Origin of the sequence: Peribacillus sp. TH14 (assembly GCF_016651145.1) — a bacterium.
Lineage (GTDB): Bacteria > Bacillota > Bacilli > Bacillales > DSM-1321 > Peribacillus > Peribacillus butanolivorans.
Genome location: NZ_JAEKEK010000001.1, coordinates 633988 through 864673, shown reverse-complemented (window position 1 = coordinate 864673; position 230686 = coordinate 633988). Strand labels below are relative to the sequence as shown.

Genomic DNA, 230686 nt, shown 5'->3' with positions numbered 1-230686 from the left:
ATTCGGTGTTTATTGCAAAATGGAGCGTAGCAAAGGTACTGCGGTTAATGGGACAAGTTGACGAGTCTTTTGCAATACAGATGGAATTACTTGCTGAAACCGAACAAAACAGCGAACCCGATGGATATGTTTATGAGGAGGTCGCGGAGTGTCTTCTTTTGCTTAAAAGAAGCGAGGAAGCACGACAATACTTTTCTTTTTGCTATGACCGCTTAATACTCGATAACTTTCTTGCAACAAAGGATCCGGAGCGCATCGAACGCATTAAGGAATTAGCAGGACGATCAGTCTAGAGGAGAAATGTTAAATACGTTAAAACTACTACACAATTTGGAACGATATTTATATAGGGATTTATATTTTTCTTGAAAATTAATAGAGAAGTATATCCTAGTTTGTTAATCCAATAACCGTACCAGACGATTTGAAATTGTGTAGATAAAGCAATTATATCTTTTATAGAGATTGGCAATAATATTCTGATTGAATAAAGAAAAGCACTGGATTCTTCAAAAATCCAGTGCTTTTTTCTATGAACGTATCAAATATTTGATGCAGTTATAACCGAATTGCAAATGATGAATTCGGTTTACTTTTAGGTATTGAGGAGACCAATCGGTTAAAGCTTTGCTCATTTTCAATACTTCTTATAGAACTAACATACTACCCATAAGTTAAGTAAGAAAGGAGTTAATTAACTCCATTTTTAGAATCCCATACCCCTTGTGCTTTTCTTATTTCCACGATTTGTCCGATATGATATGCATTATGAATATTTATATTAGCAATAACTGACGACCAAGGTGCATCAGATTCCTTATATGCAGCACTATGAAATTTTTCTTCATCGCAGTCTTTAATAGCATCAGCCCAATCAGACATTACTCTAAGTAACTGCAATACTACGGATTGCCATTCTTCATTTGTTTCATTCGGATTCGTATTATCAAACGTAGCGTTATTGTTGACTTCTTCTTGGGAAAGTGGAAGACCTTTGAATCGGTTCAGATACCGTTCATTCCAAAAAATTAAATGGTTAACTATCTGCCAGATGGAATTGCTGTCCCCTGATTTCCAAGAAGCTTGTTCTGCTGAGAGTCCATCTATTGCGATGTTAAGAGGTACAAACCAGTTCTTTTGTTCATAACAAGCACCCATTTGTTCTAATAATACAGCTTTTAGATTCATTCTAAAGCCCCCTTGAAGTAAATGGTTATTATTAATTATTTTAATAAATAGCCCTAAAATTCCTTAATTTCGTTATACTGGTCCGTTACTTCAACAAGCTTACCTGGATAGTTCCATAAGAAAAACAGTCGCCGAAGCAACCTCCATTATTGAGGTAAAGCACCCGTTAGCTAAATTTCTCAGAAATTCAATATTTTCTAAGAATAAATAATATTATAAGTTGGTTTTACTACTCCGTTCGTATATTGTTTCATATCAACTAATTCCAAGGTCAAACGAGGTTTAACACTGCCGAATAGAGGAATACCTTCACCAATCATTACTGGATTGACCTTTAACACTAATTGATCAATGAGTTTATGCTTGATTAACGTACCACCTAGTTGGCCACCCCCGCATAGCCACAACTTACCGGATTCAGTAATTTTGAGATTATGTATATAATCTACTGCGTTGCTTTTTATTAGTTCCACTTCATTGTTGGATTCAAACTGTATGGTGTTTGAGAAAATATAATGCTTCAATCCCTTATAAGCACTAGGTTCGCCTGGCTTAAGACCAAATTGAAAGCCGTATTCGTACGTTTTTCCGCCCATTAAGACCGCATCATATTGCTGTATATCGGATATGAAATCTGTAACGTGCTCTCCTTCGGATAAAAAGATTGAATCGTCAGCTACCCCATTTAAATCTGCAATAAAGTTGTCAAGTGTAGTTGCAACATGATAAATCAATTTTGCCATTGAGACATCCCTCCATGAAAACAAACTTCCTTATTAATTCTATAAAATAGTTTAATTTCCTTTAATTGTTATTATGCTAATCTGGTACGGTTAGTTTAATAAGAAAAAATCCTTCATTATCAAAACATGCTCTAAAAATATTCAATTGAATTATTCATATTATATGAAGACACGTTTTAATCATTTATCTATCATTTAAAAGGTGTTTTCTGCTAGTAGAATAAAACAGCCTGCTCCAAATTGGAAGCAGGCTGTTTTGCGGAAATGTGATTAATGTGATCTGGCTAACTCTGGATTGCGGTGCATCGCGGCATAAAGGACAAGTCCGGCGATGAGAAGCAAGGTGCTGGTCGTGATGAAAACAGCTGAGAATCCATAGAAGCCAGCGACCATTCCGCCCATAGCAGGTCCGATGATATTGCCTAAAAAGCGTAGACTCGTATTGTAACCAAGTACTTCCCCCTGCATTGAAACGGGCGCTTCTTGGCGAATGTAGGCAATTCTTACAGGGATGATGCCACCTATGGCCATGCCTAGTATGAAACGTACAAAAACAAGCTGCCAAAAATGATTAATAAAGGCACCAGGCAAGTAGACAAGTGCAGTCAGAAAAAGGAGCAGCACAAGAATCTTCACATGTCCATGCCGATCACCTATCTTGCCCCAGTGCCGTGCCATCAATAAATTCCCAAGGCCTGCTGCAGAAAAGGCGATACCTGAATAAAATCCAAGATTGGAAGTTCCATGCAATTCGCCAACGTATAAAGAAAGAATAGGCTGGATGCTAAAGTGGGCAACTTGAACAAGTGTCGAAATGAGCATGACATTCACTAGGATGGGATTCCGTAAGATATGCGAGAGAACCTCCCTGCTTGTATAGCTCGTCTTTGTTCCTTTTTGTCGTTCCACTTGGTATTCTCTGGTCGCAAAAACGAGAAGTCCAGATATGAAAATCGTAATAGAGGTGAATTTAAAGGCTGTTGAATAGCCGAGAGTGTCAGCAAGTATGCCGCCAATCAATGGCCCGAAGAGTGAGCCAGTTATATTCCCTGTTTGCAATGTTCCTAAAACGCGTCCGGCTATTTCCTTCGGTGTCTGGGTAGAAATGAAGGCCTGCGACATAGAAATGAAGCCAGTGAATATTCCCATGAACATTCTTAAGAGGAATAACTGCCATACATTTTGAACAAAGCCCATTAAGAAAATAGACAACCCCATTCCAAAAGCACAGGCAATCAAGATTTTCTTTCTCCCGTACCTGTCTCCAATCCGCCCCCAAATAGGTGAAAATAAAAAGGCAGTCACAAAAGTAATTCCAAATGTCCATCCGGACCAATGCTGGATATATTGAGTAGAATAATTGCCGAATGTACCAATGTATAAAGATATGAATGGAAGAACCATTGTCATGCTTCCACCAATGAAGAAGTTGGCGAACCACATAATGAATAAATTCCGTTTAGCTAATTTATGATCATTCATTTACAAGCAACACTTCTTTCCTCCGAAATAAACTTCGGGTTCCTAAATAATAGTATACAGAATTATACTAATTTATTAAACGAATTTGATTTTGAATGAGTTTTTGGGATACATGGTTGTACGAGTTTGAAAAACTTGTTTTTTAATGAATGCACCAATGATATAATGAGAAAATATTGATTTTTCAGAAAAATAAGAAAAATGAAAGGAGTCTGTAGATTGCATTAAAAAGAAGTACGTTTACTTTTCAAATTAAAGGAGATTTTCACATGTTATCAATTCTAGGGTTTTGCATGATTTTAACGTTTCTTGTCTTAGTCATCACAAAGCGTCTATCCGTAGTTGTCGCTTTCATCTTCACTGCTATAGCTTTTGGCTTGATTGGTGGGTTTGCTTCCGAAATGGGAGAAATGATGGTGGCAGGTATTTTAAAGGTAACACCAACAGCAGTCATGATTGTTTTTGCTATTTTATATTTTGGTTTGATGATTGACGTTGGTTTATTTGAACCTATGATCGCAAAAATACTGAGTTTTGTAAAAGGCGACCCGCTAAAAATTGTCATGGCTACTGCCATTATAACGATGTTAGTAGGTTTAGATGGAGACGGTTCTTCCACATTTATGATCACCGTTTCAGCAATGCTACCGCTTTATATGAAGTTAGGGATGAACAGGCTTGTATTGGCCAGTGTCGTTGGTTTAGCTGCAGGTGTCATGAATATTATTCCTTGGGGAGGTCCGTTAGTAAGAGCGGCCGCCAGTCTTCAAGTGGAAGTATCAGATTTATTCATCCCACTTATACCTGTTATGATTTGCGGTCTGTTATGGACACTGTTTGCGGCTTATATACTTGGCAAAAGGGAGAGAGAGAGATTAGGTGTTAGTCCGATGGAGACTGCTATGCCTCCTGGAATGAGCGAGCAAGCTGCGGCTGTTGAAGCTTCTTATGGAACATCCAAGTTATTTTGGTTTAATTGGTTCTTAACAATTTTACTTATGGTGTTGTTGGTGATGGAAGTGCTGCCAATCCAAATCTTATTTGCTGCTGCTTTTGCGATAGCTTTATTTGTTAACTTTCCAAATCCACAAGAACAGCAGGAAAGAATTCTAAGTCATGCCAATAGTTTTGTCATGATTTGTACATTAATTTTCGCGGCCGGAATTTTTACGGGTGTATTCACGGAAACAAAAATGATGGATTCGATGGCAGCTTCTATCGTAACGGTTATTCCAGATTGGCTTGGTGCACATTTACCTTTAGTGGTAGCACTTACGAGCATTCCGATGGGCTTCATTTTTTCACCTGATGCCTACTACTTTGGAATTCTTCCTATTATAAGTGAAACAGCATCGAACTTTGGAATTACTCCTGTAGAAATAGGCAGGGCAGCTTTGTTAGGTCATTCAACAATAGGATTTCCCTTATCCCCATTGGTACCTGCGACATTCATTTTGATTGGCCTTGTCGGTGTGGATTTTGGAGACCATCAAAAATTTCTTTTTAAATGGGCGTTTGGGACAACAATCGTCATGACGATAGCAGCCATTACTTTCGGCGTTATCTCATTGTAAAATGTGAGTCTATTAAGCTACAATAAAAAATCTTTGACTGTGAAATTAGTAAGGTGTTTCCTCTCACTAGTGTAATCTATTTACCTATTTATCCTAATCTCTGTTTATTCTTCCATAATAGTGGAAAGTATGTAAGAAGAATATACATAAAAGAGAGAGGGAATGTAGGATGAATTATAAACAAAAACTGATGCTGCCTATGTGTGCTGCCCTTTTACTGTATGGATGTAATTCAGAGGATAATTCAAATGGTGCCGACAAAAATGCTGAAGATGCAAAAACAGTGAGTCAAGATTCGCCAACGGAGGTAGATCCGCAGGTAAAGGCAGAAGTCAAAGATGTAGAGGGGAAAACATTAGGTACTGTCAACTTTTCCGCTGATGAGAATTCTGTAGTGATTGAGACTGCTTTGGAAGGCTTAGAGCCAGGCTATCATGGGTTCCATGTTCACGAAAACGCAGCATGTGACGCGGATGCAAAGGAAGGCCCTTTTACTACAGCAGGAGGCCACTTCAATCCAACTGAAGAAACACACTCCAGTCATGCAGGGGATATGCCCCCTCTTTATGTAAAAGCAGATGGGACTGCAAAATATACGGCAACATTAGATAGCATAACGGTAGACCAACTCAAGAAAGAAGAGTTGGCTGTCATCGTTCATGCAAACCCGGACAATTTTGCTAATATCCCTGACCGATATGGAGCTAATGGAGAAAAGGGACCAGATGAAGATACCTTGAAAACAGGTGATGCAGGTGACAGACAAGCTTGTGGAATTGTTGTAAGTGAAGAGGGGAAATAAGTAATTAGTATGAGCGATTCTTCTAAGGAGGAATCGCTTTTTACATGAAGATAAAACTAAGAGAGATGATAATTAGTAAGAATAGATGCACCCAGACAAAAGATTTAATGATAAGCACAGCCCAAAGGTTCCTTCGCAAGCCAAAGTATAGAGTGGTACAGAAAAGTAATAGACTGATACTTCCACGAAGAATCGGGTAACTTGAATTATTATCCACCAAAAATAGAAAGACATTGACTAACGCTGTTATGATAAATAAAAAGATGTAGGCCTTAAATATCCTTTCTTTTCGTTGAAATTCATGTTGAAATTGGTACATTGGGTTATCCTCCATTTTAATCCTTTTGTTAAAATATAACATACACGTAGTTTACGTTTCCCACTGGATTCTACAAGTCTTCCTGAAACAAGAATCATCCATTAAATCCAAATATGAGTCATCAAGGGAATGAATTCTATCAAATTCTATTGCAAGGTGATTCAATATGAAGTAAATTTTAAGAATATTCAAAATGTAAAATAGCTCGAAAAGATATATTATCTAGCTTTTCTCTATAAAACTCATTATTTTGAGAAACAAATACGAGCATTTGGTTGAATTTTTGAAGTTGAGTATCAGACAAGTTAGTATGTAATCCGGGTTGCTGTTGACTTGCTACCATGAAAAATTCCTCCTTTTTGGTTTTCACTATATTTACAGGGTTAACATTAATTGGTTATAAAATTATGATAATTCTTTCTATAGTTCTAGGATAGTCCTTGATTCCTCTAGATTGAAAAGTCCTAAACAATATTAAAAGTTTATGAAAAGAAGAAAATTGTACTATAACAAAAAAGTCTTTTTTGCTCTTCTTGATTTAAATTATTATTTTTGATTTTTAAAAAGGTTTTTTCTATTTAGATATAGAAGTAAGATTAGATATAGAAGTACAAGAAGTGATTGCATTTTCGGATAGTTAGTTTAGAAGTTTATTGAATGCCAAAGCAGTAGGGGGAATTTCAAGATGTAGATTTACATCTTGAAAAAAATTTCTGAAGATTAAATAGGAGGATAAAAAAACCCGAATAGGGACAATCATCCACTGATTCGGGTCTGCTTGATTATTCAGCCGTAACGGCTTCTTCAATTTGCTGTAGTCTTTCTGCTACTTCTTCTTTAGATAAGTTATGCTCAACTATATAGCGGTTACGCGGATGCACCCGGCATTCGTGAGTACAGCTGCGCATATGTTTGTGTTCGTTTTCTTCACTGCAAAGGATTTTTTTGTTGCACTCAGGGTTAGCGCAATTGACATAGCGTTCACATGGTTCGCCAGAGAAAATATCGCGACCGACAATGACATGTTCTTTTTGATTGATCGGAACAGCAATTCTTTCATCGAATACATACATTTGACCATCCCAAAGGTCGCCTTGAACTTCCGGGTCTTTCCCGTAGGTTGCGATGCCGCCGTGAAGCTGACTAACATCCTCAAAGCCTTCTTTGACAAGCCAGCCGGAGAATTTCTCGCAGCGGATTCCACCTGTGCAATACGTAAGGATTTTTTTACCTTCAAACATCTGCTTGTTTTCTCGCACCCAATCCGGAAGGTCACGGAAATTTGTGATATCTGGCTTGACTGCGCCTCTGAAATGACCTATTTCATATTCGTAGTCATTTCTGGCATCAAGGACGACTGTATTTTCATCTTGCATTTGCTCGAAAAATTCCTTCGGGCTCAAGTAGTTGCCTGTTGTCTGATTAGGATTGATGTCATCTTCCAATCGAAGCGTGACAAGTTCGTTTTTAGGACGAACATGCATTTTTTTGAAGGCATGGCCATCTGCTTCATCTATTTTAAACACGATATCAGCAAAGCGGGAATCGCTTCTCATCATGTCCATATATTGGTTTGTTTGTTCAATCGTACCTGAAACAGTTCCGTTGATTCCTTCTGATGCCACTAGGATTCGGCCTTTTAATTCAAGCTCTTTACAGGCCGCAAGATGCTCGGCTGCGAATTCCTCGTGGTTCTCGATTGGTACATATAAATAGTATAGTAAAACTCTATAGGGCTTTGTTTCCATTTTTGATTTACCACCTATGTTTTATATTTGCAAGATATAAAGGGTGATCATTAAGACACTTTTCTCTTACAGACAATCATTATACCAAGAAAACGTAAAAATGATAAGAGCATGAAGAAAAATGAAAAGGAGTTGTATCGAATGTTCAAAGATTTAGTGGGATATCCTATCATTCAAGCACCGATGGCAGGAGGCGCTTCCACTCCAAAGCTTGCGGCTGCGGTATCTAATGCAGGGGGATTAGGCTTTCTCGCGGCTGGCTATAAGACGGCGGAAGCCATGAAAAAAGAAATAGAGGAGACCCGCCAATTGACGGATCACCCATTTGGGGTGAATGTCTTTGTGCCAAATCAAGAGGTTGTTGACGAAGAGATACTATCTGCCTATCGTGAAAAAATAGAAAAAGAGGCGGAGAGTGTAGGGGTTTTGATTGGGGAAGGAATCAGCGATGATGATGATTGGGTAAATAAATTAGCCGTATTAAAAGAGTTGCGTGCTGCTGTTGTTAGTTTTACGTTTGGATGCCCTAAGACAGATGTAATTAGGGAGCTCCAAAGCGTAGGCTCCATTATTGTCGTAACAGTAACCAACCTTCATGAAGCAAAAACGGCTGCTGGGGCAGGTGCCGATGTTCTATGTGTACAAGGTATTGAAGCAGGGGGGCATCGAGCTAGTTTTGAAAACCGGATAGAAGAAGATTATGGTCTTTTAGTGTTAATACGAATGATTAAAAATGAACTGGAATTACCGATTATTGCGGCAGGCGGGCTGATGCACGGAATGGATATCGCTGCCGTCCTTGCAGCAGGGGCAACATCGGCACAGTTGGGTACTGCTTTTCTTCGCTGTCCCGAGAGTGGTGCAAGTCCCGTTCATAAGGCAGCTCTTAATGATGCGCGTTTTACTCAAACGGCGGTTACTCGAGCCTTCAGCGGACGCCGGGCACGCGGTTTGGTGAATCATTTTTTAACTGAGTATGATAATGATGCACCGGCGGCCTATCCTTATGTTCATCATATGACCAAGCAAATGCGAAAAGCAGCAGGACAAAAAAACAATCCTGAATTGATGGCTTTATGGGCAGGACAGGGATATAAACTGAGTAGGGAACTTCCAGCATCTGAATTGGTATCACTGCTTGTTGAGGAACTAAAAGGAGAGCACTAATGGAGATAAGAAAATTATATCCAGATGAGTTACCTCCCATGCACTTGTTGCTATTAGCCGACCCTTCAAGGGATTTGGTCGATGCATACTTGGAAAAAGGGATGTGCTTTGTAGCTGAAATAGATGAGCAGATAATCGGAGTGTATGTTTTGTTAGAAATAAGACCTGAACTAATAGAGATAGTCAACATCGCAGTGGTAGAACAACTTCACGGAAGAGGGATTGGAAAACAATTAGTCATGCATGCTGTTCACTATGCTAAGTCACAAGGTTACAAAACTATTGAGATTGGTACTGGGAATTCAGGGATAGGGCAGCTTGCCCTTTATCAAAAATGTGGTTTTAGAATCACTGGGGTCGATCGTGATTTTTTTATTATGAACTATCCAGAGGCTATTTATGAAAATGGAATTCAATGCCTGGATATGATTCGTTTATCACAAAGTATTTGAAGGAACCCGGAGACTTTCTAACGATCATCAAATTGGACTGAAAAACTTTACAGACAACAGTGCGGGTTGACGCAGGGATTCAGATGGTTGGAAAACTAGTCGGAATGATTGGCTGGCCTCCATTTCATCGGGTGAAAGACTGCACTTGCTTAGGGGGAAGGAACGTGTTCTTTGGAGATATGATTTATCTTCTTTTTGCTTTACTAATGCCGCTTTTATTTGCGATTGTCGTGTTCATATTCATTCGATCAACTAAAAAGCAAAAGGATTCGTTAACGAAAATCGAGGGAAATCATAAAGAGTCATCTGAAAAATAGTAGCAGGATAAAAAGAGTGTCCATAACAAAAGGCACTCTTTTTATCTATTCTCATCTTTCCAAAAATGCTTCCAACTTTTGCTTCACAATAGGCCATTCGTGCTTGAGAATGCTGTAAATCATGGTATTTCTCACCCGTCCATCTTTCAGTTTTTTCTCCATACGTAATAAGCCTTCTTCAACTGCGCCAAGCCTAATTATGGCCGCTCGTGAATTTATGTTCAATTCGTCAGTCCTAAATTCAACTCGATTCATTCGCAACTTTTCAAAGGCATGCTGTAAAAGGAGGTACTTACATTCTGTGTTAACGGCTGTCCGCCATTTGGTGGGGTGATACCAAGTTGAACCGATTTCTAGCGTCTGATTGTCAAATTGAATATTTCTTAGGCTAGTGCTGCCGATAATCGAATCATTAGCGTGATCGATAACAACAAATGGATAATGCAGTCCTTTTTCCCTTGTTCGAATCCCTTCCTTTACATAGGACACAGCCTCTTCATATGACAAAATCTTTGTGGCGCTCCATTCCCAAATTTCAGATGGCAGGGAAGCAGCATAAAGCGGTTCGATATGATTTTCCATCATTGGGGTGAGGGTCACATGTTTCCCGATTAGCTCAATGTAATCCATATTTTTCCTCCTATTGGTTGATATCTCAATTATAAAAATATTCTGGTCCTGTAATAAGAACCAAAACTGATATAATTTATAGAACCAGTTTTAAGGGAGGTCCAGATGTTTGAAATCACTCTAACTCTAGAAAAAACAAAAAAAGAGCCGTTATATCTTCAGTTGTATGAATATATTAAAGTGGAAATTCAGAATGGACAAATAAATGCTGGAATTAAATTACCTTCTAAACGAAAGCTTGCCGTTCATTTAGGAATAGGCTTGAATACAGTGGATGCAGCTTATCAGCAGTTAATAGCAGAAGGATATGTGGAAAGTCGTTTAAGGAAAGGTTATTACGTAGCTGATTTAGAACGGATACTACCTATAATGGAACAGTTGCCTGTTTCACAGGGAATGATATACCCTCAACGTGAAACGAGCAAGATAGATTTTAACCATGGACGGGTGGACATAGACTCTTTCCCGCATTCCGTGTGGAAAAAATGTTTAAATAATACGTTGTATCATCAGGAAAGAGAATTGTTTATAAGTGGTGATTCTCAAGGGGAAGTTGGTCTCCGAACTGAGATTGCTGCCTATCTTTTTCAATCAAGAGGAGTTCGCTGTGTTCCTGATCAAATCATAATCGGTGCAGGTACACAGTATTTAATCCATCTACTACGGTTACTTCTTGGAAATGAGCGGATCTTTGGGGTGGAAGACCCTTGCTTTCATCGGGTTAGGGAGGTATTGAGGTTGGAGGGAGCCCATATGACATTCATTCCGTTAGATGAAAGTGGAATGAGTGTTGACACTTTGAAAGAGAGTGCTGCGAATGTTGCCTATGTCACACCTTCCCATCAATTTCCTTTCGGCATGATCATGCCGATAACTAGAAGGGTGGAATTATTGAATTGGGCGGAGAAAAACAACGGCTATATTATTGAAGATGATTATGACGGGGAATTCCGTCATGCAGGCAAACCAATTCCTTCCTTACAAGGATTGGACATAAATGGAAGGGTTATCTACTTAGGTACGTTTTCAAAATCGTTGATTCCAACGATTAGAGTGGGCTATATGGTGTTACCAAAGGAGTTAGCTATTATTTATCATGAAAAGTTAAAAGGTTACAAACAGAGCGTTTCTAGAATGATTCAAGAAACGCTCTGTCTTTTTATGAAAAATGGACATTGGGAACGCCATCTGAATAAAATGCGTACGATTTATCGTAAAAAAAATAAGGTGTTACTGAATGCAATTGAAGAGAATTTTAATGATCGTGTAACTGTAATTGGTGAAAAGTCAGGGTTACACGTTCTGTTAAAAGTGAAAAACAGCAGCACTGAGTCAGAGCTCATTCAAACGGCTGCTAGTGTCGGGGTGAAAGTCCATCCAACTTCGGTTTATCATTCAAAGAAGGTAAAAGAGCCGACTATTTTAATTGGGTATGGTGGTTTAACCGAAAGGGAAATCGAAGAAGGAATCCGACTTTTAAAAAAGGCATGGCTTTAGCTCGTTGCTTACTCAAAAGAGGTCAATGGAAAAGGCCATGACTATCACTTCTTTCACAATAATATAAGGCACCAATTCAGTTCCTTATATTATTGAGGATTTTAAGGACCGTCTGGAAAAATAAGTCCTGCTCTTCTTCAGTAATGCCATCCAGGGCTTTTCCTTCAATCTTTTCTGCAATCTTAAGGCATTTTGTATGTACTTCTTTGCCCTTGGGAGTCAGTTCGATTCGCTTTTCCTGTTCATCTTTTCCAGGGACCTGCTTAATCATATTATTCTGTTCCATGCTGTTGACCGAACGTGTGATGATAACACTATCTACATCCAAGTAATTGCAAATATCGGGGATGGTGGAATATCCACAGTTCTTTAAATAATTCAAGATTGTCCACTGATTATGATAAATTTCAAGGGTTGTAATTTGTTCATTCATTTTACTAACTAATGATCTGGATACTTGTAAATATTGATGAAATAATTGAGTAGGGTTCGTCATATGATTCTCCTTTATAATGGTTGACCAATCCATTATATTCTTTAATTCTTAAAAGTCTATTGTAAAGAATCATTCATTTCAGTCAATGTTTTTTTTTGGAAGCGAGGGGAGGGAAGAGAAGTATAATAGTAAAGCCTCCCTAAATCATTTTAAATCAATCAAGAAGCAAATAAAAACTGACAGACGAATCCTTATAAAGAATGGCTTTTTTTATTTTTCCATGTAAATGTATACCGTTATTTTTAGATTGAATTTAGATGGACAATATACTTATTATCAAGACAAAAATAAAATTCGGGTAATAAAAAATGAGAATTGTGAAATGAAATGAAAAAACATGATATCTACATCTTGCCGCCAGAAAAGATAGCTGCCAATTGGGGTGACTTACAACATGATTTCTTAAAGAAAAAACCAGCCTTAGATTGGCTGGTTTTTTCTTTAAAATCTTTCGCTGGTGGAACGTTGTTTAGTTTCCTTTTTATTTCGTTCTTCTTCTCGTTCATATTTAATTTCATCAATTGGTAAATCTTCAATGGGCATGACAACTTGGTCACGCTCTAGCTGCTTTTCTTGATTCTCTTTGAATGCCTTAGATTTATTGTTACGCTCTTCAAGAAACTTTTCTTTATCTTTGTTATCCAATGTCAATCCCTCCTTTTCTTTGTTTCTCTTTTTCCCCTTATTGAGAAAATAAAACGTATAAGCGAAATATATGGGATATTGTCTCATAAATATAAGGAGAAACAAGAAAGTGCTAGGAGGGTTTATTTAGTGAATGTTGCTTTGTTTTTTCGCTGGTTTTGGAGGGGTGTTCTCTTATTAGTTATACTATTTTTAATTCCCTACTCATGGGCATTAATTTTGGCGTTACTAACAGCTATTCTTTTGGATGGATTAGTTCGCCTAATTAGTAAAACATTAAAACTACATCGCCTTTGGGCCGTTTTAATTTCTTTTATTTTGTATGTAGGCGGGCTCATGAGCATCACATATTTTTTGCTTTCAGTTTTAATCAAGAGAGTCATTGTCTATTCGGAGAAATTTCCTGGTTTTATTCGTGAGATGTATCTGACGGCTATTCTGCCGGTTATTAGGCAATGGGAGCAATATTCTCAAACATTGCCGCCAAACCTCATTCAGTCGATTGAAAATACGATGGAAAAAGGGGTCAAAGCGCTTGAAGGGTTTACAAAGGATTTTGTTCAGGATATGGTCCAATTTGTTACACTTGTTCCTGGATTTTTCATTGATTTTTTGATTTATTTAATCGCTTTGTTTTTGATCAGCCTAGAATTACCAAAGCTAAGAAAAAAGGCTTTCCTTTATTTAAAGACGTCCACATATCAAAAAATATCACTAGTTTATCAAGATTTAAGTATGGCAGCAATAGGCTTCATTAAGGCTCAAATCTTGTTAAGTTTATTCACGTTTATCATGGCTTATACGGGACTATGGTTGTTAAATGTGAAATATACGATGTTATTGGCACTACTAATAGTTGTAGTGGACATTCTTCCTATACTGGGGACAGGATCTGTACTTGTTCCTTGGGCCATTATTGTATGGGCACAAGGAAACCATCATCTTGGAATCGGCCTAATTATCTTATTCTTGGTCATAACTATCATAAGAAGAACGATTGAACCTAAGGTCTATTCAGCGAATATGGGATTAACTCCATTGGCCTCGTTAATCAGTCTTTATTTAGGGTTTAAGATGCTTGGTTTTATTGGGCTTTTCCTAGGGCCGGCAGTCCTTATCGTTTATAACACCTTAAAAAAATCAGGTGTTATCAAGCCTAACTTTAAAATTTGAAAGATTGTTAGAGGTTTTTTGCATGATTTCTTAAATTAGACATATCTTTTACCGCTTTTCCTTGTCCGTTACATTGATTGCAGTTCCGTGAAAAAAATTGTAGATAGCGGGTTTTCCCTTTCCCTTTGCAGTGCTGGCAAATGGTTATGAGTTTCATAAGTCCTCACTCCTTCATAAAATATAGCTTCTCTAACAGTATGAAACAATAAAGGTTGAACTATACTTAATGTTGTCAATCAAAATAATAAGCTGGGTTTTCTTATATAATATGTGAGATATTTGTTTGATGTACCTAAATCTAGAGGATAAAGTGTTGAGGGATTAAAATACCCCCCGCTCATTTAGAGCGGGGGGGGCATTTTATCATGAAACAATTTCAGTTTGCGATATTATCGGAAATTCTTTTACTTCGCCCACGACTTTTGCTGGTTTATATATTTCAATATAGCAGATATGGTGGTCTTCCATTTCTTTTATTTTAAAGTGATAGGGACCATAAGTCAGGATATCACCTTGTTTGGCTTCGTAATTCTCAGTAAGAATCCATCCGCCCATGGTATCAATATCTTCATCGTTGATATCCAGTCCCAGTAAATCATTCACTTCACTTACTAATACCTTTGCATCGATAATATAATGATCTTCTTTTAATTTGCGAACATCCGGTACTTCATCCAAATCGAATTCATCTCGAATATCACCAACAATTTCCTCAAGAATATCTTCAACGGTTACCAAACCTGATGTGCCGCCGTATTCATCCATGAGGATAGCCATGTGAATACGTTCTTTTTGCATCTTTAAAAGTAAATCATGAATCGGAATACTGTCAATGACACGGATAATAGGGCGAACATATCTATTTATCGTTGTCGATGCCTGATTACTTTTATCTATCATTTCAGTGAATAGTTCTTTGATATTCACCATTCCAATAACATGATCTTTATCTCCGTCGATGACAGGATAGCGAGTAAAGTTCTCTTCAGTCATTATGGTGAAAAATTGTTGAATCGTATCATCTTTAGATATCGTAGCGATTTCTGTACGTGGAACCATGATTTCTTTTGCAATTCGATCATCGAATTCAAAAATTTTATTCACATATTTAAACTCTGATTGGTTAATTTCGCCACTTTTGTAGCTTTCGGAAACAATGATACGAAGCTCTTCCTCTGTATGAGCCAAATCATGTTCAGAAACTGCTTTTAATCCGAGCATTTTTGTTAGCGTCCTTGCAGAGCCATTTAGTACCCAGATGAAAGGATACATGACTTTATTGAATGCAATTAAAGGTTTAGCAACAAATAAAGTTACCTGCTCTGCTTTTTGAATCGCCAATGTTTTCGGTGCCAGTTCTCCAATAACTACATGTATGAAGGTAATAAAAGAAAAGGCAATCGCAACTGAGAGTGCATGTGAAGCTGATTCAGGAAGGTTTAATTGATTTAAAAGTGGCCGCAAAATGTGTTCAACTGTCGGTTCTCCAAGTACCCCAAGCCCTAAAGCAGTTATAGTAATTCCGAGCTGGCATGTTGATAAATATTCATCGAGGTTGGATGTGACCTGCCTTGCAGAAACAGCATTTGGCTTGCCTTCTTCAATTAGTTGATCGATCCTCGTGCTTCTCACTTTAACAATTGCAAACTCCGTAGCTACAAAAAATGCTGTTAAAGCAATTAAAATGGCAATAAGAACCAAGTTTATTATGTCCAAATAGTCTCCCTTAACTCGCCTCTGAGACGAATAAGGAGTCCACCTCCTACATTTTTAAAATATACAAGTATATTTTTTTTGCTTGCTAAATACTGTCGGGAGTCACTTAACGAGTCGCAAGTTTTAAGAAAAGCTATATGTGTATCAGCTCGAATTCCCGTTTTTAAATGATGAAGAGAATACTAGTGTATGTGATTAGCGATGCGCAGACGGGAAAAAGAAGAATTTCTGCTTGAAGAAGTGCACAAGCTTTTCAAAAGTATGCCCTTGTTCGTCAGGCAAAGCGACGTCCGTCCGTCAAAACGAACATTCTTTAATATCCCATCCAATCACCTCAGTTTAATAAATTTAAATACTTTCATTATAGAAAGAGTTAGTCATTCAGTCAAACAGCTTACGACTCCTTAAATCCGGTATATTCCTTGTAAAGGATCACTTTGATCTACTAATTAGCGATTTTTGACTATTTCCTCTGCTTTATCGCATTTATGATAGAATATTCAGAAAACAAAAGGGCTGTTCTCACAAAAATTGGTTAGTTTCATTATTTTTTAGATTGTATAAACATATTCTATAGAAACTGGACAGGTTTATGCATTTTAAAAGGAGGTGGGGGTCATGAAGATCATAGAAAAAATGACAGCGATTATTGCTGGAAGCATGCTAGTAGGGGTGGGAATCAATTTTTTTCTGATACCTTATCATTTATTAGATGGTGGCATGATAGGAATTGGGCTGATTTTTCATTATTATATAGGGCTTCCAACAGGGCTGGGTGTGATTTTGAGTAGTATTCCATTATATATATATGCATGGTATTTTGAAAAAAAACTATTTGTTAACAGCTTGCATGGCTTACTTTTTTCCTCCTTATGTATCGATATTTTTTCCGAGGCAGTCATTGAATGGAATCTTCCTGTTTATGTTAGTGCAATAATTGGAGGAGGATTGATTGGGCTTGGGATTGGACTCATGCTTCGGTATGGAACATCAACAGGTGGAACGGATATGTTGGCTCAAATCCTTTCAAGAAAGAGCGGGCTAAATGTTGGATTGTTAATTTTCTTTATTGATGGATGTGTTCTTCTTTTCGGACTAAGTGTGGTCGACATTTCTATCTTTATTTATTCATTTTTAACGATTATTGCTGTAGCTCTGCTGACTTCAGTGACCGTAATGCGGACTGCATGATGAAAAATTGTATAAAAATCTGAAATTAGGGAAGGATGGGCAATATGAAAAGGACAGATTTTGGGTCTAATAAATAGTAAAGGAACGTTATAATGAAAAAACTCTATGTGTGTACTGCGTTGTTATTTATGTTAGCCGGCTGTCAAGAGTCTGAAATGCCCGAGGATAAAGAAGTGAATACTGTTATTCCAGAATCAATGGAAGCATCAATCGTCATTAAAGGGAAATTGGTTCCTGGCAAAGAAGTAATCCTTGAAACAACAGTAAAACAAGGAAGTAATTTGGTAAATGAAGCTGGTGAGGTTCTGTTTGAAGTAAGAAAGTCGGGACAGGACAAACGGGAAATGCTGGAGGCGAAGAATACAGGAAGTGGTACATATCAAGTGATGCATACGTTTAATGAACAAGGGAAATTTTATGTGGTTGCCCATGTAACAGCCAAAGGGCTGCATGTGATGCCGGAAAAAGAAGTTGTCGTTACGGATCATGAAAGTGAAGGCGCATCTGCTCATCCAAGTACGGATGTTTCAATTGATTTTCAAAGTAACCCTGTGAAGGCAGGAAGCAGTTCGAACTTTGAAACAACTGTAGAATTGAATGGAAAGCCTTTGACAAATGCAGATGTGAATTTTGAGGTGTGGAAAGAAGGTAGCGAAGAAAGCCATTTCACCAAAGCTAAAGAAGAGGAAAAAGGGAATTACCAAAATAAAGTATCTTTTGTTGAACCCGGCACCTATAAAGTTCAGGTTCATGTTGAAAAAGACGAAGTACACGAACATCGATTGCAAACAATTCAAGTTAATTGACAAGTGTTAACATGACACTGTATGGTTTTTCAATTCAATTCTTTAAATAGGTTTTATATATTCGTTATTTGGGAAGTTAAAGGATAAAGATACAGCAGAAAGGGAGAGTAAGTATGACTAACGAAATAATCAAGAAGTATAAAAATCTCGGGATTCATATTGAAAAAACGAAATCTCGTCAGGAGATTTTCACTAATGTTTATCAAAATGACTCATCCTTACTCACCACAGCTGTTTTTTCTCAATTTCAACAAAAACGGGATCTAAAAGAATATTAATGCAATGAGACCGGAGATAATTCCAACTGGTCTTTTTTTTGTGCTTTCGGGAATGAATTCCTTAATGAAGAAGAGAATACTCCATGCAAAAAATCGAATAGAACGTTATGTGCTGCAATAGGATAGAAGGACAAACATTTTGAAATTAGCCTTAAGGGGAGTCCGATTGCATGATGTCACAGCTTATTATGACGATATTAAATTGGTTTGCAGGAATGGGGTATATAGGTGTTTTATTAGGTTTGATGGTCGAAATCATCCCGAGTGAGCTCGTTCTCGGATACGGAGGCTATTTAGTTGGTCAGGGTAAAATGAACTTTTGGGGGGCTGTCCTTGCAGGTGTAGTAGGAGGGACGATAGCGCAATTATTTCTCTATTGGGCGGGTTATTTCGGAGGACGGCCATTTCTTTTAAAGTATGGGAAATATATTTTAATAAAAGAAAAACATATTGTAATGGCTGAAGAGTGGTTCCATCGTTATGGGGTTGGAGTGGTTTTTACGGCTCGTTTCATCCCGGTCGTCCGCCATGCTATTTCTATCCCTGCAGGAATTGCGAGAATGTCTGTTTGGAAGTTCATCTTTTATACGGTTGCTGCTGTAATACCTTGGACCATTTTATTTCTAACCTTAGGAAGGATTCTCGGGGAGAATTGGCAGCAGATTAGTGAGATTACTTCTCCCTATTTAATTCCTGTAGCTGGTTTTTCCTTTGTTCTTATCATTCTTTATATTATTTGGAAAAAAAAGAGTACACCTCCAATCGTAACGGTCAAGAAAATGGGCCGGTTTTCTGAAAAGTGATCACTATAAAAAACAGCCTCGTAAAATTTACTTTTACGAGGCTGTTTTTTATTCGTTATCCTTGAGGAAGGTCTTCTTCAAGAGGTAGCTGTTCGACCTTTTTTGTCACTTCAATATAACGAATGGCGTGATCTTCCATTTCAATCACCTTAAAGCAAAATCCGTCTTTTTCCATGATGTCGCCAACATTTACATCATAATTCTCCGTTAAAACCCATCCACCGATTGTATCAACATCATCTTCCTCTAAGTGAATGCCGAGTAAATCGTTCACTTCCTTTACAAGAAGTTTAGAGTCTAAAATATAGTGCCCATCCTTAATTTTTCGGATGGATGCGACTTCATCAATGTCGAATTCATCGCGAATTTCACCAACGATTTCCTCAAGGATATCTTCAACCGTGACAAGACCGGAAGTACCGCCGTATTCATCCATCAAGATAGCCATATGAATGCGTTCTTTTTGCATTTTCAGCAGTAAATCATGAATCGGAATATTTTCCATGACCCGAATAATTGGGCGAGTATAATTTTCAATTGCTTTTGAATGGATTTCTCGATTCTTAATAAGATCTGAAAAAACTTCCTTTAAGTTGACTAAGCCGATAACATGGTCTTTATCACCTTCGACAACAGGGTACCTGGTGTATTTTTCTAGTTTAGCCACATCGACGAATTCTTGTACCGTTTCATCTTTTGAGATGGTAAGAATCTCCGTCCTTGGGACCATGATTTCTTTGGCAACACGGTCATCGAAATCAAAAATGTTACTTACATATTTAAATTCTGATTGGTTAATCTCTCCACTTTTATAGCTATCAGAGAGGATGAAACGCAATTCTTCCTCTGTATGGGCAATTTCACTTTCAGAAGCAGGCTTGAAGCCAAGCAATCCGACAACAAAACGAGAAGAATGATTTAATACCCAGATGAAAGGAAAGGCAATCTTATGGAAAAGAATCAATGGTTTGGCGATAGCCAAAGTCACTTGCTCAGCCTTTTGGATGGCAACGGTCTTTGGAGCCAATTCACCCACAACGACATTCAAAAATGTTATCAGTGAAAAGGAAATGACAAAAGCTAGAATGCTTGTGACTTCGCCTGGGAAATTCAAGGCCCCGAATAAAGGTCCTATCAATTTAAGGATGGTGTCCTGTCCAAGCCACCCTAACCCTAGAGCAGTCACGGTAATTCCAAGCTGTGTGGCTGATAGGTATTCATCAAGATCAGATGTAACCTTTTTGGCCGCAATGGCTTTTCTGTTGCCTTCTTCTATCAATTGATCAATTCTTGAGCTTCGCACCCTGATAATTGAAAATTCTGAAGCCACAAAAAAAGCAGTTACAGCGATTAAGATAATTACTATTATAAAACCTAAAATGTCCAAATAGTGTGGGACTTAATTGAATCGTTTGTTATGTCGAACGATTTAATTTTCCCAGTCACCTCCCAAAACCAATAATGAATGAAATGTTGTTATCTTATCAAATGTTAGATGAAAAATAAATATCGTTTTGTCTAGTATGAAAATTTATGATGTTTTTTATTTTCAATCTATAGGGTCATTCACCTCGATTAGTAGTGGAACCTAACTATTAGTATAAGTAACTATACTCGAATCAGTCAAAATTTTTACACTAATGGATCCATGGATATAACGGATATTATACTTTATTTTGTTTTTATTTGTATTGAGAAAGTCGTTAAGAAATCTGTTGAATGGCATGTTAAGGTTCCTTGATGTTTTAAAACAATCTCTTTACAAACGAATAGTCCTAATCCTGTACCCCTTTTTTTAGTTGTAATAAACGGTTCGAAAATATTTGGTTGAACCTCTTCAGGTATCTTAGGGCCATTGTTTGAAATATTTAAGGATAAAATACCGGATGGTGATTCTGAACCGGAAATGTATATGGATGGTGAAGGCATTCCCGCAACCACATCAAGAGCATTTAAAATGATATTTAGTAAAACCTGACGAAATTCCTCTTTAGAACCAGAAATCACGGCATCATCAGCGATATTACAAGTTATGGAAGCATTTACTTCCAAAATGCTAGGATATAAAAATTCAATCACTTCATTTACTAGCTGGGCAATAGAAAATAGATCCGGTTGTGATTCAAAAGTTTCTTTCTTAGAGATATTAAGAAACTGAGTAATCCGATAATTGAGCTGATCTAATTCTTTTGAAATAATATCTAGGTATTTTATCTCAGGCTGTTCTGCTTGTAATAATTGAATAAATCCCATGATGGAAGTAAGTGGATTTCTGAATTCGTGAACAAAGCTTGAGGTCATTTGGCCTAGGAGTGTTAAACGGTCCTTATGGTTAGGGCTTATAAACTGATAACGTGCTTCAAGCTCCTTCGTTTTCAATTCGGTAAAATAGGATAATGCATATTGAATGAGTTTATCGAAGTAAGCGTTAATTTGATGAATTAGATCGGATACTTCTTCTTTAGTTGCCTCAGAATTTAGAACGTGATCAATGATGATGGATCTACCGATAGCCGCAGTGGCACAGAAAATTTCCATATTTAGCTGCTTCTTAACTCGATCAGATGCAATTTTTTCTCCTACGACCTTCAGTACATCTCCTATGTCAGTATCTGATTTTCCAATCTGATCAATTAGCAGGTTAAAAATATTTTCTACTTCTCCTTTAAAATACCCTATATATCCATCCGGTAAATGCAACAGCTCATCATTCCATTTGGAAATGATACTGCCTTTTTGAGAAGATAAAAAGTGAATGGTCATTTCTCGATTAGATACCATTTTGCCCTCCATACTGTAGGAAAATGAATTTTCTTTGAGCTTAAGATTTATGGTTTAGAATAAAATTACAAAATATCAAAATAATTACATTGTGCTTTTATGATAACAGATTACCGTTCTTTAAACATGCATCAATTGGATAAATATTCGGCAATTAAGTAGGAAATCCCTTTTTTTGACACAGTTTTATTACTGTGAGTAGTGGATTATAAAGATAAAAAAGGCATCCGTAAAATTAATGACGGTTACCTTTTTTTGGGGAATGTATATGGTTCGATATGAACAATCACATGTTGAATATTATATTCTTTTAAAAGGTTTTCCTCGATTTTCACCGTAATATCGTGGCTTTGGATGACGGTCAAAAGTGGGTTTACATGAACGGTAGCTTCGAGTAGAATTTCACTACCATGCATACGAGCTTTAATTTCACTCATGTTTTTAACACCTTCTGTTAATAAAATGGTTTGTCCGATTTGTTGTAGTAGCTGCTCGTCAAAACCATCGGTTAAAGAGATAGAAGCATCACGGAAAATATCCCAAGCTGTTTTACAGATGATGATTCCAACTACTAATGCAGCTATTGCATCTAGCCAGAAAATCCCTATCTTAGTACCTAAAATTCCTATAGAAGCACCAATACTGACCAGAGCATCAGACCGATTATCCTGTGCAACTGCATAAATGGAGGCGCTGTTAATTTTTTTGCTTAATGCTAAGTTGTAACGATAAATCCCGTACATAAAAATTGCGGAGAATATAGCAACATAAGCAGTCAGCATATTGGGAACCGTCGTTGAATCTTGATAGAAGAAAGATTTTACAGCACTAAAAATAACCTGCAGGCCAACTGTAATCATAATGAAGGCAGCTACTAACGAGGCTACAGTTTCCGCTCGCAAATGACCATATGAATGATTATCATCAGGTGGTCGCTTAGATATTTTTAATCCAATCAATACGGCTATGGAAGCGATGATGTCGGTTGTGTTATTTAAACCATCTGCCCATAGTCCCTTAGAGTCTCCAAAATAACCAAATGACAATTTAAGAGCAGACAAGAATATGTAAGCGGCAATACTGATATAGGCGCCTTTTTCAGCTGAAATTGAATGTTTATCCATGTCTATTCTCTCCCCAGTGTAAATTAGCCTTAATAAAGATATCAAAACAAACCTTAGTGAGTCTATAGAAAAATTGTCGTATTAATCCATCTAACTTGGTTAATAGCAGATGTATTGAACAAATGTAAAGAAGTTGGTTTAAAGAAAGAATATAGCCATTGTTAGGGATGGAAAGTTATAATAGTATTTGCATTTTCTTGTCTGCTCATTAGATAGAAACTAGTAGTATATTTTAACCGAGGATTAAAAATTAAATACTTCCAGAAGGGGAGCCAAAAAGGCTGAGAGTGAACCTGTAGAGTTCGGACGTTTTTCGGTTCCACTGCGACAAACAGCCAGTGCCATTTATACTGGGACTTATATGCAATTAGTTTTATTTTATCGGTAGTTGTCGCGCTGATGCTTTATTCGGCAGCTTCGAAGGTATTATTGAAAAAAAGCCGGATTCTATATCGAATCCGGCTTTTTTTGACGAATATCCAAACAAAGCCGGCACAAGAATGAGCCGGCTCCTTTTTACTTTGCAATAAATACCGAACAGGGGGCGTTTTTGGCGATGGAACTACTTGTACTGCCAAGAAAGAATTTTTCCAGCCCGCTTTTTGCGCTATTACCGACAACGATGAGGTCAGCCGCAGTTCTTGCTGCATAGTCACATACGCTATCAGGCGCATGTCCTTCCAATATTTCGAATTTTCCCTCAACTCGACATTCACTTAGCAATCTAAGTGTATTACTTTCTGCGTTTTGAACACTATTTTGGACAACAGAATGGGTATCATTTGTCTCTTGATGATCCGTTTGTTCAACCTCCACAACGGGATGTGTTTGGACAGGGTCTACATAAAATCCTGCAGCTGGCACAAATCCCGGGGCGGATGCGTTTCCTATGATACGCTGTTCAACTTTTTCATTTAGGACATGAACAACGGTCAGCTTAGCTTCAGGAAAGGCCTTTTTCAATGTTGCACCATATTCTACTGCCCGTTTACTGTCTTCATTTCCATTAAAAGCGACGACAATATGTTTCAAATCTTTCATTAATATCATCTCTCCCCATTTTTAATGTATTTAAAAGTGTTATACCCACTTTTAAATGGCTTCACGCCTATTGATTGTGTATATTGATCACAAACACATGTAAAGAAGAGTTAGTAAGCATACGCGTACAGGCTAGGGTGAATCTCCAGGCCCTTTCAGTTGAGTAGTCTGTTTTTTATCACTTTATAAATAAAAGGAGTAAGGAAGTGAATTTCAGGAGTAACCCGTTATAAGAAAAAAGAGAAGAGACCATTATGTCTCTGCCTTTTAGTCAAACGACGAGTTTTCTTTTATAAAAAGGGTAAAATATTTTTAATGAAGCATGTCTTAGATGGGAAAATGGGGGTTCAAATGAGAGGGTTAGTGAAAATAGGTCTGATTATTATATTGGCAATGGTAGTTTTTGGTGCCGGTTTACTATTTTATTTCAAGCAAGGTGCAGATATAAGTCTTCTACAAAATCATCTTCAGCAACCGACAGAGATCTATGATCTCGACGGAAATCTTGCCAGTACTATTACGGGCAATAAATCTGAAGGTGTTGCAATAGAGGAAATACCAGATCATATGAAACAAGCGGTTGTATCCATTGAGGATCATCGTTTTTATGAACATCATGGCATTGATTATCAAGGAATTTTGCGTGCCTTAGTTAAAAATGCGAAGGCAGGAAGTATTGTCGAAGGAGGGAGTACGCTTACCCAGCAGCTTGTGAAGATTACGATGCTGGAATCGGAACGAACTCTGAAACGGAAGGTAGAAGAGTTTTTTCTTGCTCAGGAAGTCGAAGATAAGTATACAAAAGATGAAATTCTAGAAATGTATTTGAATCAAGTCTATTTCGGGCATGGGGCATGGGGAATCAAAAAGGCCGCGAATATTTACTTTTCCAAGGAGGTCTCTGAATTGACCGTTGCCGAGGGGGCATTGCTTGCGGGTGTCATTAACCTTCCATCCAAACTTGATCCATACAAAAATTTAGACGGTGCAATGAAACGACGTGATTTAGTTCTTTCAAGAATGGCCGAACATGGGTATTTGACGGATGATGAAGAGGCTGCGGCGAAAAAAGATGAAGTGACTCTTCTTCAGGGTGAGCAAATGACTGATCCATTAAAAGGAAAGTATCCTTATTTTGTCGACCATGTTCTGTCGGAGGCATCCAGTAGGTATGGAATAGAGCTCGAGGAGTTGCTTACAAAGGGCTACAAAATATACACAACACTAGATCAATCCATGCAGCAGGCCACAGAAACCGTTTATGCCAACGATGCCAATTTTCCAGTTGGGACTAGTACAGATGAATTGGTTCAAAGCGGGGCAATCCTCCTTGATCCGAAAACAGGAGGGATCAAGGCTTTAGTCGGCGGCAGAGGTAAACATCAATTCATGGGATATAACCGGGCAACCCAATTGACGAGATCTCCTGGCTCGGCCATTAAACCGCTTGTTGTTTACACGCCAGCAGTTGAGGAGGGTTATGATATCACCACTCCTTTAAAGGATGAAAAAATGAGTTTTGGGGAATATGAGCCAACAAATCTAAGTGGCATTTATAAAGGAGAAGTACCGATGTACGAAGCGATGATGAATTCATTAAACGTACCTACTGTATGGCTATTAAATGAGATTGGTATCGATAAGGGATTGGATTCACTTAAGCGGTTTGGGATTCCATATAAAAAAGGTGACCGAAATCTAACAATTGCTTTAGGGGGCATGGACAAAGGGGTCTCCCCGCTGCAAATGGCAGGAGCCTTTTCCACTTTCGCCAACGATGGAAAACGATTGGAGTCGCATGCCATTATAAAAATAGAAAATATCGAGGGAAAAGAGGTAGGGGCTTGGGAAGAAAAAGCCATCAATGTAACCTCTAAGGGCGTCGTCGACAAAATGAATACAATGCTGCTTGGTACAGTAGAATATGGCACAGCAAAAAATGCAGCTGTTTCCGGTTATGAAGTTGCAGGTAAAACAGGATCCACACAAGTTCCAATCGAAGGAATATCAGGGGTTAAAGATCAATGGTTTATCGGTTATACACCTTCGTTAGTAGGTGCTGTCTGGGCCGGGTATGATAAGACTGATGAAAAACATTATCTGACGACACATAGTAGTGAGGGGAGTGCGATTATTTTTCAAAAAATAATGTCGCAGGCTTTACGAAATCAGGCGTCACAATCTTTTAATACACAAGACATCGGGCCGCTTATAGCGGAACAACAGGCACTTATAGCGGAACAACAAGCAAAAAAAGAAGAGGTGCAAAGAAAGCAATATTGGATTGACAAAGGTAATCAGATTCGGGAAGGATTGAATAAATGGAAAGACTGGAAGGTCCCATGGTGAAAGTCCAAAGGGAGCATGGATTACATGCTCTTTTCTCGTTCATTCAGTCACAATAAAAGACTGTCAGATGTTTGACAGCCTTTCATCATTCTTTAAAAAATAAGATTAGCTATAAAGCCTATAACGACAATTGCGCCGATTACCATTAAAATGGTTCTCATTATATACACCCTCTTCTATACGTAGTTAGAATTTATTAAATGTTAACTGTTTGGTTCGATTGAAAACCGAGTTTATTTGAATCATTCTTTTTGCATATAGTCTGTACTTTTTCGAGCATAGCTTGTACATTCTCGCCTTCAAGTATGACTTTCATAGTTGCACACTCCTGAAGAATGAGTACAAAAGAGACAAATGTAGAGAGTTTCTTGGCTTCGACTAATTTATGGTTGCAGATAAAATAGATATTACCTTTAAATTCTTTTGTAACTTGATATAAGTTCATAATTTGACGCATGGATAATCGTTTATTTGTTTTAATGTCCGAGGAAATTACTTTATTCATGTTGTCTACTCCTTTTGTGTTTTTATACTTTTAGCAAGCATAATCAAAATGTCAGTTTAGCTACAATTTTTTTAAAAAAGAACAACTATCTTTGTCCTTTTATGTAATTGTTAGCGGGTTATGCTGTATATTTACCCGTGTCAATGAATTTAAAACCTATTAGAAAATTTCAACTTATGAAAGGGAGAAGGAACAATGCTTAAACTTATCAAAAATGGAGAGATTTATGGACCGGATTTTATGGGTCAAAAAGATATCCTATTGGTTGGAAAGCAAATTGGTTACATGGAGGATCAGATTGATGTACCTGTTGATTTTGTTGAAATGGAAGTGATTGATGCGGCTGGTAAAATTATTGTTCCAGGTTTTATTGATGCACATGTCCATATCATCGGTGGAGGAGGAGAAGGTGGCTTTAAAACAAGGACTCCTGAAATTCAGTTAACCGATGCAACATTAGCTGGTATAACGACATTAATTGGAGTCATCGGAACTGATGGAACGACAAGAACGATGCCAGGGTTGCTTGCTAAAGCGAGAGCTCTTGAAGAAGAAGGAATTAGCTGTTATGTTCAGACTGGTTCGTATCAAGTACCAGTCAAGACTCTTACAGGGAAAATTGAAGATGATTTAATTTTAGTGGATAAAATTATCGGGGTAGGCGAAATCGCTATTGCCGATCATCGTTCCTCGCAGCCGACTGCAGCGGAATTGGCGAAACTAGCATCACAGGCCCGTAATGGAGGACTTTTGTCCGGGAAAAGCGGTATCGTCAACATTCATGTAGGTGACAGCAAGAATCATGTACGGGTAATCGAAGAAGTCGTGGAGACAACTGAAATACCGATCACACAGTTTTACCCGACGCATATTAACCGCAATCAGCATTTATTCAATGCGGGGATAGAATTTGCAAAAAAAGGCGGCTATATTGATTTTACGACAAGTACCATCAAGAAGTTCCTAGAAGAAGGAGAAGTAAAGGCAAGTACAGCAATAAAACGAGCACTCGATGAAGGCGTTGATATTCGGCAGATCACCCTCACTTCAGATGGACAAGCGAGCCTGCCTGACTTTGATAGCAGCGGAAATCTGCGCGGTTTGAACATTGGTACGTGTATGTCCTTATATGATGCAGTAGTCGATGCGATTCTCGAGGACGGAGTCACAATAGCCGATGCAATCCGTGTTGTGACTGAAAATCCGGCAAATATTTTAAAGCTCGGTAATAAAGGGCGGATCGAGGTAGCTAGAGACGCCGACTTAGTTATAGTTAAAAAAGAAACATTTGAAATTGATACAGTAATCGCAAGGGGACAAATTATGGTAAAAGAGGGAATAGCGGTCGTGAAAGGTACATTTGAAAAATAGGGATCACTCCCGTATCCTCGAAGCGGAAAAGGAAATAAAACTTTCTTTCTGTTCTGTTAGAAATGTTAAGGTAGGGCTCCTTAACATAATGAACTTTGATTTACGGTTGATATGTTCATCCACGGTCTTTAGCAAACTGGGCCACTCGATACTTCACTAAATGATGTTAATTCTTACTTTGTTATCCCTCCTTATCTTAAAGTTGCCTTTGGCGGTGTGGCTGAACTGATTTATCAATCTCTTCGATCAATCAAGTTGAAAATAGTTTTATACAACTAAAGATATAAAAAATACCTCCAAAGTCCCGCAATTCTAACACGGTAAATTTCTTCATTATTGAAATCATTTGTTGCTTCGAGTTCAGATTCTCCTTCCCTAAAACTTACAGTATTGATTGGCCGGATTCTCAAATTAGATGCTCGCAAAAGGTAGGAAAGCGGTTAAGTAAAGAATGGAACAAGTTGTACTTGTTCCATTCTTTCAGTTTGTAGACAAAAGGGGTTCGGAATGTTTTAATTCCGGACCCCTTTTGAAATTCCCTTTGAATTTTGCTCAAGAATAAGAGATTGGGCCTCTACGAGCCCACTTTATTAAGCCATTCTTGGACCTTGCCATGTCCAATTGGCTATCTTCTTTAAATTCATGGCAGCGAAAGTAAGCATCGCCTGCATCGACAATTTTTTAAGTCCCCTTAAAGTAGTCCAACGCATACCATGCTTTTCTTTTGCATCTGCGAATACACGCTCTATTGTTTCTTTACGTTTCGCATATATAGGTTTTACATCCTTGTGATGACGCAGATGATCTGCTTCTTCCATATAATTTTGCCAGATATGGCGTGTCACCACTTTTTGATGGTCTTTGCTTACTGTACACTGTGATAAAAATGAGCATGTCGCACAAGTGTGTTTGGGTGATTTGTACTCGCGATAGCCCTCTTTATTTGTTGTTGAGTACTTTAAAATCTCGCCCGATGGGCAGAGATAACAATCAAAATGTTCATCGTAAACATAGTCATGCTTGCGAAAGAACCCTTCTTTTGTTCGTGGACGTGTATAGGGTAGAGCTGGTGTGATTTCTTTCCCAAAAAGGTAGCTTGTAATGGCTGGTGTTTTGTAAGCTGCATCTGCGGCAACAGCTTCAGGTTTTCCAACTTTCTCAATCACTTGTTCAACAAGAGGCTCTAAGATATGACTATCATGCGTATTTCCCGGTGTTACAATCGTCCCCAGCACAAAACCGTTGCGGTCCGCAGCCGCATGAAATGAATAGGCAAACTGTTTGTTCGTTCATCTTTTACATAGTAGCCACTCTCAGGGTCAGTTGTACTTTCTTTAATTTCTTTGGTTTCTTCTTTATCAAATTTATCCGGTGGAAAAGGCTTCTTTCCATTGTTTTCACGATCTTGATTTATTTCTTCTTGAAGGCGTCCTTGATATGCTCGTGTTTCCTTACGAACGATTTTCTTTTCGAATTTTCGCTTATTCGCACTGGCTTTCACATGTGTTGAATCAACGAATACGTGCTCTGCACTTATTAACTTTCTTTCTGAAGCTGTCATTAAGATACGATAAAAAATCCGTTCAAACAGGTCTGTATCTTTAAAGCGACGCTCATAATTTTTCCCGAACGTTGAGAAGTGAGGTACTTTATCATGGAAACCGTAACCTAAAAACCAACGGTAAGCCATATTCGTTTCAACTTCTTCAATCGTTTTACGCATCGAACGAATACCGAAGGTATATTGAATGAATGTCAATTTAACTAAAATAACTGGATCAATACTTGGGCGCCCTATCTCTGAATACATATCTTTCACCAAGTCATAAATGAAAGTGAAGTCAATGGCCCCCTCAATTTTACGAACCAAATGGTTCGCTGGCACCAGTTGATCCAAAGTAATCATTTCAAGTTGATCTCGCTGAATAGAATTATGTTTCGAAAGCATCGTCATCACCTCAAGTTTTAATACTTCTATATTAAAACAAAAAGGACTGTAGGCAAAAGTGGTTATATCTAATTGTTAAAACAAAGTTGATTGGAACGGAAGGTGCGAGACTCCTGCGGGAAATGCGTGTCCAAGGGAGACCCCACAGGCGCAAAGGCGCCGAGGAGGCTCCCTGACCGCCCGCGGAAAGCGAGTGCCTGGAGTGGAAATCAACGTCGAATTTTTACAACCCCTCAAAAAAACTGTAGACAAACTCGATTTTCATCGAGTTTGTCTACAGTCTGAAAGAATGGAACAAGTTGTACTTGTTCCATTCTTTTTTTTTGTGCACCCGGTATGGATACAATTTATAGGGTACGCGCCCCCGAAACAATCGAAATTAATTTCATCAAGTTGAAGAAATTATAGTAGTTTGATTTGGATTTTTCCATTAATGTTACGAATTTTCAAAATGAAGGTGAAGTATACGATAACACATTCTAAATAAAGGTAATATACAAAAAATTCATTCTATTTAACATATTATTAAAACCCTTGATGTATTATCCTTTTATATAAGCAAATATAGTTTATGAAGAAGCATTTATTTAAAAACATAAAAGACCAAAGAAAATTTTTGGGCTGTTATTTCATGACTGTTCAAATCCTTGGTAAGTTTGCTAATCAAATCTATCTTAAGGGGAGAAATGAAATGGAAAAGACGGAAAACCCAATTTTGAAAGCGTATTCAAAAGAGAATTTACCGGAAATGTATCAGGTATTAGCTCCAAATGGAGAGATAATTGAATCAATTGATGGAAAAATTGATAAATCACTCATGCTTAAGATGTATGAAAGTATGCTATTGCTTAGGATGTTTGACCGTAAATCAGTTAATCTTCAGCGCCAAGGAAGAATGGGGACTTATGCACCCTTCGAGGGGCAGGAGGCATCCCAAATTGGCAGCGCTTTAGCATTATCGGCAGGGGATTGGATGTTTCCCACTTACCGTGATCATGCAGCGGCAATTATTCATGGACAGGAGATGTATCGTGTTTTTCTATACTGGATGGGGCACGTAGAGGGTTCAATCTGTCCGGAAGGAAAACGAACTATGCCTCCTTGTGTTCCTATTGCGACTCAAATGGTTCACGCGGTAGGTACGGCTTGGGCAAGTAAGCTTAAAGGAGAAGAGAATGTAAGCATTGCTTATTTTGGTGATGGTGCTACTTCTGAAGGGGATTTTCATGAGGCACTGAATTTTGCCGGTGTATATAAAACCCCAACAATCTTTTTCTGCCAAAATAATGGCTACGCTATCAGTGTGCCTTTTGAAAAGCAATCTGCTTCTAAGACTATATCTCAGCGTGCTGATGCGTATGATATCCATGGTGTTCGTGTAGATGGAAATGATATCTTTGCAGTTTGGCTGACTGTAAAGGAAGCAGTCGAAAGAGCGCTTAAAGGTGAAGGTCCTACTTTGATTGAAGCTATTACCTTTCGATATGGTGCCCATACTACTGCAGACAATCCAAACATATATCGTAATCAGGAGGATATTTCAACATTCTGGAGGGAAAATCGCGATCCGATTACACGTCTTAAAAAGTTGTTGATAAAAAAGGGATTCTGGAATGAGGAGCAGGAGGAAATGGTGTTAAAACAAATTAGCGAACAGATTGACACTCACCTCCAAAAAGCAGAAGAGTACCCTAAAGCCGATCCGCTCGATATGTTTAACCATGTTTATGCTGAAGAGTCATGGCACATAAATGAACAGCAGCAAGAATTGAAACAAGTCTTAAAGAGGGATGTGAAGAAGTAATGAGCCAACATTTAACTATGATTCAGGCTATTACAGAAGCAATGGACCAAAAGCTTGGTCAGGATGATCGCGTGATGATCTTAGGTCAGGATATTGGAGTAAACGGTGGAGTTTTCCGTTCAACGGAAGGCCTATTTGAGAAGTACGGAAAGGATCGAGTTGTAGATACACCATTAGCTGAGGCTGGAATCATTGGCTCTGCAATTGGTTTAGCTCTTAATGGAATGGTTCCCGTGGTAGAAATTCAATTTCTTGCATTTATTTATCCAGGATTCGAGCAGATTGTTTCCCATGCTGCCCGTATGAGATACCGTACTCGGGGACAATTTGGGGTGCCCCTTGTTATCCGTACACCATATGGTGCTGGAATCAGAGGTCCTGAGCTTCACTCCGAAAGTGTCGAAACCTTCTTTGCCCACACTCCGGGTTTAAAGGTGGTTGCACCTAGTAATCCTTATGACGCAAAAGGACTACTCATTTCTGCCATCGAAGATCCTGATCCGGTAATCTTTTTGGAGCCGACTAAATTGTATCGAGCTTTTAAGGAAGAAGTTCCTAAAGAGATGTATCGAATACCAATTGGTCAAGCAAAAGTGGTTCAGGAGGGAAGCGACTTAACCATTTTTGCATGGGGAGCTATGTTAAGAGAAGCATTGAATGCCGCTAAAAAGATTGAAAATGAAAAAGGTTGGAAGTGTGAAGTAGTCGATCTTCGAACACTATACCCGTTAGATCGGGATACGATCGTAAAATCCATAAAAAAAACAGGTCGCGGATTAGTCGTTCATGAAGCTCATAAGTCATCCGGATTAGGTGCGGAGATTATCTCTATTATTAATGATGAAGCCCTTATTTACCTTAAAGCCCCTATTAAGCGTGTGACAGGATTTGATGTTCCAGTTCCGCAGTTTTCAGTAGAAGATCATTATCTACCTACTGTTGAACGTGTAAAACAAGGAATAATGGAAACGATTTCATTTTAATTAATGAATAAGGGAGAAGGAGGAACAAGCATGGTAGAATTTAAACTTCCTGATGTAGGTGAAGGGATGCATGAAGGAGAAATTATCAAGTGGCTCATTAAAGAAGGAGAATCAGTAACGCAGGACCAACCGATAGTAGAAGTACAAACGGATAAGGTCAATGCGGAATTGACTGCCCCAGCAACGGGCGTGGTCAAGAAAATACTCTTTACTGAAGGGGATATTGTAGAAGTAGGAACCACTATATTTACTATTCAAGAAGAGAACGATATTTCTGTTCCGGAAACATTTGTTATTGAAAAAGAGCCCCCGGTTATGCAACCTGCTGATGTAAAAGTAAATTCAGAGGATATAACAAGTAAACCACATCTTGAGGCAGCTCGTGTGTTGGCTACTCCATATGTACGTCAAATGGCTAGGGAAATGAAGGTTGATATCCAGCAGGTTAAAGGTTCTGGGCCTGCTGGACGAATAATAGAAAGTGATTTGCAACAGTTTATAGAAAATAATCAATTTAAACAGGCCAATGACAATAATAACAACGATAATAATATACTTCAAGATGCAGCTCCTATTGAAACTGTTCAGGAAAAAGTAATGGAAAAAGGGTTAGAAGAGCGGATTCTGCTTAAGGGTATTCGAAAAAAAATCGCTGAACATATGGTAAAGTCAGTTTCGACTATTCCACATGTAACCCATGTAGATGAATTAGAAATGGATAGAATAAAGGAATTAAAAGATCAATTAAAGACGTATTCAGACAACAAGGATATTAAATTGACTTTTTTACCATTCTTCGTTAAGGCTATTGTTATCGCACTAAAGGAGTTTAAAACATTAAATGCTTCAATTGATGAAAAGACAAATGAAATGGTATTGAAAAATTATTATCATATTGGGATTGCCACGAATACGAACGATGGTCTCATTGTTCCTGTTATTAAAAATGCAGATCAGAAAACAATTTTCCAGCTAGCTGATGAAATTAGACAAATGGCAATCCAAGCTCGAGAAGGGAAGTTGAGCTTAGAGCAGATTACTGGTAGTACATTTACCATTAGCAATGTTGGACCAATCGGTGGGTTGCATGCGACTCCAATCATTAACTATCCCGAAGCGGCAATTTTAGCGTTGCATAAAATGGAACCTCGCATGGTTGTTCGCGATTTGGAAGGTGTTATCCGCTTGATGATGAATATGTCGTTATCTTTCGATCATCGTTTAATTGATGGCGTAACAGCGGTACGTTTTACAAATCGGATTAAGGAACTACTGGAAAACCCAATTCTTTTAGTTGTGGAGATGAGATAAATGGTAGTAGGGGAAGTTGCTATAGAAACAGATGTTATCATTATAGGAGGAGGTCCGGGAGGATATGCTGCAGCTATTCGTCTCGGACAGTTAGGGAAATCAGTTGTTCTAATTGAAAAGGATAAGCTGGGTGGTGTTTGCCTCAATCGGGGATGCATACCTTCGAAGGCTCTAATACATACAGCTGATCAATTTCATAGGCTTAACGATTATGAAAAAATGGGAATTCAACTACCTCAAGAGAAAACAGCAGTTGACTTAAATGTATGGCAGGATTGGAAAAAGGGCATCATTTCTCAGTTGAACCAAGGTATATCCCATTTATGTAAAGAAAATGGAGTAACGATGGTGAAAGGTCGAGCAACCTTTTTATCTGATGACCGCATCGGAGTAGAAACCGATGGTGATTTTGAAACCTATAAGTTTGAACATGCAATTATTGCGACAGGGTCTAGACCGTTTATTCCTTCGTTCCTTAATGTAGATGGAAGATATATTTTGGATTCGACAGCATCGTTACAGCTAAAAGAAGTTCCACCTAGCTTGTCGATTATCGGCGGAGGCTATATCGGTATCGAAATGGGTATGGCTTTTGCAAAGTTAGGTACTCAAGTAACAATTATTGAGATGGCTAATCGTATTCTCCCTCAGGTTGCTGACAACTTGGTCAAGGAAGTAATCCGTAATGCTAAGAAGCTTGGGATAAATCTTAAAACATCTACAAGGGTAGAAAAAGCCATTGTGGAAGATGGACAAGTTCACCTTCATGTTTTTTCGGCAAAGCATGGGACAAAAGTGATTGTGAGCGAGAAGACCCTAGTAACAATTGGCAGGATTCCTAACACTCAAGAGATTGGCCTAAATCAGGCTGGCATTGCAGTAGACGAAAAAGACTATATAGCAGTAGACACGGAATGTCGTACTAATGTTCCACATATCTTTGCTATTGGTGACATCACACCTGGTCCAGCTCTTGCTCACCGAGCGTCTAAACAGGGAATAGTGGCAGCAGAAGTAATAGGAGGTTTGCCAAGTGCCATTGATTCCACTTTTGTTCCCTATGTAATCTTCTCAGATCCACAAATTGCAGGGGTGGGCTTCAGCCGTGAAGAAGCGGAACAACAGGGATATAGCGTTAAAACTGGAAAATTCCCATTCAGTGCCAACGGACGGGCGCTTGCAACGAATGAAACAGAGGGATTTGCAGAAGTGATCGTGGATGCTAAAAGCCACATTTTACTTGGAATGCATATGGTTGGCGCTGATGCATCTAACCTTATAGGTGAAGGAGTACTGGCCCTTGAATTGTCAGCTCGTGTAGAAGATATAGCTCTGAGCATGCATCCACATCCAACTTTGACTGAAGGTTGGATGGAAGCGGCGGAAGCAGTTTTGGGGCATGCAATCCACATTGTAAATAAGTAAGATAAATGGAGGAAATTAATTAATTAGGGGTTACTTATAACAATGTAATCCCTAATTAATAGTGTTCTAGTTAATAGATAAAAGATAGAGATAGAGATAGAGATAGAGATAGAGTGAGTTTAATGAGCCCATCTTAACGTTAAAAGTAAATCTAGATCCGTATTAAGTTATTAGTTCAATGACCCTATTTCCATAATCAAACTGAAATACAGCATTTATCCAAGTGAAAATTATCAGCCTGAAGCTATCCTTCTTGTAATATTTACGGTAAACTTTAGCTTGCCGTCTTTTCATGTTTCCACTCCTTTGTCATAACGGTTGATAAGTATTAAACTTATCAAGTCGCCATTCAATAGATGAAACAGAGTGATTAATTTTTTATTCAGAAAATTAACAGAATAAAGGAGGAATAAGTAATGGAATCAAATAATGGGTCTCTACAAAAGAAGTTGTTGCCGCGACATATTAGCATGATGGCAATGGGAGGAGCAATAGGTACTGGGATTTTTAAAGGAAGTTCTGAAACCATATCGTTAGCAGGACCAGGAGTTATCCTTACTTATATTTTTGCAGGATTATTACTTCTTGTGGTCATGGGAGCTATAGCAGAAATGGCAATCGTCTATCCAAATACAAATATGAAGGGTTTTGTTCAGAAAGCGTTTGGTAAACGTAGTTCCTTCATTATAGGCTGGATGTATTGTTTCATGTGGCTGTCCGTATGTGTTATTGAGGTAGTAGTGGCAGGAAGTTTCTTGCAATACTGGCTTCCATCTATTCCACTTTGGATATTAAGTTTAGGCTGTCTCTGCCCTAATCATTGGAATTAACATGATGAATGTTAAAAATTATGGAGAATTTGAATTTTGGTTTGCTGGAATTAAAATTACAATGATTATAGTATTTATTCTCTTAGGAGCTAGTATTTTATTTGGAATTATCCCAAGCGGCGGAACTAATTATCTACAAAACTTTACAGAGCACGGTGGTTTTTTTCCTAATGGCTGGATGTCAATATTTTCAGCTTTGCTAATTGTTATGTTTTCTTACGGCGGTTCAGAATTAATAGGAGTAACAGTAACAGAAGCAAAGGATGCAGAACGTATTTTACCTAAGGTTATAAAAAGCTATATTTGGAGAGTTATATTATTTTTCACCTTACCGATACTTGTAATATGCGGTTTAATTCCTTGGAACGAAATTAGCGACCAGTCAAGTCCGTTTGTACAGGTATTGTCAATGTCAGGCTTTCAGGGATCTGCCCACATAATGAACTTTATTTTAATTACAGCTGTCTTATCTGCAGCTAACTCTGGAATATATGGTTGTACACGGATGTTGCATTCTTTAGCTGCAGAGGGGGAAGCTCCAAAGTCTTTCTCTTATGTATCGAAAAATGGTGTTCCATTATATAGTTTACTACTAAGTGCCGTTGTTTTAATCGCGGGCTCCATGATTACCTACGTTGCACAGGACAAAGCATTTACCTTATTAATGGCGTTTCCGGGTTTTGTGGTATCACTTGTATGGATCAGTATTTGTTTAGCGCAGCTAAAACTTCGCAATTCATATCCTAAAGCTCCGAGCTTTAAATTGTGGGGCTTCCCGTACGTAACATTGTTTACAGTAATTACATTAAGCATCATTTGTGTCATGTTTGTGTTTAGTGAACAGAATCGGGTCAGTATCATTGCTTGTCTTATTGTATTAGTAGGATTAATCGCGATTTCAATCGTTAAATTTAAAAGTGTGGATGAACAGGAAACAATTATAAAAGAAAAGAGAATGGTTAAATAAATCCACGTAAAAGATACGACATGGGCAAAGGGCGTCTATGTCGTATCTTTTATGCTTTATCAATCCTTGATTATTTTGCAACTATATTTCGATCTGTCATGTACTAAGCGTTTTATTGATTACATTTTGTAAGGATTTTATGAACCTCTCATTTTCAAGTGGAGTACCGATGGTCACGCGGATAGTATTTTCATAGCCAAGTAAATGACCAGATCGGATGATGACCCCTTGTTTTAATAGCTCCTCAAAGACGTACCTGCCAGGATGATTTAGTTTGACCATTATAAAGTTGGCATGAGAAGGAAAGAATGTTAATCCCATCTCGCTTAGTTCGTTTTCTAAATATCTTCTTCCTTCCTCATTCTTACGAATACATTGTGCTACAAATGTAGGGTCGTCCAGAGAAGCGAAGGCTGCTGCCTGTGCTAAGCGATTGGTATTAAATGGTTCTTTCACTTTAATTAGCTCTTGTACGATGGAAACGTCCATTAAACCGTATCCGATCCTTAATGCAGCCAATCCATATATCTTTGAAAAAGTACGTAAAATGACTAGATTTGAATGGGTATTTAGAAGTGGCAAGGTTTCTAAAAAGTCTTCATCCTCAACATATTCATAGTATGCTTCATCAACGATTAGTATAATATGTTTCGGCACCTTCTCGATAAAAGATCTTAACTTTTCTTTTTGAACGATCGTTCCTGTTGGATTATTGGGATTACAAACAAAAATCATTCTTGTTTTTTCAGTAATGGCCTCATACATACCCTGTAGGTCATGTACGCCATTAATAAGAGGTATCTTTACAGGTGTGCCACCGTCAATCAATACATTCGTTTCATATCGTGGAAATGTAACGTCAGCCATAATGACTTCATCATTATGTTGAATGTAGGTTCGTGTTAACAAACGTATAACTTCATCAGATCCATTACCTAAGATAATATTATCTTGTTTGATATTTAATTTCCTTGCTAACTTTTCAGCTAATGACGGTGCCATTCCTTCAGGATAAAATGAGGTTTGCTCCATTTCGATAAGCATGGACTCTTTTGCTAGAGGTGAGCAACCATATGGATTCTCATTGGATGCCAATTTAACGATACTTTCAAGTCCTAGTTCGCGTTGTACTTCTTCAATTGGTTTACCGGAAACATATGCGCTTAGGTTTTCAATGTTTTTTCGAACAAGAATTTTTGTGAAAGTCAATGCAAGTTCCTCCCTTTGATAAATTCTGAATTTTCTTTTTCTATTAATGATTTTAATGATAGAATAATAACTGTTAAATTTACATACAAAAAAGAATGTATTTTCTGCTTTCCATACACCATTTTAAAGAAATATAAGCTTATATTCCTTCATTATGAAAGGCGGTTGCTTCATGGATGAAATAGATGTCAGTTTACTAGAACTTTTACAATTAAATGGACGTATCACGATTAGTGAATTATCAAAGAAATTGGCTCTTAGTCGACCTAGTATTTCTGAACGTATGTATCGCTTACAAGAAAAGGGGATTATAGAAGGGTTTAGTGCCAGAGTTTCACCACCGGCAATAGGAAGAGGAGTACTTGTGTTTATTCAAGTAAGTGAACTTAAAGTTTCTGTTCCTGATTTTGAGCAATTAGTCAAAGATGATTTAGACATTATTGAGTGTCATCGCGTAACAGGAACAGTAGGATATTTTTTAAAAGCCGCTTTAGCTGATATGGACAGCATGAGAATTCTTATAGATCGATTAATACCCTATGGACATTTAAATACTTCTATAGTTTTAACATCCCCAGTACCTTCTCGCTCCATTCTTCCAAAGATTAATCAGTTAGAAGATCAAGGTGCAAAATTCTAGATTGAATTTAATCTTCAAAGCTATTAGATACTAAAACTATTTCAGGTCAAACAGTACTTATATTAAATGGTCAGTTGAACAGTTGAAAATACTGATGGTTTAGAACAAAAACGTTTTGGAATTCAACTGCTTAGTATGAATCTTTTACAGAAAGGAACAAGGCAAATGCCTGTTCCTTTTTAACATTATTTTAAATCCATCAAAGCCCCGAAATATTGCTGTGCAGTTGTAAAACAAATGAAGGCTAATAGTTCCGATATCTCTTCATCGCTAAATGTTTCCTTTAACACATCAATGAATGTTTGCTCCGTATTTTCGCGTTTTAGGAGAAATACCTCTGCAAAAGCTACTGCATAGCTTTCTTTAATATCGTCTGGTTTCAATGGACGACCTTTTGCTTGACAGTATGCACATCCGTTACCATATGCAAGAACCCTTCTGACATTTTCCTTTAATTCCTTTGAAAGTTTCCCGTCTGTAGATATACACTCTGAAAGGTCCGACCATTTAAGTAAAATATCCTCCGAATGAAATAGTCGTTGAAACGGACTGGACCCAATAGCTGAATGTTTAATTCTTGTCATGAGCATCTCCCCTTTGAGATAATCATATAATAAACATCTAGGTAAATTAATTGCATTTGTAAAGTATTTAAGAGTAATAATATATAGATGAAAGAAAAAGAAAGGGAATACTAATTATATGAAAATTGATAAAAAAGACCGTAGCATTCTTGATGAATTAACGATAAATAGTCGGGTTTCTATGAGGGAACTGGCAAAGAAAGTGAATTTATCTGCCCCCACTGTTACAGAACGGGTTCGGCAGATGGAGTCTTACGGAATAATAAAAGGGTATGTTGCCGAGATTGATCATAAAAAGATTGGTTTTCCGATTGAATGTATCGTAGAAGCAACAGTGAAAAATGGGGAGTATGACCGATTCAAGAGCTATATTGCCAAGCTTCCGAATGTTGATTTTTGTTTTCGAATTGCCGGACAGGCTTGTTATATGTTGAAAATACATAGTGAAAGTCTCCCAAAAGTGGAAGAGTTCATCAATCAGATAATCCCTTATGCTACAACAGTGACACATGTGATTCTTTCCGAGGTAGAGCGGACTCAGTAATAAGAATATTTTTATCGTTAACGAATTCATTCACTTAAACGACATATAAGTATAAATGTTATGGCTAAGAGAGTGGAGTGAGTCCGTACCACAGTTTAAGTGAGAGACACATAACAATAATCAAGCCAATTAATTTGAAGCATTATACGGTTTTTCTTATGCAACTATCGGGGCAGGATAGTTCAAGAGTACATAAGGAGTTGTTCAACAATTGGGCCAGATTGCGAAGGAAGAATTGCTGACTTTACAAAAGGTAAATTAGTTAAGGATAAATAGTGGTGAACCGAAAAGAAGGCGCTTTTGAGTGGAGCTATTATTTGGAATTTAATGCATAAGATTGGAACCAATGCCCATTTCAAACGTAAGTAATGTAAAAGACTTAAGGTTGGGAGGCATAAGTATGAGGCAGCTTTATATAAAGCAGAAGGTATTCAGTCTTAGTGGGAAATTTACAGTAAAGGATCAGCAGGAGAAGGATATATATTACGTGGAGGGAAGTTTTATGCAAGTTCCAAAGACTTTCTCCATTATGAACAAAGCAAGAGATGAAGTAGCACTCATTACGAAAAAGGTGTTCAGCTTTTTACCAAAGTTTTTGGTTGAGGTGAATGGTCGAGAGGTATTAACAATAAAGAAGGAATTTTCCTTCTTAAAAGCACGATATACAATTGATGCGGCAGGCATTGAAGTACATGGTAATTGGTGGGATATGGATTTTCAAGTTTTACAGCATGGTAAAATCGTAGGTAAAGTGGGCAAGGAGTGGTTCACTTGGGGCGATAGCTACAAGGTTCAAATAATAGATGAAGAGATGGAAACCATTATTATTGCACTCGTTGTTGCAATTGATTGTGTGAAGGCTGATCAAGCAGCTGCATCCTCAGCAGCGTCGATTTAAAGTAGAAATGTAAAATTAAAAGGCTGACAGTTTTTAAAAAATCACTGCTTGAATAGGTGCGATGAACCGTATCATAATAAATGACAAGGCCATTTGGTACCAAGGTTTTATATTCGTTCTTCAGTAATCGGACGCGATTCTTGAATAAGGTTTGCTTTTCTTATAGAACTAACAGGCTGAAGATCGGAGCTGTCTTTAAGGCAGCTTTTTCTTTATGCAACTATAGGGGCAGAATAGCTCTATAAAAATATTGATTATACTTAGATTAAATAAAAAAGTCCGACCAATTAAGGTCGGATTTTCTTATACTATTTTTTTACAAGCTAAGACCTAAAATTACGTGTATCTCGGTTGAACCCGACAAAGGTCTTATTTGTCCTCTGTTTATTGAGATGTAAAAGTGTTCCTGCTTTTTGGACCCCAATTTTCTCCCCCAAAACCTGTTTTACCTTGTAAATTAACAAAGCAAGGCAACACAGTGTATTGAACTCCAGTTGTAGCATTTATGTTAAAAGTAATGATGAACCTTTTTCTTGAATTATCAACAGGCGTAATCTTTGCCATATTTGATGTAAGGCTATTCGTTGGAAGGAGCATCATGTCATCTCTTGCAACAGTAGCAATGTCTGAGGGTCTATCTAAATTATTTCTAATCCAGTAATTCTTAACATTTGTAGCAGATTCCAAATCAGTGGGCTGGTCATAAACTATTTCAATTTGATTAGGAGCGATTTGTCGTGCAACAAGAAGAATAGGATGAGGTACCATTTGAGGGTCACCCATCATTTGCATGTCTCTAGGCATCATTTGCATGTCTCTAGGCATCATTTGCTGTTCCGAATACATTGGAGAAGGCATGCTAGTATATGGCATCATTTGCTGTTCCGAATACATTGGAGAAGGCATGCTAGTATATGGCATCATTTGCTGTTCCGAATACATTGGAGAAGGCATGCTAGTATATGGCATCATCTGCTGTCCCGAATACATTGGAGAAGGCATGCCAGAATAAGGCATCATCTGCTGTCCCGAATACATTGGAGAAGGCATGCCAGAGTAAGACATCATCTGCTGTCCCGAATACATTGGATAAGCCATGTTAGAATATGGCATCATTTATTGTTTGTCTCCTTTATAAAGTAGTCATTTAACCATAGTCATTTTATGAAAGTAAAAATTTATTGTGAAATTTAATGTAAACATTCCCTCTTAAAGAATTTGAACGTATGATAATTTACATTATCATACGTTCAAATTCAAGCGAAAAAGTACCCTTAATTAACTAAACCAGCTAATAGTTTGTCAACATTTATCAATAAAAACTAAAAATATTTCATGCTATACTAAAAATATACATACCAAATAGCCCCCCTACGAACAGCGTTTGGAAAGTTTTGTGATATTTAGTTGCACTTTCAAACTAGTCTAGATCTTGGAAAGTCGAGTTGTTTTGTAATAGTGCATAAATCCATTGTAGAAGCTTATTAGCACATGCTATAACAGCTACTTTATAGGGCTTTCCTTCTTTCCGTTTCTTATCATAGAACTCACGTAATCTCTTATTACGAGGGATGACTTCATCAGTCGTTTTCTTTTTGCGACAATCACGAATGGCACATCGAACAGCCATATATAGGGCATGCCGTAATCTACTCGAACCTCTTTTGGTTATTTTGTTTACGGATCCCTTGAATCTACCAGATTCAAAGATACTAGGATCAATTCCTGCAAATGCTACGAGTTTTTTAGGGTGATTAAACCGATCAATCTCACCAATTTCAGAAATAATCGTTGCCGCGATTTTTTCACCGATACCAGGGATTGATTGGATTATCTTATATTCTTCAATTTCTTTAGCCAAAGCACCTATCTCTTCATCCAACTTTGATAGGTGCTTTTGGTATTCCATAAGCATTTTGATATACATTTCTAAGCTCATTATGTGACTTTGATACAGTGTTGTCTGAAAGGGATTTTTAGCTGCTGCAGCTATAAGTTTCTTTGCCTTTGTATTTGCCCACTTTCTTGAACGACTTGTACATAATTCATCGATTTTATTACCTAATGCTTCTTCATCGACTACCAAAACATCTTTAGATGTAGGAAATTCTAATAAGGTTAGTAAAGTGACAACTGAATATAAGTCCCCAAAAACCCCATGATACTCAGGGAAAACCTGATCAAGAACTGCTTGAAATTGAAGTTTCGTTTGTACATATATACCCGTTACATTTTCGTGTTGTCTTGTAAGATTACGAAGGTTTAAGAGTTGAATTCCTCGTTTTTTATTTGGTTCCAAATCTTCTTTATAATACAGCTCGCAGAGATGGTAAGCATCAATCACATCTGTCTTTACTTTTCGTAGAGATGAGCTCTTTGCTCGATAGGAGACAAGTGGGTTAATGATAATTAGTAAATAACCTCTTTCCTCGAAATACTGAACAACTGGAGTATGATAATGCCCAGTAGACTCTAAAACGACCGGAGGTCGAATTCCTGCTAAGTTTTCTATCTCTCTAAGATATTGGTGTAAGCTCTCTAGCCCTTCAATGGTATGTGCTACTTTAAAACTTCTTTTATAAGGCTTCTTCTTATCCAAGAATGCTTGAACCTGACTTTCACCTTTAGCTACATCCAGACCAACTACTGGATTCATTTTTTATCTCCTCCAAAAACATAATATTTGCCGGTAACCCCTAATCCTTCTTGCAGTATCATAGCTTCGCTTGTTATACGAGATCTTGGTCCCAACCAGCCAAATCATGTTTAAGCAAGTAGGGGGCGAACTGTTTAGTTGACGGGATCTTAAGCCCCACGGGCAGGTACGTTCTACCTCGGCTACCGTTATCATATATCGATATAAAAAATGGTCAACCAGAAATATTTTCTGGCTGACCTTATAATACGAAGGGGCAGGATAGTTGAAGAAGCTTTCTCAATATTTACTGTTTCCCAAAGTTGTTTCTTACAGCTACAATAGTGGTGAAACACACTGAGAAACTGAGAAGGAGCTTATGCTATTTGAATCTTATTAAATATTTTGGAATCCAGTTTATTTTATTTACTGGAATAATCCTAACAGGGTCTTACTCAGATAGTTACATAAGCGATCCATATTTTTACACTGATTTAATAACAATCTTTAACTTAAAAATGGATGGTCTAGAGCATCTTAAAAAGTTTCTGGTCAATACAAAGGTCAATCCAGAGCAGTATATAGTAAATGGATGGAAAATGGAAAATGGAAAGTCCAAGCGTATGTATAAGGACAGTTATAATTCAGATGGTTCTTTTAAACATAGAAAACATAAACCGGTGGGTAGATAATGAATAAAAAATTGATATCAGCATTATTTGAGTATGTAAAAGGAAATATAACTAGTGATAAATTGATGGGAATAGCAAGCGAAACATTAGATATTTATAAAGTGGATAAGGACGGACAATTTTATTATATACTATCAAAATTATTCGATGACCCAGATGATAATATCATTCAAGTTAAGAAAGAGTATGTAATAAATATTCTAAGCAAATATTTAAAACAACAAATAAGCTTAGAAGAATTTCAGTTATGGTTTTGGGATATAGTTGGCCTAAATGTAGATACAGAAGATCCCGATGAAGAGGAGTTGATAGTCTATTTAGTACACACTTTCGACAATCAAGAAATATTTGAAATTGACAATGATATGATTAAAAAGACATTAGAGGTGTTAAACGCTAATTGGGATTCGGTAAAAACCATTAAGGTAGTTAAGGAAATAATATCAAATTAACATGATAAGACTAATGAAAATTATAATTGGGTAAATAAATCCCCTATCCTTTTGAACTGTACCCCAAATGTTAGACACAGTCTAACTTTTGGAGGTGCTTTTTTAATGGTGAAATTATTTAATAAAGAAAAATTACAAGCTGTACAACGAGTTCTTAAGCGACAGGAATCGCTTTCATCCATTGCCTATGATTTGAAAAAAGACGATGGCGATTTGAGGTTGTGGGTAAAACGATAAGAGAGTATTTTTCTGTAGGAGTAATAGTTGAAATGAAAGATCGGAGCTGTCTTTAAGGCAGCTTTTTATTATGGAACTATAGGGGCAGGATAGTTTAAGAAGGAATCCAATTAAGTTTCGTTGAATTAAATACCAATCATATTAACATACCGAGGTGTAACTGGTGGGCAGGAACAAATATGAAGGCAGTTGGATAGAATCAAATTTTATTGAAATTGATTGGATGTTAAGTAAGGAAAACTTAGTTAAACTGTTAAAGAGTGTCGTAAATCGAACAGGTCAATTTACTCATCAACAAATTTGTAATTGGTGTGATAAACATTATACAGATGAGACTGAACTAGATGACGAAAAGTTATACGACGTATTAGAGGATATTTCTGCACAGTGGGATTTATATTTAACAAACACTTACTCACTAAAAGAACTACAACATATGGATTTTTCTAAAGTAAAACTTCCCATCGAATGGTTTGAGAGGTGGTTAGGGGAATTATCTTAATAGATTTTTAATTGGAAGTTTGTGAAGAGTTGTACTTAAAGTAACGGGTGCTTTACTTCAATAAGGAAGGTTGCTTCGGCAGCCTTTTTCTTATTGAACTAAAGGGGCTGAATAGTTGAACAATAATTAATATAAAAGAAATTCTGTCTAGAGGAATACTCTTTAACTGATGCGAATCTATTGTAAGGTAAGCAATAATAAATTCAATCTAGGTTAAATTGGAGGGAATAGAAAATGGATGTAAAGACACTTTTGTTACAACAATGGGCAAGCTGCTTAGATGAAGAAGACTGGTTTCCACCACTTGAAAAAGTGCTAGAGGACATCACTTTTGAACAGGCAATTTGGAAACCAGCTGATGGGGCAATGAATTCCATTTGGGAATTAGTTTGTCATTTACTTTTCTTTGAAAAGAGATATCTGATGCGATTTCTTGGTGAAACAGCGAATGAACCACAGGCAGAAAATAATGACTCTACATTTCGATTACCAACTGAGACGTTAGAAAATTGGAAGGAAACAAAACAAGAATACTTTTATGTTCATCGTGAACTTGGAAAAATACTAGCAAAATCAGAACATGAAGATTTGTATAGACAGATTCCAGGAGATAATTCATTAGTGCTTGAACTGAAGAGTTTAGCAATGCACGACGCATATCATATTGGGCAAATTGTATTCCTTAGTAAAATGCAAGGTGCTTGGGCAGCGAAACGCAGCTTTTAAAAAAGCCTCATTAGCTTTACAGTTATTCCATTATGGGGGCTTTAATGGAATAAGAACGGGAACGTCCAAATCGGACGTTCCCATATTTTATACCTGAAAAACAACAATACTATTTAACAAAGCCTAAGATAAAAAAAAGTTTGTGAAGATTTTCACTTAAACTAACAGGTGCGTTAGTTCTATAAGGGGTCCCGCCAACATTTTAACGAAAATATACGCTAAGCCTCCAACGATTACCGGCTTGGCGTTTTTTATTACTCTAAGGGGTCTGCCACATGCCCATCAAGCTAAGGGCAAATCATTACCCCAAAAGAGAAAAAAACGCTATCCTTTCTGTAATATCATCTTACATATGAATTATTTTTAATTAAATTTAAGAAACTTTCATTTTATTTATAAATGGTTTAATCCTATAATTAGGAATAAGAATATAAGTTTATTTTCAAAAATTACAGTCGTAAGTTGGAGGAGATTTCATGACGGATTTCGCTATACGCCTTGCCACCCCCGAGAACCGCAAAGAGATTTTCAATGTTCACCGTCATTCAGTCCGCAACCTCTGCTCAGAGCAATACACGGAAGAGCAGATCAACATGTGGCTGGATGGGAGGGACCCGGACATGTACCTCCCTGCGATAGAACGCGGGGAGCTTTGGGTCGCAGTGTCGGACAGGACAATCCTTGGTTTCGTCGAAGTGGAGGGTAACGAGGTAACCAAACTCTTTGTCTCCGGAGCGGCAGCGGGTTCAGGAGTCGGTAAAGCCTTGATGGTGAAGGTCATCGGGCACATTCGAAAGAATGGGAAGACACGGATCTACTTAGAAGCCACAACCACGGCACGGGATTTCTATCGCAAATTGGGCTTTGTTGAGACGGGAACAGGCACTTTCTCGCAAGGCGGAGCGGCGGTTTCGTTGGAAATCGTCAAGATGGAACTGGTCTGAATCCGGTGCCGGGCCGACGGTGCAACGAGAATTGCACTCACCAATGACAGTATAAGTAGAAAACCACCAATAGGGTCGCTCTTTAGTAGAATAGCCTCTCGGCATTCGCCGAGGCAGGTGGGGCAAGGATTTCCCTGCACCACCAAATTTGTAATCCTCCCACTTTCGTAGGGGGATTTTTTATTCTACCGCCACCCGAACTGGAAAAAGATTGACTTAGGGCTAGTGATAGCAATAATAGGGGTCCAGACAGCATTTTGGCAAAATTGTACTTTAAGGATATAAATGTTGATATAAAAGGGGTGTTCCATTAACGTTCGTTTATGGTACTGATGCATTTAAACTCAATCCAGGCTAAATATTAGTACCAAAAGGTGTTCCAAAATCAAAGTATCAGTTACACCCTTTATGAAACTATCTTAACGTACGTAAATCACCTATTTTCCACTTTGAAAATTTCTTAGCGTACAAAATTTCCGAAATGTTGGCGGTACCCCTAATAGGGGGTAGCATCAGGAAAATGCGTATTTACAACGATAAGCATTCTGATACAAGTCATATGGACATTATGAACTCTATTTTGTAGGTTTAAGGCAACTTTTTCTTATTGAACTATCGGGGCAGGTTAGCTCAAGAAGGACAAGATAAAGAAGAATAACTTTTGCTATACAGAAAATGAAAAATAGAATACATTTATTCGTATGGTAAATTTCTTGATGAATAATTAATAGGAGGAGATTAATTGGAAATTAGCTTTCCCCATGCTAAATTAAATTCTTTGCCGAATATAAACTTATCTCTGAATGAAATTACGGAAATCAACCTTTTCGATAATAATTTTAGAGGGATTCCAGAAGAAATATATATAATGAACAATTTAAAAGTGTTAAATATCTCTGCTAATGAGCTTGAAAAAATCTCTGCTAATATAAAAAATTTGAAAGAACTTAGAATGATGGACTTAGGACATAATCAGATTGAAATAATTCCATCAGATATAGAATACCTTGTGAATTTGGAGGATTATTTATATCTTCACAATAATAAACTCCAAACAGTCCCCCCGAAATTAAAAGCCTTAAAAAATTAAAATATTTAAATCTAAGCGATAATAAATTGAGTGAATTACCAAGAGAAATTGGTGAATTAACCAACCTGATAGAGTTACGCTTAATGAATAACAAACTTAATAAGATACCTAAGAGCTTTAGCATGTTAAACAATATTAGAGAGCTGCATTTTAAAAATAATCAACTCACTACTCTCCCAGAAATATTTGAAAATTTGACGTTATTACGGGTTTTGGATTTGGAAGAAAATCAATTAAAACAAGTCCCGAATTCACTCAATCAATGTGAAAAGTTAAGACGATTGAATTTGAGAAATAATCAATTGACAACGTTACCCTATGGAATCGGAAAGCTAGTAAATTTATTAGAATTAGATTTAAGGGGTAATCAATTGATTGAATTGCCGGATTCTTTAATGGAAATTGAGGGATTAGAACGTTTAGATTTAAGATGGAATCCTAACTTGAAAATACCGAAATGGTTAGAAAAAGTAGAAGAAAAAGGTTGTATAGTTTATTTATAAGCTAGCTTTCAATAACATATTCAACTCATTGATAATAAATTATGAGGAGTCGGATTGTGGTTGTTACTAACGGGTGCTTTACTTCAATAAGGGAGTTGCTTTGGCAGCTCTTTTTCTTATGGGGCTAAAAGGGCAGGTTAGCTGAAGAAGGTATTAACTGTTTCGATATATAATAATGTATTTAAGTATCTAAATGATAAGGAGAGTTTTACATGGAATTTTTACCGATTGAAGTAGAAAAGCATCGTAAATATGTCATTCCTTTTCGCAGAGATTCCTTTATTGTTAGTTTTGGAACAGATAAAGACTTCGGAACCGAGGAGGATTACCTTACCTGGCTCGAAAATCAAATTGCAAAATATTCAGAAGGTTTTGTAATAGTAGTAGAAAACGGCATACCAATTGGTCAACTGGAGCTTACAATACGGCAGTACGAAGGGAAGGAGATTGGTTATGTAAATCTATATTACCTAATTCCTGAAAAACGTGGGGCTAGTTTAGGTAGGAATTTACATGAGTATGCTTTAAAGTTTTTTCAAAACAAGGGAGTAACTGAGTATCATCTTCGTGTTTCACCAAATAATCTTCAAGCAGTATCGTTTTATCATAAAAATGGATTAAATGTGCTGAAATCCGAATTAGATGGAAAAGTAGTTAGAATGAAAGGGATAGTAGCATTATTAAGTTAACGTGTTTTTACTTAACCCAAGAGCTGATGAACAGCTCCTTTTCTTATTATTGAACTATCGGGGCAGGTTAGTTGAATAAGATATTTATGGACTTAAAACAAATTGAAATAACTGTATTAAGTTTAAAGAAAGTATATAATGTAACAATATTGTATAGAAAGTGAGTGATTTAATATGATAGTCAGCTCTTTACCTACATCTAATAAACTTGAGGTGCGGAAGTTTTAATACTTCAATTAAAATTCTTCCGCATATAATATCGGAGGAAATGAAATGTTTAGTTATTATGGTGCATTAAGTACGGAAGTGTATGATTTTACCAAACCAGTGGGGTATTCAATCGACGGTGATATTGAATATTATCTTGAAAGATTAAAAGGGACTAAAGGGAAGATACTTGAAGCTGCTGTCGGATCAGGCCGATTCTTAATTCCCTTACTTGAAAATGGATTTATTGTTGATGGCATTGACTATTCAACTGAAATGTTAGATTCTTGTCGAAAACGATGCAGAGAAAGAGACTTAAATCCGAAGCTATATGAAGGTAACTTATGTAGTTTTTCTTTGGAATCAAAATATGAAGCTGTCGTTATACCTACAGGCTCCTTTTGCTTGATTGAAAATTTAATGGATGCAAAAGATGCTCTGAAATGCTTTTATAATCATCTAATGCCAGGAGGACGTGTAATAGTTGATTTGGAATTACCAAGCAATTGGCGTACAGGAGAAATTACTACTGCAACCTTTCCTCTTTCTAACGAAGAAGGCATTTCATTAGAAAGCAAGTCAATTGAAATCAACTGGGTTGACCAATATACTTTATCTTATTTAAAATACGAGAAATGGAGAAAAGGTAAGCTGGTAGACACAGAATTACAGAAGTTTGCAATGAGATGGTACGGAATCGAAGAATTCAAACTTATATTAGAAAGCGTTGGTTTTTCTGATATTACTTGTTCTGCTGATTATACTTACAAAAAGCAACCATCAAAAGATAGCCAACTCATTACATTTGAAGCTGTACGAAAATAATATAATCGCACATTTATGAAACTGGATGTTTGCAAAAGAACTGAGCGTTATTTTTCGCTCAGTTCTTTAATTTTATATAAAAAACATTTTTAACTAAACCTGCTAATAGTTTGTGAATAATTACACTTAAACTAACGGGTGCGTTAGCTGAAGATCGGAGCTGTCTTTAAGGCGACTTTTTCTTTATTCGAAGAAGGATTTCCACTTGCTCACGAACAAATATTAGAAAAAGCATTTAAAGGTGATACTGAAGAATTAATATAAGGATCTTACATATAGTAAAATGTGGCATTGCATAAAGTGCAACGTTTATAAGATATCCCTAAGAAAATATTTATGATGTTGAATTGAACCATCAGGTGATACTGGAATTTTAGAGGACATTAAAAGTTAACATCAAATTCCTAGAGAAAACAAATTAATGCTATTGTATATCTCCTAAAGGGCGTGATGACCATATCGAGCATACCACTCGGTTACCTTATTTCTGTGCTTTTTGTCGCTTGGTGCACGTATTTCGTAGTGGCACCGCCCAACTTTTCTCGAATTTTTAATTCTTTAGGTTCTTACTGTGGCGTAATAAATGAGCTACCATTCTTTGCACTTTTCTGGTTGACTGGTTCAACTTCGTTAGCCTTTATTGAAGGCGACGTTCATTCTCCGGTTGGGTGGATGGCTTTTGGAATAACAATTTTGGCAGTGGGAGCACTCTTAGTGATTATCCATCGGGGATTACAAACTTCTCCTGTAGTCAGTCAAGCCATGGATGATAGTCTGGAGAAAAAGTGGCGTACTACTATTAATCCTAAGATTGAGCGCCGATTACACAAGAAATTTAGTTCCACAGCTTTACTCGGTCCATTCTTTAAAAGACGATACGATATAGAGAGGATTGCAAACATCAACTACGGTAATGCAGGTATGAGAAATAAACTAGATGTTTATCGCCATCGTTCTCATCCGACGGACTGCCCCACGTTGGTGCATTTGCACGGTGGAGGATTTGTAGGCGGTAAAAAGAACAGCCAATCTCTCCCTCTTATTTACCAGCTCGCGAGCAAGGGGTGGGTGTGCATCAGTGCGAACTACCGCTTAAGTCCTGACGTAAAATTTCCCGACCACTTGATTGACATTAAGAAAGTGATTGCTTGGGTACGCGAGCACGGGTCCGAGTACGGAGCTGACCCTACGACGATATTTTTAGCTGGCAATTCGGCTGGGGCTCATTTGACTGCTATGGCTGCACTAACTCCAAATTCCCCTACATTCCAGCCGGGTTTTGAGTGTGTGGACACGTCGGTAATTGCCGCCATTTGTCTATACGGCTATTACGGTTATATCGATACAAAACCTGGATTATTCTCATCTCCTATGGCTTACAGTGGAAAAGAAGCACCGCCATTCTTCGTGGCGCATGGTGATCAGGACAGGTTAGTGCCCGTGGAAAATGCCCGACGCTTCGCGGAGCACCTGCGTGATTCCTCATCTAATCCGGTTGTTTATGTCGAACTTCCTGGTGCTGAGCACAATTTTGATTTGTATCACTCCATACGTACCGAAGCAGTCGTGCATGGCATTGAAGCCTTTACCGCTTGGGTTCGGGCCGATAACAAACATAATTCAAATAAAATCTTTTAGGAGTCTGATCACCTATTAGAGACAAGACCAGACTAATAGTGGTTGTTGCAGGGAACGCCTAAGTGTTTTGTTTTCACAACTTAGGAGAATTGTAAAATTAGAGCTGAATACTAATCTTCAGAGGCCATGAATTATCTGTTATTATCAGACAGTTTTTTGATATTTTCCCTTTTATGTCGTAGTTTGGTCAACTCTATAAGAAAGCCACTAATTTGGTGGCTTTTTGTTGCAAAAAAACAGGATGGTAAAGTTAAAAATTACAAAAAAAGTATGATGATGTAAGAATAAAAGGGGGAATTATTTTGTTGGGGAATAAAGTTAAAAAATCAAATGAGAATTTAATCATTGAATGTGGTGTGAGGTTGGAGGTGATTACTTGAGGAAATGGTTTCTTTTTATTAGCCTATTTTTTGTTTTATTCTTTTTATCAGCTTGTTCATCAAATCCTTCTCTGGAACTAGTAGATGCGAATGTTGATATTGTTAAAGATAAAAGTTTAGTTGGTTCAATTGGGATAACTGAAGGAGAAAGAAAGGGGGATGAGCTGATACCGACAGCTTTATTTTATGAATTTACCATTAAAAATACAGGTAATAAAACAGTAGGTAGTATTGGAGAAGCTGATAAAGGAATTGAACTTAAGATTGAGCCCAAAGACAAATTAAAATCGGTGTCAGAAGATGTAATAGGCTTCAATATTTATAATCCTGAAGATTATAACGAGAGTGGTGTAGGGTTCGGTCAATCTTTTCTATCAGTTCTTAAGTCTGACGAAAAGGGTAAGTATACTTTTAACTACGATTTAGGTGTAAGCGAAGAAAATTCCCAGGTTCCACTACTTGTACCTTCAAAAGAAAAATTAGATGAACTTAAAGAGTGTGCATTTAATGCTTTTTTAGTTGTAACAATAGGAAATCAAGAAATAGCAAGATTTGACTTGAATAAACTTAAAAACTAACTTTCATTTTAAATTTATTTGTTGAACTAACAGGTGCGTTAGCTGAAGATCGGGAGCTGTCTTTAAGGCAGCTTTTTCTTTATGCAACTAAAGGGGCAGGTTAATTGAATAAACAGGAATTGTTTTACGGGTTATAGAAAGTCATATCAGGGAGGAATATATAGATGTCAAACCATGAAAACGAAGAAATGCTAACAGGAGGGAATGTTTCTAATGTTTATCGTTCGGGAAATACTGTGCGACGAGAATTAAAGACAGATAGTCCCAAAATTCATAAGCTATTAAAGCATTTGGAGAACAAAGGTTTCAGTTATGCACCAAAGTTGTTAGGTATTGATGAAAAAGGAAGAGAGATATTATCATATATTGAAGGAGAAGCTGGTAATTATCCTTTAAAAGAATACATGTGGTCTGAGGATGTATTAATAGAAATAGCGAAAATGCTCCGTCTTTATCATGATTCTGTCAGTGATTTTTCATTTGATGATAGCTGGCAATCGATAGATAACACCCCCAACAATTTGAGGTACTATGCCATAATGATTTTGCAATATACAACATTATTTTTAATCATAAAAGACCAATAGGTATTATTGATTTTGATGTTGCTGGACCTGGTCCAAGACTTTGGGACATAGCTTATACTCTTTATAATTGCGTCCCCTTAAGTAGATTTTATCTTTCTGAAACAGGTGAGAAAGTTTATTATAATTTATTACAGCATGCTAACCGTATAAAACAAAGAGTTAGAATGTTTTTTGAATCTTACGGTGAGGGAATAGAAGAAGATTATTTGGAAATGGTATTGCTACGATTAGAAGGGTTATGTAAAACAATTACAAGAAAAGCCAGTGAAGGTGACATTGCTTTTCAAAAGATGATAGATGAAGGGCATCTTGAACATTATCAAAACGATATTAAATTCATTCGAGAGCATGGAAAAGAGTGGATTTAAGGGCAGGCTTTTGTTGAACTAACGGGTGCGTTAGCTGAAGATCGGAGCTGTCTTAAGGCAGCTTTTTCTTTATGCAACTAACAGGGCAGGATAGTTCAAGAAGGTATTAGTAAATCTTTTGACGAAAATATAAAGAGCTTAGTAAGAAGTGCTTAAATACTATCTGATATTTAATAAAAAACAGGAAAAAACTAACTGCTAATAACTTTAGGGGGAAAAATATTGAAACAAACATTACTGATAATCGATGCTCAACAGGAATTAATAGAAGGTAATAAAGAAGAACAAGGAGTCTTTGAGAAAGAAAAAATCGTTAATAACATTAATACTGTAATTGAAAAAGCGATAAATGAAAGTATCTCCGTTGTTTTTATAAGAGATTTAGATGTTTCAAATGGAGAAGGACCTGGATTCCAGATACACAGGGATATTAGAGTACCATCAACTGCTATTATATTTGATAAAGCTGCCACAAATTCGTTTTATGGCACTCCATTACACGAACATTTAAGTAAAAACAATGTAGACCATATTGTAATAATGGGATGTAAGACGGAACATTGTATTGATACAGCTGTCAGAACAGCAACAATCAATCATTTTGATGTAACATTAGTTGGTGATGGACATTCTACTTCTGATTCCAAAAACTTATCTGCAAAACAAATAATCCTTCATCATAATGAAACCCTTCACGGTCACTATAATGTAGACAATTTTTCACTTGTTAGAAATACTAATGAAGAATTGTTTAAACCTGTTCACAATAATTACCGATAATAATCATCTTCAACTAAAGGGTGCTTTACTTCATTATCAGGAGCTGATCAGCAGCTCCTTTTCTTATGCAACTATAGGGGCAGGTTAGTCGAATTATATGTTATGATGGAAAAAATGGCTTTTTTTAGGGGGGTTAAAATGGTTACATGCTATTTGAAATATGTTATTGACCCATATAAATTAAATGAGTTCGAGGAATACGGTAAGATGTGGATTCGATTAGTTAATAAATTTGGCGGTACACATCAGGGTTATTTTCTTCCACATGAGGGTGCTAATAATATTGCTTATGCATTATTCACTTTCCCAAGTTTAGCAGCATATGAAGAGTACCGAGTAAAAATGGCATTGGATGCAGAATGTCAAGAAGCATATAATTTTGCAGAAGAGACTAAATGTATTTTAAGTTATGAGAGAAGCTTTATGCGTCCTATATTCGAATGAACATACATTAAAGTTGAAAAATAATCTATACATACCTTGTTAAGCTAACAGGTGCTTTACTTCAATAAGGGAGGTTGCTGCGGCAACCTTTTTCTTACGGAACTAACGGGGCAGGTTTAATTAATAAGAAAGATATTTTACTATGTCTATTAAATTTATATAAAATTTTTAGTATATTTCAAATGGAAGGGGAATATTTATGAAAACTATTGGTCTTATTGGTGGAATGAGTTGGGAGTCATCGTTAGAATATTATCGTATTATTAACGAAGAAGTGAAAACCAAATTGGGAGGATTGCATTCAGCCAAGTGCATTTTATATAGCGTAGATTTTGAAGAGATCGAACGCTATCAAGCTGAAGGCGATTGGGAAAATTCTGGTAAACTATTAGGGGATGTTGCTCAGTCTTTGGAAAAGGCTGGTGCAGAAATTATTGTAATTTGTACAAATACGATGCATAAAGTGATTAGATATATTGAAGAAAAAGTTAGCATACCTATTTTACACATTGCTGATTCAACAGCAAATCAAATTCAAAAGTCCGAAATAAGTACGGTTGGTTTACTTGGTACTAAATATACGATGGAGCAAGACTTTTATAAAACACGAATAGAGTTTAATGGTATTAAGGTTTTGATACCAAATGATGAGGATAGAAAAGTTATAAATAAAGTAATTTATGAAGAGTTATGTTTAGGGAAAATTCAACAATCATCAAGGGATTATTACAAAAAGGTTATCAAGAGTTTAGTTGATGATGGAGCTGAAGGAATAATATTAGGTTGCACAGAAATTGGATTATTAGTAAAACCTGAGGATTCAGAAGTGCCATTATTTGATACAACAGAAATACATGCTATTGAATCTGTTAATATGGCATTAGAAAAATAATTTGATTAGACACTGTACTTCAATTCTAGGTAAATCTCTTTTTCCTTATTCATCTAACAGGTGCTTTACTTCAATACCAGGAGCTGAAAAGCGACTCCTTTTCTTATGGAACAAACGGGTCAGGTTAGTTGAAGAAGAAAAGTGTTAATAATTTATTTTTCTATAATGGTTCAAACTACTATCATGCAACCATACAGTTGCTTATACTCGATATATGAATTGGGACAAAGACTCTATATTCAAAGCACTTGGAGACTCGACTCGACGGCTAATATTAGACGAACTTTCTGAACGTAACGAGCAGACGTTGTATGAACTTACGGTACGTCTTATTACGAAGCACGACCTTTCCATTACGCGACAGGCGATAGCTAAACATCTTTCTGTACTGGAAGATGCAGGGCTCGTAAAATCAAAAAGAGAGGGAAAATATCGAGTAGTTATATTTAACAACGAACCACTTAAAAATTTGCTAAAAGGATGGATAGAGTAAGTTATTTTAAAAACTTCTGACGAATGTAGGGGTTTTTCTGCTTGGAGCCATTGTTTGCAGAGCACTAACGTGGTAAATATCAAAGGAGGCAAAACATTATGAAAATCATTGTTACCAGTATATTCGTACAAGACCAAGACAGGGCACTGGAATTTTATTCAGAAAAGCTGGGATTTGTAAAAAAGCATGACGTTCCCATGGGGAAATTCAGGTGGATTACGCTTGTTTCTCCCGATGATCATGACGGTACCGAGCTTTTACTCGAACCGGATGAGCATCCTGCCGCAAAGGAGTATCAAAAGAAGATATTTGCCGAAGGCATCCCAGCAACAATGTTTGGCGTTGCAGATATTCATAAAGAGTACAAACGATTATTGGAAAACGGCGTGAAGTTTACTATGGAGCCGACAAAAATGGGCGAAGTCACAATAGCTGTCTTCGACGATACATGCGGCAACCTTATTCAGATATTACAGAAGTAACTTTATGTAGAAATAGATGTAACCTAGTTCTAAACGGCTTTATTGTTATGTTTTAAGTTGGGTGAAGTGTTTTTATCAATAATTAAACAACTTTATGTTAACCCTGTCCTAATTTTAGGACGGGGTTATACATGTTTAAGGTTTAATGATAAATGACATTGTTGTAATTCTCCAATAGATATGTAATATTGTGAATAAGTTCAATTAAACTAACGAAGAGCGATTCTTTAATAAGGATCGCTTTTCTTATTGAACAAACGGGGCAGGATAGTTCAAGAGTGCATATTGATTTGTTCAACAATTGGTCCATATTCTTGAATAACTAATTGTGGAAATAATGGCAATTTGAGATGATTGTTATTAAGTTAAGGCAGTTTAATAACATCAGTAACTTTATTCAGAAATAAATGCTGTAAATAATGAAAATATAAAAAAACTTGGCGGGAGAAACAATATCTAAATGATTAAAGGGAGGAAGAAACTATGTCCAATAACGTAAGACCAAGAAGAATAATTTTAGATTTAGCAATTACTTTAGATGGTTTTATTGAAGGGGAAAATGGGGAAGTTGATTGGTGCATCATGGACTCTGAGATGGGGTTTATTAATTTCTTAAATCAAATTGATACTATTTTATATGGAAGAAAAAGCTACGATTTATGGGGACAATTTACTCCAGAAATTGAAGATATTGATACTGAAAAAGAAATTTGGGAATTAGTTCATAGTAAGGAAAAATATGTGTTTTCCAGAACGCAAAAAGGGACTGATAATAAAGCAATATTCATAAATGATAATATTCTTAAAGAAGTAAATAAATTAAAGAATAAGCCTGGTAAAGACATCTGGTTATATGGTGGAGCAAGTCTTATTACAACTTTTATCAATTTAGGGCTTGTTGATGAATTTAGATTATCTGTTCACCCTGTTATTTTGGGAGAAGGAAAACCGTTGTTTATTGATATAAAACAGAGGTTGAATTTAAAAATGGTTAATACAAGAACGTTCTCCTCTGGCGTTGTGCAACTAATCTATCATTTGAATGGGAATTAATAATATTGCACATTCCAAAGATAAAATACAATATAGGTAATACTCGATAGTAATTGTCACTACTTCAACAATCGGGCGCGATTCTTGAATAAGGTTCGCTTTTCTTATAGAACTAACAGGTGCTTTATTTCAATAAGGAAGGTTGCTGAGGCAGCCTTTTTCTTATGGCACTAACGGGGCAGGATAATTCATTAAGGAATGGTATAATGAAGGAAATTAACGAGGTGCAAAAATGCTTTTAAACGACTTTGTGAATGAGAATTTCCCAAACTTAGAACTTAGACCACCCTTGTTTTATAGTTGGAAAATCGGTATCCGTTTTGAGTTAGGTGTGGACTATGATAGTGAATATGCTTATGAAAATAGCCCATATCTACATCGAGTATATAAAAGGGCTATCACTTTATTTAAGTTCTTGCATTCTCATAACGATGATATTTATATCGTAGTTGACGTAAACGATTATGCAGATGGTTTTAAACATAAATCAAAAACTTTTTCGCGTTATATTAAAGAGAAATCGGTCCTATATGGGTTAAACCAAAAAACAATTCCTTATATTTTTCCTGACGATGATGAAGAAGGAAAATATAAAACTCATAGATTTACTTTAAAATGTAAAACTTCTGACTTCAAATACATTCCAATGTTAAAAGCAATCTGCAATCAGGATATGGGTATAAGACCAAGTATTTATAATAGCGTCTATTTTATAAACATCAACAGGAAAACTATATTTCACGTTTATGATGACAGGGGTTGTGATTTATTGGCAACCACGTCTGAAACAATAAGAGAGGTTTATGACAAATACAACGATTGGATATTAGATTACGACAGAAATGAAATAGACGAGATATTCAAATAAAGGATGTCTTCTTGTTGAACTTACGGGTGCTTTAGCTGAAAATCGGTGCTATTGGTAATTATATATGCTTACGATGCTGTTTAAGGAGTGAGATAAAATATTAAATTTACCAAACTTTTCAGAAGTGAAGATATTAAAACTATCTGTTCATGCATTGTTACTAGGTGTTTTATTAACTTTAGTTAGTTTAATTGTTAATGATGTTATTTCAATTGTTTTTCATGAAAGAATTACATTGAATTTATTTTTTATTAATTTAATTATGTTTTTTTGGGTTTTGTGGGCAATGCAAAATACAAAATATCAAAAATAATGAACTTGAGTTTAGTTAAATAAAGTATTTTTTATTCAGCTAACGGGTGCTTTAGCTTAGGATCGGAGCTGTCTTTAAAAGGCAGCTTTTTCTTTATGCAACTATCGGGGCAGGTTTGTTCAATAAAGCAGTGTATTGAAGCAAAGTGTTAAAATATATATTAGAAAATTAAGAGGTGGTATGGTGTGAAGAGAGTAGATGTTGTATATGCGTTAATTTATGACGAAATAACATAAAAAGTATTAATGGTTAATAATCAGCATTCAACTTGGTCACTACCGGGTGGGGCAGTTGAAATAGGAGAAACCTTAGAACAAGCTGTTATTCGGGAAACAAGAGAAGAAACAGGTTTAGTAATTGAAGTAGGAAGTATTATTGCGGTTAATGAGGTATTTTTTTCAAAACAGGGACATCACGGTTTAATGATTACATTTGGAACAAAAGTTATTGACGGAGAAATTACAATTGAAGACAAGAATGAAATTGCTGAGATTAAATGGGTGGACATAAATACTGCTAATAACTTAATGCCATACCATAGAGAAGGAGTAGAAAGATTACTAAAATCCTCGTCACCTTACACTTTTCAGGGTGAATGTTAATAAACAAATTTATAACATAGAATCTTAATCAACTAACAGTTGCGTTAGCTGAAGATCAGAGCTGTCTTTAAGGCAGCTTTTCTTTATGCAACTATCAGGGCAGATTAATTGAAGAAACCGACCAATAAAGGTCGGCTTTTTTCATACTATTTTAGCAGCAACCTCCGTAACCGCCCCCGTAACCATAGCCACCGCCGCCGTATCCACCAACAAAGCTAGCTCCAACAATGATTAAAAGTATAAACAAAACGACTATAAAGGCGAAACCTCCACCAAATCCAAAACCGTCGTCACATCTTGATTCACAACCTGACATACAGACATCTCCTTATTTGTTTTTAAGGAGGAAATTAATTAAATGGGTTATATCACCTTATGCTCTAATCAGGAAAATGACACAAGTTTATTGGATAAAATGTTGGGGGTACCTCTTATTGAATGTAAGCCGCACGGCATATAAACTGTGAGTCACTTTTTCTTGAAAGACAAAACTTAGGTTTTTTTTATCGAAGTGGTTTTATTGCAAATGTGCTTAGCTATTGCTTGTGCTATGGTGGTAACGTCAATAAAGGTAATTGGTATCCTAACTTTTTACGGAGTAATGATATACCTATTTAATTAGACGGGAAAACAAGAAGAATACCCTTTTATAGGGTCTTTTTTAGTTCTTTTCTTTATGGGCTATAGGGCAAGATAGAAGGACCATATATAGGACGTAAATAAAATACCCTTTTTCCGTACCTCCTAATACTCGCACCTTCATATGACCCACCCTAGGGCCTGCACAACTGCACTACGCGTAACGGCATACGGCATACAGCAAGACTACTTATCATAGGAGGTATGGACAAGGGTTAAGATATGATATGGTCACATACTCCAATCAGTGCACCTATCTCCACAAAGATATTGACCATCACATACCATCGCACTCAATCCACGTACAATGTAGGAGACGACTTTACGTATAATGAGAAAAAATGAAAAAATTCAATGAAATCAAGGGTTTAAATGTACGATAATATCTAAAATCATACTTTCAATAATATCCTCAAAAACGCCCTTGTTCCACTAACATGGCAGGAGAGAAGTTGATCCGGCATTATCAAAGCTGTTTCAGCGTGGTTTTATTGCCGTTGCGGAGTTTATTTCTGGATCTAGTTAAATACCCAAGAATTCACACGAAGCCTAACATATTATTTATTATTGTGTTTATAAAATAGAGGAGGAATTATGTTGTACACTGAATTACAATACCAATGGAATCAACCTCAACAAATAGAAAATGATGAAAGAATTATATTTGGAGGATTTGGCCCCGGAATGGGAATGGGAATGGGAATGGGATTTGGCCCCGGCATGGGAATGGGCCCTGGAATGGGAATGGGCCCTGGAATGGGAATCGGCCCTGGAATGGGATTTGGCCCTGGGATGGGATTTGGCCCTGGAATGGGAATGGGCCCCGGCATGGGATTCGGCCCTGGAATGGGATTCGGCCCTGGAACGGGATTTGGCCCTGGAACGGGAATGGGCCCCGGCATGGGATTCGGCCCTGGAATGGGATTCGGCCCTGGAACGGGATTTGGCCCCGGCATGGGATTTGGTCCTGGAATGGGATTTTGAGGATTTGGTTTCCCGGCATGGGTATGGGTAATTGAGAAAGTCAGTTAACATTAAATTAACGAATTATATCTAGATGATGTTGTCCAAAAGAAAACTTTTGGGTAGCGTTTATGCTTTAATTTTTTTATCTAGCTTATTAAGCTAACGAGTGGCGTTGGTTCAAGAAGAAGACCAACTCAAAGAGAAATATGTTTTAGCGTTTATTTTTATGATTGTAATTCGAGTGGAAAATAACGAAAAACCCGCAATGTATTTACAGAAAAACATTATAGATTTTGCTAGTTTAATTCAAGCAGAAATCCATTTTGATTTATATATATTTAGTTAAAAGTGAGCATTTATGATTTTTCAGCAAGAGCGTATTAATGGTTAGGAAGTTTCTTTAGGGCAATTTAAAGGTGAGGGACCTTATTATCAATGATATTGAGAAACTTCTATAACTGTAAATTGAATATAATATTTTACGCTTGGATTTTATTCCAGGCGTTTTATTGTTCATTAAATAGCTGTGTAGTGAAAGAATGATTTAAGCGGAATGTGCTATAGCCAGTTTAAATAGTATAAGCAAATAGAATAATGGGTAGAGGTAATACAAATGAACAATTATTTGTATTACAAAAGATGGGGTGTCGTTATGGAGGAAAATAAAAAACTGAAATCCGAGCTAGGCAGTAGGGCAGTAGATGTTATTGAAAATGTAGCAGGAACATTTCCTGGGTATCGGCGCGCGCATGCAAAGGGGAATGGCTATGAGGGGGTTTTTACCCCTAACGGAAAAGCGGCTCCAATAACGGTGGCAGCGCACCTTCAGAATGAAGCAGTGCCGGTAACTATTCGTTTTTCAAACAGCTCCCCAATCCCCAGTCATCCTGATGCACTTTCACCTGTAAAGGGAATGGCTGTCAAGTTTCAATTGCCGGACGGAGAGGTGACAGATCTTATCACTGTGACCATTCCGCTATTTTTTGCAAAAACACCGGAAGCGTTTGTTGATATTGTCGACTTTTTCAAATCTGCAAAAGATGGTTTTCCAAACCTAAAAGAGCTTGCAACAATATTTATAAAATACCCAGAATGCAAAGCGAGTCTTCAAATGCTAAAAGAAATGCGGTCACCTGCCAGTTTTTCAACGTGTCAGTACTATTCTATTCATGCATTCTATTTCATTAACGCGGATGGAAGACGTCAGGCCATCAAGTATCAGTGGGAACCAGATGCCGGTCTGAGTATGCTGGCAAAAGAGGAAGTAGCCATGCTTTCGTCAGATTATTTGAATGAAGATATGAAAGAGAGGCTCCAACAAGGTCCAATAGGCTTTAAATTGAACATCCAATTAGGAGGAGAAAATGATCCAACTGATGATCCAACCGTGGTTTGGTCGGAAGATAAACAGGTAATCACGGTCGGGCATTTATCCATTACAAAAAAATTGGATTCTTTTGCAGATAATTTACTGTTTGATCCAACTAATATCACCGCTGGAATTGAGTGCTCGGAAGATCCGATCTTACATTTTCGCCATAGAGTATATGCCGTTTCATATGATCGTCGCACACATAACCAATGAATGAATTCATGAAAAAGAGAAAATCCTTACTAATGGGATTTTCTCTTTTTTTCGTGAGTCTACATTTTCCCTGATCTAAAAATAGTATAAAGCATTAGTAAGAACATCAGGGTTGCAACGACAAATCCGATTTCAATAACTGGTATTTTCCAAAGAAGAAGAGTTTCCCCTCCTATTGCTGAGCCGATAATGAGGCCGACCATGATTATGCTAAAGGCAAGCAAGATAATACTGAAAGACAACCGGTTCGAGATTTGATCAAGTTTATGTAAAAATACCTGAAGCTCGGGGATATTGATATCTAATCGCAATTTTCCTTTTTTAATAATACCGGTTACTTCTCTAATATCCTTCGGAAGTTCGGCCATGGCTTCTGCAGTCTCGACAAATTGATTCCAAGTGTTCTTAGCGATGTTCTTTGGATTATAGCGTTCTTTTAACAACCTTTCTCCAAAAGGTTCAGCAGCCTTCATAATACTGAAATGAGGATCTAATTCCTCGATAATGGCTTCCATAGTAAGCAGAGCCTTACCTAGCATCGTAAATTCGGGAGGGATTTGGACATGGTGCTGATTAGCAACTGTAAAAAGGTCATTGACCGCTCCGCCTAAGCTAATCTGACTCAATGGGATGTCATAATATTTAATTCGCAATTCATCAATATCATATCTTAACGCAATCATATCGGTTTCGTCTGTAAGAAGGCCCATATCGGAGAGTGTCTTAATCAGTCCATTGGTACTTCCCCGTTTTAGATTGATGACAAGTGATGCGAACTGAAATTTCATCTCATCCTCCAAACGCCCTACCATACCGAAATCCATGAGTGCGACGATATTCCCCGGCAATATGACGATATTGCCAGGATGAGGATCGCCGTGATAAAAACCATCAATTAAAATTTGTTGAAGCATGGAATTCGCTAATCTTTCCGCTATTTTTCGACGATCATAGCCTTCATCATCAAGCTGCTTATAATGATTGATCTTAATGCCTTGAATAAAGTCCATGGTTAAGACTCTTTTTGTTGAAAATTCCCAATGAATCCTTGGTATCTTAATCCCTTGATTATTCATGAATTGTTTGGCTATTTTTTCCCCGTTTCGCCCCTCGGAGTTATAATCGAGTTCTGCCCGCAGTGATTTAGCGAATTCATCAATCATTTTTCTGATTTGGTATCGTCTCCCCCAAGAAATGCGTGCTTCCATCAGTCTTGCTAAATCATCGAGAATTTCCAAATCCGTTTCCACTGTCGGCAGAATATCAGGCCGCTGAACTTTGATTGCTACCACTTCCTGTGATGGCAGCCGTGCAACATGAACCTGCCCAATCGAAGCAGTTGCAAGAGGGAGTTCATGAAATTCGAGAAAAAGGTTCTCTAAAGAATCACCCAATTCATCTTCAACAATCTTTCTTACCTTATCAAATGGAAAAGGTGTGACTTGGTCCTGCAATTTTTCAAGTTCACGGACAATTTCTTCCGGAACGAAATCACGCCTTGTACTTGCAATCTGACCAAGCTTTATGAATGTAGGACCCAAGCTTTGTAAAATCGTATGCAACCGCTCCCCGATTGAACGAAGGTTCAGGTTTTCATCGGGTTGTAGTTTCGAAGCGGATTTGCTTTCAGATAATCCCAAACGGTATATGAAATAACCAAAGCCATTTTTCAAAAAGGCATTAATGATCTCCTGGTAACGTTGTGCGTGTTTCAGTCGCTTGCCAAACATTCAAGTTCCTCCAGATCACGGTTGTATGTTTTGGTTTTTTTGCTCTAAAATTACTATCCGACGTTCTAATTCCCGAACTTCTTCTTTGGTTGCCAGATTCAAACCATTAAGTGCTTGATTGACCTTAGCTTTGACGGACTCATCCAGTTGTTTTTGGGCTAGTTCACCTTTTTCAACCCATTGTTTAATAAGAACTTTAGAGTCTTCTTTACTGATATCCCCTTTTTTCACAAGAGAGTCAACTGCTTTTTCAATTTGTTCTTTTGTAGCAGCGGCAGCACCTAAGCCTAAGGAAAACACATTTTTTAATAAGTCCATTTTTACATTCCTCCAATATAAGATTTTTTACACTGTAAGAAAGATAATAGTGGGTGCTCTTCACCCTAGTTAAACCATGATGTTTCTATTATCATACATCATTAAGGACTACTACTAAAATATAATGGGTCTTATTGATTGTTGATTGTTGATAATAAAGTAAAAAATATGACAAATATTTTAGCGATGTGTTTGAAGAGAAGCTGTTTGGATATTATGATAGGAAAAAAGTTTGTAGCGAAAGAGAGGGAAATATAATGAGTTTTACCAAAAAAACAGTGATTATAACAGGTGCTTCTAATGGAATAGGGAAAGGCGTCGCAAAAGAATACGCAGAAAATGGTGCTTCGGTCGTTCTGGCAGATTTGGACGAGCAGGAGGGTGTACGGTTTGTAGAGGAACTCAAAAAGAAAGGGCATGAAGCGTTATTCGTAAAAACGGATGTTCGGAAGGAGGCTGACATCCTTCATTTGATGGACGTTACTCGAAAAACATACGAGACAGTTGATATATTAATTAATAATGCAGGGAAAGTTTTATTCAAATCTCTATATGATCTGACGATTGAGGAATGGGACGATATGATGAATACGAATTTGCGAAGCGCTTTTCTTTGTTCCCGGGCGGCAGCAACATATATGCGAGATAATGAAATGGGAGGGGCAATCATCAATTTGGCATCAACAAGAGCAATTATGTCAGAGCCGGATTCGGAATCCTATGCCGCAACAAAAGGTGGAATCGTTGCTCTGACTCATGCACTCGCCGCTTCGTTCAGCAAAGAGAATATTACGGTTAATTCGATTTCACCGGGGTGGATTGAAACGGGGGATTATGAAGCGCTAAGTGATAAGGATCATAAACAGCATTTTTCCAATCGTGTTGGCAAACCAGAAGATATTGGAAGGGCCTGTCTCTATTTGACAGCATCAGAAAATGATTTCGTTACCGGTGTTAACCTTATTGTCGATGGCGGGATGACAAGAAAAATGATATACGAGGAATAACCCTATTTTCTTCTATAGAGATATTGCAGTTCAGTTCCGAGCTCCCGGTTGAGAAGCTGTTTCATTTCTTCAAGCTCTTTAGTGCCAATAAGGTAATCTGCAGCTGTCCATTGAATGGTATAAAGAAAATAGTAATCTCTTATTTTTCGGAAAATAACAGGAGAGTTCGGAAATTAATCGAAAATCGCTTTGATATTATAGCGTCTCATGTAGACCCACTTAACAAGTTACATCTAGCTATCCATCCTTTTCAAAGACCGACCTATGACTGTCAAAGTGGCAGCCATAGGTCCAGTTCTTATTTATCGTTGAATAAATTGAATAAACCTTTCGCTATACTGCCTTCGTCAGAAGATCCGCCATTTTGCGGCATAGCAGCAAATACACGGCTGGCAAGACGGCTGAACGGCAATGATTGTACCCAGACGGTCCCTGGTCCTTTTAGAGTTGCGAAAAATAAACCTTCGCCTCCAAATAAAGCCGTTTTTACTCCTTTTACGAACTCGATATTATAATCCACGCCGCTAGTCATAGCCACTAAACAGCCTGTATCAACACGTAAAACCTCACCTGCAGCCAATTCCTTTTTATGGATCGTGCCACCAGCATGAACGAAGGTCATTCCGTCGCCTTCAAGTTTTTGCATGATGAAGCCTTCACCGCCAAAAAAGCCTGTTCCTATTTTTCTTTGAAACTCAATTCCGACAGATACACCTTTGGCTGCTGCTAAGAAAGCATCCTTTTGACAAATGATTTTTCCGCCGAGCTCACTCAAATCCATGGGAATGATTTTACCTGGATACGGTGAAGCAAAGGAAACGCGTTTTTTATCATACCCTTCGTTTGTAAAAGCGGTCATGAAAAGACTTTCTCCGGTAAGAAGTCTTTTACCAGCACCAAAAAGCTTCCCCATCATTCCGCTATCACTACTTGATGACCCATCACCAAAGATAGTTTCCATCTTGATTTGATCTTCCATCATCATCAAACTTCCTGCTTCGGCGATTACTGTTTCTTGAGGATCTAATTCCACTTCTACAAACTGCATATCATCACCATGTAATTTGAAGTCTATTTCATGATTGTTCATTTACTATTCCTCCAATCTTAACTATTTTTATTGTAAAAGATATTCTATAAATCTGCCAATATTTTTCAATCTATAGCTGGGACTTTTCTATATCTTTTATTTTCAGGGATATATCGAGTAAAATGAAAATATTAAAACAGCATGACACTGAAGATGAAATAGATCTTTTTGTGTAGGAGGAGACAACGATGGAGACGTATATATTATCATTGGACCAAGGAACAACAAGCTCTCGGGCCATTTTATTTAATAAAAAAGGTGAAGTTTTGCATATTGCCCAAAAGGAATTCACCCAATATTTCCCGAATCCTGGATGGGTAGAGCATAATGCCAATGAAATTTGGGGTTCTATTTTATCAGTCATCGCTTCCTGTCTATCGGAAATGAATGTAAAGCCGGAACAGATTGCGGGAATCGGTATAACGAATCAACGGGAAACGACGGTGGTTTGGGATAAGGAAACAGGACAGCCTGTTTATCATGCAATCGTTTGGCAATCCCGACAGACCAACGAAATCTGCGAGCAATTGAAGAAGGATGGTCACAGTGATTTATTTTTACAGAAAACGGGTTTGTTGATTGATGCTTATTTTTCCGGGACAAAGGTGAAATGGATTCTCGATCATGTAGACGGTGCTCGGGAAAAGGCAGAAGCCGGGGACTTATTGTTTGGCACGATTGATACGTGGCTGATATGGAAGCTTTCAGGTGGCAAAGCCCATGTAACCGATTATTCGAATGCTTCGAGAACGCTGATGTATAACATTCATGATTTGAAGTGGGACGAAGAGATTCTCGAAATTTTACAGGTGCCTCATTCAATGCTGCCGGAAGTTCGGCCTTCTTCAGAGGTCTATGCGAAAACTGTCACACATCATTTCTTTGGACATGAAATTCCGATTGCTGGAGCAGCAGGAGATCAGCAGGCCGCATTGTTCGGCCAAGAATGCTTTGAAAAAGGAATGGCTAAGAATACATACGGCACCGGGTGCTTTATGCTGATGAATACAGGAGAACAGGCAGTGAAATCTGAACATGGTCTGTTGACTACGATTGCATGGGGCCTTAACGGGAAAGTCGAGTATGCATTAGAAGGCAGTATTTTTGTCGCAGGTTCAGCAATACAGTGGCTTAGGGACGGATTGGAGATCTTGCAAGAATCGAAAGATAGTGAAATGTATGCAAAGCGGGTTACCTCAGCGGATGGGGTCTATGTAGTCCCTGCGTTTGTTGGACTTGGTACTCCTTATTGGGATAGTGATGTCCGAGGAGCGGTTTTCGGGTTAACAAGGGGGACTTCGAAGGAGCATTTCGTCCGGGCAACATTGGAAGCATTAGCCTACCAGACAAAAGATGTCCTTAGCGCCATGGAGGTCGATTCAGGGATTAACTTAAAGGCATTGAGGGTTGATGGCGGTGTTGTCAAAAACGACTTCTTGATGGGATTTCAAAGCGGACTCTTAAATGTACCTGTCGAAAGACCGGTCATTAGTGAGACAACAGCGTTAGGGGCAGCGTACTTAGCTGGACTCGCGGTCGGTTATTGGGGCAGTCAAGAGGAGATTTCTAAGCAATGGGCCGTCGATAAAACATTTGAGCCTGACATGGAAGAAGCGGTACGAAAGGATTTATATAATGGCTGGAAAAAGGCAGTTCAGGCCGCAAGGGTTTTTAAATAGAATAAATAAGGGTATTAATAGATAGAGATAAGATATAGAAAGTCAAACCTATAAAAAGGGGTGGTTTTGTGATAGTTCAAGATTTCATGATCAGAGAAGTATATGTGGCCCGTCCGGATTTTACATTAAAGGAAATTTTGCGAATTTTAATAGAAAATAAAGTTGGCGGGGTCCCGGTTGTTGATGAACAGGATAAGCTTTTAGGGATGGTAACAGATGGGGATATCTTACGTTATTTGGCACCTGCAGAAGATGCGATAATGGGATATTTTACGTACATTACGATTCTTCCAGGTGAAAAACTGGATGAAAAGGTCACATCTAAGATGAATGACAAAGTATCGCAGATCATTAAAAATAAGAAAATCACAAAGCTATCCCCAAAAGATCCGTTGGATGAATTAATAAAGGTCCTTTCTAAGCATCATTTCAAGAAAATACCCGTTGTAGACGAAAATAATAAGGTTATCGGCATTATCAGTAGAGGAGATGCACTGCGGGCTCTTTATAAGGAATTCGTTCAAAATTTAGAGTAATAGATTGATGCATATAGTAGAGGCCTGCTCTAAATGGAGCAGGCCTCTTTGTGTACTGTATCTCTAATTAATAAATAAGGAAAATATCACGGAGTATTCTCAATTTCCTTGTCTTTATCAGATTCACCTTTTAATCTTTTTTCCTTTAACTTAAAATAGGCGTCCATTACGTCTCGGCCGATTCGTTTGTTAATATCGTCAGAAGGTTTGCCTTGATATACCCATGGCACGACGACAGAGAATGCCACTTCTGGATTATTGTGAGGTGCATACCCTGCAAGTGTTAGATTGATAGTATCGACTGGTTTACTATATTGATTTCTTCGCGGTCCATCATAAAAGGCTTGAGCAGTACCCGTTTTGGCAGCCGCACGGTAGGATTTACCGCCGAAATATTTATATGCCGTCCCGCCTGGCTCCTGGGCAACCTGCCTGAAACCTTCCTGGACACGCTGAATCCAAACATCCTTACCGCCTAATTCGTTCAGCACTTTGGGGCTCATCGATTTAAAGACGCTGCCCAACTGATTGTGTTCTTCGGAAGGGTTCCGGATTTCCTTGACCATCCGCGGCTCCAGCCTTTTTCCGCCATTTGCAATCGTTGATGCGTATTGTGCCAACTGCATCGGTGTATATGTATCATACTGCCCGATCGATAAATCCAGGAGCAACCCATCTTTTGACATGTCAACGCCTTTAAACCCGACCGATTCATTCGGCAGATCGATGCCGGTACGGACACCCAATCCAAATTGGGCATAATGGTTGCGCATGATCGCATAAGCTTCCCGGTTGATTCCGAGCGGTCGATTGGGAATATAATGCCCGCCGGCAATTTTGATTGCTGTCATGAACATAAATACATTCGACGATTTTTTTAACGCGGTGACATCCGTTACATAACCCAAATCGCTATAAGACCCTTTTGGTTTAGCCCTTGCTAACTGTAGTTTTCGGTCAAAAAAAGCTGACCCCGGTGAAATGGCTCCCGTTTGAAAACCTGTGTAGACCGTAGCCCCTTTAACAGATGATCCCATCGTATAGGAGGTCGTAATGTTTCCAAGGGCAAAATCGTTCATTTCAATTAAACCGGTTTTACTATTACGTCCGTATTGTTTACCGGCCATCGTAAGTACTTCGCCTGTGTTCGGGTCCATTAAAACAACGAAGGCACGGTCTAATAGGTAGGTATTTCCTCTAGCTTTCGTTCGGCGTAATTCTCTTTCAATGATATCTTCAACCGTTTGCTGCAGCTCCATATCAATTGACAGTACTAAGTCTTTTCCACTTTGACCTTCCGTGAGAGTTTCCGTTTTGATGACTTCCCCTTTACTCAGGACATTTTCAACCCGAGTTTTTTGACCGCGCAGGACATCTTCATATTGTTTTTCGATATAACTTTTTCCAACACGGTCATTCCTGGTATAGTCACGGGCTAGATAATAATCAATATTTTCACTTGGAAGACCTTCTTCAGAAGAAGAAACTTTGCCTAGTACCGAACGTAAAGTTTCGTCATACTTGTAGGTTCTTTCCCAATCGGTTGTCACATCCACGCCGGGCAATTCATCCAAATGTTCACTTACCTGGGCAAATTCATTTGTGGAGACATCTTTATTTTTAACAATGGACGGTGTAAGGGCATAACCGCTATTGAATTCACGGAAGATGGCTATAACTTCCAATTCATCCTTGGTAAATTCCTTGAGATTATCTTCAGTGACTCGCTCTAATTGAAGTTTGTATAGATCTTTTTGTTCTAATTTCTTTTCGACTACTTTCTGCCTTTCGGCCTTGGTAATCAATGCTTCCGCTTTTTCTGGATTTTTTAAAATCCAAAAATCTTTTATATCTGGGTCTCTAACTTTTTTCGTATCCATTTTTATCAATGTAGCAAGAATCTCAGCTGTCTTCACCATATCAGCTGTTTTTGTATTCGGGTATTTCGTGTAAGTAATAGCATTGAGAGGATCATTATCAACAACTGGATTCAAGTTGCGGTCATACATCTTGCCACGGGGAACGGGGGTATTAGCCACATCATTTTCCGTTCGATCAACTTCACGGAGATAATCATCTCCATACACAATTTGGACGATCCCAAGTCTTATTATTAAGCTTGAAAATAAAATGAATATTAAAAAGAACATAAAGTTCAGGCGGAAAGGAATTGGGGTTTTTTTCTTTTTTTCTTTAGCCATTTTAATCATTCCTTTCTAGTAAAAGTAAAATAAAAGAAAATTCCTATCTCTAATGATATATAAAATTAACTATTTTTTCTATGCTTTATCCGTAAAATTATCTATATTACCAAAATATTGTTAAAGATATTAAAAATTCCTTGTATTCTAACAATTAGAAACGTTTAAATATATTAAATGATCTATTAATAATAGGTATAAAGGGTAGTAGAAAGGCTGTCGGGCGAACAGCCTAAAAAATCTGCAGGATGCAGATTTAAACCATTTATGCGGTGAAGAGAAAGATTGGAAAAAGACGTATGCTCTATAGAAAAAGTATGGTTTTTCATGTAATACGGAAGTTCAAATGGGAGGCGGAGAAAAAAAGATAAAGAAGAGGAGAAAATATATACTGTCTCTGGAACCGGTTTGTTCATCAGGGTATTTAAACCTGGTAGATTGCTGCTGTAAATAGACTATGAACAACCAGGATGTTGACTGCGCTTTCAGCGCTTACCACCATCGTGATGTTCGTTCTTTGGAATCAAGCGCATTCATAGAATATGGAACTCGTGATAGAGAATCATTTTATTTGTTGCTGATTCACACCGCCTTAAGTATGTTGATTTTTGTGACTTATAAATATGCCTATACCTAATTTACTTCATTTTTCCTTACAGGAGTTTGGTCTACTACACAGATTATCTCTTTGAAATATCCGCAAAGATCGAGCCACTTTTCAGGGTAGATATAGATAAACCGTTCTATCGTTTCAATAGAATGTAGCACAAGGCAATCAATCGTATCTGCCTTTTTATTTTGTAAATTAGAGAGAAGTACATGTGGGATGGTGTAATAAGGATAGAGCTGATAAGGATTTAGTATGACCGGGGAAATATTTTTTTCTTCTATATATTTGTCAGTCACAATCTTTTGGATTGCAAAGCTTTCATTCGTATGTAAATCACCGATCATGTAGTTTGGATTCATTAGTACAATGCCTCTCATTTCGCTTCACCCATTCTTTTTGCTAACCATTCTTGCCAAATGGAGGATGGGGTATTCAAAGTAAGAGGCGTGAAACTAGATAATTGACTTCAATTTATTGATGTTTTTGAGTTGCTGGATATTTTCGAGCACCTTGTTGGTCAAGTCCACCTTTTTTATAATTGGGAAGGTTTGTAAATCTTCGATGAAGCTTTCCATTGTAAACCAATCGATTGAAGGTAAAGGAAAGAAGGTGTGGTCGTCCCAGGCATCAAGTAGAGTGGGACTGTAAACTTTACATTCTATTGCAGAAGGTGTTTCAGAGGTGAAAATGGACTTCCAATAATCCTCCCGAGAACCGGTATGGTGAACTGCTTTTGCAAATTGCCCCACACCTTGAAAAACAGTTGGATTCTGAAAGAGAAGTTGATATAAGATTTTTCCAGTTTCAATACGCTGCTTCGGATCAGTAAAGCGCTCAACGGTTAGTCCAGTTAAGGAATAGAGTCTGTCTTGCTTTTTTGCATAAGGAAAGATAACCGTCGTAAACCCTAAAAGTTCCTGCAGCTGAAAATCGAGCCTTCTTAGGATTTCACCATGTCGGGTACGGTTAATTACCCTTTCCTGAAGCATTCTTTGTTCATTGATGATAAGAGCGGATGTTAATAGAGGTGAATGAGGTTCAGTTAAAAACGATTCCCATATCGGTGCCATGAATCTTGAAATATGAAAGATTTGTAGAAACTTTCTTAAAGAAAACTTTCTTCGTTTGGAATGTTCATATAAAAGGAGCTGTGGAAAGGAATCTGCAAAGACTGCTGAATTTGCGCGTTCGAGGAAAAGGAAAAATTTTTGCCGATCCTCTTTGCTGAAGAGATGGGTCATGGATGAACTCTTTAAATCAGTCATATGGTATCCACCGTTTCTGGAAACCATATGAGCTAAAAAAGACCAATGAACCTCGGGATTCCGCCTGTAATAGGAAAGATAGGCTTGAGTCCTTGTTACATTATTCCGGTTCATGGCAGCTGTCTCTGTACGTACGCTCTTTACTAGAGCCGTTTCCTCAGGCAAAAATGCTTTGGATTCATCTAAAGGGTGAAAAAGCTCTTTTTGTAATTGGGATTTTAGAGTGCCAAACCTTTCTGCATCAATAATCGGATTAGTTTTGACAGGTGGTTTGCCTAACAACTTCTGCACATATTGCGAGAACATACAATCACCACGAATGTTTTTTAATTATTATATGCAGCGCACCAAGAAAGGGCTTTGCCTTTGCATCGCCCTCAAATTGTTGACTGATGAAGAAATTTTATCGTCATCGATTACTTTTCTTCTTCTTTTCCCGGTTCAATAAAATATAATAAACTATCCAGAAAAGTAACACGGGAATGAATGATAGCGGTCTATACTGGACCGGAACGGCAAATAAGATGAATATGGATGAAAATAAAAAGGGTACCGCTAGGAGTATATATTTTCTCCAATGCATATGCTGAACCTCCTTAAGGTTGAGTCGTTCTTATAAGAATAAAGGATTATTCATTAATAATCTAGAAAAGTCACAATTGACAAAAATATACACCCATAGTAATCTTTAATCACAAGGTAAAAATATCCAATAATTTATAATAAATGGAGGCGAACGTCATGACTAAATTAGATAAGCACATTGATGTGATAATCGTATATTTTCATACATCCGCCTGCCTTGAAACTTTGTCTTTATAGACAAAGGGTCGAACGTGCTCATTAATCATTTTTAAGCGCAGGTTGTGGAAGTTTCGCGGCCTGCGCCTTTTATATGTGTTTCTTACGCATCTAAAAAAGCTTCCGCTTAATTAACGGGGGCTTTTTGTTATTTAGGGAATCCGATGCAATAGCATCCTTTCAATATAAAAGATAGGAGGAATTATTAATGAGACAAATAACAATGGTGGTTCTACTCCAACCAGGAGATCCAGAAAGCGGCTAGTAAATTAATGGTGAGAACATAAGGGAGGGGAATTCATGTTTGCGATATTTAAAAAGCTGTCCTGGTACTTTAAAGAGCAATGGCAGCGTTATACCTGGGCCATTTTATTTTTATGCCTAGTGAATATTATGGAGGTTATTCCACCAAAGCTTGTCGGGAATGCCATTGATGACATGAACAACGGCAACATGACGCAAGAAGGAATCATGAAATACGTTATCTATTTGCTCATTGTCCTGTGTGTCAGCTATCTATTTGGGTACTTATGGAGTTATCTTTTATTCGGCGGCGGAAACTTGGTCGAACGAAAACTTAGATCCGGGTTTATGGGGCACTTGTTGAAAATGACGCCGGCTTTTTATGAAAAAAACCGGACAGGAGATTTAATGGCAAGGGCCACCAATGATTTAAAGGCAATCTCGCTCACTGCTGGGTTTGGGATATTAACGCTCGTTGACTCAGTTCTATTTACTATCACGGTTGTGATTATGATGGGTGCAACTATCAGCTGGCAATTGACGATTGCGGCGGTGTTGCCACTTCCAATCATGGCCCTAATGATGCAAATTTACGTGAAAAAAATTTATAAACGTTTTACGGATGCACAGGCAGCCTTTGGTAACTTAAATGACAAAGTGCTGGAATCCATTTCTGGTGTACGGGTCATCCGGGCCTATGTTCAGGAACGGGAGGATGAAAAGCGATTTGATGAAATGACTGAGGATGTATATCGTAAAAACCTCGAGGTAGCGAAAATTGATGCACTCTTTGACCCGACGATTAGCATTATCATCGGTATCAGTTATTTAATCAGTTTGGGTTACGGTGCCTATCTTGTTTTTCAACAAACCATTACACTTGGAGGTCTTGTTTCATTCAATGTGTATCTTGGAATGTTAATCTGGCCGATGATTGCGGTTGGTGAACTAATTAACGTCATGCAAAGGGGAAATGCTTCGCTTGACCGTATTCAAGATACTCTTTCTTATGAAGCGGATGTGAAAAATTCATTGAAGCCGGAGAGGATTTCTAATCCGGAAGATATTAAGTTTGATCAAGTTTCTTTTACGTATCCATCTTCAACAGTTGTTAATCTCTCCAATATTTCCGTTCAACTTGAGCGTGGGCAGACCCTGGGAATCGTAGGAAAAACTGGAAGTGGAAAAACGACATTCGTGAAGCAGTTACTACGGGAATATCCATTAGGAAACGGGGAGATTGCTTTTTCAGGTATGCCGTTAGAGAAACTGGAGCTTGAAGATATTCGTAAATGGATCGGGTACGTTCCGCAGGATCATTTTTTATTCTCAAAGTCTGTGAGAGACAATATCTTATTCGGTAAATTGGATGCAACGGAAGATGAACTGGCTGAAGCTATCCGGCTTGCGGATTTTGAGAAGGATTTAACGATGCTGCCTAAGCGTCTTGAGACACTTGTCGGTGAAAAGGGGGTCGCTCTTTCAGGTGGGCAGAAGCAACGGATTTCGATTGCAAGGGCCCTGATTAAAAATCCGGAAATCCTTATATTGGATGATTCCTTATCAGCCGTCGATGCAAAGACAGAAACGACAATCATTGAAAATATCCAAAATGAACGGTCGGGGAAAACGACCATCATCACAACACATCGCTTATCAGCCGTTCAGCATGCCGATCGAATTATCGTGTTGGACAGCGGAGAGATTATCCAAGAAGGAACTCACGAAGATTTACTGAAGCAAAATGGCTGGTATAGGGAGCAATATGAGCGACAACAAATTGACGCAGAAACGGAGGTGAGAGCATGAAGGTGGTAAAGAAACTCTATCAATACGCTGCTCTTTATAAAAAATTGATTATTGGTGCCCTAATCATGCTAGCGCTTTCCGTTGCCGCTGACTTAACGGGTCCATTCATCGCTAAAAAAATCATTGATTCTCACATACTTGGTATCGAATCTTCTTGGTATGAAACGGAAAAAGGGAAAGATACTGTCGAGTACGGTGATAATTGGTATAAACGGGCAGATTATTTTACTGAAGATGAGAAGAAAGGAAAAGAAGTCCATGTATTGCAGGTTAGCAATCAATTCGTCTTCGTCAATGAAGCTGTTGCCATCGATGGCGATAGAACCTTAGAAAACCAAACATTAATAATTGAGAAAAACGGAAAAGAGCAAATGGTATCAGTAGAGAAATTAACAAGTCAGGAATTAATGGAGTTTTACCAACCAGAAATTCCGCGAATTATAAAGCTTGTAGCTTTTTACTTTGGTCTTGTTATCATTTCTTCTGTTTTTCAATATGGGCAGAGTTTTTATTTACAGAAAGCTGCGAATCGAATTATTCAGAAGATGCGAAATGATATTTTTACTCATATTTCCCGATTGCCCATTCGTTATTTCGATAATATGCCCGCTGGGAAAGTTGTTGCTAGGGTTACTAATGACACTGAGGCGATTCGAGAGTTATATGTGACGGTGCTCGCCAACTTCTTTTCAAGCACGATTAATATTATCGGCGTTCTCATTGCTTTGTATATTTTGGATGCGCGTGCAGGGCTCATGGGCCTTTTACTTATTCCCATTATCGTTATCTGGACGAAGGTATATCGCAAATTCGCCTCGAAATATAATCACATCATTCGGGAACGAGTCAGTGATATTAACGGGATGATCAATGAATCCATTCAAGGAATGAACATCATTCAGGCATTCGGACGTGAAAAGGAGACAAAACATTCTTTCGAAAAATTGAACCGGGAGCATTACTCGTATCAAAATAAAATGCTCAATTTAAATTCATTAACGGGAGGAAACTTGATTGGTGTCATTAAGGTCATGGCGCTAATAGCATTTGTCTGGTATTTCGGCGGGATGTCGCTTACAGCAAGTTCAGCTATTTCTTTAGGGTTAATGTATGCAATTGTTGATTTGATCAGTCGTCTGCTTCATCCGCTTCACGGGATTGTCAATCAGTTTGCTAACCTAGAACAAGCGCTTGTTGCAGGGGAGAGGGCATTCAGTTTATTGGATGAGCAGGGATTAGAAGTCAGTGATGAAAACATTTCCCGATATAAAGGAAACGTGCAATTCGAAAATGTCTCATTCGGCTATAAAGAAAATGAATATGTGTTAAAAAACATTTCATTTTCTGCGCAACAAGGTGAGACAGTAGCTTTAGTTGGTCATACTGGTTCGGGAAAGAGTTCAATAATGAATTTGTTGTTCCGTTTCTATGATAGTAGTGAAGGACAAATCAAGATTGATGGAAGGGATATTTTAGATATTCCTCACCAAACACTTAGAGAGCATATGGGAATTGTCCTTCAGGATCCATATTTATTTACTGGAACCATAGCTTCCAATATCAGCCTTAATAATAAAGATATCACAAGGGAAATGGTTGAAAAGTCATTAAAAGATGTAGGCGGGGACAAAGTGCTGAAGCATCTGCCTCTAGGGCTAGATGAGCCGGTTATTGAAAAAGGCGGGACATTGTCTTCAGGACAGCGGCAGCTAATCTCTTTTGCACGCGCGCTCGCATTTAATCCGGCGATTTTGATTTTGGATGAAGCCACTGCAAGCATCGATACAGAAACAGAGGCCATTATCCAGGAAGGAATGGAAGTACTAAAGAAAGGAAGAACGACCTTTATCATTGCACATAGGCTTTCCACGATTAAAAATGCCGATCAAATTCTTGTACTGGATAAAGGACAGATTTCTGAGCAGGGGACACATGAAGAATTAATGGAGTTGAAAGGAAAGTACTATCAAATGTATGAACTGCAGGCTGGGTCGCATAAGGGAATGGCTGGATAAAAACCTAGTGGAATAATGAAGGGAGAAATTAAGAATAATTTTTCAGAAAATGAGGGATACTTACGAAGAGGTGATAATAATGAAACAAGGAATTCATCCTGATTATCAGCAAGTAGTATTTATGGATACTAACAGTGGTTATAAATTTATTACAGGCTCTACGAAAAAATCTAACGAAACAATTAAGTGGGAAGACGGTCAAACTTATCCTTTATTAAAAGTAGAGATTAGTTCAGATACGCATCCTTTTTATACCGGCAAGCAGAAATTTGCTGAAAAAGGCGGACGTGTGGATCGCTTCTTAGAAAAATATAATATGAAGAAATGATGTTAAGGCTATCGAGAAATCGATGGCCTTTATTTTTATTTTGGGAGATGGAAGAACTCGTGGGTAAATTAAGGTTTATAATTTTTTTAGTAATAACGTAGTGAATGCCTCATTTAAAATCCTAATAATAGAAAAAAGGGTTGCTCTAGGCACCCTTTTTTTCTATATATTTTATTTAACTGGAATAGCATGCGCTTTTGCACTTTTTACAAGAGCAGCGTCAAAGTCTTTAATTAAATCATCTGGATTCTCAAGGCCGACAGAGAGGCGAAGCAGGCTGTTGGTGATGCCTCGTTTTTCCCTTTCATCAGCAGGCATGGCAGCATGGGACATTTTTGCCGGGTAGGATAATATCGATTCCACTGCTCCAAGACTAACCGCAAAAACAGGAAGTTCGACAGTATTCACAAATGAGCGGAAAATTTCCTCGCTTTCTAGTTCAAATGATAAAACTGCACCTGCACCAAGGGCCTGTCCTTCCTGGATTGCATGCTGTGGATGATCAGTAAGCCCAGGGTAATACACCTTTTTCACTAATGGCTGCTGTTTTAAGTAGTCTGCAATTTTTTCTGCTCCTTTTTGAGAGTGTTCCATTCGTACAGACAAGGTTTTCAGACCTCTCATAACAAGCCAGGCATCCTGGACACCAAGTACCGCACCAAAGGAGTTTTGAAGGGAACCGAGTCTTTCAGCCAATTCAGGATCTTTTACGACAGCAAGCCCAGCTACGACATCACTGTGTCCGGATAAAAACTTCGTCGCACTATGAAGGACAACATCCGCCCCTAAGTTCAGCGGTTTTTGCAGAGCTGGTGTCAAGAATGTATTGTCGACAAAACTCAATGCGCCGACTTTTTTTGCGATATCACAAACGGCTTTAATATCAGTCACCTTAAGCAATGGATTTGAAGGTGTTTCAATGTATATCGCTCTCGTATTAGGTTGAACGGCCGCTTTAACGCTTTCGAGGTCCGTCATATCAACGAAAGTATGCTCGATGTTGAAGCGGGTCAACACGCTTGTAACCATCCGGAACGTACCGCCATACACATCTTCTGAGATGACGATATGGTCGCCAGCAGAAAGCAGAAGGAATGCTGTTGAAATGGCTGCCATACCTGAAGAAAAGGCAAAGCCGCGAGTACCATCTTCAAGCTCGGCAATGATATCTTCAAGTGCTTCCCGTGTTGGATTTCCGCTCCTGCTGTAATCGTACTTGCCGAATGTATCGATATCAGTTTGATGGAAAGTGGAAGCGTGCTGAATAGGGACGCTCACACCGCCTGTTGTCGGATCGAATTTATGCTGGTTATGAAGTAATTTGGTTTCAAAACTGAAATCATGATTTGTCATCGTAGTGCCTCCCTTTTTACATGTGCAAATGCTTGCTGGAGGTCTTGAATTAAATCGTCGCTGTCTTCGATGCCAACCGAGAAGCGTAGAAGTCGATTACAAACCCCATTAGCAGTTCTAACTTCAAGAGGGATATCGGCATGTGTTTGTGTAGCAGGATAGGTGATGAAGCTTTCAACGCCTCCAAGACTTTCTGCAAATGAAATTAATGAAAGTGATTGTAAAAATGGATTGACCGCTGCTTCGTCAATTATCCGGAAAGAAATCATACCACCTCTGCCGGGATACAGGACGTCCGTTACACATTCATGTTCTGATAAATAATCTACAAGGATTTTGGCGTTCTTTTCATGACGTTCCATCCGCAGTGCCAGGGTTTTCATTCCGCGCATTAACAGCCATGAATCAAATGGACTCAACACCGCTCCTGTTCCATTATGATGGAAGGCAATCGAATCACATAATTCTGCACCTTTAGCCACGATTAGTCCAGCAAGAACATCATTATGACCACCGAGATACTTCGTTGCGCTATGGATTACAATATCGGCTCCAAGCAGGATAGGCTGCTGCAGAAGCGGCGTATAAAAAGTGTTGTCAACAATCAACAGTAAATTAAATTGTTTGGCAAGTGCGGCAACAGCGCTAATATCTGTTTGCTGCATAAGAGGGTTAGTGGGAGTTTCGATAAAGATGGCTTTTGTTTGAGGAGTAATAGCTTTTTCGATATCCTCTAAACAACAAGTGTTTACATAGTCACACTGTAAGCCCCATTTTTTAAAACCTTGTTCTAGCAAACGATATGTACCACCATATAGATCTTCGCTGACTATCCATGCATCACCTGATTTAAATAAGGCTAGTATGGTAGAAATGGCCGCCATTCCTGAACTGCAAGCATATCCTTGGTCACCTCTTTCAAGGTTGGCGATGGATTGTTCCAAAAGTTGACGTGTTGGATTACCTGTCCTTGTGTAATCGAATCCAGTTGATTGGCCAATTCCTTCGTGGCGGAAAGCTGTCGAAAAGTAAACCGGCGGATTGACTGTTCCTGTCGCCGTTTCACTGCGATTACCTAGTTGAGCAAGATATGTTTCTGTTTTATACATAGTTTTCACTGCTCCTTTGTGTTTTATAAAATAAAAAAAAGTCTTCTTTAAGAAGAAGACTTGGTTAAGTATGGACGAGTCATTCTTCTTATCTTCCAAGTTCACAAACTTGTGGAATTAGCACCTTTTCATTGGTTTGAAACAAATGAAGGTTGCTGAGGTGTCATCGGGCCATTCCCTATACCTCTCTCGATAAGAGTTTAGATTATTCAATTTCTTTTGAATTTACTATATATATAAAGTGCTGTCAAGAACATTCTGGGAAAATATTGCTCGATAATTCTTTATTGGTTAATTAGGACTAGCGTTGTCAAAACATGATTGGTCCAATGAAAAACCCCTAAATATTGTGGAAAACGCGATGGTATAAGGTGTTGAGATACTTTAAAAGACTTTGTTTAATTAAATGGATTTTCTGAAATATAGGGAAGGTTTTGTTCTGTTTCTTTGCTTTAAAATAATAAAGTTTGTACAATGTATAGAGAGAAGAATTAATAATATGTCATTATTCATTTCATATACATAAGGTTTTCGGTGGATAGTGCAAACATAGGAGGAGAACACATGGAATACAGAATCGAACGAGATACGATGGGTGAAGTGAAAGTTCCTGCTGATAAGTATTGGGGAGCACAAACCGAGAGAAGCCGTAACAACTTCAAAATTGGTAATGAAAAAATGCCGATTGAATTAGTCCGTGCTTTTGCATATGTAAAGCAAGCGGCAGCTAAAGTGAACTATGACCTTGGTGATCTTTCTGAAGTGAAAAAGAATGCCATCGTTAAAATTTGTGGCGAAATTCTAGAAGGTACACTTGATGAACATTTCCCCCTTGTGGTCTGGCAAACAGGCAGTGGCACTCAAAGTAATATGAATGTGAATGAAGTGGTCGCTAACAAAGGGAATGAATGGTTAAAAGAAAACGGTGAGTCCGAAACCCTTCACCCAAATGATGATGTCAACAAGGCGCAAAGCTCTAATGACACATTCCCAACGGCTATGCATATTGCAGCCTATATGGAAGTTGCTGAAAAATTAGTACCGGCAATTAAAGTACTTCGTGATACTTTTGCAGCAAAAGAAAAAGAATTCTGGGATCTTGTGAAAATTGGACGTACACATCTTCAAGATGCAACACCACTAACTTTAGGCCAAGAAATCTCTGGTTGGAAAGCGATGCTTGATAAAGACTTAGTGATGATTGAAGAAAGCAGTCAAAAACTATTGAATCTAGCACTAGGCGGTACAGCTGTAGGTACTGGGATCAATACGAAAAAAGAATTTCCAGGACTTTCTGCAAAACAAATAGCGGCGGATACAGGACATTCTTTCGTAACATCGGATAATAAGTTCCATGCATTAACAAGTCATAACGAAATTGTTTACGCTCATGGCGCATTAAAAGCATTAGCAGCGGACTTAATGAAAATTGCGAACGATGTTAGATGGCTGGCAAGCGGCCCAAGAAGCGGAATCGGTGAAATCGCTATTCCTGAAAACGAGCCAGGCAGCTCTATCATGCCAGGTAAAGTAAATCCTACACAAAGTGAAGCGTTGACAATGATTGCGACACAAATTGTTGGTAACGATGCAACAATCGGCTTTGCAGCAAGCCAAGGTAACTTCGAATTGAACGTATTCAAACCAGTTATCATTTATAACTTCCTACAAACTGTTAAATTATTGACAGAAGGCATTCACTCTTTCAACAATAATTGTGCAGTAGGCATCACAGCGAATGAAGATAAAATCAAAGAAAATGTTGACCGTTCTCTTATGCTAGTAACAGCATTGAACCCACATATCGGTTATGAAAAAGCAGCTAAAATTGCCAAAACTGCATTCAAAGACAACTCTACATTAAAAGAAGCAGCGTTGAAATTGGAATTCTTGACTGATGATGAATTTAAAGCATGGGTAGATCCTGCTAACATGGTTAATAAATAATTGCCTATGATCACCCTCCCGCTGTTTTTAGGGAGGGTGTTTTAAGGTGTTAAAATAATAGAATAAACAAATACTGAGTATATAAGTTTCTAGAACAGGAGGGAATACAATGGCTTTATGCCCGCTTTGCAACGGCCTCAGAAAAATTCATGTGAATTGCCCGGAATGTGGCAGTGATCTTGATGATAAAGGGAAATTCATGGATTATGCTGATTCATACAGTGCATACATGGATATAGATACGCTTAAGCAAAACGATGGATACCCGCAATCGCTCCAAAAAGGTCAATGTCCACACATCATGAACTGCTCTAAATGTGGACATGATGAAGTGGTACTTGTGCAGGAATAGATTTTATAGATATAGTAGAGTTCAAGACCTTAGCTGAAATATACGCACAAAGACCCATTCATATGAACGGGTCTTTGTTTTGATATGAAATTTAATTAGAAAGTAACTTCAAGCCATACTCCATTTGTGATTCTCCTTCAGCAAAAATGCGCTGCTCGGACCCTTTATCAAAAAAGTGGGCTTTATTCATGTCGAGAGCAAGTTCAATATTATCGCCTGCTTGGATGATGTTTTTTGCATCGATGCGCGCGACGAAGTCCTGGCCAGCGAATGTCGAGTAGAGCATAATTTCGGCACCCATGAGTTCAGCTACATCGACTTGAGCCGTGAATGTAGTGTTTGGAGACTCCTTGATGTAAGCCCCTTCATTATGGAAATCCTCTGGACGGATGCCAAGGATAATTTCTTTTCCGATATAGCCTTGATCACGCAGCGTATTCATTTTCAATTCGGGTACTTCAAGCGTTTGCTCCCCAATTTTAATGATGCCTTCTTTTAATGTTCCGGTAAAGAAGTTCATAGCTGGTGATCCGATAAAGCCACCCACGAAGACATTCACTGGTTTCTCGTACACGTCTTTTGGTGCGCCGACCTGCTGGATGATACCGTCCTTCATAACAACAAGTCGTGTGGCCATGGTCATTGCTTCTGTTTGATCATGAGTGACATAAATTGTTGTAGTGTCCAGTCGTTTATGTAGTTTTGCGATTTCAGCACGCATTTGAACCCTGAGTTTGGCGTCAAGATTTGATAATGGCTCATCCATTAAAAAAACTTTTGCGTCTCGTACAATTGCACGACCGAGTGCCACACGCTGGCGTTGTCCACCTGAAAGTGCTTTCGGTTTCCTATTTAAAAGGTCTTCGAGACCGAGGATTTTTGCTGCGTCATTGACCCGCTGCTTGATTTCCATTTTTGGCGTTTTACGGAGTTTTAATCCAAATGCCATATTGTCATAGACGGACATATGAGGATATAAGGCGTAGTTCTGGAAAACCATCGCAATATCACGATCTTTCGGTGGGACATCATTGACCCGCTTGCCGTCTATATATAAATCTCCTTGGGAAATGTCTTCAAGTCCGGCAATCATCCGTAAAGTCGTCGATTTTCCGCAACCGGACGGTCCCACGAAAACAATGAATTCTTTATCGGCCACACGAAGGTTAAAATCTTTAACAGCTGTTTCTTTTTTATCATAAACCTTAAATATATGATCTAATACTAACTCTGCCATGAAAATTCCTCCTTTTAAACTCCTAATTACTTGTACCAATAACTATAGTCTAATCTATCAAATTGGAAAAAAGTATAGGCACACTGCACAAAAAAGGATAATAATTCCTTTGTTAACTTTGCAAATAGTAGTTAATCATTCAGCAAAAGAATTAAGTAAGCAGCCAAGGCATGCGGAAAGTTTCTAATATCGAGTCCAGTTTTTTCAGTAAATTTATCTATTCGGTATTGTAGGCTGTTTCGATGTATATAAAGTTGCTTTGCGGCATAGGTTGCATTGGAATTGCACTCAATATACGTTTTAATCGTCTTCATTAGTTCAGTATCATTCATGGTTTTACCGAGTATTTCATTGATATACCAAGTTTTACTCGTTGCAGATTGGTCACTTATCAGTGAGTGAGGAATGATGTCGGCCAAATCAGTCACTTTTAAATCTGGCAAATGCAATTGTGCCAGGTCAAAACACTTATTCTCCTGATTTCTGTGATAAGGGAGTTCTTGGTTTACAGAGTGAAAGCGACCGGTAAACATTCGAGTCTTAACATAAAAATCACTCTCAAGCGTGGTTGAAATAGCAAGCAGTTCATTTTTTGATAACGACTCATCTGTGTCTGTTTCAATTAAAATACCCGCCTTTTCATTTTCCCAGATCAAGACTGAATCAGATGGGACAAATGCGAGGAAGGCATCCTCGAAATGGGAGTGCGAAAAATCAGCATGAGTCAGATTAAAGTGGATAAACCGGACATTCTCCCAGCTTGTTAAAGGCAAGGATGCATTCGGTTCGAATAAAAAAGTATTCCATGGTGTGTGAGGAAACGTGTTAATTTTATTTTGGTAAAATAAAGGAGTAAAGAGCAGTTCCAACAAACGGATTTCCTCGGCCGAAATTTCTGAACGGGGAATACCGATTGTGCTCCCAATAGAGTCTTCAAACCAAATATAAGAAGTAATGTTCTTCGTATCTTGTATATTGGAAAGAGCGTTTGGGAATTTTTGTTTAAGCTTTTCAAGCATCGTGTTCACCTTCTTTCTCACTATCTATCTCATTATAGCGAAAAAGAATAAAGTGGAAAAGAAACAATGGTATTACAAGTTATTAGAAAAACAATAGGACAAGGACATTGATTTTCAAGCTATTTTAATAGTTTTTTTCGAAGTAATGATTCTATACCTTAAATTACACCAATAAACCCAAATGGATGGAGGAAATGGTCGTATTGCTTTTATTATGTAATTTGTGAAACACACTGTTTTTCAACGTATGATTTTCTTGCAATCTTGCAAACATGATTCCTTATAAATGTCATATTCAAATCAGAAGCGATCAAGTTACCGGCAAAATTACTTTGACCTATGCAGTCAAAGACGAAGGAATAAGTCGTTCCTTCTTTAATATTATGAGCTATTTTCTCATACCTCTCTGATTTCATAATAAGGATAATTTGATATTTTAATATAATAAATGATTTGCTGGAATTAATGGAATACTCACATGACTAAGGGATTTAGAACAAAAGTTGGATAGTGTAAGATAAAAACTAATAATATATTACTGAAAGTTCTAAATATTTAAATATTATCTTGAATTAGTATAACAGCAAGGTTATGATTCGTGATATAAGTGTTATAAAAAAGTGGAGGTGGAAATGTAATTATGAAGACGAAGTGGCTAATATCAGTCATAATCCTATTTGTTTTCTTTTTTCCTCAAAATCTAGTTTTTGCTGGGAAGGATAAGAATGAAGGGATCAAAGTAGTACGTGATAATTTTGGAGTACCCCATTTATACGCTAAAAATTAAAAAGATTTATATGAAGCGTATGGATATGTTATGGCAAAGGATCGACTATTTCAGTTGGAAATGTTCCGTCGCGGAAATGAGGGGACCGTTTCAGAAATTTTTGGAGAGGATTATCTTTCAAAAGATGAGCAATCCAGAAGAGATGGATATAGTGATAAAGAAATTAAAAAAATGATTGACGGTCTGGATCGTCAGCCAAAAGAATTAATAGCAAAATTTGCTGAAGGTATTTCACGTTATGTAAATGAAGCTTTAAAAGATCCAGATGATAAACTTTCGAAGGAGTTTCATGAATATCAGTTTTTACCGCAAAAATGGACTTCAACAGATGTTGTCCGTGTTTATATGGTATCCATGACCTATTTTATGGATAATCACCAGGAGTTAAAAAACGCAGAGATACTTGCAAAGCTAGAACATGAATATGGGACAGAAGTTTCCCGGAAAATGTTTGATGATTTAGTGTGGAAAAATGATCCTAGCGCTCCTACAAGCATTGTAAGCGAGGGGAAACCAAAAAGGGACTCGTCTTCTCAATCCCTTCAAATACTGTCTTCAGCTGTAATCAAAGCTTCTGAAAAAGTCGGAAAGGAAAGGGAGAATTTTGTCCAATCATCTGAAGAACTTGGATTACCGTTAAAGATAGGCAGTAATGCCGCCATAGTCGGTTCCGAGAAATCTGCAACAGGAAATGCTTTATTATTCAGTGGACCACAAGTAGGTTTTGTTGCTCCTGGATTTTTGTACGAGGTAGGTTTGCATGCGCCAGGTTTTGATATGGAAGGTTCAGGATTCATAGGCTATCCTTTCATCATGTTCGGAGCCAACAATCACTTTACTCTAAGTGCTACAGCTGGGTACGGAAATGTAACCGATATCTTTGAGGAAAAATTGAATGCGAACAACGCTTCCCAGTATTTATACAAAGGGAAGTGGAGAGACATGGAAAAGAGGAAGGAATCTTTCACAGTCAAAGGAGACAATCGAGAAAAGAAAACAGTAGAAAAGATTTATTATCGGACAGTACATGGTCCTGTAATTAGTAGAGATGAAACAAATAACGTGGCTTACAGTAAGTCGTGGTCTTTCCGTGGAACTGAGGCCCAAAGCATGTCGGCTTACATGAAAGCGAATTGGGCAAAAAACTTAAAAGAATTTGAGAATGCAGCTAGTGAATATACGATGTCTTTGAATTGGTATTATGCGGATAAGAAAGGTGATATAGCGTATTATCATGTAGGAAGATATCCAGTTAGAAACAGCAAAATTGATGAAAGAATCCCTACACCAGGAACAGGAGAATATGAGTGGAAAGGTTTTATTCCTTTTAAAGAGAACCCTCATGTAATCAATCCGAAGATTGGCTAGGTAGTTAATTGGAACAATAAGCCTTCTAAAGAGTGGGTAAATGGTGAATATAGTTATTATTGGGGTGAGGATAATCGAGTCCAACAATATATCAATGGGATGGAAGCGAGAGGGAAAGTTACATTAGAAGATATTAATGAAATTAATTATACGGCAAGCTTTGCACAGCTTCGAGCAAACCTCTTTAAACCGTTATTGATTGATGTGTTGGACAAGAATAAATCAACCAACGGGAACTACACCTATTTAATTGAAAAACTGGAAGAATGGAATAATCTAAAAGAAGACGAAAATAAAGATGGATATTATGATGCAGGGATTGCGGCATTCTTTGATGAATGGTGGAATAATCTCCATGATAAACTCTTTATGGATGAATTGGGAGACTTCTATGGAATAACGAAAGAAATTACCGATCATCGCTATGGGGCTTCATTAGCATATAAAATATTAAGCAAGGAATCTACAAACTATAAATGGGTGAACGTAGATCAGGAAAAAATAATAATGGAAAGCACAAACGAAGTACTTGCTAAATTGCAATCAGAAAAAGGGGTAAAAGCAGAAAAATGGCGTATGCCTATAAAAACGATGACTTTTGGTGAAAAATCATTGATTGGTATTCCCCACGGGTATGGCTCAATGACTCCAATTATTGAAATGAATCGTGGAAGTGAAAATCATTATATTGAAATGACTCCGAAAGGGCCGAGTGGCTTTAACATCACACCGCCTGGTCAAATTGGATTTGTAAAAAAAGATGGAACGATAAGTGACCACTATGATGACCAACTAGTTATGTTCGCCGAATGGAAATTCAAGCCATACTTATTTAACAAGAAAGATATTTATAAAGCAGCTAAAAATGTAAGCGCATTAAATATGAGTAAGTAGAAAGTAACGATTTGAATATACCCTATCATTCAAGCATAAAGAGCCTATATTATTGATGCTGTGACCTCGATTTTGAATCGGGGTCATCTTTGTAATCCCCACTTGTAATGACAAAGTAGGTTACAAACAAAATGCCGGGGCAAGGGGAAATCTTACTCCGGCAATATATTAAGAATAATGGGAGAATCGATCTATTTGGGGAGATGCTCAATCATGTGCATGATAGATTCAGTAAGGTATTAAGATATTATCAGCAATTATTTTGCCAGCCAGCTGCTCATATATTCTTCATCTTCTATATCGTGTGCGTCCTTTACGATATACAAGGGACGGAATGTATCGACCATGACGGCTAGTTCCTGTGTTTCTTTTTTACCGATACTTGCCTCAATTTTGCCTGGATGCGGCCCATGTGGCAAACCGCTTGGATGAAGGGTAAGTGAGCCTTTTTCAATACCTCGACGGCTCATGAAGTTACCATGAACATAGTATAGAACCTCATCACTGTCCACATTGCTGTGGACATAAGGAGCAGGAATGGCATCTGGATGGTAATCATACATACGCGGCACAAATGAACAGACAACATAATTATGCGCTTCGAACGTCTGATGTACTGGCGGTGGCTGATGAACGCGCCCTGTTATCGGTTCAAAATCATGAATGCTGAACGCATAAGGAAAGAGATAACCATCCCATCCTACCGCATCAAGCGGATGAAAATCATACGTATAGGATGTAATCATACCCTGTGCTCGCACTCGTATTTCAAATTCTCCTTTTTCATCTTTCGGCTCCAGTTTTTCTGGTGTCCGGAAATCACGCTCGCAATAAGGTGAATGCTCAAGGAGTTGGCCAAATTCATTGCGATAGCGCTTTGGAGGAACAATAGAGGAATTTGATTCAACAATGAAAAATCTAGCTTCCTTTGACTCTAAAACTACACGATATGTTGTGCCTATTGGAATGACAAGATAGTCACCAGGTCCGAAACTTAAATCGCCGAAAATACTTTCAATCTTGCCCGTGCCTTCATGAACAAACAACAATTCATCACCTTCACCGTTCCGATAAAAATAATCCATCTGCTTATTAGGGCGTGCAACGCCGAGAGCTACATCATCGTTAGCCAGGAAAATTTTGCGGGCTTCTAGAAAATCACCGCCTACATTTGTATTCCAGGTCCGGAAATGACGATGTATTAACGCATCTTTTTCTTCAAGTTCATAATGAACATCACGAATTTTTGCTGCTTTCTTAACTTGTGTTGGCTGATTGATATGATAAATGAGTGACTGAATACTAGAGAAACCTTTTGTGCCCATCAATTGCTCATAATATAGGCTTCCATCGTCCTTACGAAACTGAGTATGACGTTTATGTGGAATGCGGCCCATTTTAACATAATGTGTCATTGACTAAACTCCTTTTCCAGCTGTCATCTTTTGTATATAGGTGCTACTTCTTCACGTTTTGCGTACCTAAAATCTTTGCCTCTGAAAGGGCCGGCAAAACTTGACCGCTTACTTCACCAAAACCAATTCGATACCCATCTCCTTGGCACCAGCCACTGATAGTTAACTTGTCTCCATCTTCAATCCAGCTTCGTTTACCGCCGCTGTTAAGTTTAAGCGGTTCTGTGCCACGCCATGAAAGTTCAAGCAGGCTGCCACGTTCTTCACGGTTAGGACCGCTGATAGTACCAGATGCATGCATGTCACCAGGGCGTAGATTACATCCAGTAATGGTATGGTGAGCCACCTGTTGAGCAATCGACCAATACAGATAGCTAAAATTTGTATTCGTAATTTTGGTTGATTGTTCTGTGTTTTCTGGTGTCAAATGAACTTCAAGGTTAATATTGAATGCGCCGTCTTTTGTTTGTTGTAAGTATGGAAACGGCTCCGGTTCCTGCTGTGGCCCAGGTGTGCGAAAAGGATCTAATGCTTCTAGCGGCACAACCCAAGGAGAGATTGATGTAGCGAAATTCTTAGAATTAAATGGCCCAAGAGGCTGGTACTCCCATGCTTGAATATCACGTGCACTCCAGTCATTCACGAGAACTAGCCCGAAAACATGATCTTCAGCCTGATTAACTGGAATTGGTTCTCCAGGGCGGTTGCCAGGTCCAATAAACCAACCCATTTCAAGTTCGAAATCAAGCTGAATAGACGGACCAAATACTGGATCTGCATCTTTTGGTTTGCGCTGTCCCGAAGGGCGCCGCACCTTTGTACCACTTGGAACGATAGAACTGGACCGTCCATGATATCCGATCGGCAAGTGTGTCCAGTTTGGCATGAGTGCATTATCTTTTCCTCTGAACATAGTCCCCACATTGGTCGCGTGCTCTCTTGAGGCATAGAAGTCTGTATAGTCTCCTATCTTTGCAGGAAGTAGCATCTCTACATCTTTCAATGGGTGGAAAGCTTTTAAACGAAGTTCTTCATCATCACGTAAATCAGGCGTGTTCGCATCCAAAAGGTATTGTAATTTCTTACGTACAGAAGTCCAGGCGGGACGGCCGAGTTCCATAAATAGATTGAGTGAAGAAGCGGAAAAGACATTCTTTTCTTCTGCACCGGTCCCTTTTAACAGCCCGGCATCGTCAATTACAGATAAATCAAGAACATATTCACCAATAGCTGTACCGGCACGCGGGCTTTTGTCTTTGAATTGAAAGATGCCATATGGCAAATTTTGAATCGGAAAATGTGATTCCGGTGTTGTTTCGATAAAAGAATATTTCATCGTGGTGCCTCCCCATTAAAAATAGTCAGTTCACCAAGTTCTTTACGCGGCTCATCAAAGCTACAGCTTCCGTAAGAAGCAGCGAAGACTGTGCGTGCTTTGTTGATTTGAGAAGAACTGACAGATATACTGCGCCAAGAAAGCGTGTCTGGTGTAAACGAAAAGTGTGTTGGATCCTCATCCAACAATATGGTTTCAATGATTTTGCTGTCTATTGAATGGCAGTAGGAAAGAAGGGCTGCTGTAAATACGTTAACAAAGCCATGCATTTTTGTTCCCACTTCATTTCGATACTGGCGGATCGGATGATGCAGACCCGCTGTGAACTTTAAAGTTAGATTTCTTTTTCGGGATTCATGAATAACAATCGCTACTTGTTCGGCAGAAGGAAATAAATCCGATGTAATGCCGCCCATGCGCATTTTAATACCAATACTTTTCAAGGATTTTTGATTGATCAAGCGAATAGTATCCAATGTGTATGGAAGTTGATCAATCGTTCCTGCTATTTCACAATAAATCGGATAACTGGCTGTTTGTTTTTCGAGTTTCTCTAAGAAAGAAGAATCAACTTTTTCTGGAAGCGGAACTTCGATCGCCTCAATGGTACCAGCTGTTTTATATGTTTCTAAAAAAAGGTGAATATCTCCCATAGCCGTTTCAATTTCTAGGGGTTTCGTTAAAATAACAGATAATCGAAGTGGATATTGATCATTAAATTGATCTTTATATGGTTCGAGTTCACTCAGTCGTGAAGCGGGAATAACAAATGGACCAAGCATCCAGCTGTCCGAATCATGGATATATGCATGATAATTTGAAATTGCTTCTGGAAGCGGAAGTGCACTTGGTGGAAACAGGCCTGCATAATCAATAAGTTCGGTCATAAAATGACTGAGCGCTTCCTCTTTCCACATTCCATTTACTTTTGTTAACAACAACCTCACACCTCCTATAATAGGAGGCCATACTGGGTATTACGCCAGATGGCCGGTTCATATTAAATATTTCCACGAAGTTCCTGTTCGCGTTCAATCGATTCAAACAATGCTTTAAAGTTTCCATCGCCAAAACCAAGTGCACCTTTACGCTGAATGACTTCGATAAACATAGTTGGACGGTCAACTAATGGTTTTGTGAAAATTTGGAGCAAGTACCCTTCATCATCACGGTCGACAAGGATATTAAGTTCTTGAAGTCGTTTCACATCTTCATCTATATCTCCTACACGATTGGCGAGGTCTGCGTAATAAGTGTCAGGAGTCTTTAAAAACTCAACACCATTTTCTTTTAGTGTGGCCACTGTGGTGATGATATCGTTTGTTAAAAGGGCAAGATGCTGAACACCTTGACCATTATAGTAATCTAGGAATTCTTGAATTTGAGATTTGCGTTTTCCTACAGCCGGTTCATTTATCGGGAACTTAATGCGTCCTGTCCCATTCATCATAACTTTTGACATTAGGGCTGAGTACTCGGTCGAAATGTTTTCATCATCAAAATGTTTCAGAACAGTAAAACCGAATACTTTTTCATAATAATTTGTCCATTCATCCATTACTTCCACATTACCAACAAGGTGGTCAATACCGATTAAGCCTGAAGGTTGAGCTCCAAAGTTGTCCTCACGAGCTTTAAAACCTGGCAGAAATCCACCTTTATAATCGATTGGCTCAACAAGCGTGTGAATCGTATCCCCATATGTGCCTAAGATTGCTTTTCTTACTTTGCCATTTTCATCTTCTTCCACCCATGGTTCTCGAAGAGCGATGCCACCGCGTTCAATAGCACCCGCATATGTTTTTTCTAGGTCTTTTACGAGAAGGGAGATATCTTTTACTCCTTCGCCATGAGTTTTAATAAACTCAGCCACATCTGTGCTGTCTGATAGAGTTCCTGTTAAAATCAATCGGATGGTGCCCTGTGCCATAACGTAAGATACACGGTCACGGGAGCCTGTTTCTAGTCCTTTATATGCTATAAGCTTGAATCCGAAAGCGTTTGCGTAATAATAAGCAGCCTGCTTTGCGTTCCCAGTATAGATTTCTACGTAATGGACACTCTTAACCGGAAACAATTCCTCTTTCTTTGCTTTAGAAGATCCAACTGTTTTTTTAGTCATATTTACCGCTCCTTAATCGTTTTTTTTACATAAAAAAGCTGAATTTTCTTAATTTTCCGCCTGTGATAGTTCACATCATAATACATAAAAATTCACCACGCAAATATGTGTTTTACCGCGGTTGACCATCATGGTAGCAACATTTTAACGCGATAAAACATTTTTGCGTTTAGGTGTACTCTTGCACATTTTTTGTATATCTACTTAAAATGTTAGCAACTAAATAAAAGGGGAATTAGATATGAAAATTAGTGTAAAGTTCTGCCCTAGTAACTTCGAAGATGAGTTGGAAACTATTAAAGATAAATTAATGGAGTGTAGCGGTCTAGAGGTTATTGAGGATAGATGCTTGTTGTATTGCGGACAATGTTTAATGCAGCCGTTTGCAGTTGTAAATGGTGTAAACATTGTCGCAAACGATCCAGTTGAACTTCTCGAAAAAATTGAACAATATGTAGCTAGGCTTAAACAAGGAGACACTGTGTGAACAACGAGAAAATGAAATTAGTAATAATTGATTATCGCTTTTATTGACAACTATATCATTATATTGTGTCTTCCCCGAGAAACATGCGAACCTTCAGAGAGCATCCATCTATGATAAAATATATGTAAAACCCTACTACAAATGCTTATTAATTGCATTGATTGATATCTTCGCATAGTATGACGGAAAAATTCAAGGCCTGTTCCCAAAAAGGGAGCAGGCCTTGAATTTTATGGTTTGGTTTCTTATTTCATCCAATCTGGTTTTCCGAAGCCTGCAAACTTGCTATCGATTACTTCTTCAAACTTGTCTGATTCAACTACTGATTTAATATCCTTAGCAAATTGTGCATCTGCATCTTTTGTATTCACAGCAACAACATTACGATACATATCCGGCATGTTTTCTAAAACAAGGGCATCTTGGAGATCCATTTTTGCTGCAAGAGCGAAGTTACCTGGGACCGCTGATAGGTCAACGCTGTCTGTTGCACGCGGCAATTGAGCCGATTCTAATGGTTTGAATTGAATGTTTTTTGGGTTCTTTGTTACATCTTTTTCCGATATTTTTAAGGGATCGACATCTGGCTTGACTTCAATTAAATCTTCATCTACTAGGACTTTAAGTGCACGTGCAAGGTTAACTGGATCGTTCGGTAGGGCTAGTGATGTACCATCTTTAATGTCTTTCAACGATTTATATTTGTTCGAGTATATACCCATTGGTGCTGTCGGTACAATAACAAGGTCAGAAAGCTCTAAATCATTTTCTTTAGCGAAGTTATCCATATACACTTTGTGCTGGAAAAGGTTGGCGTCGATTGAATTGTTACCAAGTGATTTATTTGGCTGGATATAGTCAGTGAATTCAACGATTTCTATTTTGTAGCCAAGATCTTCTAGGCCTGGCTTGATGGCCTCTTTTACCATATCCGCGTAAGGACCGGTAGTTGCTCCGATTTTCAATTCTTTTTTGTCTTCAGTTTTTGGGGAAGCATTATCGCTTCCGCAAGCTGCCAAGCCAAGGGCTAGTGCGCAAACAGATAATAAAGAAGCTATTTTTTTCATTGGAAATTCCTCCTGTAATATGTTGTATTAAATCATTGTTAAAATGACTGATTCTATCGTTTATTTACTAAGTATGAGGCCTTGTCACCAACCATTTGAATGATTTGTACAAGGCAGATTAACACGACGATTGTCGTGATCATGACTGTGTTGTCATAACGGTAATAGCCGTACCGAATGGCCAGGTCACCAATTCCGCCCCCACCGATTGTCCCAGCCATCGCTGAGTAACCGATAAGTGAAATGGTCGTTAACGTCAACCCTTGAATGATTCCCGGTTTTGCCTCAGGAAGAAGTACATCCTTAATGATCATCCATGGAGTGGCACCTACAGCAATTGCAGCTTCAATCACACCTTTATCTATTTCGCGTAATGCCGATTCAACGATTCTTGCAAAAAAAGGTATCGCGGATACAGATAGGGAAACAGAAGCCGCTCTTGGCCCTATCGTTGATCCAGTAAGCAAATCCGTTAAAGGAAGGAGGGCGACTAAGAGAATGATAAACGGGATTGAACGGACAATATTGACAGCGAAACCGAGAGATCGATTCACGACGTTATTTTCAAAGATTAAATTCTTGGTCGTTGTAAACAGCAATACTCCAAGTGGCAAACCAATTAGAAGGGCTACCGCAAGGGAGATTCCAACCATATAGATTGTTTCGAGAAAGGCTTTATTAAGGTCAGGTAAAATATTGACGACGGAATCAAACAGTGACATGTTTCAACACCTCCACAGAACTGGTCCGATTTGTTATATATTCCAGTGCCGATTGAACTTCAGCAGCCTCACCAATTAATTCAATGATTAAGATTCCTAATGGAACATCCTGAATATATTCAATTTTGCCGTGCAAGATATTTCCCTTTACTGAATACTTTTGTAGAGCATCGGAAAGAATCGATTCACCGGCGGTGGGCCCTTCAAATTGAATTTGAATAATCGTTCCTTTGCTTTCCTCAATTAAGTGTGAGGGAAGCTCAAAATCCAATACACTGCTGATGAATTGCTTCGTCAACTGCTGCTTTGGTTGTGAAAATATCTCATAAACAGATCCTTCTTCGATAATCCTGCCATCCTGCATGACAGCGACTCGATGGCATAGTTCTTTGACTACTTCCATTTCATGGGTAATCAATACTATAGTGATACCAAGTTCCCGACTAATCTTTTTTAATAACTGTAAAATCGCTTTTGTTGTTGTTGGATCAAGGGCAGAAGTCGCTTCATCACATAATAGTACAGTAGGGTTATTGGCTAAGGCTCGCGCTATGCCGACCCGTTGCTTTTGACCTCCGCTGAGCTGGGCCGGATAGACATCCTTTTTATCACTAAGCCCAACTATGTCCAGCAGTTCTAGAACGCGACTTTTGATGACACCCTTTGATTTGTGTGCGGCTTTCAAGGCGAAAGCAACATTTTCAAAAACGGTTTTGGAACTGACTAAGGAAAAGTGCTGAAATATCATACCGATTTTTTGTCGTTGTTTTCGAAGCTCTTTGCCTGATAAAGACGTTAAGTCAATCCCGTCAATAATGATTTTTCCTTTTGTCGGACGTTCAAGCAAATTTAAGCAGCGTATTAATGAGCTTTTTCCGGCTCCGCTGTAGCCAACAATCCCATAAACTTCACCAGTCTGAATTGTCAAAGATACGTTATCCACTCCGACAACTCGGGTATTTTTCGATATGTATTCCTTTCGGACTGATCGGATTTCAATCATGAGCCTTCCCCCTTAAACATAAAAAACTGCCTCTATCATTCAGAAAGAGGCAGCGAAATTATTTCGTCTTATCTTTCAGAATGTAATCATTCTGCAGGAAGTAGCACCGTTCCCGATTGGGGCGGTTGCCGGACATCACAGGGCCTGTTCCCTCAGTCACTCTTGATAAGTAAATTATTATTTTGGAATATTACAAGTTTTCTAATATAATCTATATTATTTGTAAATTCACATATTGTCAATCGTTTCTGTAATTTTAGAATAACTTTCTGGTGATTTAATTAATTTTTTTATGGTAAATCTAGAATTGGATAATCATACCTTTTGGAATCGGGGTATTGTCACCATTGATCGTTAATGGTCGGAAAGCCATACTTTTTTATGATATTTGTAAGATAGGCTTCGTTCTTTTTAGCAGCTTGTCGATTTTTTTTAATAATTACGTGAAGTTTTTGTCAGGAAAGTATTGTTTCAAAGTCTGTATCATGAATGCTTTAGCTTTTTTATCAACCAAGGTAATATTGACAGTTATTCAGCGTTAATGATTAGCCGTGAATTTTTTTATCGTCCAAACTTAAATAGGGAGTACCCTTTATTAACAACTTCCTTTTAACCGAAGCCAGATTTTTGCTGTTTCTTTTCTTAGTTGCATAATAGAATACCTTAAATCAATGACTATGGTTTCAAACAGTGCCTTGATTCTACCGGAAAATATACAATGGGTCTTTGCTAGGAAAAATACTATTTGCTTGTCAAAAGTATGGGGGGATATTACATTTATTGTAATGAACAAGGGGGAAATAGGATATTAAACTATTTTTATACAATTGATGAGGAGGGAAGCCATGCTAGAGATTAAGACGATAAATGATGTGGTTTGTGTACAAGGGACCCCTGAAGGAATAAAGTCGGGGATGAGTGTATATGTTTTTTTAATAGACGGCCTCTTGATTGATACGGGAGCCCAAATTTTATTGGAAGAACTTATCCCTTTCTATGAATCAGCCGACTTCGATTTAGTGGCGCTAACGCATTATCATGAGGACCATACTGGCGGTGCTTCCTGGATACAGGAACATAGAAAAGTTCCAATTTATATTCATCCGATGTCGATTGATGTATGTGCGAAGGATGCTGAATATCCTGATTATCGCAAAACTTTTTGGGGAAGGAGAGATGGCTTCAAAGCTGAGCCGTTGGGGAGGACTGTTCATTCCCGTACCCAAACGTGGGAGCCAATCTTTACCCCAGGTCATGCTAAGGACCATATGGTGTATTTGAATCACAGTAATGGCATGCTGTTTTCAGGTGACCTATTCGTTACACCGAAAACGAAGCTTGTTTTACGGGAAGAATCTGTCCCTGTTATCATCGATTCTATAAATAGATTACTTCAATATGATTTTGGAGAGGTTTTTTGTTGTCATGCCGGTCATGTCCCTAATGGGAAGGAAATGTTTCAAAGAAAGCTCGACTATTTGGAAAACCTGCGTGGTGAAATTTTACGATTACATAATCAAGGCTTGGCAGTTCATGAAATCCAGCAAATTGTTTTGCCGAATCAATATCCGCTTATCGAGATATCTGGCCACGAATGGGATTCGGAGCATATTATCACATCGATATTAAAAGAAAAGATATTGATTAATAAGATTAATAAGGATAATGGAGCGAAATACTAATTAGTGATTTTGTGTAATGGAAGAGGTGTTAATCAATTTCCTTTTGAACACAGAAGCACGCATTGTAATTTAAGGGATAATTTGATACATTTAAACTGAAAATTAAATACGTCTAGAAAAAGGTGCAGATAATATATTGAAGATTATCTGCTTAAAAGGGAAGTCCGGTTAGAATCCGGCGCTGTCCCGCAACTGTATATGAGAGCGATTCGAGTAATGCCACTGTCTTCTGCAAAAGGGGATGGGAAGGTTCGAAAAGCGATGATCATGAGCCAGGATACCTGCCTATTTTTAGCACAGCATCATAAACCTACGAGGATAGGAGGTGTTAAGTGCGAGAATTGACAAGAGCATGTTTTTCATTTTTTGAAAAATGGAAAATTCATGTTTGTTTTTTGTTATGTTTTCTTTTGCACTCTAACAACTTCTAATCGGGAAGTTGTTTTTTTTATTTTTTAGATGTAATCAGTTATAATAGTCGATTTTTTAACAAAATTATAAGGAAATCTCGTCTCTCTATGGAACAGGAGAAAAGTTTTCTTTATGAACAAAATTTAAGGGGGATAATGCATGTTTGGAACAGTTAGATACTTTACGGATTTTTTAAAGGCTCAGATTATGTATAATTTTTCTGGGGAAAAAATGATTTCTTTAAGCGAAAATCATACAAGGTTGAACAAGGAAATTAATGTGAAGGCAAAAAATTCAAAAGAAAAAGTAGAGTATTTACTTAATCTTGAAAAGGCTTATGGAATAATTAATAAGGAAATGTTCGGTCAAAAGGAGGAGTTGACAGTTTTATAAAAAGGAGCCACCTAAAGGAGGCTCCGGACACTAATTATTTATTCTTGTTTGGCTCGGTTTCATCATAAAAATCATGGGCTTCTTCAATGTTCTGAAGGTCAGCAGCTGCATAAACATTCCCGCCGGCCAGCCCTTCATTGATGTAACGGTCGATGTCTAAGAAAGCAGAGTTCTTGCCTTCATATTCGGTATCCTTCAAAAATGTGAATTCTTCTTTATCCAAAAGAAATCCCTCCTAACCTTTTTTATAGTGTAGGCAAAAGAGGGCTTTTTATTCTGAGTAAGTCCTCATGAATGAAATGAGGAGTTTAGCACTAACTTATTCATATACATGATAGACCATTAAGTCATGTATGATGCTTTTGAGATTAGCTTCGTCTGTTTCTGAAGGGGGATTGGCAGTCCATTCGATGGACCCGTCTTTATGGTATAAGGCTTTGACGGCCTGCTTGTTAAAGTAAAAGGAAATTTTCCATCCTGGTAAATTTTTATGTAATGGTGTCCATTGAAAATGAGTAATCATATGTATAACCTCCATATAAGCTGTCTCTCATTTCATTATAATGGAAAACGGCAGATGGAGGTTATTTTCTCGTTTGATTTAATAAAGTTAATTCAATAAACAGGTTTTTCAAATGCAAGAGTCGGCTTGCTTCAATTTCTTCTTCATCAAATTGCATGGGTTTAGAGTTTACTTCGTAAATGAAGAGTGATCCTGTTGAATCTTCGCCAATATCAATAGAGAATTCCCCGAGAAAGCCGAATTTCTTCGAAAGAATCAGACCGCACTTTTGAGCAATGTACGCCAACTTCCGGTTTAAATTCCTCGATTGCAAGTTTTTGTAAGGGAAAAGTTTCCCGCCTCTTGGAGTATGGGTTGTGATTTCCTGGGTTTGTGACATCCGTACAGCCTTACCAGTAATTTTATAGAACCCATTTTCATAATGAACGAGAACTCGGTAATCATAACGATGTCCATTCAGTTTCTTTGGTATAACCGCTCGTTGGGCGAGATAGGCTCTTCTCATCAGTAGCAATTTTTTATGCTCCCAAAATGAGGAGAAATTTGGGAAGGATTCACTATGTTTTAGGCTATTAAACTGAAGAGTTTCATCAGGATTCTCTATTAGTGTGTAAATACCTTTCCCTTGGCTTCCTTTAGATGGTTTTAGGTAAATATGTCTGTGGGATTTTAAAAAAGCCCTCAGTCCATCGCAATCACCTAGGATAATTGTTGATGGAAGATGGTTGGTGAGGGAGCCATCTTCCATTAATGCTTCATACATCATATATTTATCTAAAAAACAAGGATTGAAAAGGTTCATATCATGATCTTGAAAGTAGTTGATAAGCCGTTGAAAATCCTCTGATGCCTCGAAGCCCCTTGAGGGAATTCGGTTATAAACTATATCGGGAAGCGGCATCTTAACCTCGATCCATTTGTTTGAAATGGAGGAAAAAAGGAAGCCTTTTACAGGGATGGAATGAAAGGTCTCAACCGTAAATACAAACACTAAAATCCCATGTTCCAACAAATATAGTGATAAATCCTGAAAAAGGGTCAAGTTTCCCCCTATTCCTGATTCCTTTTTGGGATTTGAAGAAGTTAAAATTCCGACGACGAGCATCCGGCTACCTGGAAAAATAGAAATAGGAATAAGTGTTTGATTATTTTGATTCTGTTTATAGTGTATTTCCTCTTTTTCCGCGCCGGCGAATAGTTGCATGCTTTCTTGGTCGTGGTACCAGCTTTCAGTTGGAATATCGTAAAAAATATTCATCTATGCACACCGACAGCATTTGTAATGGTTTGTTCCGTAAGATAAATAGCATAATCAAGGCTGAGCTTTCTTGTTAGCAGCTCGAACTCTTTGAGTTTTGGATGGGAAAAGATTGAACGTCCTGGTTTAGAATTAGCTTCAAACATCCAAACTTGCCCTTTTTTATCTAATCCAAAATCAAAACCGATTTCTGCAATGATGCCATCTAAGTGCTCTTCAATACTTTCACTTAATATTAGGGCGGCTTCCGATAGCTTTCGTTCGACTTCTTTCGCCTCATCATCATCACCATATAGCTCGGCAATCGTCTTGATGACACCTCCGCTTTTAATGTGGGTAGTAACGCTTCCAGCGCCGGCTATTTTTGCGGCGATTGCAGTTACCTGCCAAATTCCCTTGCTGTCCTTGTTCGTATGCACTCGGAAATCTACAGGTCGTTTTGAAGAACGAATTAATGGTATGCCCTGCTGCACAATGAGATTTTCAAGCGGTCGATTATGAAAGATGTGTTTAACAATGGATTCTAAAGTAGAAAACTTTTGCAATTTATTTTCCTGAGCATCATTTTTATAACGACAATAGTAGACATTTTCATGTTTATCATAAAGAATTTGGTGAATTCCAAGCCCAAGGCTGCCATGAATAGGCTTTATATAAACTTGGCGGTAATGAGAAAGCAGGGTTTCTACGACGGACAGAGATTGAAAAGGATACGTTTCCGGTAAAAAAGGAAGTGCCCGCTCATCCGCACATAACCGTTCATTTATATCCCATTTATTAAAAAAACCTGGATTGTACCAAGGAATTGTATACTCTTTTTGGAATTTCTGTTTCACTTCCTTAGGGCCATCCCGGTTTTCCGTCAAACGGTTAGGGAGCCGGTCATAGATGACATTTGGAAAAGGAAATTCGTTAATATTCCAGTCATCGTTCTCATAGACATAGCCCTTGATTGTTTCTTTTTCCCAATTGATTACATTTTCACCGAAAACAAAAGGGATACAGCCTGTTGTTTGGCTCAGAGAAAGGAGTTTTGAAAAAAAATCTGAACGTTCCCCGAGCGGTTTGTTTGAAATGCCGGTAAAACCTGATGAAAATATCCCGACGACTGGCCCAATATGAATGCTCTTACCGTATATAAATAGATGTAGAGGCATATCGACCTGAGTAAATATTAAAGATTCCGCGAGACTTTCTGACAGGACGATTGTTTGCTTGATTGCAGGATTTTGTTTAACAATGGCAGGACATGAATGCTGGCCAAAATATATTAATTCAATCTCTGCCAAATCTCCAAGCTCTGATGGATAGAAGAGAACGTTGCCGGGAGTATCGGCAATCTCGGCAGGATAAGTCTTTCTCACTCTCTATTCACCTGCTTTCTGAAGATGATCGGCTAAAAATTGGCTATATTGGAACGGTGCGCGATGGATATCCTTCATCGATTCAGGTTGAAGTGTTTGGATGATTTTCCTACCTGGTTTTGAGTTAATATCCATTATCCATATTTGCCCTTTTTTATCAATGCCTAGGTCGATTCCTAGCTCAAATAGCCTTTCAAAAACGGCTTCGGTTTCGACAGGTAAGGTACGGAGGATATGCTGGATTTTTTGTTCGGCAGCAATTGGAATAGATTCAGGATTTTTTTTGATGAAAGCCTCGAGCGAAATAGCTTCCCCACCAGTGGCTAAATTGGACGTGATTCCATCTTGTTGTCCCAGGCGAATGCCTCTGCCGCGTTCCATCCACTGATTTTTTTCGTTTTTTTGAAGTAAAATTCGTAAATCGAACGGTTCCTTTTTCTGGTTGCAAAGTTCTAAATAAGGCTGACAAAGGTAACTATATCGATTTAATAAATGCTGCAGCCATTTGTTCAGTTGAGATTTAGAGTCAAATTTACGGTCGTATTTGGTGCCCTTTTTTGTCATGGACACCAATGTGCCGCCTTCGGTTTTTGTGAGAAGATAGATTCCCGTACCACCTGCTCCAAACTCTGGTTTGATAATAATTTTATCCAGACGTTCCAAATGCCCGCTGATTTCTTCAGGTGTGGTAACTTGAACGGTTTCTGGAAAAAATGCCTCTAGCAGGGGATGTTTTTTTAAAATTTGATAAACTTCCCACTTTCCTGGAAGGCCAAGGCCAAGGAAACTTGAGTTAACTTTTAACCAATTGATTTTATCGCGCATTTCCGTCGAAACACGAGATAAGCCATGGAAACAGCGGTCATATACAAAATCAGGGAGATCAAATGATTCAGAGCGCCATGTTTCCTTTTCGGCATCAAAACGTTCTCCTCGAACTTTCTTCACATCGATATCAATATTCTCGGGTGTGAATTTACATACATTCATATTAAATGATTTAGCTGCTTTTGCTATTTCAGTAAAATAATGATTTTCATGTGTATCTGACGTTGCCATTAATCCTATTAACACGTGCCAGCAACTCCTTTTATGGATGGTTTTCTCGGTCAAGAGTAAGCATAAATTCAACAATGGACTTTACTGATGGACGAAAGGTTTCATAGTTGCCCTGAAATTTTTTCGAAGGTTTCGAGTTCACTTCAATAATCCAAGGGTGTGTGTCAACATCAAGTGCTAAATCGATTCCTAGCTCCCCGAATAAATCATCATGATTTTCTGCCAAAGTATGGGCAGTTTTTTTAGCAAGTCTTATAAGCTTTTGGTGCAAACGTGCGGCTTCCTGAGGGTCAAATACTTCCTTTAAAAAGTCTGAGCCGTTTTTCATCATACCGCCCTGTGCAAGATTGGAAACGATATTACCTGGATCTCCTATCCGGGCAACCATGGAGGTAACTTTCCATTGAAACTGCTCGTTTTGATGAAGAAGGATTCGGAAATCAACTTTTCTCTGATCGATTTCAAACAAGGAAATCCCCTTTTGAAGGATGTAGGCTTGTTTTCTGCAGAATTTTTTCAAGGCGTTATACAACTTTTCATTCGTATCCGCAATATGCACATTTTGTATATGTCCGGTTTGCTCGATTTTCCATTTTCCATCTACTTGTGTTAACCTGCAAATATTCCTTCCTTGACTGCCGGAAGTAGGCTTTAAATAGATAACAGAATGGTTCTCTAAAAATGTAAAGAAGGCTTCCTTCTCGTTAAAAAGTATGGTATCAGGCAGATTTGAAAGCAGTTCATATTCTAAGAGAAGAAGCTCATGTACATCGAACTTAGAAAGAAACCCTCCATTAAACATCGGGATTGAATATGATTTTAGTTCATTTGTAAACAGATCGAAGGTTGGCGATTCTTCCATTCTGCGCGAATGAATCCGATTATAAAACACATTAGGGATAGGTAGAGTAAGGGTTTGCCACCCATTTTTCCCTGGCCAATATCCTTCCACTACGCCTTCTTTTAGAGACTGTATTCCTACTAAAAAGAAGGAAAAGCCTTGTTGATGACAGTAGGATTTCATCTCCTGATAAAATTTTTCCATCTCCCCAAATGTCCCATCTTTCAAGGGAAGTTGGTTGATGAGTGCAGCAAAGAAGGGCCCTATATTTATTGATCTATCCTCCGCATGGAAGGTCACGGAAATTGGGTCTGAAAAAGCAGGCAGGGATAAAATTTGGTTTGTATCAAATGAAAGCTTTATTGTTGGCTGGGATGAAGGGAATGGTTGGACGAGTACAGGAACGGAACGGCATCCCGCCATAAGAGTAAGGGGTTCCCCATATTGAAGATCCCACGCCTCGAATAATTTTTCTTCGATGAACAGTAGTGCCTTCTTTCTAGTGATTGCAGGATTTACCGTAATGAAAATTTTTTGAAATTTAAGATTCATTATAATTCCCCGTTTGCACTAAGTTTGATATCCTTTTATAATTAAATGATGGGCAAAAGTGGATAACACATTCTATGTTTTTCCAATTAGAACGTGTCATTAAGCCTTTATTTCAAGCAACAAAAGGAGAAATCCTCATGGATGAGTTTTGGGTAAAAATACTGTTTATGGTTGTTGTTGGTGCTGTAATTGGAGGGTTCACTAATTTATTGGCTATCCGGATGCTGTTTAGACCTTATAAACCAATCTATATTTTCGGGAAACAGCTGCCGTTGACACCAGGTTTAATTCCTAAGCGGCAAGATGAGTTAGCCAGTCAGTTAGGTAAATTGGTCGTTGAACATTTAATCACACCTGAAAGCATTCAAAGTAAGGTTATCAATGATGCCTCTATACAGAATATGAAAATTTTCGTTCAGGCAGAAGTAAAGAAAGCGTTGTCCACGGAAAAAAGTACAGCTCAATTGCTTGATCAATTGGGAATGAAGAATTCTTCCTTCTCGTTAGAACAGCAATTACAGACTTTCGTTCTTGGTAAATACGAAACATGGTTGGACGAAAATAGCGGCAAGAGCTTACAGGACATCGTCCCATTGCACATTCAGCAAAAAGCAGTGGAGTCGATCCCGGATATTTCTCGATTCATCGTAACAAAAGGAAAAGAATATTTTAACAGTGAAGAAGGTAAGGGGCGCCTTGAAGACATGTTGGATGATTTTTTCAAGGAACGGGGTAAATTGATCAATTTAATTCAGATGTTTATCGGGAATGAAAAGTTAATTGATAAAATTCAGCCGGAAATCATTAAATTTTTTGAACAATCACGAACTATTGATATATTGTCAGTGATGATGGTAAAAGAGTGGGGAAACCTCGAGAAATGGGATGTTAAGAAAGTAGAAAGCTTGATTGGGAAAGAAACGATAAGACAGTTTATTACCGAAAAAACGACAGAAATGATACCAGTCGCTACTATCATGGAAAAACCAGTTCGTGAGTTGACTGCCAATTTCTCTGATAAGATTGTTGAAAAAGGGGTCCCAATTCTTGTGGAAAAAGGTGCCGACTATTTAATTAATCACTTTCAGCCGCTTTTCCAAAAGCTTCATTTGGATGATATTGTGGAAGAACAGGTGGCCTCATTTTCCGTTTCGCGACTTGAGGAAATGGTCGTTTCCATCACTAAGAAGGAATTGTCAATGATCACATACCTTGGAGCATTGCTTGGAGGAATCATCGGTTTATTCCAAGGTTTTGTAACTGTTTTATTAGGATGACGTGTAATTAGCAAAGGGATTTGTTATAGTGGTAAAGGTGTAGGAATACAATGATTACTGGGAGGGGAAAACCATGAGTAACGTATATGATGCAGCATATGAAATGGAAAAGGCAATTCGAGCAAGTAATGAATATGCCGACTTGCAACGCTTATATGAAATCGTCAATTCGGATGAAGCAACAAAAGGAATGTTTGAAAACTTTCGAAATTTGCAGATGTCTTTGCAACAAAAGCAAATGATGGGGCAGGAAATTGCTCCGGAAGAGGTGGAGCAAGCACAAAAAACAGTACAGCTTGTTCAACAAAACCCAACCATCTCAAAATTGATGGAAGCGGAACAAAGGATGAGCATGGTCATTGCTGACCTTAATAAAATTATCATGAAGCCGCTTGAAGATTTATATGGTCTGCCTGAACAACAGTAGTAAGCTGTTGAGAACTCCCTGCCTTTATGGTAGGGAGTTTTTTTGTCGGAAAAGTTAGTGCCAAATCGAGTGTAAGGTGCTCTGAACTTCTATTTGTTCTACTCTTCAAATTTTAGTCATAAATTTGAAAGAGGATACTATAGATGGGGGAGATCAACATGGTATATCGTCTACTTGCGATTAATATTGACGGAACATTGCTCCAGTCGAATGGCCGTTTAAATAAATCAACTAAAGAAGCAATTGATTATGTGCACCAAAAAGGTGTCCATGTTGCGCTTGTGACGTCAAGAAACTATCACTCTGCAAAAAAAGCGGCCAAAGCCCTAAAAATAAATCCGATGATCGTTGCTCAGCAGGGAGCTTTTGTTGGAGCATCAATTGAGAAGCCTATATTGGTGAAAAGAATTTCAGAAGAATTGACTGTGGAACTAGTTCAAATGCTTGAAAAAACTACCTGCCAAATTCTACTCATTCATGAAAAATACTCGCTTGGCAATCGAGTCAACCTTCCAGAGAATTTGCTCGGTAAATCAGTTATGTATTTGAATGATCAAAATATATATGCTCAAAATTATGTGGATGATATCAGTGAAGAGTTAATTGATAAGCCAATGGCTCCGACAAAAATAGATATCATTTTTTCGGAACAAAGTGACCAAACTGATATGCTAAAACTGATAAAGGATATGTTCCCGGAGGTTGATGTTATCCTACATCCAGGATACAAGCTGACGGTTGTTCCAAAGGGTGTATCCAAGTGGAGCGGTGTATTGTATTTAGCAGATCATTTAAAGGTAAAAAGAAGTGAAATTGTCTCGATTGGAGACGGGTTAGATGATATGGAGATGATAGCTGGATCTGGTCTGGGTGTTGCCATGGGCAACGCAGATCAGGAAGTTAAGAAAGTCGCGAAATGGGTGACCCGCTCTAATGATGAACACGGTGTTGCCTATATGTTAAGAGAATTTTTCCGTAAACAACATCCGATTGAGTTTTTGCAGAAGATGAATATGCTTAAATGAATAAGGAGACTCCTTCGATCACGAAGGAGTCCTATTTAGTTATGTCGCTGGCAATGTGATTTTATATAATAATTCTAAGCACCTTTCCATAAACTAAAGAAAATCTGTAAAGGAAAGGAAGAATTCAATGGGTATTATCAATGCGAAAGAAGTACAAGTAGGTGACGAGGTATTTGTAATTTATAATAATCCCCATGTTCCTACTGTTTCGAATGTGAGGGCAGCAGAAATTGTCCCTCATCCAAAAGATCCTAATGCAGTTGCTTTGTTTCTGAACGATACATTTCATACAATTGAAGATGATGATGCTTTATTTTCTTCAGAAGCCGCTGCTGAAAAAGCCTATAACGATTATATGGACAACCAGATGATGTAAAGTTGAAGTGGGGGTCTTTGATTATCATATTTTAATGAGTATTAATGAAAAAAGCCTCACGCTTTGAAAAGCGGGGGCTTTTATTTTTGGGCTGCATTAATCACTCGTAACATCACGTGAATTTGTCCCATGTGGTACGTTTCGTGGAAAAGTGCAAGATTGACCATTTCGCTATAAGTTGTAAAACCTTTGAATGGTTTCTCCAGTTTTTCATTTAAGCGTTCTTCAGGAATGGCCAGAAGGCGATTAAGCTGTTCTTTAAATTGCTGAATTAAAACGTTAACTGATGGAACATCGTCTGTCCAGTCAGTCGGACTTGTACCTTGTGCAAAGAAATTAACATAATTGTCTGGCAAGTTCCCTGCTCGCGGATGATCGAGCAAGAATTTTTCTGTTACGAACAACGTATGGCCAAGATGCCAGTGAATGTTGTTGTTGAATCCTATTGGCTGAATGCTTGCCAGTTCAGGAGTAACACAATCAATAGCTCGTTCGAAAAATTTCCCTCTAATTAGTGAGAATCGTTTCTGTAATGGATTCATGCTAGATCCCCCTTTTTTAGCTCCTGTGAATGATATGTAATTATATAAAAACGTCCTTCGAATTATATCAAGGTTGTTCCTTGTTAAGTAAATCGAGATTTATTTAACAAGAAATTTCTGCCACTCCGGTTTTTATCGAAAAATCGGAATGGCAGCTTGTGGTTTATTAGTTAGGATTGGATGAGAAGTTTCATCGCATGAATTTGTCCAATGTGACTTGCCTCGTGTAGGACTACGAAGTTAATAAACTCTCCTACTGTTTCCATTTCTCTGAAAGGTTGTGCTACTTTTTCGTTCAAGCTTTCTTCCGGAATTTCAAGAAGCCGGCCAAGTTGTTCTTGTAACTGCTGCTTTAAAACTTCAACAGAAGGGATATCGCCTGTCCAGTCAGCTGGTTTTGAACCGTATCCAAATAGTTGTCCGTAATTAGCAGGCAGGTTGCTGTTATTTGGGGAGTCCAATAAAAATTTTTCCGCTGCGGATAGGACATGTCCAAGATGCCAATGGATTGTATTATTGAACCCTTTCGGCTGCACATCCATAAGCTCTGGACTTAATCCCTCGATTTCTTTTAGTAAATTTTCGCGCATAACTTTAAGTTGATTTTTCACATAACTCATTTTTTTGTTCCCCTCTCACTACTTTTTTAGCAAAATAGTTCCTCATGAAATTATATCAAGGTTGTTTGGGTATTATCAAATTTTAGGTAAGCACTTTCAAAACGAGAGGTGTATATTAATTTACAAATAATTTCATTTTTACACTTGAGATTATCAGAAAATTTAATATAATTAGATATATGTTATGTTATATAACGTAAGTGCGTTAGGTAATGACTAATATTGTGTGTTGTATCTTTAATAGACTCTTATTATAAGGTGCTTTATGGTTTTGATTGGCAGAAGGAGAGAGGGCATGCGCTTAACAGCTAGGGAGCAAGAAAAATTAATGGTCGTAGTGGCAGCAGATTTGGCAAGAAGACGAAAAAATCGCGGCTTGAAATTGAACTATCCGGAATCGATTGCCTTGATCACATATGAAATTGTGGAAGGGGCACGCGATGGTAAGTCTGTCGCAGAACTGATGCAGTTTGGAAAGACAATTCTTTCAAGTGAAGATGTGATGGAAGGAATCCCGGAGATTATTCACGATATTCAAGTGGAAGCGACTTTTCCTGATGGTACAAAGCTTGTGACGGTTCATAATCCGATTCAGTAAGGAGTTTTAAGCCATGATACCTGGAGAATATATTTTGAAAAAAGGACCGATTGTATGTAATGTAGGGAAGCCTTTGACAGTCATCTCCGTGACCAATAGGGGAGACCGGCCGATTCAAATTGGCTCACATTTTCACTTTTACGAAGTGAATCTTGGGTTGGAATTTTCTAGGGAAGATGCTTTTGGGAAAAGGCTAAACATTCCTGCCGGCACAGCGGTCCGTTTTGAGCCGGGAGATGCCAAAGAAATAGAACTGGTGCCATTTAGCGGCAAGAGGGAAGTTTATGGATTAAGCAATCAAACTAATGGTCCGCTCGATGGGAATTGGGAAATATGAGTCATGAAATGTCACGTAAGCAATATGCAGACATGTTTGGTCCGACAACTGGCGATTTAATTAGATTGGCAGATACAGATCTTTTCATAGAAATAGAAAAGGATTTTACAAAATACGGAGATGAAGTGAAATTCGGCGGAGGTAAGGTGATTCGTGATGGTATGGGTCAACATCCTACTGCTTCAAGAGACGAGGTCATGGATCTCGTTTTCACCAATTCAATCATCGTCGATTATACCGGAATTTATAAAGCAGATATCGGCGTGAAGGATGGAAATATTGCAGCTATTGGCAAGGCTGGCAACCCGCTATTGATGGATGGAGTGACTATGGTGATTGGGGCTGCAACTGAAATAATTGCAGCTGAAGGAAAGATAATAACAGCCGGAGGCATTGATGCTCACATCCACTTCATTGCGCCGCAGCAAATTGAGACTGCACTATCAAGCGGAATTACCACGATGATTGGCGGCGGAACCGGACCGGCAACGGGATCGAACGCCACGACATGTACGCCAGGAGCCTGGAATATACATAAAATGCTTGAGGCTGCAGATCATTTTCCTATGAATCTTGGGTTTTTAGGGAAAGGTAATTCCTCGGCCAAAGAACCTCTAGCTGAACAAATAGAAGCTGGTGCGATTGGGCTGAAATTGCATGAAGATTGGGGAACGACGGCCGCTGCAATCGATACAAGTTTAACGGTGGCGGATGAATACGATGTTCAGGTAGCGATTCATTCTGACACGCTTAATGAAGGAGGTTTTGTTGAGGATACGATTAAAGCGATCGGGGGCCGTGTGATTCATACATATCATACTGAAGGTGCAGGTGGCGGGCATGCTCCTGATATCATCAAGGCGGCAAGCTACTCCAACATTCTTCCATCCTCGACTAATCCTACCCGGCCTTACACAATCAATACTCTAGAAGAGCATTTGGACATGCTTATGGTCTGCCATCATTTGGATCCATCCGTACCAGAAGATATCGCTTTTGCTGATTCCCGAATAAGGAAAGAGACGATAGCCGCTGAAGACATTCTGCATGACCTGGGCGTTTTTAGTATGATTAGCTCGGATTCTCAAGCAATGGGACGTGTAGGCGAAGTCATATTACGGACATGGCAGACAGCAGATAAGATGAAAAAGCAACGGGGGAAAATGAAAGAAGAAACAGGGGAAGGAGACAATTTACGCGTGAAGCGTTATGTCGCCAAGTATACGATAAACCCTGCCATTACCCATGGAATCTCTGATGTGGTTGGTTCGGTAGAAGAAGGGAAATTCGCCGACTTGGTGCTCTGGGATCCAGCCTTTTTTGGAGTGAAACCAGATATGGTATTAAAAGGCGGCATGATTGCCCACAGTATTATGGGTGACCCCAATGCCTCGATTCCAACGCCTCAACCTGTGTTATACCGTCCGATGTTTGCGAGTTATGGCCAGGCTGTAGCGAGTACGTCCATTACGTTCCTATCAAAGGCGTCCTATGAAGCAGGAATTCACAAAGACCTGGGTCTGAAAAAAATAATGAAGACTGTCTCGAATATTCGTAGTCTTACAAAAAAAGATATGAAGTTAAATGGGGAAACCCCCGTCATAGAGGTTGATCCGCAAACCTATGAAGTGACGGTGGACGGTGATTTAATTACGTGTGAGCCGGCAGAAGTACTGCCGATGGCACAACGATACTTTTTATTCTGAGATGATACCATGATTCTGGAAAAGGTATTAGGAAATATAGAGTTTTTTGAAAAAAACACGAAACATATGAAAAGGGTTTAGAAAGTGATGCATTAAGAAAACAAATTCTATGAGCGAAAACGGATCATGGGAAAGAAATTGGGATTCGTCTTAAGGAATACAAAGAATTAATGGATGGAGGCATCCTTTATGTGGATGAAAAGAATATGATTGTGTTTCAGACGATTGATGACGATATTTAGGCGATAGTGCCTATATCTATTGGCCAGATGGGTGGAAAAGGACATGTTTATTTAAGAGAGGTTCAGTTATGCTTATATAGAAGCCCTTGTCAGTTTTTGAGCTATCACTGAAGCTTTGAAATAAAGTTTGATCAAAGATACCTCGTAAACCCGTATTTTACGATAAATAAAAAGAATTCATTTTGAAAAAAGATTGATCAAAATGGATTCTTCTCCAGCAAATTTAAGTTTGATTTTTATAAAAAAGTTTGATCATTTTCTACCTATGTTGTTCAACAATTGCACCCTTTAATGGAATAACATAGATGGAATTTTATAAACAAAACAGGATAATAATCACTTTGTTCAAAAATTACTTTCTTGAAGTTTAAATATGTGTCGGCAATAGGATTAGAGAAATGAGCAACCAAATAATCATATCTTTCTAAATCAAGAAGTAATGATTTATTGAAATGATAGTATTAGGTCATCAGAATTTTTTTAGTTCCTTTTTTTTATCCATTTATCATTCGTACACGGTCACAATTACTCCATCCATATTGTTGCCTGAAATCTCATAATAGAGATTCTTTGGTACTTTAATTGGACTGCTATGAGAAATGGAGTAATAAGAAACAGTATATTTTTTCTCATTAACACTAGCAGAAATGTTCTTTTCTTCTTTTAGATAATCCAAATATTCTTCCAAAGCTAAATTCTTATCCTTCATAATCGCGCTGTGAGGCAAGCCAACATAGCGGATATGCCACGGTTCATATTGAATTCCTGTGACACCAGTTTTATCCTTTGGATAGCGTAAAATAAAGCCGTATTTCCAAGCATTTTCTTCTATCCACTTTCCTTCTGGTGCTTCACTCATCTTCATTTGAGTAGATCCTACATCAAGCGATAAACCCAAATTGTGTTCGCTATAGCCTGCTGGCAAGGAATAGTCAGAGCCCATTTCTTGGTAAAGTACACTTTGCTCATCAAATTCTCGAAAGCCACTACTAATTGAAAAATGACGAACTCCTTCTTTTTCAGCAGCAGTTGTCATCTCTGAAAATTTACGTGCGACATCCTCTGACAATCTAATATCACTATCAAGTAACTCGTATCCCTTTTTCAATTCTTTATGCGTAAATAAATTTACGACATCTGATTTTATACTCTCTTGGTGAACAGGATAATCCTTGTTGACCAAGAGTAGATTTCCTTGATAGATCTGATCTTTTGCAATCTCCTTGTTTTGGATACGTTCAGAACTTCCTAGATAATTTATATTATCTTGATGATTTTGAACAATTTTTTGAAACTCTACTTTATCTTGAAACAACGGTGTTATATTAGCGATAGCAAATCCCAAACACAATATTAAAAACAATAAAAATCCCCACTTCTTCATTTTCAGTTTCCTCCTTGATCTTACTTGCTTATATAATAGGAGAAACTATTAAATAAAAGAGTAGGGTAAATATTAAATTTTTCTTAAATCATTTACTTGGGTATTAAATTTGATTATTTGGTACACTGTCCTGTGGTAAACGAACCTCAAATATCGTACGTATTAAACTACTTTCTGCAGTAATCGTTCCATTATGTTGCTCCACAATATTCTTCGCAATGAACAATCCAAGACCTGTGCTATCTTCTTGTTGAGTTCGTGCTTTGTCACCGGTATAAAACATATCAAAAAGATGCGGTAGTTCATTCGGTGGAATACTATTTCCATAATTCACAATCTGAACAACCACTTCTCCTGAATCAATAAAGCCGTTAATATCTACAAACTGGCCATCGTATCCATAACGATTGGCATTGGTCAGAAGATTTTCAAACACACGTGCTAACAACTCTCCGTCACCAATAATAGGTAAATAGGGAGTACTATTCATTCGAGCTATCAAATCATTTTTCTCGAAGATAGGATACAATTCTTCCTTTAATTGAATCAGTAGGTCACTTAAATTAATTTGCTTTTTTTCAACTGGCAGCATGCCATAGTTCATTCTAGTTATTTCGAATAATTCATCAATAAGTCTTTCTAAACGCTGAGATTTAGTGAAGGCAATTGTTAAAAAATGTCTGACTTGTTCTTTAGTCAGATTCTCATCCTTAAGGATTAAATCAATGTAACCTAAAACAGAGGTGAGCGGAGTACGCAAATCATGAGCTAAATTTACTACTAACTGATCTTTACTGCTTTCCGAAAAATCTCCTCTTTCTATGGCTTGTTCCAATTTTTCACTTGCCAGATTAATATCTTGCGCAATATTTCTAAATTCATCATTTGATATGATTTGAACTCGATGTTTAAAGTCACCACGAGCGAGATAATGAATTCCTTCTGAAATCTCTTTGAAATAGGTAGAGTAGGGCTTAGTAAGGACAAAGAAAAAAAAGATTGAAAGTGGGATAAATAGTAGTAAAAAGAAATTAATGTCTCCAATATTGTTTATAAATAAGCGAAAACGAGCCAATGGATCCTCATAACGAACCATCGTGTGATAATAAAATTGAAGTCCTTTAAAGATTAGATAAGTTATGATGCCAGAAAAAAACATACTTAATCCGAATAACACTATCATTTTTGAGCGAAAACTTCTAATGATTTTAACCATTGAATGTATACCCGACACCCCATACAGTTTTAATCCATTTATTTTTCCGTTTATCTTCTTTAAGTTTTTTCCGTAAAGTACGAATATGGACCATAACGGTATTACCACCCTCAAAATAGGCTTCGCCCCACACCTGCTGAAAAATATTTTCCACACTATAAACTTTCTTTGGATGACTGGCTAGTAAATACAAAATCTCAAACTCTTTAGGCGTCAGCTCAATGGTCTCATCATATAGAATAACTGTGCGTTGATCAGGAGAAATAACTAATCCACCAATTTCCAAGATCAATTTATTATCTGTTTTGGGTTGATTCAATTTCATAAAGCGCCGCAACTGAGCATTTACACGAGCAACCAATTCAATGGGGGTGAATGGTTTAGTCATATAGTCATCTGCTCCAATCACTAGTCCATGTACCTTATCGAAATCAGAAGTTTTGGCACTCAAGAAAATGATAGGTAAATTATGTTGTCCTCGAATGTGATGGGTTACTTCGTATCCATCCATTTTTGGCATCATAATATCTAAAATTAGCAAATCAATCGATTGAGTCTGGATAGCATGAATGGCTTCTAGTCCATCAGATACTTTAATGACATGGTATCCTTCTTTTTCTAAATGGATGGCAATCAGATCAGCAATCTCCTCCTCATCATCAGCTATTAAAATCGAAATACGTTTCATCTACTCCACTCCTAATTTCTAATTTCTGGGGGATGGTATCATCGCCACTCATTGACCAATCAATAAATTGTTTAACTTTTTTAATTGGCATCCCAGTATTCTTTAAGCATAAGATCATTTCTAAATATTTCAGTGCTTCTTCGTCAAAAACTCAATCTCCCTTCTCAGTTCTTTTGAGAAAGGGTAACAGTCCTCGATTATCATAGTACCGTAATTGAGAAACATTGTTAGATGATTCATTTTTGCGACTTGTCCAATTTTATAGTTCATATGATTTTTTATCTTTTTACCAAGGATACAACCTAAACCTAAGTTGAGGTCAAGGATTTTTAAGAATTTTTTTTGAAACATAATTATCCAATTCAAAATATCTTCGTTTTTTCCCATCTTTAAGTCATTTCCTATTTAGATATCAACGTTTTTATCGTACCATTTTCAAGATAATTTATGCCACCAAAGAAAAGTTAAGTAATTAGTTTAAATTAATGATGTATTAATAACAAAGACTTTCTCGGTCATACACTTACGCTATTGGTGTTTGGTGTCATCCTGATCCTTTTGAAAAATGAAATCTCGGAAGCCTGGGCAATGTCATTAGAATTTCTTGTAGGAATCATGTTGGTATATCTAGGTATAACGACGATTTTTTCTTGGGAGAAAATGCATCAACATGATCATTCAGGCAGAACTACCTATTTGAAATCGATGTTTGTTGGGATTGTCCACGGACTTGCCGGAAGTGCAGCCATGGTTCTTCTTACGATGAGTACAATAGATTCAGTATGGCAGGGTGCCATTTACTTTATTATATTTGGAGTTGGTACATGTGTGGGCATGCTTCTATTTACAACGATTTTAAGCATCCCCTTTGACACAAGTACTTCTTCTATAAAAGTGAACCACTCACTCATTAGGTTGACAGGTGTGGTCAGCGTGGTATTCGGGATCTATTATATGTACAACCTGGGCGTAAATGATGAGTTATTTACGGTTTGGGTAAACAACGTCTATTATTTACATGGGATATTAGAGTCAGAAACTCTCTAGGTAAAAGCTTGGGAGTTCTTTGCTTTAAGAAAAGATGGTTCTGCACTCTTTTGTCGCCATTAAATACACATTCCTATTACTCTTCTGGTAGACTAGTATAATGAAAATATTGGCTATTAGTCTATTCATGTAAGGGGGATGACAATTAATGAAATGGAGACTATTTTTACTTGCACTTTTCATAGTATCTTTAGCGTTAACTGTAGGATGTTCAAATAAACAAGAACATATTTCGATTCAAAAGCGTGAGGGTAAAATCTACAAATTTGAAGCTTATAAAGAAAGTATAGAAATTGAAAAGACTATAAAAACAAAAGAAATATTAAAAAATATTAACTGGGAAAATTCCAAAATGGAGAAAGATCGTCCTAAAGCGGATTATATCTTTTATTTTAATGATGAAAAGTATGAGGATAAAATAGTCGTTTACTATGTTTGGGTTATTTCTGGTGAAAATATATTGAAATTGACGAAAGGTAAACATAGCAAGTATGTACAATTAAATAAAGCGGATTCTGAAATTGTATTAAACTTGATACAATAAAAGAACAGATGGAATAAGATCTTTTTTGGTAAGATTAGGGGGAAGTATGAAAAATAATCAACCGATATTAAAGATACCAAAAACGATTTATGAAAAACTAATTGATATTTTTTCACTTATTATAATAGTGCTCAACCTGATTTATTTGATTAATGAGTGGAGTACTTTACCTGATCAGGTTCCGATTCATTTTAATGCTAAAGGAGAAGCAGATGGTTGGGGAGGGAGAGCTGTAATTTGGTTTCTTCCGATCGTAAGTATTTTTTTATGGTCAATATTGACGACTTTAGAGAGAGTGCCGTATATCTTTAATTTCTCGGTAAAAGTAACGGGACAAAATGCGGAGCGTCTATACAAAAATGCTCAGGTGATGAGTGTGATTTTGAAGGCGGAAATTATTGTTTTTTTACTTTATACCAGCTGGAAATCTGTTCAAGTTTCTGTAGGTAGGGAAGTTGGGCTTGGTATTTTAGAATTGCCTATTTTCCTAGTTGTCCTTCTGGGCACGATCGCTTTCTTTAGGGTGCGCTCATTTCTGAAAGTAAAATAAACCGAACTTCATTATAGCAAGTTCGGTTTAAATCTATCTTGATTATGAGCAGTTTTCTTTCTCTAAGCAAGTTCAGTTTTCTTATTCGTTGTTCGCAACAGAGGCATGGTGCAGCAACGGAAAGAGCCTCCGGACTTGATGATCTCGCTTATATCGACTTCAATGACGCTATATCCGCGTTCACGAAGCTTGTGATTTACTTTTTTATTGCATGGAAGACTAAACACTTTTCTTTTTCCAATAGAGAGCACGTTTGTTCCTAATGTGAATTGCTCCTCTTTAGTCACTTCAATTATGTCATAACGTGATTCTAATAAGGCTAACTCTTTTTTTGTAAGGGCTTCTGGGAAGATAAGGGCCTCCGTTGGTGAGATAACATTGAATACACAGTCCAAGTGAAGGAATTTTTCAATGAAAGGAATTGGGATGATATCGTATTCTGATAATAAGGTTTGAAGATTCTTGATTGATTTTTTATCTGTTCTATCACTGACCCCGATATAAATGGTCTTTCCATCAATTATGACATCCCCGCCCTCTATTCTATTCCTACATAAGTTGAAGAATGGGACATCATTTTTTTCGAGCCAGGTTTTCAAAATAAGTTCTTCACCTTGCCGGATATCTGTAGCCATCTCGGCGACGTACACGGTATTGCCAAGAGTGAATCCAATATCTCTCGTAAAGACTTGTTCTGGATATGCAGATTGGGGTGGTAGATTTATGACTTCAATTCCTTCATGTTCAAGCGACTTTACAAAATTGGTATGCTGCTCCATAGCAAGTACACGATCAATGTTCTCATCTTTAAACTCTTTTTGTGTTTCGTTGATGATCTCACGAATCTCCATATATTTTGGTTCACATACAATTACCCGTAATAGCTTTGAATATTCGCTCGCGCAGTAAGCCTCTAGTTCTTCGTTTATCTTGTTTACCATAGATGAGCTCCCTCTAAATATCATTGTATCTTTACTATTACCTCTTTTTTCTGGAAAGAAACATAAAAAAAGTCATTTTTTAATATAGTCTTTTGTATTAATCATTGTTGATTTTTACTTGGAAGCTTTCTTCACACAGACAAATCTTAAAAATATACATAAAGCAGTTACTTTTGTTAAAAGTTTTACAATCTATTTTTAAGGTCCGTTTGTATGTAATTTAAAAATTAATAATTCTGAAAAATAAAATTTTACATTTTTGTAAATGTAATTGAATAATAAAAAATAGTGAGTTACAATAGCAAAAAGGAAAGCGCTTTCCCTGAATTTTCTTAATATTAAATATCTTTAAGGTTCGTTGCAAACCAAACATTAAAATTAATAGAAGGAGTGTAAGTAATGGGAAATATCCGTTGGGGAATTATTAGTGCTGCCAATATAGCATATGATGAATTTTTACCGGCATTAATCCGTTCAGACCGTGCAGCATTAGTAGCTGTAGCATCGAAAAGCTTAGAAAAGGCCAAACGATTCAATTCCCCGCACATATATGGAAAGTATGAACAACTAATTGAAGATTCATCGATTGACGCAATCTATATCCCTTTGCCAAACTCTCTCTCTTCATGCAAAATGGGCGGTGAGGGCAATGCAAAAGGGAAAACATGTTCTTCTTGAAAAACCAGCAGCGTTAACAGAAGCCGATATGTACGATGTGAAAACAGCAGCCCAAGAAAATAATGTAGTTTTTATGGAAGCTTTCATGTACCAATTTCTTTGTCAGCACAAACGAGTGAGGGAATTACTGGAATCGGGTATTATCGGGGATTATCTCCATGTTAAAGCTCATTTTTCCTGGATGCTTGAAGACTCAGGTGATATTCGTTTGAAACCTGAACTAGGAGGAGGTGCTATGCGAGATGTCGGATGTTACGGCTTGCATGCGGTGACACAAATTGTTGGCTTTAAACCTGTCCAAATCTCAATGAGCGGTAAAATGGATCAAGACAACGGAGTGGATATAACATCGACTTGCGTATTGATTGATGATCAGAAACGAACTGCTGAAGTAACAGCTTCATTGGAACTCTCGTTTATTAATCGTTATGAAATCTTTGGTCCAAGGGGGTCCATTACTGTTGATTGCGCTTTTCGTCCTGACGTATCGGATGATAAACACGGCAAAATAACTGTTAAAGATTACAATGGCAGCGTGATTCTTTTTGAGAAGTTTAAAGACGATCAATATTTAAACCAGATTGAACATTTTCATGATTGTATTCTAGAAGGGGGAAATCCTGACTACAACGTGGATCATTCGCTTAAGATGGCCCGTTATCTTGAAATAAGTTATCAATCATTGCACAGTAAGTCTGTGGTGACGAATGTTAACTAAAAAGGAGAAAATAATATGACAAAAAAAATTCGAGCAGCTGTACTTGGACTTGGAAGACTTGGATATTGGCACGCAGTAAATGTCGCTACAAGAATTAGAAATGCAGAACTTACGGCAATATGTGATGTGAACATGGAGACAGCCAAGCGTGTTGCAACAGAGTTAGAAGTGCCATTTTTCACTACCAATCCGGATGATATTCTTCAAGACGATACAATCGAAGTAATGATTATTGCCTCTCCAACAAGCACACATTTTGATTTATTGAAAAAAGCGTCTGAATCAGGTAAAGCTATTTTTGTTGAAAAACCACTTACGATAGATTTAAGTGAAGCAAATGATATTAAGAGAATAATAGAAAATAACAATACCATATGCCAGGTTGGTTTTATGCGTAGATTCGATCCGGCTTACGTTGAAGCGAAAAAGCGAATTAATGCTGGTGATATTGGCGATCCGATATACTTCCGTGGTATTTCCCGTGATCCTCATGCACCCCATGAAGCGTTTATCCAGAATAGCGGTGGTATGTTTGTCGATGTTTCCATCCATGATTTTGATATTGCTCGTTATTTGATGAATTCCGAAGTGACTTCAGTTCATGCTCATGGACGAATCTTGAAATACCCGTTCATGGAAAAATACGGAGATGTTGATCAATCTCTTACGTATTTAGAGTTTTCATCTGGGGCTGCAGGAGATGCAGAGGCAAGTCGTAATGCCCATTATGGCTACGATATTCGTGCAGAGGTCATTGGGACAGAAGGCTCGATCTTTATAGGGAATCTTCGAAATCATGATATTCAGATTTTAACGAAAGAGGGTAACCTGCATGATATATTACCGGATTTTCCAACTCGTTTTACGGATGCCTACAATTTGGAGCTCTCAAGCTTTTTCCAGGTAGTGGCTGAAAAAAGAACACCAAGTGTCACAGTAGACGATGGCGTAAAGGCACTCGAAATCGCTTTTGCTGCACGGGAATCTTATCAAAATGGAAAAAAAGTCGAACTTTAGTATATAGAAGGATAAAGAATTCATTTTGTTCACGAGTTTTAATCTGAAAATACTAAATATTCAAAAAATGTATTGAAAAATAAATATAATAAAATTATACTTTAGTTAGGAAAGCGCTTTCTTTAAAAAGAAAAGGTAAATGACGAAAAGAGGTTTGCACATGGTTAATCATTCAGGATATCTCCTCGAAATGAAAGGGATTAAAAAAAGTTTTGGTCAAAACCATGTTTTAAAAGGAATTGATTTAGATGTAATGGCAGGTGAAGTTCATGTATTACTAGGGGAAAATGGTGCAGGTAAGTCCACACTTATTAAAATTTTAACAGGAGCATATGAAAAGGATTCCGGAGAAATTTTTTGGGAAGGTAATTCTGTCCAACTTGATACACCCCTTGATGCTATGAATCTAGGAATTGCTACGATCTATCAAGAATTGAATGTCATTCCTGAATTAAAGGTATATGAAAATATATTCCTTGGAAGGGAATTGAAACGTGGCGGAAAATTTTCATTACTTAATCAAAATGAAATGCGTAAGGAAGCAAAACGCTGTTTGGAGATGCTTGGCCAGAGCCCTGAACTTGCAGATAAGCAATTGGGGGAGCTGGGAATCGGGCAGCAACAACTTGTGGAGATTGCGAAAGCGCTTACTCTCGATGTTAAATTAATCATTATGGATGAGCCGACTTCCAGTCTTAGTGGAACAGAAGTGGAGCAGTTATATCGATGTGTAGAACAACTTACGCAAAAGGGCATTGCGATTGTATTCATTTCCCATCGGTTAGATGAAATCAGAGAAATGGGCGATAGGCTTACCATCCTTCGCGACGGATTTAAAATAGAAACGCTACCGGTCAAGACAACAGAAACTGATTATTGGATTGAGTTGATGGTTGGACGGGCGCTGGATGAGAAATATCCTAAGCAATCATTTACGCTTGGCGGTGAAGGGTTCAAGGTTGAAAACATGGAAGTGGCCGGGTCAAAAGAACCAGTAAGCTTTTCAATCCGACACGGTGAGATAGTCGGCATCTCCGGACTAGTTGGGGCTGGACGTACAGAATTAGCAAGAGCTATTTTCAGTGCAGATGACCGGGGGAATGGAAAGGTCTTCATAAATGGAAAGGAAGTTCGAATCAAATCACCTAGGGATGCAATTGATGCGGGCATTGCTTTTATAACGGAGGATAGGAAAAGTGAAGGTCTCTTACTGGATCAGCCGCTCGATTTTAATATTGCCATGGCTAATATGAATAAATTTACGAATAAATTAAGACTCGTTGATTTAAAAGGTCTACGTGAAGAAGCAATAAATTATATAAAGGAATTGAAAGTTCGCCCAAATAACATAGATCTTCATGCTAGAAATCTAAGTGGGGGAAATCAGCAAAAAGTCGTTATTGCCAAATGGTTATGCACAAAAGCAAAGGTTTATATCTTTGATGAACCTACAAGAGGGATTGATGTTGGTGCAAAAGTTGAAGTCTATCGCTTAATGAATCAGTTAGTTGAAAGCGGTGCCATTGTGCTGATGATATCTTCTGATCTTCCTGAAATTCTTGGTATATGTGATCGGGTCTTAGTGATGAGTGAAGGGAAAATAACCGCTGACCTAGAAATTGGAGAAGCCTCTCAAGAGCGAATAATGAAGGCGGCAACAGGAGGATGAAATTATGAATGAAGCAGTCATACAAAAACCAGAGAATGATTCACCAAAACAGAGTAGAACCATTAAGACTTACGTAAGTAAATTTGGGCCATTAATCGGTCTTATCCTTTTAACGACAGTCCTGACATTTCTATCGGACAAGTTTATGACATTGAACAATATCATGAATATTGCTCGTCAGTCTTCTATTAACGCCATACTTGCAATAGGCATGCTTCTTCCGATTTTAACAGCCGGTATTGATTTATCTGTTGGTTCCATTCTTGCAGTCTCTATCATGGTTATGGGAATTGTTTCAGTCACGATGGGATTAAGTCCAATCTTGGGTCTTCTTGCCTGTCTGTTCGTAGGCGCTGGATTCGGTTTAATTAATGGATTGCTATTAACGAAATTACGTTTGCCCCACCCGTTTATTTCTACACTTGGTACGATGAATATTGCACGTGGAATTGCACTAATCATTACGGCAGCGGCTCCAATTGCTGGTTTTCCATATTTAATTCAATTTTTAGGACGGGAATTTGTAGGTCCCATACCTGTTAGCTTCCTTCTAGTAATCGCTGTATATATCATCTTTCATATTTTCTTGACAAGGACACAGACAGGGCGATATATATACGCAATCGGTGGTAACAAAGAAGCCGCTCGTCTCTCGGGTATCAATGTTGATCGTGTATTGATCATAGTATACACAATTAGTGGTTTAATGGCAGGTCTTGCAGGACTTGTAATGGTTGGACGAGTAAATTCCGCATTCCCTCTTGCAGGTCAATCATATGAACTTGATGCAATAGCGGCAGTCATTATTGGTGGCGCTAGCTTCATGGGAGGTGTCGGTACTGTCTGGGGTACATTAATTGGGGCAATGATCATTGCTGTGCTCAGAAATGGTTTAAACCTTCTGAACGTGCCTGCTGATTTCCAAATGGCAGTAATCGGTTTTGTAATTATCGCAGCCGTTTTTGTTGACGTACTCCGTCAACGCAAAAGTAAAAAAAGATAATCAATCATAAATTCATTTCAAGTATATCACTATAATTTGGAGGTAGAAGAATGAATAGGAAACTAAAATGGTTTGGAGCGGCATTAATGGTAACGTGTATGGCATTAGTGACTGGTTGCGGCGACGCAGATAAAAAAGCGAGCGGCGGTGAAGATGAAAGTGTAGCAGTCGTTTTAAAAACTTTATCAAGTCCTTACTGGAAATATGTAGAGGCGGGAGCAAAAGCTGCTGGTAAGGACCTTGGGGTAACTGTAACAGTGGTGGGTCCATCTGCAGAGTCGGAAGTGATCCAGCAAGTTAATATGCTTGAAGATCAAATAAATCAGTCACCTGGCGCAATCGTAGTCGCTCCTTCACAACCTGAAACGGTTGTACCGGTGTTAGAAACCGCAGCTCAGAATGTACCTGTATTACTTATAGATTCAGATGCTGATTTTGAAGGAAAAACAACCTTTATCGGAACAGAAAACCGGACTGCAGGTTTGGAAGGTGGGAAATTGTTGGCTTCTATGCTTCAGAAAGGAGATAAAGTGGTTTTAATTTCAGGAGCACTCGGCAATCCGGCTACTGATGCGAGGATTAAAGGGGCGAAAGAAGCGCTTGAAGAAGCGGGTCTGGAAGTTGTTGCAGAACAACCTGGAGATAGTGATAAAACAAAAGCGATGTCAGTAATGGAAAATATTTTGCAAAAAAATGGAGATGTTAAAGGTGTTTTCGCAGCAAATGATGATATGGCATTAGGTGTATTGCGTGCTGTTGAAGCAAAAGCACTGGATATTAAAGTTATTGGTACTGATGGAACGGAAGAAGCAGTTGAATCCATTTTGGAAGGCAAGCTGGCTGGCACCATAGCCCAGAGCCCATATAACATGGGGTATCAAGGTGTTGAAAATGCCTTGAAAGCAATAAATGGGGACAAGATTGATGAGCGATTAGATAGCGGGATTGACATCATAACAGTAAAAAATGCAGAAGAAAAATTAGACTTCTTAAAAAGTATTTCAAAATAAGGAAATCTATAGTACCCGCAAAATTCCTTCATGCTAAAATAAAGTAAAGGATATTTTGGAGGAGTTTTGAAAACATATGAAGCAGCCTACAATTTATGATGTAGCAGAAAAGGCAGGCGTCTCAATTGCCACGGTATCAAAGGTGATAAATAAAACAGGACGAATTAGCGATAAAACGAGAAATAGAGTAACGGAAATCATGCAAGAACTTGAATATCAGCCAAGCACTGTTGCAGCTGCGTTGACAGGGAAGAAGACATTCACAATAGGAGTGCTTGTTCCTGATATTTCAAACCCTTTTTTTGCTGAGGTTGCGAGAGCCCTGGAAAATAATGCTCGTGAAATTGGCTATGCCATTATTTTATGCAGCACAGATTATCAACGGGAAAGGGAACACGACTATTTAGAGCTCCTTATAAAAAAACAGGTGGATGGAATTATCATCGCAACTGAACCGAATGATCGGGAGGTTTTTAAGAAGCTTCAAAGCAGGAATTTCCCACTCTTGATGTTCTCAGTCGATCACCCCTCTTTTGTTACAACTAATGTTGTTACGACAGATGATATACGGGGTGGATATCTTGCAGGGCGTTATTTGTTGGATAAAGGACATAGGCATATTGCAGTGATTGCCGAATTAAACCGTGCAAGTGGAAACCTTCGATTAGAGGGCTTTAAACAATCACTGATTGATGAGGGGATTAAGTTGAATGAAGAACAAGTGATTCATTCTAAATCAAAAATTGAAGACGCAAGAATAGCTGCCAAGGTAATTTTAAAATTAGAGAATAGGCCCACTGCGGTATTTGCGTCAACCGATTTAATTGCTGCCATTTTTATGAATGAAGCACGAAAGGAAAATGTAGCTATTCCTAATGAAATATCGGTGATTGGTTTTGATAACACCATACATGCAGAAATAGCATACCCAGGCTTAACGACAATCGCTCAACCTATAGATGAATTGGCAAGTTATGCCATTAATCAACTGTTGCTGTCAATTGAAAAGCCGAATAAATCTGGGCATAGGATCATGCTTGCACCAGTACTTATAGAACGTAATTCAGTAAGAGACTTAAAAGAAATAAAAAGTTAAGCTTAATGAGTCAACCGGTTACAACCCGGTGTTTTATTTATTAGGTTAAGCGCTTAATTAGGGGGATTAGGTCAATGACACTGACTGTTGGAATTATTGGAGCAGGTCGTATTGGAAGATTACATGTAGATAATTTGAAGGTGATTCAGCAAATCCGAATTAAAAGTGTTTCGGATGTTGCAATTGAACATCTTGAAGAGTGGGCGATAGAGAAACGAATTGAAGTATTGACAACGGATTACCTTGAATTGCTTAGTGATCCTGAAATCCAAGCAGTGTTTATATGCTCACCAACAAATACACATGCAAATATTATTAAAGAAGCGGCTAAAGCTGGAAAACATATTTTCTGTGAAAAGCCAATTAGCTTCTCAGTGGAAGAAACAGAAGAAGCACTTACTGCGGTGAAAAGTGCAGGTGTAAAGCTTCAAGTTGGTTTTAACCGTCGCTTTGATCCGAATTTTCGTAAGATTCGAAACCTCGTTCAAGAAGGTGAAATCGGGATACCTCATATTTTGCGAATCACTTCACGTGATCCTCAACCGCCAAGTGCTGATTATATTAAATCTTCAGGCGGATTGTTCATGGATATGACGATCCATGACTTCGACATGGCTCGCTACGTTATGGGCAGTGAAGTTGTGGAGGTGTTCGCAAATGGAGCTGTGTTAGTAGACCCCGCTATTGAGGAAGCAGGCGATATTGACACAGCCATCATAACTTTGAAATTTGCAAATGGTGCACTAGGGGTTATCGATAATAGCCGCCGTGCCGTCTATGGATATGATCAACGTCTTGAGATTTTTGGGGATAAGGGTACTGCACAAGTGGATAACAACAGGGCAACAACTGTTGAGGTTTCAACAAATGATCATGTAAAGAAAGAAAAGCCGTTTTACTTTTTCCTTGAACGCTACACTCAAGCATATATAGATGAAGTAACTGAGTTTGCATCGGCATGTCTTGAAAACCTTGAAGTGAGTTGTAGTGGCTTTGATGGCATACAAGCTGAGCGTATTGCTAAAGCTGCAAAACAATCACTAGAAACGGGAATTCCGGTTCAGTTGAAGCAGACTGACCAAATTGCTACATATTAATTAAACGGAAGAAAGAATAATATGAACCAGCTGAAATAGAAATGGCTTCTAGAGCCGGATGCGAAAATTTTGCCGGGAAATTTAAGAAAATACTTCTACGTTACTAAAAGTGCGCAGGCTTTTTGACTGATAGGTAACACCCGAGGTTAATAGTATTAACAGTCCGAGGTGCAGCAATTGGAAAGCCAGTTAGTGTCAGAGAGAAAAGTTTTACGAAAAACTTTTTTGGAAGTGATCTTACTAACAATAAGGGAGTAATGTAATGAAATTTTCAATATGTAGCTGGATTTTCGGCGATATACCTATAGAAAAGGTTATGCAATTTGTGTCACAAACAGGATATGATGCAATAGAAATTCGAGCAGCTGTGAATGACTATAAGTGGAAAGACCTTTTACATCTTTCCAAAGAATTGTCTTTGGAAATTGGAGGTTTGACAGGAGATTCAGGCTGGCCAAATGAAGAACAAGACCTTGCCAATGCTCACTCGGAAAATCGTCAAAAAGCTATAGAGTATTTTAAAAGACAGATAGAGGCTGTAAAGGAGGTAGAAGGAAAATACCTCGTTGTATGTCCTTCTGCTGTCGGAAAAACTTCGCCGATGGGATTAAATGGAGAGGATTGGAAATGGGCCATTGATTCCGTCCAGAAATTAGTAGAAAAAGCAGGTGAATTAGATATTACACTTGTGATTGAACCATTAAATAGGTATGAAAGCTGTATAGTAAACAGCGGAGATGACGCATTGCTCTTTGTTCAAGAGGTAAGTAATCCGAAAGTGAAAATGCTATTGGATACATACCATATGAATATTGAAGAAGAAGATATGGAAACACCATTTCTGAAAACAAAAGAACACCTAGAAATTATCCATGTAGCGGATAGCAACAGGCGAGCTCTTGGCAGGGGACATATTGATTTTGGACAATTTGCATCCGGTATAAATAAATCTGGTTTTAATGGTCATATTGTTGTGGAATGTATGGCTCCAGGGGTTGATCCTTTCCAAGCAGGTAAAGGATATCCAGCAATGAACCTAATTTATACCTATGCAGAAGAATCCTTGATTTATTTAAAGGAGCTGACCAAGGCTTCTATATAGCATCTTAATTCATGTACCTAGCGGTATTAAAGCTTTAAGGTAGAAGTCAATAAGGGAAAGAATAGTTAATTGACTTTTTAACCTTAAATAAATAAATAAATATTGTAGTTTTTCTTTTAAGGCATTATCTGAGATTCTCTTCCTGACGGTTCTAAGGCCATCTCATAGTACTGAATATCCATTTTTAAGACGATGGATATTAGGGAATTCCCAATTTTTGACGGCGATTTTCTTTTTTAGGTCCCTCTAGAGTTATGGGTTGTAAGAACTGAATAAGACAGACAAAGGATCAAGTTTAAGGTCCTTTTTTTGTTTAACCAATAATGTAAACCAGAGTCTTAAAATAAAATGTAAAACCGAACCTAGGGAAAAAGGATTATTTTTTTTCTGGTCGAATATATATGTGAAAGCGTTTTCTAGAGAAGGGGGAGATTGTTATGATGGATACTCCATTGATTATGACGCAAATCATTGAGAGAGCTGAAAAATATTTTCCAAAAAAAGAGGTAGTTTCGCGTACGGACGGTGGAATTCACACTTTTACATATGCAAAAATTGCTGAGCGTACAAGAAGGCTAGCGAGTAACCTTGAAAAATTCGGTATCAAGACAGGTGACCGGATCGGAACACTTGCATGGAATCATCATCGGCACTTGGAAGCATATTTTGCGATTCCTTGTCATGGGGCTGTCCTACATACAATTAATATGCGTCTGTCTCCTCAGCATGTTTCTTATATCGTCAATAGTGCGGAGGATCGATTATTGCTAATAGATCCTGATGTCATCCCAATGTTGGAAACGATTAAAGATGAGTTAACAACGGTAGAAGGCTACATCATTATGACTGATAATGATGAACTGCCTGAAACGACACTATCACCTGTTTACCATTATGAAAAGTTATTGGCTGAAGGGAATCCTAAGCAGACATTCATTCAGGATTTAAATGAAAATGCACCTGCCGGCATGTGTTATACATCCGCCACGACAGGAAATCCAAAGGGTGTGGTTTATTCACATCGCGGAATTTTGTTGCATGCGATTGCGCTGGGACTTGCTGATTCTACAGCAATAAGCGAACGGGATGTGGCTTTGCCAGTCGTACCAATGTTTCACGTTAATGCATGGGGAATGCCATTTGCGAGTGTTTGGTTTGGCACAAAGATGGTTTTACCGGGACCGAACTTTACCCCGAAAATTTTGGCAGAGCTTATAGAAACGGAAAAGGTCACAATCGCTGCAGGAGTTCCGACGATTTGGCTTGGGTTGTTGAAGGAGCTTGAAGAAGGTAGCCATGATACGAGCAGTATTCGCGCTGTTTTATGCGGAGGGTCGGCGGCTCCAAAAAGCATGATTAAAACTTTTGAGCAAAAGTACAGTATTCCATTCCTGCATGCTTATGGTATGACGGAAACAAGCCCGCTCGTATTTGTTTCCAAACCAAAAAGCTATCAGGAAGACTTACCTGAGGATGAACTTTATGAGTTGAAGGCCAAGCAGGGGCTTGTCTCGCCGATGATCGAAATTAAAGTTGTCGGGCAGGATGGTGAAGTGAAAGCGGATGGAAAAGAAATGGGAGAATTACTTATAAGGGGTCCATGGATAGCGGATGAGTATTTTAAAGATGAGCGATCCGAGGGGACGTTTATAGATGGCTGGCTTTATACCGGAGATGTTGTCACGATAGATGAGGAAGGCTTTGTGAAAATTGTCGATCGGACGAAGGACTTAATCAAAAGCGGTGGAGAGTGGATTTCCTCTGTAGATATAGAGAATACATTAATGGCTCATGAGGGTATCTTTGAGGCGGCAGTCATTGCAGTGCCTCATGAAAAATGGCAGGAACGCCCAATTGCTTGTGTTGTCTTGAAGGATGCATATAAAGAGCAGGTATCACAAGAAGACATAATAGAATTTTTAAAACCGCAGTTTGCTAAGTGGTGGTTACCGGATGAAGTAGTCTTTTTGGATGATATTCCAAAAACGGGTGTAGGGAAGTTCTTGAAAAGGGCGTTGCGTGATCAGCTTCAGGATAAATATATTAAGAAATAAAAGGTAAAATTGAATAAATATAACTTTTTTCTATTACGATAGTAGAGTGAGCATATATAATAAATTTATAGAATGAAAGAGGAGGAAATAGATTGAGTAATGAAACATCATTAAATTCAGGTACGGTTTTAGTCACATATTCGGAACGAACAGCAACTGTTGCAATGAATCGTCCAGAGGCTATGAATGCATTAAATCCGCAAATGCTAAATGATTTTATTTTTGCTCTTAAAGAAGTAAGTGAGAATGAGGACGTGGACGTCGTCATTTTAAAAGGCAATGGGAAAGCTTTTTCAGCAGGCGGAGATATTAAAATGATGCTCGCACCTGATAAAGAAGATGGTTTTAATGACCTGATGGATGGAATTAGTGAATTAGTAACAACCTTATATTTCATGCCTAAATTGACAATCAGTGCCATTCACGGTGCAGCAGCAGGTCTTGGTTTGAGTATTGCGCTTGCAACTGACCATCTTATTGCTGACTCAGAAAGTAAGGTTGCCATGAACTTTATCGGCATTGGATTAATTCCTGATGGGGGTGGACATTTCTTCCTTGAGCGACGTCTTGGTGAAGTGGGGGCGAAAGAATTAATCTGGGAAGGTAGAGTGCTAACAGCGCTGGAGGCTAAAGAAAAAGGCCTCATTCACGAAATAGCAGATGGAACTTTGGAGCAGGCGGTAGAGAGAAAAGTACAAGGATGGCTGAAAAGTCCTGTTCAAGCGATGATCAAGACGAAAAAGATTCTAAGTGAAAAAAATCGTCCATTATTAATAAAGATGCTTGAAATTGAAAAGGCTGCCCAATTTAAAATGCGCCAAACAGCGGATCACCAAGAAGGAATAAAGGCTTTCGTTGAAAAAAGAAGACCAAATTTTATCGGAAAATGAAACGGAAAAGGCAGTCACGATATTGTGACTGCCTTTTTATATAATCAGAAAGAAGATGTATAAAACTTAGTCGACATCTAAATGATCACGCTTCCATTTTTCCAATCAACGATGAAAAAGTAATAACGCGCCTGCGGGTGATGTACAGCGATGTGTTTGATCTTGATAGTTTTTTTCATTTAATAAATTTTGACCTAATTCTTTTGCATGTTCATCATTCTCAGCCGTAAATGATTCATCCAAGAGTTTTTCCCCTGACGGTTCAAATACGGTTAATTTGTATATTCTGCTCATTTTCAAAACTCCCTTTTCAAATAATAGACTGTTTTTTTCGTAATATTTAAACGGTTATTGAAAATTTTATCATTTTCTGTCAATTTTGACTATTACTATGTAAGGAAAATATATTTAGTAAACATTATTAATTTATAGAATATCAATAGATTCCGTTTTCATTCAGGCCGCTTTTGAAAAATCCGACTTCATTTTATCAGAAGCGACGCCTGACTGTGCATAGCCGCATCAGAAACAAGCAGACTTTCAATATTAAGTGGGGAATATATAAGAAACGGGATACATCCTTAGTGATTGAAAAGAAATATATCGAATAAGATTTAAAAGAAATAAAAGCTGGTAAATAATGAGAAAGGCTACTCTATAGCCTACAGGGCTCTATGAGTATGCTTTTTATTTTTGGACACTGATTTGGACAGAATGAAAATTAAACCTATTTATTTAAGCGGAATTCTTTCCTTAAAACAAAAAATCATAAATGATATAATAATGTAGTAGAAAGTGCATAAGCCGAAAGGAGACTTTTTTGAATGACAGTAAAAATCGTAAATAATATTACGGAATTGATAGGAGATACACCAGTTGTTAGAATTAATCATTTAACAGCGGAGGGTGACGCGGAAGTATATGTGAAACTTGAATATTTTAATCCGAGTCGCAGCGTAAAAGATCGGGCTGCCTTTAACTTAATTAGGCAGGCTGAACTGGATGGAATTATTCAATCTGGAGCAACAATCATTGAACCCACCTCTGGAAATACAGGTATCGGACTTGCAATGAATGCTGCAGCAAAAGGCTATCGGGCTATTATGGTCATGCCGGATAATATGTCAAAAGAAAGAATTAACATATTAAAAGCATACGGAGCGGAGGTTGTCCTCACTCCTGCGTCAGAAAGGATGCCAGGAGCAATTCGTAAAGCCGAAGAACTTGCTGCAGAGATTCCTAATAGCTTTATTCCTCAGCAATTTGAAAACAAAGCCAATCCTGATATACATCGAGTAACGACAGCGGTCGAGATCTTAGAGCAGATGGACCGCAAGTTGGACGTGTTTGTCGCAACTGCTGGAACAGGTGGAACGATTACAGGAACGGGTGAAGCGTTAAAAGAACAACTTCCTGATTTAAGAGTCGTCGTTGTCGAGCCTAAAGGTTCTCCTGTTCTTTCAGGAGGGAAGCCAGGTCCCCATAAGCTGGTAGGTACAAGCCCTGGTTTTGTACCAAGCATTTTAAATACCGAAGTACTTGATGAAATTGTGCAAGCGGCAGATGAAGATGCGATTTCGACGATGAAGGATATGGCTGCGAAGGAAGGTATATTAATCGGGCCTTCAAGCGGTGCCTCTGTCTGGGCTGCCCTTCAGGAAGCTCGTCGTCTTGGAACTGGAAAACGTGTCCTTTGCATTGCACCGGATAATGGTGAACGTTACTTAAGTATGGATATTTTTAAATAAATAGTAGAGACCGAATGCTGTGCACGAAACAAAGTGTCTGCCATTCGGTCTTTTTTCTCCTGAAATTGCCGATACTGGTTATCCCGATCCATTACTATAACGGCAGTACTGTAATTCGGATGAGAAAGTATGTTCTATTTATGTTAAAATAAAAGTAAATTGATGTTAGGAACCGAGGTGATTTCAGTGAGCAGTGTGAAGTTCATTCATGCGGCCGATCTACATTTGGATAGTCCTTTTTCCGGATTGAAGGATATGCCGCCATCTTTATTAAAGGAAATAAGAGAAAGTCCTTTTAAGGCCTTTCAAAAAATGATTAATGAGGCAATTTTCCATCAGGTTGACTTTATTGTGTTATCGGGTGATTTATTTGATGGGGAAAATCGAAGTCTTCGGACACAGGTCCGCTTTCGAAGCGAAATGGAAAAACTTCAGCAACACCAGATTCCAGCCTTTATCATTCATGGAAATCATGATCATCTCAGCGGATCATGGGTCACGGTTGAGCTTCCGGGAAATGTTCACGTTTTTTCGGGGCAAACCGAAGTGAAATTATTTCAAAAAAGCGATGGAACGTCTGTCCACCTTTATGGATTTAGTTATCCACGGCGTCATGTAACAGAGCGAATGATCGAAACATACATAAAAGCTGAAGGGGCAGATTACCATATCGGTCTACTTCATGGCAATTTAGAAGGAAATTCTGAGCATAGCCCATATGCCCCTTTTTCGCTAAAGGAACTTTGTGCCAAAGATTTTGATTACTGGGCATTAGGCCATATTCATAAGCATCAGGTTGTATCAGAAAATCCGCTTGTAATTTACCCAGGGAATATTCAAGGTAGAAATCGTAAGGAGTCTGGCGTAAAAGGCTGCCTACTAGTCGAACTGGACGGTGACACTAAGCGACATTCCTTTATCGAAACCTCCGGGGTGATATGGGAAAGTGAAACAATAAAAATTTCTGCAGATTCAAATTTTGATGCTCTGTATAAGGTATGCAAGGATATTCTTGAGAAAAAGCGCTTTGATGGTAGATGCTATCTTTTAGAGATAAAGTTGGACATTGTAGGTTCAGTAAACTATTATGGTGAAATTCTTGAAGAATTGACCAGGATTTTACAGGATGAGGAGCAAGGTGAGTCGTTTGTTTGGCTGTATAGAATCAAAATCATTCAGCCTATATCCGTGGTAAGTTCGAGAGAAAAAATAACGCCGTTTGTGGCTGAAATATCAATGCTTGCTTCTGAATTTGAGGATATTGAGACTGCCCTGTCACCGCTTTATAAGCAGCCAGGAGCAAGAAGATTCCTTGATTCCTTAGAGGCAGAAGAGCAGCAGGAGCTTATGGATGAAGCAGAAAGATGGCTTTTGCAGGTTTTTGAATCAAAAGGATATTTATAAAAAGGAGGAAAATGGTTTGATAATTAAAGACCTCCATGTTTATGGTTATGGCAAACTGGAAAATCAACGTTTTCCAGAAATGAAACAGCTGCAAATCTTCTTTGGAGAAAATGAATCGGGCAAATCCACAATTATGTCTTTCATTCATAGTATTCTTTTTGGGTTTCCAACAAAAGTTCAAAATGAACCGCGTTACGAGCCTAAAATGCATGCCAAATATGGCGGGAGACTCACTCTCATCACAAAAAAGGACGGGGAAATCTTTATTGAACGGGTGAAGGGAAAAGCCACCGGTGATGTGAAAGTGACTTTCGAAAACGGGAGGGTTGGAGGCGAGCAAGAACTGAATGATATTCTCCATGGAGTTGATAAAAACTATTACCAAGCCATTTTTTCTTTCGACCTTCAGGGTCTGCAGGGATTACATACACTCAGTGAAGGAACCATGAGTAAATATTTGCTTTCAGCCGGGCTGATTGGGAACGATAAACTTCTCGAGGCAGAAACGAAGCTGCAAAAAGAATTGGATCTCAGGTTCAAGCCATCAGGTCATAAACCTCTACTAAATGTCAGATTAAAAGAACTCAGAGAAGTTCAAAAAAAGGTGAAAGCGGCAGAAGATGAACAAAAGTCATATACGGCTTTACTGCTGGAAGAAACAAAACTTACAGGTGAACTTTCTGAAATCACGGACCAGATCCAAGAGATAGAGGTAAGCCATGTTAACTCGAGTGCTTTTTTACGAATTAAACCGTTGCTTGAGGAACGGGAAGAAATTGAATCAAGACACAGTAAGATTAAGGATGTCAGTTTTCCTGTTGATGGTTTAAAAAGGTTTGAACAGTTACAAGCAGTTGGGATGCCAATTAATGCCCAACTAGCCGCCTTGACTGAGAAGGTAGAGCAACTTGAACAAAATCTAGTACAAATCGAGATCAACCCGTTTATCAGGGATCATAAAGAACGGATCGAACATGCAATCGACCAAGGGTCATTGCTGGATAAGCTTGAGTTGGACATGCGCAAAGCGGAACATGAAAGGCTGATGGAAGAAAAGAATATTGAAAAGGTAAAGCAGGAATTATTCTGGGATGTTTCTGATGAAGAAATCAGGAAACTCGATATCAGTACATTCAATAAGGAAAAGGTAAAAAAAGCAGAGAGGGAGAAGCATCGTCTGCAAAATGATAAAAGACAGCTCGATGAAAAATATGGATTGCAAAAAGGGAATCTAGAAACGACGGAAGCACGCTTGAAGGAGATAAAGCAACAGCTATTGACAGAAGAAAAAAGAAACAAGCTGGAGTCTTTATATAACAAGCAGAATAGTACCGGTTCTGAAGAAGCTAAAATCCTGCTTCTTGATGAGCAAATTTTGGAGCTTGAAAAACAATTAAAATTACAGAAGAAGAAGGAGGAGAATAATCGCAAACGTTCGCTGCTCATAAATGGCAGTTTAATAGGACTTTTTTGTTTGGGTGCAATAGGAAGTTTTTTCAGTGACCAGATATTAGTAGGAAGTATACTTCTGACAGCGGCCGTTTTGTTTGCAGTTTCTAGGTCTTTATTCAAGGGAGATGATATATTGTCCGGGTTTACCCGTCAACTTGATGAAGCGAAAAGGAAAAGGGCTGTATTTGAGAGTGAGGCAAAAACTAACAGAGAGATTGAAGGAGAGTCGATGGGGCAACTGCTGGAACAAGATTACCGTCTTCAAAGGCAGCTCGAAAATGAACGGTTTAAATATGAAGAGCGAGAGGAAGCCTTCGAAACGACTATCCAGGAATACGCCGCCTGGGAAGCAAGCAGGGACCGACTAAATAAAGAGGTGAGCACCATCATTAATGGCTGGGGGATGCCTTATTCCGGAGTGGAAATCAATCTTGAATCCGTATTTGAATTGCTTGAGAAGTGGAAGGAAGCCGTTGAAAGGAAACATGAAAAAATCAGACAATATCAATTTTTAGATTCAGAGTTTGAAGGTAAATCGGAGGCTTTATTTCAATTTGCTCTAGGGAGTGGTCTGGAGCCCTCCACTTGGAGGGACGCAATCAGCCTTTTGAAACGAGAAATAAACAATACGATGGAAAAAAACGTTCAACTTACACAATGGATGCAGGAACTGAGCCGTTTAACGAATGAAATAGAGCGGCTGTCGATAGAAAAAGACTATCTTGATGTGGAAAAGGAACAGCTTTTTGCCATAGCGCATGTTAAGGGTGAGGAAGAGTTTCGTCAAAACGCGGTCTTGTCTGAGGAGAAAGTCATGTTGCAAAAACAATATGATTTGCTAAACATTCAAATAGGGCAATCCCGAATGCAGTCTGAACTGATTCAAACTCTCTATAAACAGGGAATCAGCACATATACTCTTGAAAAATTGGAACAAAAGCGTAAGGATTTAGTAAAGGAAAAATCACTTTTATTGGAGAAGCGGTCCGATACGAAGCAAAGAATCAAACAGCTTGAGGCTTCAGGTATTTATGACGATTTACTTCATCATTTTTATGAAGAAAAAGCGGCTTTTAACGAGGAAGCGAAGGAATGGGCAAAATTTGCCATAGCCAAAAGCTTATTAAATAAAACCTTAGACCGATATAAACGAGAACGTCTCCCGAAGGTCATCGCTGAAGCAGAACAACATTTTGCCTTTTTAACAAATGGGCGCTATAGGAAGATAAACCTTGATCAGTCAGGTGATGGACTTTGGGTAGAGCGCAGTGATGGCTTGAGTTTCAGTGCTGAGGAGGTCAGCCGTGGAACAGCAGAGCAAATTTATGTTTCCTTAAGGCTCGCGCTTGCTGATCATACTTTTGAGGATGATTCATTCCCACTCATCATTGATGATAGTTTTGTTAATTTTGACGGGGTAAGAACAAAACGGATGCTTGAATTATTGAAGAAGGTGTCGGAAAAGCGGCAAATTTTCTTTTTTACATGTCACCAACATGTATTGGAACATTTCACAGAAAATCAAGTAATTCGGCTATCTAAGCAAGTTTTGCATCAAAATGAGAAGGATATAATTATTTCTGAAATATAATTCGATGATTAACTGTAGAGAAGAATCATGATGGCTAACAAACTCATTCATATTCAATGCCTTCACTCTCTTTATTAGTAATTTAAATTTTAAAGGAGTTTCCTGATAAACGGTGTGTTGGGGGGAAGTATTCTGCAGAAGAACATACAATCACTTTATATAATAGAGATATCGAAATTCAGTGCGAAGGTGTCCTAGGCTCGCTTGAAAGACTTGAGGAGTATACCTGGATTATCTTCACACATGAGCTAGGTCACGCGTTAGATCCGAATCTTGCTATGCTGAGTGAGGAGTTATCCTGTACGAAAAATCCAGATATCCTTTATCAAATAGAAGTCAATGCATGGAATATTGCCGAGGAACTAATTCCTTTTATCGATCAGGATTTGTTCTTCCTAATTAGAAATGAATCATTGGTTTATTGCACAAACCGCCTGCTTGTTGGTTGAAAAAAACCCTCTCCCAATATAGGAGAGGTTTTTTGTTTTTTCTTGATTTTACCTATAAATGAAGAAGGGTCATCTATCCTTACTGAAAAGCCCGCATTTATTTCAAGTGGTGGCAGAATTAACATGCTTGCATACTAAGTTCCCGCCTAGTAGAGCTGATACAGGTAGCTGTGCCATGTAACAAGAAGTTGATGGTGGACTATTTAACCGATATGGCAATGCCTTAAATTAAACGATGTAGCTTGTGTGTTATTTCAGCAAATTACCTTTGTCTGAATAATGGACTCAGTTTTTTCATTTTTGATTGGATGATATTAATGTTAACTAAGGATTCTTCATATATTTAATCGAAGGATAACTTTATTAAAGGATAATTATTTTTGTATTCATAAAGAAGAACAGAAACTATGTTTTTTTGTTTTTATCTTTTTTAAAATTGACATTGATAATCATTTTCATTAAACTGATATTATTAGACTAATAAGGGGAGTATTTTAATGCGACCAGCTATTAACACACAGTCTTTATCGCTCGGTTATGGTGAAAAATTAATTATAAATGAAATGAATATAGAAATACCTCATGGGGAGATCACCGTATTCATTGGTGCAAATGGATGTGGGAAATCAACGCTTCTTCGTTCGGTTGCCCGCTTGTTAAAGCCTCAATCCGGTTCAGTTTTACTTGAGGGAAAAGCTATTTCTTCCATGTCATCGAAGGATGTAGCAAGGAAGATGGCGATTCTTCCACAATCGCCTATTGCCCCTGAAGGACTTACGGTCTATCAACTTGTTAAACAAGGAAGATATCCATATCAAAGCTGGTTGAAGCAGTGGAGCTCTTTGGATGAGGAAAAAGTTCAAAAGGCAATTGAAGCAACGAACCTAACAGAATTGAAGGATCAGGCGGTCGATGAATTATCAGGAGGTCAGAAGCAAAGGGCCTGGATAGCGATGACCCTAGCGCAGGATACGGACATCATTTTATTGGATGAACCGACTACATATCTTGATATGGCACATCAAATCGACATTTTGGACTTATTATTCGATTTGAATGAATCTGAGAATCGAACAATTGTGATGGTGCTTCATGATTTGAATCTGGCTTGCCGCTATGCGGATAATCTGGTGGCTCTTAAAGATGGAGCGATATATGATCAGGGACGGCCAGAGGATATAATCACTCCTGAAATGGTTCATCAAGTATTCGGAATGAAGTGTAAAATTTCGTTTGATCCGATTTTTGGCAGCCCAATGTGTATCCCGTTTGGAAAGGGGCGTTATGCCCAAAGTCAGGTAAAAGCGCTGGCAAATGCATAAACTTTCTTCTTCTATAGAAAAAGAGCTGCAAACGTATCGGATTTCCCTCAAAGATGAAGCTCAAGTTTCCAAGTCGTTTGATCATATTGATGGGCTGCTTCAGTATGCACAAGCCCGGACTGGAGCGGAAACGACAAGAGTTGCAGCCTCAATGTGGTTCAGACGTTATGCCTTTTTTGTTACGGCACAATTGTACATGATCAGCAAGCATCGGCTTACTTGGAATGGTACACTTCAGGACATGGGTGTCTTGGATAATCCCGAAGATAAAAATTGGCTGCCAAACTTTTGGCTGAAAAATAACAGTTGGAGAGATGTTTCGGAAAAGGATAGCCCTTTAGCACTCAAATCCATATTAAGCAGGTTTGGTGCGGAAGCTATTCTTCCACTTTCTAAAGCTACTAAAATATCAAAACTTGTACTCTGGGAGAACATTTGGGGCTATACGGTATGGATGTATGCCGAGTTACTGAAACAGCCAGATATAAAAACACGAGTTGAAACGGACATTGAAAGGCTGCTTGAAGATGAGATTTGGATGAATATAGAAAGGCATTCACCATTTAAACGATTCATTGGAGAAAAAACCATTCCTGAGTCCATGAATCCTTATAAACGAGTGACATGCTGTTTATATTACCAGATTGACGGTCAGGAAAAATGCTCATACTGTCCGAATAAGAACTGTTGAATAGATAATCATAAGAAAACCAGGCTTTGACTTCGAGCCTGGTTTTCTTATGGGATGAAAAGTTTCATCTGTCCAGTCTTTTTCTTTCGGGTTGTCTATCACTTATTATAGAAACTAAACGCACTAATCGGGTTGATATGTTATAATGTTGATATTTAATTGAACGGAGGCAGTCGCATGGGAAATGGGATTATTCACTATGGAATTGGTGAAGTAGTAGATATATATATGTATATTAAAACGAGTACAAAGGCGGTTGCGAGTAATGGAAAGCCGTTTTTGACACTGATTTTGTCTGATAAAACTGGGGAGATTGAGGCTAAGTTATGGGATGTCTCCGAGACTGATGAGAAAACATACAGTGCAGAAGCTACGGTGAAAGTTCAGGGGGAAGTCCAGAATTATCGAGGACGAAGCCAATTGAAGATCCGTAATATTAGACTTACTGCGGATGCTGATGGCATCACAAAAGCGGATTTGATTCAAACGGCACCTTTAAGTCAGGATGAAATGATGGAAACGATTACTCAATTCATTTTCGAAATGAGGAACCCAAATATCCAAAGGGTGACCAGACACCTTATCAAAAAATATCAGAATGAATTCTTGACGTTTCCTGCTGCTACTAAGAACCACCATGAGTATATGTCAGGACTCGCATATCACGTTGTGTCGATGCTGGGATTAGCTAAAGCCATTTCAAGCCTATATCCTTCGCTCGATAAGGATCTTCTTTATGCAGGGGTCATTCTACATGACCTTGGAAAGGTACATGAACTATCTGGACCTGTGTCGACTGTATATACGGTTGAAGGTAACCTTCTAGGCCATATCACCATCATGGTAAATGAAGTCGGTAAAGCTGCAGAGGAATTAGGGATCGATGCAGAAGAAATCATGATCCTCAAGCACTTAATATTAAGTCACCATGGTAAAGCTGAATGGGGCAGTCCTAAACCACCAATGGTAAGGGAAGCAGAAGTACTTCATTATATAGATAACATGGATGCCAAAATAAATATGATGGACCGGGCATTGGAAAAAGTAAAACCGGGTGAATTTACGGAAAGAGTCTTTGCACTCGATAATCGTTCATTCTATAAACCAACATTTTAATGAAATATGTTTCTTTCTCAATCGAGAAAGAAGCATATTTTTTTTGTTTCTGCATATTCTCTAGTAAATGACTAGGAGACTTATTTGGGAGGGAAAAGGACATGCCAATATGGATCTGGTTTGTGTTTATTGGAATCATCGTTAGTGCAGTCATGTCAATATGGACAGCTAGGCAAGAACGCCTTATAGATGATGCTTGGATTGAGAAGGAAGGTCAGAAGTATATTGAAAGGATGGAAGAGGAAAGAGAGAGGCGTAAAAAGGATATAAACCAGGGAGCCTAGCCTGAAATAAAAAAAGCGACAGGACATAGTCCTGTCGCTTTTACTATTTAAAATTACTTTTCTTCTTTAGTTGTGCCACCAGATGTAATAGCATCTTTTAAATCTTTATCATTAATCTTCACGTCTGCTTTTTTAACCTCTGCATCCAGAATATCTTGAACTTTAGTTTGGTCAATTTGAGCGACCTTCAAATCATATTCAAGATCTTTTTTCATATCTTTGTATGGTTTCTTTTCTTTTGTATCAAGCAGTTGGATAATGTGGTAGCCGTAATCAGATTTAATCGGTGCGCTGATTTCGTCTTTCTTCATTTTGTAGGCTGCTTCTTCAAATGCAGGAACCATTTCACCTTTACCGAACCAGCCTAGCTCTCCACCTTTATCTTTTGTGCCTGTGTCAGTAGAATACTCTTTAGCAAGTTTAGCAAAGTCTTCGCCTTTATCCAATTTTGCTTTAACTTCGTCTGCTGTTTTTTTGTCTTTTACAAGGATATGCCTAGCTTTGATTTGTGGTTTATAGTCTTCATAAGCTTTTTTTACTTCAGCTTCTTTCACGGTAATATCCGCGATGGCTGCTTTCTCTTGAAGCATGCCGATTTTTAGTGCACGTTTAAGATCATCTTCGCTCTTATATCCGGAAGAGGCTAGAGCTGTTTCGAAATTCTCACCCATTTGCTCTTTAAGCTCGTCCGTTTTAGCTTTAACTTCTTTATCCGTTACGGTATATTTTTCAGAAAGAACTTTTTCATAAACAAGTTCTTGAAGAACTGTATCACCATAACGGTCCTTCATGACATTGTAAAACTCTTCTTTAGATATATCTCCTGCTTTAGTTTCTACGACTGCTTCCTTGTCGCTGTTGCATGCTGTAAGTCCGATCAATCCTGCTGTAACAGCAATCGATAATGCCCATTTCTTCATTAAAAAACAACTCCTAGTTTTAAGTTTCTTGTTTGCTCTTCTTAGTATTTCCACAGAATTAACTATAACATATTCTGGTTACTTTACAAAAAATAATATATTGATGTATGAATAAGAATTTTACGAAAATTGGGTAAATACCTAACCGGATAATAAACCTTAACATATGATAAATCGAGGACAACAAAGGAGGTAGGAAAATGGGTAATGGATTTAACGGAGGTTTCGCTTTGTTAGTAGTGTTATTCATTTTATTAATAATTGTAGGGGCAGCCTTTTGCTAATTATACTCAAAATTAATAATGGAAAGAGCCCACTCCTTTTGCAATGGAGTTGAATAGGATAGGGTAGCCGCTCAACAAGAAATGAATAAAATGCTTATCAAGCTAATGAAAGGAATGATTCCTTTTAGCGGATATAAGAGTGTGCATGAAATTGCTATTACTTAAGAATGGAAAGGAGGAAGATCAATGTCTGGAGGAATAGGTGGAGGCTTTGCTCTAATTGTCGTTCTTTTCATCCTGTTAGTCATAATTGGAGCTTCTTGGTTATAAACTCATAAACAAAAAGGCGAAGCTGCTCGCTTCGCCCTTTTCTTTATGTGGATAATGCCCCGGGTATCATCAATGTATGTAACAAATGATAATCAACATTTGTTGCTCATCTCTACGTATACAAAATTTCAATATAGGAGGATAATAACATAATAGTAATTAATACATTAATGGTCCTGAATACTTTAGGCTGCCGGTCTTCAGCAATTTCCTTTTGAATACATAAAGAATTTGTCATTCTATTAATATTATAAAGAATCAGTATAGCAAAAATAATAAACCAGAACGAGATCAAAACCTAAAATCCCTCCTTACAAAACATCATGTATAAATACGATACCAAATTATAATGAAAAAAGATACCTAAAAATCTGTCAGTCATCTTTTTGAATAAAAAGACAATCAATTACTTTTGGATGAGGATGTCGTATCCTTCTCCATGTTCTTCAATAAAGGAATGCCCTGGCGAACCAACTAGATTTTTTATATAAATGAAATCCGATACACATAATCCGGTGTGCAGGGAAAATAAAATAGTGAAATAATGGATGTAATGTGGATAACTAAGGGCACACCCAATTAATATGACAGACATAATTAAAAAGGGTAGCACTAGCGTCAAGAGATATAGGTGCTTTCGAATGGGGTAATGCACATTTATTTTGCATGTGAGCACGAGTCTCCACTTCAAAGACCAGGATGTTTTCACTTTTTTACATAGTAATCGTAGAGGTAAATAGTGTAATAGTTTGTGAACAGGATATAATAAGAGCAATAGGCTAAAAAATACCATTGTTTGATCGTCATACAAAACGACATGAGTTGAAAAGACACTTAATAATGTATAGATCATAACAAAAGACATCAATATAGTAAAAACTGAAAAAATAATTAAACGGCAACTCCCATATTGTTTTGTTACGTCTATTGTTTTCCACGAATTCATTTTGAAATCAGCCCTCCATAGACCGTTGAATTTACTTACATACATTACGATGAATGAGTTGAAAAAGCAATAGAATTTTTGGATTTAGTTTGAAGATAAAAAACAGTGCAGAATGAAGAAGGCTACAATAAGATAAAATCGAGTTCTAAATGAAGAATAAGGTGGATTTTGGGCGGAATAATGGTTTGGAGTCTTTATGCTAAATAATGATTGATTGGGGATTAATAATGTATGGGAAATATAAATGAAGAAATAGAAATACTCCGTTTTCATCAGCAACTATTATTAAACCTTATACGTAATCCGGAGGCAAAGTTAGACTTTCTTTTTGTGGAAAAAAATTTCACGAAGAAGGAAGCGGAAGAGTTGTTGGAGACATGTGATATATTGAGCAAACGCTATGAAATAGAAAAAGCGGAAGGGTACATGAACTTTCGACCGCTTTTTATTCAATTTGAAAAAAGGTTGAATCCTAAAATAACCATAAAAGAATGTATTAACGCATGCCTCTCACAAGGTTTATATGTATCATTCATGAAGGAAATGAATAGAGTGTGAGATTAAATTAAACTGGCTCAGTTTCTTTCTCTATCTTTTTTTTTGTGATTTTGCCTTCAACGTCAGTAAACTCCTGATCAATGTTATCGAATGACCGTTCAAAGATTTGCATGAAATCTTCCCCGTATATGTTACGAATGACAGCCATCATTTCAATCATATCCGGAAACTTACCATAAAGTTCACGAAGTGGAAGTGCACCTGAGAAAGCTGAGTTTTTACTTGGGTCATATGACTCCATTAACTCAAGTAGAACTCTTTCACCTTCTGGAGTTATCTCAATATACGTATTTCTTTTGTCATTCTCTTTCTTGGAGAATGTTAAAAATCCACGTTCCTCTAATTTTTTTGAAAAGTTAAATGCTGTTGAAACATGCATGACCCCAAATTTTGCAACGTCTGAAATGGAAGAGCCATTAAGATGATAAGCAATCCAAAGAATATGGTGCTCATTGATGTTTAAATCATAGGGCTTAATCCATTGCTGCCAATCTTTTTCAATCGATTTCCATAATGCTTTGCTTAATTGTGCAATTCGTTGACTAAAAATCATTGCTTCTTTCATAGAATAATTTTTATTCTGCATTTTATGGGCTCACCTACTTATCAGATTCTGTATATTTATTATGACAATAAAATAAAAATTAATAAAGATAATATTTGCAAAATTTTTAGAAAATTTAAGGTTTTTTAATAGATTCTCCATTTTTCTCTAATAAACTATGCAAATTATTGGGAAAAATGGAGAATCAGCCTTGTATGATGGTGTTAACTTTTAGTTTTTAGGAGAAGGTAATGCTGTTTCTAATTCTTTCAGAGAATCTTCAATTTCTTGAACATTCTTCAATAATTCCGTTTTATTTGGTTCAATTTCCTGCTTCCAGTTCTCAATGACCACCTGAACATCTGAAATGAAGGTTTTCACCGTTTCTTTGCTGATTTGTGTAGCTTCCATTGTGTCATCTTTAATATTTAACAATTTTGCCTTTAACTCATCAATGACTGCCTTAATTTCTTCCGTGTTTGTTTTGATGCGAGTCCGTAAGTCTTTACCAGAACTTGGTGCAGAAAGTAAGGTTGCTGCTCCCGCTACAACTGTTCCAGTTAAAAAGCCAATTAGTAATGATTTTGCTTTCATTAGGATCACCTCATTTTATAATATTGATTTCGCTTTACATGGTCTAAATCCCTGCTGGAAAAACATCAATTGGAAATTAAGTTATATAGGGATATAAATACTATTGATAACAAAATACCATAATTTTCATCCTTAGGGAAGAGTCTCTACCATTTTATCTTTATATCACAAAAATATTTTTTTAAACTTAGATATTAAATATATAATATTTAAAAATAACTTGAAAATTAATCTATAAATGCTTCATATAAAGAAAAGAACGGCATATAGATAGTAAAAAACTAGCTGTCGGATCATTGATGGCATTGGTGGGTAATAATGAAATTTATATTTTTATTAGGCCTAATATGCCTGTGTGGAATGGGGTATTTTCTAAGGAAAGCAAAAAATCCTGGTATCTATCCTCCTAAGAGGGTGCATCAAACTAGAGCGTTCGCTTTGGGCCTACCTGGGGTCTTTCTGCTTTTTATTTGGTTTATGTGGGTATTGATTCATTAAGCCTCAGAGGATTTGTTTTAATGTCAGAGATAAGTCTAGATGCTGACTAAATCCCAGATTCATAAGGAGAAAAAAAAGCACCGGTCATTCCGGTGCTTTTTTAAGTATGATATTCCTGCTGTTTAAGCATGAGCGGGTATATTTGATTTTTTTACAATGCCGTTCACAATTGGATAAATGATAACCATCGCAACTGTATTTAGCAGTACGGCAGGAAGGACAACAGCTCCGAATAGTGCAACGAAAGGCCCTGGTAGGGAGACGATATAATAAGCCGAACCAAGGAAGGCAGCGCCGGAAATAATTGTTCCTACGGCAGTCAATATACTTACGGTGACAACGGATGTTGAAAACTTCTTAAGACTGATAAATAAAAGATAAAACAGAAAAGCTGTTACCAACTTGTCTATGATATTTGGAATTTGTCCTCCGGGGAATGTTGTTGTCATGGCAGAGATAGCTCCAGCAGCCAAGGCTACAATGAATACATTCTTTTTCTCGGGAAACAGTGCAATCGCCAAAAACATCATCAACAGCATCATGTCCGGTTTCATTCCTAGGAAGAATCCTGGAACAATAAAATGCAAAGCAGCCCCAATCCCGATTAAAAGGGATATTGACACAAGAGTTTTCGTTTTCATTTACTCATCTCTCCTATTCTCATCTCAACTAAAATCTTTTCTTCAACAATGCACTACTGCTTGTTGCAAGAAGTTTAAAATAGTATATCATAAGACCTATTTTTTTAGAAGTCTTAAATTTGCATAGAAACTAGAGGGCTTGTGCTTCAGTTGCTTTATAGGATTCTTGAAACTTTTTCATGAAGTCAGCAAGATCTTGGCAATGTGAAAGCGGTACCGCATTATAAATGGATGCTCTGCAGCCTCCAATAGATCGGTGACCGTTTAGTCCCACAAATCCAGCTTGCTTAACTTCTTTCAGGAATTGTTTTTCAGCTTCTTCAGTCGGAAGTGTGAACGTTACATTCATATGTGAACGGCTGTCTGGAAGGGCATGGCCTTTGTAAAAACCATTGCTGTTGTCGATAGCATCGTAAATGACTTTTGCCTTTTCTCCATTTACTTCGGCAATCTTCTCTACACCGCCCTGTTCTTTGGCCCAATCCAACACAAGTGACAATAAGTAAATCGCTAATGTCGGCGGTGTGTTATATAATGAGTTATTTTTTGAATGAATAGAATAATTCAACATGGATGGGATTTTTTCATTATCAGTTATTAAATCTTTACGGATGATAACGACGGTAATTCCAGAAGGTCCTAGATTTTTTTGTGCACCAGCATAAATGATTCCGAATTTACTAACATCAATTTTTTTGCTAAGGATATCACTTGACATATCAGCTACTAGTGGAACGTTACCTGTTTCTGGGAAATGTTTCCATTGTGTTCCGTAAATTGTATTATTACTTGTAATATGAAGATATGCCGCATCTTCATTCAATTTGATATCCTCAAGTTTAGGAATGAACGTATATTTTTCATCCTTAGATGAAGCAACGACTGCTGTATTACCAACTTTTTCGGCTTCCTTTAAAGCTTTTTCCGACCAAGAACCTGTTAGTACAAAATCTGCGCGTTGTCCCTCATTCAAAATGTTCATAGGAATCATAGAGAATTGAAGACTGGCTCCCCCTTGCAGAAAAAGAACCTCATAATTTTCAGGAATTTCCAAAAGATCTTTTAAGGATTGAATGGCATGGTTATGAATTTTTTCAAATTCAGCACTTCGATGGCTTAATTCCATGACAGACATACCAGAATCCTCAATATTCAACCATTCGTTTTGAGCTCTTTGTAAAACTTCTAAGGGAAGGGCGGCTGGCCCAGCGTTAAAATTGCGTGCACGTTTCAATTTTCTTCCTCCTATACGGCTATGTGTTAAAGTATTTTAGTCTATTTATATCCTACCAGAAAACTAAATTCAATAGGAGGAAAATTTAGAATTTTAGATGGATAATCATTTTGATTTAGGAAGGAGTAGAAGAGGAGGAAATAAATAGGTCCTTCACTGTGAGTGAGGACCTATTTAGGGTATTTAATTGTCACGGTACAACTGAATAGTATTGAACGTAAGTTGTAATCTTCTAAACATTTTGGGAGATAGACAATAACCCTTTACTGGTAGCGGGAGTTTCACTTAATATGCTGTGCAATAGAGTCGGCTATTTGTTTCAGGTCATCGGGTGTATAGTCACGTGTATGTGTTTTCCAAACTGCCCCAAAGCCGTCATTTTCTCCGTGTCGTGGAATTAAGTGCATATGAAAATGGAAAACGGACTGTCCGGCTGCTTCCCCGTTATTATTTAAAAGATTAAGGCCGACAGGTTGGAATTCTTGTTTCATGGCACGGGCAATTTCAGGCACGACTTCAAATAGATTTTTGGCGATTTCCGGTGTTAACTCGTAAAGGTTTTCCTTATGTACTTTAGGAATCACCAAAGTATGGCCTTTTGTTACTTGACTGATATCAAGAAAAGCTAGCACATGTTCATTTTCAAAAACTTTCGTACTTGGAATTTCACCATCGATTATTTTGCAGAAAATGCAATCACTCATTAAAAACGCCCCTTTAAAAAAATTAATGTATTTGGTTAATCGTACCATAGCTTGATTCCCTGAGAAAAGAAAAAACCATAAAAACAGGATGCAACGGAAAGTTGCACCCTGTCTGTTTGAAAAAGGGGGTTTTGCTTCAATTCGCATTAGCATAAATTCTCTGCGACAAACACCTCATCTACAGTAAAGTAAAGTAAAATACGGTTATCTGATTAGAGATTTTCCATTCAAAGCAACCATCTCCTATATCTTTAAAGTTTCATCAACTTTCAAAGCATAAATGATAATTATTGAATGATTTTTCTGCTTTTACGTGCAAGCGAACCATCTCCTTGCTCGATACGATTTTTTATGAAGCTTCTGGTTTAATTCAGTTTATACGTCTTTAACTGACACCTCATTTACAATATGATGTGAATCATTTGTAATAAAACGTTTGGGCATTTCAGTGTAATACGTCTTTAACTGACACCTCATTTACAATATGATGTGAATCACACGTAATGACTAACCCCTTCTTCCTTAATTATGATGGCCATTAAGTAGAAAAAATATAATTGGTTATTTGTGGAAATTTATTTCTGGGGACACTCGACTATATAAAAGCAGAAGAATTTGATAAAATGGAAATAAGAACCTCTATATAGAAAGGATCGTTTATATGTCCTTATTGGAAATTAAGCAACTAGTCGGGGGATACACGAAAACGCCCGTTTTAAAAGGAATAAGTTTTGACATTCAACCCAATGAGCTAGTTGGATTAATCGGGCTTAACGGGGCTGGGAAAAGTACAACAATTAAACATATTATCGGACTCATGGAACCGAAAGGCGGAAGTGTCTCGATTCATGGAAAAACACTTGCGCAGGATCCGGATACATATCGAAAACAATTCTCTTACGTACCAGAAACTCCTATCTTGTATGATGAGCTGACACTTGAGGAGCATTTAAAGTTGACGGCCATGGCGCATGATTTGGAAGAAGCGACATATAAAGAAAGGATGAATGTCCTTTTAAAGGAATTCCATATGGAAAAGAGACTGAAATGGTTTCCGGCCCACTTTTCAAAAGGGATGAAACAAAAGGTCATGATCATGTGTGCCTTTTTAATACAGCCATCTTTATATATTGTTGACGAACCTTTTGTAGGTCTCGATCCGCTAGGCATTCAATCGTTGCTTGATTTAATGAGGAAAATGAAAGAGAGTGGAGCCGGGATCTTAATGTCCACTCATATTCTGGCAACGGCCGAGAGGTATTGTGATTCTTTCATCATTCTGCACAATGGAGAAATTAGGGCAAAAGGTAATCTAGAGCAACTTCGCGAACAATTCTCCATGCCGGGGGCAACACTTGACGATTTGTATATCCAATTAACGAAAGAAGAAATTGGTCATGAATAGTCAAAATCTCTGGACGGAAAGATATTTAGGCTACATCAAGGAAATGCAAAAATATTTGCGCTATATTTTTAACGGCCATCTTGTCTTCGTAATGGTATTGGCATTTGGTGGTTTGGCTTATTATTACAGTGACTGGGTTAGAACATTAGACAGTAACTTCCCGGCTGAATTGATTATGGCCTTTGTTTTAGCAATCATTGTAACCAGAAGCCCAATAAATACATTTTTAAAAGAACCAGATACAGTGTTTTTGCTTCCGCTTGAAACTAAATTGAAGAGCTATTTCAAAAATTCTCTTTTATTAAGTTGGGTTATGCAAGGCTTTATCCTGTTGATTGTCTTAACTGCATTTATACCGATGTATGCGAAGGTTACGGGTGCAAGCGGTGCAGACTTTGGGGTCATTCTTGTTGTTTTGTTGATAATTAAATATTTAAATTTAATTATGCGTTGGCACGTGTTGAAATATCAGGATGCATCAGTGAGTCATTGGGACTCCTACATCCGTTTTTTACTTAATGGTGTGCTGCTCTATTTTGTTTGCACAAAAGCCAATATTCTATTTGTACTTATAACCTTCATATTATTGGTAGGACTGTATAGGTATTACCGTAGTGCAACTAGGGGCTTTGTATTGAAGTGGGAGCGGCTTGTTGATCTTGAAAACAAAAGAATGACTTCCTTTTACAAGATCGCGAATATGTTTACTGATGTTCCTCATTTGAGAGGGAAGGTTGCAAGAAGGAAATGGATGGACTGGCTGTTAGACTTCATACCGTATGGTAAGAAATCAACGTATAATTATCTTTATGCCCGAACATTACTGCGTTCCAATGATTATGTTGGACTTTGCCTGCGATTAACGGTAATTGGCTCAGTTGTTTTAGCTGTTTTTACAAACATATGGGCACATTTGATTGCCACCTTTATTTTCCTATTTATGACAGCTCTCCAACTTCTGCCGGTTTGGAAGGCACATGAATGGAAAGTATGGGTGTCACTGTATCCTTTGCCAGCAAAAATGAGAGAAGTCGCAGTAATAAAGCTTATTTCTTATTTCCTATTATTTGAGGACCTTGTCTTCAGTATAGTCCTGCTTATAAAAGGGGAATGGATGTCTGCTTTAGCTGCTTTGGCGATGGGGCTTGTTTTCCTGTTGGGCTTTAAAAATTATGCAATAAAGAAAATAAAAAACTTTTAAAGATGAAGCTGATTTTTCAAAAGAAAAATCAGCTTCATCTTTTAAAAAGGCTCTGTTAAACGATAGTAAGTTTTTCTTTCACAATCGTGGAAGAAATGTTGAATTACAACATAAAATTACTCTGAACGGGTGCTTTAGTTCATCAAGGTACTTCCAAAAGGACCGGTAACGGCCCTTTTAATTTTTCAAAAAATCAACATGTTTGTTTAACTGAGCCTTTAAGAAAGAAAATTGAAACTAAAAGCCATATCAGGAGTATATACATGAATAGTGGGGGTGGGGAAATGAATGCATACGAACAAATGGCACTTTCTGAACTTGTTTCATGGAAAAAGAAAATTGCTAAGAAATCGGGCATGCTTGAGCGCATGTCCAAAAAGGCTCAAATAAAAGTGAACAGTTATATTCCAAACCGAGTGCATAAAGTAATTGCTGATAGCATTAAAAGTATGGTAGATGCCGTATTATCAGGGTCTAAATATATGTCAAAAGAAAAAAATGTGATGCTGCTATCTTTACAACAAAAAGAAGAATGGGTTGCGGAAACTATAGCGGCCTATCGAAAAACAGCTGTTATTGAAGGTGTAGGAACAGGAGCAGCCGGTCTTTTAATAGGATTGGCTGATTTTCCTCTCCTTTTAAGCATTAAGATGAAGTTATTATTTGAAATATCACGTTTGTATGGTTTTGACCCAAACAAGTATGAGGAACGCCTTTTTATTCTTCATATTTTTCAGCTGGCTTTTTCAAGCGAGGAAAAAAAGATGGAAACATTACAGTTTATAGAAGAATGGGATTCAGAGAATGTGCACGAAATCAACTGGCAGGAATTTCAACAGGAATATCGCGATCACATAGATGTAATCAAAATGTTTCAGCTGGTACCAGGATTTGGGGCTGCAGTTGGTGCATATGCTAATCATCATTTGCTTGAACACCTTGGCGAGACAGCAGTTAATTGTTACCGAGTTAGACTTCTAACTAAATAAAGGGACGGGGATATCCCGCCCTTTATCTTTATTTATTATGATATGTAACCGCTGCAGTGCCTAATGTCTTGGCGGCAATGAGCATCGCCTTTTCATCGATGTCAAACAAAGGATGGTGATGAGGATAGGTATGGACATCATTTTTGGGTTTGGCTCCTGTAAAGAAGAATGTACCTTTCACTTTTTGTAAATAATAAGAAAAATCTTCTCCTGTCATATCTGGGTCAATTTCCTCTGTAACTAGAACTTCTTTGACTGATTTGGTGCATTCGATAAGAAATTTTGTTTCCTCATTATGGGGGATAACAGCTGGATAACCTTGAAAATATTGATAGTCATAGGTGCAATCGGCAGCTAGACAAGTTCCTTTGACAACCCGCTCTATTTCTTCGCTTATAAATGAGCGGAGGTCTTCCTTGAAAGTGCGGACGGTCCCCACAATTTTAGCTTTATCTGCAATGACGTTAAAGGCATTATCGGCCACGAAGGAACCAATAGTGATAACTGCAGAATCTAATGGGTTAAGACGCCGACTTACGATTTGTTGTAATGCGACCACTAGCTGTGAACCTACAACAATCGCATCACGGGTTTTGTGTGGTTGGGCTCCGTGTCCTCCTTGCCCCTGAATCAGGATTTCAAATCGATCAGCAGCAGCCATTATTGGCCCTAAAGTGTATTGAACCGTTCCTGTAGGAGCCGTAGCCCATAAATGGGTGCCGAAAATTACATCCACGCCATCAAGGCAGCCAGCATCAATCATTGGTTTAGCGCCCCCTGGAGCATATTCTTCCGCATGCTGATGAATAAAAATATACTGACCTTCGAGCTCATCTTTCAGTTCATGAAGGTTTTTTGCAAGGACTAGAAGAGTCGCCGTATGGCCATCGTGACCGCATGCATGCATGACCCCTGGGACAGTAGACCTATAGGATACTTCTTTTTCATCTTGAATAGGTAAGGCATCGAAATCAGCGCGCAATGCCACTGTTTTACCAGGTTTACTGCCGGTAATCTTTGCAACTACGCCATTACCTCCCACATTTGATTGACAGTCGATACCTAGATTTTGATAATAATCAGAGATAAAGGCTGCAGTTTTGGTTTCTTGAAAAGAAAGCTCTGGATGTTGATGAAGATATCGCCTAATGGAAACCATTTCTTCATAAGACCCTTCTAAAAGAGCGTGTAATTGGTGTATCATTATGCACCTCCTAAATGATTGTTAATTGTAAATAGTATATCATAATCTGAATAATCAAAAGTATTATAATACCACTCCGAGGAGAGTTATATCATGATTAAATATGCAAGGATTACCGTAATTTTGCTTTGCATGATCATATTCATTTTTTTGATGAATGAAGTTCAAAATGGGAAGGTTCTAGCGTTTGATGAATTTATTTTGGATCATTTAACCGTGGTGGAGAATACATATTTGTTTACATTTTTTAAATCGATTACATATTTCGGCAGTTCGATATTTATTGGCTTTGGAAGTTTACTTTTTATCCTTTATTTATGGATGAAAAAGAAGGATTATTTGGCTATAGCCGTTTTCTCGATTGGAGTTGCTGGAGGGGACTTGTTGAAGAGAGGGATAAAAAACCTTATTCAAAGAGAAAGACCGGAAAATCATTTGGTCAATGCAGCTGGCTTCAGTTTTCCAAGTGGCCACTCCATGGTGGGCCTTATTTTTTTCAGTATGATTGCTTACTTTATAATAAAAGAAGTCAAATCGAAATCGGTAAAATGGGGAGTAGGAATTAGTTTCACTCTTCTAGTACTCGTCATAGGAATCAGCAGGATTGCCCTGAAAGTACATTTTCCCACGGATGTCATGGCTGGTTTTGTGCTTGGTGTTGGATATAGTTTAACGTGTCTGTGTTTGTATCAGTGGCTGGAACGGAGAGTAATATGAAACATTGATTTACAGGTGCGATATTTGTAACTAACAAAATCATTTCCCCGGAAATAAAGAAGAAATTTGTCGTATTTCATAGGAATTAAAACACTCAAAGCCGTATGTCAGTATCATTTTGGAAGGACGCAAGCAGCTAATCTAAATCAAACAATTCGGATTTGAAAGATAAAAAGGCCCATCCTCTTAAGGATGGACCTTTCAGACTGTAGACAAACTCGATGAAAATCGAGTTTGTCTACAGTTTTTTTGAGGGGTTGTAAAAATTCGACGTTGATTTCCACTCCAGGCACTCGCTTTCCGCGGGCGGTCAGGGAGCCTCCTCGGCGCCTTTGCGCCTGTGGGGTCTCCCTTGGACACGCATTTCCCGCAGGAGTCTCGCACCTTCCGTTCCAATCAACTTTGTTTTAACAATTAGATATAACCACTTTTGCCTACAGTCCTTTTTGTTTTAATATAGAAGTATTAAAACTTGAGGTGATGACGATGCTTTCGAAACATAATTCTATTCAGCGAGATCAACTTGAAATGATTACTTTGGATCAACTGGTGCCAGCGAACCATTTGGTTCGTAAAATTGAGGGGGCCATTGACTTCACTTTCATTTATGACTTGGTGAAAGATATGTATTCAGAGATAGGGCGCCCAAGTATTGATCCAGTTATTTTAGTTAAATTGACATTCATTCAATATACCTTCGGTATTCGTTCGATGCGTAAAACGATTGAAGAAGTTGAAACGAATATGGCTTACCGTTGGTTTTTAGGTTACGGTTTCCATGATAAAGTACCTCACTTCTCAACGTTCGGGAAAAATTATGAGCGTCGCTTTAAAGATACAGACCTGTTTGAACGGATTTTTTATCGTATCTTAATGACAGCTTCAGAAAGAAAGTTAATAAGTGCAGAGCACGTATTCGTTGATTCAACACATGTGAAAGCCAGTGCGAATAAGCGAAAATTCGAAAAGAAAATCGTTCGTAAGGAAACACGAGCATATCAAGGACGCCTTCAAGAAGAAATAAATCAAGATCGTGAAAACAATGGAAAGAAGCCTTTTCCACCGGATAAATTTGATAAAGAAGAAACCAAAGAAATTAAAGAAAGTACAACTGACCCTGAGAGTGGCTACTATGTAAAAGATGAACGAACAAAACAGTTTGCCTATTCATTTCATGCGGCTGCGGACCGCAACGGTTTTGTGCTGGGGACGATTGTAACACCGGGAAATACGCATGATAGTCATATCTTAGAGCCTCTTGTTGAACAAGTGATTGAGAAAGTTGGAAAACCTGAAGCTGTTGCCGCAGATGCAGACTTACAAAACACCAGCCATTACAAGCTACCTTTTTGGGAAAGAAATCACACCAGCTTTACCCTATACACGTCCACGAACAAAAGAAGGGTTCTTTCGCAAGCATGACTATGTTTACGATGAACATTTTGATTGTTATCTCTGCCCATCGGGCGAGATTTTAAAGTACTCAACAACAAATAAAGAGGGCTATCGCGAGTACAAATCACCCAAACACACTTGTGCGACATGCTCATTTTTATCACAGTGTACAGTAAGCAAAGACCATCAAAAAGTGGTGACACGCCATATCTGGCAAAATTATATGGAAGAAGCAGATCATCTGCGTCATCACAAGGATGTAAAACCTATATATGCGAAACGTAAAGAAACAATAGAGCGTGTATTCGCAGATGCAAAAGAAAAGCATGGTATGCGTTGGACTACTTTAAGGGGACTTAAAAAATTGTCGATGCAGGCGATGCTTACTTTCGCTGCCATGAATTTAAAGAAGATAGCCAATTGGACATGGCAAGGTCCAAGAATGGCTTAATAAAGTGGGCTCGTAGAGGCCCAATCTCTTATTCTTGAGCAAAATTCAAAGGGAATTTCAAAAGGGGTCCGGAATTAAAACATTCCGAACCCCTTTTGTTATTGATGCGGGGTTGCGACAAGAATATTTTATTCTTCAGAATCCTTCATCAAAGTATATTGCGTCACATACGCTTCCCCTGAGAACATCTTCTGGCTGGAATTCGTTACAGGAGGCTTAGAATCGCCATTATGTGCTTTTTGAAAAGAACTAGATTCTTTCCAATTCAAAAAGTCCGCTTGCTTTTCCCATATAGTCAAGATGACATAAGTTTCTGAATTGGTTGGTCGCAGGACACGGAGGGCGACAAATCCAGGTTCTTTTTCAATGAAGCCTGCTCTGTTTTTAAAACGGTGTTCAAATACCGGACGTCCTTCTTCACTGACAGGGATATTGTTCATTACCACATATCCATGATTTTGAAGGTCACCCTTTCCATCCACTACTTCAAATTTACGTGGTGAGCTAAAGATTGTTTTCCCTGGTGTTTCATGCAAAAGTACTGCAGTTTCAGAATTTTGCATAAGTAATATTTTTTCATTCGGGTGCTTATCTTTTTTGATTTTTAAAAAATCGTATGTGCCTGATGTAATGAATACATTCATATAGATCCCCTCCAAACACTAATAGTAGGTGTATACCCATTTTACCCAATCAATAGTGTTTTTACCATTTCTAATCAAATATAAATCTTCATGTCCAATTCAAATAGCTTTGGAAATTAGTCTGAGAAAATCCTAAAAACGTCGATTTTCTGACAAATAATTAGCTTGGCTATACTTCTATTATAGAAAAAGCTATAGTTTAAGGAGATTCAATTTGAAATTCAACTTCCATCTGATATTCTATGTAAGTATGAATAAAAAAATAGAACGTGACTGCTTGAAAGGTGGATATTAATGTCTAAGGAAATTACGAATGATACATTTTTAAAAGCTGCGAGAGGTGAGAAAACGGATCATGTGCCTGTTTGGTATATGCGTCAAGCTGGCCGTTCACAGCCAGAATACCGTAAATTGAAAGAAAAGTACTCCCTTTTTGAAATTACTCACCAGCCGGAATTATGCGCCTATGTGACAAGATTGCCTGTGGAGCAATATGATGTAGATGCGGCGATTTTATATAAAGATATTATGACACCGCTACCAGCCATTGGAGTGGATGTAGAAATTAAGTCAGGAATCGGTCCAGTCATATCTAATCCAATTCAATCGGTGAAAGATGTTGAAAAATTAGGAGAATTAAATCCTGAGGAAGACATACCATACGTGTTGGACACTATCAAATTATTAACTTCAGAGCAATTGACTGTACCTTTGATTGGTTTTTCAGGTGCTCCATTTACGATTGCTTCTTATATGATAGAGGGCGGTCCTTCCAAAAACTACAATAAGACGAAAGCTTTTATGTATTCTGAGCCGGTAGCTTGGTTTGCTTTGATGGACAAGTTAGCAGATATGATTATCATCTATGTAAAGGCACAAATTAAAGCGGGTGTTAAAGCCATTCAAATCTTTGATTCATGGGTTGGGGCGTTAAATGTAGAAGATTATCGGGTGTTCATCAAGCCGATCATGAATCGCATTTTTGCCTCCTTACGTGAAGAAAATGTACCTTTAATTATGTTTGGTGTTGGTGCAAGTCACTTGGCATTGGAGTGGAATGATCTGCCGATTGATGTGGTGGGATTGGATTGGAGACTTCCTATCTCGGAAGCAAGAAAGATGGGTATACAGAAAACAGTTCAAGGTAACCTTGATCCGGCCCTCCTTTTATCATCTTGGGATGTTATAGAAGAGCGGACGAAACAAATCCTTGACCAAGGTATGCAGCAGGATGGCTACATCTTCAATCTTGGACATGGGGTGTTCCCTTCCGTGAATCCGGAAACTTTGAAGAAATTGACCGCTTTCATTCATGATTACTCATCAAATAAGAAGTAAACCTGATCGAACTGTTTGCTAAAAACCCTTATGTAGATGCACAATAAAAGAACGGAATTTTTAAAAGAGGTGTAAATTCATGTCAAGAAAAAAAATGGGCCTTTTAGTCATGGCTTATGGTACTCCATACACAGAAGAGGATATTGAAAGATATTATACACATATTCGTCATGGAAGAAGACCTAGTGAAGAATTGATTGCCGATCTTAAAGGCAGATATGAAGCGATTGGTGGATTGTCTCCCCTTGCAAAAATCACAGCAGGACAAGCAGAAGCGCTTGAAAAACAATTAAATTCAATTCAGGAAGAAATTGAATTTAAGGCATACTTAGGGCTTAAACATATCGAACCATTTGTTGAAGACGCTGTTAAACAAATGCATGATGATGGTTTCTCGGAAGCGGTCAGTATCGTATTGGCACCGCATTTTTCAACTTTCAGTGTGAAGTCTTACAATGGGCGTGCGCAGGATGAAGCAGCTAAATTGGGTGGTCTGACCATTACTTCTGTTGAAAGCTGGTATGATGAGCCAAAATTCATTCAATATTGGGTGGACCAACTAAAAGAGACAATTGGAAAAATGACTTCGGAAGAACGCGATAATTATGCTTTGGTTGTTTCTGCACATAGCCTTCCGGAAAAGATTTTACAATTAGGAGATCCATATCCAAAGCAACTTGAAGAAACGGCGAATCTAATCGCTGAAGGCGCAGGGGTTTCCAATTATGCAGTAGGCTGGCAAAGTGCCGGACAAACGCCTGAACCGTGGTTAGGACCGGATGTGCAGGATTTGACTAGAGATCTCTATAAAGAAAAAGGTTATAAGGCCTTCATTTATATTCCTGTTGGTTTTGTATCCGAGCATCTTGAAGTTCTTTATGATAATGATTATGAATGTAAAGTTGTTACAGATGAAATTGGAGCCGGTTACTACCGACCTGATATGCCAAATGTAAAACCAGCATTTATCGACGCCTTGTCTACAATTATTATAAACAAATTACAGGAGAAATAATTTTCAAAATAGGGCGATGAATGGTGAATCATACAATGAAAACGATTGCCATAATCGGAGGAGGAATAACTGGTCTGCAGCTGAGTATTCCTTGCAGGTAGTATATATATGACGGGTTCAGTTTGCCGGACTGCATTGATCAATCTGAGGCCGTAGTCGATAAAGTCGTTGAGTTCATCAAACAAAATAACATCTTCAATTCTAATAAGGTGGCTGTCCAGTAACGAGGATAGCCACTGTTTCTATATACGTTTAAGATGAATACTGTGTATGTTCTGTAAGTTCGCAAAAAATTAATTGAAAAAACAGAAAGATTTTGGTAAGATATTATTGAACTTATTGACTATTCTGTTCGTTTGGTCGGAATTGAGGTGGAAAATGTCTGTTGATCGTAAAAAATTAATTTTAGAAGCCGCGACCAAGTCTTTTTCCCTTTTTGGATACAAGGCAACGACAATGGATCAAGTGGCTAAAATTGCCAATGTCGGAAAAGGAACAATCTATACCTTTTATAAAAATAAAGAAGAGCTTTTTAAAGAAATTGTTCAGCGGATGATAGAGGAAATGAAATATGAGGCTGAACAATCCCTGGATGATCAATTCTCCTTTTTTGAAAATCTTCATCGAGCTGTTTATCGTATTTTGGAGTTTAGACAGGAACATCAATTATCTTTAAAACTTCTTCAGGAAGAACGGGAAATTGGCACACCGGCTGTTCAGGAAATGGTTAATGAAATGGAAGAAGCTATTGTTTCCTATATTAAAGAAAAACTTAAATCAGCGATTGATAAAGGCTATATTCAGCCTTGTGATCCAGAAATAACAGCTTTCCTCATGTTAAAAATGTACCTTGCCCTTATTTTCGATTGGGAGAGGAATCATGAACCATTAGGAAAAGAAGAAATTGCTGAGCTATTCAAAATATATTTATTTAAAGGATTATCTGTTACTTGATAATTCTATTTTTTTGCTTATATGACCTGAAACAGCACATTCAAATTGAAGGAAATATAAAAAGACGATCCAATTAATTGGATCGTCTTTTTATATTTGGGGATAGGTCCAGTCGCGAAACTGGAACTTTATATGGGATCATCCTGCTAATTGGGAAGCGGATGGTGAAACACGTAAACTATTACTTTACAGAAAGGCAATGATCACAGTGGTTTCCATAACATTCGTGCTGTTCTTCAATCTTTTTTCCGCATTCCGTGCATTGTTTAGGAGGCAGGTTTTTAAAGAACTCAACGCTACTTTGAATCATGAACATCATCTCCTGAATTTTTTATTAATTTCTTTTCTATAGTATTCATTGTATTATAACAGAATCACTGTGTCAATGTATGTTTTATAACATGGGTAAAAAAGATGAAAATAGGGGAAGAATAGTTTATATTAATGGGGAAGTCATTGTGAGAAAAAAGGAGTGCCTAAGCATGAAAATCACCGTAATTGGTTGTTGGGGCGGATATCCAGCTAAAAATGAGGCAAGTTCTGGCTATTTGCTTGAATATGAAGATTTTCGCATTCTGCTTGATTGCGGTAGCGGTGTTCTATCACAGCTACAAAATCATATGAAGCCGGAGGAACTCAGTGCGGTAGTATTATCCCACTATCATCCAGATCACGTAGCGGATGTAGGTGTCCTGCAACACGCTGCGCTAATTCAGCAAATACTGGGCAGCGAAAAAAGGACTATTCCTATTTATGGTCATGATTTAGATGCAACCGAATTTGAAAAGTTAACCTATAAAGATATAACAAAGGGGATTGCCTACTCTGCTGATGAGCCTTTAACCATCGGTCCATGCAAATTTACTTTTATGAAAACAAAACATCCAGTTCCATGCTTTGCAATGAGAATAGAGGCTGAAAATCATTCGATTGTATATACAGGGGACAGCTCTTATATGGATGAGTTGGCTGATTTCGCCAAGGATGCAAATGTTTTATTATGTGAAAGCAACTTTTACAGTAATATGGAAGGCTCAAAGGCCGGTCATATGACAGCTAGGGAAGCGGGCATACTTGCTGATAAGGCAGACGTCCAGCTTTTACTCTTAACTCATCTTCCACATTATGGTGATCTGAATCAACTGAAAAAAGAAGCATCAGAGGTATTCAAACGGGAAATTGCAGTAGCGAAAAGCAATCTCGAATTTCAACTATAAATGAATCATCAGGGGTATGAATGAAGTCGACAAGGGGGAACAACGGTGCTTTTTATTGATAACAAAGGAATCACAGATCCACAGATTAATCTGGCTATTGAAGAGTATGCACTCAAACACTTAAATATAGATGAAACCTATCTTTTATTCTATATTAATCGTCCTTCAATCATCATAGGGAGAAATCAAAATACGATTGAAGAAATTAATGCCGATTATGTTGAAGATAACGGTATTACTGTTGTCAGACGTCTTTCCGGGGGTGGAGCGGTTTATCATGATTTAGGAAATCTCAATTTCAGTTTCATCACGAAAGATGATGGGGACAGCTTCCATAATTTTAAGAAATTCACTCAACCTGTGGTAGAAACGCTTGAAAAACTAGGAATTCATGCTGAATTAAGTGGACGTAATGATATTCTTGCTGAAGGAAAGAAAATCTCTGGCAACGCGATGTTTTCAACGAAGGGCAGGATGTTCAGTCATGGGACATTGTTGTTTCAATCAGAAATGGACCATATTGTTTCCGCTTTAAAAGTGAAAAAAGATAAAATTGAGTCAAAAGGGATTAAATCAATTAGAAGCCGTGTCGGTAATATCGCTGATTTTCTAAAAAAACCGATGACTGTTGAGGAATTCCGTTCTTTCCTTCTGAAAAATATTTTTAAAGATAGTGGAGAAGTTACGGAGTATGTTTTAACAGAAGAAGATTGGGATAAGATTCATAAAATCTCAGAGGAAAGGTATCAAAACTGGGAGTGGAACTACGGAAAATCACCTAAATTCAACTTGCAAAACTCACATAGGTTCCCGGCTGGGTCTGTTGATATCCGTCTTGAAGTGAATAGGGGAATCATTGAGAACTGTAAAATTTACGGTGACTTCTTTGGAGTTGGCGAAGTTATTGACATAGAACAAAAGCTTACTGGAACTCGTTATGAAAAAGAATCTATCAGCTCGGTATTAGTTGAAATAGATGTTCGACATTATTTTGGCAATGTAACAAAAGATGAGATAGTAGCTTTAATATATTAATTTTGAAAAGCCGTCCGAGCCTATAAGGACGGCTTTTGTGTCTAATAATGACATTAATTGCTTGAATTTGGATAAAAATGTTGCTGTAATCATTTACTTTTAATATAATAAAACTGTATTTAGTTTGAGCTAAAAATGAATGATTATTCATTCATGCTTTTTACAGGGGAGGGAGAACGATGAATTTATCTGAACAGCTTCATCAAACGTCTTTAAGAAAGGCTGATAAGCCAGCTTATTATTTTATGGATCAATCCACTTCATATGGAGAATTGGATGAAGCCGTAACAAAGTTTGCAGACGAACTACATAAGCTTGGTATTTCAACTGGTGATAATGTTGCGTTGGTTTTAGGCAATTCTCCACATTTTATTATTTCGTTGTATGGGGCTTTACGAGCAGGGGCGACCGTAATACCAGTAAATCCAATTTACACACCTGATGAAATTGGGTACATCCTGAATAATGGCGATGTAAAGGTCGTTGTAGCTTTAGATAAGCTTTTACCCTTATTAGAGAATATGAACCCCATTCTTTCAAGTGTTGAACAATATGTAATTTGTGAAACGCAACCGGCTAATGGGGATATAAGTAAACTGAATATTTACCCTAAAATGAAATCGTTTACAGAGATGCTGAAAAAGGGGGATGTCCACTTTTTAGGACCGAGACTGGATCCTGAAGATACGGCAATCATTCTATATACTTCTGGGACCACTGGAAAACCAAAAGGGGCCATGCTCTCACATACAAATATTTACTCCAATGCACATGATGTCGGCGAATATTTAAAAATCACGGAAAATGACCGTGTTGTTACGACACTGCCAATGTTTCATGTTTTCAGTTTAACAGTCGTTGTGAATGCTCCATTGTTGAGCGGAGGTACACTGTTAATTGTCCCGCAATTTAGTCCAAAGGAAATATTCAGGCTAATCAAAAAATTTAATGCGACTGTTTTTGCTGGCGTACCAACAATGTATAATTTCCTTTTCCAATATCCAGATGGTAAAGAAGAAGATTTGAATTCGTTACGAATATGTATTTCAGGTGGGTCTGCCATGCCGGTTTCGCTGCTGGAATCCTTTGAACAGAAATTTAATATTATTGTTTCAGAAGGTTACGGCTTGTCTGAAGCATCACCTGTCACATGCTTTAACCCTTTGGATCGTCCAAGGAAGGCCGGATCAATCGGAACATCAATCCTTCATGTTGAAAACAAAGTCGTAAATGAGCTTGATGAAGAAGTGCCTGTCAATGGAGTGGGCGAATTGATTGTCAGAGGTCCGAATGTAATGAAAGGGTATTACAAAATGCCGGAAGAGTCGGCTGCTGTTTTAAAAAACGGCTGGCTATATACTGGTGACCTAGCCCGGATGGATGAAGAAGGCTACTTTTTTATTGTAGATCGTAAAAAGGAATTAATCATTGTTGGTGGTTATAATGTCTATCCGCGTGAAGTCGAAGAGGTTCTATACGCCCATCCTGAAGTGGTTGAAGCCGCAGCGATAGGCGTGCCGGATCCTAATCAAGGTGAAGTCGTTCAATGCTTCGTGGTGAAAAAAAATAATGCATTGACCGAGGAAGAATTACTTGCTTATTGTTTAGAACATTTAGCTAAATATAAGGTCCCAACAAAAATTGAGTTCTTAGATGAACTTCCAAAAAATACGACAGGAAAAATTTTACGTCGTTCCTTGAAAACTCATGTAACTCAAAACTAAATATGATTTGTATCTAAGGAGATTATTGCCTATCACATGCAATAGTCTCCTTTTTGTACAAGCAAAGTGTATCGCCATGCATAAAGTATATAGTGGGGAGCTTAAAGTCTTGATTCTTATTTCAAAAAGAGTTATGATTGTCATTAAAAATTTCACTACATGTAAGGAGGGGTAAGATGAGAGATGTAGAGCTTTTAGATATTTTTACACATCCTATTGCTCAAAAATACTTGAACAGATCAGGCCTTGCACATGCGATTGCCGTTGCCTATCATGCGTTTCACCTAGCAAACGAATATAACGTAGATCCTGATATTGCTGCCAAAGCTGGTCTTTTGCATGATATGGGTCATTTCACCTGGTATCGCAATGGGAAATGGGATTATGACTTGTACAAACAAAATGATATCCATCCTATTAAAGGTGCAGAAAGAGCGCATAAACTGTTAATCCGGCTTGGAGAAAATCCGGTTAAAGCCAAGACTATTTCCCTCGCCATTTTATTTCACACCGATTCATTTTTACCTTCAAATGATATTATTCGAACACCGCTTCAGCAAGTCGTCAAATGGGCCGACGAAAAAGATGAAGAAGAAGGTGGAAAACACCATTATCGCAAAATTGATTTCCAACGTGCAAAGGAAAGCATAATCCAACTAGACAAACTCATTGATGAGGAACAAAGAAAAAGGCTATCATCCTGAAAATATACGGTGATAGCTTTTTTTGTGATTAAAAACAGGAGTTCTATATGGAGTATGAAAGGGTTACTACTCAAGAGGGTGTTTTTTTCGCAATTAATCGACTTCTTTCAAAATAGCTTTATACACTGCCTCTTTATCGAAATCAAATTCACCCATTCCAAAAACTTTGACGACACGATTTTCAACATCGAGCAAATAGGTTGCGGTAGTATGGACAAATTCGCCGGTTCCTGAATCTCGAAAAAGAAAATCAAATTGGTCAGTTAGCTTTTTGGTATCTTCGGGTGAACCTCGTAATATCTCCCAGCCATCCGTTTTATTTACTTCAAAGGTATTTGCATACGCATCTATTTTTTCAGCTGAATCCTTTTCCGGATTAAAAGTGATAGTTAAAAACTCCACTTTACTTCCAAAAATATTTTTCTTAACTAATTGATCTCGAATATTTTGCATTTGAAATGTGGTATTTGGACATAAATCTGGACAATCAATATACATAAACTCCAATAGCCGGACTTTAGGTTCTAATTCAGAGAAGCTGAATGTTTCACCCTCTTGTGTTTTCATCACTATATCATCTGGAAAATACATTTTTGACTGACGGTATTCTGTAAAATAAAAGATACCTGATCCAATGCCCATCACTAATAAAATTGTAAAAATAATATAAATTTTTTTCATCTTTGTTGGTCACCCCAAGTCTTTATAATTATCTATCTTCACTATACAGGACTGAATTCTAAACAATGGAATGAAAACGGGCGAAATGATGAAGATTATTTGAACATTTATTGTCATTATATGATATGGAGACGGAAATACGGTTCTAACCTGTCCATTTTGGATTAAACTATAAGAGGTAGGTTAGATTTAAAGGAGGGTCGTAATGGTTAGGAAATGGGCAGGAAGAGCAGTTCTTTTATATATACTTTTTGTAGCAGTGATGTATTGGTATATTTTCTATGGGGCAGATACCTCTATTCCCCAAGTATTACGTGGTACTGCAGCAGATCCTGCAACATTTCTGAATGCAAGGGAACTAAAGCTTAGCGAAGAGTATTCAGGGTTGCGGAATTTTCTTTTTTTCGTTTCGACTCCATATGAATGGCTAATGTATTTTTTTGTTTTATTATTTGGGTTTTCAAAAGCATTTGAAAAATCGGCTTTGGGGACCTCTAAATGGAAAGTGATCCAAACAGGTATTTATTTATTTTGGCTTTCGGTGGTTTCTTATCTAGCGCTGTTTCCAATCAGTTTCATTGGTTACAGGATGAGTAAAAGTTACCATATCAGTACCCAGAGTTTCTCTTCGTGGATGAAGGATGAAGTCATCGATTTTTGGGTGAACTTTGGGATGATGTTCATCATCGTTTCAGTTTTATATTGGTTAATGAAGAAAAGTGTGAAGAAGTGGTGGCTCTACGCTTGGTTGTTGTCGATTCCATTTTCATTGTTCCTGATGTTTTTACAGCCTGTATTGATTGATCCGCTGTATAATGAATTTTATCCACTGAAAAATAAAGAATTAGAAACGGAAATATTGGCACTTGCCGCACAGGCAGAAATTCCGGCGGAACATGTATATGAAGTAAATATGGCAGAAAAGACAAATGCCTTGAATGCATATGTAACTGGAATAGGTTCGAACTCAAGAATTGTTCTTTGGGATACGATCTTGAACAAACTAGAAGAAGATGAAATACTTTTTATCATGGCACATGAAATGGCTCATTATGTTGAAAAGCATATATATATTGGTATAGCAGGTTATTTAGGAATGACTTTAGTTGGTTTGTGGCTGACATCGAAAATCATGAATTACTTTATTAGACGTTGGGGCCACATGTTAAAAATACATTCGGTTGATAGCATCTCTTCACTTCCATTATTTCTCTTAATTACGGCTGTATTACTGTTTGCCTCCAGTCCGCTTTCCAATTATGTTTCCAGATATCAAGAAACAAGGGCTGACCGTTATGCTATTGAAATGACTGGTGATAAAGAATCGGCAATCACAACGTTCCAGGAACTCACGAGGGCGGGGTTGAGTCAGGTGAATCCCCCATTACTAGTTAAATGGCTGCGTTATTCCCATCCAACGATGCTTGAGCGGATTTCTACTGTTGAAAATGATGATACAAAGGATTATTGAAAGCCAGCTGAAAATCAGCTGGCTTTTTTACTTGCCTTATTTCGGGGAAAGTGGAAGTTTGTAGTTTGTTTTCAGAAAAAACTTTTAATTTATAAATCTTAGGTTCTCTACTATAATAAATTAAATTCCCAGTTGGTTTATAAGGAGATCAGTTATGTATAATGTACTTTTCATCATTATAGGCTCAGTGCTTGTTGCATTAGCCTACAATCTATTTTTGATTCCTCATTTAATTTTGAGCAGCGGACTTAGTGGGCTTGCGATTATGTTAGGAATCATTACCCCAGTTAACACAGGGATATTGAATTTCCTGTTAAATCTGCCACTGTTGATTCTGGGATATATAAAATTAGGAAGACGTTTTATCACATATACGATATTATCAGTTGTCGTAATATCTGTCAGTTTGTATATCATTCCGATTCATGGAGTGTCCACTGAACCAATTCTGTCTTCTTTATTTGGAGGAATCATTTCGGGGGTTGGTATCGGTATCATCTTCCGTGCTTCAGGATCTTCCGGCGGATTTGATATCATTGCAATGCTTTTGGCTAAGAAAAGCGACTTTCCACTTGGTTCATTACTATCGGTGATGAATGCAGTTGTGGTTGTTATCTCAGGGTTCATCTTTGGTTGGGATGCCGCATTATATACATTGATTTCAATATATGCAGCAGGAAAAGTGATCGATACAATTCATTCTAATCACATTAAATTAACATTAATGATTGTTACGAAACAGAGTGACGAATTGAAAGAGAAGCTTCTTACCAACTTATATCGGGGAATTACTGTCATGGATGGTGAAGGTGCATACTCCGGAGAAAAGAGTAAAGTTATGATGACCGTCATTACTCGTTATCAATTAACCGATGTAAAAGCTATGATAAAAGAAGTGGATCCGAATGCTTTTGTAAATATAACTGAAACAGCCGAGGTCATGGGGATGTTTCATAAAGAATGATAAAGAAATAGAAAAGCCTCCCGACATTTGGGGAGGCTTTTTGATTATTTAGCTATTTTTAATCAAACATTTTTAATTTCCAAACTGTTTTAGCAAAATGTTCATTTCAGAACTTAGTTTTAGGAATAAAGGTTTGTCTTTAGTATCTAACGCTTCATCAATTTGTTTCGCAAGGATATTCTTTTTGGTATTAAGGACGGATTCTAGAATAATCATATCAATTAACATTTCCTGAACTACAGCATCGTTTTTCATTTCGCTCATTGATAAGGACTTCACTGACTCTGAATAAGATTTTTCATTTTTCAAAGTAACCACCCCTGACCCTTTTTATTAGTATATGGATTTAAGTGGATAAAATCAACAGAAAATTTAAAATATTTGGAAATGTGTCGTTTAGATGACGAAATGACCACGTTTAAAAAGAATTTTTAATTTTTTGTGAACTTGCTTATAACCTATTCTAATTGTGCTATTATAGTGAGGAATTTAACACATATTAACTAACTGTCCTATATTCTATAGCCATATGAGGTATTAGGGAGGGGGACAGGGTAAAAGGTTTGATCGAAATCTTAGCTGTTTTCTCAGTAGAGGGAAAATAATAACCAAATGCTGAAAGTTACACTTTTTAATGCAGTGAGGAAGAGGTGGTTGTAAGTTGAAGGAAAGTTGTCAGGGAATTATCGAAGAATATGAAATCACTCCCTATACTTTAATGGTAATGCCAATCAATTATGGAAGTAAAATATACGCCCAAATCGTTGAATTGGAGGACGAGTTCATTTCCCCTTTCAAACCTTTGGAAATTGTCAAGAAAAGCTGTGAGTACTTTGGATCGAGTTATGAGGGACGAAAGGATGGAACGAAACAGCTTATAAATATCACTCATAAAGCACCGATCGCGATTGACCCAACTAGTTCAATTTTCTTCTTTCCGACTACATCTCCCTTACGTCCTCAATGCATCTGGTTATCTCATGAGCATGTGGTATCCTATGATCGCGTAGATTCAAAACATACAAAGGTTACATTCCGAAATAAACAAACCATCGATATAGAAGTATCATGCAGTTCTTTTGAAAACCAGCTGCATCGGACATCTTTTTTAAAAACTAAACTAATTCAAAGGATTGAGGAAACAAAGAGGAAGTCTTTCTATTTGTTCACCGATGCAAATGGGGGAAAAGCTTCAGAGATGATGTCAAAGTATAATCCACGCTAGCTAATTATGTTAAGCAAAGCATTTGCAAGAAGTGTTGATTTGTATCAATCATGTTATTAAAACCTCAAAAAGCGAACTTCCTAAGAGGAGGTTCGCCTATTCTAATTTAAGCAGGTATATAAACTGCCCTAAATTAAAAACCTGCCTTACAAAACTGTAAGACAGGCGTCATTTAGATAGATGTGCCGTAATAAGTATATCTCCTATAATGAAATCAATGGAAAGATATATTTTACAATGATATGAAAAATCCATCAACCTTTTCGCTGAATCAGGAATTGAGCATCCTTTTATATGCATTCGATTGTGGAAAACATCATAACCTTTTTGACATTTCATTAGTATTAATATATAATGAATGACAGTCATTCATTCACGAAGGAGGTTCATAATATGGCAAGCAGTCCTGATGGAAAATATGAAAAAATTTTAAAGGCCGCCATTGATGTCATCCCTGAAAAAGGCCTTGATAAGACTTCCATTTCAGATATCGTAAAAAAGGCTGGAGTGGCACAAGGTACTTTTTATTTATATTTCTCTTCAAAAAAGGCTTTAATACCAGCTATTGCAGATAACCTTCTTACCATTACTTTAGAAGGAATTAAGGAAAAGATTCAAACGGAAGAAAACTTTTGGGACGTCTTGGAAGTTGTGATTGATGAAACCTTTAACGTAACAGATGCACATAAAGATGTTATTGTCCTTTGTTATTCCGGGCTTGCTATAGATTATTCAATGGAGAAATGGGAATCGATATATCAGCCTTATTATTCTTGGCTTGAGGATATAATAGATAATGCCATTAAAAATAACCAGATAATCAGTGACATTAATGTTAAATGGACGGCTAGAATGATTATAAACCTTATTGAAAATTCAGCTGAACGATTTTTTATAAGTCATGAGCAAGATGATACCCTCGAAGTATTTAAGGGTGAGATATTTAACTTTTTAAAAAGAGCGTTATTTAGAACATAAATAAGTTATTGGATCTTTTCCAATACTTTTTATTTCATTAAAAATGACTGACATTCATTCAGTAAGAGAGGTGATTAATATGAGTTGGTTATTAGTGCTTGTTGCTGGTATTTTAGAAGTAGTTTGGGCATCAGGACTTAAGTATGCAGATTCCTTTTTAGATTGGGTAATCACCTTTCTTTTAATTGCAGTAAGTTTCATTTTACTCATTCGTTCTTATAAAACGATTCCTGTAGCCGCGGCTTATACTGTATTCGTAGGAATTGGAACTGTAGGCACATATATCGCGGGGGTATTTTTAGGTGAATCTTACTCTTTTGGACAAATTTTCTTTCTAATGATTCTTTTATCAGGAATTATCGGAATGAAGACATTCACTAAAAAAGATAATGAGAAAACAAGAGGTGAGCATTAATGGCTTGGGGATTATTATTAATAGCTGGTCTTGAGGAAGTCATTGCTACGATTGCAATGAAATACATGGATGGTACAAGAAAAAAATGGCCTATATACGTGATGACGATCGGCTTTTTACTCTCATTTTACTGTCTTTCTAAAGCTATGCAAGTACTTTCTGCTGGAGTTGCTTATGGAGTATGGACTGGCATTGGTAGTGTAGGAATCACTTTAGTCGGTATATTATGGTTTAAAGAACGATTTGTTTTTTCTCAATTTATATCACTTGGTCTTATTTTAATAGGGGTCATTGGTTTAAAGATGACATCATCGTAATAACAATTGAAAATAAAGTGAAAAACGTCATTGGAATAGAATGACAAACAAGAGGTGATAATATAGCTAGGTTCTATTTTTTATTAGAGGAATGTTAGAGATTGGCATTTTATAAGTAAAGAAGAAATGATAAAAACGGCATGGGTCATGTTAATAATGGCAATATTAGCATAAATTGGCGGTGTGATTTCATTGAAACTTACAGATGGCTTTACAAAATTTAACCAACGATTTCTTGTCTTTTTTCGCCGGAATTAGCTTTTATTTATTATCTGTGGCCATACAAACTCTTCCTGTAGGATAGGCTTATGCCATCTGGACTGGTATTGGTTCAGATGGCATAAGCGTTTTGAGTGGAATGCTTTTTTTCAAAAAAATAAAAAATATTAAACGAATTATACTTATTAGTGGTATAGGCATCAGTATAATGGATGTCAATTGTTTCATGATATTAAAGAAAATGATTTTGTTATACTTATAATTTAGTACTCTTTTATTTTTTAAGAGGATTTGTTCGAAATGGTGGCGTTGTAAAACTACCTTGCGAAATTCACGATTGCATGACGAGTCCTTTCATACACCAAGATGCTGTTTGAATCTGATATTCATTTTAAATGGGGGATATTTATATGCCCCCATTTAAAATGAATATTTGGTAAGGGGTATAAAGAGAGGGACATCCCTTTCCAAACAATACGTATATACTTCGTTTATCTGCCATTTTAATATCTCTTATACTTATGTTGTTAGTTGTTAACAATAGGGGACTTGTGAGACATCGTAGACAGAAGATGACCAATCTTTTTTTCAAGAGACCCACCATACGATCAAAACATGCCCTTTTTGAAAAAATCCAGTCAGAAATGCTTCTTTATAACGCACCAGATGGATTTACATAGTTATGGAATAAAGGTGTTAATCCTTTAAATCTTCTGGAGTCATTTTCTTTAACAATATTGTTATTATCATGGAGAACCTTTTTAACCATAATTAAGGTGTTTATATTGACTAAAAGTTATGAAGCAATTGGAGTGAGTGATATACAGATACTTCTTCTGAAGAGTTTGAGCCTATAACACTATTTTTCCAAGAAAAATATAGCCAACAGCGTTCCATTAACCCCTTATATATCTCTCTACGAATTTCTTTGAATGTAAATATTCACATTCATATATAGGAATAAACAACCCCTAGTAAGTGCATGAAGTTTCTGAAATGAATAATAAAACCTTTTCAGATAAAGGGAGGAGATCCTTTTAAATAATGTGAAAAAAGTAGCCCATCATTTAAATTATTATAACTTTCAATAGGCGGTTTTAAACAAATACATCCCCTAAACTTCCTTGGATCGTTGACTTCTTTCGAAAAAGTAATTACACAATAAGTCTTCGGTTTTGTTGCGAAGGCGAGGATTGAAATAATTATGATGTTCCTCGTATCCTTTATATAAAAAACAATACATCGTAAAGGATTCATCGCGTTTAATTTCACTTACCTTAATATTCTCCTTGCGCAAATAGCGCCGCACCTCGGCAAGCTCTTCCTGAACGGCTTTTAAAACATGTTCCACTAGTTCTGAATAGGGCCTTTTTAATTTAAACGGACTTATTTCGATGACCTTGAGATCCCGGTTTAAGACTGTAATCACCATAGGAAGGTAGATGGCTTTTTCAATCATATTTCGGTCATCCTCTGGAATACGGGTCATCATGACCGCTCCTTTCTAAAAAAGCAGGTTTCCATATTAATATGTATGCTTCGTAAAAATAAGAACATATGTTCCATAATCCATCTTAATGGATTATCAGTTGATATGCAAGCGGTTTGTTGGAATGATGAAATTTTTGTTAATAAGATTATGTTTTCCTGAGATAGGGAAAGTATGATTATATATGGATAATAATTCTTGCAATTTTTCAGAGGAAAGTGATATATCTAAAATAGAACAGCTTTTTAATAAGTTTATGCTGCTTTAATAGTCGGCATGTCGAGGGAGATAATTATGGACTTGGATACTATACGTGAGTGGTTTACACTTGATAATATATCGGCACTTATTCAGCAATATCGCTCATTCGGTCCAATCCCGGGAATTTTGCTACCGATGCTGGAAGCTTTTTTGCCCTTTTTACCCTTAGTAGTGTTTGTACTCGCTAACGCAACGGCTTTTGGTCTCTGGTGGGGTTTTTTATTTTCTTGGATTGGGGCGGTAGCGGGAGCATTTCTGATCTTTTTAGTTATTAGAAGATATGGTCAAATGAGGCTTTTTCGACTTTTGCAGAAACATAAACAGGTGCAAAGGCTAATGGTTTGGGTAGAAAATCATGGATTCGGACCGCTGTTTATACTGCTCTGCTTCCCTTTTACACCATCGGCTATTGTGAACATAGTGGCGGGTCTTTCAAAGGTCAGCCCGTTGCAATATGGACTAGCTGTCATAGGAGGGAAAGCGGTGATGATCTTTACGATTAGCTTCGTAGGTTATGATCTTGTATCGCTTATTCATAAGCCTGTGCGTACAATCATCATAGGTATTGTCATTTTTATCTTATGGTATGTAGGAAAAAGACTGGAAGTCCGGCTAAATAAAAGCATGAAGAGAGAAGAAGGGAAATAAGTATTAGAATATAAATGCAGCAGTAGGGGTTGAAATAGATGGAAAAAACAAACAGAAATTCTTTATCCGACTGGGTAAAAGCAGCCATGATTGCTTTTGTTATTTACATCTTAATCCGTACATTTTTCTTTTCAAGCTATGATGTTGAAGGGGAGTCGATGCAGCCGACACTTGAAGAAGGTAACAAACTTGTTGTGAATAAAATTAATTATCAAATCAGGGATATCAGCCGATTTGACATAATTGTTTTTCATGCGAATTCACACGAAGATTATGTTAAACGAGTTATAGGGATTGCAGGTGACCGTATTCGTTACAAGGATGATTGGCTTTATGTAAATGGTGAGAAAGTGAATGAGCCTTATCTTGAGAAGTTTAAGGAGGGGTTCCCGGGGCAGAACTTTACGGGTGATTTTACATTAAAAGAAATCACTGATACGACCACTGTCCCAGATGGCAAGCTGTTTGTCATGGGGGATAATCGTCTTGAAAGTGCGGACAGCCGCCACTTTGGTTACATACCAGTTGAAAATGTAGTTGGTAAAGTTGATGTGCGATATTGGCCAATCAAAGAATTTAATTTGCAGTTTAAAGGTGAATGATTGCGGAAGCCCGAAATTATTGAGGGCTTTTTCTTTTGATTAAAACACGAACGTACGATTGGTATTTTTATTAAGGAAACGGTAAAATAATAGGAAACAAATCGTAACTGGAAACAGAAACCAGGTCAAAAAGACGGCAGTATTTCTGGTATGATAGATCTAGATATTATGTTGTATAAGGGGGAAAAAGATGTCACTACGTTTTTTACTAGGAAGATCGGGTGCAGGGAAAACTTCGAATGTTTTGGACGAAATTCGCTCCAGATTGGATAAGGACCCCGAAGGCAATCCAATAATTTACCTCGTTCCTGATCAGATGACGTTTCTATCGGAATATAAATTAATTAAAACGCCAGGCCTCGCTGGAATGATACGGACACAGGTATTCAGTTTTAGTAGGCTAGCTTGGCGCGTTCTGCAGGAAACTGGAGGAATGAGCCGTCTTCATTTGGACAGTGTTGGCGTTAATATGTTGATACGAAAGATTATGGATGATAAAAAAGAAGATTTGAAAATGTTTCGCCGATCTGCTGATAAGCAGGGATTCATTGCTCAAATGGAACAAATACTGGCTGAATTCAAGCAATATTGCATCCAACCGGATGACATTCAAAACTATTTGACCGAAACATCACCGGGAGGCAATGGAATTCAGGATAAACTACATGACCTTGAACTGGTTTATCAGGCTTTTGAGGATGAAATGATTGGAAAATATTTAGATTCTGAAGACTATTTTACTTTACTTATAGAAAAAATGTCAGAGTCTTCATATATAAGAGACGCGGATATATACATCGATGGTTTTTACAGTTTGACACCACAGGAATTATTGATTGTAGAAGAAATGATGAAGCTGTGCAAGAGTGTAACAATTGCGTTGACATTAGATCAGCCCTACAGACAATATGCGCCTGATGATCTGCAGCTTTTCAGGCAAACAGGGAATCTGTATCATCAGCTTTATCAAGCGGGATTAAGGGCTGGAATTCCAATAGCAGAAGATCGCATCCTAAACGGTACAGCAAGGTTTGGTGGGAGTCCGGGGCTGAATCATCTGGAAACCTATTTTGCCCAACGTCCTGCGCGAACTTTTGAGAACCCCTCTGAAGTAACGATTGCTCAGGCAGTTAACCGCAGGGCTGAAATTGAAGGGGTCGCCCGGAACATCTTGACACTTGTCAGACAAAAACAGCACCGCTTTCGGGATATTGCGATTTTAGTTCGCAATGGAGAAGCATACGAAGATATTTTACAAACAGTTTTTCGGGATTATCAAATTCCACTGTTCGTGGATTCAAAACGAACTATGCTCAATCATCCCCTGATTGAACTGATTCGATCGACATTGGAGATCATAAATGGCTATTGGCGTTATGAACCAGTATTTCGGGCAATCAAAACGGAGCTACTATTCCCGCTTCAAAAAAGCCACGACCGAATGCGTGAGCAGGTAGATAAGCTTGAAAATTATGTGCTTGCTCGTGGGATTAAAGGAGGTAAGTGGACTTCTAAAGATCGATGGACCTACCGCCGCTTCCGTGGACTAGAGCTCGAAGACCGAGCCCAAACGGATAAGGAAATGAAGCTTGAGCAGGAACTGAATGAGCTGAAGCAATTATTTACTGAGCCCATTTTGAAGCTCTCAAAACGAGTGAAAAAGTCTCAAAATGGTAGAGAAATATGCGAAGCCCTTTATCTATATCTTGAAGAATTACATGTACCGGAAAAATTGGAAAAGCTAAAGCTGGAGGCCGAAGAAGCAGGAGATTTGGTTTCAGCTAGAGAGCATGAACAATCGTGGAACGCAGTCGTCGACCTGCTAGATCAATTCGTCGAGCTGTTAAGCGAAGAAGAGCTTTCTATGAAACAGTTTGCGGTAATCATTGAAGCAGGTCTGGAATCCCTTGAATTTTCTTTAGTACCGCCGGCAATTGACCAAGTCCTTGTCGCTAATCTCGATCTATCTCGTCTTGATGATGTTAAGACAGCTTTTGTCATTGGTCTAAATGAAGGGGTCTTGCCAGGAAAAGCTGTATCTGATGGAGTATTTTCCGATAGTGATCGCGAAACGCTTTTGGCAAGTGGGCTTGACGTTGCCCCAAGCTCGAAGGTTCGCCTCTTGGATGAGGAGTTTACAGCGTATAAAGCATTTACTACACCGGCTGAAGCGCTCTATTTATCGTATCCGCTTGCCGATGAGGAAGGAAAAGCTCTCTTACCCTCTTCTTATTTAAAGAGGGTAAGGGACGTCCTGCCGCACGTTACCGATTCTTTTTATATGAACGACCCATCGGACCTGTCTGCTGAGGAGCAGGTGAAGTATGCCGCGAATTATGATGTGGCCCTGTCTTATCTGGCTGCCCAATTGCAGTTGAAAAAACGAAACTACCCCATCCATTCACTCTGGTGGGATGTATACAATACCATTATTGAAGATGAAATGGTTGGTCCCGCAGCAGCTAAGGTATTATCGAGTCTTTTTTACCAAAATAAAACGAAGAAATTATCTGAAGAAACAAGTAAGCAATTATATGGTGAAAGCATTCTTACAAGTGTATCGCGGATGGAAATGTTTAATAGCTGCCCGTTTTCCCATTACGCTGCTCATGGTTTGAAATTAAGGGAAAGGCAGATTTTTCGTCTGGATGCACCGGATATTGGTGAAATGTTCCATGGAGCGCTAAAAATGATTTCGGATTATTTAAAGGAAAATGATATTCCTTGGTCTTCATTGACAAAAGAGCAATGCTTGGAATTGGCTAGAAACGCAGTGGAAAGGCTTGCTCCAAAGCTTCAAAATCAGATTTTGTTAAGTACGAACCGACATCATTATTTGCGAAGGAAATTGGAACATGTAATTGGTCGGGCATCAATCGTCTTAAGTGAACATGCCAAGGTGAGCGGATTTGCTCCAATAGGATTGGAACTTGGCTTCGGGAAAAATGGAGAGCTGCCGCCACTTTCATTCACACTGAAAAACGGGACGGAAATGGAATTAATTGGGCGGATTGATCGTGTTGATAAATCGGAAGAAGGTGAGGGTGTCTATTTGCGAGTGCTCGATTATAAATCGAGTGAAAAGGAGCTAAACATGAGTGAAGTGTACTATGGACTTGCTCTGCAAATGCTGACATATCTCGATATCGTCGTTACCCACTCCCATTCACTTATCGGCAAAGAAGCGATTCCAGCTGGTGTTTTGTATTTTCATGTTCATAATCCGGTTGTTAAATCAAAGGGTATGCTCAGTTTGGATAAAATTGAGGAAGAAATCTATAAGAGCTTTAAAATGAATGGACTTGTATTAGATCATACAAATGTTATTCAGATGATGGATACATCGCTTGATATAGAGACTTCCAGTAAATCTGACATCATTCCAGCTGGATTTAAAAAGGATGGATCGCTTTTAGCAGCTTCCAAAGTTGCGAGTAGGGAAGAGTTTTCACTTTTGAATCATCACGTACGCCGGGTCTATCAGGAGGCTGGTGATCGAATGGTCGATGGTGACGTAGATATCACACCATATAAATTAAAGGAAAAAACCCCATGTACCTTCTGTTCGTTTAAATCAGTATGTCAATTCGATCAGTCTTTGGAGGAGAATCAATTTAGGAATTTAGCACAGAAGAAACAAAATGATGTTCTGGATTTATTAAGAGGGGAGGGTGAAAGATGAGTAAAACAATAATTCCTGCGCTTCCGGGTGACGTTACTTGGACGGAAGATCAATGGAAAGCGATTTGGGCAAAAAATCAGGACATTCTGGTTGCAGCGGCGGCAGGTTCAGGGAAAACTGCGGTGCTAGTCAATCGGATTATTCAAAAGGTTGTTTCAGAAGATGATCCGATTGATGTTGATGAACTCCTTGTTGTGACATTCACGAATGCTTCGGCTGCCGAGATGCGTCACAGGGTCAGCGAGGCATTAGAAAAAGCGATTAATGAAAATCCGCATTCACAGCATCTGCGTAAGCAGTTGAGCTTGATTAATCGAGCTTCGATCTCCACGCTTCACTCCTTTTGTTTAGAGGTGATTAGGAAGTATTATTATCTGACGGAAATCGACCCAGGCTTTCGAATTGCGGACTCTACAGAGGCACAGTTACTACGTGATGAAGTAATGGAAGTGCTTTTCGAAGAGCAGTATGGTCAGAGTGATAATGAAGAGTTCTTTAATTTGGTTGATGCTTTTACAAGTGATCGAAACGACGATGCACTTCAGAATATAGTCCGATCTCTCTATGATTTTTCGCGATCGAATCCAGATCCAAATCAATGGCTAAATAGTGCCGCTGCCATGTATGATCTGGCTGATGATGCAGGAATAGACGATCTTACATTTATCGAGTCCTTGAAATTCGATATTGGTTTGCAGTTGGATACAGCCAAGGATTTATTGGAGCGCTCCCTCGAACTGACAAAGGTACCAGGGGGGCCAGCACCAAGGGCAGAGAATTATTTAGCTGACCTTGCTCTTGTTGCCAAATTATCGGGAGTTAAAGATCACTCTTGGAACGCTCTTTATGAAGAAATTCAAAACGTGAAGTTTGGTACGGCAAAACGATGCACGGGAGCAGACTTTATCAAAGATATTGCGGATGAGGCTACCAAATATCGTGATAAGGCAAAGAAAATTATAAAATCGTTGCAGGAAGAGTTATTTTCTCGTAAACCCGAAAGTTATCTACGTGATATAAGAGAACTGAAGGGATATGTCGATACCCTGGTTATGCTCGTTAAACAGTTTGACGAAAGATTCTTCGCCGCAAAAGCGGAAAAAAACTTGGTCGATTTCGCTGATTTGGAGCATTACTGTCTTCAAATCTTGACAGAGGAAACCGTAGATGGTGAACGAAAGCCATCAGCAGCCGCTATTGAATATCGGAAACAGTTTAAAGAGGTACTTGTCGATGAATATCAGGATACCAATCTAGTTCAGGAATCAATTTTAAAACTGGTGACGGCAGATGGAGAATATAGTGGAAATCTGTTTATGGTGGGCGATGTCAAACAGTCGATATACCGTTTCAGGCTTGCGGAACCGAATCTTTTCCTTGGAAAGTACACACGCTTTACCCATGATGGGAACGAATCAGGTCTGAGGATCGATTTAAACCGGAATTTCCGGAGCCGAAAGGAAGTTCTCGATGGAACGAACTTCTTATTTCAACAGCTGATGGGGATTACAGTCGGTGAGATTAAATATGATGAGGACGCCCAGTTGAAAAAAGGAGCGCCGTATCCCGAAGACAAACCAAACCCTATTGAACTCCATTTAATTGATGGAGCAGAATCCCATTCAGAAACAGAAGAGTCGGAAATCGGATTCGAGGCCGAGGAACTTGAAAAGGCGCAACTCGAAGCAAGATTGATGGCCAAGCTCATTAAAAAGACTATAAACGAAAAGCATCAGATATATGATATGAAAACCCAACAATACCGTTCTGCGACTTATCGTGATATGGTCATTCTCCTTCGTTCTATGCCATGGGCACCGCAAATTATGGAAGAATTTAAGAAGCAGGGGATTCCTGTTTATGCTAACTTGTCATCAGGGTATTTTGAGGCGACAGAAGTAGCAATCATGATTTCCTTATTAAAAGTGATTGATAATCCCCAGCAGGATATTCCTTTGGCTTCCGTTCTGCGTTCACCTATCGTCGGGATGGATGAAGAAGAAATGTCGCAGGTCCGTTTATTCCATACAGGTAGCTATTATGAAGCATTAGCTGATTTTTACAGAAAGAGTGACTCAGATGAGCATCCTGGGCTTTATGAAAAAGCTTCATCATTTTATAAAAAGCTAGTAAAATGGCGAAAGCTTCCCAGGCAGGAGGCATTGTCCGACTTAATCTGGTTGCTGTATCGTGAAACTCAGTTCTATGATTTTGCAGGAGGAATGCCGGGTGGCAAACAGCGTCAGGCCAATTTAAGGGCATTGTACGACAGGGCAAGGCAATATGAAGCGAGTTCATTCCGTGGTCTGTTTCGTTTTCTGCGTTTCATTGATAGAATGCAGGAACGTGGAGATGATTTAGGGGCAGCTCGGGCTTTAGGTGAACAGGAAGATGTAGTCCGCCTGATGACGATTCACTCCTCAAAGGGTCTGGAGTTTCCGATTGTGTTTATTGCCGGACTTTCTAAACAATTCAATATGATGGATTTACGAAAGCCTTATTTACTGGATAAGGATTATGGTTTTGCGGCTAAGTATGTGAATTCTGAATTACGGATAACGTATCCATCTCTTCCACAGTTGGCTTTTAAGAAGAAGAAGCAGCTTGAATTAATTGCAGAGGAGATGCGTGTCCTCTATGTTGCGCTTACAAGGGCTAAGGAAAAGCTGTATTTAATTTCCAGTATCAGTGATGCAGAAAAAATGCAGCATAATTGGGCAAGTAATGCGACACACGGTGATTGGTTATTAAAGGACTATGTACGAGCTGGTGCAAAAAGCTATCTTGATTGGATCGGTCCATCCCTTGTCCGTCATCGAGACTTTCAGGGGGCAGCTGGTCTTGGCTGGGAAATGGAGTCACATCCATCAAATTGGTCCATCTCTGTCATTCCTAGTGAAGAGCTGGCAGTTCTGGATGATGAAGAGGCACTCGCACAAGAGCAATTACTAGAGCATGTTCAGAAGTCAGAGAAGGTCGAAATGGTTTCCGAGTTTTCTCAGGATATCAAGGAACAGCTTAAATGGGAGTACCCAGAACATGAGGCTTCCGTGCATCGTTCCAAGCAGTCCGTTTCTGAACTAAAACGTCAATATGAACTGAAGGATGAGCAAAGTTCCACAGAGTTGTTGAGAAAATTTAAGCGGCCAATCACGAAGCGTCCGACTTTTATGCAAGAAAAGTCACTAACTCCTGCTGAAAGAGGAACGATTACCCATTTAGTCATGCAGCATATCGACTTATCAAACGAGATTACCATTCAATCGATTCAGCAATTGATGGTTGAACTGATTCAACGCGAGTTGTTAACCGACGAACAGAAAGAAGCTGTGAATCCGGATACGATTGTTGATTTCTTTGACAGTGATATCGGTCAAAGAATGCAGAAGGCTCAAAGTATTCGCCGTGAAGTGCCATTTACAATGTCATTGCCGGCTAAAGAGGCTTACAGTGATTGGGCAACTGGAGAAGAGGAAATTCTGATTCAGGGTGTTATTGATTGTATTTTTGAGGATGAACAAGGGCTTGTGTTGCTTGATTATAAAACGGATACAATAACTGGTCGTTTTGCTAGTGGGTATGAAGGGGCAAAAGAGATTCTTGCCGATCGATACCGGATGCAGCTACAGCTTTACACAAGGGCTGTCGAAGGAATATTAAATAAAAAAGTAACGAGCCGTTATTTATTTTTCTTCGATGGAGCGCATTTATTGGAAGTATAAAGAGAAGTGCGTAAAACCCTGGCAAATAGACAATGAAAAAAAGAATAGATTAAGCTATGGTCTTTTCTCGATATTCAATCGGGGAAAGACCGTTTTGCCATATAAAAATCCCCACATAGGTAGACAGTAGGTGATAATACTAAGGCACTCTTTTTACTTAAAAAATAAACAGAATTGTTTGAAAAATATTGCAAGGTTGCTATATACTAATGTATAAAATACCTTTCTAAAGGAGAAGAGCTGAGTATGACGAGTAAGATGGAGAGCAGAGGATACTTTGGTGAGTTCGGGGGAAGCTTTGTACCGGAAGAACTTCAGAAAGTAATGGATATTTTAGAAGCAGAATTCTTGAAATATAAGGATGATCCGGAATTTAAAGAGGAGTTTCAATACTATCTAAAAGAATATGTGGGACGTGAAAATCCTTTAACCTATGCACAAAATTTAACGAAAAAAATTGGTGGAGCCAAAATTTATTTAAAGCGTGAAGACCTAAATCATACGGGTGCTCACAAAATCAATAATGCGATTGGCCAAATCCTGCTGGCTAAACGGATGGGTGCTAAACGCATCATTGCAGAAACAGGAGCAGGGCAGCACGGTGTAGCGACTGCGACAGCTTGTGCGATGTTTGGTTTAGAGTGTGTTATCTATATGGGCAAGCTAGATACAGAGAGACAGGCGCTGAATGTCTTTCGGATGGAATTGTTGGGTGCCAAGGTTGTTGCAGTTGAAAAAGGACAGGGACGATTAAAGGATGCTGTTGATGAGGCGTTAAATGACTTGGTCCAAAACTACGAAAATACTTTTTATTTGCTTGGTTCAGCTGTAGGGCCACATCCTTATCCATCTATCGTTAAGCATTTTCAGGCAATCATAAGTGAAGAATCAAAACGCCAGATTCTTGAAAAAGAGGGCAAGCTGCCTACTGCCATTATTGCCTGTGCTGGAGGTGGAAGTAATGCCATCGGTGCTTTTACTCACTATATCGATGAAGAAAATGTCCGTTTAGTTGGTGTCGAACCGGCTGAAGCCCCAAGTATTTCACAAGGTGTACCGGCAGTATTGCATGGATTTAAAAGTTTGACGTTATTGGATGAAAAGGGAGACCCGCAGCCAACTTTTTCAATTGCTGCAGGTTTGGATTATCCAAGCGTGGGTCCGGAACATAGCTTCTTGAAAGATAGTGGTCGAGCGGAGTATGTAACAATAAAAGGTGAAGAAGCTCTTGAGGCCTTTCAAATTTTGTCCAAAACAGAAGGGATAATTCCGGCTCTCGAAAGCTCTCATGCTGTAGCGCACGCGCTGAATTTGGCAAAAGAGTTAACAAAGGATGACATATTAATTGTTAATTTATCAGGACGTGGTGATAAAGATGTAGAGCAAGTATTTAAAATGCTTGATAAATAAATGTAATGGGAAAAGCCTCCTGGAAATAGGAGGCTTTTGTTTGGCTAATTATTCCCTGAAATGGGTTGATCGACTCCATTGATATCAAGGATATTGTTTCCGTTCAGACCACTGGCCGTAAAGACGATTCCACCTGTGTTTGCTGAGCCGGATCCAGTGACAGTTTTGTTGGAAGATTTCGGCGAAATGACGGCTGCATCACCGAATAATAGATTTCCATCCGCTACATTGAATACTTGAACTGGGCCGACAATGGCTGGCATATGAATTCCTCCTTTTTCATTTTAAGTTTCATTCGATCCATCCTCTGTTTGTGTCTCTTCATTTTTTTTTTGAACCTGTCGAATGTGATGGACTCTGGATTCCATGCGTATATGGCCGACATTGCCAACACTGATAACGGATGAAGATGATATCCCAATAATGCGGACATTGCCAACACGGATAAAGGGGTTAGGGTTTGAAAATTGTGGAAGAAAAGGTTCATCAATCCTCGGAATATAGAGAGGCCTCTTAAAGATGCTGAAATCGCTGAATTGAAATTCTTGTGGCTGGAAATTATCGCTTTTCTTCTGAATTGCCAATGCTTGTGAATTTCCGTCAATATAAGAACAGTCTCCGATTTGCATGGTGGAACTTAAAATTAACGTCTTGGAAGAAAGGGACTTTACTTTTGAGATTCTTGAAAACATGTCTTTTATGCTTTTGGACCTAGCGGAACAAATGGTCCGACGATAAAAGATTCTGGGGGCGTATCGAATGCGGAAGATAGTTGGACGGTTTGGACGTCCCCAATGAGAAATAAAGCAGAGCTTGCTACCCCGGTAATTTGAATATCGCCAACACATAGTTGGTGATTGGTTACATTAAACTCCATTTGAATTTCCTCCTGTCTCGGCTTGTGAGTTGGTAATGAATTGAATCAAAGCTGCCTGAATATCAGACTTTACTTTTTCTCTGATTTTTTCTTTAACGTTATCCCGCTGCTGCGGTGCGCGTTCTGGAAACGTAAGATTATCAAAATACATGTTGATGCGTTGATGTAGCTGGCGCTCCACATCCTGTCTCATGAAGTCGTGATAGGCAGGTTCAAGAGATATTTTCAATTGTCCTTCCGTATCACTGATCATATTTTCTAAGTCTGAAAGAATCTCGTTGTAGATTTCCTGTGCGACAATCTCCCGGCCAGGAAATAGATAAGGTGCAGGTGGGACCGTTTGGTTATTTACAGCAAATTCATCAATGTTACTTAAATCATTAGGGTTTAAACCGATATTCAGCGTTCCATCTAAAGATTCGACCTTTAATTGATCAAATTTATATTCAATTTTATCAACGTGGATTGGCGGTTTTTTTTTCAATTCGGCAAGTTCATCTGTCAGGCGTTTGAGTTCGTGTTCAAGTTTCATAATCCGCTTATCCTGGGCTTCAAGAAAACGCTGCATTTGTATGGAATATGAATATAAATCATGATTCACGATTCAACACCTCAACTTTACCTGATATAAGTTTCATATATGACAGTATATGAAATTGATGGATGTAGGTGAATGCCTAAGAATTTGGAGGTCTAAATGGGACGAAAGTGGTCTCTGGAACTACATCAGCCTCAATCTGAGGAGCGGCTGTAGTGTATCCCCCGGTATTGGCTAACTCGGAGTATGGTTTAATCACTCCGGCGCTGCCTATTTGAAAAACGGATGAATTGGCTATGCTTTCAATTTTAATCATATTGATTTGAATCGTTTGGTGGATATTGAAGATCATGGCGACCTCCTTTCTAAAATAATACGGCTAGAGATTTAATACCAATGGCTGATCAATACCATCAGAATCATACGTATTAGTGGTACTGTAGGCATTATATAGTGAAACGGATTCCCCTGTATTAAAAGAGCCAGCACCTGCAAATGTTTTTGAAGTGGAATATGGACTTATCTTAAAGACGTCGCCAATATGGACAACTCCACTGCTACCGACGTTAATAACTTGAACAACTCCTACGATAGCCGGCATGAAAAATCACCCTTTTTTTATTCTGTTTTTTCCCGAGTGAATAGGCAGTAAGCCTACCTTGTTATTGGAAGTTTCAATGTATTGTATGTTGTTTCCTTATTGATGTGATTCATCTGTCTATTTCATATTGTTATAGAACAGTGATAAATGTCATTGGATAATAAGATACAGATATGGTAATATAATGATAAATTCGCAATTTTCAAATAAAATAAGAGGTGATGAGATGAACGTACCTTTGGTATTATCGCATTTTTTGGATCGAGCAGCCTTACTATATGGCGATAAGAAAGCTATTATTGGAGATGATAAGCTCTTAACGTACTTGGAGTTAAATGGCCGTGTCAACCAGCTTTCTAATGGGTTAAGGGATATTGGAATTAAAAAGGGAGATAAAGTGGCTTATTTGGCACCGAATTCGATTGAAATGCTTGAAGGCTTTTATGGGGTATTTCAACTTGGAGCCGTAATTGTTCCTTTGAATATCCGGTTAACTCCTGCTGATTATGTATTCATTTTGAATCATAGTGAGTCCAAGGTGCTTTTCGTAGACCAGGATTTGTACCATCTTATTTCATCTGTTAAGGACCAACTTGAATCAGTGGAACATATCATTGTGCACTATAAAGAGGAAGAAATAAATGAAACCGATTACAACAAATGGTTGGAGCATTTTGATAAAGAGAGCTTCGATCGGGAGCAAGTTGATGAAAATGATGTTTCGAGTCTCCTTTATACAAGCGGAACGACCGGTAACCCTAAAGGGGTCATGCTGACTCACCGCAATAACTATTTGCATGCACTAGGTGCGATGCATCATATCAGAGTCAATGATCGCGATACATATTTGCACGTTCTGCCAATGTTCCACGTGAATGGCTGGGGCGCTCCATTTTATTATACGGCCAATGGTGCCACTCAAGTTTGTTTAAGAAAAACTACCCCTGAATTGATATTTAATGCGCTTGAAAAGCATAAGGTTTCCATTATGCATATGGCACCAACTGTTCTTAATTCATTGTTTCAATATTATGAACAGAATGTGCCCACAATAGAGCAGGATATCCGTATAGTTGTTGCGGGTTCCGCTCCGCCGCCTGCATTTGTCACAAGGGTAGAAAAAGAGCTAGGGTGGGAATTTATCCAAATATACGGAATGACTGAATCAACCCCGATTAGTTTGATTTCATTGATACGTTCTGAATTCGACGACCTTTCTGAAAAAGAAAAATACAAAATGAAAGCGAAAGCCGGTTATCCTATCATAGGCAGTGAAGTAAAGGTTATACATGACAGCGGTGAGGAAGTAGCTCATGATGGCGTGGATATCGGGGAGCTCATTATCCGCAGTCACGGGGTAATGTTAGGTTATTGGAAAAATGAAGAAGCGACCATGAAGGCACTGAAAAATGGCTGGTTGCATACAGGAGATATGGCGACAATTGATAAGGATGGGAATGTCGATATTGTCGACCGTAAGAAGGATATAATTATAAGCGGAGGAGAAAACATCTCTTCCATTGAAGTCGAAGGAATACTATATGAACACCCGTATATTCTTGAAGCGGCAGTCATAGCCGTTCCTCATGAAAAATGGGGAGAGACGCCACATGCCTTTATTGTGCTAAAATCGGGGGTGGAGTTAACCGAAGCGGATATCAAGACCTATACACGAGAAAAATTAGCTCACTTCAAGTCAGTCACCAGTGTAACTTTCGTTAAGGAACTGCCAAAAACGGCATCCGGAAAAATACAAAAAATCCATCTTCGTAATGATTATTGGGAGGCTAAAGGAAAATCAGGTAGATTCGTTAATTAATGCTCGTAAACGCTGCTCAGTGATGGGCAGCGTTTTTTCATGTTCGACGACTAACACTGCTAAATTGTATTATAGATCCAGAGATGTGGAAGTTGGAAAATGAAATAAAATTGGGAGGATCTGCACTTATTTTAATTGTGTTCCCAGCTTGATTATTTGTTTCCTATTCTAAATCGTTAGAGAAGGTGCCTCACAAAAAAATATACATGCTCTCTTTCGAATATCAAAATCCCTTTTATAATGTACAGTAGGATTGATTGGCACATATGACCACTTTAGCGGCCCAACATTTCCCTGCATGTAAAAACAATCTTTATATCAGAAAGCTCATATTCAATTAGTAAAGTAAAGGTAATTTTAACCTATTGGCAATTTTCCAAAGTATATTTGTAAACCATTCCTCTAAGCTCATTTTTCTAATATTCTTTATTTTATCAGATATTATCCTTGAATTTGTTCAATAAAAAAGCTCCTGTTGAACTATATAGTGTTAATATTATTAATATTTCAAATTATTGAGAATGTGGGTGTGAGCATGAATCGTTTTCATTATAGCTGGATTATTTTAATCATTACATTCTTCTCCATTATCGTAGCGGGAATAGTTAGGTCATCATCAGGGGTATTCATCGTACCATTTGAAAATGAGTTCGGATGGGATCGTTCCGTCATTTCTTTAGCCTTTGCGATAAGTCTTTTTCTATATGGATTATCAGGTCCATTTATGGCCGCTTTAATTGAAGTACTTGGATTAAAGAAAATGATGGTGTTTGCCATGTCAACTTTATTGGCAGGGGTTATTCTCACATTTTTCATGGAGCATGAGTGGCAACTAATTCTAATTTGGGGGATTATTATTGGATTAGGGTCCGGACTATTTTTAACGGTATTAAGTCCATATGTGGCGAATCGTTGGTTCGAGAAGAGAAGGGGTCTAGCAGTAGGGATATTAACAGCAAGTACGGCTACAGGTCAACTGGTTTTACTGCCTGTTTTAGCCATTATTATAGAGAATTATTCTTGGAGATGGGCGATTGGCTTAATTATGGTCCTTAGCTTAATCATGCTAGCAATCATCCTATTATTTATGAAAAACACCCCGAAGGAAGTTGGCATTCTTCCATATGGACTAGAAGAGGAAAGCCAAGAGGCTATTTTAGTTCAAAAGAAGAATCCCATTGTTATGGCTTTCCAGTCTTTAATTGAAGCAGTGAGAGTAAAGGAATTCTGGTTATTAGCAGGAAGCTTTTTTATATGTGGACTTTCAACGAGTGGATTGATAGGGACTCATTTCATTTCTTACTGTATTAGTTTTGGATTACCTGTTGTTACGGCTGCGTCTCTGCTTTCTTTTATGGGAATCTTTGATCTAATTGGTACGACTGTATCTGGCTGGTTATCAGATCGTTTTGATAACCGTTGGTTGTTGTTTTGGTATTACGGTCTAAGGGGGGCTTCTCTCGTATTACTACCTTTTGCGCTACAAGAAGGCTCAATCATCCTACTGATTATTTTCTCTGTGTTTTACGGATTGGATTGGATAGCGACTGTACCTCCAACCATTAGTATCTCAAGACAAGTCTTTGGGATAGAGAAAAGTGGAATTGTATACGGTTGGATATTCGCGTCCCATCAGGCAGGTGCAGCAGTGGCGGCGTATGGCGGGGGACTTATATTTAAAATATTCAGCTCCTATACATGGGCATTCTTTCTTGCAGGAATCTTTTGCGTATTGGGTAGCTTGTTTGTCATACTAATAAAAAAACAAAAATCGGATTTATTGGTTAAAGATGATGCAATGAGGCTATAAAATATTCGTGTACGCTCCATTTCTTATTCTTGTACCTTTTTGCAACAAGGACTGGAGCTAAATCTGAATGAAAGAGGGTGAAACTGTGAAGGACACGATGGTTCCATTGCAGGAAAGTAAACGGATTGTCAGCATTGATATTTTACGGGGATTAGCCATTTTGGGGATCTTTTTAGTGAATATGCCTTCTTTTCATTCTCCGCTCTTGTATATAGATGGTGTTGAACGATGGACTGAAGGTTGGGACCGGATTTTGTACAGATTCAGTGATATTGTTGCGCAAGCCAGTTTCTATCCGCTATTTGCGTTTCTATTCGGTTTCGGGGCAATCATACTAGCGGTACGATGTGAGGAAAAGGGTGTTTCATTTCCTTTCCTATATATGAAAAGACTCTTTTTTCTACTAATGCTTGGGTGCATTCATGCCTTTGCCATCTGGCATGGGGACATACTTATTAATTATGCGATATTTGGATTTGCATTTTTACTTTTTTATAAGGTGCGGGGAAAGAATTTGATTTTGCTGGGCTCGTTTTTTTATGTCATCCCTTTTGCGATATTGGGCTCGCTTTTTCTTATTATAGGAGTTTTTGATAGGGAAGAGATGGAGATTACGACTGATTTGACGATGATGAAACAGTCTCTTCAAATTTATCAATCTGGTACATTTACGGAAATAATAAGTCAAAGGGCACTAGATTGGTATATGGTGAATAACCCATTTAATGCTATTATCCTCTTTTTATCCATTTTTCCGTTCTTTTTAATTGGTGCTGGCGTAGCAAAGCAAGGCTGGCTACATAATCCAGTTCGGTATAAACGACAATTGAAGGCGATATCGATCGTAAGCTTGATATTAGGATTGTCGATTAAGGTTCTGCCATATGTGACCGTATACCATTTTGGTACGATATTTGTGCAGGATTATTTTGGTGGACCGCTACTGACGATGTTTTATATCACTGGGATTACTCTGCTGGCTGAAAAAACCAGAGCTTCTCGCCTGTTCCAAGCGCTTTCGTATGTCGGTAGGATGTCGATGAGTAATTACTTATTTCAATCGATTGTTTGTACGTCCATTTTTTACTCGTATGGCCTAGGCTTATATGGCACAGTCTCTTACACAACAGGGTTTATCTTACTTCTTGGTGTGTTTTTCGTTCAAATACTACTCAGCCTATTGTGGATGAAAATGTATAGATACGGACCGGTTGAATATGTATGGCGTTTTGTTACATATGGTAAAAAACCAATTATGAGTCGGAGAGGACTAGTGGAGAAGAAATGTAAATGATGTTCATTAAATTGTTGGTTTTAACTATTTAGGCGAAACCTTAGTTTTGTTTTTTTGTAAAAGCCTATGATATGATGAAATAGAAACTGAACGAGGGGGCAAAAAAATGACTCATATACACATTACAGCTTGGGTTATCGGAATCATTCTTTTCTTTGTCACATATTCGATGCTTAAAAGTGGAAATCCGAAAGCAAAAATGGTACATATGATAACACGTTTATTCTATCTATTGATTTTCCTTACTGGCGGAATGCTGATTACAGATTTTGGTGTTTACGCAGTGAAAATGATTGTCGGAATCATCGTTATTGCCGCGATGGAAATGGTGTTGGTCCGTACGAAAAAAGGAAAAGGCACGAGTGCAATGTGGATATTGTTCATCGTTGCATTTATTTTCGTCCTTTATTTAGGGCTCTCCCTACCACAAGGAATGGACTTTTTTTAAGACATAATGAAAACGGGTGAATGAGGATATCTCATTCGCCCGTTTTTTTTATACTCGAAACTGGTGGGAATTGTAGTTATATTTTTTTATTGTGAATTCACTTTTTCTATGATGATCCGTTTTCCTGTGTTCAGGGTGAACTCAAAGCGATCGTGATCCTTTTTACCATATGAAAAATGGTGCTGAACGAGGCAAATTTGGGCTTCATTATCAAAGGTGAAGAAGTTTACCCCGGACTGGTTAGAGAGTGCCCTTAAAAAAGTGAGCTGATTATAGCTATATATACAATCATAAATAGAAAAATCAAGTGAATTTAAGGTCGTTACAAATTGAAAAAAAGAGTCGTCGTTCAATTCTTCCAATAATCTTTCAAAAGAGTAAAGCAGTTTTTTGCGAATCCGGATGGGTTCATTTTCTCTTAAGAAGGTTATTTCTCGATGAAGGAGGATTTTCCCCTCTTCTTCTACCACTCCTTGCTGCCAACGGCCCCCCCTGTACACTTCGATGATACTGTCAATGTGGTCTTCAATGGAACAAGCCTCATCAGTTTCATCATCAAAAAAAATCCATTGTTGATTGATATTTTCCACTGTGCCTTCGGTAAAAGCTCTCGTTTGTCTGTTCATTAACTTAGCTCGTTGTTGCTGACTCATACATATACCTCCAATAGTGGAATCCTCACCTACTTTTTAGTCAAAATCCAATGAAAATATAACTGTATATTTTAAAATATTATGGACAAATAACCAACTTTCCGTCTTTGCATAGGCTATGTTTAAACAGTGGATGCTTTGCTCAACAATTCATTATCTACATGAACGTTGAGGGTAGGGGAGTCCCACGGAATCATGCTAATAAATACTTAAGATTTCTTTGCAATTGGCGCTCAAATTCAGAAATATAGGGACGGTAAATTTCTTTTTGACAGGAGCAATATTTTTTTGATAGACCGGATAGAAAGGATGAAGTGTGATGTGTGGGATTACAGGCTGGGTGCATTTTCAAAAGGATTTACGGACAGAAACAAAAACACTTGAAAATATGACAAAAACGTTGGCAAAGCGGGGCCCGGATGAGGAAAATGTTTGGAGCGAAGCCCATGTTGCTTTTGGTCATAAAAGGTTGACGGTTGTCGATGCAGAAGGCGGAAAACAGCCGATGACGAAAGAACACGAATACGGCAGATATACGCTTTGTTATAATGGAGAGCTATATAACACCGAAGACATTCGAAAACAGCTATTATTAAAAGGATATTCCTTTAAAGGTCATTCTGATACAGAAGTTTTACTAACTTCTTATATAGAATGGAAAGAAAAATGTGTCGACTTGTTTAATGGGATTTTTGCGTTTGCGATTTGGGATGAAAAAGAACAGAAATTATTCATCGGAAGAGATCGGATGGGAGTAAAGCCATTCTTTTATGCGGAAAGAGACGGTGGGCTCATTTTTGGTTCGGAATTAAAGGCAATCCTTGCCCATCCTGACGTCAAAACGGAGATCGACCGCGAAGGCTTATCTGAAGTGTTTGGCGTTGGTCCTTCCCGAAAGCCAGGATCAGGTGTATTTCATAATATCCAGGAGTTAAGACCTGCCCATGCGCTTACCTTATCAAGGAAAGGGCTCCGAATTTGGAGGTATTGGAATGTGAAAAGTGAAGAACATCGAGATACCCTCGATGAGACGGCCGAGAAGGTCCGCTTCCTTGTTAAAGATGCAGTGACGCGACAACTCGTATCTGATGTTCCACTATGTACCTTCTTGTCAGGAGGACTGGACTCAAGCGCTATTACGGCTATTGCAGCAAATGCCTATCAAAAAGAAGGTAAAGGCCCGCTTCATACGTATTCTATTGATTATGAAGATAATGAACGATATTTTAAGGCTAATGATTTCCAGCCTAACTCTGATGGGCACTGGATTAAAAAGATGTCGGATACCTTTAATACGGTGCACCATTCATCGATAATTACTCAAGAACAGCTAACAGATTATCTAACCGAAGCGGTTCATGTCCGTGACCTCCCCGGCATGGCGGATGTCGATTCTTCTTTGCTTTGGTTTTGTAAGGAAATTAAGCAGGATTTTGTCGTGGGTCTATCTGGAGAGTGCGCGGATGAAATCTTCGGAGGTTATCCATGGTTTCATCGTGAAGACGATTTGAGTCGTGCTGGGTTTCCATGGATGAGATCGACTGGAGAGCGGGTATCTTTATTGAAAGCGGGATGGCGTGAGAAATTAAAGTTGGAAGAATATGCGCAAGAAGCCTATTTAACAACTGTTGCTGAAACACCTAGATTGGAAGGAGAAAGTGGTGAAGCGGCAAAGCGCAGGGAGCTTTTCTACGTGAATTTATTATGGTTTATGACGACACTTCTTGATCGGAAGGATCGAATGAGTATGGGAGCCAGCCTGGAGGTTCGCGTGCCGTTTGCCGATCATCGCCTTGTGGAATATGCATGGAACATTCCTTGGGAAATGAAAATGGCTGGAAACCGTGAAAAGGGGATACTGCGAAAAGCATTGGAAGGATTGTTACCGGATGAGGTTTTGTACCGTAAAAAAAGTCCATACCCTAAAACCCATAACCCGATATATACGGACCGTGTTCAAGGGTGGCTGAAAGACTTACTAACGGACAAAAGTTCGGTCCTGCATGAGTTTTTCGATAAACAGAAGCTAACCGATATTGTAGATTCTAAAGGTACTGCCTTTAAGGTACCATGGTTCGGGCAATTGATGTCTGGCCCTCAGTTACTAGCCCATTTGGCGCAAACTCATGTGTGGTTCAAGGAATATGATATTCAGATTATTGAATGAAAAAACGGGGCTGGATGATATTCTTTGCCCCGTTTCTCTTTTCTCAATGATTAAATGCAAGAATTTTATATTGATAGCCATCTATTTCAAATTGACTATCCTTCGTTGTTTCTTTTGTCCTTAAATCTGTAAGTGAACGGCCTTCTAAATCAAAAGGAAGCGTAAATGATTGCTGGACATCCGTCGGATTAATTAGTATCACGACAGAACGAGCATCGTTGTACTTTTGGTAGGCAACTATATTTTCGTTTCCGGTTGTATCAAGGAATTTAAACTTTCCATCATTTGCAAGCAATCGTTCCTCTTTTCTTAACAAAATTAAAGCTTTAATTTCATTAAGAAGCTCGCTATTCTGTTTTTCTTCTTCCCAAACCATACATTTTCGGCAACCTGGATCTTGGCCTCCGGTTAAGCCAATTTCATCTCCATAATATATACAGGGACTGCCATTGAATGTCAGCAAGATAGCGTGGATGAGCTTAGCTCGAGCTACGTCTTCCCCACAATCCGTGAAAATCCTAGGTGTATCATGGCTACCGAGAAGATTGAACATCACGTCAAAAACATTGGTGGGATAACTTTGATAGACAGCTGTCATTTCCTCAATAAACTGGCGCGCATGGATGGTTTGCGAAGCGACCAGGCGGAAAACATGGTTAGTAAATGGGTAATTCATGACGGCATCAAACTGATCGCCGCGTAGCCACGGCATGGAGTCGTGCCAAATTTCACCGAGAATATAAAGATCAGGTTTGATATCTTTCACCGTTTTTCGGAATTCACGCCAGAATGGTTGATCTACTTCATTGGCCACATCAAGTCTCCAGCCGTCTATATTGAATTCCTCAATCCAATAAGTTGAGACTTCGAGCAGATATTTTTTTACATCCGGATTCGCAGTATTCAATTTTGGCATCGATTCAAAAAAACCGAATGTTTCATAATTAGGTCTTTCCCCTCCTTTTAGAGGAAAGCCGTGAGGATGAAACCAATCCTTATATTCTGAGTTCTCGCCTTTTTCAAGGAGATCCTGGAAAGGAGGAAAGTAGTATCCACTATGGTTAAAAACGGCATCCAGCATGACACGGATATTCCTTTTATGGCATTCCTCGATTAGTGTTTTCAAAGTCTCCTTTGTTCCGAATTGCGGATCAATTTCCCGATAATCAATCGTATCGTATTTATGGTTAGAGTATGCTAGGAAGATCGGCGTAAAATAGATTCCGTTAATGCCAAGCGCCTCTAAATAATCAAGGTGTTCAATGATTCCTTCGAAGTCTCCACCAAAAAAATTATCTACGGTCGGGTCTTCACTACCCCAAGGTTTTGCACCTTCAGGATCGTTGTTAGGGTTTCCGTTCGCAAAGCGTTCAGGGAATATTTGATACCAAATAGTATCTTTGACCCATTCTGGTGCCCCAAATACTTCATTTTGATGAAGATAGGGGATGGCGAAATAGCTCCCGGGGTCATTCGGAGGTTCATTAAAGAATCCCTTTTCCGTGTAAATGACCTCTTCATCTCCAGAGAGAACTTTAAATCCATACCGAATCCTTCTGTAGGGAGGCTTCACATAAATATGCCAATAATCATAATGGTTATCGCTGCCGGAGAGGCTCATTGCTTTTTCTTCATGCTGCCATTGTCCTTTATCCGAAATATATGGGTCTCCAAAAATAAGTCCGGCGTATGAGATATCCTGTTTTTTTGTACGAAGTCGGATATGAAGAGTTTCAGCGTTGGTGGTATAAGCGTAATTGTCATTAGCTCTATGATGGATGGATGAACGTTCCATAGAAAACCACTCCAATTCTTAAAAGAGTATTTGAGGAAATTAATATTGAAAACAGGGAATTTTAGGCTGTTATGAGGTTTTCTATATGTAGTTAAAATTAGCCATTTTTAAGTAGTATTAAATGCTATTTTTCCAATATGGTTATATACCCAATTAATAGAAAAAAGCACCTATTAATTAAAAAATAACAAAAAGTACTCATCACTACAAGAAAATAAATAGATAAAGGAAAATGTTGTAAAAATCGAAGCCTTTCATATAATGATAACAGAAGGATTTGGTGCCGCTTTCATTATTAAAAAACTTTATTCGATTAGATGGGCTGCAAACTGAAGTGTAAACAATCTGGTGCTTTTGGACATGATAGAATAAACATTTTAAAAAGGAGAATGAAAGTGAAGAAGTTGATTTTTCATTTATTCATGTCCATGTTCTTGATTGTTATTGGAAGTGCTTGTGAATCCAGTTCAGAATTGGAAAGTAAAATAGTAAAAGAAAATAAAAAAATCGAAAAAGAAGACACGAATGAAGCGAAACCAGAAAAATTGATCGTTTGGGAGGAAAAAGGTAAAGCAAATGGTCTAAAGCCAGCGATTGAAGCATTTGAAAAGAAATACGGAATCAAGGTTGAGTATGAAGAGATAGAAATGGCTAATGAGATGTATGACCAACTTCGTCGCAATGGGCCAATCGGGAAAGCTCCAGATGTAGTGACTTTTTCGCATGAAAAGGTCGGGCGGATTGTGAAAGAAGGCCTGATTCAGGAACTGAAGGTGAATGAAGACGTACTAAATACCTTTATTGAATCCTCAATCCGAGCCGAAATGTATCAAGGAAAGGTTTTTGGACTTCCAAAGTCCGCTGTAACCTCTGTTTTAATTTACAACAAAAAATTAATGGCTAACGTTCCTGAAACGATGGGTGATTTATATAAAAAGGCGAAGGAATTGAGAAAAGGAAAAGTATATGGTTTCTATGCTGAATGGAATGACTTATATGATGCGTATGGAATAATGGCCGGGATGGGCGGTTATGTATTTAAAGAAAAAGATGGGAATCTAGATCCTACGAACATCGGATTAAATAATAAAAGTGCTGTAAAGGGTGCTAAGTATATTCAAAAATGGTATAAAGCAGATGTGATGCCAAAAGGGGACGAAGCAGCGATAGAGAAGTTGTTTATAGAAGGGAAATTGGCTTCCTTCATGAGTAAAGGTAGTACACTTTCTGAGAGGAAGAATACAGGGGTGGCGCCATTGCCTGTATTGCCAAATGGCCAGCCGATGAAAACGTTCATGGATATCAATGGCTGGCATGTAACAGCCTTCACAAAATATCCTTACTGGTCTACAAAGTTAGTAGAATTTTTGACAAAAGATAAATATGCAATGCTCCGCTATGAAAAAACAGGAGAAATACCTCCTGTAAAATCTATCATGAACAATGAAGCAATCAATGAAAATGAAAGAGCACAAGCCTTAAGCATACAATTACAATATGCTGAACCTGTGCCGAATATACCGGAAATGAATGAAGTATGGAAGCCGATGAAATCTGCCATGAAAGAGATAGCTTCTGGAAAATCAAAGCCGAAAAGGACTTTAGATGAAGCAGTAAAGAGGATAAAAAAAGAATATTAATTGCGAATTACTTTTTCCAATTCGACAACGTTCATTTGAATCTCCATTTTGTCCCTTTAGTGTAAAGAATTTTATAATTTGGATTTGACGTTATGGGGGCAAAAGGCTAATCTTAAAGGCGTAAAGAGATAGCTAGGAGGAGAGCGGATATGAGAAAAAGAGTGTTATCACTCGCTTTAATTCCGTTGCTTCTTTTTTACGCCATTCCAGTAGGAGCAGCTGAAAAAGAACAACGAACATGGAAGGACGAAATCGTATATTCATTAATGATTGACCGATTTTTCGATGGTAATACACAAAATAATGGAGATGCGGATGTAAATAATCCTTCTGCTTTTAATGGTGGAGATTTTGAAGGTATTACAAAGAAACTAAATTATTTAAAAGATATGGGATATACCGCTATCATCCTATCGCCGATTTTCGCTAATGAAGAAAATGGCTATCATGGGGATTGGGTTAACGATTTTTATAAAACAGATGAGCACTACGGTACGATTAAAGAATTTAAAAAACTTGTGAATGAGGCTCATAACCGTGATATGAAAGTAATTATTGACTTTCAGGCCAATAATGTGGGACCTAATCATTCTTGGTTAACTGATCCTAATAAACAAGACTGGTTCCATGAAGAAAAAGAGATTTCTAATGACAGTAATCAGGAAGATTTGGAAACAGCCTGGATCGATGGCCTTCCGGATTTGAATCAGGATAACAAGGAAACGCGAGATTATTTGCTTGATGCTGCCAAATGGTGGATTACGGAAACGGATATTGATGGGTACCGTCTGAATAAAGTCCAATACGTAGCAAAGGATTTCTGGAAGGATTTTGTCGAAACAGTCAAGTCTGAAAAATCAAATTTCTATACAATTGGCGATGTTCAAGGTGATGCCGACTTGATTTCCAGCTATAAGAAAACGGGTATCGATGCTTTTATGGCTTATCCGCAAAATGTTGAGTTAAAGGAGACATTTGCTGCGCCCGATAAAGATTTGAATCCGGTGTTTGATGCATTTATGAAAAGTGAAGATGTAAGCGAGAGCAAAGGTTCGCAGGCATTGTTTATGGATACTCAGAACATGCCTCGTTTTACAAAGGCTGCAGCCGATCATAATGAAAACCCCGGTACACGGTGGAAAATGGCGTTATCATATCTTTATACGATGCCAGGAGTACCAATCGTATTTTATGGATCGGAAATTGCCTTAAACGGCGATAAGGCCCCTGATAATCATAAATTAATGGATTTCAAGACGGAACAGGAATTAGTGGATTATATAACGAAGCTTTCTGAACTTAGAGACATGTATCCTGCTTTGACAAAAGGGGATATGGAGCTTTTATATGAAAAGGGAGGAACATCGGTATTCAAGCGCGTCTATGGTGATGAAACAATAGTTGTCGCCATGAATAATACGACTGAAACTCAATCGATAATCCTCACTGATAAGGAACTTGAAAAGAATAAAGAGTTGAGAGGTATGCTGAATGGGGATCTGGTCCGTAGTAAGGACAACAGCTACTCAATCGTAATCGACAGGGAGACGACAGAAGTCTACACTCTATCACCTAAGTCGATTATAAATATTCCTTACCTGTTTGTTATAGGATTGGTTCTTGTTATATTTGGTATATTTATTGCTTTGGTTATTAAACGTTCAAAACGAAACCAGCCAAAATAATCATATACCTCTCGATTTTTGGTAGCTGCAAAACATTGTCCCCTTGGCTTTGTGGAAAACAGAATCGGGAGGTTACAGCATGAATAAGACCTGGTGGAAAGAAGCGGTTTGTTATCAAGTCTATCCCCGTAGCTTTATGGATAGTAATGGTGATGGAGTGGGAGATTTAAGGGGGTTAATTTCAAAGCTGGATTATCTGCAGGAACTTGGAATCGATGTTATTTGGATTTGTCCATTTTATAAGTCACCCAATGCAGATAACGGCTATGATATTAGTGATTATCAGGCAGTTTCTGAAGAGTTTGGTTCGATTGAAGACATTGAACTTCTGTTGAAAGAGGTTCACCAACGTGGCATGAGAGTGATACTTGATCTTGTTTTGAACCATACAAGTGACGAACATCCATGGTTCGTTGAGTCGCGTTCCTCCCGAGATAATCCGAAACGAGATTGGTATGTTTGGAGAGATGGCCAAGATGGCCGGGAACCGAATAATTGGGAAAGTATTTTTTCCGGAAGTGCTTGGAAATTCGATGAATTGACCAATCAATTCTATTTACACCTATTTGCAGAAAAGCAGCCAGACTTAAACTGGAAAAACAAAGATGTAAGGCAGGCTCTGTATAAAATGGTTAATTGGTGGCTCGATAAAGGCATTGATGGCTTTCGAATAGATGCTATCACACATATTCATAAGCGTGAAGGCCTACCGGATATGCCTAATCCGTATTGGCATCAGTATGTACCTGCCTTTGAAATGCATACCAATCAGGAAGGGATTCTGGATTATCTACAGGAATTAAAAGATGAGACTTTTTCTAAGTATGATATCATGACGGTCGGTGAGGCCAATGGTGTCAGGATTGAGCAAGCTGAAGATTGGGTCGGAGAAGTGAATGGAAAGTTCAATATGATTTTTCAATTCGAGCACCTTGGACTTTGGAATCGTGGACAGAATCAGAATGTTGACGTTAATGGTCTAAAACGTACCATGACTAAATGGCAAAAAGGGCTGCAAAACAAAGGATGGAATGCTTTATTTTTTGAAAATCATGACCAACCTAGAAGTGTATCGACATGGGGAAATGATCATCAATATTGGTTGGAAAGTGCGAAAATGATTGGGGCCCTATACTTTTTCATGCAGGGGACTCCGTTTATTTATCAAGGTCAGGAAATAGGTATGACGAATGTCCAATTTGATTCGATAGATGATTATGATGATGTCGGAATGAAAAATTTTTACCGGATTGAGACCTCCAAAGGTCGTTCACATGATGAAATCATGCACATCATATGGCATAGCGGCCGTGATAATTCTCGAACACCAATGCAATGGAACGATAAGAAAAATGGTGGGTTTACGGATGGCACACCGTGGATGAAGGTCAACTCCAATTATCGGGCAATTAACGTAGAACAGCAGAAGAATAATCCATCTTCTATTTATCATTTTTACAAAAAGATGATCGAACTTCGAAAAAAACACCAGGTTTTTGTTTACGGAGAATATGAATTATTATGGGAAGATCATCCTGAACTTTATATTTATACAAGGAATATGAATGGTGATTCAGCTAAGGTTGTATGCAACTTTAGCACAAATTATCATCAAATTGACCTGTCTCATTGGGGGAAAATGGAACTTTTACTAGCGAATTATGATGATTGTCCGGAAGAAACAATGGTTAATTTGCGACCATATGAAACAAGGATTTATCGTTATTAACCTGTAATACCTTTCTGGATTATAAATGGAAATAAGCTTTAAATCCAGTATTGTTAGTCGTCTGACTTCTGTCCTCGCCCAAAGACACATGCTGTTTTTTAGGAGCTGATCTTAAATCAGCTTCTTTTTGATTTTTAAAAGAGAAGTAAAAAACAAAAAAGTAAGTATTTTCTGAAAATTGTTGAAAACAGTTAAAAAAGTATGGATATAACTATTGAAGTGAGTGTATTATAGATACATACAAATGTATAATTATAAAATAAATTAGAAAAGTGTTTATTGGTTTTCACCTTTTTTTGAATGAAGTCAATAAAGGCTAAAGAGGGGAGAGGGGAAACGCATGGCCGTCACGATAAAAGATGTGGCACAACTGGCGAATGTTGCTCCTTCAACAGTTTCTCGAGTGATTGCTAATAATCCTCGGATAAGTGAAAAAACAAAGGTACGAGTTCGTAAGGCAATGGAAAAGTTAGGATATCATCCAAACTTCATTGCTCGTAGTCTTGCTAATCAATCAACTAGGATCATTGGATTGGTGTTACCAAGTTCGTCAAACGTTTTTTATCAAAATCCATTTTTCCCGGCTATCCTCCAGGGTCTTAGTGAAGGGGCTCAGGAAGAGCATTACTCTCTGTTACTAAGCACGGGGAAAACAGAGGAGGAAGTCTACGAAGGAGTCGTGAATATGGTTCAAGGGGGAATGGTGGATGGAATTATCCTTATGTATTCAAGGATGAATGATCACATTCTAACCTATTTACAAGCAAGGGCTTTTCCGTTTGTTGTCATTGGGAAACCCTATGATTTTATTGAGGAGATAACGTATGTTGATAACGATAATGTCTTGGCTGCCGAACAGGCAACTGACTATCTCATTCAATTAGGCCATGAAAGGATTGGATTCATTGGAGGAGATGTAACTTTTGTGATGACCCTCGATCGATTATTAGGATATGAACGTGCATTGAAAAGGGCTGGTATCGTTCCAATAAGGGAATATACTATACATGAGGACTTTTTACATGAAGGTGGACTAGCAGCAGCGAAAAGATTACTATCGATTGACGAGCCACCAACCGCTCTTGTCGTCAGTGATGATCTTATGGCACTAGGAGTCGTACATTCTCTTCGAGCGATGGGAGTACGGACTCCTGAGGAAATGTCAATTGTCAGCTTTAATAATGTTCTTTTCTCTGAGCTATCACTACCTGCCCTAACTTCTATAGATATTAACATTTTCGATTTAGGACATCAGGCCGCTAAAAGCATCATTCAAAAATTACAGAATGGTGATACTCCGGCAGGGTCCATTATTCCCCATCATTTTGTGGAAAGACATTCTTGCAGACCAATAAAGCAAGAAGCGATGGCTATGACTTATTAAACAAAAAGAGTATTGTGTAAAAGCAATGCTCTTTTATTAAAATTGTACACTGAAGCTTTTGAATGTATGGACACCGGTTCCGTGTTTGGCTAGTTTGTTCTCTTTAAGGTACTGAACGGCTTCCAGGACTTCATCAAAAATCTTTGGTTCGAGACCGAGTTGGTTATGTCCTCCATAGATTTTGGAAACTCCTTTGATCTTAGCAATTTTTTTCAATGAATTAACAAGGTCTACTGGGTTTGTTGAGGGATAAAAGGCGTAAATTGGAGTCTCGGCATAAAGTAAATCACCGGTAAATAAATATCCTGTTTTATAATCTAAAATTGAGATGTGTCCCGGGGAATGCCCCGGTGTGTGAAATATACCTAAGATCCGGTTTCCTATATCAATAGTATCCCCATCTGAAAGGAGCTTATCAGGATTCCCTTGGTATGGCTTGTATGTAAAAGGATCAAATAATTCTGGGACGGGTATGGTGATATCGCGAGACATATCTTTTCTAATTTGTTTCAACGACAATCCTTTAATTCCGTTAATCAGCCAGTCGGCATCATCATTATGAACATAAATAGTATCAAAATCACCGTGACTCCCAATATGATCTGCATGCACATGTGTCGTCAGGACGATAATAGGAAGATCTGTTAACTGGTCTGTTATCCGTTTAATCGTATCTATGCCTAACCCAGTATCAATTAACGCAGCCTGGTTCTCTCCCAACAGTAAAAAGGAATGTACCTTCTCCCAATGACCATATTCACTGATCGCAAACGTTTTCGAGTCTAATTCTTGAACGGTAAACCATGGATCCACAATGTACGTCAAAGAAAATCACTCCTCACTTAGACTTAGATTTCTATATGTTCAGTCAAAATCCTTCGTAAATAATGAAAAAAAACAGTGGATTTCATTTACGAAAACCACTGCTTTTGAAGTTTATTTCATTATCCGTTTACAACGGAACCACCGTTAACATGAATAACTTGTCCGCTGACATAGGATGAATCATCGCTTGCCAGATATACATAGGCAGGTGCTAATTCTTCTGGCTGGCCAGCGCGGCCCATAGGTGTATTTTGACCGAATTTGGCAACATCTTCTTCCCCGAATGAGGCAGGAATAAGTGGTGTCCAGATTGGACCTGGAGCAACACCATTAACTCTGATTCCATCTTTTGAAATAGAATTCGAAAGTGCTCTTGTGAATGCTAAAATTGCGCCTTTAGTTGATGAGTAATCGATTAATTTTGGATTACCTTGATAGGCTGTGATAGAGGTTGTATTAATGATGCTGCTTCCTTTTTTGAGATGTTTCAACGCAGCTTTTGTTAAGTGGAACATCGAGAAGATATTAGTTCGGAACGTTTTTTCTAATTGTTCAGCTGAAATATCAAGGATGCTTGTCTGAACGTGTTGTTCACCTGCGTTGTTGACTAGAATATCCAAACCGCCGAACTCATCGACAGTTTTTTTGACGACATCCTGACAAAAGGCTTCATCGCCAATATCTCCGGAAATGAGTAAACATTTCTGTCCCTCTTTTTCGACCAATTCTTTTGTTGTTTTAGCATCCTGATGTTCATCTAAGTATGCAATTGCAACATTAGCTCCTTCTTTTGCGTAATAGATAGCGACGGATTTACCTATTCCGCTATCTCCGCCAGTTATGATTGCGGTTTTCCCTTTTAATTTGCCGCTTCCTTTATATTCAGGTTTAACCGACTTGGGGTTCGGATTCATTTTTGTTTCCACACCAGGCTGATGCTGTTGATGTTGCGGTGGAAATCCTTGTTTATTTTGGTTTTGATTTTGACTAGTCATTAAAACCCCTCCTGTTTAATTATCTACACTATTCCTATTCCTTGCTTTTGGAATATGAAAACACGGTAAAAATAACCAATAAAATAAATCTGGAGTAAAATCCCCATTACTTTAACTTAAAACAATAGATTAAATCATTTTTTAATAAGACCTGTAGAAAGCCTAGAAGAAGGGCATAATGTCTAAGTAAAAAGTATATGAGATTCTTCGGATATAAGGGAACATGAATAGCATTTCCATATTCCATTATGGTGATTCATTCGGAAAAAGGACTGAGAGCGTCCTAGAACATAAAAAGAGACCCACCCATAGTGGGTGAGCCTCTAATATTAGCGGTAATTTAAAAATTGTACGTCAATGGATAGGTCAGCGCCTCGGATAGCAGAGATAATACCTTGTAGATCATCCCTGTTTTTTCCAGTTACACGGATTTGGTCATCTTGTATTTGACTTTTCACTTTAAGTCCGCTGTTTTTAATGATGGTATTGATTTTTTTCGCTTGTTCCTTATCGATGCCTTGAATGAGTTTAGCCCGTTGGCGAACAGTACCACCAGAAGCGCCTTCTAATTTTCCGTAATCCAGGTTCTTAATAGGTACGTCACGTTTAATGAGCTTACTAATTAGAACATCCTTTAATTGATCGAGTTTATACTCATCGTCAGATACTAAAACTAAGTCTTCTTTATCAATGGTAATGCTACTTAAGCTTCCTTTAAAATCATAACGGGTCTGAATTTCTTTCAAAGCCATAGTAACTGCATTTGTTACTTCTGAAAAGTCTACTTTGGATACAATATCAAATGAATTTTCCTTTGCCATCACTTACCTCCAGCAGGGTTTATTTCCTTTATTATAGAGAAAGTAGGATAGGAAGACAACCATATAGGCTGTATATGTATATATCGACAACTACATATAAAAAAGCAGGGGACAGCCCCCCGCCTCATTTATGGTCTGTTTTCTTCGAATAAGAGTGCTTACCTGCTTCGAGGTTTTCCTGATAAGAGATATTTCTTTCAGTATTTATAGCTTGGTTATCTTTTGGTTTTTTATTGTTATCAGTTGTTTTTGACATAATAAAACTCCCTTTCATAATCATGATCAATATATATTGTTCACAATTATGAAAGAGAGTATGTATGTTTATGATTTCGCAGGGGTATCGTTTAAGAAGAAGAGAGCAATTGTTCCAGGACCGGCATGAGCACCAATTACGGAACCAATTGAATGAATCATGAACTCAGTTGTCCCAAATTCATGTTGTATGGCGTCCTTCCACTCCAATGCGGTTTCTGCATCGTCACCATGACTGATAGCGATCGTTTGGGTTGTCAAATTTTTGCCTCGTTCATGCATTAATTCGATAACTCGTTTAATCAATTTCTTTTTACCGCGTATCTTTTCGAGTGGAACCAGCTTTCCTTCTTCAACATGCAATAACGGTTTAATGTTTAATAATCCGCCAACAAGGGCAGATGTTTTGGATATACGTCCGCCACGAGCTAAGTATTCAAGATTATCTACTGTGAATAGATGCTCCATATGATGAGTGCGGAATTCGATGTCAGCTAAAATCTCTTCTTTAGAGGCGCCGCTTGCTGCTAGTTCGGCTGCCCTTTTTACGATTAACCCGACTCCCATTGAAGCACATTTCGTATTGACGATTTCAATGTCCAGGTCAGGGTATTCATCTTTTACCTGATTATGAATCATTACAGCTGTTTGATAAGTTCCTGATAACTCAGAGGAAAATGCAATATAGATACCTTGTCTTTTCTCCTTAGCAAACTGTGTGAAAAGTTCTATAAAGTATTCCGGAGAAGCTTGCGATGTTTTTGGAGCTTTTCCGTCAATCATCGCTTGATAGACTTCATGAGAATTAATGGTAAGTAGGTCTTCATAATTCTCCCCATCAAGATGAACTTGTAAAGGGATTAATGATACATTGTTTTCCTTATAGAAAGACAATGGCAAATCACATGCACTATCTGCAAGAATTGTGATAGCCATAATACACCTGCTTTCTTTTTACAATTTTTAGTAAATGGGTTTTACTCTTTTTAGTGTAGCACGTAACGGCAAAATTTCAATCTCTTCATAAATAGAATAAATAATTAAGGGTAAAAAGATAATAGAATTAGGGTGAAATGGAGGTTTTTAGGATGTATAGAAGTGAAATAAGGAAAATTCTCATAGTAATAGTTGGTGCATTATTGAATGCCATCGCGATGAACTTTTTTTTAATCCCGGCTAACGTATATGCGAGCGGCTTTACTGGGGTGGCACAGCTCCTATCAAGGATTATAGGATCTTTTGCACCTTTTAATATATCGACCGGGATTCTATTGCTTTTATTAAATATCCCAGTAACCATCCTTGCTTGGAGAAAAGTTGGAAAGTCCTTTACCTTTTATAGCTTTCTCAGTGTTATCTTAATGTCTCTTTTCATGGAAATCATTCCAATTACCCGCTGGTCACCGGACATTTTATTGAACGCGGTGTTTGGCGGAGTTATAGCTGCAGTAGGAGTTGGGATTACCTTGAAATTCGGGGCATCAACAGGCGGGATGGATATTATCGCGATGCTTCTTTCACGGAAGAAAGATAAGCCTGTAGGTACTTATTTATTTCTGTTAAATGGCGTGATTATTGTAACGGCAGGCGCTGTTTATGGACCGGAAAAAGCATTATATACACTTGTTACGCTTTACACATCAACCCGTGTGGTGGACGCGATACATACACGTCATGAAAAGCTTACAGCTATGATTATTACAAAGAAAAGCGAAGAACTTAAACAGGCAATTCATGCTAAGTTAGTTCGCGGTATTACAAGGGTACCGGCAAAAGGAGCATTTACAAACGAAAGTAAGGAAATGCTTTTGATAGTCATTACAAGGTATGAACTGTATGATCTGGAACGGATCATTAAAGAAGTTGATCCACATGCTTTTACCAATATCATCGAAACTTCTGGAATTGTTGGTACTTTCCGAAGGGAATAAGAATATTAACAAAAAGTTAAGGCCATTACACTTCTATGACAAATAGAATTATTGCGGTGTTTTACGTTTATTGCCAGTACAAATCGGCTAATTTTAATAATGTAGCGCCAATATTAAATCTTAATGAGGAGTGATAATAATGGCTAACAACGAAAAAATGAGTAGAGAAGAAGCAGGACGTAAAGGCGGCGAAGCCACCTCGAAAAATCACGATAGAGATTTTTACCAGGAGATTGGACAAAAAGGCGGCGAAGCTACATCGGACAACCATGATAAAGAATTTTATCAAGAGATTGGACAAAAGGGAGGAGAGGCCACTTCCGATTCTCATGGAAAAGATTTTTATAAAGAAATCGGTGAAAAAGGTGGAAAAGCACGAAACAACTACTAATAAAATAAGTAAAAGCCTCCAGAATCCTGGAGGCTTTTACTTATTTTGGGTGGTTTTCCAGTTCCTCTTGAAGTTCGCGTAATTGCTCTTTTTCAGCATCATTCGTATTGGCAAAAGCCGATGAAAGAGCATTTTTAGCGATTTCCTCAGTTTTTTGCTGGTCACCATCATGCTCAGAGTGGAGAGCTTCTTCAACAAATTCTCTAGCTTTCTGGAATAATTTGTTTCCCATTAGAAGCCACCATAGCTTTGTTCTGACATAATTCTCAATCTGTCTTTTTCAGCTTCTGCAAACGTAGTGTGATAAGGGATTCTTTCGGCATGCTTGGCAACACTTTCTTTGCCTTGCTGTACAAATCGTCTGCTTTTACCCATGCTTATCTCCTCCGATTCTGAGCGTTTGACAACATAACAGGAAGCTGTTGTCCCTATTAGTTTGGCTTCAAAAAGAGATTTTATAAAGGTAAAAAATGGCGGATTAGGATTTGGATTTTAAGTTGAATTTTTCCTCAAGAAATACTGCTATGCCATCTTCTTCATTCGTCAAAGTCATCGTATTTGCGACCGTTTTTACAGGGGAAATAGCATTTCCCATTGCGACACCAGTTCCAGCGTAATCAAGCATTTCCAAGTCATTATCTTCATCACCGAAAGCGATAATTCTATCTTTTGGGATGTCTAGATAGTTGGAAACACGTTGCAGACCAACCGCTTTACTTAATCCGCTCTTAATAATTTCGATGATATGAAATGGTTCTGCCCAGCGGCGATGATCAACTAATTCGGCATGAACATCAGATAAATGCTGGCGGATCTGGCCGACATGCTGACTATCTGTATGAATGAGCATCGATGTGGGTGAATCCTCAAGGAAATTACGTAAGTCACCCGTCTTCATTATCGGATTTCCTACATTGAACATGTCCATCAATTTTTCATCATGATAATGGACATATACATCATCACGAACTTCAGCAATTATGTTGTGATATTCAAATTGATCACAAGCTTCTACAATATCTTTCGCAACACTTATATCCAGTGGTGAATGGTATACCCCCCAGCTTGTCTGTAATGGGTGATGCACGAAAGCACCATTGAAATTAACGATTGGTGTAGTCAATCCCAATTCACGGTAATAAAGTTCACTTGAGCGAAACGGACGCCCGGTAGCGATCATAACTTCGTGCCCATTTTCTTTTAGTTTTAGTAGTGTTTGTTTAGTCCTAGGAGAAATTGTTTTATTAGCAGTAAGTAAAGTACCATCAAGATCCAATACGATTAAATGCTTCTCATTCATGTACACACCTTCTGTTCTTTTTGATTTCATTATATGCAAATATTGTTAAGACTATTTTAAAGTAATTGTAAATCTTTTTCATTCTTTATGCATTCCTGTATGATATTACTATATGAAGGATTATAATATTTAAAGCATAGTACATGACTAGGAATCAGCAAAGGGACAACGAAAGATTTGTTGAGAAAGCTTCTGAAGCTTCTTTAATGAAAAAACCGACAGTATTTAAATATTCGGAGGGATTATCTTGATAATAATTGAAAAAGAAAAGATTGGACATATTCCTGTTTTACACTTAAGTGAGCAGTCGGCTTTCAATCAAGAACTGCCGCTTATTATTTTTATACATGGTTTTCAAAGTGCAAAAGAACACAATCTTCATTATGCTTATTTAATGGCTGAAAAGGGTTTTCGTGTGCTTCTTCCTGATGTAATTTATCATGGGGAGAGGGAAGTTGGATATAGTGATTCGCAATTGATGCCCCGTTTTTGGGAAATGGTATTACAGACCATCAAGGATTTAGCTTTGATTAAGGATGATTTATTAGCCAGAAAATTAATTGACTCTAAAAAAATTGGTGTAGCGGGTACCTCAATGGGAGGTATTGTGACCAACGGAGCTCTGGCGGCCTATGATTGGATTACAGTTGGAGTTAGCTTAATGGGGAATCCATCCTATGTAGCGTATGCGGAGCTTCAAATAGAGGAGATTAAGAAAAGGAAAGTGAATTTCCCAATCACGGATGAGGAAGTAAATAAAGTGATTGAACAGCTCAAACCATTTGACTTAAGCCTCAATCAAGACAAGCTTTCAAACAGACCGCTTCTGTTTTGGCATGGTGCTAAAGATCCTGTTGTACCATATCAACATGCATATCGCTTTTATGAAGGAGTAAAAGCGGGTTATAATGAAGCACATGAAAAAATTGATTTTATCCTCGATCAGAAGGCTGGGCATAAGGTAAGTAGAGAAGGTGTGCTTCGGACTGCGGAATGGTTCGAGAAACATTTACGACCAGCTGTGCAAAAAGCTTAAGCACACATGCTAAATCTGGTATGATTCTATTAAGGACATTGTGTAAAGTCTGAATCGGACATTTATTGCCGCAACCGACTATAAACCGATTATTACAAATCGGGGAGTATTATTCATAAAAGGAGTGATTGAAGTGGATCAAGATACAAAAGACATTATTTTTGGAGCTTTAGAGCAGGTCATTGACCCGGAGCTTGGAATAGATATCGTGAATTTAGGCTTGGTGTATGATGTGGATATGGATGATGCAGGACTAACGACAGTAACGATGACATTGACTGCCATGGGCTGTCCGCTAGCTGGAACGATTGTCGATCAAGTGAAACTAGTGCTGGAAGATATTCCAGAAGTTAAAGAAACAGACGTGAAGATTGTGTGGAGTCCGCCATGGTCTAGGGATCGCATGTCCAGATATGCCAAAATCGCGTTAGGAATTAAATAATTAACAGGTAATAGAATATTAAGCCAGTCCAAAAAACAGTGAACCATTGTTATGGAGCTACTTTTTATTGGTCTGGCTTTTTCTAATACGTCCGGTTAGGGGTGGGAAATTGAACCGTCATATAAAGGATTCATTAGACAGGCCGTTAAGGGATTTAAGAATTTCTGTCATTGATCGTTGCAACTTCCGCTGTCAGTATTGTATGCCGGCTGAAATTTTCCATGAAAATTTTCAGTTCCTTCCTAAAAGTGAGCTTTTATCTTATGAAGAAATCGTAAGGATTTCTAAAATATTTGCAAGCTTAGGGGTTAAAAAACTAAGATTGACAGGCGGGGAACCGTTGCTGCGAAAAAATCTTTCTACGCTCATTTCCGAACTTGTTTCAATTGAAGGAATAGAAGATATTGGATTGACTACGAATGGTGTGTTTTTGAAAAAACACGCGGCAGATTTAAAGGTAGCTGGATTACAGCGGGTAAATATCAGTTTAGACTGCCTCGATGATGAGCTTTTTAAGCAGATGAACGGAAGAAATATCGGGACAAAGCCGGTTATGGAGGGAATAGCTGCTGCAAAAGAAGCAGGGCTTGGTGTTAAGGTAAATATGGTTGTTAAAAAAGAAACCAATGAATCTCAAATCCTGCCGATGGCCCGTTTTTGCAAAGAAGAGGGTATTCAATTACGTTATATAGAATTCATGGATGTTGGGCATACAAATGGCTGGCAGTTGAAAAACGTCATAACGAAAAAAGAATTGCTCGAGATGCTGCAGGCTGAATTCGAGCTGGAACCGGTGGAAGAAGATTATTTTGGAGAAGTCGCGAAGCGCTTCCGCTATAAGGGGACGACTACCGAAGTAGGTTTCATAACATCCGTCTCTGAGTCTTTTTGTTCAAGCTGCACCCGTGCTCGTCTTTCTGCTAATGGCAGTTTATATACATGCCTATTTAATGGAAAAGGACATGACTTGAAGTCATTGCTTCGTTCAGAGATGTCAGATGAAGAATTGACTGACTTTATCATTTCACTTTGGAACCATAGAGACGACCGCTATTCAGATGAGCGGGCTGCCGGAACGAGAAAGAAACAGGAAAAAATAGAAATGTCATTTATTGGCGGCTAACTTTCAATGAGCTCAGAAGAACAATGATTTATTTAACTATGTGAAATTATTGTGATTGAAGAGTCTCTAGATAAGAAAATACGGGATGGCAACTATGCCATCCCGTATTTTCTTATGTATAGTTGGTAAGGCCATGAATGTCTGTCCTGATTTGGATTAATTTATCTCAAATGTATTTTTATACTAAATTTATACATTTTTATAATGCTATATCATAATAACTATCCATTTTTATTAAAGTAAAAATAAATCAAATGACCCAGTAAAGAAAGAGATGCAAGGACTTTAAAATGAATCTAATCCATTACATATATATTTAAGGTACTGGTCAGTATATGAAGTATTCTCTGCTAATTATGGAGGGCGGGGGGTTATTCGATAGTACAGATTTCTATTGGGCAATTTTCACAGTCAATTTCCTGCTTTAAATACTCAAGGTTAAGTATCTTAATGCGTCCTTTTTTAATAGAAACTACATTGTTTTTTCTTAATTGAGAGAGCATTCGATTGACTACTTCACGGGATGTGCCGCAAAAATTAGCAAGCTCTTGGTTTGTAAAGGGAAGAGTGATGACTATTCCGTCTTCAACTTCAGTACCATAGCTATTTGATAAGCGAATGAGAGTGGAGTAAAATGCGCCTTTCTTACCGTGCAGGAGCATATCGCGGAATTTAGCCTGATTTTTACGATTTTGAGCGGATAACCATGTCATCATTTCAACTGCAAGATGACTATCCGACGCGATTTTCTCTTCTAATAATTCTTTAGAAATAACCGCTACAACACCATCTTCTAACATTTTTGCATTCATCATATATTTAGGGTTCTGAGAAAAAAGGACAGTTTCTCCAACTAGGTCATTCTCTGAACAAATGCGCATTGTCAATTCTCGACCGTCTGGAACAACCTTACTCACTTCAACTTTGCCTTTTAAAATGTAATACAAATCACTAGCAAGGGTGTTCTCCTGAAAAAGGAAGCACCCTTTTTCTATACGTTTAACATGATGTCTATTATCAAAAAATGCATGCATTCGATTAGATAACGTAAATTCGTTCATTTATTACAACCGCCTTTCAGATACCGTTATAACTCAGTTACTACCTTATTTGATTTAAACGGAAAAAACACTAGTAGTCAACAACTTTGGATAAAACTAGAAGTTTGCGCGGTGGAACTTGTTTTTGAAATTTAAGTTTAGAATTTTATAAAAATACATTTGATTTTATTTTTATTCAGTCTTATAATAATAGAATCAAAGAATTGCAGGGACTTAAAATCTAGGAGTTGGTTTTTGTGAACGTATCAATAGTAGGCGCAACAGGGTATGGAGGAGTGGAATTGATAAGATTCCTGAATAATCATCCTCATTTGAAAATAAAATCACTGCATACGTCATCCCGATTTGGTCGAAGTTTATATGAAGAAAATGCACATTTAATGCATATGAAAGATAAATTAGAAGAAATTGACCCGGAAGCAATTGCAAAAAAATCTGATATTGTTTTTCTTGCTACTCCTTCGGGTGTTTCCTCACAGTTAATTTCGGAATTTTCCGACCTTAATATTAAAGTAATCGATTTGTCAGGGGATCTTAGGCTTCAAACTCCAGGTGAATATGAACACTGGTATAAAAAAACAGCCGCGCCTCAGCATATTATTGAAAAAGCTGTATACGGATTGGCTGAATGGAATGCAGAAGAAATTAGACAATCCACTATTATTGCGAATCCAGGATGTTACCCAACTGCTTCATTACTTGGTCTTGCTCCTTTATTCACTGAAGGATGGGCTACAGCCACAGATGTCATTATTGATGCTAAATCCGGAGTGTCCGGGGCAGGGAAATCACTTTCATCCGATACACATTACAGTGAAATGAATGAAAACTTTAAAATATATAAAGTGAATCAGCATCAACACATACCGGAAATCGAACAACAGCTTGGAAGGTGGTCATCAGATTTACAACCTATAACATTTAATACCCATCTTGTTCCTATGACTAGGGGTATCATGGCTACGATGTATATTAAGGTAAACAGGCAGACTTCAACAGCTGAACTAAGAGATTTGTATGAAACTGTTTATGAGGATCATCCATTTGTACGGGTACAGCCGCTTGATCGCTTCCCGTCTACGAAACAAGTGTATGGTTCAAACTTTTGTGATATAGGCGTCGCATATGATGAAAGAACAGGTAAGGTAACGATTGTTTCAGTTATTGATAATTTAGTAAAGGGTGCTGCAGGCCAGGCCATTCAAAATGCAAATATATTAATGGGGCTAGAGGAAACAGCAGGACTATGGAGCAGCCCACTATATCCGTAAAATTATTGGAGGTAAATAATGAATACACTACAGCCAGTTGAAGAAATCAAACAAATTAAAGAAGGAAACATCTTAATGCCTAAAGGGTTCAAAGCCTCAGGCGCTCATGCAGGGTTGCGCTACTCAAAAAAAGACATCGGCATTATTTATACAGAAACTGCAGCATCATCCGCTGCTGTTTATACACAAAATGTAGTTCAAGCGGCTCCAATCAATGTAACGAAGGATAGCATAGCAGTTACTGGAAAGCTTCATGGCATAGTAGTTAATAGTGCATGTGCGAATGCTTGTACTGGAGAGCAAGGGTTAAAGGATGCTATTGAAATGAGAAGGCTTGCTGCCCAAAAGTTCGGCTTGGAAGATCATTCATTTGCAGTTGCTTCGACTGGAGTTATTGGCGAATTTATGGAAATGGATAAAATTAAAAACGGCATAGATTTATTGGAGCCAACAGATACAGCTGAAGCTGCTGAAGACTTTGGTACTGCTATTTTAACAACGGATATAGTAACTAAAAGTTGCGGTTATGAAACAGTCATTGATGGTAAACGCGTGAAAATGGGCGGAGCGGCGAAAGGGTCAGGGATGATTCATCCGAACATGGCTACAATGCTCGGTTTCATTACAACGGATGCTGTCATTGAACCGAATGATTTACAGGAAGCATTATCTTCTATAACGAATGATACATTTAATCAAATAACTGTTGACGGTGATTGTTCGACGAATGACATGGTGCTGGTCCTAGCAAATGGAGCAGCAAGAAATGAACCTTTGACAAACACGCACCCAGAATGGTCTGTATTTTTGGAATTATTAAAACAGACTTCTGAAAATTTAGCTAAACAAATTGCGAAAGACGGAGAAGGCGCGACAAAATTAATTGAAGTGAATGTCCATGGCATGAATTCCAAACAAGATTCACAAATGATGGCGAAAACGATTGTTGGTTCAAATTTAGTGAAAACGGCAGCTTTTGGAGCGGATGCAAACTGGGGACGTATTATTGCTGCAATGGGTCGAAGCGGAGTAGGGTTCCAACCGGAACAAACAACGATTTCATTTGGTGAAATCATTGTACTGAAAGATGGCGAGCCTATACAGTTTTCTGAGGAAGATGCAAAGGCATACTTGGAAAATGAAAGTATTATCATTAATGTTTACTTGAAAGATGGTAATGAATCAGGAACGGCATGGGGCTGTGACTTAACCTATGATTATGTAAAAATAAACGGAAGTTATCGATCATAAGGGGTGTTGAAAAGAGTGAACATTTTAGTCATAAAGTGCGGCGGTAGTATTATTAACGAGTTATCAGAGTCGTTTTTTACAAGTGTTAAAGAGTTACAAAGCCGCGGTTACCAGATTGTCTTTGTTCATGGAGGCGGCCCTGATATCAATTCGATGCTTGAAAAATATGAAATTGAACCGGTCTTTGAAAATGGTTTAAGAAAAACGACCACTGAAGTATTGGAAGTTGTAGAACTGATGTTGGCAGGCAAATCTAATCGATGTCTCGTCCATAAATTGGAGGCACATGGTATTAAGGCTGTCGGTCTAAATGGTTCGGACGGCGGAATCCTGACTGGTGAGTATATTGATGAAAAGAAGCTAGGGGCTGTTGGTGAGATTCATCAAGTCGATACAGAATTACTTGGACTTCTATTTGAAAAAGGCTATTGCCCGGTATTGACACCGATTTCGACTACAGAAGATGGAAATAAGTTAAATGTGAATGCGGATATGGCTGCAGGTTCTGTAGCGAAGGCACTCTCGGCTGAAATGTGCTTATTTGTCACAGACGTTAAAGGGGTCTTAAAGAATCAGCAGATTATCGAAAAACTGACTGAAACGGAGACACAGGCTTTAATTACAGATGGCAGTATCTATGGCGGTATGATTCCGAAAGTTAACACAGCATTGTCGGTGTTGAATAAAGGAGTGGAGAAAGTGATGATTGTAAGCGGCAAGGATCACTTCTATGAAAACGGGCAATTTATCGGAACGAAATTTCTACAGGAAGAAGGGGTATTTTAATGAGTTCTTTATTTCCTACATATGCAAGGTGGAACATTGAACCGGAAACAGCGAATGGAATGAAACTTATCAGTACAACAGGTAAGGAGTATCTTGATTTTACATCGGGAATCGGAGTTTTAAACCTTGGCCATAGTCATGAAAAGGTGAAAAAGGCTGTTACGGAGCAACTTAATAAATACTGGCATGTATCGAATATGTTTCAAAGTTCTTTACAGGAACGGACAGCAAAAATGCTAGCAGATGCCTCAGGATTAGGTCAAGTTTTCTTTGCCAATAGCGGAGCTGAAGCAAATGAGGCAGCTATCAAACTTGCTCGTAAAGCTACAGGGAAAAGTAAAATTGTCACATGTCTGCAGTCATTCCACGGCCGTACATTTGCAACGATGGCAGCAACGGGACAGGAAAAAATCAAGATTGGTTTCGGGCCGATGCTAGCTTCGTTTGAATATGTGCCATTCAATGACAACGATGCTTTAGAAACTGCAGTAGATGAGGATACGGCAGCGGTAATGATCGAAGTAGTTCAAGGAGAGGGCGGCATTCATGTTGTTCAGCAATCGTATTTGGACGCAATTCAAGCTCAATGTAAAAAATACGGATCACTTCTTATTATCGATGAAATACAAACGGGAATTGGCCGTACAGGCAAACCATTTGCATTTCAGCATTTTAATATCCAACCAGATATCATTACTTCGGCCAAGGGGCTAGGAAATGGTTTACCTATCGGGGCGATGATTGGCAAAGAAATGTTGTCGGAATTCTTTAGTGCTGGAAGCCATGGATCCACTTTTGGCGGTAATCCGGTAAGTGTTGCAGCAGCAGAAGCTGTTTTAAAAGAAATTTTCCAATCGGGATTCTTAAAAGAAGTCGTGGAAAAAGCTGAATACCTTGAATGTGAATTGACAAAGGCATTAAAGGATTCAGAAGAAGTCAAAGAAATTCGTGGACTTGGGATGATGGTCGGGATCGAATGCAAACAAGATGTTCAGTCGTTTTTAATAGAGCTTCAAGAAGATGGCCTACTCGTATTAAGTGCAGGACCTAATGTTCTTCGTTTACTTCCACCTCTGACAGCGACTAAATCAGAGATCGATACTGCAATTAAGAAAATAAAAAAAGTATTAGCAATAAAACAAACAATCTAAATTTAGTGAATTTTTATAGAATAAAATGAATAATTATGCTATTCTATATATAAATATACGTCATCTACAGAGGTGAAGAACATGAAAAACTATCTACATTTAGAGAATGGTTCCGTCTTTGAAGGGGAACTGTTGACTAAATCAATTAAAAAAGCAATCACTGGAGAGATTGTCTTTTTTACAGGAATGACCGGATATCAAGAAGTATTGACAGATCCTTCATATAAGGACCAAATTGTCATTTTCACATATCCTTTAATCGGAAATTATGGAATTAATGAAATTGATTTCGAAAGTAAGAAGCCGCATGTTGCCGGTGTTATTGTATATGAAGGAAATATGAGCCATTCTCATTATCAAGCTAAATATTCCATTGGTGAATATTTAGACAAATGGAACATCCCTCTTTTGAGTCATGTGGATACGCGAGCGGTAGTTAAAAATATACGACAAGAAGGCTCCATGCAGGCAGCCATCACAGCAGAAACTGCATTCACATTCGAATCAAGTTTGAATGATCTAGAAGCGCACGTAGCCGCAGTTTCTACTAAAGAGATTGAAAGCTTCGGGAAAGGTTCTAAACATGTTGTAATGATGGATTTTGGTTATAAAAAATCCATATTAAATTCATTGCTTGAACAGGGGTGCCGAGTTTCAGTCGTTCCCTTTGATACTAAATTCGAACATATCAAGGACTTGAATCCGGATGGTATTTTGCTTTCAAATGGGCCTGGGGATCCAAAACAGCTTGAATATCTATTGGAAAATATTAAGAAAATCATTACGAATTTTCCTACAATGGGCATCTGCCTAGGTCATCAATTAACGGCCCTTGCTTTTGGGGGAAATACAAAAAAAATGCTGTTTGGACATCGCGGTGCGAATCAGCCCGTGGTCGATTTGAAAACGAAAAAGGTGTATATGAGTTCTCAAAATCATAGCTATGAAGTGGATGAGCCAAGCTTACAAGGAACATCACTTCAAGTTCGCTTCCGGAATGTGAATGATAGTACCGTTGAGGGACTTATGCATAAAGATTTACCGATATTTACGACTCAATACCACCCTGAAGCGAATCCAGGACCGATAGAAAGCTCACTATTGTTTAACGACTTTTTACAAATGATAAATGAATATAGCGGGAGAGAAAAAGCATATGCCTAAGGACAACACGATACAGACTATTTTAGTAATTGGTTCAGGGCCGATTGTAATAGGGCAGGCTGCTGAATTCGATTATGCAGGAACACAGGCCTGCCTCGCTTTAAAAGAGGAAGGATATAAAGTCATCCTAGTTAATAACAATCCGGCAACGATTATGACGGATGATATGAACGCGGATGCTGTCTATTTCGAACCTTTAACAGTAGATGTACTGGAAAAAATCATTGCTAAAGAAAAGCCGGATGGCCTGCTTGCTACATTAGGGGGGCAAACAGGATTGAATCTTGCTTATCAATTGGATGATGCAGGAGTGCTTGAAAAATATAATGTCAAACTATTAGGAACACCAATAGACTCCATCAAAAAAGGAGAAGATCGTGAACTGTTTCGTGAACTAATGTTTGAAATTGATGAACCTGTTCCTGACAGTACAATTGTCCATACTTTAGAAGAGGCACAAGCTTTCGCAGACAAAATTGGTTTCCCTATAATCGTTCGTCCTGCCTATACACTTGGAGGTACTGGCGGAGGGATTGCTGAGACCATGGATACATTCAAGGAACTTGTACGAGGCGGACTTCAAGAAAGCCCGATTACACAGTGCTTGATTGAAAGAAGCATAGCAGGGTATAAAGAAGTCGAATATGAGGTTATGCGCGATGGAAACAATACATGCATTACCATCTGTAATATGGAAAATATCGATCCTGTCGGTATTCATACAGGTGATTCCATTGTTGTAGCTCCATCTCAGACCTTATCTGATGATGAGTTTCAAATGTTACGTGCGGCCTCTATAAAAATTATCTCTGCTCTAGGTATCATTGGCGGCTGTAACATTCAATTTGCACTTGATCCGAATAGCAAACAGTACTATTTAATAGAAGTAAATCCACGTGTTAGCCGTTCATCGGCACTAGCATCCAAAGCAACCGGTTATCCGATTGCACGCATCGCTGCAAAACTTGCTATCGGCTATCATTTATCTGAACTTATCAATCCTGTAACGAAGAGTACTTATTCAAGCTTCGAACCTGCTCTTGATTATGTAGCAGTAAAATTCCCACGGTGGCCATTCGATAAATTCACGACTGCCCACCGCAAATTAGGAACTCAGATGAAGGCGACAGGCGAAGTTATGGCATTACACCGTAGCTTTGAAGGTGGAGTCCAAAAAGCTATCGATTCATTAGAATTAAAAACGAATGGACTGCAACTTTTATCATTAAAAGATAAAACTGTTCCAGAACTTTGGGAAAAGCTCGCTGAAAAATCTGACGAACGCATTTTTGTCATTTTTGAAATGCTTCGTAAAGGTGTGACAGTTGAAGAAATCCATAAAGCAACCATCATTGATTATTTCTTCCTTCAATCTTTTGCTTCGCTGATCGAGAAAGAAAATGAAATCACTGCTAAGACAATCGATTTGGTCACCAAAGAAGAACTGCAGCTGTACAAGGAAAAGGGCTTCTCTGACCGTTATCTTGCCTCCGTATGGAAAGTAAGTGAAATCGAAGTGAGAGCACACCGTAAATCACTAGGCATTACCGCCGTTTACAAAACGGTTGATACATGTGCAGCTGAATTTGAATCACATACGAATTATCATTATTCAACATATTTTGGAGAGAACGAACAGAAAAAAACAGATAAAAAGAAAGTATTGATGATTGGCAGTGGCCCAATCCGAATCGGACAGGGAATTGAATTCGATTACTGTTCCGTTCATGGTGTTTATGCACTTCAGGATGAAAATGTTGAAACGATCATGATTAATAATAACCCAGAAACGGTAAGTACGGATTTCGCAACAGCAGACCGTCTTTATTTCGAGCCATTAACCTTGGAATATGTACTGAATGTTATAGAAGCGGAAGGTATTGAGGATGTAATTGTCCAATTTGGGGGACAGACAGCCATAAATCTGGCAAAGGGACTGGAAGATTACGGAATTAATTTGTTGGGTACCTCATTTGATACGCTTGACCAACTAGAAGATCGTGATCGCTTTTATCAGCTTCTGCAAAAGCTGGAGATTCCACATGTGCCGGGTTCGATGGCCAATAGTGCAGAGCAATTAATTGAGTGTGCTGAGACGATTGGCTTCCCAGTTCTATTACGCCCATCCTATGTAATTGGTGGTCAGGGGATGGAAATTATCCGCTCGAAGAAAAGCTTACTGAATAGAATTGAAAATGGAACGGCACTTGTATTTCCTGTGTTAATCGATTCTTATATTCCAGGTAAAGAAGCGGAAATCGATTTGATTGCGGATGGCAAAGAGATTTATATTCCAATTATTGCTGAACATGTAGAAAAAGCAGGCGTCCATTCGGGAGATAGCATGGCATTACTACCAGCTCAATCCTTATCAGAGGATATCAAAAATAAAATGACTATTTTTGCACAAAAGTTAGTAGTAGAGCTTGGTTATAAAGGTCTTATGAACATCCAATTTGTGATTGAAGGCAATGACGTATATGTTTTGGAAGTAAACCCGCGTGCTAGCCGGACGATTCCAATCATCAGTAAAATCACTAATGTTTCTTTAGTACAGATTGCGACAAAAATATTGCTTGGGAAATACTCGTTGTCGAATGTGTTCGAAAAAACAGGGTTAATGGAAGAAATTCCGTATTCAGTCGTCAAATATCCAGTATTCTCAACGTTTGCACTAAGCGGGCTTGATTCAAAAGTAGGACCGGAAATGAAATCAACTGGTGAAGGCATCGCTATCGGAAAAACGATGACAGAAGCATTAACAAAAGTATTTCATGCTCAAAAGGCTAAACATACCTCAGGTGTGTATCAATCCGAATCAGTCCAATTAAGTGAAGAATTGCTTGTACTAATCAATGAAGCTGGGTTGACATTGATGGATTCCGATTTTGACAAATGGCTTAATGAAGGAAATGCAGCTGTTGTTTTAGCTTATGGAACTACAGAAGAAGATAAGAAGCTAAGGTTATTGGCTGCAAAATATCGACTTCTAGCATTTACAGAAGAAGAGACTTTTAAAGCCTATCTTCAATCGTTAGAAAATGCTGATCCAGGCGTTACCGCGCTGCAGGAATGGCTTGTAACATATTCGAAAGGAGTGTCACACGTATGAGTTCACTAACGGCACCGACACAAACGAAGATTTTAAACGGGAAAGATTTTTTGACCATGAAGGAGTCTACACCCACGGCCATTGCAGATCTGTTAAAGCTAGCGCAGACCATTAAAGCCAAATTACAAGCGGGCGAGGAATATACGCCTTTAAAAGGGAAAACGCTGGGGATGATTTTTGAAAAATCCTCCACCCGTACCCGCGTGTCTTTTGAAGTGGGCATGATGCAGCTTGGCGGGCACGCTTTGTTCTTAAGCGGTAATGATTTGCAAATCGGACGTGGAGAATCTATTTCCGATACGGCCAAAGTCCTTTCCGAATATATTGATGGCATCATGATTCGTACCTTCGAGCATGAAAAAATTATGGAATTGTCTGAAAATGCTTCTATTCCAGTCATCAATGGGCTAACAGATCTTGCCCATCCTTGCCAGGTGATGGCGGATTTCTTGACAATTATAGAGTTAAAAGGACAATTAAAAGGCTTGAAAATGAGCTACATCGGTGATGGTAACAATGTGGCACAATCATTGATGGTTGGCTGCGCAAAAATGGGCATGGATTTTTCTATTGGATGCCCGGATAACTATAAACCTGATGTAAATGTTGTCGCCTATGCTCAAAAAGTGGCAAAGGAAAATGGATGTGAAATTGTTGTGACGAGTTCAGCAGTTGAAGCTATTAAGGATGCAGATATCGTCTATTCTGATGTATGGACCTCTATGGGGCAGGAAATCGAAAATAGTATCCGTTTAGAGGCGTTTAAGGATTATCAAATCAATAGTGAACTTGTAAAGCATGCAAAGGATAATTATATATTTATGCATTGCTTGCCTGCACACAGAGAAGAAGAGGTAACCGCTGAAGTCATCGATGGACCGAATTCCGTCGTTTTCCACCAAGCTGGAAATCGTCTTCATGCTCAAAAGGCGGTTCTTGTGGATTTAATGTCTTAAAAAAAAGCGTCTACTCTATGAGCAGACGCTTTTTTTATACCAATACGATTTATTTCCCATGGACTAATTTCCTTTTTGCCCTGAATTTTTCAGACATGAAAGAAGTGAACCCGGTAATAATAAAATGGAAAGCATGTAAAGGGGTGAAATCTATGGGGCAAAATCGTCAATTTAAACCAGGTCAGAAGGCACCTAATAATGGGGCTTACGTAGAAATCGGTGAAACGGGTAGCACGGTATTAAATCCGAAAAAGGTAAAGCTAGAAGCAGGAGATACTTTTCCTGAAACTTCAAATCATAACAGGATATGGACCTATCAGCGAAAGCCATAATAAAATAAAAAGCAGGAAAAGGGACAATTCACTTCCTTTTCCTGCTTTTTTTATGGGAAATAACCTATCCTATTCTTCAGAATAACCGAAAATATTCGAGATTTCTAAAAAACTCTTTCTTAAATATTGGCTTAAGGGATCTTCATAATGATCCGGTATACTTTCAGTGAAGCCAACAGCAGTAATCGCTCCCAATAATTCTGCATTATAGTTAAAAATCGGAATGGACATGGAAGAAACAGAAGGTACTAAAGGCTCTTTTGCAAAAGCAATTTTGTATTTCTGTATCGCTTGATATTCCTTAGTTCCTACATTATTATCTTTTTCTATCCAGTCTGCCGTTATGGAAGAATCCTGGAATACAGTGAATACTTTGCCGGAAGAAGAAGATGGGGGAAGGCGCGTGCCTAGCTGGGCCCCAATATTTAAGTTTTGATTGGAATTCCATATTTTTGCTGTGATTGGTCCATCGTATGTCCAAACGGAAAATAACACCGTGCAGGAGGTATGATGGCTGATTTCTTGTAAATAAGGAGTAATTCGGCTTGTGACGTCCTCATTCCCAATGGCTGCCATACCATATTGAATCAGTTTGCTCCCGAGGGAATACATACCAGTTGTCTTATCGCGATATAGTAACTCGAGTTGGGTCAAAGTATTTAAATACTTATAAAGGTTACTTTTAGTTATTTCTGTAGATTCTTGAATATCAGAGAATCTTAAAGGGTTTCTTTGTGAAGCGAGTAAATCAATAATGCTCATCCCGATTTGCAAGGATTGAATCGTTGAACCAGATTTTACGATTTCCATATGACAATCTCCCTAATCTGTTTTAATTTAGGTCTAGTATATCAGAGTATGTAAAGTTTAAATGAAAATAAATAAAAAGTATGCTCCATAACGTCCGCATAAACACATCTGTTTACTATACTTCTAGTTTTCGATAAGTCTAGTCATATTTGTATTTGTTAAATTTGCTACTGAAAGCCTCATAATGATGTTGATAATATCATTTTCATAAAAATTTTTGCAATACTTTCTTGACAATTTTCCGAAAATTAAGTTATCATGTATATAAATAGTGAACTAAGTTATCTATAAGTGAAAAATTAAAAATTGATGCGAGGTTTAGTTACCATTTGTCCTCTAGTTTGTGAAAGGACATTCTTTTTATAAACAATGCCTTATTTCAGACAAAGACAGGTGCATCGATAAAACAACTAAAAGACAGCTTTTAAAAAATAATGATAAATAAAGGAGAATGAAAAATGAAATTAGTAACTTTTAGCCGTGAAGGATTTACACGTATTGGCGCAATTTATCCAAATAAAGAGATTGTAGACCTAAACTATGCTTATCAAGCACTTCTTGAAAGTGAAGGGAAACTTCGCAGTGAACAAATCGCTGAAGCTTATGTACCTTCAACTATGGAAGCATTTCTACAGGGTGGGAATGAAAGCCTTTCCATCGCAAGAAAAGCTGCGGATTATGCATTGAATAATCGCGATTCATTCAAACGTACTCTGGTACATGCTGTTGAAAACGTAAAGCTTGAGGCACCTGTCCAAAAGCCAGGGAAAATTATTTGTGTAGGACATAACTACCGTGAACACATTGCAGAAATGGGTCGCGAACTGCCTCCATTCCCGGTCGTGTTTGCCAAATTCGCTAATACAGTAATTGGACCTCAAGATGATATTCCGTTTTTCCCCATTTCAGAACAACTAGATTATGAAGCAGAATTTGCTTTTGTAGTGGGCCAACGGGCACGCAATGTTTCTCAAGATGATGCACTTGATTATGTAGCAGGTTATACAATTGCGAATGATGTCACTTATCGTGATATTCAACGCCGTACACTTGAATGGCTTCAAGGGAAAACAGTCGAAGGCAGTGCACCAATGGGACCTTGGCTAGTTACATCAGATGAGTTATCTGATCCTTCTGGATTAAATGTCCGCTTAACTGTAAATGGTGAAGAACGCCAAAAAACGAATACATCTAACTTCGTATTCGATGTGAAATATTTAGTTGAATTTTTATCGAACTTAATGACTCTTGAACCAGGTGACATCGTCCTAACTGGAACGCCGGGTGGAGTAGGAGTAGCCCGCGATCCACAAGTGTTCTTAAAAGATGGTGACGTTGTCAAAATCGAAATCGACAAAATCGGTTATCTCGAAAACCGTGTGAAACGTGCTGGGGAGGGAAAATAAGAATGGCTTATCAGTCAATCGGTACATCGATCCAATCTTTTCAACAATCAATCGATCACATTCTTGAGACAACAGCTAACCTTTCAGAGAAAACAATCCGTTTCAACCCGACAGAGGAAGAGTGGTCAATCATGCAAATCCTTTCTCATATAGCGGAAGCCATTCCTTACTGGCTAGGTGAAGTGGAAACGGTAGTAGCCACTCCGGGCTCAAAATGGGGACGTGGATTGCAAGATCCAGCTCGACTAGCAGCGGTTACTGATACGGAAAAACTATCAGTTGATGAAGTTTTAAAACAAGTGGATGAACTGAAATATAAAGTTGAGAGCGGCCTCGGGAAATTAGATGAAGAAACACTATCTAAAGAATCACCGCACCGGAACTTTGCCAAATTCGGTAACAAACCTGTTTCTTATATCGTAGATCATTTCATCGATGACCATGTTTCAGGGCACTATGACCAAATTAAGCGAAATCTTTCTAAAATTAAGTGATAAAAAATGAAAAAAGAAAGTAGGGAGTAATGTGGCTGAAAAATCAGATTACATGAACAGTGCAATTGTAAAAGATTTTACAAGGGATATTCAGCAGTACAATCTTGGACCCCTATGGGAAGCTATTCCCGCTCTAATGGATCATGAACCTAAACCACATGCCCATGCTTATTTGTGGAAAGAAGAGCTTCTGACAAAAAAGTTGATGGAAGCAGCTGAAATCTTCACACCTGATCGCGGCGGTGAGCGCAGAGCCATTTATTTTCAAAACCCTGGCCTAACTTATCGCCAGCCTTGGGGCTGGGCTTCAACAACCCAAACGCTTTATGCAGCGGTTCAACTATTGTTGCCAGGTGAAGTAGCTCCTTCTCATCGTCACTCTCAAAGCGCTCTTCGATTTATTACGAATGGTGAAGGTGCCTACACAATTGTTCAAGGAGAAAGAATCTTCATGGAAGAAGGAGATTTCTTAATCACACCTAAAAATCTTTGGCATGGACATGGTCATGTTGGAGATAAACCGATGATTTGGATGGACGCTCTTGATATCCCTACTATCTATTCTATTGGCGGTACTTTCTTTGAACCGTATCCAGACCGTATTGAAACGCCGAAACGTCCGGATAATTTTTCGGAACTTCGTTATCAAGGTGGAATGGTTCGTCCGGTATCCGATCGTTATTCACAAGTAGCTCCGCTTGCAAACTACAAGTGGAAAGGCACGAAAGCAGCGATTGAAGGGTTAATGAACTTTGAACCAGATCCATATGAAGGCTTTGCCGTTGAATATATCAACCCATCTAATGGACAAACGGCTAATCCAACGATGGGAGCTTGGATGCAGAAACTTCCAAAAGGTTTCCATTCTAAAGCACATCGCCATACTCATTCAACAATCTATCAAGTACACGAGGGTTCCGGCTATACGGTTATTAATGGAGTACGGTTTGAATGGTCTAAGGGTGACTACTTTGTAGTTCCAAACTGGGCTTGGCATGAGCACGTTGCAGAAGTAGATTCTTACTTATTCTCGGTAAACGATCTTCCAATAATGGAGCGATTTGATTTAGAACAACAACAGTCACTTGATACAAACAATGGTTTCCAAAAAGTTGAAAGTGAATTTAAGGCTGTTTTAGTATAAGAAAAATCAGGTTGGTACTTCCAGCCTGATTGTCATAAATATTACGATAATGCTGGTCGAATGAAAACGCTTACTGTGTTAGTGGTCTACAACTTTGGACTTATGACAACTTATTTTAGGGGGAATTGAATAATGAACACAGAAAAAAAACCATTCATTGTCATCGGTGGAGGAATAGGCGGGTTGGCAACGGCTCTAGGAATTGCGGAAACAAAACAGTATGTAAAGGTCTTGGAGCAAGCTCCTGAATTTGGTGAAATTGGAGCTGGAATTCAGCTTGCTGCGAATGCAACCAATGTTTTACAACGTTTAGGCGTTATGGATAAAATCAACGAAATTGCAGTTTTTCCAAAAAGATTAGTTTTGATGGATGCTTTTTCGGGCAAAGAGCTTTCCGCTTTAGATTTAGGTGACGTATATAAAGAAAGATATGGAGCACCTTATGTTGTGTTACATCGCTCTGATTTGCATCGAGTGTTAGCTGAAGCATGTGAAAGTAGCCCATATATCGAACTTGTAACGAACCAAACCATTATTGAAACGGTAGAAAATGAAGGTCAAGTTACTGTTACTTCTGCAAATGGAGATCAACATTTAGGAACGGCTGTTATTGGTGCGGATGGTTTATGGTCTAATGCCCGTAAATTATTCGTGGAAGATCAACCGGTATGCTCTCAATATGTTGCCTACAGAGGTGCGCTTCCAATGGAAGAGGTAACGAGTCACGGAGATTTAGATGATGTATATATGTGGATTGGACCGAATCTTCATCTTGTTCAATATCCGGTTAGAAGAGGAGAGCTTTACAATCAGGTAGTTGTTTTCAAAAGTTCTCAATACACCGAAGAAAATGAAAAAACAGATCAATGGGGTACCCCGGAAGAAATGGACCGTGTCTTTGCAGGAACTTGTGAGCTTGTTCAAAATGCGATTTCATTCATTCAGCGTCAACGTCGCTGGCCGATGTACGACCGTTTGCCAATTAATAACTGGACAAAAGGCAGGATCACACTTACGGGAGATGCTGCACATCCAATGCTTCAATACTTGGCACAAGGAGCTTGCCAAGCTTTAGAAGATGCGGCTTATTTGACTGATATGCTTCATAAGAATGGGAATAATGTGGAGCAGGCATTTTTGGAATATCAAGAAGAACGCATTCCACGTACAGCGAACGTTCAAACAAGTGCAAGAATGTGGGGAGAAATTATCCACAATACTACCGATGCGGGGATACTGCTTCGTGATACGATTCTATTAAATCGCACGGATAAGGATTTTAAATTTGTTGATGATTTCCACGGTTACAACAAAGCGTTTGTAAAAGCATAATAACCTGCATTTGCTTCATTCATCCAAAAGTTGTGGTTAGCATATTTTTTAAATCAATACTAGATTTTTGCCTTTCTTCCTTATGAAGAGAGGCTTTTACTGTTTATCCCTTAATAACCTTTGTATTTTTTATAACATTTCTTTACAAGGGAAAAATAAAAAGTATAATGAAACCATAAAGGTCAAAAATGGTCAAACGTTGTAAGAGTTCGTTCATGGAATTGATGAATGGGAGGTTTTAAGATGGATATTAATAAAATGACAGAGAGAACCCAACAGGCGTTTATTGGCGGGCAGGAACTAGCCAAGGATAGGGGAAATCCGGAACTGACGGAGCTTCATTTATTAAAAACCTTAATGGAACAGGACGAGAGTTTATTAATTAGAATTTTATCTGATTCCGATAAAACGGTCAGTCGTTTTGAAATAGAGCTAAATAAGGAACTTAATAAATTGCCGGAAGTGAGCGGCAGTGTTGCTCAGGTATATATGTCAGCTTCCCTACAACAGTTATTGACGGTTGCAGAAAAAGAAATGCAAGTGTGGGAGGACGAATATTTATCCGTCGAACACATCCTGTTGGCGTTGTTAAAGGAAAAAAAACCGAATATAAACAGGCTGTTTTCAACTTGTGGAATAGATTACGATAAAGCAAAACAAGTTATACACGATATAAGGGGGAATCAACGAGTGACTAGTCAAAATCCAGAAAGCACATATGAAGTCCTAAATAAATATGGCAGAGATCTCGTTGCTGAAGTTAAATCGGGGAAGGTTGATCCTGTCATCGGGCGTGATACGGAAATTCGCAATGTCATCCGGATTCTATCACGAAAGACTAAAAATAATCCAGTATTGATTGGGGAACCTGGGGTAGGTAAAACAGCGATTGTCGAAGGATTGGCGCAAAGGATTGTCAGGAAGGATGTCCCGGAAGGACTAAAAGACAAAACAGTTTTTTCACTTGATATGAGTGCTCTTGTTGCCGGGGCCAAATTCCGTGGTGAATTTGAGGAACGTTTAAAAGCTGTACTGAATGAAATTAAAAAGAGTGATGGTAAAATTCTTTTATTCATTGACGAATTGCATACAATTGTAGGAGCAGGCAGAACGGATGGCGCACTTGATGCAGGGAATATGTTAAAGCCGATGCTTGCGCGTGGTGAGCTGCACTGTATCGGTGCAACAACCCTGGATGAATATCGCCAGTATATTGAAAAGGATCCCGCTCTAGAACGCCGTTTTCAGCAAGTTCTCGTTCCCGAGCCAGATGTGGAAGATACTATTTCAATATTGCGCGGATTAAAGGAACGGTTTGAAATTCACCATGGCGTCAGGATACATGATCGGGCGATTGTTGCTGCCTCTGTCCTTTCCAACCGTTATATAACGGAGCGATTTTTACCAGATAAAGCGATTGACCTAGTGGATGAAGCTTGTGCGATGATCAGAATGGAAATTGATTCAATGCCTTCAGAGCTAGATGAAATTACAAGAAAGGTTATGCAGCTCGAAATTGAAGAAGCCGCCTTGAAGAATGAAGAGGATCCTCAAAGTAAAGCAAGGCTAGGTGTACTCCAAAAAGAACTTTCAGAACTTAAGGATCAAGCGAATAGCATGAAAGCAAAGTGGCAAATGGAGAAATCTGCGCTTCAAAAAGTACAGGACCAACGTGAAGAGCTCGAGAAGCTTCGTCATGAACTGGAACAGGCAGAGAATGACTATGACCTCAACAGGGCTGCTGAACTACGGCACGGAAGGATTCCACAGCTTCAAAAAGAATTGGACGCTATGGAAGATGAATTGGAAAAGGAAAAGCAGGAATCACGATTGCTTCGCCAAGAAGTGACGGAAGAGGAAATCGCATCGATTGTTGCGAGGTGGACGGGTATTCCGGTAAGCAAGCTGGTGGAAAGTGAAAGAGAGAAGCTGCTTCGTCTTTCGGAAATTCTTCACGAACGCGTAATAGGCCAAGGAGAAGCGGTGGAACTTGTATCTGATGCTGTTTTACGGGCTAGGGCAGGAATTAAGGATCCAAACAGACCGATTGGTTCGTTTATTTTCTTGGGACCGACCGGAGTGGGTAAAACTGAACTGGTCAAAGCGTTGGCAGAAACGTTATTCGATAGTGATGAACATATGATTCGAATCGATATGTCGGAATACATGGAGAAACATTCCGTTTCCCGACTAGTCGGTGCGCCTCCTGGATATGTTGGTTTTGAGGAGGGCGGACAACTAACCGAAGCTATTAGAAGAAACCCATACTCCGTCGTGCTACTGGACGAAATTGAAAAGGCACATCCGGAGGTCTTCAATATTTTGCTGCAAATGTTGGATGACGGACGTATAACAGACTCCCAAGGTAGAACTATTAACTGTAAAAATACGGTTATTATCATGACATCCAATATTGGCTCCCATTTCTTGTTGCAGTCCAACCGTAGCGATGGAGCCATTGAAGAAGAAATAAAGGATCAAGTGTTCAAAGAATTAAGAGGACATTTCCGCCCTGAATTTTTGAATCGAGTAGATGACATTGTGTTATTCAAACCGCTTACTCAACATGAAATCGTTGGAATTGTAGAGAAAATGGTTCAGCAATTACAAGTGCGGTTAACTGAACAAAATATAAATCTCCACGTCACCGAAGCGGCTAAGGAATTCATTGCCGAACAAGGGTATGATCCGGTATATGGGGCAAGACCGCTCAAGCGATTTATTCAAAAGCATTTGGAAACAAAAATCGCTCGCCGAATTATAGCGGGGACAGTTGAAAACGAAGAAGGAATCACGATTGATTATGTTCATAACGAATTAGTACTAATCTAAAGTTTATGAAATGTAGTTTAATCAAAAGCAAAGAACGGTATAACAAAAAGGACATCCCCAAAGGATGTCCTCTTTTGCTTCTTAATGTTGATGAGAGTCTTTTGTTGGCCCAGCAGGCATAACAGCAGGGATAATACATATTAGAATAGCCGCAGCGATTCCTAAAATTGTTCCCTGTGCAGCATCGTATGAAACTCCGATCATGGAAGAAACAACATATACAGTCATATGCACTAATAAGAATGTCCAAAAAATTGTCCAAGCATAACGCATCGAATTTCACCTCATTCCACTACATTCATTTTTATCTTACCATAATTAATATACAGTTAAAACGGCTTTTTCATAATAACCATTAAATAATTAAATACAGTATAACAAAGGTAATCTTTTCTGACAGATGGGTTGGGATTGAAAAGAAAAACGATAATATTTCGAGATCTTCACGAAATTATTCCACCTTGATTAATTTATGAAAAGAAAATAGGCGTCTCCCCTGACCTTTTCAATATTTCAACATAAATTAAGTAGTAGTAGTATTTGTAGGAATATTCCTTAAAGGAGTTTAAAAGATGGAACTGGAACAGCGAACTTTTCAAATTGATGACCAATGGAGTATCGTCTATTATCCGGAGCAGCCCAGTGGTTTTTCCGTAATGGTAATCGGAGACCGTAGTCATTTTGTCGAAAAAGACAGCAGCTTTTGGCTCCAGCATCCTGGCAGGTTACGAATATTGGAGTATTTAAAAGAATGCGGATACACACTATTTTCATCCAATTTCCACGGAGCCAGCTGGGGTAGTCCAAAAGCTCTTGATCTTTCCCTTAAACTATATATTCTCTTCATGAAAAAGGAAATAGTCAATCAAAGGTTTCATGTGTTGGCAGAGGGGACAGGCGCACTTCTCGCATTAAGGCTAATGAATGAACTAGGAAGTAAAATACGTTCTGTCGTTCTTATTGATCCGGTTTTTTCATTGAAAGCACAACTGGAAAAAGAAAAGGAAAATAAGTTTTTTTATAAAAAGTGGTTGACTGAGGTTTCGGCTGCTTATGAGATGAACCCAGCCGAATGTGAACAGCATATTCTGGATTCTGAAGATCCGTTAATTGCGGAGAATATCCCTGTAAAAGTAATTCAGGTTTTTGGAAGCTTGCGTAAAGAACAAGCCTCCTTTTATCGGCAAATCCAACTGGCTAGAAAGGCTGACTTGCAGCTAACTTATTTATTACCTGAAAAACGCTATAAAATACCTTATCAAATTCAGAAGTTTTTTAATGAGAATGAAGAGTCTTTATAAGAGTGGATATATTTTCACAATAGTTTGCATACGATACAGCATCTAAAAAAACTTGACGTGCCGGATGAAGCGAGCTTGATGGCATACGAGGAGGCTGTA

218 protein-coding genes, 10 pseudogenes and 3 riboswitches (1 of these 231 cut by a window edge) are annotated in these 230686 nt (G+C 38.2%); of the genes and pseudogenes, 143 read left to right on the top strand and 85 right to left on the bottom strand.

All coding sequences use genetic code 11. The features are described 5' to 3' along the window. Positions 1–293, top strand: partial view of a tetratricopeptide repeat protein gene (locus JFU50_RS04350; RefSeq protein ID WP_201221847.1) — the end only. 571 nt of this gene lie to the left of the window's left edge; only the last 293 of its 864 coding nucleotides appear in the window; its start codon lies off the left edge, out of view; it ends in the stop codon at positions 291–293. A gap of 397 nt (positions 294–690) precedes the next feature. On the opposite strand, the gene JFU50_RS04345 is transcribed toward JFU50_RS04350, so the two are convergent. From JFU50_RS04345 to JFU50_RS04335, 3 genes are all read right to left on the bottom strand, one after another. Then, on the bottom strand, positions 691–1188 hold the full coding sequence (locus tag JFU50_RS04345) for a DinB family protein (RefSeq protein ID WP_201221846.1): 498 nt from the start codon (positions 1186–1188) through the stop codon (positions 691–693). Between the two features lie 197 nt (positions 1189–1385). Then, positions 1386–1931: a dihydrofolate reductase family protein gene (locus JFU50_RS04340; RefSeq protein WP_201221844.1), complete on the bottom strand. Its 546-nt coding sequence runs from the start codon at positions 1929–1931 to the stop codon at positions 1386–1388. 270 nt (positions 1932–2201) lie between these two features. Next, on the bottom strand, positions 2202–3413 hold the full coding sequence (locus JFU50_RS04335; protein ID WP_201221842.1) for an MFS transporter: 1212 nt from the start codon (positions 3411–3413) through the stop codon (positions 2202–2204). A gap of 269 nt (positions 3414–3682) precedes the next feature. Between JFU50_RS04335 and JFU50_RS04330 the strand changes: the two genes are divergently transcribed. Together JFU50_RS04330 and JFU50_RS04325 are read left to right on the top strand one after the other, a co-directional pair. After that, a complete protein-coding gene (locus JFU50_RS04330) occupies positions 3683–4987 on the top strand; it encodes a CitMHS family transporter (protein WP_201221840.1) in 1305 nt (434 codons plus the stop codon). 169 nt (positions 4988–5156) lie between these two features. Beyond that, positions 5157–5789: a superoxide dismutase family protein gene (locus JFU50_RS04325; protein WP_201221838.1), complete on the top strand. Its 633-nt coding sequence runs from the start codon at positions 5157–5159 to the stop codon at positions 5787–5789. Positions 5790–5829: 40 nt separating this feature from the next. Here the strand turns inward: JFU50_RS04325 and JFU50_RS04320 are convergent, their stop codons facing one another. From JFU50_RS04320 to trhO, 3 genes are all read right to left on the bottom strand, one after another. Then, positions 5830–6108, bottom strand: coding sequence for a hypothetical protein (locus JFU50_RS04320; RefSeq protein ID WP_201221836.1), 279 nt, complete (start codon positions 6106–6108; stop codon positions 5830–5832). Positions 6109–6286: 178 nt separating this feature from the next. Then, positions 6287–6451 carry a hypothetical protein gene (locus tag JFU50_RS04315; protein WP_201221834.1) on the bottom strand — a complete coding sequence of 55 codons (165 nt, stop codon included), beginning with the start codon at positions 6449–6451 and terminating at the stop codon, positions 6287–6289. Between the two features lie 439 nt (positions 6452–6890). Further along, positions 6891–7856, bottom strand: a complete 966-nt coding sequence (gene trhO, locus JFU50_RS04310) for an oxygen-dependent tRNA uridine(34) hydroxylase TrhO (protein ID WP_201221832.1) — start codon at positions 7854–7856, stop codon at positions 6891–6893. A gap of 141 nt (positions 7857–7997) precedes the next feature. Between trhO and JFU50_RS04305 the strand changes: the two genes are divergently transcribed. From JFU50_RS04305 to JFU50_RS04295, 3 genes are all read left to right on the top strand, one after another. Continuing rightward, positions 7998–9023 carry a nitronate monooxygenase gene (locus tag JFU50_RS04305; protein ID WP_201221830.1) on the top strand — a complete coding sequence of 342 codons (1026 nt, stop codon included), beginning with the start codon at positions 7998–8000 and terminating at the stop codon, positions 9021–9023. After that, on the top strand, positions 9023–9475 hold the full coding sequence (locus JFU50_RS04300) for a GNAT family N-acetyltransferase (protein ID WP_053344817.1): 453 nt from the start codon (positions 9023–9025) through the stop codon (positions 9473–9475). The genes JFU50_RS04305 and JFU50_RS04300 overlap by 1 nt, the downstream gene beginning before the upstream one ends. 164 nt (positions 9476–9639) lie before the next feature. Continuing rightward, entirely contained in the window at positions 9640–9792 is a 153-nt protein-coding gene (locus JFU50_RS04295) for a hypothetical protein (RefSeq protein WP_162258201.1), read from the top strand. A 51-nt stretch (positions 9793–9843) separates the two neighbouring features. Here JFU50_RS04295 and JFU50_RS04290 read toward each other — a convergent pair whose 3' ends face one another. Further along, a complete protein-coding gene (locus tag JFU50_RS04290) occupies positions 9844–10422 on the bottom strand; it encodes a GNAT family N-acetyltransferase (protein ID WP_201221828.1) in 579 nt (192 codons plus the stop codon). 105 nt (positions 10423–10527) lie between these two features. Between JFU50_RS04290 and pdxR the strand changes: the two genes are divergently transcribed. Beyond that, positions 10528–11919 carry a MocR-like pyridoxine biosynthesis transcription factor PdxR gene (gene pdxR / locus JFU50_RS04285; protein WP_201221826.1) on the top strand — a complete coding sequence of 464 codons (1392 nt, stop codon included), beginning with the start codon at positions 10528–10530 and terminating at the stop codon, positions 11917–11919. 76 nt (positions 11920–11995) lie between these two features. Here pdxR and JFU50_RS04280 read toward each other — a convergent pair whose 3' ends face one another. After that, the gene (locus JFU50_RS04280) at positions 11996–12415 is read right to left on the bottom strand and encodes a MarR family winged helix-turn-helix transcriptional regulator (protein WP_201182153.1); all 420 of its coding nucleotides are present in this window, start codon (positions 12413–12415) and stop codon (positions 11996–11998) included. A gap of 441 nt (positions 12416–12856) precedes the next feature. After that, a complete protein-coding gene (locus JFU50_RS04275; protein ID WP_053344821.1) occupies positions 12857–13060 on the bottom strand; it encodes a hypothetical protein in 204 nt (67 codons plus the stop codon). A gap of 129 nt (positions 13061–13189) precedes the next feature. Between JFU50_RS04275 and ytvI the strand changes: the two genes are divergently transcribed. Then, on the top strand, positions 13190–14233 hold the full coding sequence (gene ytvI, locus JFU50_RS04270; protein WP_309558681.1) for a sporulation integral membrane protein YtvI: 1044 nt from the start codon (positions 13190–13192) through the stop codon (positions 14231–14233). Positions 14234–14596: 363 nt separating this feature from the next. Here the strand turns inward: ytvI and JFU50_RS04265 are convergent, their stop codons facing one another. Then, on the bottom strand, positions 14597–15949 hold the full coding sequence (locus JFU50_RS04265; RefSeq protein WP_201182151.1) for a hemolysin family protein: 1353 nt from the start codon (positions 15947–15949) through the stop codon (positions 14597–14599). A 618-nt stretch (positions 15950–16567) separates the two neighbouring features. Between JFU50_RS04265 and JFU50_RS04260 the strand changes: the two genes are divergently transcribed. The 4 genes from JFU50_RS04260 (at position 16568) to JFU50_RS04245 (ending at position 19027) form a co-directional block, all read left to right on the top strand. Next, positions 16568–17140: a YitT family protein gene (locus JFU50_RS04260; protein WP_207196268.1), complete on the top strand. Its 573-nt coding sequence runs from the start codon at positions 16568–16570 to the stop codon at positions 17138–17140. A 92-nt stretch (positions 17141–17232) separates the two neighbouring features. Then, entirely contained in the window at positions 17233–17946 is a 714-nt protein-coding gene (locus tag JFU50_RS04255; RefSeq protein ID WP_201221824.1) for a FixH family protein, read from the top strand. Positions 17947–18059: 113 nt separating this feature from the next. Beyond that, a complete protein-coding gene (locus JFU50_RS04250; RefSeq protein WP_157443799.1) occupies positions 18060–18224 on the top strand; it encodes an Lmo0850 family protein in 165 nt (54 codons plus the stop codon). Between the two features lie 173 nt (positions 18225–18397). After that, positions 18398–19027, top strand: coding sequence for a DedA family protein (locus JFU50_RS04245; RefSeq protein WP_053347977.1), 630 nt, complete (start codon positions 18398–18400; stop codon positions 19025–19027). Between the two features lie 55 nt (positions 19028–19082). Here the strand turns inward: JFU50_RS04245 and JFU50_RS04240 are convergent, their stop codons facing one another. The 4 genes from JFU50_RS04240 to JFU50_RS04225 all read right to left on the bottom strand — a co-directional run bounded on the left by JFU50_RS04240 (position 19083) and on the right by JFU50_RS04225 (position 23973). Further along, complete coding sequence (locus JFU50_RS04240; RefSeq protein WP_201182147.1) at positions 19083–20414, bottom strand: hemolysin family protein; 1332 nt, start codon at positions 20412–20414, stop codon at positions 19083–19085. A gap of 284 nt (positions 20415–20698) precedes the next feature. Continuing rightward, on the bottom strand, positions 20699–21808 hold the full coding sequence (locus JFU50_RS04235) for a histidine kinase N-terminal domain-containing protein (protein ID WP_201221822.1): 1110 nt from the start codon (positions 21806–21808) through the stop codon (positions 20699–20701). A 245-nt stretch (positions 21809–22053) separates the two neighbouring features. Continuing rightward, complete coding sequence (locus JFU50_RS04230; protein WP_201182143.1) at positions 22054–22932, bottom strand: cation diffusion facilitator family transporter; 879 nt, start codon at positions 22930–22932, stop codon at positions 22054–22056. Between the two features lie 516 nt (positions 22933–23448). Then, the gene (locus tag JFU50_RS04225) at positions 23449–23973 is read right to left on the bottom strand and encodes a universal stress protein (RefSeq protein WP_201221820.1); all 525 of its coding nucleotides are present in this window, start codon (positions 23971–23973) and stop codon (positions 23449–23451) included. Positions 23974–24288: 315 nt separating this feature from the next. Between JFU50_RS04225 and JFU50_RS04220 the strand changes: the two genes are divergently transcribed. Continuing rightward, positions 24289–26322 carry a transglycosylase domain-containing protein gene (locus JFU50_RS04220; RefSeq protein ID WP_201221818.1) on the top strand — a complete coding sequence of 678 codons (2034 nt, stop codon included), beginning with the start codon at positions 24289–24291 and terminating at the stop codon, positions 26320–26322. A 196-nt stretch (positions 26323–26518) separates the two neighbouring features. Here the strand turns inward: JFU50_RS04220 and JFU50_RS04215 are convergent, their stop codons facing one another. Then, entirely contained in the window at positions 26519–26827 is a 309-nt protein-coding gene (locus tag JFU50_RS04215; RefSeq protein ID WP_056520436.1) for a hypothetical protein, read from the bottom strand. A gap of 195 nt (positions 26828–27022) precedes the next feature. Here JFU50_RS04215 and iadA point away from each other — a divergent pair, with 195 nt between their 5' ends. Next, the gene (gene iadA / locus JFU50_RS04210; RefSeq protein WP_201182137.1) at positions 27023–28198 is read left to right on the top strand and encodes a beta-aspartyl-peptidase; all 1176 of its coding nucleotides are present in this window, start codon (positions 27023–27025) and stop codon (positions 28196–28198) included. Positions 28199–28788: 590 nt separating this feature from the next. On the opposite strand, the pseudogene JFU50_RS04205 reads toward iadA, so the two are convergent. Then, positions 28789–30146 (bottom strand): annotated as a pseudogene (locus tag JFU50_RS04205) (IS1182 family transposase). A 691-nt stretch (positions 30147–30837) separates the two neighbouring features. On the opposite strand from JFU50_RS04205, the gene pdhA reads away from it, so the two are divergent. The 5 genes and pseudogenes from pdhA (at position 30838) to JFU50_RS04180 (ending at position 37466) form a co-directional block, all read left to right on the top strand. Then, positions 30838–31950 carry a pyruvate dehydrogenase (acetyl-transferring) E1 component subunit alpha gene (gene pdhA, locus JFU50_RS04200; protein ID WP_201221816.1) on the top strand — a complete coding sequence of 371 codons (1113 nt, stop codon included), beginning with the start codon at positions 30838–30840 and terminating at the stop codon, positions 31948–31950. Then, positions 31950–32933, top strand: coding sequence for an alpha-ketoacid dehydrogenase subunit beta (locus tag JFU50_RS04195; protein ID WP_056520441.1), 984 nt, complete (start codon positions 31950–31952; stop codon positions 32931–32933). The genes pdhA and JFU50_RS04195 overlap by 1 nt, the downstream gene beginning before the upstream one ends. Positions 32934–32963: 30 nt before the next feature. Next, positions 32964–34244 carry a dihydrolipoamide acetyltransferase family protein gene (locus JFU50_RS04190; RefSeq protein WP_201221814.1) on the top strand — a complete coding sequence of 427 codons (1281 nt, stop codon included), beginning with the start codon at positions 32964–32966 and terminating at the stop codon, positions 34242–34244. Beyond that, positions 34245–35669, top strand: coding sequence for a dihydrolipoyl dehydrogenase (gene lpdA / locus JFU50_RS04185; protein ID WP_201221812.1), 1425 nt, complete (start codon positions 34245–34247; stop codon positions 35667–35669). Positions 35670–36085: 416 nt separating this feature from the next. Beyond that, a pseudogene (locus JFU50_RS04180) lies at positions 36086–37466 on the top strand (amino acid permease). A 96-nt stretch (positions 37467–37562) separates the two neighbouring features. Here JFU50_RS04180 and hisC read toward each other — a convergent pair. Beyond that, positions 37563–38675, bottom strand: coding sequence for a histidinol-phosphate transaminase (gene hisC / locus JFU50_RS04175; RefSeq protein WP_201221810.1), 1113 nt, complete (start codon positions 38673–38675; stop codon positions 37563–37565). A gap of 172 nt (positions 38676–38847) precedes the next feature. Between hisC and JFU50_RS04170 the strand changes: the two genes are divergently transcribed. Next, positions 38848–39315, top strand: coding sequence for an Lrp/AsnC family transcriptional regulator (locus JFU50_RS04170; RefSeq protein ID WP_053344840.1), 468 nt, complete (start codon positions 38848–38850; stop codon positions 39313–39315). A gap of 185 nt (positions 39316–39500) precedes the next feature. On the opposite strand, the gene JFU50_RS04165 is transcribed toward JFU50_RS04170, so the two are convergent. Then, positions 39501–39899: a carboxymuconolactone decarboxylase family protein gene (locus JFU50_RS04165; protein ID WP_201221808.1), complete on the bottom strand. Its 399-nt coding sequence runs from the start codon at positions 39897–39899 to the stop codon at positions 39501–39503. Between the two features lie 118 nt (positions 39900–40017). On the opposite strand from JFU50_RS04165, the gene JFU50_RS04160 reads away from it, so the two are divergent. Together JFU50_RS04160 and JFU50_RS04155 are read left to right on the top strand one after the other, a co-directional pair. After that, the gene (locus JFU50_RS04160; RefSeq protein WP_201182111.1) at positions 40018–40443 is read left to right on the top strand and encodes an Lrp/AsnC family transcriptional regulator; all 426 of its coding nucleotides are present in this window, start codon (positions 40018–40020) and stop codon (positions 40441–40443) included. A 400-nt stretch (positions 40444–40843) separates the two neighbouring features. Continuing rightward, positions 40844–41341 (top strand): LURP-one-related/scramblase family protein, encoded by a 498-nt coding sequence (locus tag JFU50_RS04155; protein WP_201182109.1) that lies wholly within the window; start codon positions 40844–40846, stop codon positions 41339–41341. Between the two features lie 384 nt (positions 41342–41725). Here JFU50_RS04155 and JFU50_RS30600 read toward each other — a convergent pair whose 3' ends face one another. Then, the gene (locus JFU50_RS30600) at positions 41726–42457 is read right to left on the bottom strand and encodes a hypothetical protein (RefSeq protein WP_242489024.1); all 732 of its coding nucleotides are present in this window, start codon (positions 42455–42457) and stop codon (positions 41726–41728) included. 304 nt (positions 42458–42761) lie between these two features. Then, positions 42762–43997, bottom strand: coding sequence for an IS110 family transposase (locus tag JFU50_RS04145; protein WP_201221807.1), 1236 nt, complete (start codon positions 43995–43997; stop codon positions 42762–42764). A gap of 365 nt (positions 43998–44362) precedes the next feature. Between JFU50_RS04145 and JFU50_RS04140 the strand changes: the two genes are divergently transcribed. The 21 genes and pseudogenes from JFU50_RS04140 (at position 44363) to JFU50_RS04050 (ending at position 60321) form a co-directional block, all read left to right on the top strand. Next, positions 44363–44668, top strand: a complete 306-nt coding sequence (locus JFU50_RS04140; protein WP_201221805.1) for a hypothetical protein — start codon at positions 44363–44365, stop codon at positions 44666–44668. Continuing rightward, positions 44668–45120: a hypothetical protein gene (locus JFU50_RS04135; protein ID WP_201221803.1), complete on the top strand. Its 453-nt coding sequence runs from the start codon at positions 44668–44670 to the stop codon at positions 45118–45120. The genes JFU50_RS04140 and JFU50_RS04135 overlap by 1 nt, the downstream gene beginning before the upstream one ends. Positions 45121–45225: 105 nt before the next feature. After that, positions 45226–45357 carry a hypothetical protein gene (locus tag JFU50_RS31345; RefSeq protein WP_274608343.1) on the top strand — a complete coding sequence of 44 codons (132 nt, stop codon included), beginning with the start codon at positions 45226–45228 and terminating at the stop codon, positions 45355–45357. A gap of 163 nt (positions 45358–45520) precedes the next feature. Then, positions 45521–45859, top strand: a complete 339-nt coding sequence (locus JFU50_RS30395) for a hypothetical protein (RefSeq protein WP_207196277.1) — start codon at positions 45521–45523, stop codon at positions 45857–45859. A 234-nt stretch (positions 45860–46093) separates the two neighbouring features. Next, positions 46094–46585, top strand: a complete 492-nt coding sequence (locus tag JFU50_RS04125; RefSeq protein ID WP_098372726.1) for a DinB family protein — start codon at positions 46094–46096, stop codon at positions 46583–46585. Positions 46586–47061: 476 nt separating this feature from the next. After that, entirely contained in the window at positions 47062–47529 is a 468-nt protein-coding gene (locus JFU50_RS04120) for a GNAT family N-acetyltransferase (protein ID WP_201182107.1), read from the top strand. 742 nt (positions 47530–48271) lie between these two features. Further along, a complete protein-coding gene (locus JFU50_RS30595) occupies positions 48272–48619 on the top strand; it encodes a leucine-rich repeat domain-containing protein (RefSeq protein ID WP_242486109.1) in 348 nt (115 codons plus the stop codon). Then, entirely contained in the window at positions 48598–49122 is a 525-nt protein-coding gene (locus tag JFU50_RS04115) for a leucine-rich repeat domain-containing protein (RefSeq protein ID WP_342214742.1), read from the top strand. The genes JFU50_RS30595 and JFU50_RS04115 overlap by 22 nt, the downstream gene beginning before the upstream one ends. A 212-nt stretch (positions 49123–49334) precedes the next feature. Next, on the top strand, positions 49335–49811 hold the full coding sequence (locus JFU50_RS04110) for a GNAT family N-acetyltransferase (RefSeq protein WP_201182103.1): 477 nt from the start codon (positions 49335–49337) through the stop codon (positions 49809–49811). A gap of 273 nt (positions 49812–50084) precedes the next feature. Further along, positions 50085–50843 carry a class I SAM-dependent methyltransferase gene (locus tag JFU50_RS04105; RefSeq protein ID WP_201221801.1) on the top strand — a complete coding sequence of 253 codons (759 nt, stop codon included), beginning with the start codon at positions 50085–50087 and terminating at the stop codon, positions 50841–50843. A gap of 612 nt (positions 50844–51455) precedes the next feature. Further along, positions 51456–52481 carry an alpha/beta hydrolase gene (locus JFU50_RS04100; protein WP_207198774.1) on the top strand — a complete coding sequence of 342 codons (1026 nt, stop codon included), beginning with the start codon at positions 51456–51458 and terminating at the stop codon, positions 52479–52481. 376 nt (positions 52482–52857) lie between these two features. Beyond that, positions 52858–53439 carry a hypothetical protein gene (locus JFU50_RS04095; protein ID WP_201182096.1) on the top strand — a complete coding sequence of 194 codons (582 nt, stop codon included), beginning with the start codon at positions 52858–52860 and terminating at the stop codon, positions 53437–53439. A 164-nt stretch (positions 53440–53603) separates the two neighbouring features. Further along, positions 53604–54394, top strand: a pseudogene (locus JFU50_RS04090) (phosphotransferase). A gap of 222 nt (positions 54395–54616) precedes the next feature. Further along, on the top strand, positions 54617–55174 hold the full coding sequence (locus JFU50_RS04085; protein ID WP_201182092.1) for a cysteine hydrolase family protein: 558 nt from the start codon (positions 54617–54619) through the stop codon (positions 55172–55174). 138 nt (positions 55175–55312) lie between these two features. Beyond that, the gene (locus JFU50_RS04080; RefSeq protein ID WP_201182090.1) at positions 55313–55618 is read left to right on the top strand and encodes an NIPSNAP family protein; all 306 of its coding nucleotides are present in this window, start codon (positions 55313–55315) and stop codon (positions 55616–55618) included. 199 nt (positions 55619–55817) lie between these two features. Beyond that, positions 55818–56510 (top strand): aspartate/glutamate racemase family protein, encoded by a 693-nt coding sequence (locus JFU50_RS04075; RefSeq protein WP_201221797.1) that lies wholly within the window; start codon positions 55818–55820, stop codon positions 56508–56510. A gap of 214 nt (positions 56511–56724) precedes the next feature. Beyond that, positions 56725–57003 (top strand): ArsR/SmtB family transcription factor, encoded by a 279-nt coding sequence (locus JFU50_RS04070; protein WP_201221795.1) that lies wholly within the window; start codon positions 56725–56727, stop codon positions 57001–57003. A gap of 98 nt (positions 57004–57101) precedes the next feature. Further along, positions 57102–57485, top strand: a complete 384-nt coding sequence (locus tag JFU50_RS04065) for a VOC family protein (RefSeq protein ID WP_201221793.1) — start codon at positions 57102–57104, stop codon at positions 57483–57485. A gap of 483 nt (positions 57486–57968) precedes the next feature. Next, positions 57969–58538 (top strand): dihydrofolate reductase family protein, encoded by a 570-nt coding sequence (locus JFU50_RS04060; protein ID WP_201221791.1) that lies wholly within the window; start codon positions 57969–57971, stop codon positions 58536–58538. A 232-nt stretch (positions 58539–58770) separates the two neighbouring features. Next, positions 58771–59406: a DUF3885 domain-containing protein gene (locus JFU50_RS04055; RefSeq protein WP_201221789.1), complete on the top strand. Its 636-nt coding sequence runs from the start codon at positions 58771–58773 to the stop codon at positions 59404–59406. Positions 59407–59964: 558 nt separating this feature from the next. Next, positions 59965–60321, top strand: a complete 357-nt coding sequence (locus JFU50_RS04050; RefSeq protein WP_201221787.1) for an NUDIX hydrolase — start codon at positions 59965–59967, stop codon at positions 60319–60321. Positions 60322–60520: 199 nt separating this feature from the next. Here the strand turns inward: JFU50_RS04050 and JFU50_RS04045 are convergent. After that, positions 60521–60637, bottom strand: a pseudogene (locus tag JFU50_RS04045) (YjcZ family sporulation protein); the annotation flags it as partial. Between the two features lie 920 nt (positions 60638–61557). Between JFU50_RS04045 and JFU50_RS04040 the strand changes: the two are divergent. The 3 genes and pseudogenes from JFU50_RS04040 to JFU50_RS04030 all read left to right on the top strand — a co-directional run bounded on the left by JFU50_RS04040 (position 61558) and on the right by JFU50_RS04030 (position 63511). Continuing rightward, the gene (locus JFU50_RS04040; protein ID WP_201221785.1) at positions 61558–61944 is read left to right on the top strand and encodes a hypothetical protein; all 387 of its coding nucleotides are present in this window, start codon (positions 61558–61560) and stop codon (positions 61942–61944) included. A gap of 175 nt (positions 61945–62119) precedes the next feature. Beyond that, positions 62120–62272: pseudogene (locus JFU50_RS04035) on the top strand (DUF4279 domain-containing protein); the annotation flags it as partial. Positions 62273–62578: 306 nt separating this feature from the next. Continuing rightward, positions 62579–63511 (top strand): catalase family peroxidase, encoded by a 933-nt coding sequence (locus tag JFU50_RS04030; RefSeq protein WP_201221783.1) that lies wholly within the window; start codon positions 62579–62581, stop codon positions 63509–63511. Between the two features lie 59 nt (positions 63512–63570). Here JFU50_RS04030 and JFU50_RS04025 read toward each other — a convergent pair whose 3' ends face one another. Both JFU50_RS04025 and JFU50_RS04020 read right to left on the bottom strand, forming a co-directional pair. Further along, positions 63571–65241 carry an ABC1 kinase family protein gene (locus tag JFU50_RS04025; protein WP_053344855.1) on the bottom strand — a complete coding sequence of 557 codons (1671 nt, stop codon included), beginning with the start codon at positions 65239–65241 and terminating at the stop codon, positions 63571–63573. 15 nt (positions 65242–65256) lie between these two features. After that, positions 65257–65559 (bottom strand): phasin family protein, encoded by a 303-nt coding sequence (locus tag JFU50_RS04020; RefSeq protein WP_201221781.1) that lies wholly within the window; start codon positions 65557–65559, stop codon positions 65257–65259. 257 nt (positions 65560–65816) lie between these two features. Between JFU50_RS04020 and JFU50_RS04015 the strand changes: the two genes are divergently transcribed. Further along, the gene (locus JFU50_RS04015) at positions 65817–66566 is read left to right on the top strand and encodes a glucose 1-dehydrogenase (protein WP_201221779.1); all 750 of its coding nucleotides are present in this window, start codon (positions 65817–65819) and stop codon (positions 66564–66566) included. Positions 66567–66864: 298 nt separating this feature from the next. Here JFU50_RS04015 and JFU50_RS04010 read toward each other — a convergent pair whose 3' ends face one another. Beyond that, positions 66865–67656, bottom strand: a complete 792-nt coding sequence (locus JFU50_RS04010) for a TIGR00266 family protein (RefSeq protein WP_053344859.1) — start codon at positions 67654–67656, stop codon at positions 66865–66867. 188 nt (positions 67657–67844) lie between these two features. Here JFU50_RS04010 and glpK point away from each other — a divergent pair, with 188 nt between their 5' ends. Then, positions 67845–69335 carry a glycerol kinase GlpK gene (gene glpK, locus JFU50_RS04005; protein ID WP_201221777.1) on the top strand — a complete coding sequence of 497 codons (1491 nt, stop codon included), beginning with the start codon at positions 67845–67847 and terminating at the stop codon, positions 69333–69335. 68 nt (positions 69336–69403) lie between these two features. Further along, on the top strand, positions 69404–69871 hold the full coding sequence (locus JFU50_RS04000) for a CBS domain-containing protein (protein WP_201182067.1): 468 nt from the start codon (positions 69404–69406) through the stop codon (positions 69869–69871). Positions 69872–69957: 86 nt separating this feature from the next. Here JFU50_RS04000 and JFU50_RS03995 read toward each other — a convergent pair whose 3' ends face one another. The 3 genes from JFU50_RS03995 to JFU50_RS03985 all read right to left on the bottom strand — a co-directional run bounded on the left by JFU50_RS03995 (position 69958) and on the right by JFU50_RS03985 (position 74238). Continuing rightward, positions 69958–72072 carry a peptidoglycan D,D-transpeptidase FtsI family protein gene (locus tag JFU50_RS03995; protein WP_201221775.1) on the bottom strand — a complete coding sequence of 705 codons (2115 nt, stop codon included), beginning with the start codon at positions 72070–72072 and terminating at the stop codon, positions 69958–69960. A 633-nt stretch (positions 72073–72705) separates the two neighbouring features. Then, the gene (locus JFU50_RS03990) at positions 72706–73059 is read right to left on the bottom strand and encodes a hypothetical protein (RefSeq protein ID WP_201182064.1); all 354 of its coding nucleotides are present in this window, start codon (positions 73057–73059) and stop codon (positions 72706–72708) included. Positions 73060–73134: 75 nt separating this feature from the next. Next, positions 73135–74238 carry a DUF2515 family protein gene (locus JFU50_RS03985; RefSeq protein ID WP_201182063.1) on the bottom strand — a complete coding sequence of 368 codons (1104 nt, stop codon included), beginning with the start codon at positions 74236–74238 and terminating at the stop codon, positions 73135–73137. Positions 74239–75048: 810 nt separating this feature from the next. Here JFU50_RS03985 and JFU50_RS03980 point away from each other — a divergent pair. From JFU50_RS03980 to JFU50_RS03970, 3 genes are all read left to right on the top strand, one after another. After that, entirely contained in the window at positions 75049–76800 is a 1752-nt protein-coding gene (locus JFU50_RS03980; RefSeq protein ID WP_201221771.1) for an ABC transporter ATP-binding protein, read from the top strand. Further along, entirely contained in the window at positions 76797–78815 is a 2019-nt protein-coding gene (locus JFU50_RS03975) for an ABC transporter ATP-binding protein (protein ID WP_201221769.1), read from the top strand. Before JFU50_RS03980 ends, JFU50_RS03975 begins: the two co-directional genes overlap by 4 nt. A 79-nt stretch (positions 78816–78894) precedes the next feature. Next, positions 78895–79143, top strand: a complete 249-nt coding sequence (locus tag JFU50_RS03970) for a type B 50S ribosomal protein L31 (RefSeq protein ID WP_053344867.1) — start codon at positions 78895–78897, stop codon at positions 79141–79143. Between the two features lie 171 nt (positions 79144–79314). Here JFU50_RS03970 and metC read toward each other — a convergent pair whose 3' ends face one another. Together metC and JFU50_RS03960 are read right to left on the bottom strand one after the other, a co-directional pair. Continuing rightward, a complete protein-coding gene (gene metC, locus JFU50_RS03965) occupies positions 79315–80496 on the bottom strand; it encodes a cystathionine beta-lyase (RefSeq protein WP_056527873.1) in 1182 nt (393 codons plus the stop codon). Next, positions 80493–81605 carry a methionine biosynthesis PLP-dependent protein gene (locus JFU50_RS03960; RefSeq protein ID WP_053344869.1) on the bottom strand — a complete coding sequence of 371 codons (1113 nt, stop codon included), beginning with the start codon at positions 81603–81605 and terminating at the stop codon, positions 80493–80495. Before JFU50_RS03960 ends, metC begins: the two co-directional genes overlap by 4 nt. 85 nt (positions 81606–81690) lie before the next feature. Beyond that, positions 81691–81804: riboswitch (SAM riboswitch) on the bottom strand. A 365-nt stretch (positions 81805–82169) separates the two neighbouring features. On the opposite strand from JFU50_RS03960, the gene fumC reads away from it, so the two are divergent. Together fumC and JFU50_RS03950 are read left to right on the top strand one after the other, a co-directional pair. Continuing rightward, positions 82170–83552: a class II fumarate hydratase gene (fumC, locus tag JFU50_RS03955; RefSeq protein ID WP_053344870.1), complete on the top strand. Its 1383-nt coding sequence runs from the start codon at positions 82170–82172 to the stop codon at positions 83550–83552. A gap of 109 nt (positions 83553–83661) precedes the next feature. Continuing rightward, the gene (locus JFU50_RS03950; RefSeq protein ID WP_053344871.1) at positions 83662–83904 is read left to right on the top strand and encodes a hypothetical protein; all 243 of its coding nucleotides are present in this window, start codon (positions 83662–83664) and stop codon (positions 83902–83904) included. 91 nt (positions 83905–83995) lie between these two features. Here JFU50_RS03950 and JFU50_RS03945 read toward each other — a convergent pair whose 3' ends face one another. Together JFU50_RS03945 and JFU50_RS03940 are read right to left on the bottom strand one after the other, a co-directional pair. Continuing rightward, positions 83996–85141, bottom strand: a complete 1146-nt coding sequence (locus JFU50_RS03945) for an ABC transporter ATP-binding protein (RefSeq protein WP_053344872.1) — start codon at positions 85139–85141, stop codon at positions 83996–83998. A 131-nt stretch (positions 85142–85272) separates the two neighbouring features. Then, positions 85273–86160 (bottom strand): PucR family transcriptional regulator, encoded by an 888-nt coding sequence (locus JFU50_RS03940; protein ID WP_201182048.1) that lies wholly within the window; start codon positions 86158–86160, stop codon positions 85273–85275. Between the two features lie 799 nt (positions 86161–86959). Here JFU50_RS03940 and JFU50_RS30590 point away from each other — a divergent pair. Continuing rightward, a pseudogene (locus JFU50_RS30590) lies at positions 86960–89209 on the top strand (penicillin acylase family protein); the annotation flags it as partial. 257 nt (positions 89210–89466) lie between these two features. Here the strand turns inward: JFU50_RS30590 and JFU50_RS03925 are convergent. Genes JFU50_RS03925 through hppD form a run of 4 tightly spaced genes read right to left on the bottom strand, consistent with a single transcriptional unit; the run spans position 89467 to position 94082 of the window. Next, complete coding sequence (locus JFU50_RS03925) at positions 89467–90624, bottom strand: homogentisate 1,2-dioxygenase (RefSeq protein ID WP_201221765.1); 1158 nt, start codon at positions 90622–90624, stop codon at positions 89467–89469. A 43-nt stretch (positions 90625–90667) separates the two neighbouring features. After that, a complete protein-coding gene (fahA, locus tag JFU50_RS03920; RefSeq protein WP_201221763.1) occupies positions 90668–91960 on the bottom strand; it encodes a fumarylacetoacetase in 1293 nt (430 codons plus the stop codon). After that, on the bottom strand, positions 91957–92901 hold the full coding sequence (locus tag JFU50_RS03915) for a hypothetical protein (protein WP_201221761.1): 945 nt from the start codon (positions 92899–92901) through the stop codon (positions 91957–91959). The genes fahA and JFU50_RS03915 overlap by 4 nt, the downstream gene beginning before the upstream one ends. A 59-nt stretch (positions 92902–92960) precedes the next feature. Then, positions 92961–94082: a 4-hydroxyphenylpyruvate dioxygenase gene (gene hppD, locus JFU50_RS03910; RefSeq protein ID WP_201221759.1), complete on the bottom strand. Its 1122-nt coding sequence runs from the start codon at positions 94080–94082 to the stop codon at positions 92961–92963. Between the two features lie 241 nt (positions 94083–94323). Between hppD and JFU50_RS03905 the strand changes: the two genes are divergently transcribed. Continuing rightward, complete coding sequence (locus JFU50_RS03905; RefSeq protein ID WP_201182037.1) at positions 94324–94569, top strand: DUF1450 domain-containing protein; 246 nt, start codon at positions 94324–94326, stop codon at positions 94567–94569. Between the two features lie 245 nt (positions 94570–94814). On the opposite strand, the gene JFU50_RS03900 is transcribed toward JFU50_RS03905, so the two are convergent. Genes JFU50_RS03900 through JFU50_RS03890 form a run of 3 tightly spaced genes read right to left on the bottom strand, consistent with a single transcriptional unit; the run spans position 94815 to position 97361 of the window. Beyond that, on the bottom strand, positions 94815–95636 hold the full coding sequence (locus JFU50_RS03900) for a MetQ/NlpA family ABC transporter substrate-binding protein (RefSeq protein ID WP_201221757.1): 822 nt from the start codon (positions 95634–95636) through the stop codon (positions 94815–94817). Positions 95637–95689: 53 nt separating this feature from the next. Next, positions 95690–96358, bottom strand: a complete 669-nt coding sequence (locus JFU50_RS03895) for a methionine ABC transporter permease (protein ID WP_053344881.1) — start codon at positions 96356–96358, stop codon at positions 95690–95692. Continuing rightward, a complete protein-coding gene (locus JFU50_RS03890) occupies positions 96345–97361 on the bottom strand; it encodes a methionine ABC transporter ATP-binding protein (protein ID WP_201182035.1) in 1017 nt (338 codons plus the stop codon). The genes JFU50_RS03895 and JFU50_RS03890 overlap by 14 nt, the downstream gene beginning before the upstream one ends. Before the next feature lie 65 nt (positions 97362–97426). Further along, positions 97427–97533: riboswitch (SAM riboswitch) on the bottom strand. A gap of 673 nt (positions 97534–98206) precedes the next feature. Between JFU50_RS03890 and JFU50_RS03885 the strand changes: the two genes are divergently transcribed. Together JFU50_RS03885 and JFU50_RS03880 are read left to right on the top strand one after the other, a co-directional pair. Next, on the top strand, positions 98207–99043 hold the full coding sequence (locus tag JFU50_RS03885) for an MBL fold metallo-hydrolase (RefSeq protein WP_201221755.1): 837 nt from the start codon (positions 98207–98209) through the stop codon (positions 99041–99043). 103 nt (positions 99044–99146) lie between these two features. Further along, positions 99147–99346: riboswitch (cobalamin riboswitch) on the top strand. Between the two features lie 267 nt (positions 99347–99613). Further along, positions 99614–99847, top strand: coding sequence for a hypothetical protein (locus JFU50_RS03880; protein WP_201221753.1), 234 nt, complete (start codon positions 99614–99616; stop codon positions 99845–99847). 34 nt (positions 99848–99881) lie between these two features. On the opposite strand, the gene JFU50_RS03875 is transcribed toward JFU50_RS03880, so the two are convergent. From JFU50_RS03875 to JFU50_RS03850, 6 genes are all read right to left on the bottom strand, one after another. Continuing rightward, positions 99882–100070, bottom strand: a complete 189-nt coding sequence (locus JFU50_RS03875; RefSeq protein ID WP_053344891.1) for a hypothetical protein — start codon at positions 100068–100070, stop codon at positions 99882–99884. Between the two features lie 96 nt (positions 100071–100166). Then, complete coding sequence (locus JFU50_RS03870) at positions 100167–100370, bottom strand: YheE family protein (RefSeq protein ID WP_201221752.1); 204 nt, start codon at positions 100368–100370, stop codon at positions 100167–100169. A 61-nt stretch (positions 100371–100431) separates the two neighbouring features. Then, on the bottom strand, positions 100432–101628 hold the full coding sequence (locus JFU50_RS03865; protein WP_201221751.1) for a YheC/YheD family endospore coat-associated protein: 1197 nt from the start codon (positions 101626–101628) through the stop codon (positions 100432–100434). Then, complete coding sequence (locus JFU50_RS03860; protein ID WP_201221750.1) at positions 101625–102992, bottom strand: YheC/YheD family protein; 1368 nt, start codon at positions 102990–102992, stop codon at positions 101625–101627. Before JFU50_RS03860 ends, JFU50_RS03865 begins: the two co-directional genes overlap by 4 nt. 3 nt (positions 102993–102995) lie before the next feature. Then, complete coding sequence (locus tag JFU50_RS03855) at positions 102996–104066, bottom strand: YheC/YheD family endospore coat-associated protein (protein WP_201182019.1); 1071 nt, start codon at positions 104064–104066, stop codon at positions 102996–102998. Positions 104067–104082: 16 nt separating this feature from the next. Continuing rightward, complete coding sequence (locus tag JFU50_RS03850; protein WP_201221749.1) at positions 104083–105444, bottom strand: YheC/YheD family endospore coat-associated protein; 1362 nt, start codon at positions 105442–105444, stop codon at positions 104083–104085. Positions 105445–105581: 137 nt separating this feature from the next. Between JFU50_RS03850 and JFU50_RS03845 the strand changes: the two genes are divergently transcribed. From JFU50_RS03845 to JFU50_RS03830, 4 genes are all read left to right on the top strand, one after another. Further along, positions 105582–106721, top strand: a complete 1140-nt coding sequence (locus JFU50_RS03845; protein WP_201221748.1) for a DUF445 domain-containing protein — start codon at positions 105582–105584, stop codon at positions 106719–106721. A gap of 73 nt (positions 106722–106794) precedes the next feature. Then, positions 106795–107148, top strand: coding sequence for a YlbF family regulator (locus tag JFU50_RS03840; protein ID WP_053344898.1), 354 nt, complete (start codon positions 106795–106797; stop codon positions 107146–107148). Between the two features lie 158 nt (positions 107149–107306). Continuing rightward, entirely contained in the window at positions 107307–108173 is an 867-nt protein-coding gene (locus JFU50_RS03835) for a Cof-type HAD-IIB family hydrolase (RefSeq protein ID WP_201182013.1), read from the top strand. 127 nt (positions 108174–108300) lie between these two features. Then, positions 108301–108549, top strand: coding sequence for a transcriptional regulator SplA domain-containing protein (locus JFU50_RS03830; protein ID WP_053344899.1), 249 nt, complete (start codon positions 108301–108303; stop codon positions 108547–108549). A gap of 80 nt (positions 108550–108629) precedes the next feature. On the opposite strand, the gene JFU50_RS03825 is transcribed toward JFU50_RS03830, so the two are convergent. Next, positions 108630–109091, bottom strand: a complete 462-nt coding sequence (locus tag JFU50_RS03825; protein ID WP_201221747.1) for a DinB family protein — start codon at positions 109089–109091, stop codon at positions 108630–108632. Between the two features lie 170 nt (positions 109092–109261). Beyond that, complete coding sequence (locus JFU50_RS03820) at positions 109262–109711, bottom strand: DinB family protein (RefSeq protein WP_056527958.1); 450 nt, start codon at positions 109709–109711, stop codon at positions 109262–109264. Positions 109712–110006: 295 nt separating this feature from the next. Here JFU50_RS03820 and JFU50_RS03815 point away from each other — a divergent pair, with 295 nt between their 5' ends. The 4 genes and pseudogenes from JFU50_RS03815 to ureE form a co-directional block, all read left to right on the top strand. Then, a complete protein-coding gene (locus JFU50_RS03815; RefSeq protein WP_201182009.1) occupies positions 110007–110309 on the top strand; it encodes an urease subunit gamma in 303 nt (100 codons plus the stop codon). A 13-nt stretch (positions 110310–110322) separates the two neighbouring features. Next, positions 110323–110646, top strand: coding sequence for an urease subunit beta (locus JFU50_RS03810; RefSeq protein WP_057219534.1), 324 nt, complete (start codon positions 110323–110325; stop codon positions 110644–110646). Then, positions 110643–112352 carry an urease subunit alpha gene (gene ureC / locus JFU50_RS03805; RefSeq protein WP_201221745.1) on the top strand — a complete coding sequence of 570 codons (1710 nt, stop codon included), beginning with the start codon at positions 110643–110645 and terminating at the stop codon, positions 112350–112352. The genes JFU50_RS03810 and ureC overlap by 4 nt, the downstream gene beginning before the upstream one ends. A 128-nt stretch (positions 112353–112480) precedes the next feature. Beyond that, positions 112481–112594 (top strand): annotated as a pseudogene (ureE, locus tag JFU50_RS31910) (urease accessory protein UreE); the annotation flags it as partial. 505 nt (positions 112595–113099) lie between these two features. Here ureE and vanY read toward each other — a convergent pair. The 4 genes and pseudogenes from vanY to JFU50_RS03780 form a co-directional block, all read right to left on the bottom strand. Beyond that, positions 113100–113978, bottom strand: a complete 879-nt coding sequence (gene vanY / locus JFU50_RS03795) for a VanY-A/VanY-F/VanY-M family D-Ala-D-Ala carboxypeptidase (RefSeq protein WP_201221744.1) — start codon at positions 113976–113978, stop codon at positions 113100–113102. Between the two features lie 103 nt (positions 113979–114081). Beyond that, positions 114082–115194, bottom strand: a complete 1113-nt coding sequence (locus JFU50_RS03790; RefSeq protein ID WP_201182003.1) for a sensor histidine kinase — start codon at positions 115192–115194, stop codon at positions 114082–114084. Next, entirely contained in the window at positions 115187–115882 is a 696-nt protein-coding gene (gene vanR, locus JFU50_RS03785) for a vancomycin resistance response regulator transcription factor, VanR-F/VanR-M family (protein ID WP_201221742.1), read from the bottom strand. Before vanR ends, JFU50_RS03790 begins: the two co-directional genes overlap by 8 nt. Before the next feature lie 13 nt (positions 115883–115895). Next, positions 115896–116152 (bottom strand): annotated as a pseudogene (locus JFU50_RS03780) (MerR family transcriptional regulator); the annotation flags it as partial. A gap of 222 nt (positions 116153–116374) precedes the next feature. Between JFU50_RS03780 and JFU50_RS03775 the strand changes: the two are divergent. The 3 genes from JFU50_RS03775 (at position 116375) to JFU50_RS03765 (ending at position 118023) form a co-directional block, all read left to right on the top strand. Next, positions 116375–116929 (top strand): urease accessory protein UreH domain-containing protein, encoded by a 555-nt coding sequence (locus JFU50_RS03775; protein WP_201225005.1) that lies wholly within the window; start codon positions 116375–116377, stop codon positions 116927–116929. A 148-nt stretch (positions 116930–117077) separates the two neighbouring features. Then, entirely contained in the window at positions 117078–117473 is a 396-nt protein-coding gene (locus JFU50_RS03770; protein WP_201221740.1) for a hypothetical protein, read from the top strand. Positions 117474–117519: 46 nt separating this feature from the next. Further along, positions 117520–118023 carry a DUF1648 domain-containing protein gene (locus tag JFU50_RS03765; protein ID WP_201221738.1) on the top strand — a complete coding sequence of 168 codons (504 nt, stop codon included), beginning with the start codon at positions 117520–117522 and terminating at the stop codon, positions 118021–118023. Positions 118024–118085: 62 nt separating this feature from the next. On the opposite strand, the gene JFU50_RS03760 is transcribed toward JFU50_RS03765, so the two are convergent. Next, a complete protein-coding gene (locus tag JFU50_RS03760; RefSeq protein WP_180319920.1) occupies positions 118086–118964 on the bottom strand; it encodes a dimethylarginine dimethylaminohydrolase family protein in 879 nt (292 codons plus the stop codon). Between the two features lie 399 nt (positions 118965–119363). Between JFU50_RS03760 and JFU50_RS03755 the strand changes: the two genes are divergently transcribed. The 11 genes from JFU50_RS03755 to JFU50_RS03705 all read left to right on the top strand — a co-directional run bounded on the left by JFU50_RS03755 (position 119364) and on the right by JFU50_RS03705 (position 131298). After that, positions 119364–119642, top strand: a complete 279-nt coding sequence (locus JFU50_RS03755; protein WP_201221735.1) for a Gfo/Idh/MocA family oxidoreductase — start codon at positions 119364–119366, stop codon at positions 119640–119642. After that, complete coding sequence (locus JFU50_RS03750) at positions 119614–120360, top strand: Gfo/Idh/MocA family protein (protein ID WP_201221733.1); 747 nt, start codon at positions 119614–119616, stop codon at positions 120358–120360. Before JFU50_RS03755 ends, JFU50_RS03750 begins: the two co-directional genes overlap by 29 nt. 15 nt (positions 120361–120375) lie before the next feature. Beyond that, a complete protein-coding gene (gene iolG, locus JFU50_RS03745) occupies positions 120376–121377 on the top strand; it encodes an inositol 2-dehydrogenase (protein ID WP_201221731.1) in 1002 nt (333 codons plus the stop codon). 160 nt (positions 121378–121537) lie between these two features. Then, positions 121538–123046, top strand: coding sequence for a sugar ABC transporter ATP-binding protein (locus tag JFU50_RS03740; RefSeq protein ID WP_056527985.1), 1509 nt, complete (start codon positions 121538–121540; stop codon positions 123044–123046). Positions 123047–123050: 4 nt separating this feature from the next. Continuing rightward, positions 123051–124049: an ABC transporter permease gene (locus JFU50_RS03735; RefSeq protein WP_056527988.1), complete on the top strand. Its 999-nt coding sequence runs from the start codon at positions 123051–123053 to the stop codon at positions 124047–124049. 50 nt (positions 124050–124099) lie between these two features. Then, positions 124100–125059 (top strand): sugar ABC transporter substrate-binding protein, encoded by a 960-nt coding sequence (locus tag JFU50_RS03730; protein WP_201181992.1) that lies wholly within the window; start codon positions 124100–124102, stop codon positions 125057–125059. A 76-nt stretch (positions 125060–125135) separates the two neighbouring features. Further along, positions 125136–126155, top strand: coding sequence for a LacI family DNA-binding transcriptional regulator (locus tag JFU50_RS03725; protein WP_201221729.1), 1020 nt, complete (start codon positions 125136–125138; stop codon positions 126153–126155). 74 nt (positions 126156–126229) lie between these two features. Then, positions 126230–127252 carry an inositol 2-dehydrogenase gene (gene iolG / locus JFU50_RS03720; RefSeq protein ID WP_201221727.1) on the top strand — a complete coding sequence of 341 codons (1023 nt, stop codon included), beginning with the start codon at positions 126230–126232 and terminating at the stop codon, positions 127250–127252. 262 nt (positions 127253–127514) lie between these two features. Further along, positions 127515–128354 carry a sugar phosphate isomerase/epimerase family protein gene (locus JFU50_RS03715; protein WP_201181987.1) on the top strand — a complete coding sequence of 280 codons (840 nt, stop codon included), beginning with the start codon at positions 127515–127517 and terminating at the stop codon, positions 128352–128354. 437 nt (positions 128355–128791) lie between these two features. After that, positions 128792–130408 carry a long-chain fatty acid--CoA ligase gene (locus JFU50_RS03710; RefSeq protein WP_201181984.1) on the top strand — a complete coding sequence of 539 codons (1617 nt, stop codon included), beginning with the start codon at positions 128792–128794 and terminating at the stop codon, positions 130406–130408. Between the two features lie 92 nt (positions 130409–130500). Beyond that, the gene (locus JFU50_RS03705) at positions 130501–131298 is read left to right on the top strand and encodes an enoyl-CoA hydratase (protein WP_201181981.1); all 798 of its coding nucleotides are present in this window, start codon (positions 130501–130503) and stop codon (positions 131296–131298) included. Positions 131299–131403: 105 nt separating this feature from the next. On the opposite strand, the gene JFU50_RS03700 is transcribed toward JFU50_RS03705, so the two are convergent. After that, positions 131404–131592 (bottom strand): YhzD family protein, encoded by a 189-nt coding sequence (locus JFU50_RS03700; protein ID WP_056528009.1) that lies wholly within the window; start codon positions 131590–131592, stop codon positions 131404–131406. Positions 131593–132122: 530 nt separating this feature from the next. On the opposite strand from JFU50_RS03700, the gene cysK reads away from it, so the two are divergent. From cysK to JFU50_RS03660, 8 genes are all read left to right on the top strand, one after another. Next, positions 132123–133046, top strand: a complete 924-nt coding sequence (cysK, locus tag JFU50_RS03695; protein WP_053344908.1) for a cysteine synthase A — start codon at positions 132123–132125, stop codon at positions 133044–133046. A 186-nt stretch (positions 133047–133232) separates the two neighbouring features. After that, entirely contained in the window at positions 133233–134450 is a 1218-nt protein-coding gene (locus JFU50_RS03690; RefSeq protein ID WP_201221725.1) for a metallophosphoesterase family protein, read from the top strand. Beyond that, a complete protein-coding gene (locus JFU50_RS03685; protein WP_201221723.1) occupies positions 134398–137493 on the top strand; it encodes an ATP-binding protein in 3096 nt (1031 codons plus the stop codon). The genes JFU50_RS03690 and JFU50_RS03685 overlap by 53 nt, the downstream gene beginning before the upstream one ends. 278 nt (positions 137494–137771) lie before the next feature. Continuing rightward, positions 137772–137942, top strand: a complete 171-nt coding sequence (locus tag JFU50_RS30585; protein WP_242489022.1) for a hypothetical protein — start codon at positions 137772–137774, stop codon at positions 137940–137942. 497 nt (positions 137943–138439) lie between these two features. Next, positions 138440–139264: an ABC transporter ATP-binding protein gene (locus tag JFU50_RS03675; RefSeq protein WP_201221721.1), complete on the top strand. Its 825-nt coding sequence runs from the start codon at positions 138440–138442 to the stop codon at positions 139262–139264. Then, positions 139257–139955: a (2Fe-2S)-binding protein gene (locus JFU50_RS03670; protein ID WP_053344912.1), complete on the top strand. Its 699-nt coding sequence runs from the start codon at positions 139257–139259 to the stop codon at positions 139953–139955. The genes JFU50_RS03675 and JFU50_RS03670 overlap by 8 nt, the downstream gene beginning before the upstream one ends. A gap of 177 nt (positions 139956–140132) precedes the next feature. Next, positions 140133–141071, top strand: a complete 939-nt coding sequence (gene yhaM, locus JFU50_RS03665) for a 3'-5' exoribonuclease YhaM (protein ID WP_201181969.1) — start codon at positions 140133–140135, stop codon at positions 141069–141071. A gap of 101 nt (positions 141072–141172) precedes the next feature. Continuing rightward, positions 141173–141355, top strand: coding sequence for a sporulation YhaL family protein (locus JFU50_RS03660; RefSeq protein WP_053344914.1), 183 nt, complete (start codon positions 141173–141175; stop codon positions 141353–141355). Positions 141356–141408: 53 nt separating this feature from the next. Here JFU50_RS03660 and JFU50_RS03655 read toward each other — a convergent pair whose 3' ends face one another. Beyond that, positions 141409–142275 (bottom strand): peptidylprolyl isomerase, encoded by an 867-nt coding sequence (locus JFU50_RS03655; protein WP_201221719.1) that lies wholly within the window; start codon positions 142273–142275, stop codon positions 141409–141411. Positions 142276–142475: 200 nt separating this feature from the next. On the opposite strand from JFU50_RS03655, the gene JFU50_RS03650 reads away from it, so the two are divergent. Both JFU50_RS03650 and JFU50_RS03645 read left to right on the top strand, forming a co-directional pair. Continuing rightward, positions 142476–142559, top strand: a complete 84-nt coding sequence (locus tag JFU50_RS03650; protein ID WP_083450669.1) for a YjcZ family sporulation protein — start codon at positions 142476–142478, stop codon at positions 142557–142559. Positions 142560–142745: 186 nt separating this feature from the next. Continuing rightward, entirely contained in the window at positions 142746–142829 is an 84-nt protein-coding gene (locus JFU50_RS03645; RefSeq protein ID WP_034314699.1) for a YjcZ family sporulation protein, read from the top strand. A 112-nt stretch (positions 142830–142941) separates the two neighbouring features. Here JFU50_RS03645 and JFU50_RS30580 read toward each other — a convergent pair whose 3' ends face one another. Together JFU50_RS30580 and JFU50_RS31905 are read right to left on the bottom strand one after the other, a co-directional pair. Then, on the bottom strand, positions 142942–143124 hold the full coding sequence (locus JFU50_RS30580; RefSeq protein WP_034314696.1) for a hypothetical protein: 183 nt from the start codon (positions 143122–143124) through the stop codon (positions 142942–142944). A gap of 111 nt (positions 143125–143235) precedes the next feature. Then, the gene (locus JFU50_RS31905; protein ID WP_223305572.1) at positions 143236–143622 is read right to left on the bottom strand and encodes a DUF3267 domain-containing protein; all 387 of its coding nucleotides are present in this window, start codon (positions 143620–143622) and stop codon (positions 143236–143238) included. A 384-nt stretch (positions 143623–144006) separates the two neighbouring features. On the opposite strand from JFU50_RS31905, the gene JFU50_RS03635 reads away from it, so the two are divergent. Continuing rightward, positions 144007–144333 (top strand): DUF1878 family protein, encoded by a 327-nt coding sequence (locus JFU50_RS03635; protein WP_201181962.1) that lies wholly within the window; start codon positions 144007–144009, stop codon positions 144331–144333. A 7-nt stretch (positions 144334–144340) separates the two neighbouring features. Here JFU50_RS03635 and JFU50_RS03630 read toward each other — a convergent pair whose 3' ends face one another. The 5 genes from JFU50_RS03630 to JFU50_RS03610 form a co-directional block, all read right to left on the bottom strand. Next, a complete protein-coding gene (locus tag JFU50_RS03630; RefSeq protein WP_053344917.1) occupies positions 144341–144919 on the bottom strand; it encodes an HTH-type transcriptional regulator Hpr in 579 nt (192 codons plus the stop codon). A gap of 189 nt (positions 144920–145108) precedes the next feature. Next, on the bottom strand, positions 145109–145471 hold the full coding sequence (locus tag JFU50_RS03625; RefSeq protein ID WP_201221717.1) for a YtxH domain-containing protein: 363 nt from the start codon (positions 145469–145471) through the stop codon (positions 145109–145111). A gap of 620 nt (positions 145472–146091) precedes the next feature. Beyond that, entirely contained in the window at positions 146092–146610 is a 519-nt protein-coding gene (locus tag JFU50_RS03620; protein ID WP_098174919.1) for a tryptophan transporter, read from the bottom strand. A 130-nt stretch (positions 146611–146740) separates the two neighbouring features. Further along, on the bottom strand, positions 146741–147844 hold the full coding sequence (gene serC / locus JFU50_RS03615; RefSeq protein WP_201181956.1) for a 3-phosphoserine/phosphohydroxythreonine transaminase: 1104 nt from the start codon (positions 147842–147844) through the stop codon (positions 146741–146743). Between the two features lie 281 nt (positions 147845–148125). Further along, the gene (locus tag JFU50_RS03610) at positions 148126–148548 is read right to left on the bottom strand and encodes an HIT family protein (RefSeq protein WP_053344922.1); all 423 of its coding nucleotides are present in this window, start codon (positions 148546–148548) and stop codon (positions 148126–148128) included. Between the two features lie 661 nt (positions 148549–149209). Here JFU50_RS03610 and JFU50_RS03605 point away from each other — a divergent pair. From JFU50_RS03605 to JFU50_RS03595, 3 genes are all read left to right on the top strand, one after another. Continuing rightward, positions 149210–149953: an ABC transporter ATP-binding protein gene (locus tag JFU50_RS03605; RefSeq protein ID WP_053344923.1), complete on the top strand. Its 744-nt coding sequence runs from the start codon at positions 149210–149212 to the stop codon at positions 149951–149953. After that, positions 149946–151154, top strand: coding sequence for an ABC transporter permease (locus JFU50_RS03600; RefSeq protein WP_201221716.1), 1209 nt, complete (start codon positions 149946–149948; stop codon positions 151152–151154). Before JFU50_RS03605 ends, JFU50_RS03600 begins: the two co-directional genes overlap by 8 nt. A gap of 284 nt (positions 151155–151438) precedes the next feature. Beyond that, positions 151439–152143: an EcsC family protein gene (locus JFU50_RS03595; protein WP_201183422.1), complete on the top strand. Its 705-nt coding sequence runs from the start codon at positions 151439–151441 to the stop codon at positions 152141–152143. 28 nt (positions 152144–152171) lie between these two features. On the opposite strand, the gene JFU50_RS03590 is transcribed toward JFU50_RS03595, so the two are convergent. Continuing rightward, a complete protein-coding gene (locus JFU50_RS03590; RefSeq protein WP_201181953.1) occupies positions 152172–153347 on the bottom strand; it encodes a M20 family metallopeptidase in 1176 nt (391 codons plus the stop codon). 93 nt (positions 153348–153440) lie between these two features. Here JFU50_RS03590 and JFU50_RS03585 point away from each other — a divergent pair, with 93 nt between their 5' ends. Together JFU50_RS03585 and JFU50_RS03580 are read left to right on the top strand one after the other, a co-directional pair. Beyond that, positions 153441–154064 (top strand): phosphatase PAP2 family protein, encoded by a 624-nt coding sequence (locus JFU50_RS03585; RefSeq protein WP_201221714.1) that lies wholly within the window; start codon positions 153441–153443, stop codon positions 154062–154064. 486 nt (positions 154065–154550) lie between these two features. Then, positions 154551–155910, top strand: a pseudogene (locus JFU50_RS03580) (IS1182 family transposase). Positions 155911–156038: 128 nt separating this feature from the next. On the opposite strand, the gene JFU50_RS03575 reads toward JFU50_RS03580, so the two are convergent. Beyond that, entirely contained in the window at positions 156039–156554 is a 516-nt protein-coding gene (locus tag JFU50_RS03575; protein WP_201221712.1) for an antibiotic biosynthesis monooxygenase family protein, read from the bottom strand. A gap of 294 nt (positions 156555–156848) precedes the next feature. On the opposite strand from JFU50_RS03575, the gene hemE reads away from it, so the two are divergent. The 3 genes from hemE to JFU50_RS03560 all read left to right on the top strand — a co-directional run bounded on the left by hemE (position 156849) and on the right by JFU50_RS03560 (position 159861). After that, positions 156849–157892 (top strand): uroporphyrinogen decarboxylase, encoded by a 1044-nt coding sequence (gene hemE, locus JFU50_RS03570; RefSeq protein ID WP_201221710.1) that lies wholly within the window; start codon positions 156849–156851, stop codon positions 157890–157892. Positions 157893–157971: 79 nt separating this feature from the next. Then, entirely contained in the window at positions 157972–158907 is a 936-nt protein-coding gene (hemH, locus tag JFU50_RS03565) for a ferrochelatase (protein WP_201221708.1), read from the top strand. 378 nt (positions 158908–159285) lie between these two features. Next, positions 159286–159861 (top strand): TetR/AcrR family transcriptional regulator, encoded by a 576-nt coding sequence (locus JFU50_RS03560; protein WP_056528061.1) that lies wholly within the window; start codon positions 159286–159288, stop codon positions 159859–159861. 181 nt (positions 159862–160042) lie between these two features. Here the strand turns inward: JFU50_RS03560 and yhfH are convergent, their stop codons facing one another. Continuing rightward, positions 160043–160171: a protein YhfH gene (gene yhfH, locus JFU50_RS03555; protein WP_082527657.1), complete on the bottom strand. Its 129-nt coding sequence runs from the start codon at positions 160169–160171 to the stop codon at positions 160043–160045. Positions 160172–160343: 172 nt separating this feature from the next. On the opposite strand from yhfH, the gene JFU50_RS03550 reads away from it, so the two are divergent. The 4 genes from JFU50_RS03550 (at position 160344) to JFU50_RS03535 (ending at position 164541) form a co-directional block, all read left to right on the top strand. After that, positions 160344–161078 (top strand): MBL fold metallo-hydrolase, encoded by a 735-nt coding sequence (locus tag JFU50_RS03550; RefSeq protein ID WP_201221706.1) that lies wholly within the window; start codon positions 160344–160346, stop codon positions 161076–161078. Between the two features lie 45 nt (positions 161079–161123). Next, on the top strand, positions 161124–162113 hold the full coding sequence (locus tag JFU50_RS03545; RefSeq protein WP_201221704.1) for a lipoate--protein ligase: 990 nt from the start codon (positions 161124–161126) through the stop codon (positions 162111–162113). 179 nt (positions 162114–162292) lie between these two features. Next, positions 162293–163837 carry a fatty acid--CoA ligase family protein gene (locus JFU50_RS03540; RefSeq protein ID WP_201221701.1) on the top strand — a complete coding sequence of 515 codons (1545 nt, stop codon included), beginning with the start codon at positions 162293–162295 and terminating at the stop codon, positions 163835–163837. A 176-nt stretch (positions 163838–164013) separates the two neighbouring features. Next, positions 164014–164541 (top strand): HD domain-containing protein, encoded by a 528-nt coding sequence (locus JFU50_RS03535; RefSeq protein ID WP_053344935.1) that lies wholly within the window; start codon positions 164014–164016, stop codon positions 164539–164541. Positions 164542–164634: 93 nt separating this feature from the next. Here JFU50_RS03535 and JFU50_RS03530 read toward each other — a convergent pair whose 3' ends face one another. Then, a complete protein-coding gene (locus JFU50_RS03530) occupies positions 164635–165222 on the bottom strand; it encodes an SCO family protein (RefSeq protein ID WP_190270142.1) in 588 nt (195 codons plus the stop codon). Positions 165223–165427: 205 nt separating this feature from the next. Between JFU50_RS03530 and JFU50_RS03525 the strand changes: the two genes are divergently transcribed. Then, positions 165428–166693, top strand: a complete 1266-nt coding sequence (locus JFU50_RS03525; protein WP_201221699.1) for a M48 family metallopeptidase — start codon at positions 165428–165430, stop codon at positions 166691–166693. A 154-nt stretch (positions 166694–166847) separates the two neighbouring features. After that, positions 166848–167657 (top strand): YitT family protein, encoded by an 810-nt coding sequence (locus tag JFU50_RS03520; protein ID WP_053344938.1) that lies wholly within the window; start codon positions 166848–166850, stop codon positions 167655–167657. A 72-nt stretch (positions 167658–167729) separates the two neighbouring features. Here the strand turns inward: JFU50_RS03520 and JFU50_RS03515 are convergent, their stop codons facing one another. After that, entirely contained in the window at positions 167730–167966 is a 237-nt protein-coding gene (locus JFU50_RS03515; RefSeq protein ID WP_056528078.1) for an IDEAL domain-containing protein, read from the bottom strand. Between the two features lie 352 nt (positions 167967–168318). Here JFU50_RS03515 and JFU50_RS03510 point away from each other — a divergent pair, with 352 nt between their 5' ends. From JFU50_RS03510 to JFU50_RS31725, 5 genes are all read left to right on the top strand, one after another. Then, on the top strand, positions 168319–168882 hold the full coding sequence (locus tag JFU50_RS03510; protein WP_201181936.1) for a competence protein ComK: 564 nt from the start codon (positions 168319–168321) through the stop codon (positions 168880–168882). A 393-nt stretch (positions 168883–169275) separates the two neighbouring features. Continuing rightward, positions 169276–169860 carry a TetR family transcriptional regulator gene (locus tag JFU50_RS03505; RefSeq protein WP_201181934.1) on the top strand — a complete coding sequence of 195 codons (585 nt, stop codon included), beginning with the start codon at positions 169276–169278 and terminating at the stop codon, positions 169858–169860. 79 nt (positions 169861–169939) lie between these two features. Continuing rightward, positions 169940–170275, top strand: coding sequence for a DMT family transporter (locus JFU50_RS03500; protein ID WP_056528084.1), 336 nt, complete (start codon positions 169940–169942; stop codon positions 170273–170275). After that, on the top strand, positions 170275–170592 hold the full coding sequence (locus JFU50_RS03495) for a DMT family transporter (RefSeq protein ID WP_056528086.1): 318 nt from the start codon (positions 170275–170277) through the stop codon (positions 170590–170592). The genes JFU50_RS03500 and JFU50_RS03495 overlap by 1 nt, the downstream gene beginning before the upstream one ends. A gap of 349 nt (positions 170593–170941) precedes the next feature. Beyond that, positions 170942–171073 carry a hypothetical protein gene (locus JFU50_RS31725; RefSeq protein ID WP_342366268.1) on the top strand — a complete coding sequence of 44 codons (132 nt, stop codon included), beginning with the start codon at positions 170942–170944 and terminating at the stop codon, positions 171071–171073. Positions 171074–171925: 852 nt separating this feature from the next. Here the strand turns inward: JFU50_RS31725 and JFU50_RS03490 are convergent. After that, the gene (locus tag JFU50_RS03490) at positions 171926–172300 is read right to left on the bottom strand and encodes a hypothetical protein (RefSeq protein ID WP_201181932.1); all 375 of its coding nucleotides are present in this window, start codon (positions 172298–172300) and stop codon (positions 171926–171928) included. 294 nt (positions 172301–172594) lie between these two features. On the opposite strand from JFU50_RS03490, the gene JFU50_RS03485 reads away from it, so the two are divergent. The 5 genes from JFU50_RS03485 to trpB all read left to right on the top strand — a co-directional run bounded on the left by JFU50_RS03485 (position 172595) and on the right by trpB (position 182625). After that, a complete protein-coding gene (locus tag JFU50_RS03485) occupies positions 172595–173209 on the top strand; it encodes a TVP38/TMEM64 family protein (RefSeq protein ID WP_201181930.1) in 615 nt (204 codons plus the stop codon). Positions 173210–173247: 38 nt separating this feature from the next. Then, on the top strand, positions 173248–173811 hold the full coding sequence (gene lepB / locus JFU50_RS03480; protein WP_201181928.1) for a signal peptidase I: 564 nt from the start codon (positions 173248–173250) through the stop codon (positions 173809–173811). A 190-nt stretch (positions 173812–174001) separates the two neighbouring features. After that, positions 174002–177493 (top strand): helicase-exonuclease AddAB subunit AddB, encoded by a 3492-nt coding sequence (gene addB / locus JFU50_RS03475; protein WP_201221697.1) that lies wholly within the window; start codon positions 174002–174004, stop codon positions 177491–177493. Beyond that, positions 177490–181215 (top strand): helicase-exonuclease AddAB subunit AddA, encoded by a 3726-nt coding sequence (gene addA / locus JFU50_RS03470; RefSeq protein ID WP_201221695.1) that lies wholly within the window; start codon positions 177490–177492, stop codon positions 181213–181215. Before addB ends, addA begins: the two co-directional genes overlap by 4 nt. 246 nt (positions 181216–181461) lie before the next feature. Continuing rightward, the gene (gene trpB, locus JFU50_RS03465) at positions 181462–182625 is read left to right on the top strand and encodes a tryptophan synthase subunit beta (protein ID WP_201221694.1); all 1164 of its coding nucleotides are present in this window, start codon (positions 181462–181464) and stop codon (positions 182623–182625) included. Positions 182626–182669: 44 nt separating this feature from the next. Here the strand turns inward: trpB and JFU50_RS03460 are convergent, their stop codons facing one another. From JFU50_RS03460 to JFU50_RS03435, 6 genes are all read right to left on the bottom strand, one after another. Further along, complete coding sequence (locus tag JFU50_RS03460) at positions 182670–182888, bottom strand: spore germination protein (RefSeq protein ID WP_201181920.1); 219 nt, start codon at positions 182886–182888, stop codon at positions 182670–182672. Positions 182889–182909: 21 nt separating this feature from the next. Continuing rightward, entirely contained in the window at positions 182910–183317 is a 408-nt protein-coding gene (locus tag JFU50_RS03455) for a spore germination protein GerPE (RefSeq protein ID WP_201221692.1), read from the bottom strand. Between the two features lie 5 nt (positions 183318–183322). Further along, positions 183323–183502 carry a spore gernimation protein GerPD gene (locus JFU50_RS03450; protein WP_201181916.1) on the bottom strand — a complete coding sequence of 60 codons (180 nt, stop codon included), beginning with the start codon at positions 183500–183502 and terminating at the stop codon, positions 183323–183325. Then, a complete protein-coding gene (gene gerPC / locus JFU50_RS03445; RefSeq protein ID WP_201181914.1) occupies positions 183492–184103 on the bottom strand; it encodes a spore germination protein GerPC in 612 nt (203 codons plus the stop codon). The genes JFU50_RS03450 and gerPC overlap by 11 nt, the downstream gene beginning before the upstream one ends. Before the next feature lie 76 nt (positions 184104–184179). Continuing rightward, positions 184180–184392, bottom strand: a complete 213-nt coding sequence (locus JFU50_RS03440; protein ID WP_201181912.1) for a spore germination protein GerPB — start codon at positions 184390–184392, stop codon at positions 184180–184182. A gap of 27 nt (positions 184393–184419) precedes the next feature. Beyond that, positions 184420–184641: a spore germination protein gene (locus JFU50_RS03435; RefSeq protein ID WP_201181909.1), complete on the bottom strand. Its 222-nt coding sequence runs from the start codon at positions 184639–184641 to the stop codon at positions 184420–184422. A 226-nt stretch (positions 184642–184867) separates the two neighbouring features. Between JFU50_RS03435 and JFU50_RS03430 the strand changes: the two genes are divergently transcribed. The 4 genes from JFU50_RS03430 to JFU50_RS03415 all read left to right on the top strand — a co-directional run bounded on the left by JFU50_RS03430 (position 184868) and on the right by JFU50_RS03415 (position 190012). After that, positions 184868–186460 (top strand): long-chain-fatty-acid--CoA ligase, encoded by a 1593-nt coding sequence (locus JFU50_RS03430; RefSeq protein ID WP_201221690.1) that lies wholly within the window; start codon positions 184868–184870, stop codon positions 186458–186460. A 535-nt stretch (positions 186461–186995) separates the two neighbouring features. Further along, positions 186996–188270: an MFS transporter gene (locus JFU50_RS03425; RefSeq protein WP_201221689.1), complete on the top strand. Its 1275-nt coding sequence runs from the start codon at positions 186996–186998 to the stop codon at positions 188268–188270. A gap of 67 nt (positions 188271–188337) precedes the next feature. Then, positions 188338–189564, top strand: coding sequence for a DUF418 domain-containing protein (locus JFU50_RS03420; RefSeq protein WP_201221687.1), 1227 nt, complete (start codon positions 188338–188340; stop codon positions 189562–189564). 106 nt (positions 189565–189670) lie between these two features. Then, positions 189671–190012: a YisL family protein gene (locus JFU50_RS03415; RefSeq protein ID WP_053344957.1), complete on the top strand. Its 342-nt coding sequence runs from the start codon at positions 189671–189673 to the stop codon at positions 190010–190012. Between the two features lie 86 nt (positions 190013–190098). Here the strand turns inward: JFU50_RS03415 and JFU50_RS03410 are convergent, their stop codons facing one another. Continuing rightward, the gene (locus JFU50_RS03410) at positions 190099–190665 is read right to left on the bottom strand and encodes a DUF2777 domain-containing protein (protein WP_201221685.1); all 567 of its coding nucleotides are present in this window, start codon (positions 190663–190665) and stop codon (positions 190099–190101) included. A gap of 319 nt (positions 190666–190984) precedes the next feature. Here JFU50_RS03410 and asnB point away from each other — a divergent pair, with 319 nt between their 5' ends. Further along, complete coding sequence (gene asnB / locus JFU50_RS03405; RefSeq protein WP_201221683.1) at positions 190985–192832, top strand: asparagine synthase (glutamine-hydrolyzing); 1848 nt, start codon at positions 190985–190987, stop codon at positions 192830–192832. Between the two features lie 43 nt (positions 192833–192875). On the opposite strand, the gene JFU50_RS03400 is transcribed toward asnB, so the two are convergent. After that, positions 192876–194627: a glycoside hydrolase family 13 protein gene (locus tag JFU50_RS03400; protein ID WP_201221681.1), complete on the bottom strand. Its 1752-nt coding sequence runs from the start codon at positions 194625–194627 to the stop codon at positions 192876–192878. Positions 194628–195022: 395 nt separating this feature from the next. On the opposite strand from JFU50_RS03400, the gene JFU50_RS03395 reads away from it, so the two are divergent. The 4 genes from JFU50_RS03395 to JFU50_RS03380 all read left to right on the top strand — a co-directional run bounded on the left by JFU50_RS03395 (position 195023) and on the right by JFU50_RS03380 (position 201065). Further along, positions 195023–196267 (top strand): extracellular solute-binding protein, encoded by a 1245-nt coding sequence (locus JFU50_RS03395; RefSeq protein ID WP_201221680.1) that lies wholly within the window; start codon positions 195023–195025, stop codon positions 196265–196267. 149 nt (positions 196268–196416) lie between these two features. Beyond that, on the top strand, positions 196417–197952 hold the full coding sequence (locus JFU50_RS03390) for an alpha-amylase family glycosyl hydrolase (RefSeq protein WP_201221679.1): 1536 nt from the start codon (positions 196417–196419) through the stop codon (positions 197950–197952). A gap of 79 nt (positions 197953–198031) precedes the next feature. Then, a complete protein-coding gene (locus tag JFU50_RS03385; protein WP_201221678.1) occupies positions 198032–199681 on the top strand; it encodes a glycoside hydrolase family 13 protein in 1650 nt (549 codons plus the stop codon). 340 nt (positions 199682–200021) lie between these two features. Beyond that, a complete protein-coding gene (locus JFU50_RS03380; protein WP_201221677.1) occupies positions 200022–201065 on the top strand; it encodes a LacI family DNA-binding transcriptional regulator in 1044 nt (347 codons plus the stop codon). Between the two features lie 36 nt (positions 201066–201101). Here the strand turns inward: JFU50_RS03380 and JFU50_RS03375 are convergent, their stop codons facing one another. The 5 genes from JFU50_RS03375 to JFU50_RS03355 form a co-directional block, all read right to left on the bottom strand. Further along, complete coding sequence (locus tag JFU50_RS03375; protein ID WP_207196282.1) at positions 201102–201890, bottom strand: MBL fold metallo-hydrolase; 789 nt, start codon at positions 201888–201890, stop codon at positions 201102–201104. Between the two features lie 119 nt (positions 201891–202009). After that, positions 202010–202885 (bottom strand): SDR family oxidoreductase, encoded by an 876-nt coding sequence (locus JFU50_RS03370; RefSeq protein WP_201181887.1) that lies wholly within the window; start codon positions 202883–202885, stop codon positions 202010–202012. A 329-nt stretch (positions 202886–203214) separates the two neighbouring features. After that, positions 203215–203706, bottom strand: a complete 492-nt coding sequence (locus JFU50_RS03365) for a YajQ family cyclic di-GMP-binding protein (RefSeq protein ID WP_201221676.1) — start codon at positions 203704–203706, stop codon at positions 203215–203217. Positions 203707–203830: 124 nt separating this feature from the next. Then, positions 203831–203962 carry a DUF3941 domain-containing protein gene (locus JFU50_RS03360; RefSeq protein WP_201221675.1) on the bottom strand — a complete coding sequence of 44 codons (132 nt, stop codon included), beginning with the start codon at positions 203960–203962 and terminating at the stop codon, positions 203831–203833. A gap of 68 nt (positions 203963–204030) precedes the next feature. Further along, positions 204031–204897: a DegV family protein gene (locus JFU50_RS03355; RefSeq protein WP_201181883.1), complete on the bottom strand. Its 867-nt coding sequence runs from the start codon at positions 204895–204897 to the stop codon at positions 204031–204033. Positions 204898–205049: 152 nt separating this feature from the next. Between JFU50_RS03355 and JFU50_RS03350 the strand changes: the two genes are divergently transcribed. Together JFU50_RS03350 and JFU50_RS03345 are read left to right on the top strand one after the other, a co-directional pair. After that, a complete protein-coding gene (locus tag JFU50_RS03350; protein WP_201181881.1) occupies positions 205050–205892 on the top strand; it encodes a YitT family protein in 843 nt (280 codons plus the stop codon). Between the two features lie 139 nt (positions 205893–206031). Continuing rightward, positions 206032–206277: pseudogene (locus tag JFU50_RS03345) on the top strand (KGG domain-containing protein); the annotation flags it as partial. 46 nt (positions 206278–206323) lie between these two features. Here JFU50_RS03345 and JFU50_RS03340 read toward each other — a convergent pair. From JFU50_RS03340 to JFU50_RS03330, 3 genes are all read right to left on the bottom strand, one after another. Continuing rightward, entirely contained in the window at positions 206324–206515 is a 192-nt protein-coding gene (locus JFU50_RS03340) for a DUF3813 domain-containing protein (protein WP_201181877.1), read from the bottom strand. Continuing rightward, positions 206515–206658, bottom strand: coding sequence for a hypothetical protein (locus JFU50_RS03335; protein WP_201181875.1), 144 nt, complete (start codon positions 206656–206658; stop codon positions 206515–206517). The genes JFU50_RS03340 and JFU50_RS03335 overlap by 1 nt, the downstream gene beginning before the upstream one ends. 103 nt (positions 206659–206761) lie before the next feature. Beyond that, positions 206762–207583: a Cof-type HAD-IIB family hydrolase gene (locus JFU50_RS03330; RefSeq protein WP_201225003.1), complete on the bottom strand. Its 822-nt coding sequence runs from the start codon at positions 207581–207583 to the stop codon at positions 206762–206764. A gap of 247 nt (positions 207584–207830) precedes the next feature. Here JFU50_RS03330 and JFU50_RS03325 point away from each other — a divergent pair, with 247 nt between their 5' ends. The 3 genes from JFU50_RS03325 to moaA all read left to right on the top strand — a co-directional run bounded on the left by JFU50_RS03325 (position 207831) and on the right by moaA (position 210184). After that, positions 207831–208619 (top strand): prolyl oligopeptidase family serine peptidase, encoded by a 789-nt coding sequence (locus tag JFU50_RS03325; RefSeq protein WP_201221674.1) that lies wholly within the window; start codon positions 207831–207833, stop codon positions 208617–208619. A gap of 133 nt (positions 208620–208752) precedes the next feature. Further along, positions 208753–209061: a metal-sulfur cluster assembly factor gene (locus JFU50_RS03320; protein ID WP_053344973.1), complete on the top strand. Its 309-nt coding sequence runs from the start codon at positions 208753–208755 to the stop codon at positions 209059–209061. Between the two features lie 109 nt (positions 209062–209170). Next, positions 209171–210184: a GTP 3',8-cyclase MoaA gene (moaA, locus tag JFU50_RS03315; RefSeq protein WP_201181871.1), complete on the top strand. Its 1014-nt coding sequence runs from the start codon at positions 209171–209173 to the stop codon at positions 210182–210184. Between the two features lie 371 nt (positions 210185–210555). Here the strand turns inward: moaA and JFU50_RS03310 are convergent, their stop codons facing one another. After that, entirely contained in the window at positions 210556–211245 is a 690-nt protein-coding gene (locus JFU50_RS03310; protein ID WP_201181869.1) for a Crp/Fnr family transcriptional regulator, read from the bottom strand. A 236-nt stretch (positions 211246–211481) separates the two neighbouring features. Between JFU50_RS03310 and argC the strand changes: the two genes are divergently transcribed. From argC to JFU50_RS03270, 8 genes are all read left to right on the top strand, one after another. After that, a complete protein-coding gene (gene argC, locus JFU50_RS03305; RefSeq protein ID WP_201221673.1) occupies positions 211482–212516 on the top strand; it encodes an N-acetyl-gamma-glutamyl-phosphate reductase in 1035 nt (344 codons plus the stop codon). A gap of 18 nt (positions 212517–212534) precedes the next feature. Beyond that, positions 212535–213767, top strand: coding sequence for a bifunctional ornithine acetyltransferase/N-acetylglutamate synthase (argJ, locus tag JFU50_RS03300; RefSeq protein WP_201221672.1), 1233 nt, complete (start codon positions 212535–212537; stop codon positions 213765–213767). Positions 213768–213782: 15 nt separating this feature from the next. Then, positions 213783–214553, top strand: coding sequence for an acetylglutamate kinase (gene argB / locus JFU50_RS03295; protein WP_201221671.1), 771 nt, complete (start codon positions 213783–213785; stop codon positions 214551–214553). Beyond that, complete coding sequence (locus tag JFU50_RS03290) at positions 214553–215704, top strand: acetylornithine transaminase (protein ID WP_201221670.1); 1152 nt, start codon at positions 214553–214555, stop codon at positions 215702–215704. The genes argB and JFU50_RS03290 overlap by 1 nt, the downstream gene beginning before the upstream one ends. A gap of 81 nt (positions 215705–215785) precedes the next feature. Further along, the gene (locus JFU50_RS03285) at positions 215786–216868 is read left to right on the top strand and encodes a carbamoyl phosphate synthase small subunit (protein ID WP_201221669.1); all 1083 of its coding nucleotides are present in this window, start codon (positions 215786–215788) and stop codon (positions 216866–216868) included. After that, entirely contained in the window at positions 216861–219980 is a 3120-nt protein-coding gene (locus JFU50_RS03280) for a carbamoyl phosphate synthase large subunit (RefSeq protein ID WP_201225002.1), read from the top strand. The genes JFU50_RS03285 and JFU50_RS03280 overlap by 8 nt, the downstream gene beginning before the upstream one ends. Next, complete coding sequence (gene argF, locus JFU50_RS03275; protein WP_201181855.1) at positions 219977–220936, top strand: ornithine carbamoyltransferase; 960 nt, start codon at positions 219977–219979, stop codon at positions 220934–220936. Before JFU50_RS03280 ends, argF begins: the two co-directional genes overlap by 4 nt. A 152-nt stretch (positions 220937–221088) precedes the next feature. Then, on the top strand, positions 221089–221268 hold the full coding sequence (locus JFU50_RS03270) for a YjzC family protein (RefSeq protein ID WP_053344981.1): 180 nt from the start codon (positions 221089–221091) through the stop codon (positions 221266–221268). A 69-nt stretch (positions 221269–221337) separates the two neighbouring features. Here JFU50_RS03270 and JFU50_RS03265 read toward each other — a convergent pair whose 3' ends face one another. Continuing rightward, entirely contained in the window at positions 221338–222078 is a 741-nt protein-coding gene (locus JFU50_RS03265; RefSeq protein ID WP_201181853.1) for an IclR family transcriptional regulator, read from the bottom strand. A gap of 458 nt (positions 222079–222536) precedes the next feature. Here JFU50_RS03265 and JFU50_RS03260 point away from each other — a divergent pair, with 458 nt between their 5' ends. The 5 genes from JFU50_RS03260 to clpB all read left to right on the top strand — a co-directional run bounded on the left by JFU50_RS03260 (position 222537) and on the right by clpB (position 229286). Then, positions 222537–223484, top strand: coding sequence for a fumarylacetoacetate hydrolase family protein (locus JFU50_RS03260; protein WP_053344983.1), 948 nt, complete (start codon positions 222537–222539; stop codon positions 223482–223484). 2 nt (positions 223485–223486) lie between these two features. Further along, positions 223487–223978: a DinB family protein gene (locus JFU50_RS03255; RefSeq protein WP_201181851.1), complete on the top strand. Its 492-nt coding sequence runs from the start codon at positions 223487–223489 to the stop codon at positions 223976–223978. Positions 223979–224009: 31 nt separating this feature from the next. Next, the gene (locus tag JFU50_RS03250) at positions 224010–225122 is read left to right on the top strand and encodes a cupin domain-containing protein (RefSeq protein ID WP_201181849.1); all 1113 of its coding nucleotides are present in this window, start codon (positions 224010–224012) and stop codon (positions 225120–225122) included. Positions 225123–225254: 132 nt separating this feature from the next. Next, positions 225255–226454, top strand: a complete 1200-nt coding sequence (locus tag JFU50_RS03245; protein WP_201181846.1) for an FAD-dependent monooxygenase — start codon at positions 225255–225257, stop codon at positions 226452–226454. Between the two features lie 243 nt (positions 226455–226697). Further along, positions 226698–229286, top strand: coding sequence for an ATP-dependent chaperone ClpB (gene clpB / locus JFU50_RS03240; protein ID WP_201221668.1), 2589 nt, complete (start codon positions 226698–226700; stop codon positions 229284–229286). 81 nt (positions 229287–229367) lie between these two features. Here the strand turns inward: clpB and JFU50_RS03235 are convergent, their stop codons facing one another. After that, on the bottom strand, positions 229368–229559 hold the full coding sequence (locus JFU50_RS03235; protein ID WP_053344988.1) for a YjzD family protein: 192 nt from the start codon (positions 229557–229559) through the stop codon (positions 229368–229370). Between the two features lie 299 nt (positions 229560–229858). Between JFU50_RS03235 and JFU50_RS03230 the strand changes: the two genes are divergently transcribed. After that, positions 229859–230587 (top strand): alpha/beta hydrolase, encoded by a 729-nt coding sequence (locus tag JFU50_RS03230; RefSeq protein ID WP_201181842.1) that lies wholly within the window; start codon positions 229859–229861, stop codon positions 230585–230587. The last annotated feature ends 99 nt before the right edge of the window (positions 230588–230686 follow it).

Bases quoted from the DNA above. Each gene is read 5' to 3' on its own strand.
- JFU50_RS04345 (WP_201221846.1), bottom strand. From the start codon at position 1,188: ATGAATCTAAAAGCTGTATTATTAGAACAAATGGGTGCTTGTTATGAA.
- JFU50_RS04340 (WP_201221844.1), bottom strand. From the start codon at position 1,931: ATGGCAAAATTGATTTATCATGTTGCAACTACACTTGACAACTTTATT.
- JFU50_RS04335 (WP_201221842.1), bottom strand. From the start codon at position 3,413: ATGAATGATCATAAATTAGCTAAACGGAATTTATTCATTATGTGGTTC.
- JFU50_RS04330 (WP_201221840.1), top strand. From the start codon at position 3,683: ATGTTATCAATTCTAGGGTTTTGCATGATTTTAACGTTTCTTGTCTTA.
- JFU50_RS04325 (WP_201221838.1), top strand. From the start codon at position 5,157: ATGAATTATAAACAAAAACTGATGCTGCCTATGTGTGCTGCCCTTTTA.
- JFU50_RS04320 (WP_201221836.1), bottom strand. From the start codon at position 6,108: ATGTACCAATTTCAACATGAATTTCAACGAAAAGAAAGGATATTTAAG.
- JFU50_RS04315 (WP_201221834.1), bottom strand. From the start codon at position 6,451: ATGGTAGCAAGTCAACAGCAACCCGGATTACATACTAACTTGTCTGAT.
- trhO (WP_201221832.1), bottom strand. From the start codon at position 7,856: ATGGAAACAAAGCCCTATAGAGTTTTACTATACTATTTATATGTACCA.
- JFU50_RS04305 (WP_201221830.1), top strand. From the start codon at position 7,998: ATGTTCAAAGATTTAGTGGGATATCCTATCATTCAAGCACCGATGGCA.
- JFU50_RS04300 (WP_053344817.1), top strand. From the start codon at position 9,023: ATGGAGATAAGAAAATTATATCCAGATGAGTTACCTCCCATGCACTTG.
- JFU50_RS04290 (WP_201221828.1), bottom strand. From the start codon at position 10,422: ATGGATTACATTGAGCTAATCGGGAAACATGTGACCCTCACCCCAATG.
- pdxR (WP_201221826.1), top strand. From the start codon at position 10,528: ATGTTTGAAATCACTCTAACTCTAGAAAAAACAAAAAAAGAGCCGTTA.
- JFU50_RS04280 (WP_201182153.1), bottom strand. From the start codon at position 12,415: ATGACGAACCCTACTCAATTATTTCATCAATATTTACAAGTATCCAGA.
- JFU50_RS04260 (WP_207196268.1), top strand. From the start codon at position 16,568: ATGAAGATCATAGAAAAAATGACAGCGATTATTGCTGGAAGCATGCTA.
- JFU50_RS04255 (WP_201221824.1), top strand. From the start codon at position 17,233: ATGAAAAAACTCTATGTGTGTACTGCGTTGTTATTTATGTTAGCCGGC.
- JFU50_RS04250 (WP_157443799.1), top strand. From the start codon at position 18,060: ATGACTAACGAAATAATCAAGAAGTATAAAAATCTCGGGATTCATATT.
- JFU50_RS04245 (WP_053347977.1), top strand. From the start codon at position 18,398: ATGTCACAGCTTATTATGACGATATTAAATTGGTTTGCAGGAATGGGG.
- JFU50_RS04235 (WP_201221822.1), bottom strand. From the start codon at position 21,808: ATGGTATCTAATCGAGAAATGACCATTCACTTTTTATCTTCTCAAAAA.
- JFU50_RS04230 (WP_201182143.1), bottom strand. From the start codon at position 22,932: ATGGATAAACATTCAATTTCAGCTGAAAAAGGCGCCTATATCAGTATT.
- JFU50_RS04225 (WP_201221820.1), bottom strand. From the start codon at position 23,973: ATGAAAGATTTGAAACATATTGTCGTCGCTTTTAATGGAAATGAAGAC.
- JFU50_RS04220 (WP_201221818.1), top strand. From the start codon at position 24,289: ATGAAGCATGTCTTAGATGGGAAAATGGGGGTTCAAATGAGAGGGTTA.
- JFU50_RS04215 (WP_056520436.1), bottom strand. From the start codon at position 26,827: ATGAATAAAGTAATTTCCTCGGACATTAAAACAAATAAACGATTATCC.
- iadA (WP_201182137.1), top strand. From the start codon at position 27,023: ATGCTTAAACTTATCAAAAATGGAGAGATTTATGGACCGGATTTTATG.
- pdhA (WP_201221816.1), top strand. From the start codon at position 30,838: ATGGAAAAGACGGAAAACCCAATTTTGAAAGCGTATTCAAAAGAGAAT.
- JFU50_RS04195 (WP_056520441.1), top strand. From the start codon at position 31,950: ATGAGCCAACATTTAACTATGATTCAGGCTATTACAGAAGCAATGGAC.
- JFU50_RS04190 (WP_201221814.1), top strand. From the start codon at position 32,964: ATGGTAGAATTTAAACTTCCTGATGTAGGTGAAGGGATGCATGAAGGA.
- lpdA (WP_201221812.1), top strand. From the start codon at position 34,245: ATGGTAGTAGGGGAAGTTGCTATAGAAACAGATGTTATCATTATAGGA.
- JFU50_RS04170 (WP_053344840.1), top strand. From the start codon at position 38,848: ATGGATGAAATAGATGTCAGTTTACTAGAACTTTTACAATTAAATGGA.
- JFU50_RS04165 (WP_201221808.1), bottom strand. From the start codon at position 39,899: ATGACAAGAATTAAACATTCAGCTATTGGGTCCAGTCCGTTTCAACGA.
- JFU50_RS04160 (WP_201182111.1), top strand. From the start codon at position 40,018: ATGAAAATTGATAAAAAAGACCGTAGCATTCTTGATGAATTAACGATA.
- JFU50_RS04155 (WP_201182109.1), top strand. From the start codon at position 40,844: ATGAGGCAGCTTTATATAAAGCAGAAGGTATTCAGTCTTAGTGGGAAA.
- JFU50_RS30600 (WP_242489024.1), bottom strand. From the start codon at position 42,457: ATGATGCCATATTCTAACATGGCTTATCCAATGTATTCGGGACAGCAG.
- JFU50_RS04145 (WP_201221807.1), bottom strand. From the start codon at position 43,997: ATGAATCCAGTAGTTGGTCTGGATGTAGCTAAAGGTGAAAGTCAGGTT.
- JFU50_RS04135 (WP_201221803.1), top strand. From the start codon at position 44,668: ATGAATAAAAAATTGATATCAGCATTATTTGAGTATGTAAAAGGAAAT.
- JFU50_RS31345 (WP_274608343.1), top strand. From the start codon at position 45,226: ATGGTGAAATTATTTAATAAAGAAAAATTACAAGCTGTACAACGAGTT.
- JFU50_RS04125 (WP_098372726.1), top strand. From the start codon at position 46,094: ATGGATGTAAAGACACTTTTGTTACAACAATGGGCAAGCTGCTTAGAT.
- JFU50_RS04120 (WP_201182107.1), top strand. From the start codon at position 47,062: ATGACGGATTTCGCTATACGCCTTGCCACCCCCGAGAACCGCAAAGAG.
- JFU50_RS04110 (WP_201182103.1), top strand. From the start codon at position 49,335: ATGGAATTTTTACCGATTGAAGTAGAAAAGCATCGTAAATATGTCATT.
- JFU50_RS04105 (WP_201221801.1), top strand. From the start codon at position 50,085: ATGTTTAGTTATTATGGTGCATTAAGTACGGAAGTGTATGATTTTACC.
- JFU50_RS04080 (WP_201182090.1), top strand. From the start codon at position 55,313: ATGGTTACATGCTATTTGAAATATGTTATTGACCCATATAAATTAAAT.
- JFU50_RS04075 (WP_201221797.1), top strand. From the start codon at position 55,818: ATGAAAACTATTGGTCTTATTGGTGGAATGAGTTGGGAGTCATCGTTA.
- JFU50_RS04070 (WP_201221795.1), top strand. From the start codon at position 56,725: ATGAATTGGGACAAAGACTCTATATTCAAAGCACTTGGAGACTCGACT.
- JFU50_RS04065 (WP_201221793.1), top strand. From the start codon at position 57,102: ATGAAAATCATTGTTACCAGTATATTCGTACAAGACCAAGACAGGGCA.
- JFU50_RS04060 (WP_201221791.1), top strand. From the start codon at position 57,969: ATGTCCAATAACGTAAGACCAAGAAGAATAATTTTAGATTTAGCAATT.
- JFU50_RS04055 (WP_201221789.1), top strand. From the start codon at position 58,771: ATGCTTTTAAACGACTTTGTGAATGAGAATTTCCCAAACTTAGAACTT.
- JFU50_RS04050 (WP_201221787.1), top strand. From the start codon at position 59,965: ATGGTTAATAATCAGCATTCAACTTGGTCACTACCGGGTGGGGCAGTT.
- JFU50_RS04030 (WP_201221783.1), top strand. From the start codon at position 62,579: ATGGAGGAAAATAAAAAACTGAAATCCGAGCTAGGCAGTAGGGCAGTA.
- JFU50_RS04025 (WP_053344855.1), bottom strand. From the start codon at position 65,241: ATGTTTGGCAAGCGACTGAAACACGCACAACGTTACCAGGAGATCATT.
- JFU50_RS04020 (WP_201221781.1), bottom strand. From the start codon at position 65,559: ATGGACTTATTAAAAAATGTGTTTTCCTTAGGCTTAGGTGCTGCCGCT.
- JFU50_RS04015 (WP_201221779.1), top strand. From the start codon at position 65,817: ATGAGTTTTACCAAAAAAACAGTGATTATAACAGGTGCTTCTAATGGA.
- JFU50_RS04010 (WP_053344859.1), bottom strand. From the start codon at position 67,656: ATGAACAATCATGAAATAGACTTCAAATTACATGGTGATGATATGCAG.
- glpK (WP_201221777.1), top strand. From the start codon at position 67,845: ATGGAGACGTATATATTATCATTGGACCAAGGAACAACAAGCTCTCGG.
- JFU50_RS03995 (WP_201221775.1), bottom strand. From the start codon at position 72,072: ATGGCTAAAGAAAAAAAGAAAAAAACCCCAATTCCTTTCCGCCTGAAC.
- JFU50_RS03990 (WP_201182064.1), bottom strand. From the start codon at position 73,059: ATGAGAGGCATTGTACTAATGAATCCAAACTACATGATCGGTGATTTA.
- JFU50_RS03980 (WP_201221771.1), top strand. From the start codon at position 75,049: ATGTTTGCGATATTTAAAAAGCTGTCCTGGTACTTTAAAGAGCAATGG.
- JFU50_RS03975 (WP_201221769.1), top strand. From the start codon at position 76,797: ATGAAGGTGGTAAAGAAACTCTATCAATACGCTGCTCTTTATAAAAAA.
- JFU50_RS03970 (WP_053344867.1), top strand. From the start codon at position 78,895: ATGAAACAAGGAATTCATCCTGATTATCAGCAAGTAGTATTTATGGAT.
- metC (WP_056527873.1), bottom strand. From the start codon at position 80,496: ATGACAAATCATGATTTCAGTTTTGAAACCAAATTACTTCATAACCAG.
- JFU50_RS03960 (WP_053344869.1), bottom strand. From the start codon at position 81,605: ATGTATAAAACAGAAACATATCTTGCTCAACTAGGTAATCGCAGTGAA.
- fumC (WP_053344870.1), top strand. From the start codon at position 82,170: ATGGAATACAGAATCGAACGAGATACGATGGGTGAAGTGAAAGTTCCT.
- JFU50_RS03950 (WP_053344871.1), top strand. From the start codon at position 83,662: ATGGCTTTATGCCCGCTTTGCAACGGCCTCAGAAAAATTCATGTGAAT.
- JFU50_RS03945 (WP_053344872.1), bottom strand. From the start codon at position 85,141: ATGGCAGAGTTAGTATTAGATCATATATTTAAGGTTTATGATAAAAAA.
- JFU50_RS03940 (WP_201182048.1), bottom strand. From the start codon at position 86,160: ATGCTTGAAAAGCTTAAACAAAAATTCCCAAACGCTCTTTCCAATATA.
- JFU50_RS03925 (WP_201221765.1), bottom strand. From the start codon at position 90,624: ATGACACATTATGTTAAAATGGGCCGCATTCCACATAAACGTCATACT.
- fahA (WP_201221763.1), bottom strand. From the start codon at position 91,960: ATGAAATATTCTTTTATCGAAACAACACCGGAATCACATTTTCCGATT.
- hppD (WP_201221759.1), bottom strand. From the start codon at position 94,082: ATGACTAAAAAAACAGTTGGATCTTCTAAAGCAAAGAAAGAGGAATTG.
- JFU50_RS03905 (WP_201182037.1), top strand. From the start codon at position 94,324: ATGAAAATTAGTGTAAAGTTCTGCCCTAGTAACTTCGAAGATGAGTTG.
- JFU50_RS03900 (WP_201221757.1), bottom strand. From the start codon at position 95,636: ATGAAAAAAATAGCTTCTTTATTATCTGTTTGCGCACTAGCCCTTGGC.
- JFU50_RS03895 (WP_053344881.1), bottom strand. From the start codon at position 96,358: ATGTCACTGTTTGATTCCGTCGTCAATATTTTACCTGACCTTAATAAA.
- JFU50_RS03890 (WP_201182035.1), bottom strand. From the start codon at position 97,361: ATGATTGAAATCCGATCAGTCCGAAAGGAATACATATCGAAAAATACC.
- JFU50_RS03885 (WP_201221755.1), top strand. From the start codon at position 98,207: ATGCTAGAGATTAAGACGATAAATGATGTGGTTTGTGTACAAGGGACC.
- JFU50_RS03880 (WP_201221753.1), top strand. From the start codon at position 99,614: ATGTTTGGAACAGTTAGATACTTTACGGATTTTTTAAAGGCTCAGATT.
- JFU50_RS03870 (WP_201221752.1), bottom strand. From the start codon at position 100,370: ATGATTACTCATTTTCAATGGACACCATTACATAAAAATTTACCAGGA.
- JFU50_RS03865 (WP_201221751.1), bottom strand. From the start codon at position 101,628: ATGAATATTTTTTACGATATTCCAACTGAAAGCTGGTACCACGACCAA.
- JFU50_RS03850 (WP_201221749.1), bottom strand. From the start codon at position 105,444: ATGAATCTTAAATTTCAAAAAATTTTCATTACGGTAAATCCTGCAATC.
- JFU50_RS03845 (WP_201221748.1), top strand. From the start codon at position 105,582: ATGGATGAGTTTTGGGTAAAAATACTGTTTATGGTTGTTGTTGGTGCT.
- JFU50_RS03840 (WP_053344898.1), top strand. From the start codon at position 106,795: ATGAGTAACGTATATGATGCAGCATATGAAATGGAAAAGGCAATTCGA.
- JFU50_RS03835 (WP_201182013.1), top strand. From the start codon at position 107,307: ATGGTATATCGTCTACTTGCGATTAATATTGACGGAACATTGCTCCAG.
- JFU50_RS03830 (WP_053344899.1), top strand. From the start codon at position 108,301: ATGGGTATTATCAATGCGAAAGAAGTACAAGTAGGTGACGAGGTATTT.
- JFU50_RS03825 (WP_201221747.1), bottom strand. From the start codon at position 109,091: ATGAATCCATTACAGAAACGATTCTCACTAATTAGAGGGAAATTTTTC.
- JFU50_RS03820 (WP_056527958.1), bottom strand. From the start codon at position 109,711: ATGAGTTATGTGAAAAATCAACTTAAAGTTATGCGCGAAAATTTACTA.
- JFU50_RS03815 (WP_201182009.1), top strand. From the start codon at position 110,007: ATGCGCTTAACAGCTAGGGAGCAAGAAAAATTAATGGTCGTAGTGGCA.
- JFU50_RS03810 (WP_057219534.1), top strand. From the start codon at position 110,323: ATGATACCTGGAGAATATATTTTGAAAAAAGGACCGATTGTATGTAAT.
- ureC (WP_201221745.1), top strand. From the start codon at position 110,643: ATGAGTCATGAAATGTCACGTAAGCAATATGCAGACATGTTTGGTCCG.
- vanY (WP_201221744.1), bottom strand. From the start codon at position 113,978: ATGAAGAAGTGGGGATTTTTATTGTTTTTAATATTGTGTTTGGGATTT.
- JFU50_RS03790 (WP_201182003.1), bottom strand. From the start codon at position 115,194: ATGGTTAAAATCATTAGAAGTTTTCGCTCAAAAATGATAGTGTTATTC.
- vanR (WP_201221742.1), bottom strand. From the start codon at position 115,882: ATGAAACGTATTTCGATTTTAATAGCTGATGATGAGGAGGAGATTGCT.
- JFU50_RS03770 (WP_201221740.1), top strand. From the start codon at position 117,078: ATGAAATGGAGACTATTTTTACTTGCACTTTTCATAGTATCTTTAGCG.
- JFU50_RS03765 (WP_201221738.1), top strand. From the start codon at position 117,520: ATGAAAAATAATCAACCGATATTAAAGATACCAAAAACGATTTATGAA.
- JFU50_RS03760 (WP_180319920.1), bottom strand. From the start codon at position 118,964: ATGGTAAACAAGATAAACGAAGAACTAGAGGCTTACTGCGCGAGCGAA.
- JFU50_RS03755 (WP_201221735.1), top strand. From the start codon at position 119,364: ATGGGAAATATCCGTTGGGGAATTATTAGTGCTGCCAATATAGCATAT.
- JFU50_RS03750 (WP_201221733.1), top strand. From the start codon at position 119,614: ATGCAAAAGGGAAAACATGTTCTTCTTGAAAAACCAGCAGCGTTAACA.
- iolG (WP_201221731.1), top strand. From the start codon at position 120,376: ATGACAAAAAAAATTCGAGCAGCTGTACTTGGACTTGGAAGACTTGGA.
- JFU50_RS03740 (WP_056527985.1), top strand. From the start codon at position 121,538: ATGGTTAATCATTCAGGATATCTCCTCGAAATGAAAGGGATTAAAAAA.
- JFU50_RS03735 (WP_056527988.1), top strand. From the start codon at position 123,051: ATGAATGAAGCAGTCATACAAAAACCAGAGAATGATTCACCAAAACAG.
- JFU50_RS03730 (WP_201181992.1), top strand. From the start codon at position 124,100: ATGAATAGGAAACTAAAATGGTTTGGAGCGGCATTAATGGTAACGTGT.
- JFU50_RS03725 (WP_201221729.1), top strand. From the start codon at position 125,136: ATGAAGCAGCCTACAATTTATGATGTAGCAGAAAAGGCAGGCGTCTCA.
- iolG (WP_201221727.1), top strand. From the start codon at position 126,230: ATGACACTGACTGTTGGAATTATTGGAGCAGGTCGTATTGGAAGATTA.
- JFU50_RS03715 (WP_201181987.1), top strand. From the start codon at position 127,515: ATGAAATTTTCAATATGTAGCTGGATTTTCGGCGATATACCTATAGAA.
- JFU50_RS03710 (WP_201181984.1), top strand. From the start codon at position 128,792: ATGATGGATACTCCATTGATTATGACGCAAATCATTGAGAGAGCTGAA.
- JFU50_RS03700 (WP_056528009.1), bottom strand. From the start codon at position 131,592: ATGAGCAGAATATACAAATTAACCGTATTTGAACCGTCAGGGGAAAAA.
- cysK (WP_053344908.1), top strand. From the start codon at position 132,123: ATGACAGTAAAAATCGTAAATAATATTACGGAATTGATAGGAGATACA.
- JFU50_RS03685 (WP_201221723.1), top strand. From the start codon at position 134,398: ATGAAGCAGAAAGATGGCTTTTGCAGGTTTTTGAATCAAAAGGATATT.
- JFU50_RS30585 (WP_242489022.1), top strand. From the start codon at position 137,772: ATGCTGAGTGAGGAGTTATCCTGTACGAAAAATCCAGATATCCTTTAT.
- JFU50_RS03675 (WP_201221721.1), top strand. From the start codon at position 138,440: ATGCGACCAGCTATTAACACACAGTCTTTATCGCTCGGTTATGGTGAA.
- JFU50_RS03670 (WP_053344912.1), top strand. From the start codon at position 139,257: ATGCATAAACTTTCTTCTTCTATAGAAAAAGAGCTGCAAACGTATCGG.
- yhaM (WP_201181969.1), top strand. From the start codon at position 140,133: ATGGGAAATGGGATTATTCACTATGGAATTGGTGAAGTAGTAGATATA.
- JFU50_RS03660 (WP_053344914.1), top strand. From the start codon at position 141,173: ATGCCAATATGGATCTGGTTTGTGTTTATTGGAATCATCGTTAGTGCA.
- JFU50_RS03655 (WP_201221719.1), bottom strand. From the start codon at position 142,275: ATGAAGAAATGGGCATTATCGATTGCTGTTACAGCAGGATTGATCGGA.
- JFU50_RS03650 (WP_083450669.1), top strand. From the start codon at position 142,476: ATGGGTAATGGATTTAACGGAGGTTTCGCTTTGTTAGTAGTGTTATTC.
- JFU50_RS03645 (WP_034314699.1), top strand. From the start codon at position 142,746: ATGTCTGGAGGAATAGGTGGAGGCTTTGCTCTAATTGTCGTTCTTTTC.
- JFU50_RS31905 (WP_223305572.1), bottom strand. From the start codon at position 143,622: ATGGTATTTTTTAGCCTATTGCTCTTATTATATCCTGTTCACAAACTA.
- JFU50_RS03635 (WP_201181962.1), top strand. From the start codon at position 144,007: ATGGGAAATATAAATGAAGAAATAGAAATACTCCGTTTTCATCAGCAA.
- JFU50_RS03630 (WP_053344917.1), bottom strand. From the start codon at position 144,919: ATGCAGAATAAAAATTATTCTATGAAAGAAGCAATGATTTTTAGTCAA.
- JFU50_RS03625 (WP_201221717.1), bottom strand. From the start codon at position 145,471: ATGAAAGCAAAATCATTACTAATTGGCTTTTTAACTGGAACAGTTGTA.
- JFU50_RS03620 (WP_098174919.1), bottom strand. From the start codon at position 146,610: ATGAAAACGAAAACTCTTGTGTCAATATCCCTTTTAATCGGGATTGGG.
- JFU50_RS03610 (WP_053344922.1), bottom strand. From the start codon at position 148,548: ATGAGTGATTGCATTTTCTGCAAAATAATCGATGGTGAAATTCCAAGT.
- JFU50_RS03605 (WP_053344923.1), top strand. From the start codon at position 149,210: ATGTCCTTATTGGAAATTAAGCAACTAGTCGGGGGATACACGAAAACG.
- JFU50_RS03600 (WP_201221716.1), top strand. From the start codon at position 149,946: ATGAATAGTCAAAATCTCTGGACGGAAAGATATTTAGGCTACATCAAG.
- JFU50_RS03595 (WP_201183422.1), top strand. From the start codon at position 151,439: ATGAATGCATACGAACAAATGGCACTTTCTGAACTTGTTTCATGGAAA.
- JFU50_RS03590 (WP_201181953.1), bottom strand. From the start codon at position 153,347: ATGATACACCAATTACACGCTCTTTTAGAAGGGTCTTATGAAGAAATG.
- JFU50_RS03585 (WP_201221714.1), top strand. From the start codon at position 153,441: ATGATTAAATATGCAAGGATTACCGTAATTTTGCTTTGCATGATCATA.
- JFU50_RS03575 (WP_201221712.1), bottom strand. From the start codon at position 156,554: ATGAATGTATTCATTACATCAGGCACATACGATTTTTTAAAAATCAAA.
- hemE (WP_201221710.1), top strand. From the start codon at position 156,849: ATGTCTAAGGAAATTACGAATGATACATTTTTAAAAGCTGCGAGAGGT.
- hemH (WP_201221708.1), top strand. From the start codon at position 157,972: ATGTCAAGAAAAAAAATGGGCCTTTTAGTCATGGCTTATGGTACTCCA.
- JFU50_RS03560 (WP_056528061.1), top strand. From the start codon at position 159,286: ATGTCTGTTGATCGTAAAAAATTAATTTTAGAAGCCGCGACCAAGTCT.
- yhfH (WP_082527657.1), bottom strand. From the start codon at position 160,171: ATGATTCAAAGTAGCGTTGAGTTCTTTAAAAACCTGCCTCCTAAACAA.
- JFU50_RS03550 (WP_201221706.1), top strand. From the start codon at position 160,344: ATGAAAATCACCGTAATTGGTTGTTGGGGCGGATATCCAGCTAAAAAT.
- JFU50_RS03540 (WP_201221701.1), top strand. From the start codon at position 162,293: ATGAATTTATCTGAACAGCTTCATCAAACGTCTTTAAGAAAGGCTGAT.
- JFU50_RS03535 (WP_053344935.1), top strand. From the start codon at position 164,014: ATGAGAGATGTAGAGCTTTTAGATATTTTTACACATCCTATTGCTCAA.
- JFU50_RS03530 (WP_190270142.1), bottom strand. From the start codon at position 165,222: ATGAAAAAAATTTATATTATTTTTACAATTTTATTAGTGATGGGCATT.
- JFU50_RS03525 (WP_201221699.1), top strand. From the start codon at position 165,428: ATGGTTAGGAAATGGGCAGGAAGAGCAGTTCTTTTATATATACTTTTT.
- JFU50_RS03520 (WP_053344938.1), top strand. From the start codon at position 166,848: ATGTATAATGTACTTTTCATCATTATAGGCTCAGTGCTTGTTGCATTA.
- JFU50_RS03505 (WP_201181934.1), top strand. From the start codon at position 169,276: ATGGCAAGCAGTCCTGATGGAAAATATGAAAAAATTTTAAAGGCCGCC.
- JFU50_RS03500 (WP_056528084.1), top strand. From the start codon at position 169,940: ATGAGTTGGTTATTAGTGCTTGTTGCTGGTATTTTAGAAGTAGTTTGG.
- JFU50_RS03495 (WP_056528086.1), top strand. From the start codon at position 170,275: ATGGCTTGGGGATTATTATTAATAGCTGGTCTTGAGGAAGTCATTGCT.
- JFU50_RS03490 (WP_201181932.1), bottom strand. From the start codon at position 172,300: ATGACCCGTATTCCAGAGGATGACCGAAATATGATTGAAAAAGCCATC.
- JFU50_RS03485 (WP_201181930.1), top strand. From the start codon at position 172,595: ATGGACTTGGATACTATACGTGAGTGGTTTACACTTGATAATATATCG.
- lepB (WP_201181928.1), top strand. From the start codon at position 173,248: ATGGAAAAAACAAACAGAAATTCTTTATCCGACTGGGTAAAAGCAGCC.
- addB (WP_201221697.1), top strand. From the start codon at position 174,002: ATGTCACTACGTTTTTTACTAGGAAGATCGGGTGCAGGGAAAACTTCG.
- addA (WP_201221695.1), top strand. From the start codon at position 177,490: ATGAGTAAAACAATAATTCCTGCGCTTCCGGGTGACGTTACTTGGACG.
- trpB (WP_201221694.1), top strand. From the start codon at position 181,462: ATGACGAGTAAGATGGAGAGCAGAGGATACTTTGGTGAGTTCGGGGGA.
- JFU50_RS03460 (WP_201181920.1), bottom strand. From the start codon at position 182,888: ATGCCAGCCATTGTCGGCCCAGTTCAAGTATTCAATGTAGCGGATGGA.
- JFU50_RS03455 (WP_201221692.1), bottom strand. From the start codon at position 183,317: ATGTTTTCAAGAATCTCAAAAGTAAAGTCCCTTTCTTCCAAGACGTTA.
- JFU50_RS03450 (WP_201181916.1), bottom strand. From the start codon at position 183,502: ATGGAGTTTAATGTAACCAATCACCAACTATGTGTTGGCGATATTCAA.
- JFU50_RS03440 (WP_201181912.1), bottom strand. From the start codon at position 184,392: ATGATCTTCAATATCCACCAAACGATTCAAATCAATATGATTAAAATT.
- JFU50_RS03435 (WP_201181909.1), bottom strand. From the start codon at position 184,641: ATGCCGGCTATCGTAGGAGTTGTTCAAGTTATTAACGTCGGTAGCAGT.
- JFU50_RS03430 (WP_201221690.1), top strand. From the start codon at position 184,868: ATGAACGTACCTTTGGTATTATCGCATTTTTTGGATCGAGCAGCCTTA.
- JFU50_RS03425 (WP_201221689.1), top strand. From the start codon at position 186,996: ATGAATCGTTTTCATTATAGCTGGATTATTTTAATCATTACATTCTTC.
- JFU50_RS03420 (WP_201221687.1), top strand. From the start codon at position 188,338: ATGAAAGAGGGTGAAACTGTGAAGGACACGATGGTTCCATTGCAGGAA.
- JFU50_RS03415 (WP_053344957.1), top strand. From the start codon at position 189,671: ATGACTCATATACACATTACAGCTTGGGTTATCGGAATCATTCTTTTC.
- JFU50_RS03410 (WP_201221685.1), bottom strand. From the start codon at position 190,665: ATGAGTCAGCAACAACGAGCTAAGTTAATGAACAGACAAACGAGAGCT.
- asnB (WP_201221683.1), top strand. From the start codon at position 190,985: ATGTGTGGGATTACAGGCTGGGTGCATTTTCAAAAGGATTTACGGACA.
- JFU50_RS03400 (WP_201221681.1), bottom strand. From the start codon at position 194,627: ATGGAACGTTCATCCATCCATCATAGAGCTAATGACAATTACGCTTAT.
- JFU50_RS03390 (WP_201221679.1), top strand. From the start codon at position 196,417: ATGAGAAAAAGAGTGTTATCACTCGCTTTAATTCCGTTGCTTCTTTTT.
- JFU50_RS03385 (WP_201221678.1), top strand. From the start codon at position 198,032: ATGAATAAGACCTGGTGGAAAGAAGCGGTTTGTTATCAAGTCTATCCC.
- JFU50_RS03380 (WP_201221677.1), top strand. From the start codon at position 200,022: ATGGCCGTCACGATAAAAGATGTGGCACAACTGGCGAATGTTGCTCCT.
- JFU50_RS03370 (WP_201181887.1), bottom strand. From the start codon at position 202,885: ATGACTAGTCAAAATCAAAACCAAAATAAACAAGGATTTCCACCGCAA.
- JFU50_RS03365 (WP_201221676.1), bottom strand. From the start codon at position 203,706: ATGGCAAAGGAAAATTCATTTGATATTGTATCCAAAGTAGACTTTTCA.
- JFU50_RS03360 (WP_201221675.1), bottom strand. From the start codon at position 203,962: ATGTCAAAAACAACTGATAACAATAAAAAACCAAAAGATAACCAAGCT.
- JFU50_RS03355 (WP_201181883.1), bottom strand. From the start codon at position 204,897: ATGGCTATCACAATTCTTGCAGATAGTGCATGTGATTTGCCATTGTCT.
- JFU50_RS03350 (WP_201181881.1), top strand. From the start codon at position 205,050: ATGTATAGAAGTGAAATAAGGAAAATTCTCATAGTAATAGTTGGTGCA.
- JFU50_RS03340 (WP_201181877.1), bottom strand. From the start codon at position 206,515: ATGGGAAACAAATTATTCCAGAAAGCTAGAGAATTTGTTGAAGAAGCT.
- JFU50_RS03335 (WP_201181875.1), bottom strand. From the start codon at position 206,658: ATGGGTAAAAGCAGACGATTTGTACAGCAAGGCAAAGAAAGTGTTGCC.
- JFU50_RS03330 (WP_201225003.1), bottom strand. From the start codon at position 207,583: ATGAATGAGAAGCATTTAATCGTATTGGATCTTGATGGTACTTTACTT.
- JFU50_RS03310 (WP_201181869.1), bottom strand. From the start codon at position 211,245: ATGAACGAATTTACGTTATCTAATCGAATGCATGCATTTTTTGATAAT.
- argJ (WP_201221672.1), top strand. From the start codon at position 212,535: ATGAATACACTACAGCCAGTTGAAGAAATCAAACAAATTAAAGAAGGA.
- JFU50_RS03290 (WP_201221670.1), top strand. From the start codon at position 214,553: ATGAGTTCTTTATTTCCTACATATGCAAGGTGGAACATTGAACCGGAA.
- JFU50_RS03285 (WP_201221669.1), top strand. From the start codon at position 215,786: ATGAAAAACTATCTACATTTAGAGAATGGTTCCGTCTTTGAAGGGGAA.
- JFU50_RS03280 (WP_201225002.1), top strand. From the start codon at position 216,861: ATGCCTAAGGACAACACGATACAGACTATTTTAGTAATTGGTTCAGGG.
- argF (WP_201181855.1), top strand. From the start codon at position 219,977: ATGAGTTCACTAACGGCACCGACACAAACGAAGATTTTAAACGGGAAA.
- JFU50_RS03270 (WP_053344981.1), top strand. From the start codon at position 221,089: ATGGGGCAAAATCGTCAATTTAAACCAGGTCAGAAGGCACCTAATAAT.
- JFU50_RS03265 (WP_201181853.1), bottom strand. From the start codon at position 222,078: ATGGAAATCGTAAAATCTGGTTCAACGATTCAATCCTTGCAAATCGGG.
- JFU50_RS03260 (WP_053344983.1), top strand. From the start codon at position 222,537: ATGAAATTAGTAACTTTTAGCCGTGAAGGATTTACACGTATTGGCGCA.
- JFU50_RS03255 (WP_201181851.1), top strand. From the start codon at position 223,487: ATGGCTTATCAGTCAATCGGTACATCGATCCAATCTTTTCAACAATCA.
- JFU50_RS03245 (WP_201181846.1), top strand. From the start codon at position 225,255: ATGAACACAGAAAAAAAACCATTCATTGTCATCGGTGGAGGAATAGGC.
- clpB (WP_201221668.1), top strand. From the start codon at position 226,698: ATGGATATTAATAAAATGACAGAGAGAACCCAACAGGCGTTTATTGGC.
- JFU50_RS03235 (WP_053344988.1), bottom strand. From the start codon at position 229,559: ATGCGTTATGCTTGGACAATTTTTTGGACATTCTTATTAGTGCATATG.
- JFU50_RS03230 (WP_201181842.1), top strand. From the start codon at position 229,859: ATGGAACTGGAACAGCGAACTTTTCAAATTGATGACCAATGGAGTATC.